Genomic DNA, 230,686 nt, shown 5'->3' with positions numbered 1-230,686 from the left:
AGAAGAAATATGCCAACAACTATGAATACAGCTCGGAAAAGAAGATAAAGCTGCGCGCCGACGTCGCCGGCGACGCCGTCCGCGAAGTGCTCGACATGATCGACGAATCCGACGCCAATCATGAACGGATCAAGGTCGGGCTCTACAGCCTGGGAGATACGCTCACCGAAGTTCTGACCCCGACGCTGAGCACGGATACGGCACGTACCCGCCTGGCGGACGCAAGCTACGGCCTCACCAGCGCGACCTCGAAGGCCGCCACCTATTTCGACGTATCGCTTGCAACGCTCAAGCAGAAGGTCGGCGCTGGAGGGGACGGAACCACCTCAGGCTCGCCACTCAAGCTCGTTCTTCTGCTGACGGACGGCGTGCAGTCGCAGCGCGAATGGGTCACCGACGGAGTGGTATGGAGCAAGGGAAAGGCGATTTCCGGCTTATACTGGAACAAGGTGGCGCCGCTTAATCCCGAGTGGTGCGGCTATCTGAAGAACCAATCCAATACGATGGCGGTGCTCTACACCGAATATCTGCCGATCACCTCGGACTGGGGCTACAACGCCACCGTCGGCTCGACCATGGCGAGCGCCAACTGGAAGAACACCTGGGGCGGCACCATGGACAGCGGCGTTTCGAGCAGCATTACGCGGCGGGACTACATCCCTTATGCACTTGCCGGCTGCGCATCGTCGAAGAGCCTGTTCATCTCGGCATCGTCGTCGTCCGAGATCACGGAAGGCCTGTCGACGCTCTTTACCCAGTATCTCTCTTCCGTCCGGCTAACCCAATGACCGCAAGAAAACGCTTCGCACCGTTTCGCCGCCTGCTCGGCGATCGCAAGGGGGTGGCCGCGATCGAATTTGCGATCCTGGCTCTGCCGCTCTTCATCATGATATTCGGCATCATCGAAGTGTCGCTGATGTTCTTCGTCAACTCCGCGCTGGACGCTTCGGTTCACAAGATCTCCCGGATGATCCGCACCGGCGAGGTCGCCTCGTCCAAGACCACACTGGCCGGATTCAAGAGTAAGATCTGCGACGACATGCTTCTGGCCTTCAGCTGCTCCAGCGGTCTCGTCGTCAAGGTCAGCGTGCTTTCCGACTTGTCTTCCGTCACCAGCGCCGATCCTATCGACAACAGCGGCAAGCTCACCGTCACCGAGACCTACGATATCGGCAAGGGCAGCGACTACATTCTGGTGCAGGCATTCCTGCCCTGGGGAGCCACGGTCAACTTCTTCAGCCTGTCGAGCGCCAAGCTTTCCGACGGCAGCTATCTCCTCGGATCGTCCGCTCTGTTCCGCAACGAGCCCTTCTGACATGATGATGAAACGAAGCCTCCCCCTTATCAGCTTCATCATGTCCCGTATCCGCCGGCTCGCTCGCGACCGTTCGGCGGCTTCCGGCGTGGAATTCGCATTGGTGCTGCCGATCCTGATCGTGTTGCTGTTCGGCACCGTCGATCTCGGCCATGCCCTGACCGTCAGCCGCAAGATAGACGAGATCGCTTCCAGCACGAGCGACATGATCGCCCAGCAGAGCACCTGGGCGAAGACCGACGTCACTAAGCTTCTCTCCGGCGCAAGCTTCATCCTGCAGCCCTATGAAACCACTGGGCTGACCATTATGGTCACGGTCAACGATGTCGACAACAGCGGCAAGGCAACCGTCAACTGGTCGGCCGCGTTCAACACCTCGCCGCTTGCTTCCGGCACGGCAAGCGCCATCGACATACCGAAAAAGATACAGGAGACCGGGGTGCAGGTGGTGCTGACCCGCGTGCAATATCGATTGACGACGCCCGTCTCGGCATTCTTTTCAAACTTCACGGGAATGGACAGCTACAGCTTCGACCACCATTTCTTCACGCGTCCCAGGGTCAGCGACACGATCAAATACAATTGAGCCGCAGGCTGCCCGCCATTCAGATCATTGTCGCCGGGCCGACAATGATGCATTGCTTCGGCCGCTCGGCGGGATCGGCTTTTCCAGTGAATCGCAATGCATGATCGTGAATATGAGGAACTTGAAATGACGGCAGGAAGAGGTTCCGGCGGCATACGGCAATTGTCCGCCGTCGTGCCGATCTTGCTGGCCGCGATCGCGAGTTCCCATACTGTCGTCGACACTGCTCATGCGCGCAATCTGTTGCAGCTCAATCTCGACGGGCCGAAGAAGCCCCGGCTCTGGCTGCGCAGCTACGACTATCACTACAGCCTTTACTGAGTGGAACGAGGCTCACCCGGCGAGCTTGACGATGCCGTAGGGATTGAACTTGAACTCGTCCACTTCATAGGTGGAATCGAACGAGAGCCTGGCCCCGCGCGCCTTGAGCGTCGGATCGAGCCCCTGCTCGCCAATCTCGTCGGCAACCGCATCCATAATGGCAACGACCTTCCTTTCACTGCCGGCGGTCTCCGGCACATAGACTTCCGGCAACCCGACGAGATGGAAGCCGACACTCTCCAGATATCCCCGCGCCGAGAGCGGCCGCTTGGCGAAAGCGAGCCGGCCGATGCGCTGCTGGGCGAGCGGATCTGCCGCTTTCACCGCCTCCGCACCTTGGCCGATCAGCGCTCTCCATCGATCGAGGCCATGGGCGATGCCGGCGCTTTCGCCTTTGACCGCCACCGCTCCCGCCGCGATCAGTCGCTCGACGAGACGCAGCGCGGTCATCGACACCTTCACCGTCTCCGCCTGCGCCATGCTCGGCCCGAGCACATAGAGGACGGACTGATGATCGGCGACGGCTTTCTCATCCGCCTCGTTCCACACATCGGCCTCGACCCGATCCCAGCAGACATCGAACGATCGGCTCATGCGATCATCCGGTTCTGCCTGCGAATATTCCTCGTCGACGCTGAATCCATCGGCGAAGTCCCGAATCGCTTGGGCTGCTGCCTCGGACAAGCGGCTGAGGTCGCGATCCTTCCCGAGGAAACACAGAACATGCCGGGGCGTCACCGAGGACGCCTCCTCCCGGATCGCCGATTCCGGGCTCGCTTCCCCGGCGAAAGCCGGTTTCCAGCCGATCATGGCCCACAAGGACCCCAAGAGCGAGCGACGCAGGATATGCAAGATCGATGCCTCCGTTCGGTCGTATGTTTACAGCCTCCGCTTGTAAACATAAGACGCCCGAAACGAAAGCGGGATCATCGCCGCAGGCGATGCGGGCAGCGCCCGCAAGGCGGACGTGATCAACTTCGAAAGTGTCCGGCGCTCCACTTTTGCTGTGCGCTAAGCGCGCGGTTCCACTCGTCGGCTCCAGCCGCTTCTGTTATTCTTTGTCGGCTGCGTGTCGACTGACGACCATGTGTGTCAACAGCGTGTCGACCAAATCGGACCGCTGCGGGCTGCGGAGTAAAAAGGTGATGATCAACAGCATTGGCTTTGTCGGCACCGGCGCGATCACCGAAGCGATGGTTCGCGGGCTTCTAGCCGCACCGGCCTACGCCTCCGAGATCCACGTATCGCCGCGGAGCGCGCACATTGCCGCGACATTGGCCCAGGAGTTCACCGCCGTCAGGATTGCCGGGGACAACCAGACTGTCGTCGATCGCAGCGACATGGTGTTCCTGGCGATCCGGCCGCAGATCGCCGAGGAGGTCGTACGGGCGCTTTCGTTCAGAACCGGCCAGGTAGTCGTCAGCCTCGTTGCAGCGACCGAGCGCCAGGCTCTTCTCGATTGGATCGGTGCCGACGTGCACCTCGTCCAGGCCATCCCCCTGCCCTTCGTCGCGCAGCGCCAAGGCGTCACCGCCATCCTCCCGCCCGATGCCGCCGTCGCGGCCCTATTCGACACGCTCGGAACCGCTGTCCAGTGCAAGTCGAAAAACGAATATGATCTGCTCGCGGCGGCGAGCGCAATGATGTCGACCTATTTCGGCATCATGGAAACCGTAGCCGTCTGGCTGGAAAAAAGCGGCCTGGAAAGGCCGAAAGCAAATGCCTACATCGCGCCGCTTTTCGCAAGTCTGGCGCAGAAGGCCAACAGCCCAGGCACCGAGCCGTTCAGCGCGCTGAGCCGCGAATTCGCCACCAAGGGCGGATTGAACGAGCAGGTTCTTTCCGACGTCGACAAGAAGGGCGGCCTTGCTGCGCTGACCGCAGCGCTCGATGGCGTGCTCGCCCGCATCGAGGGCCGCAACAACTGAAGCGCATGCACCTCAAGCGAAGATCCCTTCCGTCCTTTTCACAGTCGCCACGATTTTGGGCCAGACGATTTGGGCGCGCGCAGAACCGCTGGAGCGACCGACCATTTCCGTCATCATCCTCTCGGTGTCACCACGGACCGTCCGTTGGGCCACCGTCCACAAGGCTCCCGATCCAGGGGAAGACGATCCCTATTACCACGTCGAGGTGATCGAGAAGGAGCGACGCACGCCGCCGTGGCAATTCAAACGCCTTGCCACCCATGTCGTGGTCACGGCCGATGCGTTGAACAGGAGCCGCTCGCGACAAAAGGCCAGGACCTATTTTTACAAGGATCGAATTCCGGATCGCCGACCAGAACTGGCGCGCGCAGCCTCGCTCAGAGAGGGAGGCGGGTGTTTGCCGCACGACGATCCTGGAATGCGTCGGCATCGCAGGCAAGCCTGGCTGATTCCGCGCCGCCATCGAAAATCACGGTTGCAATAATCGAAGAAATGCAATTTACCTCTGACGATGAGTCACGAAACTACTTTTGCTAGAGAAAATATCCTCGCCCGGCCGCCGGCGGCGGGGTGGCCGAATTTCTCCGGCCTGCCGGTTTCAGCCGATCCCGATCGCATCACCCCCAATTAGCTGATCTGACGAACCGTGACGTCCCGGCCGCTCTGCCAGCAGAGCGCGGCGGGGCATATTCCATGAATTTCCCCGCATCACCTTTCAACACAAGGACATCTCCATGAAGCATCTGCGCAATTTCCACCTGATGATGGCAAGCACCGCGTTCCTGACGCTGGCCGGCCCGGCGCTCGCCCTCGACGGCGCCGATATGATGAAGAAGCTCAGCGCCGCAACCAGCGCCGGCGGCACCGTCATCACCTTCGAGAAAGCCGAAGTGGACGGCGACACGGTGACGGCAACAGGCGTCCAGGTGGGATTTGCCAACCTGCCCGGCGACACGCTGAAGATCGGCGACCTCACCTTCGAGGGTGTCGAGGAAAAAGAAGGCGGCGGCTATTACGCCAAGACCCTTTCCTTCCCGGATGTCGATATCAGCCAGGAGGGCGGGCGCTTTTCCGCCAAGGAGATTCTGTTCACCGGCCTGACGATTCCCGCCAATGCGACCGGCGAAACGCTGGACGATATCCTCCTCTATGAAACCGCCAGCACCGGGCCGATCGCGCTCAACATCAAGGGCAAGGACGTGCTTGCGATTGAAGGCGTCGAGGCAAACATGGGGCGGCAGGACGGCGGCTTTGCCTACGACGCCAACGTCGCCGGCTTCAAGGCCGACCTGTCGCAGGTCGAGGACGCGGCTGCGAAGGAGGCCATCGAGAAGCTCGGACTGACGACGCTCGACGGCACCATGACGATGAAGGGAAGCTGGGAAGTCGAAAGCGGCAAGGTCGTCCTCGACGAATATGCTTTCGATTTCAAGAATGTCGGCCGGCTGAACTTCGCCGTCGACTTCTCCGGTTATACGCTCGGCTTCATCAAGTCGCTGCAGGAGGCGGTCAAGACAGCCGAAGCCAATCCGAACAAGGAAGAGGCCAACCAGGCCGCCGGACTTGCGATGATGGGGCTGATGCAGCAGCTGACGTTCAACAGCGCCTCGATCCGCTTCGACGACGCCTCGATCACCAAAAAGGCGCTCGACTATGCCGGCACGAAGCAGGGCGTCACGGGCGACGAACTGGCACAATCGCTGAAGGCGCTGGTTCCGATGATGATGGCGCAACTCAACATGCCGGAACTGCAAAACCAGATATCGGCGGCCCTCAACACCTATCTCGACGGCCCGAAGAGCCTGACGATCAGCGCCGCTCCGGAAAAGCCGGTTCCGGTGCCGATGATTGTCGGTGCTGCCATGGGTGCGCCGAACACCATTCCTACGGTGCTCGGCGTCAAGGTATCGGCGAACGACTAAGTCAAGATCAACTGCCGGAGGCGGGTCCTTACCGATCCGCCTTCGGGATCACCTTTCCAAAACCACTGCGGTTCTTCTGAAATTGCGTTAAAAGGTCGGCGGCGTGCAGGCGCTGATAACCTCGCAAGGCACCGGTCCGACGCAGCGGAACCGATGCGGGCGCCGGCTTTCGAAATAATAAGCGTCGCCCGGCCCAAGGATACGCCGCTCGTCGTCGACCGTGACCTCGAGTCTTCCCGAGAGCACGATCCCGCCCTCCTCCCCTTCGTGAACAAGGGGAATTTTTCCGGTGTCGGCACCCGGCTGGTAGCATTCCTTCAGCATCTGCAAGCTGCGCCCGAACAGGGTTTCGCCGACTTGCTTGTAGGAAATGGCACCCTTGCCGATCTCGACCAGTTCTTCGGCGGCGTAAAAGGCCTTTTTCGGACGCTCCGGTTCGAAGGCGAAGAATTCCGCCAGCCCGATCGGAATGCCGTCGAGGATTCGCTTCAGCGCTCCGACCGAAGGATTGGAGGCATTCGATTCGATCAGTGAGATCGTCGAGTTCGGCACACCGGTGCGTTTGGCGAGTTCACGCTGGGAAAGCTTGTGGGCGAGGCGCAGATGGCGAAGGCGGCTGCCGATGTCGACTGACATGATGGATCCGTTTGCGTTGTCCAGAATATCGCAAAGTCTATCTTCTTCGTTGTTTAATTTCAACAACTTGCATCACCAAAGAAAAGGACTTGTTTGAAGGACGGAAATTGCCATTCTCCGGGCGATTTCAAAGGAGGCCAGGATGGACCAGATCAGCAACACGAACGCGCCCGTACTCGAAAATTTCTGGATGCCGTTCACCGCCAATCGGCAATTCAAGGCCGCGCCGCGCCTGCTGGCTGCTGCCGAAGGGATGTATTACACCGACGTCGATGGAAATCGGGTGCTGGACGGCACGGCCGGGCTCTGGTGCTGCAACGCCGGCCACGGCCGCAGGAAGATCGCCCAGGCGGTCGAGCGGCAGCTTGCCACGCTCGACTATGCGCCGACCTTCCAGATGGGGCATCCGATCGCCTTCGACTTCGCCGCCAAGCTCGCCGCCAATGCACCGGGCGGGGCTGACGCCAAGCTCGACCGGGTCTTCTTCACCGGCTCAGGTTCGGAATCGGTCGATACCGCTCTGAAGATCGCCATCGCCTATCAGCGCGCCATCGGCCAGGGTACGCGCACCCGGATCATCGGCCGCGAAAAAGGCTATCACGGTGTCGGCTTCGGCGGCATTTCGGTCGGTGGTCTCGTCAACAATCGGCGGGTCTTCCCGCAGATCCCGGCCGATCACATGCGCCATACGCTGGACATCGGGCGCAACGCTTTTTCGAAGGGGCTTCCCGCCCATGGCGTCGAACTGGCGGATGATCTCGAGCGCCTGGTGCAGTTGCACGGCGCTGAAACCATCGCAGCCGTCATCGTCGAGCCGATGTCGGGGTCGGCCGGTGTTGTCCTGCCGCCGAAGGGATATCTGGAGAAGCTGCGCGCCACTGCCGACAAGTACGGCATCCTGCTGATCTTCGATGAGGTCATCACCGGCTTCGGCCGTCTCGGCACGCCTTTCGCGGTGGATTACTTCGGCGTCGTACCCGATCTCGTCACCACGGCGAAGGGCCTCACCAACGGCGCCGTTCCCATGGGCGCGGTCTTTGCCAGCCGCAAGGTCTATGACGGGCTGATGGTCGGACCGGAAAATGCGATCGAGCTCTTCCACGGCTATACCTATTCCGGCCACCCGGTCGCCTGCGCAGCCGGGCTCGCGACCCTCGAAATCTATGAGGAAGAAGGGCTGCTGACCCGCGCAGCCGAGCTGGCAGAATATTGGCAGGAAGCCCTCCACTCACTGAAAGGCCTCGCGCACGTCACCGACATCCGCAACCTCGGACTGGTTGGCGCGATCGAACTGGCGCCGCGTGACGGCGCTCCCGGAACACGCGCCTACGACGTCTTCGTCGACTGCTTCAACAAGGGACTGCTGATCCGTGTGACCGGCGACATCATCGCCCTGTCTCCACCGCTGATCATCGAGAAGGACCAGATCGACACGCTCGTCTCGACGCTTGGGGATGCCCTGAAACGCGCGGCCTAGATCTGCATCCGGCGCCCGCAATTCCCGTCGGCGATCGGATGCTCGGTCCGTCGCCGATGGAACCATCCGGCACGCCGAGGCGGAGTTCAGCGCTTCAAGGTCTGCGATGGCAGTTGACCGAAGCGCTTCCTGTATTCGGCGGCGAAACGGCCAAGATGGGTAAATCCCCATCTGAGCGCGATATCGGCGACGGCCTGCTTCGCACCGGATTCGAGCAGGTCGCGATGGGCAGCGGCCATTCGGATTTCATGGAGGTAGGCGATCGGGGTGGTATTCCTGAATTGCCGGAAACCTTGCTGCAAAGTCCGAATGCTGACCTTGGCTGCCGTCGCGATCTCGCTGAGCGAGATCGGCTCCGCGATGTGCGCATGCATGAAATCGATGGCCCATTTCACATGGCGCGGAGTCGGCGCCGGCGCTGGAAGCGTCAGCTCGTTCGAATAGCGATGCGGAAAGGCCTCGAGAAGCAGGTAGACCGTCGCGTCGCAAAGCGCGCTGACGGCCAGCGGCGACTCCTGCAACAGCCCGCCCCCGCCAAGTCCGCGATACAGATTCGTAACGAGTTGTTGCAACAACAGCCCCGGGCCGGCCGTCAGACCGATATGGGGATGAAAATCGGCGTCACCGGTGATCGTTCGCTCGAACATATGGGTGAGATGCCGGTTGATCCTCTCCTGATCGACGAACAAACCGAGATGACGGCGAGGGCCGAGCAGGCGGGCGCCGGTGGCGCGACCTGCTCCCAGAATGGTGCCGCGACCTGGACCTGAATGGATCGGCTCCTGCCCGGCATCGAAGACCGCATCTCCCTCCACCGGCAGGAATATGATCACTTTGCTGGTCGGCGCCTCCCGCCTGAGCGAGATCGCGCCCTCATAGGCGCAGTCGGCTATGGACAGATTTCCCGCCGAGACGAAATTGCATCGATATGCAATGGAGGCATTGGCTTGCGCCGCAGCCTTGATCGGAGAGGCCGATGACGACAATATTTCCGACAGGGCATCCGGGTCTGTTCCGGTGTATGCCGTTTCCGAAAACGACGGGCTTTGCACTGCCGGATAAAGGAAGTGCCTATCGGAACTAACGGACATTCACGACCTCACGATTATTCCCGCAAGTAATAATCGATTCTCTCCAATAAAATCTCTTCTTTTTTGCGTTACCTCGGCGGGATTTCACGCGTAGCGGCTGACCGCAAGATCCCGCGCATCGATCTCAGGCGTACGGGCGCCGACGAGGTCGCTGATGAGCCTTGCCGAACCGGTGCTCATTGTCCAGCCGAGCGTGCCGTGACCGGTATTGAGGAAGAGGCCGACGATCTTCGTCGGGCCGATGACCGGCGTGCCATCCGGTGTCATCGGGCGCAGACCCGACCAGAAGGAGGCCTTGGACACATCGCCGCCGGGGAAAAGATCGGTGACGGAATGCTCGAGCGTGCTGCGGCGGGCGAGGCCGAGATCGTTGGTGTAGCCCGAGATTTCAGCCATGCCGCCGACGCGGATGCGCTCGCCGAGCCGGGTGATGGCGATCTTGTAGGTTTCGTCCATGACGGTCGATTCCGGCGCGCGCGAGGCGTCGGTGATCGGGATGGTGAGCGAATAGCCCTTTACCGGATAGACCGGCAGGCTGATGCCGAACGGCTTGAGCAGCAGTGGCGAATAGCTGCCGAGCGCAACCACCACCGCGTCCGCGCTCATCCGTTCGCGCTCGCGATCGGGATCGCGAGCGGTGACGACCCCGCGCACCCGGCCGGCTTCGACGTCCAGCGCCTTGATCGTCGTGCCGTAGGCGAAGCGGACGCCGAGCGCTTCGGCTTTGGCGGCCAGCGCATTGGTGAATTTGAAACAGTCGCCGGTCTCGTCCTTGGGCGTCAGAAGGCCGCCGACGATCTTGTCGCGCACGTGCCTTAGCGCCGGTTCGACGCGGATGCAGCCGTCCCGGTCCAGCACCTCATAGGGAATGCCGTCGGCTGCCAGCGCCTTGACATCTTTCGCCGAGGCATCGAGCTGCTGCTGCGTGCGGAACAGCTGCAGGGTTCCCTGCATGCGTTCGTCATAGGCGATTCCGGTTTCGGCGCGAAGCTCGGCGAGCGCGATGCGGCTGTAATCGGCAAGGCGCAGCATGCGACTCTTGTTGATCGCGTAACGCTCGGAGGTGCAGTTGGACAGCATCCTCGTCATCCAGGCGAGCATGGCCATGTCGAGTTTCGGGCGCAGGATGAGCGGCGCATGTTTCATGACCAGCCATTTCATGGCCTTGGCAGGAATGCCGGGGGCGGCCCATGGCGAGCAATAACCGAAGGAGACCTCGCCGGCATTGGCAAAGCTCGTCTCCAGCGCCGGCCCCGATTGCCGGTCGACGACGGTAACCTCATGACCTGATTTGGCCAGCTGATAGGCGGATGTGACGCCGACAATGCCGGCACCCAGAACGATGACTTTCATGATTTCCTCAAGAGCAAAGCCGGCCGGCTCTCAGCAATATTGCCTGTCGTAACGATCGCCCAGACCGGTTAGTATTTCGTAAGATATCGTTCCGGCATCGCCAGCCACGTCTTCGAGCGTCTGGTTGGGACCAAGCACTTCGACAAGGCTCCCGAGGCTCAGCGCCCCTTCGGGCAAAGCCGTGATGTCAACGGTCGCGCTGTCCATCGACACGCGCCCCACGATCGGCAGACGGATGCCCTTATGATAAACGGCGCCGCGGTCGCCGAGACTGCGCGGCAGGCCGTCGGCGTAGCCGGCGGCGATGGTGGCGAGGCGGGTTTGCCTGCGCGTCACATGCGCGCCGCCATAACCGATCTTGGCGCCTGAAGGTACGGTGCGCGTCTGCACGACCGCGACATCCAGCCTGACGACCGGTTCCATCGGGTTGTTGCCGCCAGCATTCGGTGCGCCGCCATAAAGGGCGATGCCCGGGCGGGCGAGCACACCATGATAGGCATCGCCGAGAAAGACGCCGCCGGAATTGGCGAAGGAGATATCGAAGCCGGGAAATTCATCGGCAATGCGCGCCATCTCGGCAATCTGTTCGCCGTTCTGGCTGCTCTCCAGCTCGTCGGCGCAGGCCAGGTGGCTCATGATGAACAGGATTTCGACATTGACGCCGTCGCGGATGGCTGCCGCCAATTCGGCTCGCTCTTCCCAGGGAAAACCGAGCCGCGACATGCCGGTGTCGAACTGCAGAACGGCCGGCAGGCTGCGCTTCAGCCGACGCGCGGTCGCCGACCATTGCCGCCACTGCGCCAGCGAATTGAGAACCGGAACGATGCCGCTTTCGGCGCAGGCGAGCTCGTTGCCGGGCTGCAAGCCGTTCAGCACGAATATCTCAGCACCCTCAGCAAGGGCCGGCCGCAGCCTTACGGCCTCGACGAACTGGGCGACGAAGAAATGCCTGCACCCCTGATCGTAGAGCGTTTGGGCGACCCGCTCGGCGCCGAGGCCATAAGCATCGGCCTTGACGACGGCTCCCACGCGGACCGGCGCCAGCATCGATGCAAGCTTCGAATAATTGCGGCCGAGCGCGGCAAGATCGATCGTCAGATAGCCCGTGGCTCCCTGCGTGATCGTAGCGGTGCGTGCGCGGGAAACCAAAATATCGCTATCCATGTCCACCCCATCTCGATATCAGCAGCTTATGAAATAATGAGCGAAATTGCCGATGATTTCGTCGCTTAATATTGCGCATACTGCACATTATTCGCATAATCAGCCAAGATATGAAGGAAACCGTCATGCCCGCCCTCGACACGGTCGACCGCAATATCCTCAGGCTGTTGCGTCTTGACGCGCGCATGAGCAACGCCAAACTCGCCGCCGAGATCGGCCTTTCGCCGTCGGCCTGCCTCAGACGCATCAAGATCATGGAAAAATCAGGCGTCATTCGCGGCTATACGGCGCTGGTGGATACCGGCAATGCGGATGAGATGATCGCCGTGATCATCAACATCACCCTCGAACGGCAGACGGAGGATCATCTCGATCGCTTCGAAGCGGCGGTGCGTCGGCATCCGGAAATCCGCGAATGTTTTCTGATGACCGGCGGATCTGACTACCTGCTGCGCGTGGAGGTTGCCAGTGCGGGCGAGTTCGAACGGATTCACAAGGAGATATTGTCGACCCTGCCCGGCGTCCTCCGGATTCATTCCAGCTTCTCGATCCGCAATGTTCTGGCGACGCGCACGCGGGGCAGGCGCTGAACCGCCTTCCCTAGCCTAGATCAACTCCAGCGCCGTGGCCTTGGCGACCGCCTCGCTCGTGGTTGCAACGGTCAGCTTCCGGCGCGCTGAGGCGAGATAGAGCTGCACCGCACTGATCGAAATGCACAACCGGGCGGAAATCTGCTTTGCCAGAAAACCGCTGGCCGTCATCTCCAGACATTGCAGTTCGCGGCGCGACAAATGCGGAACATCCGCAATCTCCCTCATGCCGGCCAGCACCATGGCCCTGTCATGGAGATGATGGGCGAGAAACTGGAGGTCGCGCATGCTGTCCATACGGAACTGCCGCCAATAGGTGTCGGGGTGATTGGAGGTCACCGTAAACAGCGATCGCTCTCCCTGAGGTCCTCGCACCGGCAGGGTAACGCCTTGCCGACCGACGCCGTAGGCCATCGCCTCCTTGAAGAAGCCATAGGCCTTGCCCGAATCCCATTTAGACGCAGACCACTCTACGGGCAGGAAGCCACGTCGGCCGAGACGTACGACGGGGTCGATGCTGAAGTAATCCCGGGCACGATATTGCTTCACCCACTCGGGCGGGTAGGTCAGCATCAGCAATGGATTGCTGATCGTTGCCCCCGATGAGCGGGTCACATGCAGAACCATGTGCGATATCGCATAGATGTGGCGGACTTCGTCCAGCGTCGTTTCCAGATCCGGCAATGTCGGCGATGCGGAGATCCGGTCCAGACAGTAGAAAAAACGAGAACTGCTCAGCATGAGATGGACTCGTGGTTGCGTGATTTCATGACTGCTCGCAATGGTAACATTTCACGATTACCGAGAACAGCATATTTTTTGGCAACCATGGCGCGACATGAAGAACAGATTAAAGACCGACGAGACCAATCCCATGCCGGGCGGCGGGACAGTGACTGCGCTTACCGCATGCCGCCATCGACAAGGGCTCCGGCAGGATAGGGAGAGGCTTGCTCCAGAAATCGGGACAGGTTGGCCCGAAGTGTTCGACAATTCTCCGCCGTCACATCCCATAGTCCGACATACAGTTTGCCGATCTCGGGCCGGGATCGGGCAAGCGGCGTCGGCCTCCAGCCGATCCTGCGGTATACGGCGACCATCGCGACGTCATAGACGCCGACAATGCTCTCGATACCGGTGTCGAGTGCAAGATCGCAAAGCCCTGAGAGCAGCTCCGTGGCGACTGCGCGCGATTGCTCCATGTGTCCGGCATGCGGATGAAGGCAAAAGCGGGTACATTCCCAGGTCGTCGGGCTATCGACGTCGATAGGCTGATCGAAGAAATGCCGGAACTCGCTTTTGAGCATCGTCGCTCCCGTGGTCGGCAGCAGGCGCAACGAACCGGTCAGCGTGCCGGAAGGTCGCTGCGTGACGAGATAAACGGGATCTTCGGCCTCGTCGTATCGGTCCCTCTCCCATTGATCCCGGACATCGACCTGCCATCCCAGCCGATCGCGAAAAACGGCGGCACGAGCCCGAAACATTTCATCGAAAGCACGTCGATCGGTCTCGAGCATGTCTTTGGTGAGTATCCGCAACATATCCGTCCCTCCTGATGTTCTGACGTTTCACAACAGGAGGCCGAGCGGGCGCAATCTGGATATTTCACCAGGTTGACCGGTGCTTGGCTTTGCCGTCCCTTCCATAAGAAGTTTCTGATGTTCGTCGATCGAAAGCTCTTGGTAATTGCCAATTTTAACGCAACAACGGGGAGGATTGTTGATGACCCACGACATGGCACGCGGCAGACGTATTCGAGAGGCGATATCCCGCGGCAAGTTCCGGAAAGTTCACGCCCTGGCGGCCGAACTGGACGTGTCCGTCGCCGCCGTCTCACGCTGGCAGAATGGCGGTCATACCTCGCTGGAAAGCGCCTGCGCGCTCGCCGACCTGCTGGATGTCTCCCTCGACTGGCTGCTGCTCGGGCGCGGCACGATGGACTGGCATAGGAACAGCGCGATCTCCGCCACGGAATTGCAAATGGTACTGGCGTTGCGCAACCGGTCTGCGGCAACACGCTCCAATCTCGTCGGGCTGGTCGAATCCAGCCCGCCGGAGCACCCGTAACGCCAAGCGCAATTCTCCGGGATTTTTTGACCTGAGATCAACACGTTTAGGTTGATAAAAAGCAGATCCTCGACGATCTTCTAGTTAAAGGTTCAGCGGCGGCGAGGGCGGGGCGGCGGGCGGCCAGCCACCCTGCCCCTCGCCGCAGAGACCTTGTGTTCACTCTCAACGCCCATTCGGCCGCAATATTTCTCCCATCCGGGTCCGGAATATTTTCTCGATCTGGTCCCGGCAAGTCTCAACCGATTTTGGAGTCAGTCGATGACAGTTGCGCTGTGGAGTCAGTCAATGGCGGGTGCGAACCCGGCCCATATCGGCGCCAATGCGCCGACAGTCAAACCGAGGCCTGCCTTCGCGCAGACCGATCTGGTCGCTTTGTCGCGCTATTTTTCTCTTCTGATGATGCGCAACATCACCAGCGATGGCTATGTCATCGAGGATCCCACATCGCCCGGCGTCTTCTCTGCCCCCGGCTGCGTCATCGCCGCACCCTCCTATCCAGCGAACACGCCTGGTGTCGACCAGGACTATGTTTTCAACTGGGTCCGCGACGGGGCGATTACGGCCATCGAGATCGCGCTTGCCGGCTTGCTGCCCGTTCCGGGCGGAGTATTGCCAAGCCTGGTCGACTACGTGAACTTCGCCGCGCTCTGCCAGGCGAATGCGAAGAATTCCGACACCGTCACACTTGGCCACGCCTGCTTCACCATCACCGGCGAGGTTCGCCCGTGGTCGGAGCAGAATGACGGGCCGGCCATTCAGTCGATTGCGATCCTGACCCTGTTCGATCAGCTGGATGGCGCCACGCAGACGATCGCCAAACAACTGGTCCAGGCCAACCTCGCTTATCTTCTCGAAGTTTACCAGAACAAGACCACAAATCTCTGGGAGGAATATGAGGGCTATTCGTTTTTCGCAAGAGCCGTACAGCTGCGCTTTTTCCGGGAAATTTCCACAAACACGATCGGCATTGCGGTGCCTGCCGGGGTGACGGATGCCATCTCCTGGCTGGAAAGCCAGCTGGCAACCCACTGGAACGGGCAGCTCTATGTGAGCATTCTGGATGCCGCGGAGCAAGCCGGTTACGACGCGAACATCGATATCGTCTCTTCGGTCTGCTATGGCGGGATCGAGCCAACCGATACCAAGCTTCTGGCAACGGCGGCCATCCTGCGGCGCCAGTGGGCCGATCCTTCGTCTTCGACCTATTACCCGGTCAATGGCGCCGACGCGGCCAACGGGCTCGGACCACTCTTCGGGCGCTATCCGGGCGACTATTACGATGGCGATGTGGCGGCTCCGGTTGCCGGCGGGCATCCCTGGGCTCTGTGCACCGCCAACTTCGCCGAGTTTCAATATCGGCTTGCCAATGCCATCGATGCCAGCGGCGCCATCCCCCTCGATCAGTTCTCCGAACCCTTCTTCGCGGAACTGGGACTTGGCGCATCCAGCAGCGCCGCCGATGCGTCGGCTGCCTTGCGGGCTTCGTCTGACGCCATGCTGCGCGCCATCGTCTATCACAGCGATCACTATGAGCTGAGCGAACAGTTCGATGGAACCGTTGGCTACGAGAAAAGCGTCCGGAATCTGACCTGGAGCTATGCCTCCTTCCTCTCGGCAGTCAGAGCCCGCGCCGCCGCGCCGGCCGCCAAGTCCAAGCCCCGAAACTCTCGCGGCCCGAAATCATGACGATTGAAGGCCGCAGGGCCTGAAATCTCGATCGAGTCCAGAACGGCATGGTTCGCAAAGCCCTGATCGGCTTTCCGGGATTAATGGAGGACCAAAGTGCTTTTTCCTCTCGAATCGGCAATAAGAGCCGATGCCAAGACCGTCGCAGAGTCTGGCGACTACGATATCGTGATCGTCGGCAGCGGCATTTCCGGAGCAATCATTGCCAAGCAGGCTGCGGAAGCGGGCAAACGTGTCCTTATCCTTGAAGCCGGAACTGGTTCCAATGTCACTCTGGCAGGCTATGACAATCTGCTGACGACTTTCTATTCGGCAGCCTCCAAGGACAACCAGTCGCCTTTTCCGCTAAATGCGAACGCGGCCATACCTCGCAGCCCGCAGCTTCGCAAGCTGCAGGCGGGGGAAACCGATAGCTCGAACTATATCGTTCAATCCGGCCCTTATGTCAGTGATACGGTATATACCCGTATTTTCGGCGGAACGACCATGCACTGGGAGGCGAAAACGCCCCGTCTGCTTCGCTCCGATTTCAAGACGCGCACGCTTTTCGGCCAGGGGCTGGACTGGCCGCTGAGCTTTGAGGAAGTCGAGGAGGATTACCGCCTGGCCGAGCGGGAGATCGGCGTATCGGCGAATGTCGAAGATCAGCAATATCTCGGGCAGACCTTCCCGGACGACTATGTCTTTCCCATGCGCGGCCTGCCGCTTTCCTATCTGGATCAGCAGGTCAACAAGGGCATCGAGGGCACCAGCGTCGAACTTTACGACAAGACCTATCCCCTGAAGGTCAGGCCCTTTCCGCAGGGGCGCAACGGCATACCAAACCCGGCCTATGACGGTGGGAAGGGCTACCGTCCAATCGGCGCGGTCGATACGCATCAGGTCGAAGAGGGCGGTCGCTGCCAGGGCAACACCAACTGCGTACCGCTCTGTCCCGTGCAAGCGCGCTACCACTCCGGCAAAACGCTTGCCAAGGCGTTCGCGGTAAACGGGAAAGGCGGCGAGCGGCTTGTCGAAATGTTACCGCAGGCGGTCGCATCGAAGGTCAACATCGATCCGGATAGCGGGAAAGTCCGCTCTCTCGAGGTCAAGATTTACAAGGACCCGGCCTCACCGGCCCATGAGACCATCACCGTGAAGGGTAAGGTTTTCGTGCTTGCGGCAGGCGCCATCGAAACGGCGCGTCTCATGCTGGCCTCCGGCCTGCGCAGCACCAGCGGTCTTGTCGGACGCAATCTGATGGACCACGCCTACCTGCTGAACTGGGCGCTGATGCCGGAGATCTGCGGCACGATGCGCGGAACCAGTTCGACGGGCGGTATCGTCGACCTGCGGGACGGCCCTTTCCGGGAAAAGCAGGCCGCCTTCGCCATCGATATCCATAACGACGGCTGGGGTTGGGCCACGGGTGCGCCGACCTCCGACCTTCTGGAGTTGGTGGATGATCGCAACCTCTACGGGGCCGATCTTCGGCGTGGCATGGTCGACCAGGTTTCGCGGCAGTTGCTGCTGGCGTTCATGATCGAGGTCATGCCCGTCGACAGCAACCGCATCACGGTGGATCCGCAATATACCGATGCTCTGGGCAACATGCGGCCCATCCTGTCCTTCACGGTTCCGGAATATACCATGAAGGGCGCCGCCTATGGCCGCCAGTTTGCGCGCACCGTCTTTGCGCGCCTGGGCGCGCAGGATCATACCCAGTACGACCCCAGCGATTACGGCTATGTGGCCTATGAGGGACAAGGCTATGCGATCCGCGGCGGCAATCATCTGGCCGGCACCCATATCATGGGAACGACGAAGACCAATTCCGTCGTGGACAAAAACCAGCGCAGTTGGGACCACGAAAATCTCTATCTCGTGGGCGGCGGCAGCATGCCGACGATCGGCACGGCCAATGTCACCTTGACGCTGGCCGCCATGTGCTTCCGCAGCGGTCGCGACATTCTGAAGTCTCTGCATTGAACGAAGACCGGCATCCGCTGCGCGGAACCGATGCGACACGAAGCCGGCAGGTGCACCCATTTTATCTTTCATGGAGCTTGAGCATGGATTCCTACAGTATCAAGACGCTCGATGAGCTGAAAGAGTTTCTCTACCGGGCGATGCAGCTCGAACATGCGACGATTCCGCCGTATCTGACGGCGCTTTACTCGATCAAGCCCGGCGTCAACCAGGATGCGACCCAGGTTCTGCGCGTGATCGTCGTGGAAGAAATGCTGCATCTGACGATCGCGGCCAATATTCTCAATGCCATCGGCGGTAAGCCGGATCTTGTCAGGCCGGACTTCGTCGCCAGCTATCCGGCCGCCCTGCCGGACGGTGAGACCGATTTCAGGGTCGGTATCCAGGCATTCGGCCGTGAGGCGCTGGCGACTTTCCTGAAAATCGAGCGGCCGGCCCAGCGTCCTGAACATCTCGTCGGCAAGGGCCTGATGTACCGCAAAACTCCCGCCGATATCACCGCGCTTGCCAGCCATCCGAGGCATGAGGACCTCCATTTCTACAGTATCGGCGAGTTCTACTCGGCCATTGCGGAAGGCATCAAATATCTGGAAGCCGAAGCGCATGGGGCGGGCACAACCATCTTTACCGGCGACAGGTCGCGCCAGATCACTTCGGAATATTATTACTCCGGCGGCGGCGAGCTGTTTCCCGTCACCGATCTGAAAAGCGCCCAGGAAGCCATCGAGCTCATCATCGAACAGGGTGAGGGCGACGGCGGCGGTATCTACGACGGTGACGACCACGAACTGGCCCATTACTATCGTTTCGAGGAGCTGGTCAAAGGCCGCTACTACCAGAAGGGCGACCAGCCCGGCCAGCCCACAGGTCCGCACCTGCAGGTCGATTGGGAGGGCGCCTATCCCATAAAAGAGAACCTGAAAGTAAAAGATATACACGAAGGTTCGGAACTGCGTGAGGCGGCGATCGCCTTCAACACCCGCTATGGCGAATTTCTCCAGCTTTTGACGCGTGCCTATAACGGCCAGCCAAACCTGCTGCTGGAAGCCGTTCCGATGATGTTCGAATTCCGCAACATGATCCTCGAACTCATCCGCAATCCGCTGCCGGGGCATCCCGGCAAGAACGGCAGCCCCACCTATGAGATCCCCGGCGGCATCAGACAGCCAGCCGTCACCCGGCAGGCGGAGGTGAACGCATGAGCAGCCGTTTCGAGCCCTTTCTGGGCCTTTCCGTCGAATTGACGGCCTTCTCCTACTTCGATCTGTTGGGAACCGGCCTGGCAGAACGCTATCTCGCCACGCTCGACACGGTGGTCGGCAGCGAGATCACCGACGCGCTGCTGGCCGCTTTCACCGCCTTGCCACCGCCGGAAAGTGAGGCCCGTATCCACGCCCTGCGCACGACCATCCTCGGCAATGAATTGCTCGGAGACGTCGCCCGCGCGCTGATCAAGCTCTGGTATTCCGGCACTTGGTTCGAGCTGCCCTCCGCTTGGACGGAGCGCTTTGGCCCCAGGCCTGCGAATACCACCTTCGTCGTTTCTCCCGATGCCTATATCGAGGGTCTGCTCTGGAAGGCGATCGGAGCTCACCCTGCGGGCGCCAAGGGGCAGGGTTTCGGCTCCTGGGCCTTTCCACCGAAAATTCCGGCTCCGGCCCCCGTTCCAAAACCTGACCTGACGCCACTTCCGCTTGTCTTCAAAGAACTGGATCAACGCCATGACGAATTATCTGCATCGATTGACGCCCGCTAAGGTCTGGCTCGGCGTCATCCCCACGCTCTGGTGGAATGACGATTTCATCAATATCGACATCGGCATCCCCTACGAGCAGGCTCTGAGTGAAATGGCGCTCGCCGGCTATGTCGGGTGCGGCGTCGGCCATAAATATCCGACGGATCCGAAAATCTTGCGCCCCGTCCTCGAACTCAGGGGATTGCGGATTTCGGAGCCTTGGGTGAGCACTTACTTCACCATCAAGGCGATGAATCGTCACACGCTTGAAAGCGTCGACGCTCAGCTCGACTTCCTCGAAGCCATGGAAGGCGGCAGCGACGATCCGCGCAGGGCCGATCTCGTCGTCGCCGAGTTTGGCGGAGCGGTCAATCCGCTTCCGGTCGCCCTGTTTCCCAATTGCCCGGAATTCTCCGAGGACCAGTGGAAACAGCTGATCGAAGGCCTGCACGCAGCCGGAGAGAAAGCCAGGGCCCGCAACCGCCGGCTCTGCTATCACCCGCATCTCGGAACCGGGGTGATGAAGACGGAAGCGATCCACCGGCTCATGGACGAGACGGATCCTCGCCTGGTCAACATGCTTCTCGATACCGCGCACCAGGCGGCCGCCGGCGTCGATCCGCTGGCGCTGGCCAGAAAATACGCCCACCGCATCAAGCATGTTCACCTAAAAGACATTCGAGCCGAGGTGGTTAAGAACATTCACAACAGAGAATTGTCCTTCCAGCAAGGGATCGAGGCGGGGATCTTCACCGTGCCGGGCGACGGCTCCATAGAGACTTTTCCGGAAATCCTCGATGCGTTGGCCGAGGCGGATTTCGCCGGTTGGATCTGCATCGAGGCAGAGCAGGACCCGGCCAAGGCCAATCCGCTGCAATACGCGAAAATGGGCCGTGAATATCTGCGCAAGCTGCTTGGATGGTAGCCCGCGCCGACCGTTTGTTTCGGCCCGATGACAATGTGAAGGAGGCGGGGACGGATCTCGCCTCATCACAATGCCGGGCGAGACATCACCCTGAACCACGCATTACTGGATAGCCACAGCTGGAGTGATGAAGATGGAAGAGGCACGCAGGCGAGATATATATTTCAGCTTCTTTATGTTTACAGCGGACTTGAGGCCGAATGATGCTGCCTATACCCAGGTTCTCGTCAGACATCTGAAAGCTCTTACCGAGATTGGCTACACCGGCTTCGATGTGCATATCGCCCCGGGACCGGCCCATGCCGATCATCACGCTGAGGTCGAAAGTTATATCAGCCTCAGACGAGCGTTCGATCGGGCCGGCTTCCGGGATGTGAAGTTCACGACCAATGTGGGGACCACGCGGACCTTCGATCCGACCTCGCCCTACGAGGAACAGCGCAAGCAGGCTTTGTCCTATCTCAAATCCCGAGTCGACATCACCTCGGTGCTGGGCGGGGAGAATACGATCATGTCGGGGCCGTTCCTCTACCCCTATGGTATCTTTCCGCTGACGGATGACGGTGAAGGGATCTGGAGCGACGCGCTTCAGGATTGGATGAAGCCGCGATACGCGGCGGCGGCCTCCATCTTCCGAGAATTGGCGCAATATTCCGCCGAGAAGCGGGTGAAGCTCGCCATCGAACCCGTCAAGAATTGGGAAACGCCCGGGCCCACAATGGTCTCGGAAGCGCTGGACTTTCTCGAAAGCGCCGACATTCCGGTCTGTGGCGTCACGATCGATACAGCCCAGGTCGTGATGGAAAGCCAGGGGCCGGCAATCTTCAGGAAAAATGTCGCCCGGGCTGTACAGCAAAGCCGGCTGAATTACGTTCATATCTCAGCGCCGGACCGGGGCGCTGTTAGAGATAGCTGGATTCCCTGGGAGATCATGCTGGACGAAATCGAGCCGGTCTATTCCGGCCCCTATCTCGTCGAAGTCTTCAACGCGATTCCACCCTTCGAGAGCTCGATGAGAATGACGCGCAGACGCTTCTGGCGGCCCGGCGAGGACGCGCCGGAGGCTGATGTCGACAGCGCCTACGACGTTGCGCGCGCCGCCCTGAGGACATTGGAGGAAAAGATCGCGTCCCACGGCCGTCGATCTCATCCGTGATGGCGCTCCGGCGCGCACATGTTGGAAACAGCCCGGGAATGCTGGGGAACAATATCTCCTCCAACCCCAGGTGAACGTCAAACCTCAGCAAACGACCTTCAAACAGGGAGATACCGATGGTGACGCAATTGCCGGAACCCATTAAAATCGTCAGGCGAGCAGGCGATGTCCGTATTCATACTTTCATTTCCGCTTTCACGGATGACAATATCGCCAATGCAACGCACATCATCGAAAGCAGGAACAAGCTTGTTCTTGTCGATGGGCAATTCCTCGTTCCCTATGCGCTGCAATTCAGGGCGTATGCCGACAGTATCGGCAAGGAGATCGACCGCATTTACCTGTCGCACAGGCACCCCGACCATTGGTTCGGCCTGGGAGCCGCATTCAGCGACATTCCGATTCATGCTCTGTCGGAAACGAAGGAGTTCCTGAGGCAGCATGGGCAGGATTCCCTGAATGACCATTGGAAACTGGGCAACCTCGCTCCGACGAGCTTGGTAATTCCCGAAAAAACCGTCCGTGCCGGCCACGAGATCATCGACGGTGTCAAATACGTATTTGATGAAGTCGTTGATACGGAGATCGATTTTCTCCTCACCATAGGTCTTCCTGATGTCGGCGTTTTTATTGCGCAAGACCTGATCTACAGCGGAACGCACCTTTATCTGACGAAATACATGGAGCATTGGATCGGGATTTTGCAGGGCATGCTGCTGTCCGACTATGAGCTGTTCCTTCCCGGTCACGGCTTTCCGGCTGACAAAAACGAGGTTGCCAAAAATATAGAGTATTTGTCCGTCGCCATGGAGGCCGCCGGCAACGGACTCACCAATGATGCTTTCAAACACTTCCTGCTGGAAAGATTTCCCGAACGAAAATGCCCCGGAATATTCGACATATACATACCGCGCTTATTCGATAACGCGAGCGAGTTCTAATATACGTCAATTGTCCTCAACAGGGGAGCCGTCGGAACATGGTCGATACATATACGGTTGGAGAATATCTGGTCGACAGACTTCGCGAACTGGGCTTGGGACACCTGTTTTCCGTGGCGGGCGATTATTCGATCGAATGGGTGAACAGCTATGTCGAGAAAAGCGGTATTCAGGTCATCGAAGAGGTGAATGAACTGAATGCCGGTTATGCCGCCGACGGCTATGCGAGACTGAAGGGAATTGGCGCGCTGTGCGTCACCTATTCCGCAGGCTCGCTTTGCGCAACAAATGCGATCGCCGGATCTTACGTCGAGAAAGTGCCGGTCGTTCTGATCAACGGTGCGCCAAGCATCCAGAAAACGCTGACATTCGAACAAACCGGCTACAGTTCGCATCACTTCATCAGCGGACGGGAAACGGATCGTCAGGTGTTCGAATACATAACCGCCGCTACCGTCCGCATCGACAGCCCTCATCTTGCGCCAATGCTCATAGATTATGCGCTGACACAGTGCATCACGGAAAGACGTCCTGTTTATATCGAGTTGCTGGAGGATATGGTCGACCTGGAATGCGCGCGCCCGTCGACTGCATTAAGAGTGGCGCCTGACATATCCGACGAGGACAGTCTCAATCAGTCGATCGCGCAAATCAGCGAAAGATTGCAGAATGCCACCAAACCGCTGATCTGGATTGGTGTCGAGATCGACCGGTTCGGCCTCCACGACCAGGCGGAGCGGCTCATTCGGGACCTCAAAATTCCCTACGTGACCGAGCTTTTGAGCAAAGCCATCCTGTCGGAAGACGATGTCCAATTTGCCGGGGTGTTCGATGGCCAATCATCATCACCGTATGTCCAGTCTTTGGTCAAAGACTCCGACTTCGTATTGGCGCTGGGCGTCTGGTTGACTGATATCAACGATTTGGGCTGGCCTATCGATCTCGCTAAAACCGCATTCGCCTCCTGGGATACGGTGAAATACGGCACGATCTTCAACGCACAGGTTTCGTTGGCGGATCTCGTCAATGGCTTGATCGACAAAAGGCTGACATGCAAAGCCCAAAGCCTTCCGGCGAAAACGGCCCGGCAAGCGCCGGTCGTGAATCCGGCAAGCGAAATTACCTATCAGGGTTTCTACGATCTCATTCAGCAGCAGATCGACGGAAATACCATCGTTGGTGCCGATGCCAGTCTGAATTATTTCGGGAGCCTGCTTCTTGAAGTGGGGGCTCGCCGCGGCTTCATCGTCCAATCATCCTATTCGGCGATCGGTTATATCGGCCCGGCCGCGACCGGAGTTTCGCTGGCGAAGCAAGCTAACCAGAGGCTGCTGGTCTTTGCCGGTGATGGCGGGTTTCAGATGACCGCTCAATGCCTCTCGACACAAACCCGTTTCAATCTCAACCCGATCATCTTCGTGATGGACAACGGCATCTATGGCGTCGAGCAATGGCTTGCCGATGCATCGGTTTTCCATGATGACAAGCCGTTCTACAACTCATGCATCCTGCACCGATGGAATTACAGCAAGTTGGCAGAGGTCTTTGGCTGCCGGGGCTGGAAAGTGGACACCTATGGCGAACTCGAGGATGCCATAAGCGGCGCCAAAGAAAACCTGAATAGTCCGTCCATCATCCAGGTCGTCGTGCCTCAGCGGTCAATCCCCAATAATGCCAACTGGAAAGCAAGTTAAAGCAAGCTAGAGCGAGTCAGCTTTTAAGGAAAGCGCAGAACCATTCGTTATCGACCGGCCCCAACAATTTCGGCCCGCTCGCAATCGAATATCTCCTGCTCTAAACGCGCCGACAGATCGGCAAACGACTGCGGTCGTCCAAACGCATAGCCCTGGAGGGTGTGGACACCGAGCGAGGCGAGTACGTTGGCGTGCTCGAGCGTTTCCACGCCTTCGGCAATCACTTCCATATCCAGCGCCCGCGCTATGTCGACCAATGAGCCGACCAGCCGGCGGCTGGGCACCGATTGCAAAATCGGCGTCACAAGCTGGCGATCGATCTTGACGCGATCCGGCCGCAGCTCGAGCAGGCCCAACAGGGAGGCGTGACCCGAGCCGAGGTCGTCGATCTCGATGTCGATGCCGAACGACTTGATCGCCTGGATGTTCTGCCGCACCTGGTCACTCAGGCTGTCCAGGAATATCGTCTCTATCAGCTCAAAACTTAACCGACCGGGCGGGATGTCATAGCCGTCGAGCTTCGCCGTCAGCTCGGGATCGTCGAGACGATCAGCGGAAAGATTGACGGACACCCTGATGCCTTTGAGCGGGGAAGCGGAGGATTTCATGTCCGACAGAACAGCCTTCAGAACGACATCATCAAGCTCTGCGACCAATCCATTCGACGAGGCGATGGACAGGAAATGCGCCGGGGCGAGAATTCCTCGGGTGGGATGATGCCACCGCGCCAGAGCTTCGACACCATTCACTCGGAAAGATCTGGCGTCGACCTGCACTTGGTAGAACGGGCGGATCTGGCCGAGCGCCAGCCCGGACCGCAGATCCTGGGCGAGCTGCCTTTCGTTCGCCAGGGTCGACGCCATTTCGTCGGAAAAAATCTCGGCCCGATTCCGACCGTTGCGCTTGGCGTGGTACAGCGCCAGGTCGGATTGGGAGAGCAGCCTGGCGAAATCGGCGTTCATGGCGCTCGCAACGCCGATCGAACACCGCACGATGAGCGTCTGATCGCCGACAGGAAGCGGGCTTTCCAGACGTCTCTGAATATGATCGAGCACCGCAATCGTCTTGTCACACTCATCCTCGGTGATGACGACAGCGAACTCATCGCCGCCGAGCCGTGCCGCCACGTCACCAGCGGAAATGGCCTCCAGCAGGATTTTGCTGACGTGACACAGAACGAGGTCGCCGACCGCATGTCCGAAGCGGTCATTGATCTCCTTGAAATGATCCACGTCTATATGAAGAAGCGCAACCTTGACGCTCTCCTGCCTGGCAAGTTCGGACAGGGCGCAATCGAAGCTGCGCCGATTCAACAGGCCGGTGAGGTGATCGTGATCGGCTGCGAACCGCGCCTCCGCCCGGCTCCTCTCCAGCTCCTTGTTGAGAAGCACATCGTCCGTCACATCCCATTCGGCGCCGACAAAGCATGGGTCGCCGGCCGCATCGATGAAATAACGAGCACGCGAACGCAGATAGCGGGTCGCTCCATCCGGCCGAATAATGCGAAACTCGGATGCATAATCCGATCTGGTTTCGATCGCGCGCAGAAATATTTCGTTTGTCGCCACCAGGTCGTCTGGGTGGATACTGTCGAGCCAGATCACGTCGAGCGGCGCTTTCGGAACGCCATAGATCGATTTGAGCTGTTCATCCCATCTCGTCTGGTTTTTTGCGATGTTGTGCTGCCAGATCCCGACCCCGGACGCTTCAAGGGCCAGTCCAAGCTGGCGAAGCAGGTTCTCAAGCTCGACATTTGTCCTGGATAGTTTGTTGCTCAAGGCGATCTCGCTATTTCGTTCGCCCGAATGTCGCATTGAACATTTTAAAGAGTGCTAATCGAGAGCAGTCCGCCGGCATCGATCCCACCAATCGCAGCTCTGGTTCCCTATCAGCTCAAGAACCGGCCGTCCTTGAGAAACGACAAGGCTTGGCGCCACATTGCCTTGTTCACCGGGAAAAACGTATGGTTTGCCGGCAAGACGATATGAGCCGTCGCTCCGTCGAGACGCGTGCTGTCGACTGAAATCTTTCCGTCGTTCGGAACCCCAAGACCGATAATAAGCGAAGAAACCGGATCAATCGTGCGATTCCCGGCGATGATGCCAAGTTCGTAATCCACCGCGCCGAAGAGACCGATCATTGTCCTTTGATCCGTAATCAGCTGCTGCCCGGCCGGTCCATAGAGCTTCCGGTACAAGAACCAGCCCTTCAGGAAGTCGGCGACCTCACTGCCGTTGTTCGGCGTTCCGACCATGATCACTCTACCCAGATTGGCGGGACGATAATCCTTGAGAAGAGCGCGGATAACCAGCCCACCCATCGAATAGCCGAGAAGATGGATACGCCCTTCGCCGGCGTTTGTCGCAGCGTCGTCGATCTGCGGGCGGATGAGACCAACGAGATCCTCCAGCGAAAATTTGGTGGAGGGGTAGGCGACATTCACGACGCGGTAGCCATGTCCGGACAAGAAGCCGGCGAGCTTCTCCATGCTTTTTTTCGTTCGGGCAATGCCGTGAAAAAGGACGACCGTGTCGTTTCATCATGTCTCCGCTCACCAGCCATTGCCGAACAAGCGTCGATTCTGCTGATAAGTCCCGGCAAGCGCAACCGCACCGTTTCCTCGACCGAAGCTGCGGCCAGCTCTTCTCGTCAGCGGGAATCTCTGCCTGCAGGCTGCGAGATTGAAGACGGCCGCAATTTACCTCTGCATCGCGGGCCGCAAAGCGACCACCTGCGATGGCATGCTGCTTTCCAAGGAGCGCGTGTTGTACTGGGCATTCACAGGGCCTCTGTCATCAGCCAATTGGAACTGATTGACCAACTCGCGCAGGCGGCTTGCTTCGGAAGCTAGCGAAGAGGCGGCGGCCGTGGACTGCTCGACCATTGCCGCATTCTGCTGGGTTGCCTGATCCATTTGATTGATAGCCGTGTTGATCTCGGAAAGCCCGGTCGCCTGCTCGCGCGCCGAGGTGGCGATCGCGTCCATGGCTCGGTTGATCTCGGCAACGCGTTCGCCGATCGATTTCAGTGACGTCCCGGTTTCGAGAACCAGTTTCACCCCATGTTGGACTTCAGTCGATGAATTCTGAATAAGACCTTTGATTTCCTTGGCCGCTTGCGCGGCACGCTGCGCGAGTTCGCGGACTTCTTGTGCGACCACCGCGAAACCTTTTCCTGCCTCACCGGCTCGCGCCGCCTCGACACCGGCGTTGAGCGCCAGGAGGTTCGTCTGGAAAGCAATTTCATCGATGACGCCAATAATGTTGGAAATCTGCTGCGAACTGTCCTCGATGCGTCGCATGGCCTGCTCGGCCTCCGACACGACTGTTGCCGAGCGCTGGGCGCTGACATTGGCTTCTGCGGATATAGTGCGCGCCTCCTCGGTGCGCTTCGACGCCATCGCGACATTCGAGGTAATCTCGTCCAACGCGGCGGCGGTTTCCTCGAGCGAAGCAGCCTGTTGTTCAGTGCGTTTCGACAAGTCCTGGGCACCGGATGCTATTTCACCGGTGCCATTGTCTATGCTGTGAACCGTCTGCAGCACCGCGCCGATCGTCGCGCCCAATTGCCGCAGCGAGATATTGAAATCGTCGCGCAATGATTCGTATTCAGCGGCAAATCGCTCCGAGAGCTGAAAGGATATGTCGCCAGCGGCAAGGCGGCGCAGACCTCCGCCCAAGGTCGTGGTCGCAAAGCGCAACTGTTCGGCTTCGCGCTCGGCGCGCTGCTGGGCTGCGGCGCGCGCCGCCTCGCCCTCACTGCGGGATTCGGCAGCCTCCCTCTCAAGCCTGACGACGTTGAGAGCATTCTGACGAAACACTTCGACCGCCCCGGCCATTTCGCCGATTTCGTCGGCGCGGCCGGCATAGGGAATATCGCTGTCGAGATCGCCCGCCGACAACCGCTTCATGGCGGACGCCGTATTGCGGATCGGGTGGGCAATGCCGGAAATCGCGAAAACGATCCCCGCCAGAGCGACCAGCAAGGCGAGAGAGGCGATCGCGGCCGTCATTATGAAAGCGGACTTCGCATCGGCATCGCTTGCCGCGACAAAGCTTTCGGTCTGGCTGAGAATGAATGCCACCAGATCCGCCACCCCATTGTTCACCAGTTCGGCCTGCGGCACCATCTTTTCCTTAAAAAGCCGGACTGCCTCGGCTGTCTTGCCGCTATCTTCGAGCGCTGTCATTTCCTCTGCCAACGCGCGGTATTTTTCGAGTTCGGGCTTTATCTGATTAATGAGCTGGCGTCCGCGCTCGGTGCGCACGCCCTTGTCGTAGTCGCCAACAGCCGTCTCGAGCCCCGCGGCAGCGGCCGCGATCGCCTGCTTTCCGGTTCTGTCGTTTTCCACCGTGTCTTCGAGCAAATACCGGGTGTGGGCAAGTTTCAGATCAAGAAAGTTGGCTTTGATTTCACGCGCCGTCACCAGCCGATGCACCCAGAAGGTACCGACCTGTTCGGCATTTGCGCGAAGCGAGGAAATGGTGTCCAGCGAGACGTAGGACAGAACAACTATGAACATGCTGATGATGGATAGCTTTAAGATGAGGGCTTGCTTGATACTCGGGCGCTTCATGCGGGTCTCCTCTTGGGACGGTCGCTGCCGGTTAAGGCAAAATTTCCCATCGGATTCGATAATTTAGTATTAACTAAACAGAGAGATTCGTTCAGGTCTCGAAATCGCTGGTCGTCGCATTTACTTCCGCGATCATTCCGAAGGCAAGCTCCCCTCAAAGTTACTGGAATATATAAAGAATTACGACTTCACCGTGCGTGGAGATCTGCGAGACGGGCGCCTTCGGGCTGCCACTGCGTCGCGATTCGCCAGAGGGAGAGCATGGGAATGCAACCAGCCCGCTTAACGCCTTCAACCGTTGAACGCAAGCGTGCAGCCTTCTATGGGGTCGCAGGGCCTAAATCGCGTGGCCATTTTATGTGCACTGCACAAATATGGCGCTCCGCGGGTGCGCCCCGCGTTCGCAGTAGCACAAATCGTAATCAGATTCGACATATGCACAACAAATAGTCACATCCGAAATTTCCGATTTTCTTGTTTCGCTTCCTGCTGTTACCGGCCATCCCCTGGAACTGGCACGCTGATTGCAGGTTCTCAAACGCCCGGTCAACGGCGACTGAGGCAGAGAGGCGCGGCTTAAGCGCCGACTTCGACACCGACGTCGCAAGGTTTTTGCTGTCCGGGATTTCCCACCCCGAACGCAGATGCCGGCGGCGTTTTTTTGCGTCCGAATTCACCAAGCAGAGGGGAACCTGCAGATGAAAAAGATTTCGACGACTGGGATTTCCACAACCGGCATTACCCGCCGCAGCATGCTCAAGACGACGGCGGCGGCCGCCCTTATCGGCGCCGTCAAGACCGCCTTTCCCTCCGGCGCCTTCGCCGCCGGAGCGGGCCCTGAAGTGAAAGGCGTCAAGCTCGGCTTCATCGCTCTCACCGATTCCGCGCCGCTCATCATCGCCAAGGAAAAGGGCTTTTTCGACAAGCACGGCCTGCCGGAAACGGATGTCGCCAAACAGGCCTCCTGGGGTGCCACCCGGGACAATCTGGTGCTCGGCGGCGCGGCCAACGGCATCGACGGCGCTCACATTCTCTCGCCGCTCCCCTACCTCATGCAGACGGGCAAGGTGACGCAGAACAACAAGCCGGTGCCGATGGCAATCCTTGCCCGGCTCAATCTCGACAGCCAGGGCATTTCCGTCGCCAAGGAATATGCCGAAACCGGCGTGCAGCTCGATGCCTCCAAGCTGAAGGCTGCCTTCGAGAAAAAGAAGGGGGAAGGCAAGGAGATCAAGGCCGCCATGACCTTCCCGGGCGGCACCCACGACCTCTGGATCCGCTATTGGCTCGCCGCCGGCGGCATCGATCCGAACAAGGACGTTTCCACAATCGTCGTGCCGCCGCCGCAGATGGTCGCCAACATGAAGGTCGGCAACATGGATGTCTTCTGTGTGGGCGAGCCGTGGAACGAGCAACTCGTCAACCAGGGCATCGGCTTCACCGCGGCGACCACCGGCGAGCTCTGGAAGGGCCATCCCGAAAAGGCGCTCGGGTTGCGCGCCGAGTGGATCGAAAAGAACCCGAACGCCGCCAAGGCCCTGCTGATGGCCGTCATGGAGGCGCAGCAATGGTGCGAAAGCATGGACAACAAGGCGGAGATGGCAGAGATCCTCGGCAAGCGCCAATGGTTCAACGTTCCGACCAAGGACGTGCTCGGCCGCCTCAAGGGCGACATCAACTACGGCAACGGCCGCGAGGCCAAGGCCACCGACCTCTATATGAAATTCTGGAAGGACGGCGCCTCCTATCCGTTCAAGAGCCACGACACCTGGTTCATGACCGAAAATGTCCGCTGGGGAAATCTCCCTGGTACGACCGACATCAAGGCGCTGGTCAATCAGGTGAACCGCGAGGACATCTGGCGCGAGGCCGCCAAGGATCTGGGCGTCGCGGCAGCCGACATTCCCGCCTCCTCGTCGCGCGGCAAGGAGACCTTTTTCGACGGCAAGGTCTTCGATCCTGAAAATCCCTCCGCCTATCTCGACAGCCTTTCGATCAAGGCCGTCTCCTGATCCCACCTCCGGCGCGCGCGGCGCGCCGGCCTTCCATTCCCGTGAGGAGCGCGCTGATGTCCGCCCTGGCAAATAAAGAAACTCCCTCGATCGTCGCCTCCGCCAAGCCGGCGGCGAAGATTCTGTCATTCTCCGGCAAACAAGGATCGCGGATCGATGTTCGCCGTGCGGCGCTGACCGCACTTCACAACGTCGTTCCACCGGCCGTCGTGCTGGCGCTCGTCCTCCTCCTCTGGCAGGCGCTCTGTTCATCGGCGGATGCCTCTCTGCCGGCGCCGCATCAGGTCTGGCAGGATAGCTACGACCTCATCGCCTACCCGTTCTTCAACTACGGCTCCCAGGATATCGGGCTCGGCTGGCGGGTGCTGGTCTCGCTGCAGCGCGTCGCCTACGGCTTCGGCCTCGCCGCGATCGCCGGCGTCATCATCGGGGCGATCATCGGCCAATCGGTCTGGGCGATGCGCGGCCTCGATCCGATTTTCCAGGTGCTGCGCACGGTGCCGCCGCTCGCCTGGCTGCCGCTGTCGCTCGCCGCCTTCCAGGATTCCAATCCTTCGGCGATCTTCGTCATCTTCATCACCTCAATCTGGCCTGTCATCATCAACACCGCCGTCGGCGTCCGCAATATTCCGCAGGATTATCGCAACGTCGCCGAGGTGCTGCGGCTCAACCAGCTCGAATTCTTCTGGAAGATCATGCTGCCGTCGGCAGCTCCTTACATCTTCACCGGCCTCAGGATCGGCGTCGGCCTCTCCTGGCTCGCCATCGTCGCGGCTGAAATGCTGACCGGCGGCGTCGGCATCGGCTTCTTCATCTGGGACGCGTGGAACTCGTCCCGCCTTTCGGACATCATCGTCGCGCTCGCCTATATCGGCATCGTCGGTTTTGCTCTCGACAAGCTGGTAGCCGCGCTCGGCAAACTCGTCACCCGCGGCGCCATGGCCAACTGAGGACTATTCTGATGAACGCCTATCTCAAGCTCGATCATATCGACAAACATTTCGACCGCGGCGGCGTGCGCGCCGAAGTCCTGAAGGATATCAACCTGACGATATCCGAGGGCGAATTCGTCTCGATCATCGGCCATTCCGGCTGCGGCAAATCCACCCTGCTCAATCTCATCGCCGGCCTGACCCCGGTTTCTTCAGGCGCCGTGCTCCTGGAAAATCGCGAAGTCAACGAGCCAGGCCCGGAACGCGCCGTCGTCTTCCAGAACCATTCGCTCCTGCCCTGGCTGACGGTCTATGAGAACGTGAATCTCGCCGTCTCCAAGGTCTTCGGACGAACGAAGACCAAGGCCGAGCGGCATGACTGGGTCATGGCCAATCTCGACCTCGTGCAGATGGCGCATGCCAGGGACAAGCGGCCCGCGGAAATATCGGGCGGCATGAAGCAGCGCGTCGGTATTGCCCGCGCGCTGGCCATGGAGCCGAAGATCCTGCTGCTCGATGAACCTTTCGGTGCGCTCGATGCGCTGACGCGCGCCCATCTTCAGGATGCGGTGATGGAAATTCACACCCGGCTTGGCAATACGATGGTGATGATCACCCATGATGTCGATGAAGCGGTGCTGCTCTCCGACCGCATCGTGATGATGACCAACGGCCCGGCGGCCCGCATCGGCGAAGAGCTCGATGTGACCATGCCCCGCCCCCGCAACCGCATCGAACTCGCCTCCGACAGGACATATCTCAAATGCCGCGAGGCCGTGCTGAAGTTCCTTTACGAACGCCACCGCTTCATCGAAGCCGCGGAGTAGACCCCGCGGCGATTGCCAATCGGGCAGCGGTACGCATACTGGCCTGATGCAGCAAACAGACAATCAAGCGGCCGCCATCGATGTCGCGCTCTGGCAATACCCCGAGAACGAAGGCGATGAGAAGCGCTGGATGCGGTCTCTTTCATCGAATGAGCTGGAGCGCGCCGCGACTTACCGGTTCGTCCGGGACCGGACCTCGTTCATTGCAGGCCGGTATCTGCTACGGCAACGGCTAGGCGTGCATACGCAAACTCCGCCTGACAAGCTCGTGTTGGTGGCGGACGCATACGGCAAGCTGAAGGTCGCGGGTCATGATGGGCTGCAATTCAGCCTTTCCAATGCCGACGGGCTGGTGGCGGTCGCGATCGCTTCAGGATGCGAGCGCATCGGCATCGACTGTGAACGCGCCGATGCCGAAATCGAAGCGGCGGCGTTGGAGAGCTATTGCAGGCTGGACGAGCGGCGTTGGCTCGATCGAGTGCCTGCGGGCGAACGGCCGCGTGCGGCCGTTGCCCTTTGGACGCTCAAGGAGAGCCATCTCAAGGCGCTCGGGGTGGGCTTGCGCCAGGATCCCCGCAGCGTCGGCTTTTCCTGGCAGGACAGCATCCCCATCCTGGTTCGAAGCGGCGAACCCGACCGGCAATGGCATCACCGCCTGATAGAGAGCGGCAGCCAGCACGTCGTCGCACTGGCCGTCCGCTCACAATCACGAGCCCCCGACATTCGTGTCCGGATGTTTCAGGACGAGAGCATGCCGTCCGAATAGCCGGCGCGGAGCTGATGCGGCATTGCCGAAGCGGCTTCCGTCGCCCAGACCAGCTGCGCATTGTCGGGTTCGGCATCGAAATGCTGCCGGCCGAGAAGCGCGTTGACGATCTTGGCACTGCGCCAGGCCATGAGGCTGAGCTGAGAGTCGGCGATGCCGTGCGAGTATCGGCCGGCGTTTTGCGCAAACAGCCGGTTTGTCCTCGGGCCTGTCCACTGCATCGTGTAGTCGTCGGTCAAGGTGGGATAGCCGTTTCTGTCGAGGCTGATCCTTTCGCTGAGCGAGCCGAGCGCATCCGGCAATCGGAACCTGTAGCCGGTTGCCAGTACCACCGCATCGGCATGCAGCACCTCGATCCCGCCGTCGAAGTGGTTGCGGACGATCAGGCGATAGGCATTGCCGTTCCGCTCCATCTGGATCACGTCGCGGTTCGGCGACAGAGATGCGTTCAGCGTGCTCTGATCGAGATAACGCAGCGCGTAGAGGCGGCGGTAGATCGAGTGGATCGTCGAAATCGACAGGCCGTCGCTGGTCAGGATCGAGTTCTTCAGCGCCGCCTGCTTTTGCTCGCCGCTGAGCTTCAGATAGGCCTGCACATATTCCGGCGAGAAGACCTGGTTCGAAAACGGCGTGTCGTTGATCGGCTCGAAATTGTGGCGCCGGCTGATCCAGGTCAGCTCCTTCATCGAGCTGGCATCCCCAAGCAGCGCTTCGACCACCTCGCCGCCGCTCTGGCCGCCGCCGACCACGACGATGCGGGCGGCGCGAAGATCCTTGAGACGCGACTTGGCCTCGCTGTTATGGAAGCAATCGGGCCCAAGGAAAGGTTTCGCCCAATCGGGCACGAAGGGCGAAGATCCCGTGCCGATCACCAGGTTCTTCGCTTCTTCCTGGCCGTTGTCGAAGCGCAGGACGAAACGGTCGTCGCGGTGCTCCACGTCGCGTATGTCAGTTCCGTAACGCAAGCCGTCAACACCATTGGCGACCCAGGCGAGATAGCGTGCAAATTCTTGCCGGGGAACGGCTTCGTAATTGGCGTTCAGGAAGGCGTAGAGCCTCTTATGCGCCACCAGATAGGAGACGAAGGACCAGCGGCTCGTCGGCAGGACCGGGGTGACGAGATCCTTCAGGAAGGACGACTGCAGCTCGACGCCGGGCATCATCATGCCGGGATGCCAATCGAAGGAACCCCGCCGCTCGAAGAAGCGGCTGCGGATCTCGGGCACGGATTCCAGCAGGCAGGCAAGGCTCAGATTGGAGGGACCGATGCCGATGCCGGCAAGATCGAGCGGCTCGTTGAGGGCATCCCTGCGGGTAAAAGCGACGGTCATGCGTTATCCTTCTCTGTTTCCTTGAGACGCAGGGCAAGCCTTGAGTGGAAGGCGGGAGACCCGATCATGTGCAGATGGTTGGTGCCGGTGATGATTTCGGCCGCGCACGCCCGCGGCGACAGGCGGCGCCAATCGATCAGGTTGAGGCCGCGGTTGAGGCTGTCGTCGGCCGCCCAGGGATAGATCGGCACGTCGTGGGGAACGAGCCGATGCTTGCGGAAGATGAGGGCGTTGTCGATCAGCACCCAGAACGTATGTTCGCGGCTGCTGATGTCGGGACCGTCGGTCGGAAGCGGATCCTTCTCGTCGCCGACGAAACGCAGGAACTGCTCGTAAGTATCCGCATCCATCGTCGAAAGCAGCCGGTCCCATTCGGGGCGCATCTTCGTTTTCTGCAGCCATGCCTGCACGTCTCGATGCAGCGCGTCGCGCTCGCCGAGGCGGAAGCGGGGCTTGGCGCCGATCGCGAATTCCGAGCCGAGGTCGCAAACGTCGACCATCGCCATCATCCTGACGTCGACCTCATTGCCGAGGGTACGGGCGGCCTCATAGGCGAGAAGCCCGCCCCAGGACCAGCCGAGGAAATAGCAGGGCGCGCCTTTGCTATGCGTCCTGATATAATCGACATAGCTCTCGATGATCTCTTCGATCGGCGCGCCGACTTCCTTCTTCTCAGACAGCGAATGGCAAATGAAGCCGGTCGCCGGCTGGTCGGCGCCGAGATAATCGACGAGCTTCACATATTCGCGGGTGCTGACCAGAAGCCCCGGGAAGCAATAGAGCCGCGGCTTGGCGCCGGAGGCGCGCAGCACGATCACCTCGGAGAGATCGCGCTCCTCCCCCTGCTCCATCACCCCGGCGAAGGCGCGAATGGTCGGGTTGTTGAAGATATCGGCGACGGTCAGCGGCACCTTCGGCCGGCGCTGCCGGAGCAGCGAAAGGATGCGGATCGCGCCCAGCGAATTCCCGCCGATCGTGAAGAAATTGTCCTCGACGCTGATCGCTTCCAGCTTGAGAATTTGGCGCCAGACATCCAGCACTTCTTCTTCGAGCGCAGTCGCCGGCTCGATGATGGCGCGTTTGACCGGCTGGGGCGCTGGCAGCGCGAAGCGATCGAGCTTGCTGTTCGGATTGGTCGGCATCTTCTCGAGTTCGACCACGGCGGCCGGCACCATATAGGATGGCAGGCTGCGTTCGAGGCCGGCACGGACCGTCTCGACGTCAAGCCTCTCATCCTTCTTCGGAACGACATAGGCAACCAGCGCCTTTTCGCCGCCGGCATCGTCATCGCGCAGCACGACCAGGGCTTCGCCGACACCGGGCTGCTGGAGCAGTGCGGCTTCGATCTCGCCGAGCTCGATGCGGTAGCCGCGCAGCTTCACCTGATGGTCGACGCGGCCGACGAATTCGACGGTTCCATCCTCACGCCAACGCGTCAGGTCGCCGGAGCGATAAAGCCGGCCGCCCTCCTTGGAGAACGGGTCGGGGATGAAACGGTCTGCCGTCGTATCTGCTTTGCCGAGATAACCGCGCGCAATGCCTTCGCCGCCGATATAGAGTTCGCCGGTCACGCCGATCGGGCACAGGTTGAGATCGGGATCGAGCACATAGACGCGCCGCAGTCCGACCGCGCGGCCGAGCGGCGCATAGACGCCCTGGAACTTCGTGCCGGCCCTCACCTTCCAGACCATCGGCGTCATGATCGTTTCCGTGGGACCATAGCCGTTGATCAGCCACTCCGATTTCAGCGCCCGCGACAGAAGATCGAAGGTCGATTGCGCCAGCCCCTCGCCGCCGAAGGAATAGAGGCGCATCGGCGGCGCGCCGTCGGTGATGTCGGCCCATTCCGCCAGCTGCTGTAGATAGGTTGTGGGGATGCTCGCATTCTTGGCGCCATGCTTGCGCATCGCCGTCAGCGTCTCCTCCGGCGTCCACAACGGCTGGTCCGGAAGGATGATGCTGCCGCCTTCCATCAGCGGGTTCATCCACCGCTCATGGCCGCCGTCCGAACTGAAGGGCAGGAAGGGCAGCTCGCGCGATTCCGAACTCATGCCATAAACGCGCGAGGTATTCTGCAGATGGTGCGTCAGCGGCCCGTGCTCGACGGCGACCCCTTTCGGCAATCCCGTCGAGCCTGAGGTGTACATGACATAGGCGAGCTGGTCCTTGTGCGTGGGAACATAGAGCGGCGTATCCGGCTCGCCGTCGAGATCGAGCTTGTCGAGTTCGAGGACAGTCGCGTCGAGCTCCTCCGGCAGGCGGTGGCGCAGCCAGCTATGGGTCAGGATAATTTTCACGCCGCCATCGCGCAGGATGTGGTGGTTGCGCGCCGGCGGGTGGTCGGGCTCGACCGGAATATAGGCACCGCCGGCCTTCAAGGTCGCGAGGATGCCGACGATTGCTTCCGGCGAGCGCTTGATGAAGATGGCGACCGTCACTTCGGCGCGAACGCCGAGCTGCCGCAGCCGATGCCCGAGGCGGTTGGTGCTCGCCTCCAGCCAGCCATGGCTCCACTCCTCGTCGCCATAGACGATCGCGGTCTTCTCAGGCGTGCGGCGCGAATGGGCCGAGATCAGCTCGTGCACCGGCCTGTCGTCGTTGACGACGTCATCCTCATAGGGCGCCGACAGCCAGTCGAGCTCGTCGCTGCCCATCAGCTCGATATCCTTGACCCTGAGATCCGGCTTGGCGACGATCTGCTCCAGCACCAGGCAAAAATGCCTGGAGACACGGGCAATCAGGGCGCCGTCATAGAGATCGCCGGCGTAGTCGATCAACCCGTACGCGCCGCCATCCGTGCGAGCCTCGACGACGAGGGAAAGCTCGCTGTCGGCGCGTGCGCCTGAGGGTTCCAGGTTCGTCGCCTGCCTGGGATCGGGATAAGGTTCGCGGAATTCGAACAAGGCCTTGACCACGGCCTCCTGGGCGGCGGCCTCGTCGACCACCAGTTCCTGCGTGATGCGCTCCAGCGGCAGAAGGCGGGCAAGCCCCTCCTCCGTCACTGACGAGATCGTCGCGACGACGTCGTCGAGCGAGTGCCTGGAGGTCAGCGAAAGCACGAGGGGCAGAACCTGCTCGGCGCGGCCGCGGCTGGCGAGATGTTCGTTGCGGGGCCGCGCGACGAGGAGGCCGGTCAGCAAGGCGTAGTTGCCGCTGTAGCGCGCCAGCAGCGCGCAGAAGGCGGCGTGAAGCACGCGATCGACCTGAACGCCCTTGTGCCCCGCATGCCGTTCGAGTGTGCCCCAGAGGTCGGGCTCGATCGAAAACCGATGCTCGGCGCGCGCTACTCCTGCCAGCCCGCCGCTGTTGAACCGGGTCGGGAAGGTCGAGGCCGCATAGTCGAGACCGATCGCATCGCACCAATAGGCAAGCGCTTGCCGCGCCTCATCCGTCTCCAGCCAATCGGCCTCCTGCGCCCCGGCGGCGATTTCCACCGGATGCATCTCGCCGGCCGGTTCACCATCGAGAATGCGCGCGAGCGAGCCCGCCAGGGCGGATTTTTCCCGGTCGTCGCAGATGATTGGATGCAGCACGATCGTCAGCAGCGATTGCCCCTCGGCAAGCCGGATGATCTGGATGCGTGTACCGGGGCCTTCCAAGAGATCGAAGCGCTTGTCGCGGAAAGCTTTCCGTGCGGCCAAGGCATCAGGCTCGGAAAGAACCACTCCGTCATTGCCGAGCATCTCGACCGGCACCGCGTTCGATGCGCCGCGATATTGCTCGATGCGGCCGCCCGCCAGCCGGCGGAAACGGAAGGCGAGCGACGGATTCTGCGCCACAAGCGCCCGGCAGGCGCTGGCAATCGTCTCGACCTCGATCGCGGCATTGAACCGCAGCCCGATGACCTGGTCGGGAAAGACGGTGTAGTTGCCGATCTGCTCCAGCGACCAGATGCGCTTCTGCGCGATCGTCAGCGGAAAACTCTCGAAGACGGCGTCCACTGCGTCGGTCGGGCGAGCATCGGCGAAATTGGTGATCTGCTTGTTCATCTTGCCATCCAGACGGTTTCAGAGACGTGCGTCAGCGGCCATGGCCGAGCGCAGGGAGAGCGGGCGGGGATCGGTCCAGATCTCGCGGATATGGGCCAGGCATTCCTGGCGCGAACCGGCAAAGCCCGCGGCCTCCCAGCTCACCGGAATCCGCTTGTCCTGCGGCCAGACCGAGTAGTGGTGCTCTTTGTCGATGACGACGATCCAGAGATCGTCGCGGGGCTCAAGATTGTCCATTCGAAGCTCCTGCAGAGATTGACGTCATGCGCAAATGACGGATCCTGATGGCCGCGGTTTAGAAAATTGATGAGAATTTTTTTCTTCGCCAAACCATAAATCCGGCCGGAGACGGATCGTCATTCTACCAAATCGACACAGGAGCGGGCTTCATGCTCGAAGCGTGAAAAGCCCTGTCGATCAAGGAGAACATCATGGATTTCGACGCCGCCAAACAAAGGCGGGCTCTGCAGTCGCGGAGCTACATCAGGCTCGCCCCCAACATCGTCCACCTGAAGACCGCGCACGGACAGCACGAAGCCGCCTTCGAGGTCGAGGCCGGCGTCGCAACGCTCACCTTCTACCACGGCGAGCCGCCGCAATCGGCGGAGCTTCTAATGGCCGCCGCCGAGGCGGTGACGGCTGAGGATCGCTCGATCAAGTCGGTCGCCTTCGAAGGCCATCGGGCAAGCCTTCCCGGGCATATTTCGAGTGCGGGAAAGCTCGATTCCGCGATCCTGTGGCAATGGCCGTCGCTGTGGCTGCCGCAGCTCTCCTATCCGTTGCCGCCCGTACGTGAGATGACCGCCGGCCGCTATCATCCGCGCCGGCCGGCAAAGCCGAAGGGAACGGTCTATCGCCGCTTCATCCCCTGGCTGGAGCGGGACATCACCTTCCGCGTGGCCGATCCTAAGACCGACCTTGCCGCCTTCCACCGCTGGATGAACGACGAGCAGGTCAACACGATCTGGGAGGATGCGGGCTCGCTCGAAAAACACCGCGAAATCCTAGAAGAACGGCTCGCCGATCCGCATGTGCTGCCGCTGATCGGCAGTTTCGCCGATATCCCCTTCGGCTACTTCGAAATCTACTGGGCCAAGGAAAACCGGCTTGGCCCGTTCTATGACGCCGACGATTACGATCGCGGCTGGCATGTGGCGATCGGCGAGGCGGATTATCGCGGCAAGAAATGGATCAGCGCCTGGCTGCCTTCGCTGATGCATTTCATCTTCCTCGACGATCCCCGCACGCAGCGCATCGTCGGCGAGCCGCGCGCCAGCCACGAGCAGCAGATCCGCAATCTCGACCGGTCGGGCTTCGCCAAGATCAAGCATTTCGATTTTCCGCATAAGCGGGCGCTTCTCGTCATGCTGACCCGCGAGCGCTTCTTCGGCGATCATCTCTGGGTGCCCGCATCATGAACGACATGAGCGAGATGAGCGGCAGCCTGCGGAAGCGGCGGCTTGCGCCGGAGGATCTTGCCAGTCCGCAGCTGTTCAGGCTGCTGCTGAGGCTCGGGCTGCCAGCCATGTTCGGCCTGTCGATCAACGCCGCGCATCACACGATCAACATGGTCTTCGTCGGGATGATCGGCGAAGACCAGATCGCCGCGATTATGATCGTGCTGCCGATCCTGATGCTCGTCGCCGCTTTCGGCGAAGGCATCGGCGTCGGCGTGGCGACCGAGGTCGGGCGCGCGCTCGGCGCCGGCAACCGGTCGAGAGCCAGCACCCTTGCCTCGGTCAGCCTTGCCGCCGGCATCGCCTTCGGCGCGGCGAGCGCGATTGCGATCGTCGCCTTTCCCTCTGTCCTGCTGTTCGGCGCCACATCAGCGATCGAGCCGCTCGCGCAGCATTATCTCCTCATGATCGCGGTCTCGATACCACTGACGATGGCGCAGATCATTCTCGATTTCCTGGCGATCGCCGAGGGCAATGCCCGCTTCAGCATGTGGACGCTGGTCGCCTGCTTCGCGCTGAACATCATCCTCGACCCGATCATGATCTTCGGCTTCGGCCTCGGCCTGCAGGGCGTGGCGATGGCAACCATTCTCTCTCAGCTCGTGGCGCTCTCAATCTACGGCGCCTACCACGCAAGACGTCTCGGGACGATCCGGCTGACGTTCTCCTGGCGCTTCGCCGATGTCAGGCATCTCAAGCCGGTCCTTGCGGTGGGCGCACCGACAACGCTGACGAGCCTCGCAACGGCTGGCGCGATTGCCCTGATGCTTTCGGTCGCCGGCACCTATCACGGTGAAGACGGTATCGCTGGGGTCGGCATCGCCTTGCGGCTGCTTGCGGTCGGCGCACTCCCGGTCATCGGTATTTCGCTCGGAGCGCAGTCCATCCTGAGCTTTGCCTGGGGCCGCGAAGATATATCCCGGGTCCTGGCGGCAGTCCGCATGCTTTCCGTGGTCACAAGCGCGGTCGGCGGCGTCTATGGGCTGACGGCGATTGTCTTTTCCGAGCGCCTCGCCGCGCTCTTCACCGACGAAGCTTCCGTCCTTTCGATCGCCGGTCAGGCGATCATTGCAACCCATCTTCCCTTCCTGCTGTTCGGCCTGCGGCAGACGGTGCTGATCCTCTTCCAGGCTCAGGGCAGGCCGAAAGCCGCACTTGCCGTCGGCCTGGCGCAGAATGGGTATCTTCTCTTTCCGCTGCTCGCGCTCCTGCCGCCCTTCTTCGGCTTCTCCGGCCTGCTCGCAGCCATGTTCCTGGCCTCGGCGCTGACCGCCCTGCTGTCATGCTTCTGCCTGGCGAGATCGCTCGCCGCGCTCCGACAGCGCGCGGCCGACGATCTGACCGCTCTTCGCCCCTATCCCAGCTTTTGTCCATGAGAGGATTTTCATGAACCAGTCGTTCAGCCCCCGCGACCTTGGCGCCCATGCGGCCGCCGACGATCTCTTCACGCCCGTCGATCCGGCCGCCTTCAACGCCGTCTCGCCGCCGATCTTCCAGACCTCGCTCTTTACCTATGACAGCTACGAGGCGATGGAGGATGTTTTCGCCGGCCGGACGCGCAACTTCATCTATTCGCGCGGCGACAATCCGACCGTCCGCGAATTCGAGCTGCTGGTCGCCCGCCTTGAGGGTGGCGAAGACGGACGCGCCTTCTCCAGCGGAACGGCCGCCATCACCGCGACCATTCTCAGCCTGGTGGAGGCGGGCGACCGCGTCGTTGCGGTCCGCCATCTCTATAATGACGTCTACCGCCTTCTGGTGAAACTGCTCGGCAGGCTCGGCGTCACCGTCGATTTCGTCGATCCCTCCGACCATGACGAGGTGCGCAAGGCGCTGCCGGGCGCCAAGCTGCTCTATCTCGAAAATCCGTCTTCCTTCATCTTCGAGCTTCAGGACATCGTGGCGCTGTCAGCCATGGCGAAGGAGGCCGGCGTCACGACGATCATCGACAATAGCTGGGCGACGCCGCTCTTCCAGAAACCGATCCAGCATGGCGTCGATATCGTCATTCACGCCGCTTCGAAATATCTCGGCGGCCACAGCGATACGGTCGCCGGCGTCGTCGTCGGCACGAAGGAAGCGATCGCGAAGATCAATTCAATCTCCTATCCCTATGTCGGCGCCAAGCTCTCGCCCTTCGAGGCCTGGCTGCTGCTGCGCGGCATGCGCACGCTGCGTGTGCGCCTCAAGGAGCATGAGCGCAGCGGGCTTCTGCTCGCCGAACGGCTGAAGCAGCATCCCGACATCGCGCGCGTTCGCCACCCGGCCTTTCAGGATCATCCCGGGCGGGCGACGCTCACGGGTTATGCCGGGCTATTCGCCTTTGATCTCACGCCCGATATCGATGTCGCACGGTTCGTCAACGCGCTTCGCGAGATCCGTCTCGGCGTCAGCTGGGGAGGACCGGAAACGCTGGTCGTTCCGGCCAAGGTCGCGCTGCAGATCCCTGACCGGATGACCACATTCATCCGGTTCGGCGTGAGCGAGCAGACGATACGTTTTGCTGTTGGGCTGGAAGAACCGGAACTGCTGTGGAGCGATTTGCAGCAGGCGCTGGACGCCGCGAAGCGGTAATAATCCGCGGGCGCTCGTGATCGGGGCGGGCAGGCTCGGTGATTGCCAGATGGCAATGCTGCTCCGCCGCCTTGATCATGAAGTTGACAAGTGTCCTGGAAACGCCGAGCTCGGCCGCGATATCCTTCTGCGGCACGCCGTTCAGGCGATGGCGGATGAAGGCGTCGTTGGTACGCTTCGGCAGCGCCTCGAGCGAGGCAAGCACATCGCGCAGGGTCTCGGCGGCGACCAATTGATCGAGAACGGTGGGGATGGGCGCCGTCATTTCTTGGACCTGGTCTATCGACCTATAGTTGCTCACCTGCTGGCGTTGTCGGCGGCTCTCGTCGAGGGCGAGATTATACACCATCCGAAATGCGTAACCGATCGGGCAACGGATGTCGTCGGTTTTGACCCCGTAAGCTTTTATCACTCCGTCCTGAAATATATCCTCAGAATATGATCTTGATTTGACAACGCTTTCAATCGTTTTGAGGAGCTTATCCTTGTTTTCGATCATGGCGTTGACCACGGCATTTCCGTTCACATCACGATGCGATGCTCGCATTGTCCTGTACCCTTTTTACAAATGGAAAATCAGGCTCTGTCGTTGCTGGTCGGTGCGGTCTTGGCATTCCTTTATCGCAGGAAGCTACACGATGTGATTGCAGTGTCTAGTTTAAGGTGATAACTGGAGTCAAGTTTAAATCGACCGAACGAAGGCGAGAAAAAGATGGGACGAACAGTCGAGATTCTGACCGGCAAGGCGGAGCTCTGCCGATCGATCATGGGGGCTTTGCCGGACTGGTTTTCGGAACCCGAAGTCATCGAGGCAAGCGCCCAGGCGGTCGAGGAACTGCCGGTGTTCGGCTATATCGAAGCGGATGTCGTCACCGCCTTGATCGCCTTGAAACCGCACCTGCCTGATGCCGTCGAGATCGCGCTGATTGCGACCCGGCCAAAATATCACGGCCGCGGCGCCGGACGCCATCTCGTCGATGCAGCCGAACGCTTCGCCCATGAATCGGGCGCCCGGCTGCTGACGGTTAAAACACTCGCGCCGCGCGGCCGCGACGAACCGCAATTCGAGGCGACGCGGCGCTTCTATGACCGCTTCTATGACCGGACCGGCTTCATCAGGGCCGAAGTCTTTCCAAAACTCTGGCATGAGGATCATCCGTGCCTGTTCATGGTCAAGCCGCTCATGGAGACGCAGCCGGGCAGGACCGCGCTTTGAGACGACGAGACTTTCTTCTTGGCGCGCTGGCAATGACCGGCACGCCCGCTATCGCGCGCACCGGCGATGCCAACGTCGTTTCGCTGGATTATGGGCTGGCGTCGACGATGCTGGCGCTCGGCAGCGTGCCGCGCGCCATCGCTTCCCTCAGGAACTGGTCTGAATGGGTGGTCGAGCCTGCGATGCCATCAGGCGTCGTCGATATCGGCACCACCGCCGAGATCAATCTCGAAGTCCTGACAAACCTGCGGCCATCGCTCATCCTCAGCACGCCCTTCCTTGCGGCGCTGGACGAAAAACTGTCCCGGATCGCGCCTGTGGAAAGCTTCACCGTCTATGCCGAGAATGGCGAGGCGCTCGACCGCTCCTACGCCGAAACACTGCGTCTCGGCGCCATGATCGGGCGGCAGAGGGAAGCGGAGGCATTTCTCGCCCGCGCCGACGCCACCTTCGCCCGGCTGCGCGACCGGATGAAAAGCCTGTCCGCGCGCCCGCTCGCCGTCATCAACTTCATCGACCAGAGGCATGCGCGCATCTATGGCGGCCCCGGACTTTACGGCGGCGCCATGCGCCGGATCGGCCTCGAGAACGCCTGGAAAGGCGAGGCGAGCTACTGGGGATTTCAGACGATCGGCCTGGAACAGCTCGCCGAACTCGATGAAGAGGTGCATCTTGTCGTCGTTTCGCCGCTGCTTCCGCCCGATGTCCTGACCCGGCTTTCCGAAAGCCCGCTCTGGACTAGCCTTCCCTTCGTCCGGCGCCAGCGAATCTCAGTCGTTCCAGGCGTCCTGATGTTTGGAATGGTCCAGGAAGCGCTGCGCTTTTCGACTTTGATGGTCGACGTTCTGGAGACTGCCGCCCGATGAAAGCGCAAACTTCCGGCTTTGGCGCGCCCGCGCTCGCGGCGCTACTGCTGTTTTCGGGCCTCGGCCTGGCTCTGCTCGACCTGCTGCCGTCGCTGCCGCATCTGGAGACATCAGGCGGCTACGACGCGCAGCACCTTCTCCTTCTCTATTCGACGCTTCCGCGCATGGCCACGGCCCTGATCACCGGCGCCGCCCTCGCGCTGTCGGGCACGATCCTGCAGCAGGTGCTGCGCAATCCACTGGTTTCGCCAACGACGCTCGGCATCTCCACAGGCGCCAATCTGGCGCTGGTATCCGTCATGCTCGCCTTCCCGTCGCTGACGGGATGGGGCCGTGACGCGATCGCGCTTGCCGGAAGTGCTGCTGCCGCCTTTGTCATCTTCTCGATCAGCGGCCGGCACGGCTTCTCGCCCTTTTCCCTCATCCTGTCGGGCATGATCATCGGCCTCTGGTGCGGCGCGGCGGCAGCCATTCTCATCCTGATGAACGATCAATATCTCTCCGGGATCTTTATCTGGGGCGCCGGATCGCTGTCGCAGCAAAGCTGGGCGATCCCGATATCGCTGCTGCCCAAAGTCACCCTGCTTGCCGGCCTTGCCTTTCTCGCCGCGAGGCCGCTGGCGCTGAGCCAGCTCGGCGATGCCGGCGCGACGAGCCTCGGCCTGCCGATCAAATGGGCACGCGGCTTCATCCTGGCGATCGCAATTGCGCTGAGCGCCCTCGTCACCAGTGCCGTCGGCGTCATCGGCTTCATCGGGCTGGTCGCCCCGCAGATCGTCCGGCTGGCCGGCGCACGCCGTGTCGTCAGCCAATTGATCTGGTCGCCCATTGCCGGCGCCGGGCTTCTTCTTCTGACCGATGAGGCGATCAAGCTCGTTGCTCCCGGCGACTTCGTGCCGACGGGGGCAGTAACCGCGCTGCTCGGCGGACCGATCCTGATTGCGCTTCTACCGCGCCTTGCCACCGCCACCCGCGCGCTGCCCGGTATGGTTTCACCAAGAGTGGCAGCCGCCAACAGAACGGCATCCCTTGGCCTGCTGCTGATCTCGGTCGCCGCTCTCGCAGCGGCAGCAATCTTCTTCGGCCGCGCGCCGGACGGAAGCTGGGCCTGGCTGTCGGCCGCCGCCTGGGATGACATCCTTCCCCTTCGCCTGCCGCGCGTCGCCGCCGCCTTCGGCGCGGGAACCGTGCTCGGCGTGACCGGGCTGATCCTGCAGCGGCTAACCGGAAACGAAATGGCAAGTCCCGAGGTGCTCGGCGTTTCGGCGGGAGCAACGCTCGGCGTCGCGGCCGCCATGTTCGCCTTCGCCGCGCCGGGGCTGACGGTGCAGCTTGCCTTTGCCGGCGGCGGCGCGCTTGCGGTTCTGCTGCTGATCTTCCTCTTGAGCGCCCGTTCGGGCTTCGGCCCGAACCGCGTGCTGCTCGCCGGCATCGCCTTCGGCGCGATCCTCGACGCCGGGATTGGCGTGCTGGCGGCCAGCGGCGACCCGCGCGGCCTGGCGCTGATCCGCTGGATGTCGGGCTCGACCTATTTTGTCGACAACAACGTTGCGGCAAGCGCCATGCTGATTGCGCTTGCCTGTCTTATCGTAGCCTTTCTCGCCAGCAGATGGCTTGCGCTATTGCAACTCGGGCCGGAGGCCGCAAGCGAACTCGGCCTGAGGATCGTTCCCGCGCGCGCGATCCTGTTCGGGCTCTCGGCGATCATGACCGCCGCAGCCACGCTCGTCGTCGGCCCCTTGAGCTTCATCGGCCTAATGGCGCCGCACCTTGCCCACGGGCTCGGCCTTCGCCGGCCATCCATCCAACTGCTCGCCGCCGCCCTCATCGGCGCGACCCTGCTCGTCACCGCCGATTGGGCCGGGCGCATGGTCGCCTTTCCCTACCAGGTCCCTGCGGGATTGATCTCGGCCCTGGTCGGGGCACCGATGCTGCTGTTCGTTCTGCGCCGGCGGGCGTGAAGCATGGCCGGCAATGAGAGGCAGCCGGCGATTATTTAGACTGCGGTTGGGAAGATTAATGCCGCCCGTCCGGCAGCGGACAGGCCTCGCCGCAGCCGCCGACGCCCGGCAGGTTATAGCGCAGGCAGCAGACCTTGCGGCGGGCGAATTCCAGCCCGCATTGCTGGCGCGCCATACGGATCATGCCGAACATCGGATTGCGCCCGCCGCCCGGCCACTCGGCATCGTTCAGCAGTGCCAGACCGCCTTCGACGAGGGCGGGCTCGTGGCGATGAGCGATCTCTTTGAGGATCCAGGAGAGATAGGCCGCAACATTGTTCCAGAGAAGCTTCGGCGCCACGCCGGCATTGGCGGCAATCGCCGTGATGACAGGCTCGGCATGGCCGAGCATCAGGCGGTGAAGCTCACCGGCCGGATCGGTGGCAAGCTCCAGGCTGTCGGACATCACGAAGGCTTCCGGCTCGCCCGTCTCAGCATTGTACACGAGCGAAAGCCGGTCGATTTCCAGCGGCAGGGCGACGCGGTTCACGAACATGTGGACACTCGGCGCGATCGTCAGCATGCTGAAATAATAGAGCGTCCACATGGAGACGATCGCGCGGCGGTCGCTGCCGGGAAATTTTTCGGCATAGCGGGCGATGATCCCGCCAAAGACTTCCGGGTCGCCAAGATCCTTGCAGGAGACCACCAAACCCGCCGGTGGCGGAGAGGCAAGTAGCTTGCCGCGGCAATAGGCGAACGGGCCATCGCCCACCAGGCCGTCGAGATCGACGGCCTGGTGGGCGACAGAATGATCGGCGATCGAAGGGCGCGAGTCCGCCCCGTTCATCTCTGCCGCCATGGTGCTACCACCGATACTTCAGGGTGCCGGTCATGTTGCGACCCTGGCCGAGGTAGCAGAAGCCCTCTTCGCAGACGGTTTCGCGCTCATCACCGATGTTGCGGATGTTGAAGGCCGCCGTAAGTCCTTCATATTTCTTGTCGACGGCGCCGAAATCATAGGCGAGGGCGGCATCGACATAGAAAGTTGCGGAATTCTTCGAGGTGTTGACGACATCCGTCCAGGTCTCGCCGATGTAGCGCACGCCGGCGCCCATCGACAGGCCGTTGAAGGGGTTGCTTCCCTGGAAGGTATAATTCGCCCACAGGCTCGCAACATGGGTCGGGGTGACGGCCGGAGTATTTCCGACGTTGTTGCCCCCGGTTATCTCAGAGTCGTTGTAGGTGTAGGCGGCAATAATATCGAGGCCGTCGGCGATTGCCGCGCGGGCTTCAAGCTCGATACCCTTTCCCGTCACCTCGCCCTGAGAGTCGTAAGCGAAGGTCAGCGGGTCGGCGAGCCTCGGTTTGTTTTGTTCGACGATGTGATAGGCGACGGCCGAGAGCAGGATGTCGGAGCCGGGCGGCTGGTATTTCACCCCGAGTTCGAATTGCTCGCCCTTCGTCGGCGGAAGAATTGTGTTGGCTCTCGATCGGTTGGTGACCGGATCGAAGGAGGTCGCGTAGGAAGCAAACGGCGCGATGCCGTTGTCGAAGAGGTAAAGCGCGCCGGCCTGTACGGAGAAGGCATTCTTGTCGACCTCCTCGGAGCTGACCGTGGGCAAGGTCGCATCTCGCGTCTGGTTCACCCAGGTCTGCCGGCCTCCGAGGTTGAAGCGCCAGTTTCCGACCTCGATCTGGTCCATGACGTAAATGCCGAGCTGCCGCATATCCGCATCGGACGCCAATATATTATAATCCGGCGTAGCGCCCGAGACTCCATAGGTAGGATTGGCGATATCGAAGTCGAATGCCGGATCTGCGGCTCCGGCGCCGTAGCCAAAGCTCGACTGGAGATTGGTGTAGTCGAGCCCGAACAGCATCGTATGCGCAAGCGGGCCTGTATCGAACTTCGCCTCGAGCTGATTGTCGACCTGGAAAACGTTCATTTCGTCCCGGATCGCATTCGTGCCACGATGCGCGACGGTCCCGCTCCAGCCGGTAACGCCGAGGTAGCGGGCCTCCAGATCGAGATGCGAATAACGCAGGTTCTGCCGGAAGGTCAGGCCGTTGTCGAATTCATGCTCGAATTGATAGCCGACCTGCTGCTGCTTGACCTTCTGGTGGTCGTAATCGGGGTCGCTCTGCCTGATGTCGAGAATCTCATCGCCCGACGTGACCGCGCCGACATTGGCGTCGGTCTCGTCGGCCTGCGCCAGACCGTATACGGTTAGGGACGTGCCCTCGTCGGGCTTCCAGGTGAAGGACGGCGCCAGCAAATAGCGGTCGTCGGCAATATCGAAATTGGTGTCGCCGCGGCGGGCGACGCCGACGATGCGATAGAGAAAGTCGTCGTTGCCCTCACTGATCGGCCCGCCGAAATCGAACATCCCCTGCATCCGATCCTTGGTGCCGTAGATAATGCCGACTTCACGGATCGGCTCCTCGGTCGGAAGCTTCGATATCTTGTTGACGAGGCCGCCCGGCGAACCCGAACCGTAAAGAACGGAAACCGGTCCCTTGATCACCTCGACGCGCTGCAGCTGATAGGGATCCGTGCGGAACATGCCGTAATTGATGTAGGGCTGGCGCAATCCGTCGCGATAGTCACCGACCGTCGTGGCGTTGTAGCCGCGAATGTAGATCTGGTCGAAACGCGGGTCGAAGCCGCTCGTTCCCGTCGTCACGCCGGCGGTGTAGCGCACCGCCTCGATGACCGTCTGCGCGCCGCGCTGCTCAATTTCCTTCTCGGTGGTGACCGACACGGAACGCGGCGTCTCGACGAGCGGCGTGCTGATCTTGGTCGCGCCGGCGCTGTTTTTGGCGGTGACCGACGTCCTGTCTGTCTTGCTATCAGAGGCTGCACCCTGGATGACGATCGGTTCCAGCGTCGTCGCAGTGTCGCCAGTGGTCGCGCTCTGGGCAGAAGCCGGCGATGCCGCGATGCCGGTCAGGACCATCGCTGTCGTGGCAAATAGGGTATCTCTATAAATTCGCAGTACATTATTAGAAACATTCAAAAAAACACGCGCCATTGCTTGGTCCCTACGTCATAGATGCGCGCGGAACCTATGGAGCGAAGACAGCCTTGTCAACATAAGGTGATTGTTTTTGTCATCTTTTAATCGATGATTTTTGAAAGTTCGGCGTTCCCGAACAAGTTGCACGCAGCGTCGAGATGTAGAGGCGCATTTTCAAGCGCAGAGGACTAACGGTCCAGCTGCGGCATCAGCCGCCTGCACGCTGATAACGCCGGATCGCAAAGCGCCAGAAGGCGGCGGCAATCAAGGCGGCAACCGGTCCCACGGCGACGGCCACGGGGGCTGCCGCATCACCGAGGTAAGGAACCGGCTTTCCGATCAAAGCGGCGACCGGCACATAGGCCATGTAGGCAAAAGGCAAGCCGGAAAGCAGCAGAAATTGAAGCGGCGCGGCAAAGATCGTTATAGGGTAGCGGGAGAGTTCCCAAAAGTCGAAATATATGCCGAAAAGATAGCGCGCGCGCCGCACCACCAGCGCAGTTGCGCCGATCAGGGTGATGACCGCGCCGGTCAGAAGCGCGGCACTGAAAATGCTGGCGACCAGCTGCAATATGGTAAGCGGGCCCCAGTCGATCGCCACCTTGGGCAAAGCCCACGCCATCAGCCCCACCCCCAATATGACATGGCTGCCATACTCGATATTGAAACCGGAGAACGATAAAAACGCCCATGTATTGATTGGCCTAGTCAGCAACGTATCAAACTCGCCGTCCCTGACCATTTCTTCCAATCGGCGCAGCTGCACGAAGGTGAAGCATGCGCCGAGGGCATAACCCAGGGTATGGAAACCGAGCAGCAGAGCCATGTCTTGCCACCGCCATCCGCCCATGCCGCCGAATCGCGTGAGGATGATCCAAAGCGAGGCGAAGGCGCCGGCGTAACCGAAACCCTGCGAGACCCAGGCAAGGGCTAGTGCCACCCGATATTGCAACCGGGTCCGCATACGCAGCCGCATCAGATACCAGGCGAGTGCCAGCGTTTGCTGCATGATCAGCCTCCGTGCACCACAATCCGCCGGCAGGCGCGGGACCACAGCGCTGCGATCAGACCGACGAGGCCGGCGATCCAGCAGAGCCCGACGGCCAGATATGTCAGGGAAGAGACGAGATCGAGCTGACCGAGATAGACGGCCATCGGATAATAGGTGATCCAGGCGAAGGGCAGCACGTGGGCGGTTTCGGCGAGCACCGGCGGAAAGAACCATAGCGGCACAAGCCCGCCAGACAGGAGCGCCCCGAATCCGCGCATGAACCATTCCAGCGAATGTGCGTCGAACACCCAGAAGGACAGAAGGCCAAACAGGATCGAGATCAGCAGAAGCAGTGTTGTGGAGACGGCCACATATCCGATGAAAAGAAGGCCATGCGCCAAGCTCGCCGGTGGCAAAAGTCCATATAGAAGCGAGAATATGATGATCACCGGCGTGCAGACGGCGGCGAAGTTGAAGAGCCGCGGCCCGAGATTTTCGGCAAACAGCATCACCGGAAAGCTCGCTGGCCGAAGGAGCGTGTTGCCGATCTGGCCGGTCCGGATCGCCGCGCCGATTTCCCGCACGACCAGTGCAGCATCCCAGTTCGACAGCAACGTAGCCCCGATTATGGCATAGGCAATCATTTGCGGCAGTGTAACGCCGGCCACGGCATGTTGCCCGCCATAAACGGCCTTCCATATCGAAATACGGGCGAAGACTTCGATGATGGCGCCGAGGACCATCGAAAGGATTTCGGCACGATAGCCGGTCTGCTGGCGGACGGCGGCCACCGCAAAAGCGACAAAGCTCTGCATGTCACCCCCTCGCCTGATAATGGGTGCGGATCACTTCCTCGATGCCGGGCTCGTGCAGCCGAACGTCGCGAAGCGCGGCCCTGGCGGTCAGCGCGCCCATCAGATCGATCAGGGAACGTCCATCGTCTGCCAGCAGAAACTCGCGTACCGCTCCCTCTCCGCCGAGCAGCTCGGCTCCCGCCAATGAGACTGCACCGGGTTCGCCATCAAACTCCAGCGTCAACCGCCGTCTCGCGCCGAAAGTTACGCGCAATTCCGCCAGCGGACCGTCGAACAGAAGCCGACCTATGTCCACCATGATCAGGCGCGGGCAGATTTCCTCGATGTCCTGCAGGTCGTGCGTTGTCAGAATGATCGTCGTGCCGCGTTCTCTGTTCGTGCGGGCAAGAAACTTGCGCACGACATCCTTGGCAACAACGTCCAGCCCGATGGTCGGCTCGTCGAGAAACAGGATTTTAGGCTCATGCATGAGCGCCATGGCGATTTCGGCGCGCATGCGCTGGCCGAGGCTGAGCTGACGCACCGGCCGCTCGATGAATGAGGACAGCTGCATCATCTCGACGAGCTCGGCTCTGTTGATGCGAAAGGCCACATCCGGCACCCGATAGATACGCCGGTGCAGTTCGAAGCTCTCGGCAAGGGGAAGATCCCACCACAACTGGGTACGCTGTCCGAAAACCACGCCGATCTCACGCGCATTGGCAATCCGATCCTCGACAGGCCGGCGACCGAGCACGCTGACCTCGCCGGAGGTGGGCATGAGGATGCCGGTCAGCATCTTGATCATGGTCGATTTTCCCGCACCGTTCGGGCCGAGATAACCGACTGCTTCCCCCGCCCCTATCGTGAAGGAAATCTGCTCCACGGCATGCACAGGTTTCGTCACCGGCGCGATGAAGTTGCGTAGCGCCCCGACCAGGCCTGGCTGCGGCACCCGCTGGCTGAATGTCTTGCTTACGCTCTTGGCACTGATGATCGACAGCATGAGGGAATCCGGCAAAATGGGAAGATCCCAGTAAGAGAGTCATGTGAAACCTACGCAACAGGTGCTGCCTGGGATAGACAATTCTTTTGATACAACCGATCAATCGTGGGAATGCCGGGGGCTGCGAATGATACTAAGGCGACCCGCCGGCGCTGCCCGACTTTTCGACAGAAGGACAGGGCTGCCCCCTTCTACCCCTTCCAGTGATCCGGTGCGGAATTGGTATAATATGATCCGAGGCCGAGTAACGGCCGGTGCAATAGAGATCCGAGAGGCCCTCGACTCCATATCGATCTTGATCGGGCGCGGAGTTTTCTATTGAGGCAAATGAAAAATCTGGTTTACTGGCGCTTCGCTTGTTGGCTTTCAGGGGGAGCTTGGCCGATGATGTGGAACCGCAGGAGTATTGTGCTTGGTGGATTGGCGTTGCTTGGGACTGGCGCCGTTCACAAACCGGCGGTCGCCGCGGCATCTTCTTATTTTGACGGCCCGGCCGTCGATAATGGTGTGACGTTTCGCAGCACCAATTTCGCCAAAATCGACAAGCGGTGGCACCGTCAGGTTGTCAAATATTTCAGCAGCGAGCCGATCGGCACGGTTGTTGTCGATACAAGGCACCATTTTCTCTACGTGATCATGGAGAACAAGACCGCCATCCGCTATGGGGTCGGCGTCGGCCGCGAGGGCTTCAAATGGTTCGGTCGCGCCACGATTGACGCCAAATCGCTCTGGCCGCGTTGGACGCCGCCGCCGGAGATGCGCAAGCGTCATCCCGAACTGCCCGAATTCGTGGCCGGAGGCTCACCAAAAAATCCGCTCGGGCCCCGCGCTATGTATCTGCATCGTGACGGCGTCGATACCGGCTATCGCTTCCACGGCACACTGGAGCCATGGAGCATCGGCAAGGACGCCTCCAGCGGTTGCATCCGCATGTTCAACGAAGACGCCATCGATCTCTATCAGCGCTGCCCAATCGGCACGGCCGTGCAGGTTCTGCCGCATATCGCCGACCAGGCCGAAAGCACCACCCAAATCAGCCAAACAACCCCGGTCGAATAAGGAATCTTACCCCGATGTCTGCTATGACCGGTTATACGCGCCGCCTTCTCGCCGCGGCCATGCTCCTGGCGCTTGCCGCCTGCTCCACCACCCAGATCGCCTCCCTGGAAGAGCCGACTGCGGCGCCGATGACCGGCCAGACCAACGATCCGGCGCCGGGATTCGAGAACGTGGCGGCAGGCAGCGAAGAGGATTTCATCCTCAATGTCGGCCGGCGGATCTACTTCAAGCAGGATTCCGCCGCCCTCGATTCCGTTGCGATGGCGACATTGGATAGCCAGGCCGACTGGCTCAACAAGAACCCGACCTGGCTGCTCAAGCTGCAGGGATTTGCCGACGATTCCGGCTCCACATCGAAAATGCAGACGCTGTCGCAGAAGCGCGCCGAAGCGGCGATGGCCTATCTTGCCTCGAAGGGAGTCGACCCGAAGCGGATGTGGGCCAAGGGTTATGGGAACGATCGAGAGGTTCGCGACTGCACGGACCGCTCCTGCAAGGTGCAAAACCGGCGCGTCGTCACCAATCTGCGCACTGAGCCGGACGCGGCCTGATCGGGGAAGCGTACTTGCTTCCACTATAAAGGGCCGGCCACGCGGCGCCGGCCCTTTTGCTGTGCAAGTCCTGTTCAGGTTCGTGCTTCAAGAACCGAGGTCGCGGTGCGGAGCTTGCCTAGTTGCTTCAAAAGCAGAGGCTTTCCCGCATCCTTCGCGATGCTTCCGCGACGTTTCTTTATCTGCACGATAAACGGCTTCATCCGAGACTTCATGAAGAAGCTCTCCTTAAGCCACCTGACGCTCGGCTTCGATCTGAAGAGGCGCCTGCTGAAAGGAGCCATCTCCAATGGCAATCTTGCGCGGCTTCATGGCTTCAGGCACTTCACGCTTCAGCGCGATCGAGAGAATACCATTCATCAGCGAGGCATTCTCGACCCTGACGTGATCCGCGAGCTCGAAGCGGCGCTCAAATGTACGCCCGGCGATGCCGCGATGCAGGTACTCGCCGTCTTTCGCTTCGGCCTTCTGCCCTTTTACCACAAGGACGTTCCGCTCCTGGGTGATTTCGAGGTCGGCCTCGGCGAAACCAGCAACCGCCATTTGAATGCGGTAATCGTCTTCGCCCGTCTTGACGATGTCGTAGGGCGGCCACGCGTCGATCGCTTGCAGCCGCTGCGCATTGTTCAGCAGGTTGAAGACACGGTCAAAGCCGATGCTGGACCGGTAAAGGGGAGCGAAGTCAAGTTCGTTTCTCATAGCCATATCCTCCGTAAAGCAACATGGGGTGGAGACGCGTCGCAAACCTGCGTCTCCACTCTGATTGCCGGCCCGCTTTGCGCAGCCGACGAGCATGATCTGGTTTGCATGTTTTTTCGATTCAAGAGGTGCGTCAAAAAAAATTTGACACGGATTTCGGGCCAGCCCACGGCCTCTTGAAGGCTGTTTTTGTTCACCTAAATCGTTTGGCACCTGAAGATGTTCTTCGACTGATGGAAGATTTTGGGAGAAGATCTGATGACAAGCAGAGGCATCACCACGGTAGGCAATCACGCGTGCGACGGCGGCAACAGATAGCTGGCCGGTGACCGCAGACCGACCACGGATTTTATATCTATGGCGTTGGCTGCAATAACCAGCTGATAGTCACCCGGCTCTGCCCGGAAGGCACCGGCCTCAGGGTCAAAGTAAGCGAGATCGCGCGGCAGGACCTTCAGGACCGCCGTGCCCGTTTCGCCAGGCTGCAGCGAAAGCTTGGCAAAGGCGCGCAGTTCCTTGTCCGGCCGTGCCACTTTGGATTTGGGCGAACGCACATAAAGCTGAACCAGTTCCGACCCCGCCCGATCGCCGATATTGGTCAGGTCGACGCTGACGGTCACGCCGTCAGCATCCATCTCGCTCACCGACAGTCGCGGCTTGTCCCAGCTGAAGCGCGTATAGCCAAGCCCGAAACCGAAAGGAAAGAGCGGCTCGACGGCGCGGCTGTCGTGGTGACGGTAGCCGACGAAGACGCCTTCGGCATAGTGCACATGCCCGTCCTTGCCGGGATAGACGGCGGGATCACCGGTGATGGCGGCGTTATCGGCAAGCCCCTTCGGGAAGGTCTGCGGCAGGCGTCCGCCCGGCTCGACGTCGCCGAACAGCACGTCGGCGACGGCATTGCCGAGTTCCTGCCCCGGATACCACATCTGCAGCACGGCGCGAACCTTGCCGAGCCAGGGCATTTCCACCGGGCCGCCGGTCTGCAGCACCACCACCGTGTTGGCGTTGGCGGCCGCAACCCGCTCGATCAGTTCCTCCTGTCGGCCCGGCAGCCGCATGTCGGGCAGGTCCAGTCCCTCCGTATCCCATTCGCCGTCGCGGCCGACAAAGAGAAGCGCCACATCGGCATTACGGGCAGTTTCGACGGCCGACTCGATGTCGGCCTCGCCAAGCGGTTTTTCGACGCCGAAGCGGACAGCGATGAGGTTGATGCCCTCCTCCGTCGCCATGGATGGTTCATACTCGACGGTGATCTCATATGACCGGCCAGCCTCAAGCATCAACGTGCCGCGCTGTTCGTCGTTGGCGGTGCCGAAATAGTTCTCGCCGCGCGTCCAGCCGTCATGGCCGTCGACCGTCAGTACACCGTCGACGAAGAGCCGCGCCAGTCCGGCATTGGTCATACCGAACACATGCTCGCCGCTCTCCTCCGGCACGAATTGCATCGTCATGCGGGCCGAGAAAGCGGCGGGATCGAGCTCGCCCGACGGTAGTTCGAACCAGAAGAATTCGCCCTTGTTGACCGTTTCGACGTGCAGCGGATCGCCCTTGCAGCCGCGGCCGTTGAAATACTTGACCGTGATCTCTCCCTTGAACACGTCGATCAGCCGGTTATGGCGGCAGCCGACGGCATGGCTGATGCTGTTGGCATTGGAGAGAGCCGCGCGAATGCCTTCGAGCGGGCTCAACGTATAATGCGCCGCGATCTGCGCACTGCCGCCGCCCATGACCCGCGCGCTGGCAGCGTTGGGGCCGATGACAGAGATGCGATCGAGCGAGGTCTTGGCAAGCGGCAGGATGCCGTCGTTCTTCAGAAGCACGGCGCCTTCCGCGCCGAGACGCCGGATCAGTGCCCGGTCCTCCGGCAGGTCGACCGCCCGCTCGGTGAGATCGGGTTTTTTCTCGAACGCGCCGACCCGCTCGAGCAAAACCAATATGCGCCGCGCCGCAGCGCGCACCGTCGCGGCATCGACCTTGCCCTCGCGCACGGCCGCAACCAGTTTCTCGCCGCGGTCGCGCGCCGGGCCCGGCATTTCGAGATCGAGGCCGGCATTGATCGTCTCAGCCGTCGAGTGAGAGCCGAACCAGTCGGACATGACGATGCCGCCAAAACCCCATTCCTCGCGCAGCACCTTGGTCAGCAGCCAGTGATGCTCGCTCGTATGGGTGCCGTTCAGGCGGTTGTAGGAGGACATGACCGCCATGACGCCGGCGCGGCGCACCGCCTGTTCGAAGGGTGGGAGGTAGATTTCGCGCAGCGTCCGCTCGTCGATATCGGAAGACATGGTCTGCCGCTCGATCTCCGATTCATTGCCGGCGAAATGCTTGATTGTCGCCGCGACCCCTTCGCCCTGCACGCCCTCAATATAGGCGACGGCGAGTTCCGCAGTCAGCATCGGATCTTCGGAATAACATTCGAAATTGCGGCCGTTGAGGCCGGAGCGATGGATATTGACCGTGGGCGCGAGCAGCACGGCGGCACCCTTGCTCTTTGCCTGGCGCGCAAGGGCTGCACCCATCTGATGGATAAGTTCGGGATTCCAGCTGGCCCCGAGCGCAATGGCGACGGGAAAGCAAGTCGCCTTGACGCCGGCGACCAGCGAACCGGCGCCGCGCGCGCCGTTCGGTCCATCCGTCACCTTGATCTTCGGCACGCCGAGACGCTCGACCGGAACCGTCGTCCAGAAATCGGCGCCCGACAACAGCGAGACCTGCTCCTCCAGCGTCATCTGGTCGAGAATGGAATCGATCATGCAAACCTCCCAAGCAAGCTCTTAAACCTACCGATTACTCGGTATTTTTAAGATGTCAATTGGGCAAAGCTGATGTATGGAAGGAGAGCATAGGACAGTACCGGGGAATGATGGCAGAATTGTCGGAACAGAACGTCGCGGAGGAAAGGCGCCGCCGCCGCTCCCGCAAGGGGGAGACACGCCGTGCGGAGATCCTCGCCGCGGCGATGCGGCGTTTTGCCGAAGACGGCTATCAGAGCGCTGCGATCGGCGACATCGCCCGCGATGTCGGCCTGTCGCTGCCGGGTCTGCTGCATCACTTCCCGACCAAGGTCGATCTGCTGCTGGCGATCCTCGCCAAGCGCGATCTCGATAGCGCCGATTTCATCGGCCACTATCGCGCCGATCTTCGCGGCCTGCTCAGGGGCATGGTCGAAATCTTCCGCCGCAACGCCGGAATGGTCGAGGTCATCAGAGCCTTCGCCATCCTCAATGCCGAAAGCCTGATGAAGGACCACCCCGCCAAGGCCTGGTTTCTCGATCGCACCACGGAGATGCAGAAGCACATCGCCGCGACTTTCGAGCGGGCCGCCGCCGACGGCATGATCAATGCCGGCATCGACGGGCAAGCGATGGCGGCCGAACTGATCGCCGTGATGGACGGCCTGCAGATGCTCTGGCTGCGTGACCCCGATCGCTTCGATATGGTCGGCGGCCTCGAAGCCTATATCAGCCGCCTGCAGACGAGCCTCGGCCTGGAGCACTGAAACGGCCTGCAACTCGGGGGCACAGGTACCATCTTCACCCGTTGAAGCGCACCGGATCGACGCTTGCACGACGGCGGCTGAGGGACTCAATGAGGGTGCGATATGCCTTTGGAGCGTTCTCGAACATAGCTGGCACAGAGTTTCTTCAACCCTCGGTACGATCCAATTCCGAGAAGGCTGCTCAGCCGTATCACTGTCGTTTGCGAAACGCCGCAGTTTTTTGCGACTACTGCAGCGCTCTCGAAAGCAATCATGTCCGGCTGCTCAAGCATCCGCCTGGCCACCTGTTCCACCTGGTGCGGGAGGAAGATTCGTCCCTCAGCGATGAACTGTTTTAGTTCCTGAAAAGTTTGAGGACGTTGATCTCTCAAAGGACACATGACTGACATTGGCACCTCCGTGGCAGATGCATTTCGCGCAGGATAAGTCGTCGCATTTCTTGGGATGGGCGATACAGCGGGCGATATGGACCGGACTGCATCGCCATGACGTCAATTGACGGCAACTGGCCTGCCTGTCTGCCAGCTCACAGTAGCGGCCTCCGCCAATTTCTGAGCCTGGAGCCCATCCAGCCCCCCTGGCCGCGGCGAGGAGTTGCCACTGTCGATCGCTTCGATGAAGGCGTTGATCTCGTTGGCGTAGGCCTGTGCATAGCGTTCGAGGAAGAAATATTGAACAGGATCGCCGCTGACGCCGTTCGCATTGGAAAGCTCGACGCTCGTGGCATGGATATTCTTCGCCGCGAGCATGCCGGCAGCTCCATGGACTTCGATGCGCTGGTCGTAGCCATAGGTCGCCCGGCGCGAATTGGTGATCACGGCAATACGGCCCGAAGCCGTCTGCATCTGCACGGCGGCAGTATCCACATCGCCCTCGGCTCCGATTGCCTTGTCGACGAGAGACGACCCCAGCGCGTTCACGACGACGAATTCCTCGCCCATGAGGAAGCGGGCCATGTCGAAGTCATGGATCATCATGTCGCGGAACAGACCACCGGAGGATTTGACGTAGTCGGCAGGCGGCGGCGCTGGATCCCGGCTGGTGATCGTCACGATTTCAATTGCTCCGACATCGCCCCGGCGCAGGCGCGCTTCCACACTCGCGAAGTTCGGGTCAAAGCGGCGATTGAAGCCGATCATCAAGGTCGACCTGTTTTTCTCAACGACGTCGAGGCAGCTATTGATGCGCTCGACCGAAAGGGATACCGGCTTTTCGCAAAGGATTGCCTTGCCGGCGCGTGCCGCCGCCTCGATGAGGTCGGCGTGGCTCGGGGTCGGTGTCGCGATAAGGATCGCATCGACGTCGGCGGAGTTGATGACGTCCTCCGCGTCGGCAACCCCGGCGCCGGTCTGCGCGGCAAGCGCCTCTGCCGATGCCTTGAAGGCATCCGCCACATAGGCGAGCTTCGCTTTCGGGTTCGCCGCGATAGTTGCGGCATGCACCTTGCCTATGCGGCCGGCGCCGATCACTCCAAATCTGATCATTGATGTCTCTCCATTATCTGTAAGTCTTGACTATCGAAATCTAAACGGTGAAGGCGTTGCGGAAGCGGGCAAGCGCCGTCTCGTCATCACCCGAGGCCCAGGCCTCCATGCCGATCGTGCCGCGATAGCCCATGTCCTTGAGCGCGCGGGCGATGGCCTTGTAGTTGATCTCCCCGGTGCCCGGTTCCATGCGACCGGGAACATCCGCCACCTGGATTTCGCCGATATAGGGCAGCGCCCGCCGGCACAGCTCGATCAGGTTCCCCTCACCGATCTGGGCGTGATAGAGATCGAGGTTAAGCTTCAACGCCGGCCGGTTCACGGACGAAACGAGCGCGAGCGTATCCTCGGCCTTGGCAAACGGGGTCTTGGGGTGATCGACGGCTTGGTTGAGGTTTTCGAGCACGAAGGTCACGCCCTCCTGCTCTCCGAGGTCGGCAATGCGCTTCAGCGTGTCGCGCGCCTTGAGCCACATCGCACCCGTCACTTGGTCAGCCTTGACGACCGGCAGTCCATTGCCGTCGAGGCCGGTTCCGTGCAGGTTGAGACGCGGGCAATTCAGCTGCCGGGCAACGGGGATCGATAACTTCGTGGTTTGCAGTAATTCTTCCGCACCTTCATCATCGGCAAGCGTGCCCGACACATAGCCGGTCATTGACGAAAAGACCGCTCCCGATCGCGCAAGCGTGGCGATGTCGTGTTTTGTCCAATCCCAGATTTCGGCCTGAAAGCCGAGTTCGCTGATACGCTTCAGCCTGTCGACCACAGGAAGCGACTTGAAGACCATTTCGGCGCAGACAGCGAGCGTGAAGGGGGATGATGTATTCGACGGACCGTCGTTCATGACCATTTCCATGTTTGTTGATTGAGAATGCGGCAGCTTGCCAAAGCCAATCCGGCACCGCGGGGATAAGCAGGGCTAGATTGTGCCGCCGAGCTCCTCGGACAGTTGCTGCAGCTCCTTACCGCCCGCCATCAGGTTCTGAAGCTCGTCCATCGCGATATCCGCCTTGGCAAAAGTGCCGAGCGTCTGACCGCGGTTGAGAATGGTGAAGCGGTCCGCGACCGCATAGGCGTGCCGAACATTGTGGGTGATGAAAATCACGCCCAGTCCGTTTTGTCGGACCTGGTGGATGTATTTCAGCACCATCGAAGTTTGCGCCACGCCGAGCGCCGAGGTGGGCTCATCGAGAATAAGGATCTTGGCACCGAAATAGACCGCGCGTGCAATCGCAACGCATTGGCGTTCGCCACCCGACAGTGTGCCCACCGCCTGATTGGGATCGCGGATATCAATGCCGATTTTGCGCATCTCTTCACGCGTGACATCGTTGCAGTGCGCGAGGTCGAAGTGACGGAATGGGAAGATGCCTTTGCGAGGCTCCCGCCCCATGAAAAAATTACGCGTGATCGACATCAGCGGAATCATTGCGAGGTCCTGGTAGACCGTCGCGATCCCTGCATCGAGTGCGTCGCGCGGGCTGCGGAAGTTGACCGGCTTGCCTTCGACCAGGAAGACACCTCCGCTTGGCCGGACGACGCCGGACAGCGTCTTGATCAAGGTGGATTTGCCGGCACCATTGTCTCCGAGGAGACACAATACCTCTCCGGCCGACACTTGCATCGACACGCCGTTGAGAGCGATCACGGAGCCGTAGTGCTTGACGATATCGGTTACTTCGATGATCGGCGTTCGGTTATTGACGTCTGGCATGATCAGCGCTCCCCGGTAACCTTGCGGCGGATGAAATTGTTGAAGAGAACAGCCAGCAGCAGCATCGAGCCGAGGAAGACCTGAAACCAGTCGGAGTCGAACCTGGTATAGGTCAGGCCGATGGAAACCGAGCCGAAGATAATCGCTCCGAAGAAGGCGCCGATCGCCGAGCCATAGCCGCCGGTGAGCAGGCACCCGCCAATGACGGCGGCGATGATCGCCTCGAACTCTTTTTGAAAACCGCGTCGGGCGTCGGTCGAGCCGGCGTCAAGCACGGTGATGATGGCGACCAGCGCGGCGGCACATGCCGTCAAGGCGAACAAGCCGGTTTTCACCCGATGGACAGGCACACCTGAGTTTCTTGCTGCATTCGGATCGCCACCGGCCGCGAAGATCCAGTTGCCCATGCGGGTGCGCAGCAGGACCCAGGTTGCAGCCAGGGCAAGCACGACGAACCACAAGACCGACACCGGGATGCCCGTGACCTTCGGCAGGCCATTGGGGAACTTGTCGATCAGATCGTGATCTGCAAGCCAGACAAATAGGCCCTTCAGCGCATCGCCGGAAAAGAGCCCGAGCAGCGGACTGTCCTTCACATGATCGCCGATGCCGCGAAGCTGCGTCGAGCCGCCCGTGGCCCATTTCAGACCGACGAGGGTCAAGCCGCGCAGTATGAACAGAAATGCCAGAGTCACGATGAACGACGGCAGGCGGGTGTGGATGACGATCTGCCCATTGATCGCGCCCATGAACGCCGCAAACAGCATCGTCATGACGATGGCAACCGAAAGGGGTTGACCGAAATTGGTCAGGATGACGCCGAAGATCAATCCTGCGAAAGCCACCATCGAGCCGATCGAGAGATCGAACTCTCCGCCGATCATGAGCAGTGCCGCCGCTATGGCGAGGATTCCCAGTTGCGATGCCGGCGCCATGATTGTCATCAGGCCGGAAAGGGAGAACATCGTCGAATCTGCAGTAAGAAAGAAAAACACGATGACGAGGACAAGGCCGGCGACCGCACCCAGTTCGGGCCGCCGCATCATATGTGTTAAAAAACTCACTTGTTTGACGCGCTCATCGACCGTCGGCGCAGCCGCCGTGTTCTGCTCAAGCGAAGCCATAACTCCTCCCATGTAATCTTTGTTTTGAGGTAGCGGCGGCGCTGCTCGGCAGCGCTCTTTCAACCGAACCCCCTCCCCTCGAGGGGGAGGAGATTCTGCGAGAATGCCTTTCGGCAAGTCGGTCAGCGAATGCCCTTGGCGGAAAGATCGACGACCTGGGCGGCCTTTTCCTTGGTGATCAGGTTCGGACCGGACGGAACGTTGCCGCCTGGGATCAGCCCGTATTTGGCGTAATTCGCCAAAAACACGACCGGCAGATAACCCTGCAGGAACTGCTGCTGATCAATCGCGAAGGCTGCCTTGCCGTCGGCCACGGCCTTCAGGAAATCGGCCGAAAGGTCGAAGGTCGCCACGCGGATCTTGCCGGTCATTCCGACATCCTCGACAGCCGCCAGAGACGGCTCGCCGGCGGTGCCGGCACCGAGCGCCATGACGGTATCGACAGCGGTGTTCGAGCTCAGCGCCGCCTTGACCTTGGCCCGGACGTCGGCAGGATCGTTGCTGACGGGCAGAACCGTGACCTTGCCGCCAAAACCGTCGGCAAAGCCCTTGCAGCGCAGATCGAGCGCGACATTGCCGACCTCCTGATTGACGCACAAGCCTTCCTTACCGCCCAGCTCATGCAGCTTCGCGCCAGCGGCCTTGCCGGCGGTGTATTCGTCCTGGCCGACATGCAGAAGCGCCCCCAATTCCTTCGATACGTCGGAACCGGAGTTGATCGAGATAACCGGAATGCCAGCGGCCACGGCCTTCTTGATGGACGGACCGAGCGCCGAAGAGTCCGGGATGGAGACGATCAGCCCGTCAGGTTTCTGATTGATGGCCGCATCGATGAGTTGGCCCATCGACACCATGTCGAATGTTTCCGGCGCCCGATAGTCGACGCTGACGCCGATATCCTTCGCAGCTGCGTTGACGCCGTTCTTGACCACGGACCAGAACGGGTCATTGGCCTGGCCATGGGTAACGGCAACGATGCGAATGTCCGCCGCATTGACGATTGCTGAAGAACACATGAATGCAACAGCGACGGCAGCGCCCGCGAAAAGCGATTTCAAACCAGATTTCATCTAACCCTCCCAAAAACAGTCCGCTCCATACGGACCCGCAGTTGCTACCGGTAGCAAATCCTTCTGCACCCGGTAGCAAGCTGGGACAAACTACTTTATTGTCGGCAAAAATCAAGCATCCATTCCATTTTTATTTTTTTATGGAATATTCATTTCCAATCAGGAGGAGACAGTCATGCGCAAAAGGGCGACGGCAAAGGAGGTGGCTGAAGCTGCCGGCGTATCGAAATGGACGGTCATCCGTGCGTTTACACCAGGTGCATCCATTACCGACGCCAGCCGGCAAAAGGTGCTTCAGGCCGCCGAGGCGCTGAACTATTCGCCGAACCTGCTTGCCCGCAGCCTCGCCACAAACATCACGCATCAGGTCGCGATCTTCGTCGATGACTTCGCCAATCCGCACAAGCTTCCGGTTCTGGAGATGCTCACCGAGCGCCTGCAGGCGGAGGGACTACTGACTGTATTGATCAATATCAATCGGCATTTCGATCACGTTCACGCGCTGATCAATGCCGACCAACGGCAATTCGACGCGGTGATCCTGTTCGGGACGGCATTTCGCGAGGAAACGCTCGGCGATCGACGCCTCGGCCCAGGTTTTCCGCCGATGTTCGTTCTGGCAAGAGACAGCCAGATCCCCGGCGTCCCGGCAATCGCCTGCGATGCGGAACTCGCTCTCAGCCAGATGGTCGATTACCTGTTCGACAAGGGCTATCGCCGTCCGGGCTTCATGACGGGAGCAAGAACCCTGTCGACGGCACTCGGCCGGCGCCATCATTACGCGAATTTCTGGCGGCGGAAGGGCGTCGAGAGCGTCGTAGAGCTCAATACAGACCGATACAGTGCTGAGGCGGGCGCCGAAGCGGCGCGAGCCTATCTGAGCGCTACTCCGCCTCCCTCGCGCGTCGATGTGTTGATGTGTGAAAACGACATTCTGGCGTTAGGAGCCATGGATACGGCCCGCAGTGAATTTGGTTGCCGCGTGCCGCAAGACCTTGCGGTGGTCGGCTTCGACAATATCGAGCTTGGCGCGACGCCGGCCTATGGCCTGACAACTTACGAGCAGCCCACTTATGACATGATCAACACGATAGTGGAGATGATTACCGGAGCCCGCGCCGTTGAAGCTGTCACCTTGCCAGGTCATCTCGTTTCCAGACTATCCGCCTGATTGCCGGTGTTGAAGGGAAGCCGCGGCTCGATATTGTCGCACCTGGAAGCCCATTCCGGTGGTTATCACCGGGCCCTCGGCTTGGAAGGCGGATAGATCAAACTTGCAAGCGCGCCAGCCAATCCATAATGCGGCTGACCGCTTCGTGATACCTTTGCCCGACCAGCAGACCCGTATGCGTCGTGCCGGCAAGACCCAGATATTCGCCGCCGATATGGCGCGCCGCCGCCCGGCCGCGCCGGTCATCGTCTTCATTGCCAACAGCGGAGATGACAAGGCTTCGACAGCTAATCCTGCTGCCGTCGACGGAAATCCCCTCCGCTCCGAAATGAAAGGAGAAGGCGCTGAAAGCCTTGCCTGACTCAATCGACAGGTATTTCCGCTGAAACGCAATATCTTCGAAGATCTCATCGGCGCTGACCTGCTCGCCGCGCGCCGGCGCGGGCACGACGAGACCGTGCGCCTGCGGAGCAAGGCCCTGATAGGGCACCTCGTGATGCACTTGCTTGCAGATGCTGGAATCGATCAGCACCAGCCCGGCGATCTCCACGCTTTCCGCCAGTTTCTGGCTCAGGATGCCGCCCATGCTGAAGCCGATCACGATAGGCGGGCTTCCGCTCTCATCGACGATTTCGGCGATCGCCACCTGAATGTCTTCGAGATAATCCTCGAATCCGACCCGCGTGAAATCGACCGATCTGCTTTTGTAATGGCCACGCAGATTGATGCAGTAGGAGTCCCATCCTGCGGCCATGAAATGCGGAATGTACTTGCTCCACATCCAGCTTCCGGTGAAGGCGCCATGGACAAACAGCAGAGGCGGCCGGCCGGCCCGCTGCGAGCCATGGTTCCCATGGAATATCTCAAGAAAAAGGTCGTTCTCTCCGATGAATTTTTCCCTGTGCTCGGGCAACTCCTTTGCATAGTCCCGCATGGCATTCGCTCCTTCAATTGGGCAGGCATCCGAGACAAAGGATATTTGTTACGCAATGTTGATCAACCAACGCACATGGACTTACATAAAGGACAAAATGTCCTCAATTGGGAGTGGCCGTGGATAGTCTTGCAAGCGTCGTCGCCTTCGTTCATGCCGCCGAACAGCGGAGCTATGTCGCCGCCGCGCGCCTTGCCGGCGTTTCGCCGTCGGCCATCGGAAAGGCGGTTGCGCGTCTCGAAAGCCGGCTCCGCGTGCGGCTCTTCAATCGCACGACGCGCAGCATCAGCCTGACAGAGGAAGGGGCGGTCCTCTACGAGCACTACAAACGCGTCCTCGACGACATGCAGGATGCAGAGGCAGCCGTATCAAAGGGCCGGGACCGGCCAAGGGGGCGCCTGCGCGTCAGCGTTCCACATATCGTCGGGCACCATCTTCTGATGCCGATCCTGCCGAGCTTCACCGCGCAGTTCCCCGAGATCGAACTGGACATCGATTTCGAAGACAGGGTCATCGATCTCATTACGGAGGGGCTCGATGTCGTCGTGCGCAGCGGCGAGCTTGCCGATGCGCGGCTGATCGCCCGTCGTCTCGGCGAGCAGCATTTCGTCGTCTGCGCGAGTCCCGCCTATCTCGAACTTCACGAACGGCCGGACACGCCCGACGATCTCTCGCGGCACGCCTGCATTCACTTCAAATACCCATCGACCGGCCGCACCGCGCCCTGGGCCTTCCGCCCGCCGCACGAGCGGCTGCTTCTGCCGAAAAGCTTGACATTCAACAACACCGATGCCGGGCTGCGGGCGACCAGGGATGGGCTCGGCCTCGCGCATCTGCCCGTCTATGTCGCCGAGCCGCATATCCGGGCCGGCACGCTGATCCCCGTCCTCACCGCCTTCATGGCGCCCTTCGGCTCGCTCTCGCTCGTGTGGCCGTCAAACCGCCAGCTTTCACCCAAAATCCGCGCTTTCGTGGATTTCGTCGTCGAGAACTTTGCTGCCCGGCTCGGCACTCCATTTTCATACTTCGGAGAATGAGTCGCCGGGCCGTGTCGAGCGGCGGAGCGCTTTTGCAACGAAGGACCATCAGCCCTTCCGCAGTCTCCAAGTCCGGATTTCGAACGGCATGATGTCTGCCGGTCCTTGGCGCTCCATCGGCTCTTCAAGAATGTTGAGCGGCTGCGACGCGCTCCATCCGGAAGGCAGGTTGAGAGAGAGGCGGCCGCGCCGGCCGGCGGGTTCGTAGAGGCGCAGGATGAGGCCGTCGCCCTCTTCCGCGGGCTTCAGGCCCGAGAAGGCGACGGGCGTACCGGAGACGGCAAGCGGCGCGAAAGTGCCGACGGAGAGGCCGTGGGCTTCCGCGGTGACGAGCGGCTGGTTCAGGTCGAGCGCTTCATCCAGCACGCAGCTTTCATGCCAGGCGCCGTCATGCGGCATCAGCGCATAGGTGAAGTTCTGCTCGCCTTCGTCGGCCAGCGGATCCGGATAGATCGGTCCGCGCACCAGGCTCATGCCGATCACATTGCCGCGAGCGCTGTGACCGTATTTGGCATTGTTGAGCAGTGCGACGCCGAAGCCCGGCTCACTGATATCGACAAAACGATGGGCGACGGCCTCAAACATCGCCTGTTCCCAGGAGGTGTTGCTGTGCGTCGCCCGCTCGACCACGCCGAACGCGCATTCGAAGGTCGCCTTGCGCGACCTGACGTCGACGGGGTTCAGCGTGCGCAACAGAGTGCGGCGGTCATGCCAGTCGATCGTCGTTTCGATGTCGAGCCGCTTGGCGTTCGCCGTAAGGACATAGGTTTGCGTGACGCTCGAATTGCGGTAGCGATGGACGACGCGGATCGCCGCGCGGTGCGGGCCGCTTTCGACGAGGCCGATGCTTTCGGGCGCTTCGAGACGGACGGCCTTTTCGGCATAATCGGCATCGATATCCCAGGCGTCCCAGTTGCGCGGCTTGTCGGCCGGATAGACCCAGAGCTGGTTTGCCGAGCCGTCGACCGCCTCACGGCCGCTCGCCTTGTGAAGGAGGCTCGCGACCGCGCCGTCCCTGCCGATGACGACGGCGAGATGATCGTTTTCGAGGCGATCGGAACTCGCCTTGAGCCCGGCCGCCGGCTGCAGCGCCTGCCGGTCGAAGACGGCGACGGACAGGGGTGCGACATTTTCGGCGGCCGAGACGACGGTGCCGTCGGCGAGCGTGGCGCTGAGGGGCCGCGGCACAAGCGACGGGTTGACGACGACAAGCGCATCGCCGACGCTGCCTTTCGGTAGCTGGGCCGACAATAGCTGCAAGCCCTTGGCCTGTTCGGCCTTGGCGTGCTCGATGACCCCGCCGAGCTCCTGCTCCGCGTCCTGATAAACCTCGCGGATGCTCGAACCAGGCAAGATGTCGTGGAATTCGTTCTTCAGCACCACGCGCCAATCCGCCTCAAGGCTCCTCGGCTTTTCAGCTCCGAGCATGTGGGCGAGCGACGCCAGCGTCTCGGCGGTGACCAGCGCCCGTTCGGCCTGGCGGTGTTTGCGCTTGACGCCGCTTTGCGTCGTCAGCGTCGCCCGGTGCAGTTCGAGATAAATCTCGCCATCCCAGACGGGCAGGTTCTTCTCCGATGCAGTTCGGTGCGCCTCTTCGTAGAAGCCTTTGACCGTGCCCCAGCGCGCCTGCGGGATGGCCGGAAAATTGCGCAGCTGCACTTCGCGCTCCACCATTTCAGGCGTCACGCCGCCGCCGCCGTCGCCATAGCCGACAGCGAGAAGCGAGGCATGATGCTGCACCTTGCCGCGGAAATTCTTCCAGGTCGGCAGATAGCAATCGGCCTGCACGAAGCCGTTATAACCCTGCATCGGGTTATCGAAGGTGTGGGTCAGCACCTTGCTGCCGTCGAGGCCCTTCCACCAGAAGAGATCGGAGGGAATGTGATTGGTCTCGCTCCAATTGACCTTGATGGTGAAGAAGCTGTCGATGCCGCCCTGTCTCAGGATCTGCGGCAGCGCGCCGGAGAAGCCGAAGCAGTCCGGCAGCCAGCAGACCGTATGGCGCGCGCCGAAGGTCTTTTCGAAATAGCGCTGGCCGTAGAGAACCTGGCGGGCGAGACTTTCGCCTGTGGGCATGTTGGTATCGGGCTCCACCCACATGCCGCCGAGGGTCTCCCACTTACCTTCCGCGACCTTCTTCTTGATGCGATCGAGAAGCTCCGGGTCTTCCTCTTCCATCTGCGCGTAATAATGGGCGGTCGATTGGTTGAAGCGGAAATCGGCTGAGCGCTCCATCAGCGACAGCGCCGTGTTGAAGGTGCGCCGCATCTTCCGCCGCGTCTCGCGATAGGGCCAGAGCCAGGCGAGATCGATATGCGCATGGCCGGTCAGCACCAGCTCGCCATTGGCAGGAAAGCGCTTCTGCAATTCCTTCAGCCGCGCCGTCAGCGCCTCGAAGGCGGAGGCGGCAGAAGCGCTCTGCTCGTCGGAGAGGCCCGCCGGATTGTCCTCGAGTTCCGGCAGCTCCCAGATCTTCTGCTGCATGACGGCATCGGCGGTGCGGGAGACGTAAGCGGCGGTATCCGACGGCCAGTCGAGGCTGCGCAAGGCCTGCTCGGCCGCATCCATCATATGCGGCACGACTTCATGATCGCCGAGCACCTCGATCGCTTCGGCCACCTGCTTCAACAGAAGATGCAGGCGATGGGCCGGGCCGTCGAGCCAGATCAGCCGGGCCTTGTTGAGCCGCGGCGTCCGGTTCGGCTCGCCAAAGGGAAAGCGCGCGACGCTTTCCGTCGCAATCGAAAAGCGGCGGCCCCTGACCGGAAATTCCTGATGGTAGGGATCGAGTCCGAACGTCTCGCTCTCGCCATCAGGATAGCTCAGCGTGATCAGGCTCTCGCCGCCGAGATCGAGCTGCAGGCGGATATCCTCGAGCGGCCAGCCCGCCGGCGCCTCAGCTTCCGCAGCAAAATGCACGACGCCCTGGCGATGCGGCCAGTCCTGATGATGGCCGATCGGCTCGCCTTCGAAGGTCCAGCCGTCGATCGGGCTACTCTTTCGATCCCGCCAATGCGCGAGCTCCGCAATGCGGACTTTGAGGCGATCGAGGCGTTGGGCAATGGTCAAAGGCATGGCTTATCCCTGTTCAAAAATCGGCCGCGAACGATCCGGAGTCATGGGCTTTGGGAGATGACGGATGGTGCGGCAGAGCTCGCGATTGCCGGCCCCTCCTCCCAGCGGGTCCTGCCGAGTCTTTAGATTAAGTAACTTTGATTTGCCGTCAAGTGCAAAGGAATGCGGAGGTTCGTAGCCGACGGAAAATGATCAAAAAAGCTTTGAGCCTACAGGGCAGTCCGTGCGGACATTTCCGGATTGTCAGCGAGCCTGAGTTTACGTTGCTCGAAGGATCGTCGTGGCGCGAACCACCCAAAATCGCGCATCGGAAGTGGTCGAGAGCCTTTCCTCTCCCGGTCGGGAATCAAGGTGCCGCTATGTGCTGGACGCCGTGATGGGACTCGAACCGCCAGCCCGGTGGTGTAGAATCGACGCCCGCATCCTTACTTTTGCTCAGAACGATAACTCGCCCATCGAGAGCTTTCGCAGCGCGATGGCGACATTGGCGACGAGCCCTTCCTTTTTCGGACCGCAATCGGGATAGCGGGTCATGTTGTCGCCGTTGTGCATGAAGACATATCCGCCGCGCCCGGCCGGCGTCGGATATTGCCAGATCCAGTCCGACGGTTTCGGATCGTGCTCCGGGCCGACATCGGTCAGCCAGATCGCCCCCGGCGGCGGGTCGGTCCATCCGCGCACATACTGACCGAAAATTCCCTTCCATCCATCGAAGTCCTCGCTGAGATCGGAGAAGATCCCCAAGCGGTCGTCGCGGACGCGAACCCTAATGTTGGAAAATGGACGGGGCGGAACGGCGTGGAACGGCGCTATGAACGGCAGCCAGGGCTGGCATGGTTCCGCGCAGATGATCAGGTTTCCGCCCCGCGCGAGAAATGCGAGCAGATCTTCAGCTCGGCTCTTGAGAAAGAACTCGTCATGGCTGCTTGGAATATAGAGCGTGTCCGTCCTGTCAAGAATCCCGGGGCCGAGCTCGTATTGCGGAACGAACGAGGTTTCCAGGCCGGCCTGTGCGAGGCTTTCCTGCAACCCGTCAGGCTGCCACTCCGATGGGACATGCGAGCATTGCAGATAGGTGAACCGGTTCCTCAAAGGCCGCTCGATGCTGAGCTCGCGGTTCAGCCAGGGATAGAAGGAACGCAGGAACCGCGTGGTCGCCGGCATGAAGCGCTGGCCGTTGTGCGAATGCGGGTCGAGCGTCGAGAGCAGTAAACGCCCGCCGCCCGGCAATGCGGGAAAATCGAGAAACAGACTGCCACGGCCATCGTCGATCTCGAGGATCGAGCGCGCGCTTTCCGGAACATTGTAGGAGCCGCCCCAGTGCCAGCTCATGTGAGACAGCGGCATGCTTTCGGTGATTGGATGATGCGGCTCGGAAAACCTCACACATTATTCGCGGCGGGCGACCCATGCGAGGCTCTTGGCTTGGTGGAGGCAGGAATTCGAGGCTATGCATGCCGAGCGTTGCTTTGCGACAATCACCGTTAGCCCGCGTTCGGACTATGGAAGCGGTCGCGCCAGCCGGATTGCAGCCCTCGAGCATTTCCTCGCCAATGTCCAGAGCCGCGCCGATGTTATGCTGATGACATGCGCCGAAGCGGCTCGGCTTCACCAGTCCGCCGCACTCTAGAAAATGCCGCGGGCCGCAGCCCGCCGGCCCGCCACAATGTCGAACAACGGTTGATCTCATGCATACCTATCCGGAAGTAAGGCTTTTCATCGGCGGCGAATGGCGCGACGCCCTGGCTGCGGAGACTATCGCGGTCGTCGATCCGGCGACCGAGGAGGTGATCGGCTGCGTCGCCCATGCGCGTCACGCCGACCTCGATCTCGCGCTGGAAGCGGCCGACAAGGGCTTCACGCTCTGGCGGCAAACGTCGGCCTTCGACCGCTCCAAGCTGATGCGCAGGGCCGCCGACATCTTGCGCTCCCGCGCAGAGGCCGTCGCCTATGCGATGACGCGCGAGCAGGGCAAACCGCTCCATGAGTCGAGGCGGGAGGTCACAGGCAAGAGGCAAAGGCTGTCCGAACCATGTGGACAGCCATCAGCGACACGTAGCAATACAAAGCAAATGTCGACAAAATCGATCATGCCTGTGCGGAATATCTCGCGAGATTCTGTCTTAGAAGATCAAGCAGAGCATCTCTTTGTGGATCTCGAACTGCTTTCATCCACGCAGCCGCCAACGGCAGTGTCTGCGTCGGCTGGCCGGTCCCGTCGTCAAGAGGGAGAAAACGGACGCCGGCTGAAGCGAGCGATGATGTCCATCTTGGGACGATGGCGAGACCAAGTCCCGCCGCGACCATGCTGACGATCGTTTGTTTTTCATCGGCTACCTGGGCAATGTATGGGTGAAGGCCTGCCGCCGCAAACATATTCAGAGTAAGATCATAGCTGTGGGGTCTGGATCTCCTGTCCGGTACAATCAGCGGCTCACTCGCTAAATCAGGAAGAGAGATGCTATTATTGTCGGCGAGTACATGCGCGGACGGCACTGCCACGACGGCTGTCTCAGAAAATAAATCCTCGACTGCGAGGTTTTGGCTCATTCCAGAGCGCGGCCTGATGAACGCCAGGTCCAACCCGCCGGCCAAGAGCTTCGGCACAAGCCGAATGGATTTGTCCTCTGTCAGTTGGGTTTTGACATTAGGCGCGATTGCTCGGAAGTCCTGGATCAGCGTCGGGAGGAGGCCGGCGGCCGCGCTGTCGATTGCGCCTATGCGCAAGACATGACTGCGTTGCCGCTGGTTCGCGCGAAACCGTTGTTCAAGCTCATTCAGCCGGGCGAGAAGCGGTCTGACCTCCTCCAAGAGAGCGACCCCGTCCTCGGTCAGCGAGACGCTTCGGGTCGTGCGGTACAGCAACTGGCTCCCAACCGACTCTTCGAGCAAGCGGACGTGGCGTCCAAGCGATGCGGGTAGCAATCCTATCCTTTGAGCCGCCCGGCCGAAATGAAGCTCTTCCGCAACGGCAATGAAGCAGCGCAACTGTTCAAGCTCCATGTGCCATCTCCCATTATATCGATTTTTTATATAATTTTTTGGTGATTGAGTAAACCGAGCTCCAGGTCCTAGGCTTTAGTCGAGCGGAGAAAGCCCTTCCTTCCTGCGGTGAATGCAAAGGCGCTACTGGAGAAGATTGATGCGTGAATACTTTATCGCAGCCATCCCCGCCGACGGGATAGGCCCCGAGGTCATTGCTGCCGGACGGAGCGTACTCGCAACTCTGGAAGAACGTCTGGGCGACGTGAAATTCACCATCAAAAACTTCGACTGGGGTTCCGACTATTACAAAAAGCACGGCGTGATGATGCCCCGCGACGGGCTTGAGCGGTTGAAGAAATTCGATGCAATCTATTTCGGCGCCGTCGGAGCGCCGGATGTTCCTGACCACATCACCCTATGGGGGCTCAGACTGCCGATCTGCCAGGGCTTCGACCAATATGCCAATGTCCGGCCGACCAAGATCCTTCCAGGTATCACCCCTCCGCTACGCAATTGTGGCGTCGGCGATCTCGACTGGGTGATCGTCCGCGAGAATTCCGAAGGCGAATATTCCGGCAATGGCGGCCGTGCCCATCGCGGCCTGCCGGAGGAAGTTGGAACCGAAGTCGCTATCTTCACGCGCGTCGGCGTCACCCGCATCATGCGCTATGCTTTCAAGCTGGCGCAGGCGCGGCCACGCAAGTTGCTGACGGTCGTGACCAAATCAAATGCCCAGCGACACGGCATGGTCATGTGGGACGAGATCGCCGCCGAAGTGGCTGAAGAATTTCCCGACGTCACCTGGGACAAGATGCTGGTCGATGCCATGACCGTCAGGATGACGCTGAAGCCGCAAAGCCTCGATACAATTGTCGCGACCAATCTGCACGCGGACATCCTCTCCGATCTGGCCGGCGCGCTCGCCGGCAGCATCGGAGTTGCACCCACCGCCAATATCGATCCGCAGCGCCGCTTCCCCTCGATGTTCGAACCGATCCACGGATCGGCCTTCGACATTACCGGCAAAGGCATTGCCAACCCTGTCGCCACCTTCTGGACTGCGGCCCAGATGCTGGAGCATCTCGGCGAGCAGGAGGCTGCGGCCCGCCTCATGCGCGCTGTCGAAACGGTCACCGGCGCGGGCATCCTCACCCCGGATGTCGGCGGGACGGCCACCACCAAGGAAGTCACGGACGCCGTCTGCGACGCGATCCACTCCTCCAACGCCTAAAGGAGGAACGAACCATGACTTGGGACGATCAGAAGGCGCGGGGGGCATTGCGTCGTATATTTGACGTTGCCATCGCCAGCCCGGTCCAGCCAAGATCGTCCCGCGGCATCTGCCACTTCTACCGCAGGGGCGTCGCATCGTCGTCGGCGCCGGAACGGACGCCGATGACATTCGCGCCATTCTCATTAGCGGAGACCAAAGCCCATGAAACTCGACCGTACCGACATCAAGATCCTTCATGAACTGCAGAAGAATGGACGGATCACCAATGTCGAGCTCTCCGAACTAGTCAACCTGTCGCCCAGTCCGTGTCTCATACGCGTAAAGAAGCTGCAGGCGGAGGGCTACATAGAACGGTATTCGGCTCAGATCGATTTCAACAAGCTTGCTCAGACCCTGACGGTATTCACGGAGATTACCCTGAAGAACCATCAGCAGATCGACTTTGCCCGCTTCCTCGCGACGATCGAGAAGATCGACCAGGTGATGGAATGCCATCTGGTTTCCGGAGGCTACGACTACCTTCTGAAGTTCGTCACGGCGGGGATAGAGGAGTACCAGACGATCATGGAGCGGCTCATCGACATGGAAATCGGCATTGACAAATATTTCGGTTTCATCGTGCTCAAATCCCCGCTCGTGAAAGCGCGTATGCCCTTGACGAGTCTGTTTCAGCTATAAGTCACAGGATCGGCGACGGCAGCATGAAATGCCGTCCCTGCAATTTGCCGCAGTTGTTCGTTCCTCTCAAAACCTCGAAACGCAATCGACATGTTGATCCAACGTGTTAGTCTGACGGCCCGAGACACGGCAGTACACCATGCCGCGCCTCTTTGCAGCTCGACAGGCGGAGTGACGCGATGAAACTCGACCGGATCGATATAAAGATTCTACATGAGTTGCAGAAGAACGGGCGCGTGACCAACGTAGAACTCGCCGAGCTCGTCAACCTTTCCCCGAGCCCCTGCCTGATGCGAGTGAAAAAATTACAGTCGGAAGGTTTTATCGAAGGCTATTCCGCGCAGATCAACGTCGCCAAGCTCGGCCAGACGCTAACGGTTTTCACCGAGATTACCCTGAAGAACCACCGGCAGGTGGACTTCGCCCGTTTCCTGGCGACGGTCGAAAAGGTTGACCAGGTCATTGAATGCCATCTCGTCTCCGGTGGCTATGACTATCTCTTGAAATTCGTTACAGCCGGGATCAGCGAGTATCAGACGATCATGGAGCGACTCTCCGATATGGAGATCGGCATCGACAAATATTTCAGTTTCGTGGTGCTGAAGTCGCCCATTGTCAAAGCCCATATGCCGTTAACGAGTCTGTTTCCTCTGTAGCTTGATCCCGCGCTTTCAATGCCACGGAGGCAGATCCTTGCCGAAATAAGCTCTCCGACCGTTCAGAATGGCGTAGAGCAATCCTCTGACCTCATGGTCGTCGGCTATGTAAACGCGAGCGGAGGTGCTCAGCCTTACAAGACCGCGCGCACATCGGAACCGGTCAGAGTGTCTTCGAGCCTCTGCGGCTGCGCTCGATGATCGCGATGTCATTCGTCGTGCAGCAGCAGAGTGGCGGCGCGCAACCGAGGACACCATTGGCGAAGGCCCGGATGCCCAAGCCACTGAGGCCTCCGGATCACCCGAGCGCCTGGTTGGTGAGAGCAAAGATGGTGGGACCGGATTCTCCAATCGCGATTGGCGGCTTCATCATGGCAATGGCACCGCTCACATGAGGGAGGCCCTGCTCGGAGAGCCATTGGGAAAGGCCGGCCGCGGCGGCGGTGGTATCGACCCTGAGGAACTTGCCGGGCCGCGCGGCAATAAAATAGGAGATGAGTGCCTTGGCGTCGTCGAGGTTCGCGGCGATGACAGGACCGATAACCTCGCCACGGCCAAAAGTGCGAAGGAAGGCGAAACCGGTGACCTTGCCGTCATGGCGTACCACAGCTAATTCACCGGTTTTCGCAAGATATGAAATCAGATCGCTGCGATCAGCTCCGAAAGCCTTTCGATCGAGTTCTTCGATGACAGCGACATCGGTTGGCGTTGCGGCCATCGCGGCCGGTGGCGCGGCTACTCTCTCTGCAATGCCCTGGTGCTGCAAAATACGGCCGGTTTCACGAAAACCAAACTTTTCGTAAAGCGGAAGACCTTCAGCCGTCGCCACGAGCCGCAACGACCGCTCACCGGCAATGCCTATCGCGGCCTCCATTAGCCTGCGGCCAAGGCCGCGCCCCCGCATGGCCTCGTCGACGATGACCATATTGATCGTAGCGCAGTCTTCCCGATACCGCGTAACTAGGACGGTGCCGACCACCCGGCCATCCTCGATGGCGACGACGCCCTCACTTAATGCAAGCGCCATCTGCCAATCCTCGGGGCGATGGGGCCAGCCTGCCTGCCGGGAGAGGTTCACGGCGGCACTCAGATGTTCGGGGCTAAAAGCGGCAATATCGATCTGACTTGTCTGCACGACACTTCCTCGGATTTCTTGTGTAAATTGTGAATGAGTGTGAGTAGGCAAATCGACTAAAGGCTGCACTCTCAGTGACATCTTATCGTTTTCCCCTCATGGTCCGCGGCATCTTATGCTGGCACCGAATGACCCACGCGCCCGCCATCAGCTTGTCCTCGGAGCCTACCTGCGCACACTCGCGCCCGAGGCCGGACTGTTTGAAACCGCCAAAAGAGGCTACCTCGGTGAGATGGCGCCGGTGTTAAGTCCGGCCAAGCCGAATTCGAGTGCTGCGCGTCAACACGCCAGGCTCAGCTTTCGGTGTAGACATAGGCCGCGCGACCAAGAGGCTGGGGCGCCAGTAGATCTCTCCTTTGGACGGGATCAGCGGCTGGCGCTGGTAATGCCGCCATTGCGCGACGATGCCCCCTCGCCAGGATCAAGGCATCGAAAGCAGCCACAAAACGTCCCTGGCGCGCCAGCACCAGCCCGGCAGAAAGGCGCTAATACGCGGTGCGAAAATCGGTCAGGGCATCAAATCCTTCATTCGGTAATAGGTGCCCACAATAGGCAGGAACCAGGGATTCCCGGCATTCAGCGGAACCGCGGGCCAGGCGAAACCGTCAAGCGGGTTGGCGTCCTTGCGCCCCATGGCCATATCGGCAAGCGCGTTACCCATGAAAGTCGACAACTGGGCTCCGTGGCCGGAATAACCCATGCTGTAAATCACCCCTTCGGCGCTGCCCGCCCGAGGATAACGATCCTGCGTGCAACCGACGAGCCCGCCCCAGCAATAGTCGATCTCGACATTTGCGAGCTGCGGGAATATGCCAACCATCTGCTGGCGTAGAAGCTGACCGGAGCTGACGTTGGTTTTCTGGTTCGATACCGCCGAAAATCTGGCCCGCCCTCCGAACAGCATGCGGTTGTCGGGTGTGAGGCGGAAATAATTGGCGATGTTGAGGGAGTTCGTAAAGTTGCGGTTGCCCGGAACCGCCGCGGCCATCTCCTGCGGGGTGAGCGGTCGTGTCACAATGATGAAGGAAGCGATCGGCATGAGCCTTCGTCGGAAATAGTTGAAGGTGCTCGGCGTATAGGCGTCTGTCGCCAGGATGACCTGGCGCGCGGTTAGCGTGCCTGTCGGCGTGTTGAGCCGCCAGCCATTCCCCACGCGTTCGCGCGCGGTGACGGGGTTACGTTCCCAGATTGCGGCGCCATAGCGGTGGGCCGCCTGCGCCAGGCCGTTGGCGTAGCGTCCCATGTGCATCATCGCGGATTTCGGAGAGAGAATTCCGCCATGGAAGGCATCCGATATCACCTCCTTGCGGAGGTCCTCACGCGTCAGCCATTCGGCTGACGGGTCGACCTCCCGGCGGATTTCAGCACACATCGTTTGGAGCTTGGCCACGTGGGACGGCTTCGATGCCAGCTTGATTTTGCCGCCCCGGCGGAAGTCGCACGCGATCTTTTCATCCTCGATGATCCGCTCAATCATATCGATCGAGTCATCATAGGCTCGCCACAAGCGGCGTGCCCGGTCTTCCCCGAGATGCTGTTTTGCGGCGCTGAAACTTGCGAAATGGCCGCTGTTGAGGTGCCCTCCATTGCGACCGGACGCACCATACCCGACGTGCTCCGCTTCCAGCAGGGCGACCTTCACCCCGGATTGCGCCAGTTTGCGCGCAGCGCTCAGGCCCGTGAAGCCCGCACCGATCACCGCCACCTCGAAATCTCCCGAGACCGGGCCAGCGGTGCCGCTTGCAAATGGGATGGAAGTCTCATGCCAGTAGGAAGCAAATCTCATCACCCCAAGCCCTTATGCTCGTATGATCGAATGCGTCAAGTATAGGCCTGCTTGCGCTCAATAGTGCGGGGCGATCGGCTGCGTTCCGCAATTATTGGCTTTCTTATGAGGGGCAAACCACAGGATATTCTGTTTGGTGCCATGCGCCCCAGGTGCCGCAGATTTGAACGTGCTCGCTGCCTTCCGCCGCGCCCACCGCGATGAGCGCTCAGTCATAAACGCGAACATGGATCTTGCGCATCGTCTCGATGGAGCATCCGAGTTCCACTCTGCGTCGGCGGCAGGTACGACGTGACAGGTGAGTAGGCAGGCCCTATTGTCGCGCAGATTGAAGCAGCCCCTTCCGGCCATAGGGCGTCACCAGGCCTGCCATCTGGCGACGATTTACCGATCCAATCCGCGATAGCTCCGCTGGAGAATTCACGACGGAGGAAATGCGACCCGTCTGGCGAGAATATCTTTGGCGTTCTTGCGCGAACATGGAGGCGGCTCGGATGACACCACTCTAAGCGGAGCTGAGTGTTATTCCTGCCGAATCGCGGCTTTGTTAGGTAAGAAATTGCGGATAATGCCTAAAAGCAAGCCGAACCTGCCGCTCTCTGTATGTAAATATTCTAACAAGATTGCAACCTAAGCCGGGATCAGAGACACTGCCAGCGCGGTGGGCGATCCGGAGGATGGAGCGGATAGCTGAAATGCAAAAATCGGTGCGCCTGAAATCGTTCGAACTAATCGCCCAGGACATCCAAAGCGTTGACGTAAGCCTGCTTCACGCCTTGTCGACCGGCGTCGGCTGGCCGCACCGTCTCAAGGATTGGGAGTTCCTGCGCCGCGCCGGCCGAGGCATCGTCGCCGTGGATGGAATTGGACGCGTCTTCGGAAGTGCAATGTGGTTTCCTCATGGTGACGATTTTGCCACCATCGGGCTCGTGATCACATCGCCTCGCACGCAGGCAGAAGGAAACGGCCGCTGGTTGATGCAACAAGTGTTCGAGCAATGCGGCGACCGCAATCTGGCTCTGAACTCGACCGACGCGGCTTATAAACTCTATCTATCGCTCGGTTTCACAAAGGAAGCGACGGTTTACCAGTATCAGGGAGACGTCGCTCCCGCGCTTCCCGCGCTGCCAGCTTTGAATGGCGAGTTGAGCGCGCTGTCGATCGATAGGATAGAGGAGATTACCGCTCTGGACACATCTGCCTTCGGGACGAACCGAGCGCGATTGCTTGCCCTTCTTGCAGAAGGTGCTGCAATTTGCGTGCTTCGGCGCGGCGGCGAACCTGTCGGCTATTCCATGTGTCGCGAGTTCGGGCGCGGTCACGTGGTCGGCCCTATCGTGGCAAGCAATGATCACGATGCGATGCATCTCGCGGCCGTGCATCTTAAAGATCTGGCTGGTCAATTTGCCCGCGTCGATACACGGGAGAAAGGCCCATTTGCGGACTTTCTTCAACAAAGCCGGCTGGCTATATCCGAGACCGTTACGACCATGTCTAAAGGCCGTCGCTTCCTGAATCGACAAGCGAACGAACCGGCGGTATATGGCCTCGCTGGCCATGCCTTGAGTTAGGCCAGACGAGCGAAAATCCAAAGCTGCGACCATCCAGCACGATGGTATCCCGCTGATCTGCCGCGCGAGACACGCAGACCATCGTGCAGTCAGTTGCCTCTCTCCGGCGGGCGGTCAACAAGACGATGATTGATCCGGCCCGATAGCAATTTGGTCTTGCAATTCCCGCAGTTTCCTTCCTGGCAAGGATCTGCTGACGTTTAATCGTGGTCCGCAAGCACCTGGGTGAGGGTTTTGTCGGCGGCGCAAAATGGCTTTTGCCCGACTTGGCGAGTTTCGACCTCGAGAGCATTGTCACCCACACGGTGTGTTTCACCGGCTCCGAAACGGTCCGAACAGACTGTTACGCCGAAGTTGAACCTCGTGCACCTCTCCTCATCATGTCGAAGGCGAGTGGCATGATTAGGAGCCATCGGTGCGTGATGGCCGAGCCGTTTCCTTGTTCTGCCGGTTGGCGATCAGATCATCGACGACAGCAGGATCGGCAAGTGTCGAGGTGTCGCCGAGCGCACCGAAATCGTCCTCGGCGATCTTGCGCAGAATGCGGCGCATGATCTTGCCCGAGCGGGTCTTCGGCAGGCCGGGGGCAAACTGGATCTTGTCGGGCGAGGCGATCGGCCCGATTTCGGCGCGCACATGTTTGACCAGTTCCTGGCGAAGCGTATCGGAACCATCATGGCCGGCCATCAGCGTCACGTAGCAATAGATGCCCTGACCCTTGATCGCATGCGGATAACCGACGACCGCAGCTTCCGAAACCAGATTGTGCGAGACCAGCGCCGATTCCACCTCCGCCGTTCCGAGCCGGTGGCCGGAGACGTTGAGCACGTCGTCGACCCGGCCGGTGATCCAGTAATAGCCGTCCTCGTCGCGCCGGCAGCCATCGCCGGTGAAGTACTTGCCCTTGTAGGTGGAGAAATAGGTCTGGATGAAGCGCTCGTGGTCGCCATAAACGGTGCGCATCTGGCCCGGCCAGCTGTCGGCGATGCAGAGATTGCCGTCGGCGGCCCCTTCCAGCACCTTGCCCTCATTGTCGACCAGCTCAGGCTTGACGCCGAAGAACGGCACCGTCGCCGAACCGGGTTTCAAATCGGTGGCACCCGGCAGCGGCGTGATCATGTGGCCGCCGGTCTCCGTCTGCCACCATGTATCGATGACAGGGCAGCGCTTGTCGCCGACGACGTTGTAATACCACTCCCAGGCTTCCGGATTGATAGGTTCGCCGACCGTGCCGAGCAGGCGCAGCGACGAGCGCGACGAGCGCGTGACGAATTCGTCGCCGGCGCCCATCAGCGAACGGATCGCCGTCGGTGCGGTATAGAAGATATTGACCTTGTGCTTGTCGATCACTTCCCAGAAACGGCCCTGATCGGGGAAATTCGGCACGCCCTCGAACATCAGCGTCGTGGCGCAGTTCGAAAGCGGCCCATAGACGATATAGGAATGGCCGGTGACCCAGCCGACATCGGCCGTGCACCAGTAGATGTCGCCATGATGGTAGTCGAAGACATATTCATGCGTCATCGAGGCGTAGACGAGATAACCGCCGGTCGTGTGCAGCACGCCCTTCGGCTTGCCGGTCGAACCTGAGGTGTAGAGAATGAACAGCGGATCTTCCGCCTTCATCTTCACCGGCGGGCATTCCGCCTTCACCGTGGCGATCTCCTGGTGGTACCAGAGATCGCGGCCCGGCGCCCAGCCGGTCTTGCCGCCGGTGCGGCGCACGACCAGCACCTTGCTGACATTGACGTGCTGGCGGGCGGCGATGTGGATCGCCGTATCGGTATTGTCCTTCAGCGGCACCGGCTTGCCGCCGCGCAAACCTTCGTCGCAGGTGATGACGAAGGTGGATTCACAGTCGACGATGCGTCCCGCCAGGGCCTCGGGGGAGAAACCGCCGAAGACGACCGAATGCACCGCGCCGATGCGGGCGCAGGCGAGCATCGCGTAAGCCGCTTCCGGGATCATCGGCATATAGATGGTGACGCGATCGCCCTTCTTGACGCCGTGCTTCTTCAAGACATTCGCCATCCGGCAGACATGCTCGTAGAGCTCGTTATAGGTGATCTTCTTGTCGATATAGGGATTGTCGCCTTCCCAGATAATCGCCACCTGGTCGCCATTCGTCTTCAGATGGCGGTCGATACAGTTATAGGAGACGTTCGTCTGGCCATCCTCGAACCACTTGATCGAGACCTTGCCGGTAAAGGAGGTGTTCTTGACTTTGGTATAGGGCTTGAACCAGTCGATCCGCTTGCCGTGCTTGCCCCAGAACTTGTCCGGATCCTCGACGCTCTCCTCGTACCATTTTTCGTATCTTTCGCGGTCGATGAAGGCGCCCGCCCGAATGGCGCGAGGAACGGCATAAGCTTCGATAGCCACGGTTTAAGCTCCTTGATATTGGCTCGGGCAAGTTGATTCCGTGCGGTCAACGCGAATCCTGAAGCCCGTTCTGTCTGAATTCCATTGTCCGCTTGGGCCCGTCTACGGGCACACTGACAGTAGGACCTTGGACTGCAACCAACTTTGACCGCTACATCATTTCCGGCCGCCTGATTGCGGAACCATCAAGGAACCGGCTCAGCCTGTAGGGCGAGATGTCCGTGATCGGGGTCTCGTTCATCACGATTTCGCTGACCAGACGACCTGCCCCGGGCCCGATAGCAAAGCCGTGTCCGCTGAACCCCGCGGCAATCACGTAGCCGGGCAATCGTTCCACTCTTGAAATCACGGGAACGAGATCCGGCGACGTATCGATGAGCCCGCCCCAGGCGCGCTCGACCCCGATTCCCTTGAGCGCTGGGTATTCGCTTTCCAGGTTCCTCAATGCGAGCTTCACGAGCTCTCCGTCGGGCGCAGGATCCAGAATGCGGTTTTTTTCGAATGGCGAGATTTCATCGTTCTCCCAGCTGCTGAGAGCATCAGGTCCATTCCAGAAGCTGCTGTTCAGACGGTACTTCAGCTTTTTGCCGATCTTGCTGCGGTACATCTGATAGAATTTGAACGCGTATCGCATCCCTCGCGGCGTGATGTCGAGCGTACCACGTCCCGGCACGGCAATCGTGTAGGCGCCGTCTGTCCGACGTCGCAACACGAAGTTCGAAGCCGAAAGACATCCTGCTTGAATGATTTCGGGCGCCCGGGTCGTCTTAATTGCGGTCCCGGCGATGTTTGCGACGGGTAGCTCTATGCCATATCGATGAGAAAAGCGGGAAGCCCATGCTCCGCCAGCGCAAACAACAGTACCGGCTTTCACGAGCCCTCGCTCTGTCCACACGCCTGCCACCCGGCCGTTGACAATGTCGAGGCCCCGAACGGCGCAGTTTTGATGGAGCGATACGCCCTTTTCCTTCGCGGCCTCGGCGATGGCAGGGACAGCAAGACTGGGCTCGGCTCGCCCATCTGTCGGAGACCACACGCCTCCAACCCAGGACGACGTGCCGCCCGAAGCCCGCTCATTTGCTTCGGAAGCACTGAGGATTTGGCTATGAAATCCTTGAACGCGTGCAGCCTGGCCCCACTTTTCCCAACGAGCGACATCGGCTTCGTTTTTGGTGCAGTAAAGTATCCCGGTTCGACGAAAGCCAAGATCACGGCCTATTTCCGCGCCCAATTCCTCCCAGCGCCGCAGACTGTACATGGCTAGCGCGAGTTCATACAGGTCGCGGTTCTGCTGGCGAACCCATCCCCAATTGCGGCTCGACTGCTCGCCACCAACGATGCCTTTTTCGAGCAGGGCGACTGATACCCCTTTTCGGGCGAGCTCATAGGCCGTGCAGGTACCCACGATCCCTGCCCCGATAACGACGACGTCGACCTCGGTTGGAAAAGAGACGCTATCACTTACTTTTTGAACCTGGACCGGCATAGTCACTATTCCTCTGGCATCGTGCTCCAGTCATCGCCGACAGGAACGATAAAGCTCAACAATCAGTCATCGCGAAATACGGAACATTCCAGATACCTGGGGCGGCGATAGCCCCTCCTCTGTTCCGCCGACATTACGTACGCGTCAGTGGCAGATGTCTCTTTTGGTGGCACCCGAGATGCGGTTTCTCAACTGTGATCACCGCGAACATCAAGCGCATCGCGTAACCCGTCGCCGATGAAGTTGAAGCTTGTTACAGCGATCGTAATGGCCGCGCCCGGAATGATCGCCAGCCACGGCGCCGTCCCAAGATATTGCTGTGCGCCGTTCAGCATATTGCCCCAACTGGGCAGCGGCGGCTGAATTCCATAGCCGAGGAAGCTGATATAGGCTTCCATCAGGATCGCCCGGGCGACAGTCAGGGTGGCCGCCACGATGATCGGACCCATCGCGTTGGGAAGGATCTCGCGGAACATGATATGCGTTGCGCTCAGTCCCAGCATGCGGCCGGCAAGCACGAATTCACGCTCGCGCAGCGAGCGGACCTCCGCCTCGACAATGCGGGCAACTTCCATCCAGCTCGTCGCAGCAATGACCACGGTAATCATGATCGGGCTTGGCTTCAGCGCAGCGGCAAGAGCAAGCACGAGGAAGATGGACGGGAAGGAAAGGAAGCCATCCACGGCGCGCATCAGCACCGTGCCGACGAGGCCACCCCGATATCCCGCCACAACGCCGACAAGGGTTCCGATCAGTGTCGACAACAGCATCGCCGAGAAACCGACCAGGAGCGAAATACGGCCCGCCATGAACAACCGCGCCGCCAGGTCTCGTCCCAGCGGGTCGGTGCCCAGATAATGTCGGCCGGTCAGCGGCGGCGCGAAGCGGGCGCGCAGATCGATATAGAGTGAATCGTACGGCAACAGATGGGGGCCCACGACGCATGCCAGCGTCAGGAGAGAGATCATCACTATGCCGATGAGGGCCAGATGGTGGTTCATGAAACGGTGCGCAGTTCGGCTGTTCCACCAGCGCTCCCGGCGCGAATTTGCAGCAATGGCAGTCATGATGGCTGACTCCTGATGAGCGTTCATGGCGCTTAACTCAGACGGATGCGGGGATCTATGATGGCGACAACGATGTCGGCGGCGAGGTTGCTCACCACGACAAGGATTGCCGAGAACATCAGCAATCCCATCACCACCGGGTAGTCACTATAGCCGAGGCTGTCGAGGAACAGGCGTCCCATGCCCGGCCAGGTAAATACCGTCTCGGTGACCAAAGCACCTGTCAGGATACTGGGAAGCTGCATCCCAAGGAGCGTGATCATCGGTAGCAGTGCATTGCCGATAACATGTTTCATCAGGATGCGGCGCTCACTTAGTCCTTTGGCGCGGGCTGTCTTGATGAATTCCTGATTGATAACGTCGAGAGTAGCCGTTCGCATGTAGCGGCTCCAGATGGCGACATGCACGAGTGCGAGCACGACGCTGGGCAGAATAAGATGGTGGAGATAGTTCAGAACGGACTCGTCGCCGATCGTGTACATGTTACCGGCTGGCAGCCAGCCCAGTCTGAGCGAGAATACGTAAATGCCGATCAGGCCGAACCAGAAAGTCGGGATCGAAAGGGCCACCATCGCACCGACTGTCGCCATGTAGTCGAAAATGGAATAACGCTTTGTGGCGCCGCGAACACCGATCCACGTGCCGATAGCGATCGCGATAACCGTGGACGATCCCATCAGCAACAGCGTTGCCATGAGGTGCCGTCCAATCACCTCGAGAACTGGCGCCCCGTCGCGGAAGGAGTGGCCCCAGTCTCCTCTCAAAAGGCGCCAGGCCCAATCCAGATACTGGATCCACAGAGGACGGTTCAGGCCTAACTGCTCCGTAAGTCGGTTCAAGTCATCCTGCGTCATACTCGCATCGAGCCCAAATTGTGCCAGAGGCCCGCCGGGAATGAGGTTGAGCACCGCGAAGCCAATGACGGAAACGATCAGAAGCAGTACTAGGCTCTGAGCGAAGCGGTTAAGTAGGAAGCTACGCATTCAGCTCTCCCTGTGATAGCGCCAATAGAGGTCGCCGCCGCGGCGCGCGGCGGCGACGTGAGGTTTACTCAGCTCTTCCAGTGCCAGCCGGCGGCATGCCACGATGCCGTGCGCGTGTTTGTATTCGGTTCCCAGCCTTCAAGGCCTTCCTTTGTGCCAACCACATAGGTGGCGGCAAACAGGGGAAGAAAAGGAAGGTCCTGACGCACGATTTCCTGAATACGGAAATAGATTTCGCGACGCGCTTCCCGATCGAACGTTTGGGCACCCTTCTTGAGCAGCGCATCCACCTCCGGATTGGAATACTGGCCGACGTTCGATCCCTTTCCACCCTTCGCGGCAATCGCGCTGCTCGCAAGACGGTTGGTGGCGTCGGGGTCTGCGGCAATCAGATGCGTGACGCCCGAGATTGCCGTGTCGAACTGTGACTTTAGCCAGAATTCGCCAAACATGACGGCAGCCGGCAAATTCGAGATGGTCATCTGGACGCCAATTTCCGCGAATGTCTGCTGCAGGAACTGCTGCACCTGCTCGCGGAGATTGTTGCCTGATGTCGTCGAGTTGTTGAACGCCAGCCTTACCCCATTCTTCTCACGTATTCCGTCCGACCCCGGTACCCATCCGGCGTCGTCGAGGAGCTTACGTGCGGCGTCGAGATTGAACTCCTGCGCCGGAAGGTTCGGATTGAAGTAGTACGACTTCTTTGGCATGAAGGTTTCGGTCGTTGTGACCACGCCAAAATAGAGCGCGTCGATGATCGCCTTTCTGTCCATTGCGGCATAGAGTGCCTGGCGCACCGCCAGTTCCTTGAACTGCGGCCGCTCGAGATTGAGATAGAACGACTCGACGGAGGAACCGGGCACCAGGCTCACCACGCGGCCCGGCAGTTTGCTGGCTTCCTCGTAGTGGTCGGCCGTGATGTAGGCTTGGTCTGTGAGGTCGATGTCACCGCTCTTGAACTGGGTGTAGAGCACCGTCTGGTCAGGAATGTACTTGAATACGACCTGTTCGACATACGGGCCGTCTCCAAAATAATCCGGGTTGGCCGCCAGCTCGAGATGGTCGCCGGCGACACGCTGGCTCCACTTGAAGGCGCCGGTGCCAACGGGCGCCTGATTGAAGGCTGCTGCATTCGGATCAGCTTCCTTCTCGAGAAGATGTTTTGGCACGATGAAGGTTTCGGTGAGAAACGACAGGTAAGGAGCGAAAACCTGCTCCATGCGCCAGGTGATTTCCGTTGGGGAGACCACCTTGATATCTCGCACAAGCGAATGGCCGCCTGTGCGCCAGGCGCGGAACTTCGGATTTGTGATCAGTTCAAGGGTGAACTTCACATCCTCGGCCGTAAAGGGCTTGCCATCATGCCAGCGAACATCGTCACGCAGACGGACGCGCCAATTCAGGCCATCCTCGGAGATGCCGCCGTTCTTCTGCGTGGGCACTTCTGCCGCAAGATTGGGCTGGACCTCGCCGTTGGGATCCATGCGAAATAGGGCGTCGAAGAGCGAGAAGTGTACCGCATCGTCCACTTCGATATGTGCCATCAGCGGATTGAAAACGGTCGGTTCCTGCGACAGCCCGACCACGACGCGACCCGCAGGTTTCTTGTCGGCGGCCCGAGCAATGTCAGGCTTGCCGATCAGGTTAGCAGCAGCAAAGCACGCGATGCCGCCTGCTGCCATCAGGCGCAGTGCGTCGCGCCGAGAATAGTTCGTTTTGGTTGTGGATTCTTCCGTCATTTTCATTCCCTCTCTTTTGCTCATTAGGAAGCTACTGCCAGGAGCTAATTGAACTTTCTCAAGCGTCTCTCCGTCGTTCTCCCGGGATTGCAGCCACAAGTTCACGCGTGTAGTCGGATTGCGGTTTCAGGAAGATCTGTGACGGGGGGCCGCGCTCGACGACCCGGCCCTTTTGCATCACTGCAATTTCGTCGCAGATCTGGCTGGCGACACGAAGATCATGGGTAATGAAGACCATTGATACGCCCGTCTCGCGCTGGATCTGGTCAAGCAGCTTGAGGATCTGGGCCTGGATCGACACGTCGAGTGCGGAGACAGCTTCGTCGGCAATCAGCAGCTTAGGCTTGAACATCAGCGCCCGGGCGATGCCAATGCGCTGTCGCTGACCACCCGAGAATTCGTGCGGGTAGCGGCCGAAGGCGCCAGCATCGAGACCGACGTGGGAAAGCAAAGCGCGGGCCTCTTCGCGCGCCTGTGCGTAGGGCATACCATGTGCGACGGGCCCGACGGTCAGTATCTGACCGATAGTGGAGCGCGGATTGAGCGAGGCAAAGGGGTCTTGAAAGATCATCTGAATTCGAGGGCGCAGCGGCCGGAACTCGGATTCCTTGAGCTTGACGATGTCCCTGCCCTCAAACAGGATCTGACCGCTGTCGCTGTCCTGAAGCTTGATCAGGAGCCGTCCCAACGACGATTTTCCGGAGCCGCTCTCGCCGACAATGCCAAGGGTGCGGCCTGCAGACAGGGTGAATGAGGCCTCCTGCACCGCAGGCACTATACGCTGGCTGCCGAACAGCGCGCTGCCGCTGCGATAGGTCTTGCACAATCCGTCGACCGCCAGAACCGTCTCGTCGCTAGTGTGCGACTCGAGCTTTCTGTCTTCGCCCGTGAGGTGCGGAACGGCGGCGATCAGCCGCTGGGTATAGGGGTGGCTGGGGGAATTGAGAACTTGAGCGGCGGTGCCCTGTTCGACAATCCGACCTTTCTCCATAACGACGACGCTGTCGGCAATTTCAGCCACGACGCCGAAGTCGTGGGTGATGAACATGACGCTCATGTCCTTGCGGCGCTGAATGTCACGGATGAGCTTCAGGATCTGCGCCTGCGTGGTTACGTCAAGGGCTGTCGTCGGTTCGTCTGCGATCAGAACGGTCGGCTCAAGGGCGAGCGCCATCGCGATCATGACGCGCTGGCGCTGACCACCGGAAAGCCTGAAAGGATACTGGTGGTACATCAGTTCCGGATCGGGCAGGCCGACTTCGGTCAGCAATTCGAGCGCGCGGTCACGGCGCGAGGCCTTGGTGCCCACTCCATGAGCTGCCATCACTTCAGTAACCTGCTCCCCGACCGTCATCAGCGGGTTGAGCGCCGAAAGCGGATCCTGAAAGATCATGGACACGACGCGGCCGCGCAGCTGGCGCAGCTTTTTAGCCGGCGCGCCGACTATGGCCGCTCCATCGAGATTGATCGCACCGGAAGAGACTGGGATAATCTTCGGCAAGAGTCCCATGATCGTGTTCGCCGTTACCGACTTGCCCGATCCAGACTCCCCGATGATACAAAGGATCTGACCACGCTTCAGGTCGAACGAGACGTTTTCGACGGCATGAGCCCTCTCCATGCCCTTCGGCAGGTCGACTGTCAGAGCACGAACCGAAAGCGCTGCGTCGTCTGCTGTAACAGCTTCAGTCGTAACGGCCATCGATATATCTCCCTTGTTACGCAGCTTCTTGATTGAGGTTCTTGTCGCGGCCCACGCGTGCCGCTCATACCTCTCGAGCGGTGCACAGCTGGTCCCGGGCTTCAGCGCCATTCGCTACCAATCTGCGTTGGTTCTGCGATTAATATAAGATTGGTCTTGCCATTGGTGTCAATATAGATCAAATTGGTTTCGCGAAATATTTATCGGAGGGCACATGAGCGTGGTGCTGAAGGATTTCATTGAAGCGGAAGGTTTGGAGCCAGGGGATCGACTACCTCCTGAGCGTGACTTGGCGCTGAAACTCGGGCTGCCGCGTACCGCCCTCAGAAGGATGCTCAGTTCGCTAGAGAAGGAAGGCCGCCTCATCAGGCATGTTGGCAGAGGGACCTTTATCGCCGGAAGCGGCGTAAGTTCCAGCGCCCTCCGCCGCCCGGCAATCAGTGAGGGAGACACATTGCGCACCTATCCGGCGGAAGTCTTTGAGGCGAGGCTGATCATCGAGCCGAAGATCGCGGCGTTGGCAGCGTTGCGCGCCACCAGACAGGAAGTCGAAGAAATGCAGAAATCAATCGCCCGAGGCAGCGCATCGGAATCTCTGGGCGAATTCGAGAAATGGGATGCCGTCTTTCACCGCATCATAGTCCAAGCTGCCCGTAATGGTCTTCTTGCCTCCCTCTATGAAGGCATTCACGCAGTGCGAGCGGGAAACCTGTGGGGAAAAATGAAAGAACAATCGCTGACCGCTGAGCGCATGACGGCCTATATCGTCAGCCATCAGGCGATCCTCGACGCAATAAAGGATCGTGACAGTAGAGAGGCCGAGCGAAACATGTACGACCACATCATTGACGCCAGAAGCAACATACTCGGTCCGAGTATATGAGGCTTTGGTCTGAGCAATTGGTATCGAGGTTGTCGCGTGTCCACCGTCTCGGCCTGCGATCCTCGCCATGTCGCCCATCCAGCCGACAATCTACGTAACCGAGCACCGGCCTCAGGGTGTTGCTAAGGGACCAAACTGTCGTCGAAGCCAGGAGAGAAAGTTTCGTTTCCTTGAATCGTCTTCGAAAGGAAGACGGCTCAATAAGATGTAGTTGTAGCCGTTGCTGGAGAACCCCCGCGGCGCTACCAACTGCCCGCTTTCCACGGCGTCGGCGACCAGCGGCTCTGGACCGATCGCGGCGCCTAGCCCAGCGATTGCCGCTTCGATGCTCAGATAAAAGTGTTCGAACATCTGGCTGCTGGGTGGATTCGGATCTTCGATCTGGTTGTCCGCGATATATCGTGTCCAGGCATCTCGACGCGTAGCCGAATGAATGCGAGGTAGGGAGAGGATGTCATTGCCGCCAGATGCCAATAGGCCTGGCGCGCATATGGGGCCGACACGTTCTTCGACCACCGTTTCCATAAACAGGTCCGGCGACCAGCTAAAATCGTTTCTCCGGAGCGCCAGATCAATATGACTCCGGTCGAAGCTTACAGGTCCGCCAGCGGCCAATACATGAACTTCAATGTCCGGATGAAGTGCATTAAATTGCGGCAGGCGCGGGATTAGCCATCGCTGCGTGAATGTCGGTTCACATGAGAGAACCAGCGGTGCCGAACCGCCACCTTTGATCTCTTCGCAACAGTCGCTGATCTGGCGAAACACCTCACTCATCGTAACAAGCAGACGCCGACCTGGGTCGGTTAGGAAAACGGCCCTGTTTCTTCGCTCAAAAAGGGCCACTCACAGGTCTTCCTCAAGCAAGCGGATTTGCTTGCTGACGGCGCTGTGCGTGACGAACAATTCGTCGCCGGCACGCCCGAAATTCAAATGTCGTGCAGCTGATTCAAAGACTCTGAGCGCGGATAAAGACGGAAATCGTGCGGCCATATCTGTGAGATAAAGTGAAGAATTTCGGTCAGAATTCATCATTTTTTCGGCAAAGGCAATAGCGTTAATATCCTCGTCGTTACATTAGAAAACCGACAGGACCACGATTTTGAAGGTAGGAATCCTAGCCGATGATTTGACGAGTGCAACCGATGGCGCCGGCCCATTCGTGAGCATGGGGCACAGATGCCTTGTCTTCACAGACTACCGGCGATGGTCGCCTGAAGAAGTCGCGATCGTCTCCGTCAACAAGGCAAGTCGCACCGCTTCCGCTGAGGGCGCTTTCGATCGGGCGACGCAGGCGGCAAAAAGCCTGGCAACCGCGGATATCCTTTACAACACCGTTGATTCCACCATCCGCGGCCACGTTGGAGCTGAGATAACAGCCGCGCTCGCGGCTTCCGGTCGGGCAATTGCAATCGTCGCTCCGGCTTTCCCCGCAGGTGGACGAACCACTGAAGGCGGGCGGCAGCTTCTTCGTGGCGTGCCGTTGGAGCAAACCGAATTTGTCAAAGACCCGCTACATCCCATAACGGACTCCCATCTTCGCGCCTTGTTTCGAGACATTCCGGAGGCAGAAGTGCGCTATCTCACGCTTGCGGACGTGCGGGCATTGAGATCCGGTGAGCTTGTCGCCGATGGCAGAAAGTTGCTGATCGCCGATGCGACTGTGCAAGAAGACTTGGCCCTGCTGGTGAACTCGGCGGCCGATCCGAAGTCGGTCCTTTGGTGTGGATCTCCGGGCCTGGCAATCGCGCTGGCGGATTATGTGGGCCGGGCTGGTGAAATCGCAGGGCCTACGGCCACAGGGTCTCTTAATCTCTTTGTCATCGGTAGCATCAATCCGCAGAGCCGCGAGCAATGTTCAAGACTGATAAGCACCGGCAACGTCCGGCAGATCATTATCGACTCGGAGGCAGCGTCTCGCTCTCCCGCTCTCGCCGCCGAACGCGCCGCTGCGGAGTACAACCGATTTGGAGCTGGCGGAGATATTATTCTAACCACCTCCGGAGGGAGTGCGTCGGCCAATCCTCGGTCCATCGCAACCGCTCTTGGCCAGGCTGTGCGGGCAGTTATGGGGAGTCATCCCGTGACCGGGCTTTTCCTCACGGGCGGTGACACTGCCGAATCCGTGTTGAGCGAACTTGCGTTCAATTCCCTCGAACTCCTGAGCGAGGTCGAGCCTGGAATTCCGGTCGGCCGCACCACGGGGCCGCATCCCATTCACATTATCACAAAGGCGGGCGGCTTCGGTTCGCCGCATATCCTGCTGAAATCAGCCGAACTGCTTCGGGGCCTCTGGCTTGGAGATAAGAAATGAAGAAGCCTATTGGAATCACCATGGGCGATCCCTGCGGGATTGGCCCGGAAATTATCGCCCGTGTTTTCGCGGACGGGCTGCCGGAACAAGCGGTGGTGATCGGTGACACCAAAGTAATGGAGCGCGCGGTCCGCGTCCTCAATCTTCCCCTGCAGGTGCAGCCTATCGCGTCAGTCGATAACGTTCTGCCAGACAGCGGACTCATAGCCGTTCTCAACGTCTCGGATTTGCCGGATGATTTGCCCATCGGTCAGGTGGACGCTCGTGCCGGGCGTGCCAGCTACGATTATGTCGTACGGGCGATCGACGAAGCGGTGGCGGGAAACATCGGAGCAATCGTCACCGCTCCGATCAACAAGGAAGCGATGAAGCTGGGCGGGCTCAATTATCCCGGCCATACGGAAATCCTTGCTGAGCGGACGGGGACCGACAAGTTCGCGATGATGCTCGCGAATGACGAGCTGCGCGTCATTCTGGTCACGATCCACGTATCATTACGCGATGCCATCGACCTCGTGACAGAGAATTCGGTTTTCCGAACGATCGAATTGGCACACTGGGCAGGCAAGGCTTATGGGATTGCGGCGCCACGCGTTGCGGTGGCCGGCCTCAATCCCCATGCTGGTGAAAACGGTATGTTCGGACGCGAAGATCTCGACATCATCGCGCCGGCAATCAGCCGGGCTCAGGAAGTCGGAATAAACGCGTCCGGTCCCTGGCCCGGAGACACGATTTTCATGCGGGCTCGCAGGGGCGAGTTCGATATCGTCGTCGCGCAATATCACGACCAGGGCCTCATCCCGGTCAAGTATCTCGGTATCGACAACGGCGTCAACGTCACCATCGGTTTGCCTTTCATCCGTACCAGCGTCGATCACGGTACGGCATTCGACATCGCCGGCCAGGGTAAGGCCGATCATTCCTCTCTTCGCTACGCCTTCGATCAGGCGCTGCTTCTCAACGCAATCTAGGAGCGCTTTCGATGCCTCGAACTTCTCCCAACTTCATTTTCATGCTGACCAATCAGGATCGCACCGTTGCCGACGCAGCTGAGCGCCTCAAGGATGTGCTTGCCGCCGGCATCACGCATGTGGGGTTCAAGGATATTGGCCTGCCGTTCGATAAACTCCTGGGCCTTGCTTCGGCAATCAAAGCGGCAGGTGCCACACTTTGTCTTGAAGTGGTCAGTCTTGACGAGGAGAGCGAGCGACGATCGGCGCAGGCCGCGGTCGACCTCGGCGTCGACATTTTGATGGGTGGAACCCGACCGAACATCGTTCTGCCGGTCATAGCCCGCAGGAACATCCGCTACTATCCCTTCCCCGGCAAGATTGTTGGCCATCCGAGCAAGCTGGAAGGAACGATCGAAACGATCGTGGAAAGCGCTCGTCAACTGGCGGCAATCGACGGTGTGAGCGGTCTTGATCTGCTCGCTTACCGCTTCGATGGCGATGTCGAAGAGCTGATGACGCGCGTGTGCGAAGAAGTGGAGAAACCTGTGGTGGTTGCCGGATCGATCGACAGCCCTGAACGGATGGCGGCCGTGGTGCGATCCGGAGCTGCAGGATTTACCATCGGAACAGCGGCTTTCAACGGCGCTTTTTCCGGCAGTTCGAATCTGCGGTTTGAGATCGAGACGGAGATCAACGTGCTCGGACGGATTCAGGCTGACTCGGGCAGTGCGGCAGCCTCCGCATTAAGAACCGACTAAATCCAACCTTCATCGAACATTAATTGCGATCTTTACGATTTGGCGACAAGATGAATCTCAGGTTTGGAGACCAACATGGATTCAGCGACGTTTGACCCCACCACTCCTTTGGCGACCGCGACCACTCTTGAGGCGCTGGAAACGCCCTGCCTGGTTCTCGATGCGGACCGGATGGATCGAAACATCACACGGCTGAGGAGCCGTCTGGATAGTCTGGGCGTGTCGCTGCGACCGCATCTGAAGACAGCGAAGTCGATCGACGTGGCTCGGCGGCTCATGAGCGCGCCAGCGGGGCCAGCGACCGTCTCCACCCTGAAGGAAGCCGAGCAGTTCGCGGCCGATGGCGTTCGCGACATGATCTATGCGGTCGGCATCGCTCCTGCAAAGCTCGCGCGCGTCACCGAACTGCGCGCCATGGGCGTCGATCTCGTCGTCATACTGGATACCATCGAACAGGCAAAGGCAGTTGCCAAGGCTTCCACTGACGCCGGAATACGCATTCCGGCCATGATAGAGATTGATTGCGATGGCCACCGCTCGGGTGTTGTGCCCGCCAATTACGACCAGTTGCTAGAGATCGGGCGGGCGCTGACGGAAGGTGCGGAGCTGCGTGGCGTCATGACACATGCCGGCGACAGCTACAAGGGTGGAGGCGCGGAGGCGCAGCATCGCTATGCGGAAGCGGAAAGAGCGGCCGTAGTTGAAGCCGCGCAGCTTCTGCGCAGTGCGGGCCTGCCGTGCCCGGTTGTCAGCGTTGGTTCGACACCGACGGCTCATCACGCGAAAGATCTTACTGGAGTGACTGAGGTTCGCGCAGGCGTATTCGTGTTCTTCGACCTGGTGATGGCAGGAATCGGAGTCTGCCAGGTCGACGATATTGCGCTCAGCGTTCTCGCAACAGTGATCGGTCACCAGCGCGAGAAGGGCTGGATCATAACCGACGCGGGATGGATGTCGCTATCGCGCGATCGTGGCACGAGCAAGCAAGCCGTCGACCAGGGATATGGCCTCGTCTGTGACATCCAAGGCAACACCTATCGTGACATCATCGTTGCCGATGCGAACCAGGAGCATGGCATTATCGCCGCGCGGCCCGGATCGGACGCTCGTCTGCCCGATCTGAGGGTCGGTGACCGGGTGCGGATCCTGCCGAACCATGCCTGCGCGACGGCGGCGCAGCACGAAGCCTATCATGTTGTCCGAGGTCAATCGCACGCCGTTGAGGCCTGCTGGCCACGGTTCGGAGGTTGGTGATGTCCCACGTCGTAACTGTAAGTACCGATCGTGCGCCCGGCCCTGCTGGTCATTATGTCCAGGCGAAGCTGGCGGGCCAGCATCTCTATATATCAGGGCAGCTCCCAATCCGACCGGATGGAGCGCCGCTTCCCGACGACAAATTCACGACGCAGGCGGGCCAGGCCATCGAAAACATGCTGGCAGTTCTGGAGGCCGCAGGCGGAACTCCGAGCGATCTCGTCAGGGTAACGGCCTATATCGTCGGGGTTATCAATTGGCCAGGCTTCAACCAGATCTATGCAGCGCGACTTGGGGAGGCGCGCCCAGCGCGCACCGTCGTGCCCGTGCCCGAACTCCACTACGGCTATCTGGTGGAAGTCGATGCCATCGCCGTGATCGCGAAAGAACCAGCTGCCGCGCAAGCAACAAAACCCGTCGATATGACGGTGAATGAAAGTTAGAAGCGATGATATTTTCATCCGACAACTGGTCCGGCGCCCATCCCGCGATTGGCGAGAGCCTGATGGCGCATGCCGCCGGCTATGCGTCGGGGTACGGTACCAGCGACCTCGACCGAAAGGTGAAACAGAAGTTCGCGGAGATTTTCGAAAGGAATGTCGCCGTCTTTTTCGTCGGCACCGGAACGGCCGCCAACTCGCTGGCGCTTGCGACAGCCAACCGTGCAGGCGGTGTCGCCTTCTGCCATCGCGAGGCTCACGTCATTGCCGACGAATGTGGCGCGCCGGGGTTCTTTTCGCATGGCGCCCGCCTCAAGCCGGTCGACGGACCGAGAGGCAAGATGGTGGCCGCTCGCCTCGACGCCGAGATTCGGCGCTTCCCACTCGACAATGTCCAGGGCGGTCAGCCGACGGTAGTATCGCTGACGCAGGCGACGGAAAGCGGCACGGTCTATTCGCTCGCGGAAATCGACGCGATCGCCGCCGTTTCCAAGGCGCACAGTCTGCCGCTGCATATGGATGGTGCCCGCTTCGCCAATGCGCTTATCAGCTTGGATACAACGCCTGCCGAAATGACCTGGAAGCGAGGCGTTGACCTCGTCTCCTTCGGCGGCACAAAGAACGGCTGCTGGTGCGCCGAAGCGCTGGTGCTCTTCGATCTCTCGAAGGCGCAGGAAATGCACTTCATGCGAAAGCGCGCCGGCCAACTCTTTTCGAAATCGCGCTTCGTTTCGGCGCAATTCGACGCCTACTTTGCCGGCGATCTCTGGCTGGACCTCGCCCGCCACGCCAATGCCATGGCTGCGCGACTTGCCGAGGGCATCACCGCCTCCAAGACGAGCCGCCTGGCTTGGCAGGCCGACACCAACGAAGTCTTCCCGATCCTAAAGAAGGATGTCGCGGCGAAACTCCGCCAACGGGGTGCAATCTTCTACGACTGGCCCGTTCCGCAGGACCTCGTCGGAAGCTTCGCGCCGGATGACTGGTAACCAGTTTTGCAACGCGGGCCGACGATGTCGATCTTTTCGTGTCGGCGGAGCGGGTCCCGATTTCTGAGCTTCAATCAGATCAACCTGTCCTTGCAGGGTCCTCACATGGGAGAGGCTCTCGGCCGAAAGGGCAATAGTCCAAATGAGGTCTCTCGATGTCACCACTGCTCAAACGCATACAGAGCGATCATCTTCCCGCAAAGGCGGATGTCGTCGTCATCGGCGGCGGCATTATTGGCGCGTCGGCGGCATTCTTTCTCGCAGAGCGGGGACTCTCCGTAGCATTGCTGGAAAAGGGTTATGTCGGCGGTGAACAGTCCAGCCGAAACTGGGGCTGGTGCCGCCGACAGAACCGGGACGAGCGCGAATTGCCGCTCTCGGGCGTTTCCATGCAGGCGTGGGACCAGTTTGCCGCCAAAATCGGCGAGGACGTCGGCTTCCGCCGATGCGGTCTGTTCTACGCGACGGACAATCCCCAGCAGCTGGCGGAATGGGAGCAATGGCTTGCAATCGCCCGGCAATTCGACGTCAACACGAAGATGCTGACTGCCCGAGAAGCGCATGACAGAATTCCGGCGCAAGGCCGCCGTTGGCTCGGCGGCGTCCATTCAGTCGATGATGGCAAAGGCGAACCGGCCATTGCCGCGCCGACGATCGCGAACGGCGCCCGCAAATTTGGTGCGACTATCCACCAGGAATGCGCTGCAAGAGGCCTCGACATCGTCAACGATGCAGTAGTCGGGGTCATCACCGAGAAAGGCATCATCAGATCGCAGGCCGTTCTGAACGCCGGCGGTGCGTGGACCTCCTTGTTCTGCCGCCAGTACGGCGTGCAGTTCCCACAGGCAAGCGTGCGCCAGACTGCAATTCGGACGCGCCCCACAACCAATCTCGGCGAGGCAATCTATACGCCAGAGTGTTCACTGACCCGGAGGTTGGATGGCAGTTACACGCTTGCTATTAGCGGCAGGGCGACCTTGGATATCACGCCGCAAGGCATTCGCTATGCGCGCTGGTTCATGCCGATGTTTCTGAAGCGGCTGCAAGCGGTCCAGATCGGCGTCGGCAGATCCATGTTCTATGGACCCGAAGCCCTGGTGAGCTGGAACAAGGATACTATTTCGCCTTTCGAGCGGATCCGGGTTCTCGACCCAAAGCCGAGTCGCCGGACCATTGCGTCTATTCTAAAAGGCGTCACCGAGCAGTTCCCGGCGCTTAAAGGTATCGAAATCGCCGACAGTTGGGGCGCCTATGTGGATTGCACGCCGGACGCGGTGCCAGTCATCTCGGCGTCCGATCACGTCAAGGGCCTTTATTTGGCGGCTGGCGGCTCCGGCCATGGCTTCGGCATTGGCCCTGGCATTGGTCGCTTGGCCGCTGACCTTGTTGCTAACGATAAACCCTGCGTCGATCCGACGCCTTTCCGACTGTCGCGCTTCTTTGACGGCTCCAGAGTCGAGGTGGGCGGTCTCTGATTGTGCTGGAAGGCCGCAGGTTCGGACCACGAACTTCCCAGGACCTGTCCGGCTCTTGTAACCGGAGACCGGCGAGGAGTTCATCAGAGCCTCTGGCTGAATAGCTTCGTCAGCGGCATGTGCGCCTTGCGGATCGGCGATTTCAGCACGACGTAGGTGAAATACTTGTCAATGCCGACGTCCAACTCGATCAGTTGCTCCATGATCTCCTGATATTCGCCGACCCCGGTAGTCACGAATTTCAGGAGATAGTCGTAACCGCCCGAGATCACATAGCACTCGATGAGTTGCTCGATTTTCTCGATAGCGGCGATGAAGCGAGCAAAGTCGGTCTGCCGGTGGTTCTTCAGCGTCACCTCGGTGAAGACCGTTACTGTCTGTCCCAACTTGGCGACATTGACCTGAGCCGTATAGCCCTCGATATACCCCTCCGTCTGCAGCCTCTTCATGCGCATCAGGCACGGGCTCGGCGAAAGATTCACCACCTCCGAGAGCTCCACGTTTGTCATTCGCCCATTCTGCTGCAGCACGTTCAGTATCTTGATGTCGATCCGATCGAGTTTCATGGACTTAGCTTTCGCTGATGAAAGTAGCGAGCCTATTCGACGATGCGCGCCACTATGTTACACCTGTGCAACAGCCTTCTTGAGCGCGCATTCGATGCTTTCGAGGAAGCGATCCACATGCTCCGACTGGCAAATCAATGGGGGCCGCACTTTCAACGTATCCTCGTTGGCGCCGGTCGTGCTGATAAGCACGCCATCGTCCCGCATCAAGTTTACGATCTCCAATGCCATAGCGCGCCGGCTGGCCCCGCCCATTCCATCCAACCCGATGTCGATGCCGCAGAACAGCCCGGCATTTCGAATGCCGCGGATACCATCGTGCAGCTTGGCAAGATGCTCCAACCCCACCTTGAGGCGCTCGCCCATGGCATGCGCATGCTCGAGCATTCGATCTCTATGCAGAATGGCCAGGACCGCGTCAGCTGCCGCGATCCCGACTGTATTGCCGCCGAAGGTGTTGGAGTACCGAGCAGTAGCGCCAAAGCGATCCATTGGCGCCTTGCGGCCAACGACCGCGCCTATGGGAAATCCATTGCCCATTGGCTTGCCGAGAGTGACGAGATCCGGGACAACCTGGTGCCGTTCGAAACCCCACATGTGTGTGCCTGTCCGTCCAAATCCCGGCTGAACTTCATCGGCAATGATAAGGCCACCCGCCTCGCGCACCGCCTTGACTCCGTCGGCGATGAAACCCGGCGGGTCCACCCAAACGCCGTCGCTCGAGAAAATGCTGTCGAAAAGCAGCGCCGCAATGCCAATGCCTCGCCGGTTCAGGTCGGCGATAGCGGAGCGAACCTGTTGTTCAAAGAATGCCGCGGCTTGCTCCTCGGGTATGCCCGCAGGGCCGTGTAGCGACACCATGCGAACGGCGGGACTGAGATTGACGGCGTCGCCCAGATTGGGTGATACCATCGCCGTCGCTGCGCTTGTGCCATGATAGGCATGAGAAGAGACGATCACACCTTCCCGACCACTGGTCAGCCGGGCAATCCGCAGCGCCAGATCGTTGGATTCACTACCTGTGCAGGTAAAGACAACGCGGTTCAGTTCTTCGGGGAAAGTGGCCACGAGCCGTTCGGCATAGTCGACAAGCCGCGGTTCAAGATAGCGGGTATTTGCGCTGATCCGGCTGGCTTGTTCCGCCATGGCAGCATTGATCTCTGGATTGCAATGCCCGAGAGAGGGCACATTGTTATAGAAATCCAGATAGCGACGTCCGTCGGGGTCGTAGAGCCACATGCCTTCGCCGCGCACGAAATGTACCGGCCGGCGATATTGGAGCCTGTAGGAAGCTCCCAATACGCTGTCGCGCCGGGCGATCAGTTCAGATTCGCGGGGGGGAATTGTGGCTTCCCCGGGGGTAAAGCGGTTGGGCATGAGATCTGTTGACATGTCTTTGATCCTGCTTGAGTTTCCATTCGCGAGAAGATCGCGGGGGACCGTGCCGATGACCAATGTGAGGGCAATGCGCGTGTAGGGATACGGGTACGGGTTACGGCAACGCGCGCCTCACCGCCCTCTCGCCATCCCCGGGGCATAATGCCGACAGGATGGACAGCCCGTGTTCGGCTCGGCCCACGTTCTTCTTGATATATGCTGCTTCGGCCGGGAAGAGGTTTGCTCGCCAGTAGTTGATTAGGATAAGGGCGCTTTGGCGCGCCCTTATCAGTCCGACGAGCAGTTTTGCTTCGAGAGGGCGGAGCGGAATCACCGAGGCATAGCCAGCGATCAGATGTTCCGCGCCGCCCAGAGCCAGAGACGGGTCCGTCACGAAGTGGCTTGCCGCAATCGCCAGATCCTGAATCCGTGGCCCCCAGCAGCCGTCGCCGAAATCAATGAAGGCGATACCACCATCGGTCAGGAGTGTATTGAAGGGGCTAGGGTCATTGTGCGTGACCTGCCAGGCTACATCGCTTAGTTGCGGCTCGATCAACTCGACATAGTTGTTCATGGCAAGACGCACGGATGCCGCAACTGGTCCCGATGGCAGATGCTCCTCCAGTTCCATCAGGTTTGACCAGCATCCTACGTGCCAAAGAACCGGGCGGTGCATGGCGGAGAGGTTCAGTGGCTCGAGAGCCAAACTGAGCCTGCCGAGCGCCCGGCCGACCCGGTAGAGGATTTCCGGAGTAGGGTTCGCCTGATGCAGCGGTGCCCCTGAAAGTCGCGTCTGAAGGTAGCCACAAATCTCATGCTCTTCGAACATCAGCATAGCGTCACCGGTGCGCACAATCCGAGGTGCTGCGAAACCGAAAGCGCCTTCCAGCCCGGCGAGGGCTTCAACCTGGAAGCGGAAACTGTCTCTTCCTTCGGGCCGTGCCGAAGTTTTGAGGATTAACTGATCGCCGTTCAGCAGGGTGACCTCCGTGGTACACTCGACCTCAGAGGATAGAACTCTCATCGCTCCCTTCAGGCCGTAGTGGCGCAGTAGCAACTCACCCGACAGCTGGGCTTCTGCTGGGCTCGGCTTTGTCGCCAGAATAGCGGCAGCGGCCCCAAAATATGCTTTGGTGAACGGCTCGCGGACTGACTGTTTCCCGCCGGGATGACGGGCGTTGTCGTCTGAAACCGGATCGCTACAATCATTCACGACTGAGATCCTCGCACTGTTGGAGTCGACGGCATGCGCATCGGCAAGCGACCGTCGGAATGGCATCGCGGCCGCCGCGCCCGACCCTGAAAAGCGTCGGGCGTTTATGACTGAGGGCAATACCCGGTTTCCCGCCTTCGGACTGTCGCTCGGGCCCGGGCTCTTAAAGTCTCCTCGCCGGCGTCGCCATCCATGATTGCGCCGCCGGACACTGAGAAATATTCAGACGTACTCAGGGTTCCTCAGAGCCCGACAACGCCCGGCAAATCCGAGATCCCGGAGATTTCTGTATAGCCGTAATAGGGATTGGCCGGCTCGTGACCGCGATTGACCCAAACCTTGTTCTTGATCCCGAGGTCATGTGCGGACATCAGATCGTAACGGAACGAGGAAGAGCAATGCAGTATCTCCTCCGGACCGCAACCTAGCATATCGAGCATATATTCGAAGGCGCGGAAGTGTGGCTTATAGGCGCCGGCGTCTTCGGCCGTGTAAACGGCGTGGAACGGCGCGCCGAGCTTCTCGACGTTGGACATGATCTGCGAGTTCATCGCATTTGACAGAATGACCAGGGGAATTTCCTTGGCGACCTTGGCAAGACCCGCCGGAACGTCGGGATGCGGCCCCCAGGTGGGGACCCGTTCGTAAACCATCAGCGCGTCTTCATCCTTGAACTCGATGGCGTTGCGTTTGCAGGTCCTTGCCAATGCGTTATGGACGACCTCCGCATAGGGTTTCCAGTCGGCCATGACTTCATCAAGCCGGTATGCAGAGAAGTCGGCGATGAACTGCAGCATTTTCTGCTCGCTCATGCGCTCGGAATAGAGATCGCGTGCCGCCTCCGCCATCTGAAAGTTGATAAGCGTACCATGGCAGTCGAAGGTGATGTATTTCGGGCGGAAAGGAGTCATGTGCTTCGTCCTTGCTTTGCGGGGAGTTGTTCAAGTCATGATCAATCATAGCCCGGCGGGCGCTTTTGAATTACCCGGACATGTCGGATCATCAGCAGAAAATGCTGGAGGGCGACGTCATTTGCCCTTGTGATTGCGGGTCGAGAGTGATCCGCGATCGCTTCAGGCATCGACTGACACCAATTAGCCAACCGGTCTCTGTGGAAACAACCGGGGACTTGCTCGGCAAAATCTCCGGAACGGTGGGCGTCGAAACTCTCTGCCAAACCCTCCCGCGAAAACAAAACAATCTGCTCAAAGCCCCCTGGATTGCGGCCAATAGACCCACCGCTCACCTATTATAGTCATTGGAGTTCAGCTCCTGCTGCACCGATGCACCCGATGAATTGAAATGGAGGGATCACGCATGAGAACGCTGCTGCTCAAGAAGGACGAAGTCAGAAGGCTCGTCAGCAAGACGGACGTCATCGGCGCGGTCGAAGAGGCTTACAAGGCATACAGCAGTGGGCAGGTGGAGCAACCTCCTTATCTCGGAATACATCTCCCCTCTCGCCGTGGGGAAATCGACTTCAAGCTTGGCTACTATAGCGTCAACGAAATTATCTCCATGAAAGCGCACTCCGGAGGGTTCAAGAACAACCCCGCAGAACATGGCGTGCCCAACAGCATGGGCACGATTCTCCTGTTTGATGCCAGGAGCTGCGCATTGATTTGCATCATGGATGGAAGCTTGATCACTGGCATCAGAACGGGGGCTGCAGGGGCCGTCTCCGTCAAAGCATTGGCGAGAAAGAACGCCAAGACAATCGCATCGATCGGCACCGGCAATCAGGCAAGGATGCAAATCCGGGCGATCAACGAGATCATGAAGATCGAAAAGATCCACGCCTGGGACAGCACCCCGGAAACGGGTTGCAAGTACAAGGCTGACATCGAGCGTGAATTGGGTATTCCCGTCATCGTCGCGAGCTCTAAGAAGGAGGCGGTCGAGCAGGCCGACATCCTGGTTACGACGACACGTGGGACGGGGTCGCTGGTGGAAGCGGATTGGGTGAAGCCCGGCACACACATTGTCGCAATCGGCACAGACCAACGCGGCAAACAGGAGCTGGATCCGGAGCTTTTCAGGAACGCGAAAATTATCGTCGACTCCTTCTCACAATGTACGGAGAAGGGCGAGACTTGGCACCCTCTGAACAAAAACATCATCGCAAAAGACGACATCCATGGCGAAATCGGCGAGGTATTGCTGGGAAGTAAGCCGGGACGAGAAAGTGACGATGAAATCACCATCTTCGATTCCACAGGGATGGCCATACAAGACAATACGACCGCCAGCAAAATCTATCAGAACGCCATAGCCAATAACGTCGGCACTTTCTTCCAGTTTTTTGAGGAATGACCATGCGCAACTATCCAACCATTCAGGACATCCGCGAAGCTCAGCAACGACTAAAGCCGCATGTCAGGCACACGCCGCTGTTGCGTGCCGACAAAATCGAGAAAGCGGCTGGTTGTCAGCTCTACCTCAAGCCGGAAACCCTGCAGATCACGGGCGCATTCAAGATCCGCGGCGCCCTGAACAAGGCTCTCTCGCTCCCCCGAGAGGAGATCGCAAACGGCATCATTGCGACCTCGTCGGGCAACCACGCCCAGGCGCTTGCTTACGCAGCCAAGATGCTCGGCGTAAAAGTGATTTTGGTGCTGCCGGTCACCACACCCAAAATCAAGATCGCCAATACGGAAGCCCTTGGCGCCGAAGTCATTCTTTTTGATGGTGATAATGCCGCTAGATGGAGAAGAGTCTACGAGATCGCCGAAGGAAACAATTATGCGGTCATTCACGGCTTCGAGGACCCCGTGGTAATGGCTGGTCAGGGAACGATCGGGTGTGAGATCCTCGAAGACTTGGAAGATGTGGACACGGTTATCGTACCCGTGGGCGGTGGAGGGCTGATCTCGGGGATCGCCACTGCGATAAAAGAAACCAAGCCATCGGTGCGCGTTATCGGGGCAGAGCCTGCCTTGACACCGAAGTATTTTCACAGCCGGATAAACAAGGAGCGCACATCGCTTCCGTTAAAGAACACGATCGCGGATGGTTTGAGGTTGAGTGTTCCGGGTCAAAATCCTTACCCGATTATCGAAAAGTATGTCGACGAGATTGTTCTTGTTGAAGACGAGCACATCATTGCCGGAATGCGTGCTCTTGCCAAGGATGCGAAATTGATCGCTGAACCCGCCGCCTCCATAGGAATAGGAGCACTGTTAGCGGGCAGCTTAGACGTAAAGCCTGATGAGAAAGTATGTGCGGTTTTGTCTGGCGGAAATTGGGATCTATCCGACCTTGCCGAGATTTACAATGTGGCGCCGTGATCCGTTTCACCTTCGGTCAGTACACCAACCCGATCGCCGTTGAACATGTGCGATCCGCATATCCTCTGTGCAAATACAAATGGTCTGCCGCGGGCGAACCGCGGCTTTCATTCGGCAGGGACGACAGACCGAGTATGAGAGCGACCAATGAAACACGCCCACAGGTTTTATATTGAAGGGGGGGTCGCTTCGTTGTATCGAAAACATGTGAGGTCATCGATCCCTGTACGGAGCAATCGATCGGTACGATCGCACTCGGCAGTGCCGCCGATGCGGAAAAGACGGTCGCGGCCGCGCGGCGGGCCTTTGCCTCCTTCTCGCAGACGACCAATGAAGAGCGCATCGAACCGCTGAAGCGCATTGTTGGTGATCCAGAAGCGCCGCAACGACGAGCTAGGCGAAATCAGCTCACGGGAAATGGGCGCGCCGCCCTCCATCGCCCGGGCCGAGCAGGCGGGCATGAGCGCTGTCATTTCGAGCAGGCGATCAAGGCCATCGAGAAGCTTTGCCTTCGACTACCCATAGCAGGCTTGTCGAAAGTGGTTACCAAACATCGGGCTTTTCCCGACACTGGCTGAAGCGGATAAAGGTCGCCTCACATCGACAATAAGACGAGAAACATGGTCGCCGCTGTTGCTCGGCCACGAGAGGCTGGAGAGCACCGGCGCAATACTTCGGGATCGAAGTCGACCGCACCTTATCCATTCCAGAGCGAGTTGCATCGGAGTGCTTGTGGCTGCGGCTTCTAATTGAAGCGCCCTTTCTGCAGGATCCAACCGAAGATCGACTTGGCCCAGCCATCTCCCACGCTTGCGGACGAGCGCTGTGGGCCCCAATCAATGGTTGAGGAACAGCCTCGGTTATTCGAAAGCGGACATCGATAGCGGCAGCGCACCAAACGCGCCCCGATCCCGACGTCCGGATCGCACCATAGCCGAACGCCGGCAAGTCACGCGTACGCAAGGGAGGCCATGCTTGCCCTCCGAACGATAAAGAGAAGGGGCGAAGGCCGCCCCGGTCTCATTAGCAAAATGGCCTGAGCCCTGATTTTCAGGCACGCTTGAGAGCTGGCTCCAGGCCAACGGCGGCAGCCAACCCGCCGATATCCTTGATCTCAGTGTATTCGTAATAGGGATTGGCCGGCTCATGGCTGCGGTTGACCCAGACCTTGCTCTTGATGCCCAGGTCATAAGCGGTCATCAGGTCGTAGCGGAAGGATGAGGAGACATGGGTAATGTCTTCCGGTCCGCAGCCGAGCTTGTCGAGCATGTATTCGAAGCCCTTCATCAGAGGTTTGTATGCCCCGACTTCTTCTGCCGTGATTACCATATGGATGGGCGCGCCCAGCTTTTCGACATTCGACATGATCAGGCTGTTCATGGAATTGGACAGGATGACCAGCGGGATTTCCTCGGCCACCCTTGACAGACCAGCCGGGACGTCCGGATGCGGACCCCAGGTTGGCACCTCGTCATAGATGCGTTGCGCGTCTTCGGGTTTGAATGGGATACCGATGCGCTTGCAGCTGCGTTCGATTGAATTGTGCACTACTTCGACGAACGGTTTCCATGGCCCTAGCACCTCGTCAAGGCGATAGCCCCTGAAAGCCTCGACAAAAGCGGCCATCGCTTGAGGGGAGAGGCGCTCGCCGTAGACGCGCCGAGCAGCGCCGGCCATATCGAAATTGGTGAGCGTGCCGTAGCAGTCGAAGGTCACGTACTTCGGTCGAAATTGGGTCATTGTGTGTATTCCCTCCAATTTTCATGGCACGGTGTGCCGATCCAAGGTCATCGTAGCGGGCATGCCGCCTGTCTAATGAGGTCGCCGTTCCGATAGACCGCGATGCAGCAGCGGCGCAGGAAACGCTGCGAATCCGTAACTGGTCACTTCCGCTGCCTTTGTTGATCCCGGCTAATCAAAGCCAACCGGAAGACTCCAACTTGTTTGCTGCATTCCGACCAGTGGGTGCACACTGACATAACTTTGTCGCTATGGCAATAGATTGTCCAACAATCTTTGGAATTTGTCCTTGGGTCGTTTTCCGACGACTTGTGTGTCGGCGCTCCTCAATTAACAACCGAGTGGCCATTTTCCTTGTTTTAATGTTGAAATTTCTGTTCGATTTTCGATCTAAGCATCCAATGCACCCCGCTCTTTTCGTCACCAGCGAGTCGACCCAGTAGCTCCATCACAGAAAAAATTGTTGTACAAAAATTGAGGATGTGAAATATTGCGGTCCATTGAGCTCCCACTCTCGAGGCAGGATCTGAATGAGTTTGAAGATGGGTCATAAGCATCAGTGCGGGCCAGCACGCGCCGCTGAGCTGTCCGAGGCTTGCCATCCCGTTGGCGCTACGGAAGCTGAAGCAATCGCCGAACGACTCTATGGTACACGCGGCTCCGCAACGCGCTTTGAAACCGAGAAGGACGACACGTTCCTCCTCGACTGCGCGGCCCAGGGGAAGTTTGTGCTCAAGATCGCTCATCCTTCTGAGCGCGTAGAGGAGCTCGATTTCCAGGTCGCGCTGATGCGTCATCTCGAGCAGCGGGCCCCCGATCTACCCATCCCCCGCACACTTCGCGACGTCCACGGGGCGGATTTGCCCATCGTCACCACGAGTGCCGGCGAGCGGCGAGTGGTGCGGCTCATTAGCTTCATGGTCGGTACCCCGCTCGACCGAACATTCTGCACAGCCCCACAGCGCGAACGGATCGGGGAAATCCTGGCAAAGCTGCGTCATTCCATGGCCGATTTCTCGCATCCCGCTGACGGTCGGGCGGTGGCATGGGACGTCACCCATCTGCTCGACCTCAGCGATCTGTTGAGCTTCATCCCTAAAGGCAGCAAGCGTGCATGGACAGTCTGCGCGCTCGAGCGGTTTGCCGAAATCAAGCCTGAACTCGACCTGTGCCGGCGGCAGGTGCTCCACAATGATTTCAATACGTCGAACCTGGTCGTCGATCATGCCAGCCCGCGATTCCTGACCGGCGTCATCGACTTCGGCGATGCGGTCCGTACCGCCATCGCGGTCGACGTCTCCACGGCGTTAATGAATCAAATGCCAAAATCATTCGACCATAGGAACCGGTGCGACCTGTTCGACGCACCGCGCGACGTTCTGCGCGGCTATCTCCGTCACGCCGAACTGACGGACGAGGAGCTCCGACTCATCCCGTTCCTGGCAATGGGTCGTCTTGCGGTTCGTGCGCTGCTGACGTGCTGGCGCGCCGAGATCTTCCCCGAGAATAGCCGCTATATCCTGCGCAATACCGAAGCCGGCTGGGCCCACCTCGAGTGGTTCCACTCGATTTCCGCCGCCCAGATTTCCGATCTTCTGACACGATAGGAACCACAATGTCCAAGCAAGCGACTACTCTGCCTAAGGGCTTCCGTGGCGACATGCCAAATGGCTTCAACCCTCAGGACACGTCTCATCTCACAAGTGAAGATCTGGCGCATGTCGCCAGGCGGCAACGGCTGCTCGGGCCGGCTTATCGGCTCTTCTACAAGTCGCCGGTTGAGATCTCACGTGCCAAGGGCGTTTTCCTCTACGACAAGCACGGCAATGAATATCTCGATGCCTACAACAACGTTGTATCGCTGGGTCACTCTCATCCGCGTGTCGTCGAGGCGATCCAGAAGCAGCTCGAGGTACTGTGTACCCACACACGTTACATGCAGGAGCCCCTGCTGGACTATGCCGAAGCTCTGATCGCTACGTTCGGTGGCGAACTCGGCCGCACCGGATGTGCAATGTTCACATGCACGGGCTCGGAAGCCAACGATCTCGCCCTGCGAATCGCGCGTTACCACACACGCAAGACCGGTGTCATCGTCACGGCGGAAGCCTATCACGGCAACAGCGGCGCGGTAGCGGCAATCTCGCCGTCGCTCGGCAGGAAGTCGGCTTTGGATCCCTATCTCCGCACGGTCGCCGCGCCGGATTCCTATCGCCTGCCTGTCGAGGAAATCGGCCGGCGGATGGCGGAGGATGTCGCGCGGCAGATCGCCGACATGGAGCGGCATGGCGGCGGCCTAGCGGCCTTCATCGCCGACTCCGTCTTCTCCTCCGATGGTCTCTACGTCGAACCCACGGACGTATTGGCGCCGGTGGCGGAAGTGGTGCGCAAGGCGGGCGGCCTGTTCATCGCCGACGAAGTGCAATCCGGATTCGGGCGGACCGGCACCCAGTTTTGGGGTCACCGCCGTCACAGGGTCGATCCAGACATCGTTACCATGGGCAAGCCCATGGGCAACGGCTATCCCGTCGCCGGCGTAGTCCTGCGGCCGGAACTCGTCGCCGATTTCGGATCCAGCATGCGCTACTTCAACACGTTTGGCGGCAACTCCGTCGCTATTGCCGCTGCAAGGGCCGTGCTTGACACGATCCTCGAAGAGGGACTGTTAGACGACGCTGTCAAGATCGGCGCAGAAATCCTCGATGGCCTCAAGGACCTGCAGAAAAAATATGAATTCGTCGGCGATGTTCGCGGGGCCGGCCTCTATTTCGCTGTCGAACTCGTCAAGGATAGAGAACGGAAAACGCCGGACATGGACCGTGCGCTTGCAGCCGTCAATGCCTTGCGCGATCGGCGCATTCTGATTTCCGCGACGGGAGCGGACGCGCATATCCTGAAGATCAGGCCCCCGCTCATCTTCACATCGGCCAACGCGGCGCGTCTGCTCGAGGGCGTCAACGAGGCGCTTCGGTCCGTGCAGACATAGAACCCGCCACCATGCAGCCAGTAGGCACAATATCATTTCCCTTGCCCGCGTCGCCGCATGTGGCGTAGGCATGCGAACTGATCAACGAGCAAAGCCAAAAGCCATGCCGCCGCAGCCCGCCAAGAATAGAGCCGAAGATCCAGAGATGAACGTCGAGCCCTTGCCGGCCAGCGCGGTTGACATCCTGACCCACGCGTTGCGACGGCGCATCTTGTCGGGGGATTTCCGACCGGGCGAGTTCCTCCGCGACGTGAAGATGTGCGAAGAGCATTCGACCTCGCGGCACACATTCCGTACAGCAGCCCAGGTGCTCGTCACCCAGGGCCTGCTGCGTCAAATACCGAACCGAGGCTTTGTAGTGCCCGAATTCGGGCCGGACGATATTGTCGATATCACACGCGTGCGCGGCGCCATTGAGGGCGAGGCCATTCGACTGATCGTACTGACCGGCGTCATCCCGTCCCAAGCGCTGGAGGCGGTCGACATTATGCACAGGTCGACTCTATCGGCCGACAGATCCCTGTTGGTTGCTGCGGACCGCGACTTCCACCGCGCGATCATCGCCGCTAGCGGTAGCGCTCGCCTGAAGCGGACCTATTCAGACCTCGAGGGCGAGATCGAACTCCTTCTCGCACAGCGGCAGGATTTCTACGCCACCGCCCAAGAAATGGCGGAAGAACATGAGCGGCTCATCAACAGCTTGAGAAGTCGCCACTATGATACGGCCCGGGATGCGTTCCAGGAGCACTGGGAAGATCTCCAGATCAAATTGCTAGATCAACGCTGACCAATCCGCCGTGAATGCGTCGTCACTTCAGACCTTCAGGTCAGCCAACAGCTTGGCTCGCCAGGCAGAAGGTTTGAACGGCCGGTGTTTGAGGTCGGCCTCCAGCACGCCGGACCATCGCAACGACACCACCCTCGTTACGCAGCCCCCATTCTTCGAGGAGGGATGAAAGGCCGCTGTCTTCGGGGATGTCAACTCGCACGACACGACCTTCCTTGCCGGAGAGGATGAAGGCTAGCAAATCCCTCGCCTGTCCAGCGTTTGCCGCAACGACCGGCCCCACGACTTCGCCCTTGCCGAACAGCCGCGTCGCCGCGAAGGCGACAATACCGTCACCGTCCCGAATGGCGGCGAATGTCCCCTCGTTCGCCAGAACATCATGCAGCGCGTCCCGATCGGCGCCGAATGCCGCACTATCGAGCGCCTTGATCGCCGGCAGGGCGGCAGACCCGATCCATTCAACATTTGCAGGAGCATCGACGCGACCGGTGACGCCCTGGTGGCGGGTGATTTTGTGCGTCGTGACGAAACCCAGCTTTTCATAAAGCGGCAAGCCGTCGCTGGTGGCCCTCAAACGGCATTCTCTATCACCGGCGAGTTCCAACACGGCAGTGGTCAATTTTCTTCCCAATCCCTGGCCTCGCTGGCTTTCGTCGACAATGATCATGTTGATGGCTGCACAGGTATCGCCGAAGGGAGTCATAAAGGCGGTACCCACGACCCGATCACCTGCAAGGGCAACGCGTCCCTCACTCAGGGACCATATCATTTCCCAGTCTTCTCTCCTGTGCGCCCAGCCAGCCGCACGCGACAGCGCCACGGCACCATCCAGATGATGAGCCTCGAAAGGCGCAAGAACGATCGATTCTCTTTGCAAGAATTCATCCATTTCGTGGTCTTTCTTAAATCGAGGCGAAGATTGCGGTAACCGCGATTACACTGGTGTCTGTTGAACCATTAAGGGCGTGCCGGCCGGATCGCGCCGTTTGCCCCCGCGAAATTGAGAGGCAATTCGAGGCGCACGACCTCGAATGATCAGGTGACGGTGACGAAGATCTTCCGCACCGTTTCGATCGTCTTCCAAACGCCGATGTAACCCGGCTTCATCACGAAGCTATCGCCGGCGCGGTAAATGACCGGCTCTTTCCCCTTCTCGGTCAATTCGATCACGCCATGGACGAGATGACAGAATTCAAACGTCTCGCCCTTGATGGAGTGCGTTTCACCGGGCGTCGCCTCGAAAACCCCCGTATTGACTGTGCCGTCTTTTGCGGTGTTCTGCAGCCAAGTCTTGAAAGCCGGGCTACCAGCTATGAGGCGATCCGGCTCGGCAATTCGCTGCTTCGGCTCGAATGACGGATTCGGGTCAATCGTTTTCAGCAGGGACATTGATCTCTCCTATTCTGGCTGGAGCCACCCGCTTTGTCCGGATAGTGCCAAGCCGATCTGATCTGAGTTGATCGCGGCGCACCTACCAGGTGGCGGCGATATATTTCGTTTCGAGATATTCGAGCATTCCGTGGTGGCTGCCTTCGCGTCCGAGGCCGCTCTGTTTCATGCCGCCGAACGGCGCGGCAGCGTCGGAGACAACCCCGCGGTTGATTCCGACCATGCCGCTTTCCAGCCTGCCCGCGACAGCGAGCGCCCGCTTGAGGTCCTGGCTAAACACATAGGATACCAGCCCGTATTCGGTATCATTGGCCAACTCGACGGCCTCATCCTCGGTATCAAATACAATCACCGGCGCAACCGGACCGAAGATTTCTTCACGAAGGATCTCCGCGTCCGCAGAGACGTCGGCCAGAACGGTTGGCAGATAGTAGAAACCCTCGCCGTTTACTCTGCTCCCGCCGGTCACCAGGCGGGCACCCTTGGCGATAGCGTCGTCGACTAGGCGCTCCACCTTGGCCACCGCGGCATCCGTTATCAGCGGACCAAGCTGCGTATCCGCCAGCAGCCCTGGTCCGACATTGAGCGCTGCCATCTCTTCCGCGAAGCGCCGTGTGAAATCAGCCGCAATTCCCTTTTGAACGTAGAACCGGTTTGCAGCCGTACAGGCCTCCCCGCCGTTGCGCATCTTGGCGACCATTGCCCCGGCGACAGCCGTCTCCAGGTCGGCGTCATCGAATACAATGAAAGGCGCGTTGCCGCCCAGCTCCATTGAGCAACTGACAACCTGGTCCGCGGCCTCGCGCAGCAGTATCCTGCCAACGCCTGTCGACCCGGTGAACGACAGTTTCCGGACCCGCTTGTCATGCAGCATTGCGCTGACCACTGGGCCTGCCTTTTTCGTGGGAACGATATTGACCACTCCTGCGGGAACGCCTGCCTGCCGCATGAGTTCTCCGATCGCGAGCGCCGTAAGAGGCGTCTCGGCTGCGGGCTTGAGGATGCAGGTGCAGCCTGCAGCCAAAGCTGGAGCGATTTTTCGGGTCGCCATTGCTGCCGGGAAGTTCCATGGCGTTACCAATACCGCGATACCAATCGGCTCATGACTCACGATGATCTGGTTTGCGCCCGAAGGTGATAGTCCAAATTCACCCGGGGCCCTTACCGCTTCCTCGGCATACCAGCGGAAAAACTCCGCCGCGTAGGCGACTTCCGATCTCGCATCCGGAAGCGCCTTGCCATTCTCCACGGTAATCAGCTGCGCCAGCCACTCTGCTTGTTCGACAAGAAGGTGAAAACACTTCATCAGAATATCCGCGCGCCGGCGTGGCGAGGTTAGCTTCCAAGCCCCGGCCGCCCTTTCCGCCGCGTCGACGGCCGCTATTGCATCCTGGATATCACCATCACAAACCGTAGCGATCGCATCGGCACTCGAGGGATCGATCACATTGAAAGTCCTGCCAGCTTTCGCCGAGACCCATTCGCCGCCGATGAACAGTTGGCTGGGCGCATTGCTTGCTACAGCAGCTGCCTGCGAAGGGGCAGCACGGCCTTTTTCTAGTGTCGGAGTTGTTTTCACGTTCAGCACCATTAGCTACCAATCAGGATTGTTGTGCGATCAATATAGAATTGGTTTCGTGATTGGTGTCAACATAGATCAAATTGGTCTCGTCGATTATTTGTGACATGGGGTCCCTTGCCCCAAACCGCTGCGCACAACAAACGGCCGCGCCACTCTGTGGCTGCGGATCAATTGGCTGCCGTCGTCAGCTTCGTACCAGGCGCCTCACCTAGGTTTGCAGGCCCGGCCAAATGCCTAAGCCCGGGTCGTGTGATGGCTCGATCCACACTGTCTTGGAACGACGGGCAAAGCGCACATCAACTGATCTTCCGACCGGGGCAGTTAATGGCACATTAGTTCAGGGGAACGTCTCTTTTCTCGGCGATGAAGTCAGCGGGGTCATCAACTTCAGGCTACGGCACGAGGATGCGCCCGCGTCGGAGCTTGCTGACGTGCTTGTCGGTTGGGCGGGCGAAGCCACCGGGAACCTGAGCAAAGAGAGGCCGCGAGCGCTGCTGCAGGTTATCAGGGAGCGCGATGCGTGACGGATGCGATGCGGAAAGGGAGGCGCTGCCAGGTTTCATAATGGCTTCGATTTCGAGGCGATATACGAGCCGGAAAGAAAGAGCCTTACTGCCGGAGATCTCCGTGTTAGCTTATCGGCCGGTAACGCCGGACATCCTAGGTTAGCGACCGTTCAAGTTCCATGAAATATCTTCTCGATCGAACTGACGAACAGATACTTGTCGAGTTGAAGGCTAATGCCCGAATCTCGCATGCGGAGTTGTCGGCGAAGGTGAACCTTTCCCGCAATGCCGTGCGGGTGCGGATCGAACGGTTGGAGCGAGAAGGCTTCATCAAGGGATATACGATCGTTACCGGCGATGGAGGCAAAAGCCAACACGTCACGACCGCATTGATTTTCGTCTATCGTCACGATCGCATGAGGGGCGGCGACGTCATTCAGGCGTTACGGAAGATTCCGGAAGTTGTGGCTTGCGACGTGATGACGGGTGATTTCGACTTGCTCGTTCGGGTCGAGTCCCACGAGGCTGACCGCATCCGGCAGATTTGGCAGTTGATTGCCGAGATGCCCGGCGTGCGCGATACGCTGACTGCGTTCGCTCTCTCCTCTGTAATCCGAAAATAGTCCAGTGTAATCGGTTCGGCGTTCAAGCCCAATCGAGCCGCAATGAGCGCGTCGTGATCGAGTTGCGGGCCGCGCCACACGTGGACGAGCGCCGCGCTGGCTGGGAGCCGTCTCGAAGCGCCCGGCGTCGAGCAACCCTTCCGTCTCTTGCGTCAGCGGCAGCGGCAGAAGATCCCACATGGTGGGCTCCGTCTGGGGCTAGAATCCATCAATCCGATTTCCAACCCGAGGCTCATCTTGTCGCCAAACCCTAAAGATGGCAATTAACACTCAGTGAATTAGCGCTTCAGGTACAGATTAATGCTCACGTCCGACGATCTAGCTTTCTTTTCGGTTCTCACGGGCTCGAAATCTCTCGCGGAAAGCGCACGAAAGCTGAACGTGACACCTCCGGCGGTGACCCAGCGCCTGCGCGCGCTTGAAGAGAAAGTCGGGGTAAGGCTGATCGACCGGTCCGGACGCCATCTTCGTCTGACCGAAGAGGGCTCACTGGTCGCTTCTCACAGCGTCATTGTCAGCGATGCCATAGATTCCCTTGCCGAAGCCTTGGCTGATCGGAAGGGTGCAGTTCGCGGGCACCTAAGGGTCGCCGCGCCTCACGGGTTTGGAAGGATCTACGTGGCCCCGGTCGTGGAAGCGTTTGCTCGAGAGCATCGCAGTGCCTCCGCTACCCTGCAATTGTCCGACCATCCCACAGCGCTGATCGTCGACAGTTATGAGGTGGTTGTTCACATCGGGGCATCCGCGCATCTGGACCAGGTGGTGACGACACTGGCGCCGAACCATCGAATTCTTTGCGCAAGTCCAGAATACCTCGCTTCGGCTGCGCCCATTTCTACGCCCGCCGATCTGGCGCGACATCGCTGTCTCGTCGTTCGCGAGAACGAGGAGGATGTAACGCTCTGGCGGTTCAAGGGATCGCGGCAGGAAAGTGCGACAGTGCGCGTTAATCCTGTCATGTCGAGCAACGATGGTGCCGTCATTCGGGATTGGGCGCTGGCTGGTCAGGGCATCTTGATGCGCTCCGAATGGGCCGTTGCAGAAGACCTCGCCAAGGGACGGCTGAGACAGGTGCTTCCCAACTGGAAGCTTCCGTCAGCCGATATCGTCGCCATCCTCGGATCGCGGCACGGCCGAAGTGCGCGGACGGCCGCTTTCCTGACGATGCTTCGTCAGTCGCTGAAACCACTGCCCTGGCGAGCCGACCCCGCCGAGCCGCCCAGTCAATAACCGAGGATGGACTTCGTCTCGAGATACTCTTCGAGCCCGTATACACCATACTCGCGGCCATTACCGGATCGCTTGTAGCCACCGAACGCGGCCGCTCCGTCCCATGCGGGATAGTTGATATGAACCTGGCCGGCACGAATGCGCAGCGCCACCCGCCGCGCCCGCTCCGGATCTGGAGACTGGACATGGGCGCCCAAACCATAGACGGTGTCGTTGGCAATGCTGATTGCCTCTTCCTCGTCCTTGTAGGGCATAATCGAAAGTACAGGACCGAATATCTCCTCACGAGCGATGCGCATATCGGGTTTCACCTCCGAAAAAATCGTCGGCTTCGTGAAAAAGCCGCTGTCGAGGCCCGCCGGCCGCCCCAGACCACCGCACAGCAGTTTGGCGCCATTATCGATTCCCGCCTGAATCATGACCTGCACGCGGTCAAACTGAGCCCGATTGGCAATCGGGCCCATGTCGGTCGCCGGATCAAGCGGGGCGCCGACTCGGATGGCCCTCGCAGTGGCGCTTGCCAATTCCTCCACCTCCTCGAGCCGATGTGCGGGGACGAGCATGCGCGTCGGAGCACTGCACGACTGGCCCACATTGCGCATACCGGCAAGCACGCCCTTCGCGACCGCCTCGCTGAAGTCGGCATCGTCGAGCAAAATGTTCGGCGACTTCCCGCCAAGTTCCTGAACCACGCGCTTCACGGTCGGTGCGGCCGCCTGGGCGACGAGTACTCCTGCGCGGGTGGAACCGGTGATCGAGATCATGTCAACGTCAGGATGGCTGGCGAGTGCTGCTCCGACGCTCTCGCCAGTGCCGTTGACAAGATTGAACACGCCGGGCGGAACGCCGGCATCGTGCATCAACTGGGCGAAGAGCAGAGCGCTAAAAGGTGACAGTTCACTAGGCTTGAGCACGACGGTGCAGCCTGCCGCGATCGCCGGAGCGACTTTGGCGGTGATCTGGTAAAGTGGCCAGTTCCACGGTGTGATCAGCGCGCACACCCCAATCGCTTCCTTGGCGGTCGCGGTGCGCCCGTCAAACATCACGAACCGGTACTTATCGAGTATCTCCATCTGGACACGGATGTGCTCGGCAGCAAATGGCACTTGGGACGCCCGCGCGAAGCTGATCGCTGCTCCCATTTCCATGACGAGCGCTTCTGCGAACGTCTTCGCTCTTTCCATAAGGAGCGAATGCATCCTGCCAAGCAGGGCGAGCCTTTCCGGCACAGATGATTGAGAAAAGGCGGGGAAGGCCCTGCGTGCCGCGGCAACCGCTAAATCGACATGATGAGCATCGCCCGCGGCAATCTGCCCGACGACTTGTTCCGAGGCGGGATCCACGACCGGTAAACGAGCTAAATTGGCAAATTCCTGCCATTCCCCTCCAATATAAAACTGGTTTTTCTCACTGGTCACCGTAGGTTCACCTCGTGTCACAAAAAAGCGGACGTTCGAACTCTGCGAGAAAATGCCTGAAACCACTAAGATGACAATTCATGTTGCCTAAAGGGCCGCTTAAGACAGGTGTTAACAATTTCGCATGTTGCACCGGCTACATCTCGCATATTTCTACTTCGAAACCACAATGGCCTGGACAGCGAACTTTCACTCAATCCACCCCTGCACAATTGGTTTGGCGGACACAGCTAGCAATGCTGTTTCTTTCCCTCAGTCACATGCTGAAGAGCAAGACAGGCTGCATCAATTCCGTGTCGCGGAGCGCTAACTCAGTCAGATAGGCCGCACCGCCGCTTCCAGTACCATAAAGGCAACGAGCAGAATGAGGGCATCGATGCCGAGGCCCCTACCGCCCAGTACAAGAGGCGGCTGTGTTCTTGCTGTGTGCCTGGGCGCATACGCCAGTATGCACGTGGGCCTCGGCGATTTCGCTTTAATACGATCACCGAACAAAATAATATTGCTTATTGATCGGCAACTTCAGCAGCCCACCACTCCCTGGGGTGCTTAAAGTAGCAAGTGTGGGACGGAGACCTGAGGCCAAGTGCAAAGCGCCGTTCACGTGACTTTCCCCTCCCAGGGTATATTGGCTGCCGTTGAACAGGTCCGTCGGCAGCAGTTTTTTCCTGCACGCAGGAGACACAGAAGATCATTGAGCGCTTCTGCCCCGGGCTCGGAATCCCGCAGCCGCGTGATTAAGGAGCGTCAACTCGCCAGCGAAGAGCGATGATCGGGCTGCGGAAATCCGTTATCCTGGCTAATTAAGAGGCAGGGCAAGACCTTGGCTGATCAGGATGCTCCCAACATCCTTGCCGTGACCCGCAGCGTTCCGCAGCGCCCATGGTTGCACTTGCTGGTACCTTGAGTGCCTGCCGGACAGGCATACGTGACTTTATGAGAAGCGTGCGTCCGCCTTTGCATCCGTGGTGACGTCAGAGACTCGATGGACATGTCAGTTCCCGCATCAGAAGGCGCACGGACACAGGGTTGGCAGGCTCGGCGAACGACATCTGCAGGTAGGCGCGCGCGCCGGTTGCCCGCACGTCTATGAGAAAACGCCGGCCGCCGTCGCGTGGCCGCAAGCGTGATCCGTCCAGAAAACGCAACAGGCCCCACGGCCCGGGCGCGCTCTTTTTCTCGACAGCTCCGCCGCTATCGAAGGAGATTTCGAGGCCGCGTGATGGCAAGTCCCCCGGCCAGTTGAAGGTCACCGCCCCGCCTGATGTGGTAACCGGAGCGTGAGCGCCGCCGATCGAGATGGTAGCCGCACCGCGCTGCGCAAGTGCCTCCAGCGATACAGGGAGGCGCGGCGCGGTCCCCTGACGAAAGAGCGCGTCACCGATCGCGGAAGCTTTCTGAAGGAACGTTGCGCTTTCGGGCGCGTAGCCGGAAAGCCGTGCCTCCGGTTTCCAGCGCCACGGGGTCGTTGATGTGTCCATTGAAGGCGCCAGTTGCGTCCGGAAATAGGTCGCCACCAGACCATTCGGCGCGAAAATGCGCGCGACTTCGGCCATATCCGCGTCCGACCCGTCAAAGAACGGATAGCGGCCTGCGACAGCAGCCTGGCAGGCCATGGCAATCTCGCCCCAAGCCCCCGGCGGCCTTCCTGTCGGGACCGGATCCTCGGCCTTTTCTACCGCCTTTGGAGAGGCCGTCTGCGAGATCACGTCTTCGACCATTTGTACGACGAGCAGCGGGGCCTGCTGCAGGGCGACGATGGAGTTGGCGCGTTCCTGTGCATCCATCAGCGACCTTTTGCCGATTTCTGAATTTACGTCGAGAAGGGCAAGCGCGACATTCAGCGACACAAAAAGCCGCGAGATTTCCGACATGCGACCCTGCTCCACGAACTGGATGGCAGGCCCGAGTGTCGCGGCGATGCGAAGCTGGTTCGCATGGCTGCGGCTGCGGTCGGTGCCACCCGCCTGGCGCCATACCTCACGGATCAGGGCCGAGAGCGGCGAGTTGGTGGCGCTTAGCACACCGCTGACAATAACCGCGCTCGGTTGGTCGGTGAACGGCCGGACACGAAGATCGCCGAGGTACTGAGACCACGTCTCCAGCGTTCGCTTCTGAAGAAGGTCCATAACTGCATCAGCACTCGCCATGTCGGCGGCTTGCAGGAGGTTGGTCGCTTCGGTTTTCGCCTTGCCGATCGCCTCTTCTGCAGCACCAGAGCGTGCATAAGCCCATCCTGCCTCAGTGTAGAGACCGGGCACGGCCTGCTCGATGGGCAGTCCGGACCTGCGGATCAATATCCTGTCGAGACCAGGTGCTGCCTGCCCGAGAGACCAGGCTGGAAGGCCCGCAGTTTTCTCGGCACGGGCGAGTTCGAGCATGGCTCGCTCGTTTGCAGAGCCCTCTGAAGCAAGCTGTGTTGCTTGAGCAATTGCTTCGGGATCCGGCTGTTCAAGATCTGCTGGAGGTCCGGACATGGCAGCGACATGCACTGCCATGCCGGCAAGTTCGGGAAATGTCTGGGCTCGATCGTCCACCCAGCCGGCCAGGAACCGTGGTTGCCAGTCCGAGGTGCCCTTCAAAATAGACCAGGCGCGCAGGGAATCGTAAAGTGCGGTCGCCTCTCCTTCCGTGGCGAGAGCAACACCAAGGGCTGCAGCAAGCGGACCGCTGGCCAGGGCGTCGACGACTTGGCCATAGCGCCGACGCGCGGCCTCTGCCGGATCGAACATGCCTAAATGATGAATGAGACCAAGGGGTGAACGCTGCGCATCCTGCTCGACAAGTCGAACTCCCGCAAGGAATGCATCGAGTTGGGCTGCGCGCGCTGCCGGTGTTACCACGCGTCCGGCTTCTACGACACGTGCGACATCGGGCAGTTGCGACAAAAGCCGCTCACGAAACCGCCATTCGGCCCATGCCGCCCAAACCAGCAGAATTGCCAGGAAAAGTCCGATCACAAGGGCAGCAAGACCGCGATCCGCGAGCGTTTTATGCTGTGTGCCCGATAGAAGGGCCGCCTGGACAGCGTCGTTACAGTGACCGAGGAAGCGGGCGAGATCCCGGCTCGCGGGCCCTGCCTTCGCTGCCGCCCTCGCCCGTTCGGCCAGCCTGCTGGCCGTCATAACGCCCCCAATTGGAAGAGCAGCGGCAAGCGCGCGCTCCCATTTTCGGATTGACAATGCGGGATTGTTACGCGCTCGCGCATCAACCAAAGCAACAAGGGCGTCGCGGGCATCCAGGAGCCAGTCCTGTGGGACCTTCCCGCGTCGTGCTTCCGTCTCGAAAGCGGCGACGAGGGTCCGTGCCATTGCCGCAAGCTCGCGCGGATCTGGCTTCTTTTCGCTCTCGGCACGTCTTGCAAGATCCAGCAGCGGCTGTGCCAGTGCGGCAAGCACATCTGCTTGCATAGGGGCTGGACCCGGCGGTTCGAGATCCCCCTTCACAGCTTGCCCTCAGCCGCCCATTTTCGCAGCAGCGCCTCGCCGACCTCGAAATGCATGGAATCTTCGCGGCTATAGCCCGCACCCCAATACCAGCCAGCCTCATTGAAGAACTCCGCGAGCACCACGAGCCCGAATTGCGTGCTGTTATCGCCCATGTTGTCGAGGTTCTTCTTGAGCGTCAGGTCGACGGCCGCCCCCCACGCATGTGAGGACACCGACTTCGAAGACCCCCGTACATACCTTGCACAGAGCGCGCCCGCGGTTCCGATGGCGGAATAGATGTCTGGCTCTTCTTTTTTTAGGCGCGCCATGATCTGCTGAAGCGAATCGAGCGCCGGTCTGATCATGGTCAGACGAATACCGCCGATGTCGCGGGTTTCGAGTACATGCAGCAATTTCGGATTGGTGACCGGTGCACAGGTGGTTGAATAGGTGCTTCTCGGCTCGCCCAATATCTGTCGCAACACGGCCGGGGTCGGGCGTATGACATTCTCGTTGAAACGCTTCTTTGCCAGTTGCATCGGTTCAGTCAGATTTCCTTCCTCTTCACGCGGTGCCATACCGCCGAACTGGTCCGTGAAGAGGGGTGAAGGTGCAGTCTCTTGGACGGCTTGCGGATTAATGACGGGGGCTGTCTGAGCAGGGCTGGGAGGTGGAGCTTTTTCCAACTCCATCACCCTGCCGCCGACGTCCGACATCTGTCCTTTGAGGGTGTTCAACTCAGAGCGCAGCCCCCGAATTTGGCTGTCCTGCTCGGCAAGTTGCTGTGTGAGCCGATCTATTTTGCCCGCATTCGGATCATGCTCCGTATCTTGCAAGAGGTTTCCGACAAACGCAAAGATGACGGCTGCGAGAATGATGCTCATACCGATGACGATGGCCGCGATGGCACTCATTTGCCTCAAGATACCGCAGCTCCATCAATCTGGACGACAATCACTGAGACGTTGTCGGGGGCACCGTTATCGAGAGCAGCGCCGATCAATCGCTGACAGGCGACTGCCGGCGTGGAAACGGCATCCATAAGGGCAGCGATCTCGGCGTCCGCCACACAGTCGGTTAGCCCGTCAGAGCAAAGAATGAAGACATCACCCGGGCAAAACGACACTTCCGTGGTTTCGACGACAAGATGATCGGACGCTCCAATCGCGCGTGTTACAACATGCGCTTGCGGGTGCTGCCAGGCCGCCGCGGGAGAAAGGCGCCCATCGTCGAGAAGCTCCTGCACGACCGAATGGTCGCGCGTCAGCTGCTGTAATTCACGATCGCGCCAGCGGTAGGCCCGGCTATCGCCAGCCCATGCAAGCGAAATAGTGCCTCCGTGCAGAAGCGCAGCCACCACGGTTGCACCCATCTGCGCCACGTCGGCCGAGGTTGCCCATCGCCGAATGGCGGAATTGGCTGCCTCGAGCGCGCCCACCAGATCGGCGCTCGAAATTGGAGCATGGGGAAGCAGGGCTAGATGCTCGATCACCAGGCCTGCCGCGACGTCGCCGTGGCCATAACCGCCCATTCCGTCGGCAACCGCCCAAAGCGCGCCTGTGGGATCTATGAGTATTGCGTCCTCGTTGCGGTTGCGAACATGACCGGTGTGGCTGAGCCCGGCCCCATTCGGCCTGCGCGGCCAGCTCGGGACCCGCGTCGAGGGACTATCGGGATACTCCGGGGTCATGACCGGAAGAACCTCATCATTCGCTCCGCCCTGAGGGCCGCCACGGAAGCGGTTGCACCCACGGTCATCCTATAGTAATTTTTTGGCCAGGCGAAACATTTTTGCCGAGAGGAACCTAAAATGAAGCGCCTGCTGACTTTGAAGCTGCTGGTGTCTCTCGCTTTATTCTTCACGTTACAAAGTGAATTGCGTGCACAGGAACTAAACGAGACGGCGCTCAAGGAACGTTTCCAGAGGCAAATGGAATTGTTCAAGGCGGCCAAGCTCGGGCCGTCCCGCGGCCTCGTGCTGACCAATTCCGGGCCTGCGCCCGAGGCAACGCCAGTGCCCATCGCTACGCCCGAGACCCCGCCGGCCAAGATCGGCTCTACTCAAGCGAGCAGCAACCCGGGCGCTTCGGCAAATGTGGCTAAGGAGGCAACAGTCGAGGCCGGCCCGACTCCCGGACAGGGGCCGGTGGAGACTTCGCCAACAACTGCAGCAGCGACGATAACAACACCGCAGACATACTGGAAGCTGCCTGACGATGATCAGGTTAACTACCGCGTGCAGTTTGCCTTCGATTCCTCTGCCATCGCACCCAAGGAGAAGCCGATGCTGCAGAAGCTCTGCAGTGTGGTGAAAGAAATGGATATCAAGCTCATTCGCATTGTCGGTCATACCGATGCCTCCGGCGGAGCGAGGTACAACCAAAATCTCTCGACGCTGCGTGCAAGGGAGGTGGCCCGCTTCTTCACAGAGGATTGCCAAATTCCTCGTGAACGGCTCGAGGCTGTTGGCGTCGGCGAGCAGTTTCTGCTCGATCCACAAAAACCGAGAGCTGATGAGAACCGACGCGTCGAATTCCAGGCAGTCAGCTAAACGCGCATAGCAGCCGCAGATGCGATCTAATTGCTATTCAAAGGCGTAGGTGAAGCCGTTCGCAGACGCTCCGACCGTCGCCTTCGTCAAGCGTTTGCCATCCAGCGCCCAGTTCAATATGCCGGTGCTGAGGGCCGGCAGAAGCGTGTTGGTCAAGATCGCATCGATCATGCGACCGCCCGACTCCACTTCGGTGCAGCGCGCCTTGATCAAGTCGATAACGCCCTCACCTATGACCAGTTCGGCGTTATGGCTCGTACGCAGTCGCTCGGCGATCTTCTCAAAATTTGCCTGCGTGATTGCTTCGATCATCGAATCCGAAAGGGGATAAAAGGGCACGACGATGACGCGCCCGAGGAAGGCGGCCGGGAACACTTGCAGCAACGGTGTCCGCAACGCGGCTTCGAGTTCTTCGGTCGGCGTGCGGGAGAGCCCGTTGCCGGTCAGCCTCATGATGACATCCGAACCGACGTTGGAGGTCAGCAATATGAGTGTATTTCTAAAATCAATCCGTCGACCCTCGCTGTCGTCCATCATCCCTTTGTCGAAGACCTGAAAGAAAATCTCATGGACATCGGGATGCGCTTTTTCGACCTCGTCGAGCAAAATAACGGAATAGGGCCGGCGGCGAACCGCCTCGGTCAGAATACCTCCCTTGCCATAGCCGACATAGCCGGGAGGCGCTCCCTTCAGCGTCGAAACCGTATGGGCCTCCTGAAATTCCGACATGTTGATGGAGATCAGGTTCTGTTCGCCGCCATACAATGCCTCGGCAAGGGCGAGCGCCGTTTCCGTCTTGCCGACACCGGACGGTCCACAAAGCAGGAAGACGCCGACCGGCTTTTCCGGCGACCCTAGTCCTGCGCGGCTGGTCCGTACCCGACGTGCGATCGCTTCCATGGCAAGGTCCTGACCGACAACGCGTTCGCCCAGAATTCCGGCGAGCTTGAGCGCCCTTTCAGTCTGACCGGCGAGCATTCGCCCGACGGGAATACCTGTCCAGTCCTGGACCACCGAGGCGACCGCGTTGCGGTCTACCGACAGCAGCATCAATGGCGTTTCGCCCTGCATCTCGGCAAGTTCGTAGGTAAGTGCCCTTAGGCGCGAAAGGTCGGCATTTCCGTCGGGAGCTTCTTCTTCGTCTTCGCTGGGCGCTGAGAGATTTCGGTCGGGGGCCGTGGCAACGGTCGCGGTATCGCCCTGTTGCGACAACGCCGCATCCAGGCCAACTCCCTCGCTGCGCAGCCTGGCCCGCAGGTCGAGAATGTCAGACACCATCGACCGTTCCCTTTCCCAGCGAGCTCGCGCCCCGGCAAGGGCCTTCTCCGCCGCGCCAAGGGCGTTGTCGACCTTAGCTTGACGGTCTGCAACCTCAATGCCGATGGACTTTTCGCGGCCGATGATCCCCTGCTCGATCTCGAGAGACTGTTTGCGCCGCAGTAGATCTTCAACCTCGGCCGGCGTTGCGTGCTGTGATACCGCCACGCGGGCGCAAGCTGTATCGAGCAAGCTGACTGCCTTGTCGGGCAACTGGCGGGCCGGAATGTAACGATGTGAAAGGCCGACCGCCGTTTCGATCGCCTCGTCGAGGATCTGCACCTGATGGTGTTTCTCGAGGATGCCCGCCACGCCACGAAGCATCAGAATGGCGTCTTCTTCGCTGGGCTCCTCAATCTTGACGACCTGGAAGCGCCGGGTCAGCGCCGGGTCTTTCTCGATATGCTGTTTGTACTCCGCCCATGTCGTTGCCGCGATCGTGCGTAGCTCGCCGCGCGCCAATGCTGGCTTCAAAAGATTTGCGGCGTCCCCCGTTCCCGCAGCCCCGCCCGCTCCGATCAGTGTATGTGCTTCGTCGATGAAGAGGATGATCGGCGTTTCCGATGCCTGAACCTCGTCGATGACCGTCTTGAGGCGTTTTTCAAACTCACCTTTGACGCTCGCTCCGGCCTGCATCAAGCCAACATCCAGCATGTGGAGCGCGACCCCTTTGAGTGGCGGCGGCACGTCTTCTACCGCGAGGCGAAGCGCGAAGCCTTCAACGACTGCCGTCTTGCCGACCCCGGCCTCGCCCGTCAGGATCGGGTTGTTCTGCCGTCGGCGCATGAGAATATCGACGATCTGGCGAATTTCCGGGTCGCGACCCACAACCGGATCGATCTTCCCTTCTCGAGCACGCCTGGTCAGATCAGTCGCATATTTCGCCAACGCGGAATCGCCGGCAGCCGGTCGTTCCTTGCGCACCGGTTGCCCAGCGTCGCGTCCGCCGCGATTTTCAAGCGATTGAGAGAGTACGTCGTCCAGGCGAGCAAGGACGGAATCAGCTTCGATCCGGTCGAACTCACCGCTGATCTTCAACAGCAAGCCATCAAGCACCGGCACCTTTCTACAGGCCAGAAGGACGTAAGCGCCGCGCACCTCTTCCGAGCCGAATTGAAGGCTTGCGAGACTCCAGGCTTCCTGGACAGCGTGAAATATGTGATCTGAAAACTCTTCTATGGACGTCGCGCCATAGGGCAGTTTGTCGATCGACCGTGCCATGTCGGCCGCAAGGCGGCCGAGGTCCACGCCAGCATCGGCGAGGATCAGCTGGAAATCCGCGCGGTCGACGAGCGCCAGTTGCTCGATCCAATGGACGAGTTCGACATAGGGATTGCCCCGAAGCTTGGCGGCGTCGGCTGCCGCCTTGAATGCACGCAGGCATATAGGGTCGAGCTTGCCGATCAGTTCTTTACGTTTGAAGCTGTGAGAAGACATGTTCTGTTGCATGCCGGTCGGGCTCCTGCCCACGTGCTCTCGAATGAACGAGCCTAGTCTTCAAATCTCAATGGCAAATTGCCACATTATAGTGTTCTTGACAAATATTCGAACCGCATGTCTTTGATGAATAGTGACGGCGTGGTTTGGAGTTACCAGATGATCGACCCATTGCCCGGTGACATCTTCCGCAAGAACCAGGTACTCAACAATACCTACGAGATCGAGGGTGTGCTTGGCCGCGGCGGAACGGGCGAAGTCTACCGCGCCAGCAACAAGATCACCGGCCGGGTCGTGGCGCTTAAGGCACTCAAGCGGGAGCTGTCCGCCGATGCCGGCTATCTGGAATTGATGAAGCGGGAAGAGGAGATGCGCGGCATCTCGCATGACGCGGTCGTGCGTTATACCGACTGCAGCCAGACAGCCGAGGGTTACGTCTATCTGGTCATGGATTACGTCGCAGGTACGCCACTCAACGATTATCTCGAGCGGGGCGGGATTTCTTCCAGAGATCTGCTGGTCGTGGCCCAAAGAGTGGCCGAGGGCCTGGTTGCGACGCACGAACGCAAAATCGTCCATCGCGACCTGTCGCCCGACAACATCATCTTGCGCAGCGGCCGGCCGGAGGAGGCAGTCATCATCGACTTCGGCATTGCCAAGGACAGCAAGACGGGCGCACGCACAATCGTCGGCAAAGAGTTTGCCGGCAAATACGAATATGCAGCGCCCGAACAATTGCACGGGCAGGCCGAACCTCGATCCGACCTTTATGCCCTGGGCGCATCCCTGCTTGCAACCTTTCGGGGTAAAGTTCCCGACGTCGGAACAAGTCCCGGTGAGGTTGTCCGCTACAAGGAGCGCCGGCTGGACACAACGGGCGTTCCGGAGCCGCTCAAGGCCTTGATCGACGATCTCACCCAACCCGATCCTTCGCGACGCCCGCCGACGGCTGCGGCCGTCGTCAAGCAGGTGGCGGAATTGTTGCGGGCCGATCGCAGCGGCCGGGAGGAAGGCGAGCGTGGCGACAGGTTCGGCTGGCGGTCCTGGCCGGCGATCGTCGTCGTTGCTGCGGTAGCGGCGATCGCGGGGCTTTGGTTTGCCGGCTTTGGTGACAGCCTGTTTGTGAAAACCCTGCCGGTGGAGGCGCCGTATAAACTCAGCGCCGGGCTCGACGGACAGCATCAGGCGACCTTGTCCGGCTTTGCTCCCGATGCCGACCAGCAACAGGCGATATTGGCGGCTTTTACGCGCGCAGCCGGGCTGCCGGCACCGAAGGATGCGCTTGCACTTTCGAAGGGGGAACCTTCCGAGCGCTGGGCACAGGACATCGACAGCTTTTTTGCCGCTGCCGACGGGCTGGACGAGTGGAGGCTTGATGTCACGGACCGCACCGTTCGCCTCACCGGCCTTGCTCCCGACACGTCAGCGCGTGACACTGTCGTCAGCCGGTTTAACGAGGCGAGCAGGGTCGCCGGCTACCAGCCTTTCGTGCGGATCGCCGCCGGACCGAGAAGCCTGACGCCCGACCAGTTGAAGTCGGCCATCGCACCGTTGGAGACTTGTGGCCCGCTTGTCGTCCAGGCGCCGGAGGGGGCGAACTTCCCTCTTGGGTCGACGGTCGCCATTCGGGGAAACGTCGCCGCGAGCGGCGATATCGAAGCGCTCCGGCAAGCGCTCGCACCGCGGCTGGGTGATCGCGATCTGCGATTTGATACGACAGTGCTCAATAATCAGTTGTGCGTCGTCCAGTCATTGTTGCCCGACGTGCCGCAAGGGCCCATGGCGATCGTGCTCGGTTATGGGGACAAATCCGAACCGAACATGTCTGGCGTCTACTCGGTCGGCGACAATCCGGTCATCGATGTGCTGGCTCCAGCAACGATCAAGGACGGCTACCTCTGGGTGGCGATCGCCGACGTCACCGGCAATCTGTTCAACGTCCTTCCCAATATCAAGCGCCCGGACAACGCTCTTGCCGGTCTTGGGACGGTGTCCGATGGCATGCGTACCATCCGTGTCGCCTACTCCACCGCAGATGGAGCGACCGATCCCGCAAAGCTTTCCTTCGCGGTCGACAACACGTTCGGCAGAAGTCTGATAATCGCGATGCAGACCGACCGTCCTCTGTTTGCGCAACTTCGCCCGACAACTGAATCCACCAAGTCCTTTGCCGAAGATTTACATGCAGTTATTGCCAGCGGGAAGGTTTCGATCCTGTCGACTACGACCCGATTGATCGACACTCGGAATTAGTTCCCACTCGTCGATAAGTGGCATTAGTACAGAGCAAAAATATATGCTAAAACAGGATCTGGAGAAGAATATTCGGTAAAGCGGGGGATCTGTTGTTCGACTCTGCGCTCTGGTTGAATCCGATAAACGGTGACAACCCGTCCGGCGAAAGCCTACGGAACGACGGACGATTCCACGAGCTCGAACGTCTCGTGCAGCCCCAGATCGAAATCAGCCGAGACGAGCGCAACAACCCCGTCGCACGAACGGAAGTGCCGGTCGACTGGTCGATCGTGCTACGCAAATCTGAGGAGCTGCGGGCGCACGGGCGCGACCTGAGGCTGCTTGTGATCGTAACGCGTGCCCTTGCAAATGAGCGAGGACTGGCCGGCCTCGCCGAGGGATTGAACCTGATCGGCCAAACCTTCGACATGCATTGGCAGACAATGCATCCGGAGCTTCGCGACGGCCTGCCTCCCCGCGAGGCCGCTCTTCGCCGCATCAACGCACTCATCCAGCTTCAAAATGACAAGGATGGTCTGCTCGGCGATCTGCGCAAAATGACGTTCTTTACGCCTCGTGGCGCTGGTCCGGTGACGGGACGCGATCTGGAGCGGGGGTCGGTCGACAGCCGCACCGTTCTTAACGAAGCGGCGCCTGGTCTGAGTGCGGCCGAGAAGGCTTCGCTGGTCAGCGAACATGATCAATTGGTCAATCGCGTGCGGTTCGGTTGCGCGGCATTTGCCGAACAGGCCCCTGATGAAGCAGCGGCGCTGGCCGCCGATGCACGGGCTGCCGCTGCAGCTCTGGAAGCGGCCGAACAGTCGCTCAACCTGCAGATCGGCGGCGATTTGCGCGTTACCCTGCCAGATCTGAGCCGGTTTCTGCAACGCGTGGCGGCGACCCTGGAGCGTGCCAAGCGTCACGCGCAACAAGAGAGCCCGAAGGAGGACACGGCCGGCGGCGAACCTGCGCCAGCTGCTGCCACCAGCGCTGCGGCAGACCAGGCCCCGAGCGGGCCGGCGACGGTCTTCCCCTCGCGTCTGAGCTCGAGAGACGAAGTCACGCGCTGCATCGACCTCATCATCGCCTTTTACGACCGTACGGAGCCATCGAGCCCCATTCCCCATCTGGCCCGCAGGATCAAGCGCATGGTGCCGATGGATTTTCTCGAGCTCATGGAGGACCTTGCGCCTTCCGGGCTGAAAGAATTCCGGCTTCTGGCCGGCGTTTCGGAAAGCAAGAAACCTGCCCCTGGGACAAAAGGTGACCAGCAATGAGCGAAACTAAGGCGAAGGTAATTGAACGCAACAGGGCGCCTCGCGTCCAGATCGCCTATGAAGTGGAAACATATGGCAGCCCGACCACGATCGAATTGCCGTTCGTGATGGGGGTGATGGCAGATCTTGCCGGCGCGTCCGAAACGCCTGAGGCTCTCAAATCCGTGCGGGACCGGACCTTTGTCGAAACCGACGCTAACCGGTTCGGTCGCTTCATGGAGGCGCTGAGCCCGCGGGTCAAGGCGCGGGTCAAGAACACGCTTCCCCAACCGCCAGGCGAAGAGCGGGACGAGGAACTTGCCGTCGACCTGACCTTTACCAGCATGGGCGACTTCGCTCCGGACCGGATTGCCGAACAGGTTCCGCAGCTCGCCGAACTGTTGAAGATGCGCCGCCAGCTTGAGGAATTGCTGGGCTTCATGGATGGCCGCGTCGACGCCGAAAAGCGTATCGCCCAGCTTTTGAACAACGAGCCGCTTTTAGCAAAAATCGCCGACCAGGCGATTGATGATGGCAGCAAGTCGGAGGGCTAAACCATGGCCGAACAGGAAAGAACCGCCGCTGTCGACGTCAAGGAAGCCGAAGGCGTCGATCTTCAGGAATTCAGCGACCTTCTTGAAAAGGACTTCAAGGTCAAGAAGGATGACAGCGACAAGCTGCAAACCCTGGTGCAGAATCTCGCGCTTGCAGCGCGCGCCCGCTCGCAGTCGACGACAATTTCCTCGAATGCGATCAAGTCGATCAAATCCCTGATCTCCGGCATCGACAAGCTTCTGACCGAGCAGGTCAACGAGGTTCTCCATGCGCCCGAAGTGCTGCAGCTCGAGGGGACATGGCGCGGTTTGTGGTATCTCGTCAACAATACCGAGACGGATCAGAAGCTGAAGATCCGCGTCATGAATATTTCAAAGGAAGCCCTGGCCGACACGCTCGAAGACTACGAGGGCCAGATGTGGGACCAAAGTCCCATATTCAAGAAAGTCTATACGGACGAATATTCTATGCTTGGCGGCAGCCCGTACGGCTGCCTGATCGGCGCCTACGAGTTCTCCAACCACCCGAAGGACGTCGCTCTTCTTCGCAACATGTCCGGCATCTGCGCGTCGGCGCACACGCCCTTCATTGCAGCCGCCGCCCCGCGACTCTTCCGCATGGAAAGCTGGCAGGAACTGCCAAACCCCCAGGACCTGCAACAGATTGTCTCGTCGCCCGCCTACGCGTCCTGGCAGTCGCTGCGAGAGAGCGAGGATGCGCGCTACATCGGTCTGACGATGCCCCGGGTCCTTGCGCGCCTGCCCTACGGCGCGGAAACCATTCCGGTAAAGGGCTTCGCCTTCGAGGAGGATGTCCAGGGCGATCATCATCGCTACGTGTGGATGAATGCCGCCTTCCCGATGGGGGTCAATATCAATCGAAGCCACAAGCTGTTTGGCTGGGGCACGCAAATTCGCGGCGTCGAGAACGGCGGAGCGGTCATCAATCTTCCAGTCCACAATTTCCCGACCGACGATGGTACCGTTGCGATGAAATGCCCGACGGAGGTCGCCATCGACGATCGCCGCGAGGCAGAGCTTGCCAAGCTTGGGCTCATGCCGATCTTGCATCGCAAGAACACAGACATCGCAGCCTTCATCGGTGCGCACTCGCTACAGGATGACGAGACGCGCGCCGGGCGCCTGGTCGATCCGGATGCACAGGCCAATGAGCGCCTGAGCGCAAATCTGCCGTATCTTTTCCCGGTTTCGCGGTTCGCCCATTACCTGAAGGCAATCGCCCGCGACAAGATCGGTTCGTTCAAAGAGCGGTCCGACATGCAGATCTGGCTGACGGAATGGATCAATCGCTACGTTCTTGCCAACCCTGCCTTTGCCGACGACAAGGCCCGCGCCAAACGGCCGCTGGCTGCGGCCGAGGTTCAGGTCGACAGCGTCGAAGGCCGCCCGGGATGGTATAATGCCCGGTTTTATCTGCGCCCCCATTATCAGTTGGAAGGCATCAATGCGTCACTGCGTCTCGTATCGGAGCTGCCGTCGACGAAGACCTGAATTCACAAGGGAGGTTATTCATGAAAATTGACGGTTTTCTCAAGGTGCCGGATATCACGGGACCGAGCGTTCGCGATGGCCACGAAGACGAGATCGAAATCCACGGCGTGGAGTTTGAGATGGTCGCCCCCTACGATCCCAATTCGCTCTCGCGACGGGGCCGCGTCAGTCTGGGCATGATCAATTTCATCAAGCATTACGACAAATCCTCGCCCTATCTGAAGAAGGCGCTGTTCGACAACACGCTTCTCGGCGAGGTCAAGTTCTCCGCGCGCAGAACGATCGAAGGCGAGACGAGCGATTATCTGGTCGTTACGCTGAAGGATGCTTCGGTCACCCAGTACAATATGAAGCCAAGTGAGGAAGAACCCGATCTCATCGAGGAGCGCGTCGGCTTCGCCTACAAGAACATCACGTTCAACTACGACGACAAGGACGAGGTCGAAATGGATGTCTATGTCGGCAAGTGAGGGCTGGCGAAGAGAAGTTGGAAGGGAGTCGAGACCGCTTGGCGGGCACCAGCGCGCAACCCGCGAAACGATCCAGCCATCCTTGTGGGATCGCCTGGTCAATGACCTGCCGGGGCTCGGCTCCGAGATCAAAGAGCTCCGGCAGATGTTGCAAAGCGAGATAGACGCAGAGCGGCTGGACGCGATGGTGGCCGGTGGCGTCGGGCAAATAGAGTCTGCACCGGATCTCAGTATCGAGCAGAAAAAGAACATCCATCGTCTGCTTTCCCTGGAACGTCGTCGCATGGAATTGGAAAGTCGCGGCGTGGTCGTTTCCAGCGATGTGCTTCGTGAGGCGGTGCGGCGCGACATCGAGGCACTTTTCAATGTGCAACGTTTCGAATCCTCGCCCCTTTTGACCGATGCCGAGGCAGAACTGGCTGGCGACAACCCTCCCTCGCTCGAGGATTTTCCGCTGGTGCGCCGCAGTGTGGTAAACTACGGGGTGCCGCCATTTTCGGGCCGCTCATCCCGGGACTTCGACCGTGAGGAACTCGCCAAGGAGATCGCACAAGTGCTTGCGGCCTTCGAGCCCCGGCTAAAGGAAGGCGCAACCAAGGTGACCGTCAGCCTTGGCGACAAGTCGATTGGCCTCAGGATCGATATCGACGCGCTGCTCCTGACGACGCCGGCGCCAGAACGGCTACGTATCCGCACCATTCTCGATCTCGACAACGGCTCGGCGAGAACCGAGTTGAAGGACACCTGAAATGGATCGGGTCTTCCTTGAATATTATGAGGAGGAACTCACCCATATTCGCGCGCTTGCCGCCGAGTTTGCCCATATGCACCCCGCGATCGCGCGCAACCTTTCTCTGGATAGCATTCCGTGTCCGGACCCCTTTGTCGAACGGCTTCTTGACGGCGTCGCATTTCTGGCCGCCCGCACCCGCCAGAAGGTGGATGCCGAAAGCACGCGCTATGTCCGCAGCGTGCTTGAAAACTTCTATCCGGACCTCGTCTCGCCGGCGCCGGCGACGGCCATGGTCGTGCTGAAGCCCGGCCAGCAAGTTCAAACCATGCTTGCAGGTCACCTTTTGAAGCGGGGAACAAGGCTCGTTTCAAGCGTCCGGCCTGGCATTTCGACGAGGTCCATCTTCACCACGGTCCAGGACGTGACGCTCTGGCCGCTTGCGATCAGCTCCGTGACCTACATACAGGACCGAAGCGGACTCGCGGCGGCTGGGATCGGCGCCATCGACGGAGTTGCCGGCGCCTCCGGATTGAGCATCACCATCAATCGAACCGGCAAGGGCAAGCTGGCCGACTTGTCGCTCGATCGCCTCGACCTTTATTTCAGTGAAAAGAGCAAGGCGCCGTTGCTCTTCGATACGCTGTTCGGCGCCTGCGGTGGCGTTGGCGCGCGCCCGGAGGGGCGGGACAATCCCTTGAAGCCGCTGCCCGCGCCCGAGATGGTCGGCATATCGGACGACGAGGCGCTCATGCCTCGCACACGCGAAACTTTTGAGGGCTACCGGCTCCTGCGCGAATATTTTATCGCCCCCGAGCGGTTTCACTATGCACGTGTGACGGGGATGCGGCCGGTCGTTCGCCGTTGCGGCGAGAGGCTGGAGCTGGTCTTCCTGCTTCGCCGGCCAGTTCCTGAGCTTGCGGGCCTCACCGCGAAGGATCTGGAGCTTTTCGCAACGCCGATCATCAACCTGTTCGAACGCTCCTGCAGCGTCATCGAGCTCGATGCGCGGCGGACCCGGCAGGTCCTCCATGCCGATCGGACTCGGCCGCGCGATTTTGAAATCTATCGTGCCGTGCGTGTGGAAGACGCCGATGCCGAAGGTTCTGATGCGGAGATACCGGCACTTTTCAGTTTCGGACAGAACCGCACAAACGGTTGGGTCTATTTTACAGAACGTCGCCCGCGGCGTCCGAGCGAGGACGAGCTTCGCCAGGGACAAACCCGCACATCCTATGTCGGAGACGATGTCTTCATCACACTCTCACGGCCGGCGCAGTCGAAAGCGGGGCGACCGCTCAAGCGGATTGAAGTGACGGCCCTGTGCACCAACAGGGACCTGCCGATACTGGACGACACGCCCTCCCTTACGCTCGAAAGCGGCGATCCTGTCGAGACCGTGCAATTGCTTGGCGCGCTGCGCCAGCCCTGGCCTGCCATTCCGGCAACGCTTCCTGCCGGCGCCGTCGAAGCCTCAAGAGCCGACGAACTCGCCTGGCGCTTTATCGCACAATTGTCGCTGAACTTTCTCAGCCTGGCGGAGGAAGGCCGCGGGGTCGACCCTCTTCACGCCCTGCTCGATCTTTATGCCCAGCGGGGGGATCCAAGCCTCTCGCGGCATGTACGCGCCATTGCGAGAGTGGAGGCGCGACCTCTCATTGAGCGCCTGCCGATCGCTGGACCGATGTGCTTTGCCCGCGGCAGCGACATCACGCTCCACGTCGACCAGTCAGTGCTTGCCGGGCATAGCAGTTTGTTGCTTACGGCGCTGCTCTCGAGGCTTTTTGCCCGCTACGCGGCGATTAACGGGTTCGTGCGCACGAGAGCGCGGATCCTGCAGAAACAGGAGGATGTGCTATGGCCGATAACGCCGGGCAACCGCTTCCTGATCTGAAGAATGACGCCGTCCGATCCGCCGAGCAGTTCGACTTTTTTGAGCTCCTGCGGCGGCTCGAAAACGCAGACAGGATCTTCGGGCAGGCAGGCCCACCGCAGCGGGAACCAGCCAGGCTCGGGCAGCACATACGGCTGGGTTTTGCCGTGCAGGACATCGCAAGGCTCGAGCCTTCCACCGAAACAGCGCCCGCCCGGGTAACGGTGGCCACGATCGGTTTGCTCGGCCCAGAAGGTCCGATGCCGCTTTATCTGACGCGCTGGGTGCTGGATCGCCTGTCGCAGCGCTGGTTTGCCGGTGCCGACATGCGCGAGGTCAGCGACACCACCTTCGTCGACTTCGTCAATGTGCTTCAACATCGCATGATCGCGCTTTTCTATCGGGCGTGGGCGGATGCGCACCCGGCCGTTCAGATCGAGCGCGCCGAGGGCGGTCGCATTCGGGCCATGGCCTCGGCCATGGCGGGGATCGGCCTGAGAGGCAGGACAGATCGTCAGCCGACCGCGATCGACATGACGAAGCTTGCTCACGCCGCAGCCCTTGCTCATCAGGTCGATGGGCCTGAAAGGCTCACGCAGTTTCTTGGCGATCATTTCAAGGTTCCCTTCAGGCTTCGGGAATTTGTCGGTGTCTGGATGGACATACCGCAAAGGATCCAGTCCCGCCTTGCCGGCGGCTACGCACAGCTCTGCAGAAGCGCCACGATCGGGCCGAGAACATTCCAGCGACAGCAGAGGATCGAACTCTCCGTCGGACCATTGACGCTTGGTGACTACGCAGCCTTTCTGCCCGGCAGCGAACGGCGTACAACTTTGCAAACGGCACTCCGCGATCTGGTGGGAAACGGGCTCGATGTGGATGTCAGGCTCGTGCTCAGACGAGACGAGGTTCCTGCAGCGCAGCTGGGAAAAGCGCGGCTCGGGCATATCGCCTGGCTTGCTCCGAAACCGGATCGAGGCGACGCAGCCGATTTGTGCATGCGCACCCTCGTTGGTTTTCGTCCTGAGATTGCGGAGGCCGCAGCATGGCCTTGATCCTTACCCTCGAACAGTCCCCCAGGCCCCAGGCCGTGCGCCAGATGCGTCTCGTCGAGGGCGAACTCGTCATCGGCCGCAGCGCAGACGCCGACTGGCGGCTCGACGATCCGGACATGTATGTTTCGCGTGCCCATTGCACCATTGCTTGCGTTCACGGTCGATACCAGGTGACGGATACGTCAAGCGGCGGTCTCTTTATAGACGGGTCGCGCGCACCACTTGGAGCGGGAAATTCTGCTCCGTTGCATGACGGCGCCCGACTGCAACTCGGCAATTATGTCGTCCGCGTCGAGCTGCAAAGCTTGCAGGCAGAGCGCCCGCATGACCAACCGACATCGCCACCGCCGATCAGTTTCGAACGGGATTCGTTCTTCTCCGAACGCAGCGAGCGGGTTGAATCCCCCCGGCGGCCCACCGGATTGCCTGACCCGTTCGAACACCCCGCTGCGGCGCCGTTTGCCGATCCCGACAGGCAGGAATCGCAAAAAAGCGCGCCCCTGTTCGACGATCCGTTCAGCCTCGATCCGCTGCCGGCCCAGCGGCAGGACAACCGTGCCTGGGATCTTTTTCTGCCGGGGACGGCTGCAGAGCAGCCGGCTCCGGAGCTCGCCACCCCACCAATCAGGCCGCAACCCAATCCGGAACCACAGCCGGAGCCGAGGCAACAGAAGTCAGTGCCTAGCGAGACCGACCTTCGCGACGCCTTTCTGCGCGGATTGGGCTTCAGTGGCGAAGAATTTCCGTCTGCCGATCCCGTCGTCCAAATGGAGAATTTCGGTCGGGAATACCGGACGATGCTGGAAGGGTTAATCCATCTTCTGCGCAAGCGGGCCGAAGAAAAGGGCGAGGCCCGGATCGCACAGACTGTTGTCGGGGCCTCCGAGGTCAACCCTCTCAAATTCATGCCAACGGTCGACGATGTGATCGCGACGTTCCTCACGCAACGCAATGCCGGCTTCCTGCCGCCCGAAGCGGCGATCAACGGATCCATCCGCGATCTCGCCCACCATCATGTGCGCACGTGGCGCGGCGTCCAAGCTGCCCTGGCAAGGATGGTGGAGCGCTTCGATCCGGCGGCGCTGGAAAGCGAATTGAAGTCTCAATCGGCCTGGGACGCACTGCTTGCGGGCGGGCGACGGGCAAAGCTCTGGGAACTTTACGAGAAACGCTATCGCGAAATAGCCAGGAGCGCATCAACGCGCTTCCTCGGCGAAATCGGCAGCGATTTCCGGGACGGCTATGAAGAGAGGGAGAAAGAATAATGCTTCACCGACGTGGTTTCTTGATGATGCTCGGCGCGACAGGCTTGATTTCCGGCTGCGTGAGCGGTCCGCCGAAATCCTCGACCGTGACCGTAAAGGCGACGGGACAGGCGGGGATGAATCTTGCCGCTGATGGCGGGGATCGCCCGGTGAGCGTGCTCGTTCTCAGGCTCAAGGATGTCGGAAAGTTCAATTCTGCCGACATTTTCGCCCTCCAGTCCGACCCTGCCTCCGCACTCGGGGCAGACCTTCTCGGCTCCGACCAGTTGACGGTCTCTCCCGGGGGATCGGCCACCAAAACGGTGGCGTTCCCGCCGGAAGCCACGTTCCTCGGGGTGGTCGCGTTTTTCAGGACGCCCGGCGGCCGTGTCTGGCGGCAGGCCGTCCCGATCAGGCCGGAATCGACGGTGACGGCGAATGTAGCATTGAGTAGCGGCGGCATGGCGCTCGCGCTCGCCTGAAGGGAGGGCGTTCCAGCATGACCGACACGAATAAGGTGCTCTGGTCCGAGGGACTTTTCCTTCGGACGCAGCATTTTCAGCAGCAAGACCGGTATACCGAGGCCCTGATACGCGGCGCGCTGCAGGCGGGGAGGTTGCAGACCTTCGGCTTTCGATCCCTTACGCTGGACACCGCACAGATTGAAGCAGGCCGCGTTGCCGTCTTGTCGGCGCGCGGCATTTTTCCGGACGGCACGCCCTTTTCCATTCCCGAGACGATGGATGCGCCGGTTCCATTGGCCATCACCCGCGACATGGGTGCAGGGGCGGTGCAGCTTGCCCTGCCACTGGAACCGCCGGGCGGAGCGAGCTTCGATGCCGCTCATAGCGAGCCGACGGGTGCGCGTTATAAGGGCCAGATCGAACGCGTGCGTGACGCCGTGCATGGGGGCGCCGACCCGGAAGAGATCGAGATTGCCCGCCCCCAAGCCCTGCTCCTGTCGCCGGTGCAGATGACCGGCGGCTATACCGCGATGCCGGTCGCGAAGGTCAACGGGCTGCTGGCCGACGGCAGCGTCGCGATGGGGGAAAACTTTCTGCCACCAGCCCTGACGACCGGGGCCGTGGCTTTCTACGGCCAGTTGATGCAGGAGGTGATAACCGGGCTCGACCGTATCGCCGATGCACATGGCAAAATGGTTCTCGGCGGCGCCGGCCGCAGCGTGGAAAACCTGCTGGTACTCGATCTCGCCAACACGGCACGTCCGCGGCTGGCCCACATGCTTCCCCAGGAGGTTTTTCACCCGGCGGAACTCTTTCTGGAACTGAGCGGGCTTGCTGGGCGAATGGCGACCTACGGGTCCGGCTCCCGACGGCTGACCGAGCTTCCGACCTATGATCACATGGCGCCGGGACCTGCCTTTGCGGCGCTCGCAGACACTTTGCGTTCGCTGCTCCTTAGCCTGCGTTATGTCGAGCCCAAGTCGCGGGCATTGCCCGTGCTCAAACACGCGACCAACGTCTGGAAGGTTCGGGTCGACAATCCCGAATTGCTGACCGCCAGCCGCATTGTCGTGCGGGTCGGATGTGACATGTCCGAGGACGCGCTGCGCAAGATCTTCGTCGATCAGGTCACCGTGGGTGCTGCCGACGAATTCGAGGCCCTGTGGAAGTCACGACTGCCGGGCATCCGCCTGAAGCCGCTTCATTCGCAGCCTCGCGAGATCCCCTATGACGGTGACCGTCTCTGCCTTGAGCTGGATCAGCGCAGCGAGCATTGGGAATCCCTTCTGCGTTCGCCCGGCTTTGTAATCGGCGTGTCGGGCGTTTTGCCCAGCGAACCGCAAGTCGACTGCTATTCGGTTAACAGGTAGCGCCATGGCAAGTGAGGATCCATTCGGTCTTTCGGGCGATAAGGGTCGTACACGCATCCGCCCCGCGCCCTCGGCGAGCGCAAGGCAGGTCCCTGCTGCCGGAACCCTGGCAAGAAGGGCGCGATCTCATCCAAACATGCTGATCAGTGCTTTCGCCAAATTGCTGGAATTTGCACCGGAACTCGAAAGTGCGTTGCCACCGAGCAATCCAGAATTGCTGCGAACGAGACTGATGGAAGAGCTTATTGCGGCCCGCGACGCTGCGGTGGCCTCCGGTTCGGCGCTTGCGCGGGCGGACTCGGCCGCCTGGGCTGTCGCCTCGCTGCTCGACGATCTGGCGCTGAACACGCCCTGGGGTGGAGCAAGCGCATGGCCGCGCCAGCCGCTGGTCGTGATGCTCCGTGGCGATGTCGATGCCGGAGCGCAATTTTTTGCCCGGTTGGAAGAATTGGAGCGCCATCCCGGTCGTGATCAGGAATTGCTGGAGCTTTATTATTTCTGCCTGGCGCTTGGTTTTCGCGGCAAGTACCGTGTGCCTGGCCGTGCCGGCGACCGCTCGATCAGCGCCGTTCGCGCCGCCGCGGCTCGTTTTCTGCGTGACGCCGATGCTGAAGCTGCACCGCTCTCGCCCAGATGGGAGGGCGTTGCAGCGGCTGACGAGCCATCCCGTTTTGCCGTGCCGATCTGGGTCCTAGCCGTCGTTGCTGCAGCGCTGTCGACGGCAATTTACATGTTGCTGTCGATGCGGCTCGACACCAAGGCGGAGGAACTTGCAACGCTGGTGCGGGCACTGCCGCCGCCCGAGCGGGCGGAAATATATCGCCCCGAGAAGCGGACACCACCGCCGAACGCACCGCCCGTGGAGCCCGTTATTTTCCAGTTGCTGCCGGAATTTCGCGCCGCAGCGCCCGCCTCGCTGCTGCCGGCACTGAAAGGAAATGAAAACGCCTCGTCGGTCACGCTTCTTTTGCAGTCAAGCACACCGGAGCTTTTCCAATCCGCTAGACCCGAATTGACGAAGAGCTTTGAACCCCTTGTTGCTTCCATCGCAGCGGTTCTCAAGCAGAATGCGGAACTGATCGGCGGCATTACCATCACCGGGCACACTGACAATGTGCCGCTGCAAGCGAGCAATCCGCTGTCCAATAACCAGCGCCTCTCCGAGGCCCGCGCTGCAACGATTGCATCATTGCTGGCCGCCTCCGGCGCGCCGACCGGACAGCTGAAATCGCAAGGACGCGCGGCGACACAGCCGGTTGCGGGAAACGGCAGCCGCGAGGGTCGGGCCGCCAACCGCCGCATCGAAATCCTTATTCAAAAGAGGCTCTGAGATGGCGATCTTCCGGTTCCTCTGGGCTGTTCTCACCTCTCGCTGGCTCTGGACCTTCATCGGGCTCATTTTGCTGTCCCTCATCGTCTGGATATTCGGCCCTATTGTCAGTGTCGGAGACAGTGCGCCGTTTGCTTCCGAGATCGTGCGACTGATCATCATCGGCCTTTTGTTCCTCGTGTTCATCATCTGGTGGGTTGCGGCGCGGCGGCGCGCGGTGCGCGCCAACCGCCTCTTCGTTTCCGAGATTGCTCCTCAGCCTGAGGCTCCGCCAAGTCCGGCTGAAGAGGGCGTTGCCGCCGTCGGAGTGAAATTCCGGGAGGTGATGGCGGGTCTCAAACGCCAGAAGGTCGGCGGCCGAAAGTTTCTCCGCGAAATGCCGTGGTATGTCATCATCGGCCCGCCTGCCACCGGCAAGACAACAGCCCTGCGGCAATCCGGATTGAGCTTCCCGATCGATCTGACCGACGACCTTCACGGCGTTGGCGGCACGCGCAATTGCGATTGGTTCTTTACCGAGGAGGCGGTGCTGATCGATACGGCCGGTCGCTACGTTCAGCAGGAGAGCCAGCCGGAGGTCGATGCAGCGGAATGGCTGGGCTTCCTCGATCTGTTGAAAAAGCACAGGGGCCGTCGTGCGTTGAATGGGGTGATCGTGGCGCTCGGCATCGACACGCTGTCGGAAGACGATGCGGCGATCCGGATGCATGGCAGGCAGATCCGCAAACGCCTGGCCGAGCTTCAGGAGCGCATCGGGATCCGCTTGCCCGTCTATCTCATGCTGACGAAAGCGGACCTGATAAAGGGCTTCGAAAGCTTCTTCGGGGCGCTCTCGACAGCCGATCGTGAACAGGTGTGGGGCGTGACCTTCCCGCCAGGCGCCCGCATCGAGGGCAGCGAAGTCACCGGTGAGTTCTCGGCCTTGGCGGGCGTGCTCGAACGACGTCTCATTCCGCGTCTCGAAGGCGAAGAGAACCTGACCGCCCGGGCGGAAATATTTCGATTCCCAGCTCAGGTAGAAAGCCTTTCAGAACCTGTTCGTGTGCTGATCGAGACCGTCTTCGGCGAAAGCAAATATGCGGAAAGCGCCTGGTTGCGGGGTATTTATCTGACCTCCGCCACGCAGGAAGGTACGGCAATCGACCGGCTGACGGCAGCATTGGCATCATCCTTCGGCCTGCCTGCCCAACCCGCTGCACCGATGTTTAGGGCCGAAAAGCGCAGCTTCTTCCTCAAAGACCTGCTGACGAAGGTCATTTTCAGGGAGGCTGGCCTCGGCACTTTCGATCCGGCGGCAGAGGATCGGCGTATCTGGATCTGGCGCGGTGCCGCCGTGGCAGCAACAGGATTCGTGGTCATCGCCGGCCTGTTATTCACGATATCCTATCGGAAGAACGACGCCGCCCTGGCGGCGCAGGCCGAACAGCTCGAGGCCCTGCAGCTTCCCCTGACGCCGGTTGCGGCACGCCAAGCGCCGGTGGATCCCCTCGACATTGATTTGGCGCTCGAAGCCGCCACGGAAGTGGCGAATGCACGGACAGACCAGCCAGGCGGAATAGCCTCCTTGATAGGTCCTTCCGCTGAAACCGAAATTCTCCAGGCGCAATCGGACGCCTACCACCGCACCCTGCGCAATATATTGGAACCACGCATGGTCGCGCTGCTCGAGGCGACGATGTGGCGGCAGATCCGCGATCCCGAGTTCCAGTTGGGGGCGCTGAAAACCTATCGCATGATGACCGGCCTGTCGCCGATGGACACGGACTTCGCCAAGCAATGGTGGACGGAGAAATTGCCTGAATCGGCGCCCGTGCCACCTTTCAAGACCGAGGTGGCCGCAGATCATCAGCTTGCTGCGATCGACAATATGGCAACGGAACAGGCCTTCGTCGCACCTGACGAAGCGCTGGTAGGCGAAGCGCTCCGTACGATCTGCTCGATCCCGTTGCCGGTTCGCGCCTATAGCGCGCTGCTCTCCGATCCGGAGGTCACGGCGCTGAAGGAATGGATCCCGGCAGATCATGTCGGCCCGAACGGCCTGAAGGTTCTCGCGCGGCGCTCCGACAAGACGCTGAGGGTCGGCATCAGCGGCGCCTTCACCTATGACGGATTCCACAACGTGATCCTGACCCGGCTTGAAGACGTCGCAACGCAGGCCGCGCTGGACCGCTCGGTTTTTGCCGGCGGATGCTCCGAGAGCGCCAGCCCGTCGGTTGCCGTCCTCTCGCAAGATATCCTTAAACTCTACTATGACGACTATATCGCCAAGTGGGACAGCTTCATGCGGGACGTCAGGCTTGCACCACTGGCCGACCTGCAGACGGCCAGTGAAAACCTCAAGGATCTCTCCAGCGCCGATTCATCAATGAAGCGTTTGCTGACCGCGATCGTGCGCGAGACGGAACTGACCCGTGCCGATGACGGCGGGGGCCGGGCTCCTCCGCCAGGAGCATCCAAGCTTTTGTCCAAGCTTGGCAAGATCGGCAAGCTTGCCGCCAAGGGCGTGAAGATAATGCCCAAAGCCGGCTCCACATCGGATGTAGATCTTTCGGGGGCGCTGGTCGCCGAGCATTTCAAACCTATCAAGGCGGCCATTGTCGAGGTCGATGGCCAGCCTCCCGCACTCAATGATGCAGTCGCAGCCTTGACCGCGCTGTCGAACATGCTTCAGACCGTGTCGGCAAGCCCGGATGCGCAGGACGCAATGAAAAGACAGGGCGGCCTGGCGGAGCTGACCGGTGCAGTGGCGAAACAAGCCGTGACCCTTCCCGATCCGCTGGACGACTGGCTGGCCGGACTGGCCGGCAATACCAGCGCGCTGGCAACAGGGGCAGTCACTTCTGAGCTCAACGCCATCTGGCGTGCCGACGTGCTTCCCTTCTGCCAGGCGGCGCTAACCAATCGCTATCCGTTCGTCCCCGACAGCGCAATCGATGTGAATGTCGTTGACTTCCAGCGCGTCTTCGGTCCCGGCGGGCTGATCGACAGCTTTATCAATAATAATCTGGTCAACTACATCGACACGACCAGCCACCCTTGGAAATGGCGCTCCGACATCAAGCTCGATCCCAGGCCTCTGGCGGCGCTGGAGCAGGCGCGGCTGATCCGCGACAGTCTCTTTCCGGGAGGCGCGGGGCCGATCCTGACCTTCACGCTCGAGCCGAAAGATCTTTCGCCGACAGTCAGCCGCGTGACCTTGAATGTCGACGGTCAGAGTCTCTCTTACTTCAACAACCCGACGCGCCCGCAGCCGATGACCTGGCCCGGCAGGGATGGAACCGGCGTGATCACCCTCGCCTTCCAGCCCCTCGACGGTTCGCCGGAAGTGATGGTCAGCGAGACTGGAAGCTGGGCGTTTCTGCGGATGCTGCGCGCCGGTCGGCTGAGCGGGACCAATCTTGCCGAGCTCTTCAAGCTGCGCCTTGCTGCCCAGGGCTACTACGCCGATTTCGAGCTTCGCGCGGCAAGTGTCGCCAACCCCTTTGATTTGAAGATGTTTGCGAGGTTCTCGTGCCCGACGCAGCTTTGATCCTGCCCGGATTCTTTGGAAAGCTGCCGGCTGTGGGCGATTTCGTCACACGCCGCCTGCCGGCCTCCTTCGTCGGGCGGTGGGACCGCTGGATCAGCCGGCATCTGGTTCACCGATTTTCGCAAGGGCCGATGGAGAACGCTCCGGTCCTGCGCTTTCTGCTCGGCGGGGAGACATTCGGCCCGATGACGGGCGTGATCCTGGCCAGCGCTGATCGTGCCGGCCGGCGGTTTCCGCTGACCATCGCCGCGGCGCCCCCACTTGCCGCCATCGAGATTGCAAGCGTTGCCTCAGACTGGTTCGATCGTTTGGAAGCGACAGGAACGTCAGCAAGAGATGATAGGAGGGACGGCGACGCGTTGGCCAACGCCCTTGCGGCACTGCCATTTCCGGCGACCAAAGCGTGCGACCGGCCGCTCGGAGACATGGTTTTCTGGACATCGGAGCGTAAGATCACGGCGATCGACGCTGCCATGCCCGATGCCGCGCTTGGGCAGTTTTTCCCCGAAGACGAGAGCCATGTCCGATGAGGATCTGGAACCAAACGGGTTACCCCACCGAATTCACGATGGGCATGGATAAAGAGGGCCGGGAATACATCCTTGTCGTCGTCAAGGGAACCTTCGACTTCCCCGATGTCGCGGGCGGAGTCGCGCAGAAATCCCTTGAGCAAGTCCCGCTGGTCATGGCCGACACCTATACCGGCGAACCGGGTTTTTCTGCAACTCTTTGGGAATCCGACTTCGCGTTCCGCAAAACGTTCTGCGACGTTATCGCCAATGGATGCGCCTACGCTCCACAAGGCCGTCCAGCCGACCGCGTCACGGTCGGAATCAAGGTTGGCAACTGGTCAAAGGTTTTCGAAGTCCTCGGACATCGCGAGTGGCGGGCGCTGGGGCCGGCCTTCATTGCTCCCGCCCCGCAACCCTTCCTGCGTCAGCCCTTCTCGTATGATACGGCCTGGGGTGGCATCGACCGGCTCGATCCCGACGAAGAGATGCCCGCAAGTTACAAGCAAAACCCCTTCGGTACCGGTTGGGCGCGCACGAGCAATCAGCGCCTTGTTCCCGGCCTGCCGCTGCCGAACACGCAAGCGGTAGACGAAGAAATCCGCTCGCCGTTCGGAGACTATCGGCCGATGAGTTTCGGCCCATATGGTCGGGGTTGCCCGGGCAGGATCGAGTTCGCGGGGACCTATGACCAGAACTGGATCGACAACATCTTCCCGTTCCTGCCTCCCGATTTCGATGAGCGTTATTTTCAGATGGCGCCAGCCGATCAACAGATATCTCACCCCGAGGGTGGTGAGCAGGTGATACTCATCAACCTCACTCCCGAGGGGAAGACATGGTTTTTGCTGCCCGATACGGCACTGCCAATGACGATCTTTCGCGATAACGAGGTAGTGCTCGACAAGGTCATCCGACCCGACACGCTGCTATTCGACATCGAGAGCAGGCGCCTATCAATGGTCTGGCGAACGGAGGTGCGGATACGGAAAGTCATTACCGAGTTCGAGGAGGCCTGGGTCGGTCGTCCGACAGCGACGATGAGAAGAGCTCGGGAACAAGGCAAGCAATATATCCGGGATGTGGCAACGCAGAAGGAACTGGTCGCTGATGATGAGGTGGGCGCATGACGGCCCGTGCGCTGGACGTCCTTGCCTGCGGGATGGTGACCGCCGTTGGTCTCGATGCGCCTTCGGCCTGTGCTGCCATACGTTCGCGCATTGATGGATTTCAGGAAACCCGATTTCAGTCCGGCCCGGATGAGCCGATCATCGGCGCTCCGATCCCTTTGATCCCCGAAGTTGTGGGCGAGCAGCGTATGGCCTACATGGTTGCTGCCGCGATCCGAGAAAGTCTGGATTCCTTGTCCACCCCGCGTGCAATGGCCGCCCAGCTGGTACTTTGCCTTCCAGAGGAAGGCCGTTCCGGTTCACCGATCGAAGATAACGTGCGGCTCGTCCGCCGAATTGGCGATCTCCTTGGGAATTCTGCCACCGGGCCCACGCGCGTGATCAGCGAAGGAAGGCCGGCAGGACATGCCGCTTTGCGAACGGCAGCGCGATTGTTGGCCGATTCGGATACAGACCACGTCGTCATCGCCGGTGTGGATAGTTATCTCACGGCTGGAACGGTCACGCACTATCTGGCCGAGAACCGATTGCTGACGCCAGACAACGCCAATGGTTTCATTCCGGGCGAAGCAGCCGGCGCGATCCTCTGCGGCCGGGCAGGACAAGGCAATTTCCGACTCGCCGGGCTAGGTCTCAGTCGAGAACAGGCTTTCATCTACAACGGGCTCGATGCGGACGGGATGCATCTACCATTGCGTGGCGATGGCATGACGGCAGCCTATAGGGAGGCCCTGGCGGAATGCGGGATCGAAATGGCGGGGCTTGGCTATAGGATCGCAGATCTCATCGGTGAGCAATATTGGTTCAGACAATCGGCCCTTGCGTCGATCCGGCTGGTTCGCGGGGCCCACGACTTCCAGGATATCCGGTCTCCCGCCGAATCGCTCGGCAACGTGGGAGCCGCCGTCGTGCCGATCATGGTCGGAATGGCGATGACCGCAGCCGCCAAAGGCTATTCGGGCGGCAGCCCCGTCCTCATCGAGGCATCCAACGACAGCGGTGCCTGCGGTGCTGCCATCTTCTCATTCAGGGTGCAGTGATGGGAAATGTCTTTGCGAACGGATTGGAGATTTCGGGCAAGGACACCGATGGAAAGACCATTGCCGCATTTCCCGACACCTGCTTCACTCCGCCCCAGACGCCCGCTACGCCACCGGGCGTGCCCGTTCCCTATCCGAGCTTCGGCACCTCGAGCGATACCGACAAGGGCACGAGCACGGTCAAAATCGGCGGCCAGACGGTCAACATCAAGAACAAATCCTATCTGTCGAAGACAACCGGCACAGAAGCCGGTTGCGCCCCCAAGAAAAACCTCATCACCTCAAGGAATACAGGCAAGGAGTATTTCCACTCCTGGTCGAATGACGTGAAATTCGATGGCGAGCCGGTCATTCGATTCAGCGATATGGCGACCAATGACCACGCATCGCCACAGGCCGGTACGCCGCCTTGGCTTCATGTGCTCTCGGCAAATGTCGGAGGAATCACGTGCGGCACGCTGCTGCAGAAGATGAACCTACGTCTGCATCCGCACAACAAGAAAAATTGTCCGCAGGGATATCAGTCGGAACACTATGTCGGAAACGAATACTTCCAGCCCGATCGTGCTCATAATACCTCCTACGATCAGTGGAAGGATTACAGCGTGCGCACGGCACCATGTGTCTGCATCCGGTCGATGAAGCACAAGAAGGGCGGCGGGTTCCAGGAAACCGGCAAAGGAAGCCGCAAGGACACTCCCCACGACACGAAGACGAAGGCGGTCAACGACTACAACGCAAAACTGGAAGCTCAGACAGGCAGGTCCCCTAAGTTACGGGGGGCTGTCGCCAAGGGAACGAAGTCGATCTCCGAACAACACAAGGAGTGCAAGAATTCGAGCCCTGCCACGCAAGAGAAGGTCGCGAAATGTCTAACCATGATATTTATGGCCTATATCCAGAGCGTCGTCGGTCCCCCTCCTCCCAAGAAATCAATGGAGGAACTTAATGAGATGCGGACGATGCGTCACAGGACAGTGGCATGACCGGGCGCAAGACAATAGACGATGTGCCTTCACAGGAAGTCTACCTGGAGGCAATGCGCGGCTATCACCTTGGCGGCACGCTTTTTGGCGTGTCGATTGAACTCAGCGATGAATATAGGGAGTGCGGCCGTTCCTATCTGCTGTTAGTGGATTTCACTGGGCGGAGCGCCCGGTTTCATGTTCTCTTGCAGCTGGAAAACCAGATGTTGTCGCACATCAGCGGTTCGCAAGATGATCACGTGTTGCTGGAGGTCGGCGGCCTCACCCATTTCCTGCGCGGCAGTTCGCACACCATCGCACGGGCGCCAGAGCCCTTCTTTCACAAGCTGTTCCGCCTGCCCGATGGAACTCTCTTCACCTACGGCGAGGACGGCTGCGTGTGTCGTTTTGACGGCATTTCGTGGCAGCCGATCCAACCGCTGGTATCGTCATTCCTGAGGGCCATGCATGGGCCGTCGGCCGAGCTCCTTCATGTGGCGGGCAACAATGGTACTCTCCTCCATCTACAAGGGGACCGTTGGCGGCAGGTCCCGCTCGATTTCAACCGCTCAATCGAAGCGATCCATGTCTCGCCTAACGGGACGGTCAGCATCGGCTGCGAAGACGGCATCTGCTTAGAGTACCGAGACAATCTGTTGAAAGAGATCAAGGCGCCCGACAGTGATTTCATGTCGATATGTGACTTCAAGGGGGCGCGGTTTTGGGGCGATAATGACTTCGGGGTTTTCGTCCAAGACAATCACGTCCTGAAAGAGTTCCGGGCCTTGGGCTTTGCCTATGCGATGCAGCCGTCGCCCGATTTGCTCGTCGTCACCGGGTGGAAAGAGATATTCGTGTTTGACGGAAATTCCTGGTCGGGGTTCGAATTTGGCTACGACGGACAGCTGTATATTCAGGTCATCGACATGAGCAGGCGTTATCTCTGAGCGCTTGCGCCGTTGACGGTCAGATATTCGCGGACCTTGTCCAGGTCCAGTTCCTTCACAGCGATCAATCGTCTGGCGCTCAGCATCCGCACCACAAATAGCTCGCCCGCCTCGGGAAATTCCGCATATCGCTCCTTGGCGATATCCTGCCCTGCCTGCCCCGCCACTCTTAAGCCGTCTAAATGGGCCTCAAGCCGCTCGACCAGCCGAGCAAGCCGCTCCTCATCCATGTCAGGATTTTCGTCCGGGTGAAGCAAATGATAGTCATAGACGGTCCATAAGAACGCCGCCATTTCGGCGTGTTGGCGGACGATCTCGCGAAGGACGGGAGCGGCGGGCATTAGTTGAGGTTCACCGATCCACCACGGACGCGATTGGCTGCGCTAGCGTGGCTCGTCACATAAGTGCCGCGGATGGTGATGTGCCCATCCTTTTCCATGATGATCGTCGCTTTGCCGCAACGAAGCTCGATCCGCTCTCCGGCTGTGATCTGAACACGCTCGCCGTCACGAACGACATTCGGCGTCGGCGCCCCGCGCGCCGGATCGACGATGCGCCCTAGGATCAGCGGCCGAGACGGGTCCCCACCCTCGAAGAGTAACGCTACCTCAGCCCCGACCATGGCAGAAGTGAGCTCTGTCAAGCTTTTCGCACGGAGCGCTGTCTCCACGGGATTGCCGGGAAACACGACCAGTGGCACGCCTGCATCGAAACCTAGCAACAGCCCGATGACCACTCCCTCAATCCGCTCCAGAATGTCGGACATATGACCCGTCCTCAATTATGATTGATCTTGCTGCCCTTCCATGTGACCTCTCCCGAGGCCTTGCCATTGAATTTGCCCGAGGCGTTGATCGAAATGTCCTTGCCTTCGATCGAGATCGTGCCGTCCTTCTTCATCGCGATGCTTGCTGAGCCGCACTTGATGACGACCGAGTCCCCCGCTTCGATCAGCAGGTCCTGACCGATCTTGATCGCTCCGTCTTCACCCACCTCGACAAGACTGCCCTTGGCGACTTTCACCGCCCTACTTCCGCCGATCTCCGTGGAATCGTCATCGCTGATCTTGGCGCTACGCGCCTTGCCGATGCTGCTCGTCTGCCCGCCGCCGATCGACACGCTCTGGTCTGAGCCGATTTTCCAGCTGTCGGAGGCGCCGATGTCGTGGCTCTGGCCGGCACCGACGCTGATGGAACGGGACGCGCCGATCGTATTCGATTGGGTCGCGCCGACCGATCTGGTCTCTGTCGCGCCGACGCTATCGACGCGTGCGGCGCCAACCGTCACCGTCTGGACTATGGCGACGGTCTGGGTATGACTGGCGCCGATCGTTTCCGTCGAGTTTGAGCCGATACTGATCGTCTCATTGGCGCCCACAGTCAGAGATCGATTGACCCCCACCGTCTCGGTATCATTCGATCCGATAGCGACGGTGCGGTCGACACCGACCTTGGTCGTCTTGTTGTTGCCGATATCCTCGTCGAGGTTCACGCCGACGGAGTGCTTGGCGTTGTTGTCGATGCGATCCGACTGATCGTGTTGGACGAGTTTGCTGCGATCGTGCTTGATCAGGAGGTTGTGGTCTTTCTGCGCCTGGAAATAAACCTCCTCCGATCCGGCTTTGTCTTCGAAACGCAATTCGTTCCACCCGCCCCCGCCAGGAGAGGAATTCGTCTTCAACCCGGATTGGGTGGCATGTCCGGGCAGTTCGTAGGGCGGCATTTCCTTGCCGTTATAGACCCTGCCGGTGATGATCGGCCGGTCGGGATCACCCTCGAGAAAGTCGACGATCACTTCCTGACCGATACGGGGGATCTGAATAAACCCCCAGCCCGCACCGCTCCAGGTTTGCGAGACGCGTACGAAACAGGAGCTGTTCTGGTCCTTCTTGCCGAGACGGTCCCAGTGGAACTGCACTTTCACGCGTGCATATTTGTCGGTGAAGATCTCCTCGCCGGCGGGTCCGACCACGGTGGCAGTCTGCGGTCCGCGCATGATAGGCCTTATCGTGTTGCGAGGTGGCCGATAACTGATGGAGGTCGGAGCCACCTGGAATGTGGCTCGAAAGGTTTCTTCCTCCGCATAGGCTGCGGGCCGGTAACCCGGATCGAAGAGACGATAATCGGCGTGCAGCACGACATATTCCGCGTTCTGGTCCTTGCGCGGGAAATTCTCGAGTTTGAAGGTGCAGCCGGAGGCGAGACCCCGCACAGTGCCGGCAGCGGCGATCCGTTGATGTGACGCCTGAATTTCCTCCCGCCGCAGCACGGCAACCGCGTCGCCGCGACCGACCGTCAGATGCGCGCCGGGATGGCGGTAATGTTCGCCCTGTGCCTCCGCATGAGAGAAAGGTTGCGCCGATTGCGCCATGAGGTCGGCGCCGGGCTTGGTGAAGTCGTAGTCCGTGTGGGCGAAGGTGCCGGGAAGGACGGAACTAGTCGCGACCCAGTCCGTCATGTATTCCTCATCCCGGCGCACGGGATCGCCCTCGGCCCGGAACTTGACGCTGCCGTAGCCTGGTGCAGGCTTCAGCTTGTTCATGGCATCCGCAAGAACCAGAGTGTGTTCGCCCTCATCATATTCGAAGAAATACATGATGCCTTCGTGCTCGAGCAGCCGCTGCACGAAGTCGAGGTCGGTTTCGTCATATTGCACGCAGTATTCCCGAGCCTCGTAGGAACCCTGCAACCGCTTCTCGAATTTCGCTGCCTTGTACTTAGAAAAGATCTTCTCGACGATTTCGACGACGCTCATATTCTGGAAGATACGGCAATCGGTGCTGTTGCCGAGCAACCAAAGCCAGGGTCGCACCTCCGCCTCGTAGTAGGCAAACCTCTCTTCGATGCGCGTCAGGCGAAAATCGGTGACCAGCCCGCTGAACCAGCGTTTCTTGTCTCCACTTTCTCCTTCTACCGATAAGGGTTTCCCGAGCAGCTTCAATGCGTCGACATTTTCGTCGGAACTGATGAAGCCGACAGTGAAGGCAAAACACCGGCTGACCTCATCGCCGCCGATGAGATGCGTGAAGGTCAGCGCTTCGGATCCGAGCGGCGTCTGGACGGTTGTCTTGCGATCATCAGCCATGCGGAGAATGCCCCTGTCTCGTGACGCCGGCGATCCTGATGGAGAAGCCTAGCACAAAGGCCCCTCGCCTCGGAAGTGACATCGATAGTGCAACAATCCGATGCCAGTCGCCTGGCCTTCCGGTCGACCGCAATACGCCCGAAAGGAGAGCCCCGGTCTGACCTGCGCAATCGGGGCGGTGCGAAAATGTCATACGCGTGCGATCGATCCCCCGAGCGCTCGATCCGTCCTGACAGAGAATGCGAGCTCTTCGATTGCCAGCGCCGCTTCACGCGCTCCATTGGCAAAAACGATGCGGCTTGCTCGCTCGCGATGCTGGGCAAGAAAGTCCTCCGACAGAGCGCGTTCGATTGCCTCATGGGCTCGTTCGGCATCCACCGATCTCAAACATAGCCCCAATCCGGAGCTTTGCGCATAGGCTGCTCTTACAGCCTGCTCGTCCATCTCGGGCGCTTCATTCGGAACGAAGATTGCCGGGATGCCGCCATAAATACATTCGTGGAAGCTGTTGTAGCCGGCATTCGTGATCATCAGGTCGACGGCGTTGAAATATCTGGCTATCGGATAGATCGCCTTCTGGAAGGTGCCCCCGATATGATCCTCTCGCTTCGGTGCGAGGGGATTGACCGCGTCGACGACCTGGACGCCATGCTTGAGCAGTCCGTCGATGATCGCCGGCCGCAGCCGGCTGACGTCGAAATTCCGTTCCGAGCCGAGCTGCACGACGGCGACAAGACCGGCAGGATCGACAGCGAGAGCCGATGCAGCTTCTGCCCGCGAGAGCCTGTCGTCATTGTCAACAAGGAGGATCGGAGAAACGCCGATCACGCCAGCGCGCAATTGCGCGGTGATGCCGTGGTCTTCGTCCGCGGCGAACTCGCCCGGCTCGATCACCATGTCGAACCGATGCTGCATCGACGGATCGAGGCTATGACAGGATGCCCACATCCCGCGGCGGATCCAGACCCAGTTCAGATCGGGACGGGCGGTCAGCACCTTCAGCAGGCCAGGATAGGGATGGTTGCTGTCGAAGACGACGCTGTTGATGGCAAACGCCTCCACGGCGGTCAGCAATTCCTGTGCGAAGACCTCGTTCCAGCTGTCGTCCGTCACACCGATCTTCGAGGCGGACGGTATGTAGTCTACCGGGTGCCCACGTGCTTCGATAATCGAAGATCCGGCCGACATCGTCAGGAAAACGGGCTCCATGTCAGGCGACATGCGCTCGGCGATTGCCATCAATCGCGTGATATGGCCAAGGCCTATGCCGTTTGTCGCGACAAACAGGACGCGGCGCCGTCTCATCAGCGACCGTTGCGATCTTCGCGGCCCGGAACGGACCGTTGCGTGTCCGCTCGACCCGGAGAACGCGTCAGCGCCAACCGCCTTGCCGACCGTGGCAAGCGCGGCAGGCGAGCAAAGTCCGAGTTCGTCATAGATGGCACGCATTCTTTCCGGGTATCGGCTTTTCGAAAACTTCTTCTCGACCAATGTGCGCGCGGCTGCCGACTGGGCGCTGAAGGCCTCGGGAGAGGCGAGAAATCTCTCCAGAACGTTGGTTGTTTCGTCGGGCCGGCAATAGACCGCACCCTCTTCGAACAGGTCACGAAACGATGGGTCGAGGATGGTCACAAGCCCGCTCGCCATCGCTTCGGCAATGCCAATGCCAAACGCCTCAACCCATCGCCGGCTGTGAAAGAACACATAGAAATCGAGCCTGTTCAGAAACTGAGACACACCGCTGTTCGAATAGGGCAAGATATTCCAGTTTGATCCAATCAAAGGCACGAGTTGGTCCGGCACGCCGCCCATGACCTTGATCTGGACATTGCCAAGGTCGGGATAGGCCGCGCGCAGTTCAGCCTCGGTGTCCGGCCATTTCAGGAGATCGCGACGTGAATGTCTGCCGATTACCGCCCTTTCGCGCGGCGGCTGCGCGGTCCTGATCGGCCACTCGGCAAGGTCGATCAGGTTGAACAGATCATGACGCAAGAGCTCGGGCCTGTCGGCGATGATGTCTTCGAACTGATTGCGCACCTTGGGGCCGACCGGTGCGAAGATGACGGGCGCCCCGAACATTCTCTCCAGATTTCGGTTCACCACGTCGATGTTATATTGCGCATTGCCGGCTCCGTCGAAGGGCGGATGCTGGACCGAAAGGAGGACGACCTTCGACCTGAGGCGCAGCGGCCGTGTCGGCATGTGCGTGAACGCCAGGGGATTATGCGCGAAAAGAATGTCGCACTCGACTGCCTCCTCGCCCGTCAGCCACGGCACATCCTGACGCTCAAGAACGTCGAGAAGACGTTCCTCGAACCGTCTGGAACGGATGTCGGAAACGCCGAGAAATGGAAGCAGAGCCGTCGAGAGGCCAAATTGCCGAGCGGCTTGGATCTCGACCCGTACCGCCGATGAGGAGCCGCCATAAAATCGAGGATCGGCTGCATGGACAATATCAAAATGCATTCGAAAACCAGATTGGGTCTATCAATGCTACCAGAGTCAATTCTCAGTTGTCAGGCCCGTTGCTTCAATAAGCGCTGCCGCTGCGGCCGAAAGACGGGTTCCGTTCGGGACGGTCCAAATTCCTCACAGCAACGGGCTTTGGCTTGACAGACCGGGTGATCCTTGATGCCGCGACCGGGACATAGGAACTGTTCGGATAGCTGCTGATAAAATTGCGATAGGCTCGATCGGTGTTGCTTCGCCGTGCGTTGCGCCAAGCCACTTCTTCAGCGGCGGTCGGCGCACCTCGGTAACCGCTGATGATTGACGCCAGCGTCATATTCGAGCCTTGAGAGGTGCATGAGGCAAGTATCAGCGTTCCGAGGATAGAGATTTTGCGAAGCATATATTGCCCTCCCCGCAGCTTATTTTAGTAAGCATTCACAAACTACGAAAGTCAATGCCCGCAAGGTGAAACTCATTATTTTCGATTGTCCGATGCAGCCTTGAAGGACTTCTCCGGCCTTTCAGGCAACGAATAAATGCAAGTTTCGACTGGAAGAACTCGGCGGCGTGTCTAAGTCGACCCGCCTTTTCGCAATGACAACTGTTCGGCGAGGAATTCCTCGAAGCACAAGCCCAATGTCACCTCACGCGAAACCGCCCATTTTCGCAACATCAGGTCGTAACGCCTGCGCACATAGTCCTGATATTGGCCGGACGAAAGCGATGGGAGGTGGTGCACTTGCGGAATGAATTCGGCCGGCGTCTCTGCCCGGGACATGAGTTCTTGATGAAAATCGGAAAGAACGATGATCGGATATTCGTTCTTGGCCGTGCAAATCTTGCGGATCGACTCAATGGCGTCGAGAAAGCCGTCTGGTCTTGACCCGAGCCAGCTGACAAGAGTTCGAGATTTTGCGCGGTTGTGCGCGTCGGCAATTGTGTATCGGAGCTCCTCGGGCATAGTTTGCTCTCGCCTGAAAAACGCGAAAGCGTCGAAAGACATTCTCATATTGAACAAGTTGCGCAAAGGGGTGTTCGGCAAAACCATCTGGTGGGTCTCCGTGCAAAGAACCGGCTTGTTCGATATCCTGGCAATCTCGTTCGCCTGCCTATGATTACTCTCGACAAAGATCTCGGCATCACACTGCCGATAGAAGCCGGCCTTGAACCTTGCATGGGTGCCCCGCCGCCGACGCTCCGCCGCGCTCGGCAGATCGAGCATTATGAGCTTGCCGTAGTCGATCGAATTTGTACGAAGCCAGGTTTCGGTCAAGGATCGGTACTTTTCGAGCCGGCTGGTCACGAGATAGGCGATGAAGCGCGTCGGTTTGTGAAGCGCCCGTGCATTTCTCAAGAAGGCTTCATAAGCCGGACCATCGTCATTTTCCGTATCGGTCGGGTCGAGGCAGAGCACCCCGTCAATGTCGATGCACGCCTTCGATAACAGGCCGTGATGCATGAAATTCCACTGGAACAGCCTTGGCTGTTCGACGACCTCGAATATGAAGTTGACACCCTCGACGCTGTCGCGCAGACCATAGACCGCGGCGAAGACAAACTCAGCACGACTTTCGCATGCCATCAACTTGGCTTTGGCTTCGCGCATGGCGCCACCGGTATTGATGCTGTCGTCGAGGACAAGAACCCTTCGAACGTCGGATGCGCTCCTGAACGAAGCCGTATTCTTTGTCGCACCGAAGGAGTAAACGCGGCCTTCGATGAAGCTGTCCAGATCGGTCATCGGTAGGTTGGCGACCAAGCCGAGCATGTTGGCGGCCAGCAGGCCGCTGCGTGGAATACCGACGACCAGATCGATCTCGCGAGGCAGCATGTGCAACCCGTTGACGATGGCTTTGTGAAGATCCGATATCGAGCGATACTGCATCCCCAGGCCGATGCTCCCCCGTTCAGGTCATCTCCGAACCGTCATTTGCCGTTCTGTTCCAGAAAGAGATCGACCTGGGCTTCCATCCTTTGCCGTGTTGCCGTGTCGAGTTTCTTGCCGATTGCGGCGCGCGCTTCATCGGCTCGGTTAACGCCCAGCTTTTCGGCCAGCACCCCATAATAATAGGCAAGCGGCACATCCGCCTTTCCCGTGAAGCTGCCTTTGTCGTAACCGAAGGCAAGATCGAGATTGGCCAACTCAAGTCCACGATTGGCAGATAACTTGAAGAGGGAAAGCGCGCGGTTTCGATCAGCAGGGAGTTTATCGGCGCCTTTCAGGTACAGCCTCGCGGCGTAATAGGGGGCGTATTTGTTGCCCATGTCCGTTGCCTTGAGCAGGGTCTCCAAGCCACGTCTAAGATCCTTCTTGGTGCCCTCTCCACTGATATAGGCCTGCCCCAGATTTGCCATGGCGTCGATCTGGCCCGTATCGGCCGCCGCCATGTAAAGTGCGACCGCCTGCGAGGCATCCTGCTTTACCCCGGTGCCCAGCCTGTAGCAGTCACCCAGCGCGGTGATGGCGTTGGCCCATCCGCTGGAGGCGGCAAGACGATACCAGAGAATACCTTCTTCTGGGTCCTTCGAGACACCCTGGCCAAGAATATAGGCCGTGCCGACGTTCGTGCGTGCGCGCAGGTTGCCCATTTTTGCGGCCGCCATGTAGTAGGAGAGAGCCTGGTCGTAGTCGACCTTCCGGCCGATCCCCATGCGAGCCATATAGCCAAGATTGACGAGAGCGGCGCTATACTGCTGGCCGCCGGCGAGTTTATAGAAATATTCCGCCCAGTTGTATCGGCCGGCGATCTCGAGAACACGACCAAGCTGATACTGCAGCCGGGGATTGTTCTGATCTGCTGCAAGCGCAAAGGCGCAGGCCCGCAGCGCGTCGCGCACATTGACGAGACCATTGCTGACGCCGGGGACCTGTCGCTGCGGATCGTTCGGGTCAGCACCGTAAAGATCGCATTCGGTCACAAGACTGCGCATGCCGCTCGCCGTCTCGGGCAGTGCACTCGGCCACATCCTGAACGTTTCGCTCACCGCACGCTCGCCCGATTGCTGGAAGACGAACTCCTTAGCCTCGGCGTCGTCCGTACTCGGCACCTGGCTGGCAATGGATGAGGCGACAAGGCTTTCACGTACATAGAGCCCGCGTTTCGAAAGGGCGGCAACCTGGACACGGCTCTTTTCCTCCGCCTCGGCCGCGTGCGCGCTTTGGGGAAAGATCTTGGCAAAGCGCTCGAAATCAGCAGGATCTGGGCTATCCTTGATGAAGGTCCACAGCACCTCGTCAATAGCAACCGGGCTCGAGGTCTCGGTGGGCGGAACAACGGCTTCCGCGGTCAAGATTGCCGCCTGTGGTCGGAACACGAACCGTGTTTCGATCGAGCCGGTGATCCAAGGTATTTGGGCATTGCCGGTCGCTTGCCTGACATCGCCGCGAACCGTGCGAAACGTGTCATAAACATCCAGGTTCGGTCGCTGCAGGGCATTGGCGAGCGCCGACGAATAGGGGCTGTTCAGCCCGGTGCCATCATAGGCGACTTCACCGGCGCTCGTTGCATAGGCCACCAAGACCTGCCCGCTTCCCGCCTCAGTGTCCGCCAGCCCCTGACGAAGACCCTGGAAATTTGCAGCCGGATTGTTTCGGCATGCATCAAGAATGAAGAGCTTCAGCCCGACAGGATCGTTCTTGACGATATCGATGAGGTCATTGAGAACGAGTGCATCGGCGACCACCCGCTGCGCAGAGCTGGTATCGACGTCCACGGGCAACAGGAGATTGCGCCCAGCGGCCTGCAAGGCGTGGCCGGCATAGTAGAAGACGGCAATATCGGCACCGACCAGATGCGTCCGAACGGTCTCTTTCAGGTCTCTGACCGCCTCTTTCTTCAGGTCGTAAAACAAAAGCACGTCGAAATTCAATTCGGTCAGGGTATTGGCGATCAGCTTGGCGTCATTTTGGGGATTGCTCAACGGCGCAAAAGGATAGTCACTATTGCCGATGACGATCGCCGCGCGCTTTTCTGCGTGAGCAGATCCCGCGAAAACTTGACACGCGATCAGCAGAAACAGGCAGATAAAAAAACGTGGGCCTCGCCCCTGCGCAGATATGGAAACCATCACTGTCGCTCCAATGAGAAGACCATGCCCGAAACCATCGACGCAAAGCCTGAACGTTGCTTGTCTGCCTGCCACTCCCGCGATCGAGAATTCGAAGTATATTAGCCCCGGATAATCTCAGCCAGTCTACCAATTTACACACCAAGCGGTAGCCGTTCTGCAATACAAATTGCAGACGCATCGAACGAACCTCGACGGGCGGAAACGCAGTAGCGGTGGTGGTGAGGACAAAGCTGGAGGACGCGCGTTCATCCGCGTCGTGTGCAATTTTCGATTCCCGCCTTAGCGATTTCGACGACTTATTTTGAAAAAGTGAAATTAGCTGGGTGTCGACAACGTCAGGGCGTTCGAGAAACCTCATCGCTATCACTTCGGTAAGGCTTGAGGGATGTCCCGGACAATGCCCGGGTCTGCGACGTGAACGAGAAGCAGACCGGCTAACAAGTCAGGAAAACGTAGCCACGCTCTTTCAGTGCCGCCCGCATGGAACATCCGCCTCGGCAAAAGGTTAGCGAGCGTTTAGCGATGACACGGCGTTCCGCGAGCCGATCGGGACTTGGGGAGCATCGCAATGAAGCATTAAAATGGTAGGTTGCTTGAGAGTCTTTAGCTTCAAGCACCTGGTGCTCGGCGCATTGATGGAGGTCTCTCGATGGAAGGCTCTGCTTCTACTGGACCCCGCGATAGGCCGTTTCAATTGCTCGCGACAATCGCGCTTGCCGGCATTTGCTTGTGGGTGATCCGCACTGAATTTCCGCGTGTCGTTTCAGATCACGGCCTCTGGGACTTCGGCGCATTCCTCGCGTCCGGGCGCGCGGCAGCTGCTGGCTTGGACCCTTACGGCATATACCCTCCTCTCACCCCGCACGTCATCTTTCCGGGATTTGAGGCTTGGAACCCCAACCTCAATCCTCCGATCTCGGCACTTCTGTTCCAAGCCTTCGATATCGTGGAGCCCGGGTGGTCGCTGCGTATCTGGTGGGTGATTTCGATTGCCAGCTACGTCGCTGCGGTCGCCTTGCTGCTGCGACGCTACAGCTACGGCCTGCACCACGGATTGATCGCCATCTGGGCTTTCGCATTGGCCGGTTTTTGGGACACGCTCTACCTCGGTCAGATCTACATGCCTCTGGTCTTGATCGCCGTCATCGCCTGGCTCCGCCTGGAAAGAGGCGATGACGTATTCGCCGGCATCATGATCGGCCTGCTCATTTCGATGAAACCGAATTTCGCAGTCTGGCCGGTGCTGCTCTTTCTTGCCGGCCATCGGCGACCGAGCCTGATATCGTTTGCCACCGCGGCCATCATCGCCCTCATTCCACTCGCCATTTTCGGTCCCGGAATCTATCTCGACTGGCTGCGCCTCGTCGCGACGGACGGCGAACGTGCGGTCTTTCTCACGAATGCTTCCTTTGCAGGTCTGGCCGCGCGTGCCGGCTTCCCGGCGGTGGGCACGGTTCTAGCCGTTTCATTGCTGCTTGCCCTCGCCGCCTGGGCATTCCGCCGCAGTCCGCCGGTAATCTCCGTCAGCGGGCTGGCGCTGGTTGCGTCCCTTCTGGCCTCCCCGCTAGGATGGATCCACTACACGCTCTTCCTGCTGCCCGTCCTGCTGCACCATTGGCAGAGACCATGGGCATGGTTGGCAGGTACCGCGCTGATAATACCGGTCCCGATCATACTCGGCTACTTCGGCGCTCCCCGCCTGATCCAACTGACGGCAGGATCTGTATACGCGTGGGCGCTCGTGCTGGTGCTCGCCGGTCTGGTCATTTCAGAACGCGGAAGACAATCTGCTCCAGCTCAGGAAGGGTTTCTGCGGTAGATGCGCCAATCGGCGGTCTCCCGCACGAGGTCATAGTGGCGGGCTATATAATGCGCATAGATGTCCCGCATGCCGTTCCCTGTCCAGATTTCTATGGGCCACTTCGGATCGAGGATCAGATCCACGTCGGCGAACATCTCTTCCGCGGCTGGACGATACTCAGGCCCAAGAGTGCGTCCCCAATGATACCAGACGCTATCTCCGGCGGGCGGCGTGAGGCGGAGACCGGCAGAAAACGGATTGACGAAATCCAGAACGGCAACACGCTCAGACCCAGCATCCAATTGCAAAAGGGCGGCGGAGGCGTCGGCAAGCGTGCGGTTGTAACCTTGGAAATATTCGAATTGGCCGGCACTCCACATCTCCACCAGCCGAACCCCGGAAAAGGCAGGCAGCGGAATAGCTTCGCCTCGTCCGCTAGCCGAATAATAGGCATGAATGGCAAGCGACGCAGCATTGCCGACCGCAGCCGGCATGAGCAGGAATGCTGCGAGCAGCGGCAGGGCGATCCGTGCTCTTGCATTCCCAGAGTGAAGCTCGGCACGAAAGAGACTTTCCGACAGCACGGCAGCGCTCGCGCCAAGCGTCAGAATCCCAAAGAATTGGAAGTTCTGCTCGATCAGGAGGATTCCTGATGTCATGCAGAAGCCGACAAAGAGCAGATGCCGATAGGTTGGAGTCAGACTGAGAAGGATGACGGCGACAGCCAGGTAAGCAAGAAGGTCGGCGAAATTATGCCGTACCACGTGGCCGATAGCTGTCATCGTCGGGAAACCGCCGCTGTTTTGACTGGCGAGACTGATGTCGAGGAGGTAGTTGACCCCTCCGCCCCAGACCATCTCAATCGCCAGGATGCTGGCGGCGACGATCCCAAATGCGAGCGCCACCCAGCCGGTCTGGCGACGGTCAAAAAGCATGAACATCAGAAAAGCAAGGCCCACGACACCATAGGTGATCTTGGTGTAGAGCATCAGCAGCACGAGGAAGCTGGCGCATGCTGCGTCCGCGCCTTTGCCGCTGCTGGCGCCGGGCAAGCGGCACAGGTACATAACCAGCAGCAAGCCGAGTGACGCCCAGCCGATCCGGTTGTAGAACATGGCAAAGCTGAGTTCCCCGATCCGTTCGCCGGGGTTTGCAGGAACCGCGAGCACCAGAAGCAGACAGCTTACCAGCGGCAGCCCGAGCGCCCAATGCATTCGGCTGCCGACGATTTCGGCGGCGACGAGCGAGAATAGCAGGATCAGCAGGGACAGCCCCACTGGCATTGCCGCGCCCATGCTACCGGACAGAGCGTAGCCGACAGCTGGGATATAGAATGTCAGCGGCCCGAGAGGTGTGTGAAAATCAACGTTCGGCACCTGTCCGGCCGCGATTCGATGTGCGCCATCAAGAAAAACGAATAGATCGTTGACGTATTTGGTTGTGACCGTTGCGCCCGGCAGAGCGAGGAGACCGGCAAGAAGCAATCCGATGCCGCGGACAATCGCACGCCACCAGTTCAACTGAACGACCGGCCGCGGTGTAGCTTTCTCCGGTATCGACGTCGATGCTTGCGTCACCGTGCCTCACTTTGCGCCTTTGCCTGGGCGCCACTGATAAATCGTCCACTCGGATGTCTTCCGCACCACATCGAAATTCGCCGAAAGGAATTGACCATACAGCTCCTGCAGCGGCAGGCTGTTGATGCCGGTTTTGGGCACCATGACGATCTTGACGTCGGCAAAGAGCACGTCCGGCGGGATATAGGACCTTTCATTGATGTTGCGATTCCAGTGAAGCCAAGCGGTGTCGCCGGCGGGCGGGCGAATGCCGAGTCCGGCCGAGAATGGGTTTGCGAAATCGAGGACGAAAACCCGTTCGGCTGGAACCGGCAGAGATTGGAGAAGCGCGCCACCGGTGACGATGTTATCGAGGTAGCGTCTTATGAAATCGGGCTCGCCGCCCGGCGGATCGACTTCCCGGACATCGTCAAATTCCGGCAGCCCCAGAGACTGCCCGGCTTTCTCAGTCGCGAGCGCCGTATGCAGGGCGACGGCCGCGCTGTGGTGCACGATCGGGGGCAACAGGAACAAGATGCCGATCAGCGGCAGGGCGCCGGCAGCACGAGCCAAGCGTCCTGCTGCGCGGCTTTCATTGCCCGGTTCGACCCAGGCCGTCTTCTGCGACAGCACGATTGCCCCGCAATAGAGCGTGATGATCCCCCAGCTGTGGGCATTCTGATTGATGAGCGCCACGCCGGCGCCGATGCAAAAGCCACAGAGGACAAGATCTCGAAGGCTGCGGCTTTGCCAGAGGGCGAGCGAAGCGACGGCCGCGAACACTGTGAGATCGGAGAAGTTTTCCCGAATATTCTTCAGAATGCTGCCGACATCATGACCGCCGCTGACGCGCGCCGCCGCCCGCAGATCCTCGATGTGCTGCGCCGTTCCGCGCCAGAAGAACTCGATGGCGACCATTGCCAGTGCCGTGAGCAGCAGAGCTGTCACGCCCCAGCGGCGCTGGTGCCGATCGGAGAGAATGATTGCGATAAGGCCGATCCCGGCGAGCCCGTAGGTCACCTTGGTATAGAACGAGACAAGCAACAGGAAGAGGGCTGCGAGAGCATCGGCAATATCATTGCGCCTGGCTGGCGAATGCGGTGCCAGATACATAACCAGCAGCAGGCCGAGAGCGACCCAACCGATGCGGTTATAGAACATCGCGAAGGAAGGATACCAGATGGAACTGCCGAGATTGATCGGAGCCGCGAGAATGAGAAGAAGGAATATGCCGAGCCCGGCAGCCAATGAAGGTGCGAGGCGCGACCCAAGGATGCGGATCATGGCGGGGATGAAAGAGACGAGGACGGTCGCCATGCCCAGAGGTATGGCAGCCCCGAAATTACCTGACAGAAGATATCCCGCAGCCGGAATGTAAAAGACGAGTGGCCCGAGCGCGGTGTGGAAATCGCGGTTCGGCACCTGGCCAAAGGCGATGCGATGCGCACCGTCGATGAAGATCAGCACGTCATTGATGAAGGCGGCATTGATGGTCCTGCCCGGCAGCGCGAGCATGGCGGCACAGGTCAAAGCGACGACGATGATCGCGCCTTCTGCCGACAGCAGTCGCCGTATCCAGTCTGCAGGTCGCCTGTGGGCACGAGTTCCCGCTCCGATGTAGGCTGCCTGATTTATGGGTTCCGTCACAGCCGCAACCTCTTGAAGATGAACTCTGGGATTGACCGGATTATCGTCATGAGCGGTCGCCAGACCCCTCTGACGTAGACGACGTCACTGCGGCTCCCGCCCTCGGCGGTCGCGAAAATCTTTTGCGCCACCTCCTGCGGTTCGGCCGTCAGAAGCGGCGGAAGTTTCATCCCATCAGTCATCCGCGTGCGAACAAAGCCGGGCTTCACGGTCAGCACGCGCACGCCGGACCGGGACAGCCTGTTCCTCAGGCCGGACAAGAAGGCGGTCAGGCCGGCTTTGGCGGCGCCATAGACATAGTTCGACGCTCGTCCGCGATCGCCGGCGACAGAGCTCGTTCCCACGATCGTGCCCGATCCGCGCGCTGCGAACCGCTCGGCCATAAGACCAAGAAGCAAGGCCGGACCCTCGAAGTTCGTCCGCATGACCATGGCGGCATATTCGAGCTCCTGTTCAGCCCGGGACTGCTCACCGAGTTCGCCAACGACGCAGACCACCGTGTCCGGCAAGGGTGACACGGCGCCGAGGAAGGCCTCGAAGCGAGCAGTCTCCAGGATATCGAGCTCATGAACGGTGACAGCTGCTCCCGTCCGCGCGGCGATGTCGTCGGCTTCACGTTGAACGGCCGCGCGCGCCCGTCCCGCCAGATGAATGGCCCAGCCTGCCTCGGCATAGACAATTGCCGTCGCCCGGCCAATATCCGAGGTCGCGCCGATCATGAGCAGTGCCTTGCCGGTCCCCGTCATATGCCGAGCCTTTTTGCCAAGCGGGAGTTGAAGCGACGATCGGCTCCGGTTGCTCTTCGCAGCTCTTTGAACGCGTCCAGTCGGGGGTAGCCGGATTCAAATGTCAGGCGGGACTGGCGCGCATCCTTGGCCAGATAGAGACGCCCCCCTGCCTTGACAACCAGCTTGTCGATTTCGTCCAGCAGCCGCAACACGTCCTGTGTGGCCGGCAGGTCGAGCGCGAGCGTATAGCCCGGCGCAGCAAAGGAGAGCAGACCTGCACTGCCTCGCAGTCTTTTGAGAACGGCAAGAAAGGAACCTTTGCCCGAGTGCGCAAACCGGTCGAGGATGCTCGTGAGGACCTGGAGCGCGTCAGCATCCGGCACCACGCATTGATGCTGGATAAAGCCTCGTTTGCCGTACAATCGGTTCCATCGAAGGATGCGGTCGAGAGGGAAGAAGTAATTATCCCAATGGACCAGCAAGGGCTTGGCCGACTTGCGAATACCGGACCGGAAGTAGAGCTCATTGAAAGCGGAAACGCTCGCCTTGTTCAGGAGCCAACCGGGCATATCGAGCGGCAGGGAAAGGGCCGCATTGGTCGGCGAAGGAAAGCGATCGGCCTTCGGCGTCTCGCCGACCTGATCCTGTGTCGCGTGCTCACCCGCAAAAATCAGCGAACGCCCGAGAGAAGCGCCTTTCGACAGGCAATCGATCCAAGCGACCGAATAGGTCGCGTCCTCCGATTGCCGCAGCGCCGTCAACGCTTCGCTGAGATTCTCGGCTACGGTCGTCTTCTGGGTGATCCAGCCGGTCTCGATCGGCCTCAGGCGAAAGCTTGCCTCGGCGATGATGCCTGTCAGGCCCATCCCGCCGATAGTCGCTGAAAAAAGCTCCGCGTTCTGCGAGCGGCTACAGGTGAGGATCTCGCCGCTGGCGGTCACCAACTTCAGTTCGTCGACGTGATCGCCGAATCCACCGTGGCAATGATGGTTCTTGCCGTGGACGTCCGATGCGACCATCCCGCCGATGGTGACGAACTTCGTGCCCGGAACCACCGGCGGAAAATAGCCGCGGGGCACCAGCGAGCGCAGTACGTCGGAAAGCATGACGCCCCCCTCTACGGTGAGGACGCGATCGGTAGCATCGAACCTTTTCATCCGGTTCAATCCACCACACATCAAGGTGGAATTCTCGCCGATCGCAGCGTCACCGTAGGAGCGGCCATTGCCGCGAGCGATCAAACCTGGGTGCGATGCTGCAATCCCGCTGAGGGCCTCCGGAAACCGGCAGTTCAACACCTCGCTCTCATGACGCGGATAGCGTCCCCAGCCCTCCATCGTCCGTCACGCCTCCCTTGGCTTGAAGACGAACTTTCGGTCGAGAGCGTATTTCAAGATATAGCCGATCGCCAGGCCGATCGCTCCGCCGGTGTATTTGGCAAGTTCCGTCTTCCAGATTGTCCAGAAGGCAATTTCGACCCCCCAGAATATGAGCGTCGTCAGCACGCTGAACAAGCCGTACAGCGCGACCTTCGACATCTCGTCGCCATGCGAGGAGTAACGGTCGAAGAAGATCCAATTTTTGTCGAGAACATATTTCAGGGCGAAGCCGGCGGCGGTGCCCGCGAGGATCGATGGCATCAGGCCCGACCACGGCGCTGTTTGGAGAACCATCGCCTGGACCAGGAAATTGGCGGCGGTGGAGAGCACCGCGAAGCAGACATAGCGGACCGCGACGCCGGTGGGAGTGCTTCGCTGCTGGAACTGCGAGCCCGTCATGACCACCTCACATCGCGGCAAAGACGACCAGGCTGGCGGCCCCTAGCGTGGCAAGACTGACCTTGTCCCTGATAGCGAAGACCACCGGATCATCATGCATCTGCCCCCGATGGGCGAGCATGAGGATGCGCGCGATCCAGCAGGCAAGGACCGGTCCGGCGAACCATAGCATCCCCGGCCGCTCATAGACGTCTCGCGCGTTGTCGCTCGCGGCGTACAGGGCAAACAGCGTCAGCGCATTCATCCCCGCCCCCGCTGCCAGGGCTCCCACCATGCCGATGTCGGCCTTCCTGTAGTCCCGGCCCTTGGAGTCCGGCAGGCGCGCGGCGCGACGTCCAATCAACTCGGTGTACCGTTTGACCAAAGCGAGCGAGAGGAACCAGCTCATCATGAAGGCCAGCAGCCAAGGCGATGGCCACACAGAGAGGGCTGCGGCCCCTCCGATCACCCGCGTGGTATAGAGAGATGCGAGGGCCACGACATCGAGGATCATCTTGCGCTTGAAGAAAAACGAATAGGCGGTGGTCAATGCAAAATATCCCGCCAACACAAGAACGAACCCTGGCGTCACCATGACGGCTACCATGAGCGATAGGAGTAGCAGGATTGGGATGACGGCAATGGCATCTGAAAGCGCAATGTCACCGCAAGCAAGAGGCCTGCGGCATTTCGTGCGGTGGCCGCGGTCGTCCTGGAGATCCACCAGATCATTGAGGATATAGACGCCGGAAGCACAGAGTGAGAATGCGAGGAAAGCCAGACCGGCGCTGACCATGCTGTTGATATCGAAGAGCTGATTTATCAGAAGCGGGACAAAGACCAGCCCGTTCTTGACGTACTGATGCACACGCAACAGCCGCGCCCAGGTGCGCCAGGTCGCTTTTTCACACGGAAGATGTTGAACGTTGCCGCACTGCCGGCTGAGTCTTTGCGCGACCGCGGGCGATGTCCGTATGGCATAGGATTTGGCGGCATGGCGCCAAACAGGAAGATCGGCCACGTCGTTGCCGATATAGTCAAACCCGCCTTTTCCGAAAGCGGCGACGAGTTGTTCCGCTTTGACATCGGCAGCGCAGTTGGTTGTTTCGTTGGTTGCAAACCAACCGTCGAAAAGGCCGAGATGTTCGGCGACTGCGGAAACCAGACGCTCATGGCTCGCTGACGCGAGATAGACGGGTCGTCCCTCCTCCCTCGCGGCCCGGATCACCGTCAAGACCTCCTCGTCATAAGGGAGGAGAGCCGGGTCGAAATCCGATGGTTGCGAAAGACGGTGCTTCAGACAGGCTTTCCCGCCGCACAGGGCCTTGACGAGATCCACCGCCGAGTGAGGGCGACGAGCCAGTTCGGCGAAAGCGGTTTCGATCAGCAGATCTGATCGTACGAGGGTGCCGTCCAGATCGACCACCAATGGACAAGGCTGCAGCAACGATTCGAGGTTTCCGGGACAGACCGCCGACGGCGGCGCATGCGTTGGCTCGAGGCGCTCATCCTCCTGGAGTCCCGGCAGAAACTCTCTTTGCAGGAGGAACTCACGTTGCAGCTCGCTCAAAGGAATTCCCCTCCGCTTCAAACCTCAGGAGTTCGTCGAACGCCGGCCGAGGCGGTTAGTTCCATTGTTACAGAAATGCTCCTTCTGGTTGCGCTTCTCCAGTCCGTTCTAAAACATTTCCCGGAAAACTCGTGGCCTGCGAGGGAGGATGATTGACTCAAAGCCATCCGTTCATCCGCGATGTGTCTCATCGACGAAGTGTCGAAGAATGGAACAAAGCTGGCATGCGCCGGTTCGATGATCGAAAGGATTGGCAACAGAACGAGATGTGATGAATTTAGCCTTGCTTCTAGGCGCAATGACGCTGATGTGCTGGATGGTGGGAGGAGCTGTCGCGGTGCTGGGTACTGCCGAGCATTCTCGTCATCACCGGCACGAGATGGCGGAATTCATTTCGCTGGGTCTCAACCTTCTCGGGGTCGCATGCGCGATTGCGATAGCAGGCGTTGTCCTGGCGGCATGACCTGACGTGCAAACGGTGCTCTTGCGCATGGGCGACGAGATTCACTCGCAGGTGCTCAGATGTCTCCCGGGTTATGAACCGCAATGACGACCCCGAGGCTTTCAGACGTTGGTTTGAGGCGGCGGGACAGATCCCGGTGCGATGCGGCCAAAGCCTATCCGTTCGACGTTTGCGGGCAGCAGCTCATGCTAGCCGAAAGGTTATCGTTCTCGCACTCGCCACAGGCGGTTATGCACCGCGACCGCCGCTATTTCGCCTTGTGCCATGGACACGCCGAGTTGATTGAGGCCGGTCACGACGTCGCCAACCGCATATAGGCCTGGGATCCGGGTCGCCTGGTGTGCATCAACCTTTATGCGCCGGTCCTGTTCCAACTCCCCCCCCAGCTGTTCTGCGAGCCGCGAGCATGGACGAATCCCCAACGCCGAATATAGGATCACCCCTTCCAACGTGGCCGCGTCCTTCATGATAAGATCGACGGTTCCGTCCGCGGAACGCGAGCAGCGTACCAACGGGTCGAAGCGGATTGAAACGCCATGCTCGATCAGCCGGGCCATCATAGCGTCCTTCACATCCAGTCTTTCGCCGAGCGTTGCGATTGTGATCCTTCTCGTGAACGATGTCAGGAACAGGGCTTCGGAAGCGGCCCGCTCTGTCGCGCCGATCACCACCGCCGATCTTCCGGCAATTTCGTAGCCGTCGCAAATCGGGCAGAGGCGAAGATGTCCTGACCGTGTGAGGTCGCGGGCTTTACCGATGGGCGGGAGCTTGTCTTCGACGCCGGTCGCAAGGATGATGTTTTCTGCGTGCATCGGCCTGCCGGCGAGTTCGGCGATGAAGCCGCCTTCAGCCCCCCGCTCCACCCGCGATACCGCCGCTGCCACGACCTCGATACCCAAGTTCTGCAGTTGCGTTCTCATGCGTCTTGAAAGCTCACCACCTTCGATGCCTTCCGGAAAGGCCGGATGATTGCGCGAGAGCGGGATAAGCAGCGCACGGCTGTGGCCTGAATCGACGGCGACCACGCGCCGGTTTAGCCGCGCCAGGTAAAGAGCGGCTGTCATGCCTCCCGGGCCTGCCCCTATCACTAAAGCATCCAGTCTTGCCGGCGTCGTCGTCATCACTGCAGCTCCTTTGCAATCAGTGCTCCCGACCTTCACCAGCTTCCATGGCTGCGGACGTCGCAGCGGACAATCGAAGTGTCACTGATCCGGTTCCGAGCGTTGTTCGACCAGACGCTTGAGGAAACGAGAAAGGGAGTCGCCGGAACTTTCGCCATCGCCAGAGATGACGGTTACACCCCATCTTTTCAGGACATGCGTCTGAACTTCACTCGGCTCGTGCATGAACAGAAATAGCGGCGGCCGGTGACGGTCCAGCCCGGTCTGCTGCCAGATCGACCAAAGGCGATGAAGCAGGAAGCGGATATTCAGATCGGACATGCTGTAGCCGACGAAGAGCATGGTCGAGGCGAAGGCGTCGCTCCTGAACTTTATATCGAGGGGAGCGTCGAAGGAGAGGCGATCGAAATAATCCGACTCTGTCAGGACGAGTGTATCGGGGTCGGAGAAATCCCCATGGTATTTAACAATATGCGTGAAGCCCACAGTGGCGGTTGCGATGTCCTTCGCACTTGTAATGCGAGCGTAGGGTCGTCCGAACGCCTGGTAAGAGAGCACGAGATTGGCATCGTAGTTGGTTGTATAAATCAGAGGAAAATCCAGCGCGACGATAAGCCGATGCAACTCCGAATTCTTCAGTTGCTCCGGAGAGATCTGCCATTCACGCTTCATCCAATCGACCAGCCGCGACAAGGAGCCGTGCTTCAAACGATAGTACTCGGCAATTTCCTGGTACGTTGCGTCGCGGCCCATCGACGACTGTGCAAGATCGAGATCCGCCAACATATGTTCGATAAGGCAGGTCCATGAAGGCAGCCCGACATTCATCGATATCCCCGCGCCTACGAAAAGAATCGCCTGCCGCCGTTCAAGCGCGGTTGCGATCGCGGATATGTGTTCGTCGTGTGCCACCTGTCCTCCAGTCCACAATGAAATCCGCCTGGAGGTAATTGGTTTCTGTCCGCTAGCGCACCTCCGACCGGAGGGTTCCGTAAAGATCCGCCGCCCGTGTGCGCCTCGCGCACGCCCACAGCGGCGGCCGCGGAAGACGTCTCTGGTTTTCTTCGTCTGGCACGGCGCTTGTCGCGCTCACGCTGCGTGTCGGGATTTTCCGAGACGCTTGATCGCCTGTTCCAGCGGCCGCTCGCTGTCGCAATAGTCCTGCCAGGCGGAGCTCTTGGTCAGAAGCGCCGGCACCGTTCGAAGCGTAAAACGCTTCGGGTCGAGATCGGACTTCACCTGCGCCCAGGTAAGCGGCATGGATACGGTGGCGCCGGCGCGGGCGCGCGGTGAGAGCGGCGCAACGGCCGTCGCCATGCGATCGTTGCGGAGATAATCGAGGAAAATCCTGCCGCCACGGAGACTCTTGGTCATCTTGATCAGGTAGAGGTCGGGATTGTCGCGCGCCATCTGCTGGCAAACGTCATGGGCAAAGCCCTTGGCTTCGGCCCATGACAAGGCTTTGCGTTTGTTGACGGTCAGCGGGGTCACGACATGCAAGCCCTTGCCGCCGGTGGTCTTGCAGAAGCTGACGAGGCCGAGTTCATCGAGACGGTCGCGCATCTGGCGGGCGGCTGCGACCACCGTCGCAAACGGCACGTCAGGACCAGGGTCGAGGTCGAACACCAGACGGCCGGGCACTTCCGGCTTGCCGGGTTGGCAGTTCCACGGATGCAGTTCAACGCCGCCGATCTGGGCGATCGCCGCCAGCCCCTCGATCCGATCGATCTGCAGGTAAGGCTTCTTGTCCCCGAAAACCTTCACCAATTCGAGCAGGTTCGAAGTGCCGGGCATCGCGTGACGCTGAAAGAACTGCTCGCCGCCAATGCCGTCGGGTGCTCGAATGATCGAGCATGGTCGGCCCTTGATATGCTCGATAAGCCAAGCACCGACGGTCTCATGATAGCGCGCAAGGTCCTCCTTTGTGACGGGCTCACCATCACCGGCGTCCGGCCACAGCGGCTTGTCGGGATTGGAAATGAGAACACCCATGACCTCGGCCTTCGCGCCTTTGCGGCGGGCAGACTTATGTTTGGCAGCCGCAGCCGGTCCCGCGGTTTCAGTCTGGGCAGGCGGCGCCGGCTTTTCGGCCTCGACCTCTTTCGCGGGCTTGTCCTCGCGCAGACCCTTGAAGGCAGCCTGGCGGACGAGGCCGTCCGTGGTCCACCCTTCAAATTCGATTTCGGCGACAAGCTCCGGCTTCAACCAGACCACTTCGGCCTGCTTCTTCGGAGCACCGATACCGCCGAAAGGCGATTTCGTCGTCTCGAGCGCCTTCAGTTTCGGCAAAAGCATTTCGACTTTCCTCGCGCCGTAGCCGGTTCCGACACGGCCGACATAGACAAAGTGATCGCCGCGGTGAACGCCGACCAGGAGAGATCTGAACCTGCCGTTGGTCTTGGCATAACCGCCGATCACCACCTCGTGCCCGGCGCGACATTTCGACTTTGCCCAGGTGTCGGTGCGGCCGGACTGATAGGGGGCGTCCATCTGCTTGGAGATGACACCTTCGAGGTGCAGCTTGCAGGCGGAGCGCAGCACCGCGTCGCCACCGGATTGGAAATGTTCGACGTAGCGGATGCGAGGATCGTCGCCGGCAACGGTAAGAAGGTTTTGCAGCCGCTCCTTGCGCTCGAACAGGCGCATCGACCGCAAGTCCTCTCCGCCATCGAAGAGCAGGTCGAAGGCGAAATAGACGAGGTTACCGGTCTTGCCTTCCGACAGAGCCGCCTGAAGTGCGGCGAAATTCGGTGCGCCATTCTCATCGAGCGCGCAGATCTCGCCATCGATGATGCAGTCGGGCAGTCCGGACGCGGCTTCCGCAATCCCAGAATATTTGGACGTCCAATCGAGGCCCTTGCGCGTCTTCAGCGTCACCTCTCCATCGGCGACCCGCATCTGGATCCGATAGCCGTCGAACTTGATTTCGTGCAGCCAATCATCGCCGGCGGGTGGTCGATCGAGCCTATCGCAAAGCTGCGGCTCGATGAAATCTGGCAGATCGGCCGCCGTGGAGGTCGCGACATCCTCGCGAGGCTTCTTCTTGCGCTCGTCGGCGGCAAGACCATGCTTGCTGTCCCACACGGCGTCCGCCTCGACATCCGCCTTCGCCATCATGAACGGTCGCGGCTTGCGGCCCTTGCCTTCGGCGATCTCATCCATGCTGCGGCCGGAGGCGACGGAGGTCGCATTCTCCTCCAGGATCGCTTCGCCATTCTCCTCGACCGAATGTTCGTCGTGATGTTTGATCAGCAGCCAATTCGTGCGCTTGCCACCATCGCGGTCATTGCGCATCCGAACCAGGACGAAGCTGCCGTGCAGTCGCTTCCCCTCGAGCGTGAACTTGAAGTCGCCTTTCCTCAAAGCCTCTTCCGGAGACTTGCGGCCTTCCGGCTCCCAGTAACCGCGGTCCCACAACATCACCGTGCCGCCGCCATATTGGCCCTTCGGGATCGTACCTTCGAAGTCGCCGTAGTCGAGCGGGTGATCCTCGACCTCGACAGCGAGCCGTTTGTCATGAGGATCGAGCGAGGGTCCCTTGGTCACCGCCCAGGACTTGAACACGCCATCGAGCTCGAGCCTGAGGTCATAGTGAAGCCGTGTCGCGTCGTGCTTCTGGATCACGAACCGCCGGCGGTTCGACGGTTTGACGCCCGCTTCCCCGCTCGGTTCGCGGGTCTTCTTGAAATCGCGCTTGGCCCTGTATTTCGAGAGGTTGTCGGCCATGAACCTGTGACTCCTATCAACGTAGACCAGCGCCAGCTTCCTTTCCGCTCAGCGCTGTGAAACCCGCAGTGCGCCGGCATCTCCAAGACTGCGCTGGACGGCGGCGAGCTGACTGGATGCGATATCGGCCGAAACCTCGATCTCGCCTTCGAGCGGAGCGTCGCGACGGACGCCATCGTTATGTGAAACGTCGCCACCCGATGGCGCCGAGCCGGCGGTGTTGCGATCGGTCGCCGACTGGATGAAAATGTCGGGCCTCGCGATACCGTGCTGCTGAACCAGATGTTCGACGGCGAGATCGGCTGCCTCTCGCGTTTCAAAGATCGCTCTGATCGTCATGGTGCTGTCGTCCGCCATCGGGGGTCTCCTGAGATCGATTTCCACAGGGTGAGAACGCCTGCGGAGGCTGGTGGTTTCGACGAAAGGATCAAGGCGCCTGTCGAAATGGTTGATCTCGCGTTGAAGCCTGCTATGTTCTCTTTTTGTTTCGGCGTAAATATCTCCAGGTACCGATGCCATTGCGATCGCTGAAGCGGCCATGAACGAGATGAGTGCAACGCCAATCCGAAAGATCGTCCACATCGACATGGATGCGTTTTATGCGTCCGTCGAGCAGCGCGACAATCGCGACTTGCGGGACAAACCGATTGCCGTTGGCGGATCGGCCGCTCGCGGCGTGGTGGCGGCAGCAAGCTACGAGGCACGGGTCTACGGCGTCCACTCGGCCATGCCGTCAGTCACCGCCAAGCGGAAATATCCGGACCTGATTTTCGTGCCGCCGCGCTTCGACGTCTACAAAGCCGTGTCGCAGCAAATTCGTGAGATCTTTGCCGAATACACGCCGTTGATCGAGCCGCTTTCACTCGACGAAGCCTATCTCGATGTCACTGACAACCTCAAGGGCATGGAAATCGCCACCGAAATTGCGACGGAGATCCGCGCCAGGATCAAGCAAGTCACCGGCCTCAACGCATCGGCCGGGATTTCCTACAACAAGTTCCTGGCCAAGATGGCGAGCGACCTTAACAAGCCGAACGGCCAGGCCGTCATCACACCGAAGAACGGGCCGGCCTTCGTCGAGGCCCTCCCCGTCAAGAAATTCCATGGCGTCGGCCCGGCAACGGCCGAAAAGATGCACCGGCTCGGGATCGATACCGGCGCCGACCTCAAGGGAAAGACGCTGGAATTCCTAGTGGAGCATTTCGGGAAGTCAGGACCCTATTTCCATGGTATCGCCCGCGGCATCGACGAGCGCCAGGTCAAGCCGGACCGGGTGCGCAAATCCGTCGGCGCCGAGGATACCTTCTCAAAAGACCTCCATGCCTACGAGCCGGCCCGCGAAGGTCTTCAGCCGCTGATCGAAAAGGTGTGGGGCTATTGCGAGGCCAATGGGATCGGCGCCAAGACGGTGACGCTGAAGATCAAATATGCCGACTTCAATCAGATCACCCGCAGCAGGACAGTTCCGGGCCTCTTGCCGGCGATCACGGACCTCGAAGAGATAATCAGCCTGCTGCTGGCGCCGATTTTTCCGCCGCCAAAGGGCATCCGGCTGCTCGGCATTACTCTGTCGTCGCTGGAACGGCGGGCCCCAGGAACAGAACCGCAGCTGCGACTGGCGTTTTAGATCGCAACCATCGGCTGAGGAGAAGCTTCGGACTAACATCCTCGCGCGTCAAAATCGCCCTCACCGAAGAAGGAGACGAGGAACTTCTTACCCTGCTGGAACAAAGCGGGAAGATTGAGGTTCGGCGCTGGCACACATTACAAGCCATGGAGGCCTCAATGACTGACGTATTTTCCGCGCCGGAAGGAGAACGCAGTCGGCCTGCGGACGCCTCTCCGACCACTGAGCTGAAAGACAAGATCAGCGACGATATCAGCGCGACCAAGGAGATGGTGAAGGAGGCATCCGACGCCGGCCTGGATAAGGCAAAGGAGGTGGTTTCCGAGCAGGTGCACTTTGCCGCTCACCAGCTGAGCGGAATTGCAACCGCGTTGGAGAAGGTAGGGGCGGAGCTCGAAAGCTCCGATCAGCGGCACGTCGGCCGCTACGCTCGGGAACTCGGTCGCAACGTTGCCAGCGCGGCAAGACGGGTGGAGGACAAGGACCTCGGGGAGATGGCTATCCTGGCTGAGGATTTCGGTCGCAGGCAGCCGATCGCTTTTCTGGGAATTGCCGCCCTCGCCGGGCTGACTGCAAGCCGGTTTCTGACCGCCTCCGCCAAACGGTCCGACAAAGCACAGAATGACAAGGCTCGGACAACTGCTCCGTCTGCACCGGCATTCGTTTCGGGAAGCAAGGACAACCAAAATGGTTAAGCCAGCTGAAAACACACCATTGGCCGAGCTGATCGGCGGGCTTTTGAGTGACCTTACTGGTCTGCTGCGCAAGGAGATCGACCTCGCCAAAGCGGAAGCATCGGAGAAGCTCTCTGCCGCCGTAAGCGGCGTCGAAATCCTGCTGATAGGAACGATCCTGGCAATCGGTGCCGTCGGCGTGCTGTTGAGCGCCGTCGTCAGCGGTGTCGCGGCGCTGTTCGTGGCGCAAGGGTTCAGCGAGCCTACGGCCAGTGCGCTCGCTGCGATCATCGTCAGCATCGTCATCGGCCTTATTGCCTGGATCATGATCCGGCGGGGCCTTGCCGCCTTCCGTCGCAGCAATCTGGCCCTTGAACGCACCACGACTTCGCTTCGTCGAGACGTGCAAACCGTGAAGGATAAACTCTGATGGAAACGTCTTCAGACAAGTCGTCGCTGCAGCTTCAGCGCGAAATCGACCAAGATCGCCAGCGACTTGGGGAACGTATCAACGCGATCCAGGAGCGCATGTCACCCGGCCAACTGGTCGACGAGGTTATCGCCTACGCCAAAAACAGCGGCGGCAGCGAGTTCGTCGGAAATCTCGGCCGAGCGCTTAAGGAAAATCCGCTTCCGGTGGCGCTCATGGGCGTCAGTCTCGCCTGGCTTATGGCCAAAGGCACGCCTTCATCGGCGACCGGTTCAACGACCTCAACCGAGCCGGAATACGACCTCTATCCCGTTCAGGGGCCCGTGCGCCGCCTTGGGCCGCCGACCTCCGTCGGGGGCGTTCGATACAGCCATTTCTCCGACAGCACCGGCAAGACGCTGAAGGCTCTCACCGATGAAACGGGACGCCGCGCGGGTCATTTTGTCGATGAAACGGGCAAGACCTATCGCGGTTTCGTCGATGCCAGCGGCAAGCGGGTCGACCAGATTGTCGATGAGACCGGGGCTATCCTGGACGCTGCATCCGGTTGGGCCGCCGAAAAGTGGGAGCAAGCCAAGACTGCCGTGCAAGGCGTGTCCGACCGCGCGACGGGAACGGCGAGTGCGCTCGCCGACCAGGCCTCTTCTGCCGTAACGAACCTGCACGAACAGACAAACAAGCTCAATGCAATGATCCTCCACCAGTTCCGCGATCAACCGCTGGTCGGCGGCGCATTGGCTTTTGCAGTCGGAGCCGCGATCGGCGCAGCACTTCCGAGCACCGAAATTGAAGATGAACTCGCTGGCGAAGCATCGGATGCCACCAAGGAAGCGATAAGCGAACAGACCTCTGAACTTGTCGATCAGGGCACCGCCATGGCTTCAAACGCCTATCAACACGCGGTCGCGGTTGCATCAGACGCCCACGACGACATCAAGGATCGCCTTGCTGAAGAAGTCGAATCCCTCCGCAAGCCAGGAGCCCGGGAACCGACGATACCGGGCTGACCGCGAGCCGCAGCCTGACTGAAGTTCAACCGGTCGTGTTGACAGTTCGGCTTGATCGAGCTGTCCGCCAACGACGATGGCGAAGCCGGCATGGACGAACATGATGCCGCGCTGAGGGGCGCTTCCAATCGGAACGCGTCTTCAGTCTGCTAGATTTAAGTTCCTCAGATGGTCGAGGGTCCCGGACCTCCGCTCAAAGATAAGCTCGCGAAAAGAATACCGCGGTCGTCAAAAGGGCGACCGCGAGGGTTAGCATCCGGACGATCGATGACGGCAGCCTGCGTCCGACATGCGCTCCGATCCACCCGCCGATGACGGCTCCGAACGTCATGGAAATGCACTGTTGCCATACGATTGCCCCGGCCAGTACGAAGACGACGACGGCGACCGCGTTTGCAGCAGTTACCATTACCATCCTTGTCGGATTCAGGCTCTTGATCTCCCCGCCCCCGAGCACGCTCCATGCCGCGAGCATCATAAGGCCCACCGCGCCGCCGAAATAGCCGCCATAAAGACCGAGAAAGAACTGAACCGTCGCGAAGGCCAGAACACTCGGATGTGCCTGCGTCTGCAGCTTGGCGCTGAGCCTTGGCCCCGCAGCCAGCATCAATGTCGCCACCAGCAAAAGCCATGGCAGCATTCCATCGAAGATCCTGGATGGGGTTAGAAGTAATAAAACACTTCCGGCCACACCACCCAACACCGTCACGATAGCGATGGCCATGACATTGATACCGCACACACTCTTAACCCCATCACGGTAGACCCACGAGCTCGCCATCCCGCCGGGAAACAAGGCTAAAGTGCTTGTCGCGTTTGCGGCAACCGACGGCACGCCGACCGATATCAGCGCAGGCAGGGATACGAACGACCCGCCGCCCGCCAACGCATTCATGCTGCCTGCCAGCAAGCCGGCCAGGAAAAGAAGAATCATATCGTACATGTTCAGGTCGCCTTAGCACCGAAGGCCGAGACACTTGTCTATAATCGGGGCCCAAGACAATCGCGCCGGTGTAAGTCCTGTGGAAAAGCAGGCGGCTTGAAAGGATCCGAGTCCTCGGCGGGTTGGGAGCATTGTTGAGGTCATGCAACGCGACCATCAGTATCATTGCTCGGATGGGGAAGGCAGAAAGCCAACGCCTTTCAACGAATAACGGAATCTTGATCGGGCGCAACAGTTTACCGATCGCCGCATCGGCCTATTTGCGCGGTCATCACACTGAAGACGCCGGCTCTCGGCTGGCGATGGGAGGGTGGAGATGTTGCAGATTCGCAAATCATTGGCAGCCGTCGCAGCCGTCATCGCGGTTGCCGTCTCGTTGCCTTCCTGCACGACCAGCTCAACCGACTCGGTGCAAACCGGCTCGGTCGGATATAGCAGCGTCGACTATGGCCTCAGACCTGCCTGCCGCGACGGCTTTGGCAACGATCGTCCCTGCAGCTACTGAATGTATAACCCGTCGGGCGACCCTGGGCTATGCCGTCGGAGGCAGGAATTTTATTCGGCTTCAGCTTTGCTGCGAGCGTTCAAAGTAGCGACTCACGATGTCCTTGACTTGGCTTGAACTGAACCCCGGAACCCATCTGTGCGGTATCGCGACGGTTCGCGCAAGAGGCTGCCGCTTGCGCAGTTGTTCAAGTATCTCCGGATCAGCATCCTCGCGCACAGTCAGATAGATCAGCCCCGCCCACCAGGCCTGGGGAATATCAACACGTTCGATCATTGACCAAGGGATGAGCTTCGGCAGCTTTTGACCAGTGATGCCGTGGGAGCCGATTACGATCAAAGGCTTCGTGAAGTCCACCTGCCGGGCCTTTACCGCAACATAAACGATGACGCCGAGGAACACGATCGCGAACAGGCCCTCTCCGACACCGCTCGTGGGTCTGCTCATTTCGATCTGCCCAAGGGCGACAAGTGAGAGGCAGACGAAAAGGAGTGCCATGACGCCAAGGAACATGAAGAGGTATCCAACGCTCCCTCGCAAAACGAGAATTTGATGGGTGGCGTTTGGGTCGCGGTCGCTGGCGGGAGAATGTTCATCGGTCATCTGTTGAATTCAACTCTCCACGCAAGTAATTCCGCGCGCACTTTAACTGTGTAGAGCGCGGCTCCTTCGCTACAAGCATCTACCGGAAAATCGTTACGAACACCTACAAGCGTGATACACAATCGAGATAGTGCTCTAGGAAAGACGGTCATGCGGCATCTTCGGTCAGGGCCGCGTCGGCTTCACACCCAGGAGCTGGGCGGTCCGCGCGCCAAAACGGTGGGTCTGAGGTCGGGCGAGATTGCCGACCGGAATATTCGCGTCATCCTGGAAGCGATCCGCCGGCATGGGCCGCTGACGCGCACCGAGCTGGGGCGGCATAGCGGGCTGACTGGGCCGGGCATCACCAATATTCTGCGGCGGCTGGCGGAGGAGAAGCTCGTCACCTCGAACCGCCGCATCGGGCTTGGCGGCGGCGCGACGGCGACGGAATTTGCTCTGCGGCCGGAAGGCGCCTTTTCTGTCGGGCTCAAGCTTCGCAAGCGGCGCGGCGAGATCGTGCTCGTCGATCTGAGCGGCCAGGTGCATGAGCGGGCTTATTTTGATGTGGACCCGGCGGACAAGGTCAGGCTGGTGCATGCGGCCGTCCGCGATATGGTCGATCGGCATGCCGGTCTGCCGGTCATCGGGCTCGGCATCGCCGCCAACGAGTGGACGGAGGATGAGAGTGACGTGATCGCCACGATGTCGACGATTGCGCGGCCCTATGTCGAGAACGAATGCACAGCCGGCCTTCTTGCCGAGCGCACGATCGGCAGCGCGCTGCCGGAGGGCGGGCTCGCGATGATCATCATCGACGACGACGTGCAGGCGGGCTTCCTCATCCGCGGCGTTCCCTATTCCGGCGTGCACGGGCGGGCGGGCAGCATCGGCGAAATGCTGACCGGGCCGGACAATGTCCAGCTCAATACCGTCGTCGGCTTCGGCTCCCTGCGCGCGCGTATCGGCGAGGAGGATTTCGCCCGGCTGCTGAAGGGCGAGGAATTCTCCTGTCCCTTGCTGTCGCAATGGATCCGCGAGGCCGCGGGCCATCTGCTCGATCCGATCATCGCCATGGCCGGTTTCCTCGCCCCGAGCACCGTCATGATCGGCGGAGATCTGCCGCAGGGCGTGATCCAGGCGCTGATCCACCAGCTTTCGATCGAGCGGCGCGATACGTCGACGCGCCCGATCATCACGCCGTGGATTTCACCGATGCGGCCGGCAAGCTTCAGCGGCGGCGGCGTCGCGCTTGGTGCCGCCCTCCTGCCCTTCCTCAACACGCTGCTGCTGCCGCCGGCCTCGGCCTAAGTGAGCGCCTCGTCCTTGTGGCAGAGGTCTGAGGCCAGCGCCTTGTCGAGGACCTTCTGGATATTCGCCGCACGACGGAAGGACGGCTCCTGTGTCTTGCTTGCCCTGACAGCCTGAACGAAACGCTGATAATTGGTCTCGACGGGATCGAAGGGCACGTCGCGCCAGGTGGCGGTGTGCACGTCCTCGCCGATGCAGGCGCGCAGCGTCGATTTGCCGGTATCGTAGATCATCTCGACCGAGCCGGTTTCGCCGTAAACCCTGAGGCGCAGCTGATCCATCTGGCCGGCGGCGGTGCGCGTCGCCTGGATCGTGCCGATCGCGCCATTGGTGAAGTCGACATTCATAGTGAAGCTGTCATTGGCGTCGAGATCGTATTCGCCGATCCTGTGATCCGGCGCCTTGTCGAAGGTTTTCAACCGCGCGAAGACGTGGGCGACATCGAGGCCGGAACCATAGGAGGCGAAATCGACGATGTGGATGCCGATATCGCCGAGCGCGCCGTTCGAGCCGTGCTTCCGGCTCAGCCGCCAGAGCCATTTGCTTTCGCTCTTCCAGTCGCCCCAGTGGCGGCCGACCAGCCAGCTTTGCAGATGCGACGCCTCGACATGGCGCACAGCGCCGATCTCGCCGGCCAGCACCATCTGCCGTCCCTTCTGCAGCGCCGGCGAATTGCGATAGGTGAGGTTGACCATGCCGACCTTGCCCGCCCGCTCGATCGCCTCGGTCATCTCCATGGCCTTGACCGCATCGGTGGCGAGCGGCTTTTCGCAGAAGACATGCTTGCCGGCGGCAATTACCTGAAGCGTCGTCGGGTGGTGGATGCTGTCGGGCGTGACATTGGCAACCGCATCGAACTCGCCCCAGGCAAGCGCATCCTCGAGCGAGAGGAAATGAGTGGCGATGCCATGTTCGGTGCAGAAGGCCGCGAGCCTTTCCGGAATAACATCGACCCCGCCGACGACGCTGACGCCTTCGATCGCCTTGAAACGTGCGGCGTGCTGGTTGGCCATGCCGCCGGTGCCGAGAATGAGTAAACGCATCTTCTCCTCCACAGAGTTTAGGTTTCCGGCTGCCGCCGGCAAAAACCGCCGCTTGCGGTCACGGTCGTCCGCGATCGCTCGGGCTCTTCCTCGGGAAAATTGCGGGGTGGATGCGCCGCGCGTCCGGTGGACGCTCCATCACCTTCGATCCGGCGCATGACCTCGCGAAGTCGACTCGATTTTCGCCGGCAGCGCGCTAGCTGCTGTTGAAGGTCGCCAGCATCTCGATCCTCCCGAAAGCTCTGGCTTGACATCAAATCAAAGTAACTTAATCTAATTAATGCAGCACGGAAACGAGGAGAGGTCAACTGACCGCCAGGCTGTATTCGTTCAAAATGGGGAGGAGACCCATCATGAAGAGCGCGACCGTCAGCGCATTGGCGCTGAGCACTATCCTATTTTCAGCATCCGCCATTTTTGCCCAGGAACTTGCCACCAAAGACCGGATCGGCCTTGCCGATGCGGCCAAAACTCTCGTCGTCCGCCTGACCAACGACAGCCCGAACAATTCCGACCCCGCCATTGCGGAGGGCTATCAGAAACTCTTCGTCGAATTCATCAAGAAGCATCCCGAGTGGAAACTGCAGATGCAGTTCATGTCCTCCGACATCGGCACCGAGCAGGCGAAGATGCTGGAGCAGGCCAAGGCCGGCAATGCGCCGGATTGCGCCGCCGTCGACTCCTTTGTGCTGTCGCAGTTCATGGTCAACAAGGTGCTGGCCGATTTCACGCCCTACTTCTCGAAGGAAGAAGTGGACGATCTCTTCCCCTTCATCCGCGCCGGCATCACCGACAAGGACCAGACGGTGCGCGCCTGGTGGTGGGATACGGACCTTCGCGTGCTCTACCGCAACAAGTCTGTCGTAGCAGATGCGCCTGAGACCTGGGACGACCTGAAGAAGGCCGCCCTTGCCTCCACCAAGGAAGGCATGGAAGGCGTTCTCTTCAATGGCGGACGTTGGGAAGGCACGACCTTCGACTGGCTGGCCAATTACTGGGCGCTCGGCGGCAAACTCGTCGACGACAGCGGCAAGCCGGTGTTCGGCGAAGGCGAGAACAAGGAGAAATTCCTGAAGGCGCTGAACTACTTCAAGGATCTCGTCGATTCCGGCGCGGCCCCCAAGCGCGTCAGCACCATCGCCAATTACGACGACATGAACGCGGCGGCCGCAGCCGGCACGACGGCGCTCTTCATCGGCGGCAACTGGCAATATGCGCAGCTGAAGACGACGCTCGAGGAAGACGAGTTCGCCAACTGGACCTTCTCGCCGATCCCCGGCCCGACGGCCGATCAGCGCTCGACCGGCACCGGCGGCTGGACGATCGCCTCCTTCAGCAAGGACAAGGAGAAGATCGAAATGTGCGCCAATCTGGCGCGCGAGGTCTATATGGGACCGGCCAACGCGCTGCAGCAGCAGCTGCCGACGCGCAAATCGCTGTTCGACAAATACGAGGTCTTCTCCACCGAAGCCAACAAGACCTTCGCCCAGGCTCTGGTCAACGGCCAGGCCCGCCCCGGCGTCCCGATCTATCCTGAAATATCGAACCAGATCCAGATCATGATGGGCGACGTGCTCTCGGGCACGAAGAAACCGGAAGAAGCGCTGGATGCCGCATTCAGCGGGGCGATGGAGGCTTACAAGCGTCTGTGATGGCGCGGCGTCGCTAGCCAGCCCCTCATCCGGCTGCCGCCACCTTCTCCCCGCCTGCGGGGAGAAGGGAACACGCCGCAAGCTCCCCGTTTCCATCTACCTCTCGCAGGGCACGTCCCCTCTCCCCGCGAGCGGGGAGAGGGTTAGGGTGAGGGGCAGCTACTCCAACGCTTCAGACAGCGGCGGCGCCTGGCCTAGAGGCGCCGTCGAAAATGCCAAACCCGGACAGAGAAGCCAATGAGCCCCATTGCCATCGAGGCCGACAGCCAGCCTCAAAGCAGAACGTTCATGCGCCGGTTCGCCGGTGCGCCCCTGCCCTGGATCATGCCCGTGATCATCGTCATCGGCATATTCTATCTCTACCCCGTGATCGATGTTTTCCGGCTTTCCTTCACAAACGCGACGCTGATCGGCGACAATCAGGACTATACGCTGGGCTCGATCACCAATGCGCTGAGCTCGCCGCAGCTGCCCGACATCTTATGGGCGACGCTGATCTTCGTCGGCGGCAGCGTCATCGGCCAGCAGATCCTCGGCCTTGCCGTCGCCGTCACCGTCATCCGCGGCGAAAAGCGCGGCCTGTTCGGCACGACGATCCTGAGAACGACGGCGCTCGTCGCCTGGGTCGTGCCCGGCATTGCCGGCGGCATCATCTGGCAGATGCTGTTTTCCGAAGCGCCCTATGGCGCGCTGAACAGCATTCTGAGATTGATGCACATGCCGACCGTTGCCTGGCTTTCCGATCCGGCAATCGCGCCCTGGTCGACGCTGATCTCCAACATCTGGCGTGGCACAGCCTTTTCCATGGTCGTCATGTATGCGGCGCTGAAGGCGATCGATCCATCGCTCTATGAAGCGGCCGAAGTCGACGGCGCCACCGCCTCGCAACAGTTCTTCTTCGTCACGTTGCCGCAGCTGCGCGCCGCCATCCTCGTCAACATGATCCTCATCACCATCCAGACGGTGAACACTTTCGATGCAATCATCACGCTGACGGGCGGCGGTCCCGGGCGGGCGACCGAGGTCATCTCGCTCTACGTCTTCAACATCGTCTTCCGGAACTACGATCTCTCCGGCGGCAGCGTGCTCTCCGTGCTGATGCTGATCATCAGCCTCGGGCTCGCCTTCGTCTATGCCTCGTTCCTGCCGAAGGAGGAAGAGCAATGAGCCAGCGCACTGGAACCCGGCTCGGCGATGCCATGAGTTATCTCTTCATGCTGGCGATGTTCATCTTCTTCGCCGGCCCCCTCACCTATCTCCTGTCGATGGCGATGCGCGACAAGCGCGAGATCTATCGCGGCGCGGCGCGTTATATTCCCAACAATCCGACCATCGACAATTTCATCACCGTTCTCAACAACAGCTATTTCCCGATCTATCTCTGGAACGGCCTCAAGCTCGCCGCCTTGAGCGGCTTCGGCGTGCTGATCGTGGCGCTGCCCGCGGCCTACGCCTTTTCCCGCTTCAATTTCCGCGGCAAGGGCCTGTCGATGATGGGCCTGCTGCTTTTCCAGATGATCTCGCCGCTCGTCATCATGGTGCCGCTCTACCGCTACATGAACCGGCTTGGAATGCTGGATACGCATTTTGCCGTCGTCATGGTCTATATCGCGCTCGGCGTTCCCCTTGCGACATGGCTGTTGAAGAGCACGATTGACGGCATTCCGCGCAGCCTCGACGAGGCGGCGATGATCGACGGCTGCAACCGGTTCTCGGTCTTCTGGCGGATCATTCTGCCGCTGTCGGCGCCGGGCATCGCCTCGGTCTTCATCATCACGGTCATTGCCGGCTGGTCGCAATTCCTGGTGCCTTTCCTGCTGCTCACCAAAAATGACCTGATGCCGATCGGTGTGGGAATCTTTAACTTCCGCGGCATGCAGACCGACTCGTCCATCCAACTGCTTGCCGCCGCCTGCCTGATCTCGGTCGTTCCGGCGATCGTGGCATTCCTGTCGCTGCAGAGGCTGATCCTCGGCGCGATGACCAGCGGCGCGGTGAAGGGATGAGACGGACTGCTCCATTCTTGACGCGTGAGGAAGGATTGAACGCATGAACCAGACGCTCGGCGCCAGGCTCTCCCCGGATCTGACGGGAGCCAATGTCGAAGATGCCGGCGAGCACAACCGAGCCGTCGTCCTGCGCTGCATACACCGTCAGGCGCCGATCTCACGTGCCGAAATCGCCAGGCGGACCGGTTTTACCAAACCGGCGATCGCCCGCATCGTCGACCGCCTGCTCGACGAGGGCCTGATCATGGAAGCCCGCCGACGCCGCGGGCTGCGCGGCCAGCCGGCGATTGAGCTGGAGATCAATCCGGATGCCTCTTACGCCATCGGCATCAATATCGATCGCGATCATCTGACGATCCTCGCCGTCGATGCCGTCGGCAATGTCCGCGCCCGGGTGCATCACGAAAAGCGCTTCATCCTGCCTGGCGAATTCATGCAGCTGACGGCCGATGCGATCTCGCATTTCCAGCGCAGCCGGCTGATCGACGATGCGCGCCTTTGCGGTATCGGGCTGGCGGTGCCCGATTGGCTCGGCGAAATCTCGTTGCTCGGCAAGCCGGATGCCTATCAGGAATGGACGGAATTCGATGTGCGCACCGCACTCGAGAACCTGACACAGCACCCCGTCTTCATCGAAAACGAGGCCAATGCGGCAGCCCTTGCCGAGCTCGATTACGGCCTCGGCGCCGAAAGCAGCAGCTTCTTCTATATCGCCGTCAATGCCTGCCCGGGCGGCGGCCTGGTGCTCGACGGCAACGGCCATCGCGGCGCCATGGGCCTCAGCGGCGAGATCGGCTGGCTGCCGATCGCCGACGGCCGCGACGGCAAAAGCCAGAAGGTCCAGCTTCTCGGCGAGATCTTCTCGCTGTTCTTCCTCTATGATTTCCTGGCCAAACACGGCATCGAAGTGAGCGTTCCCCAGGATCTGCTGACACTCGACGCGCATGGAAGGCGGCTCGTTTCGCAGTGGCTGAAGGAGATGAGCGCCCATCTGGCGGTCGCCGTCAAACATATCGCCATGATCGTCGATCCCGATGCCGTGCTCGTCGGCGGCAGGCTGCCGATCCGCATCGTCGATGAATTGCTGCGTTATGTGCACGAACATCTCGACTCCGAGGACACCAACCTGCCCTCGCTGCATCGCGCCTCGATCGGCGAGGACGCCTCGGCCATGGGCGCGGCCGCGATGCCGATGGCCGCCGCCCTGATGCTTGCATCGGCGGATGTGGCGCAACGCACGCGCTCGCCGCTGAAAAACATGGATCGGCTGAACAGTTGAAACGGCCGCTGGACCCCGGGAGGAATTGATGAAGATCGGCTTCTATACCTCGACATTCAATGACCGCCCGCTGGAGGAAGTGGTGGATTTCGCCGCCTCGGCCGGTTTCGACGCCATCGAGATCGATGTCGGCGGCCATATCAAGACGCCGGACCGGGTGGCGGACGCCGTCGCGCTTGCGAGGCACCGCAACCTCTTCGTCTCCTCGATCACCTATTTCGGCAACCAGCTCGATGCCGACCGCGACAAGCGCCGGGAGCTCAGGGGTAGGACGGTGGAATTCGCCCGGGCGATCGGCGAGGCCGGTGTGCCGATCTTCGTGATCTTCCCGGGCCGGGACGACAGCGCAAGCGACGAGGCCAATTATGACGATTTCGCCGACTTTGCGAACGGACTGATCGAGGAGATGCGATCCTCCGGCCTGACCTTCGCGATCGAGAATTGGCCGGGACCGAAAGACAATTTCATCGGCACGACGCCAAAGGGTTGGCAGGAGCTTTTCGCGAGAATCCCGGATCGCCGCTTCGGGCTGGAATTCGATCCCTCGCACCTCATCCGCATCGGCGTCGATCCCTATCGGGCGATGGAGGCAGTGAAGGATCGCATCGCCATCCTGCATGCCAAGGATACGGCGATCGACAAGGAGGCTCTGCAGGCGATCGGCTATCACGGCAGGGGCTGGTGGCAATACAAGCTGCCGGGGCTCGGTCTTCTCGACTGGCCGCGTTTCCTCAGCCAGGCGCGCGGACATGGTTTCGATGGCACGCTGTCGATCGAGCATGAGGATGCCGCCTATGGCTGGCCGGGCAAGGATCTCCATGCGCGCAAGGAGGGCGAGCGCCTCGGCCTCGATTATCTCAAAAGCGTCTTGAACGGACTTTGACGGCGAATTCTGGAGGAGTTTCATGGCCCATGTATCGGTCAGCAATGCGCGCAAGGATTACGGCGCGTTCAAAGCCATCAAAGGCGTGTCGGTCGATATCGGCGACGGCGAGTTCGTCGTGCTGGTCGGCCCCTCCGGCTGCGGGAAATCGACGCTGCTCAGGATGATCGCGGGCCTCGAAGGCATCACCTCAGGCCAGATCCAGATCGGCAAGCATATCGTCAACGAGCTTGCGCCCAAGGACCGCGACATCGCCATGGTCTTCCAGAACTACGCGCTCTATCCGCATATGACGGTCGCCAAGAACATGGGCTTCTCGCTGCGGCTGAAGCGCATGCCGAAGTCGGAGATCGACCACCGGGTCGGCAATGCCGCCAAGATCCTCGGCCTCGAAAATCTGCTTGAGCGCTATCCGAAGCAGCTTTCGGGCGGCCAGCGCCAGCGCGTGGCGATGGGCCGGGCGATCGTGCGCGATCCGGCCGTCTTCCTCTTCGACGAGCCCTTGTCGAACCTCGACGCCAAGCTGCGCGTGCAGATGCGCTCGGAGATCAAGGAACTGCATCAGCGGCTGCAGACGACGACGATCTACGTCACCCACGATCAGATCGAGGCCATGACCATGGCCGACAAGATCGTCGTCATGAAGGACGGGCTGATCGAGCAGTCCGGCTCGCCGCTCGAACTCTACGACCGGCCGAGCAATCTCTTCGTCGCCGGCTTCATCGGCTCGCCCGCGATGAATTTCGTCGAGGGCAGCATGGGAGAAGACGGCTTCAAGACGGTGGATGGGCTGCTGCTGCCGAGCGAGCGCCGTCCGCTCGACGCGGTCATCTACGGCATTCGCCCCGAACATATCAGGCTCGACCCTGATGGCATTGAAGTAACGACGATCGTCGTCGAGCCGACGGGCTCGGAAACGCTGGTCCTCGTCCGGCTGGGAGGGCAGACGCTGACCTGCGTCTTCCGCGAGCGGATCAGGGCCGCTCCCGGTGACATATTGAAGATCGCGCCGATCCACGATGCCGTGCACCTCTTCGCTGCCGACGAGCAGCGGATCACCACAGGCGAAGCGCCATTGAGCTAAGCCCGCCGAATGCCCCTCCCCTTCGGCCGGGCGTAGCCGGGGGCGCGTTATCAGCGCCCCCGGCCCAGAACCCCGGTCATTCCAGATGCTGTGCAGCAGGTCCAAGTGCTTGAATGAGCGAGGAAAATGTTAATATGCGTTAACCTTAAATTTCTTGGTCGGCACCGGAGAATCGCGGATAATAACGGTTAGAGGGGCTTTTGATCCCGAAAATCGTTATCCGAGAGATTGCCGCCGATGAACGCTAATTTGAACGCCTTAAAGGCCGTGCCGCTCTACTTCGAGGATCAGATTCTCGAACATGGCGACGTTATTTCGAAGAAGCTGCATCTGCTCAGCGTGCAGCGTTTTCCGCCCAATGCGAAGAAGACGCTGCGCAGCTTCTCGCTGGCGGAGGTCGCCAATTATGTCGGGGCGTCGCAGAGCACGCTGAAGAAACTGCATCTCGAAGGCAAAGGCCCCTGCCCGCAGACCTCGCCTTCCGGACGGCGCTCCTACAACGCCGAGCAAATGTTGGAGCTCAGGCGCTACCTTGATGCGCATGGCCGCTCCGAGAGCCGCATGTATGTGCCCCATCGCCGCGGAAATGAGAAGCTGCAGGTCATCGCCGTCGTCAACTTCAAGGGCGGCTCGGGCAAGACGACGACATCAGCCCATCTCGCCCAACATCTGGCGCTGACCGGGCACCGGGTGCTCGCCGTCGATCTCGATCCGCAGGCTTCGCTCTCTTCCCTGCACGGTTTCCAGCCGGAATTCGACCAGGCCTCCTCTCTTTATGAGGCGATCCGCTACGACGGCGAGAAGAAGAAGCTCTCGGAGATCATCCACAGCACCAATTTTCCCGGCCTCGAAATCGTGCCGGCCAATCTCGATCTGCAGGAATACGAGTACGACACGCCGCTCGCCATGGCAGACAAATCGAGCAATGACGGCAAGACCTTCTTCACCCGCATCTCGCGGGCGCTTGCTGAGGTCGACGACCGCTACGACGTCGTCGTCATCGATTGTCCGCCGCAGCTCGGCTATCTCACGCTGACGGCGCTGACGGCTGCGACCAGCGTCTTGATCACCATCCATCCGCAGATGCTCGACGTCATGTCGATGGGCCAGTTCCTGCTCATGCTCGGCGGCATCCTGAAACCGATCCGCGCCGCCGGCGCCGAAGTGAATCTCTCCTGGTACCGCTACCTCATCACCCGTTACGAACCGACCGACGTGCCGCAGGCGCAGATGGTGGGCTTCATGTCGACCATGTTCAACGAATTCATGCTGAAGCATCAGATGGTCAAATCGACAGCGATCTCGGATGCCGGCATTACCAAGCAGACGCTTTACGAGGTCGAGCGTTCCTCGATGAACCGGGGAACCTATGATCGGGCGATCGAGGCGATGGACGCCGTCAATGCCGAGATCGCCGGCCTCATTCATCAGGCATGGGGGCGGTGAATTTGTCGGCTGACAAATTCACGGTTTCCTTCAACCGAATCAGTTGTTTGACCGCAATCGGAGGAAGACATGGCACGGAAAAATCTGCTTGAGGGGCTCACCGAGATGCCCGAGAGCGCGGGCGCGCCGAACTATCCGATGCGCGGGGCAGGCCGCTCGCTCGTCCGCTCGCTGGACGAGCTGGCCAAGCAGGCGGAGAAATTCCTCGAGGGCGAGGCGGTGGTCGATCTCAACCCCGAGCTCGTCGAGGCCTCCTTCGTCAAGGACCGGCTGTCGGAGGATGACGAGGCGTTCCGCGCGCTGGTCGAGGCGATCCGCGCGCGCGGGCAGGACACACCCATCCTGGTGCGCCCCCATAGCAAGATTGACGGCCATTATCAGGTGGTCTTCGGCCACCGGCGCCTGCGCGCCGCCCGCGAACTCGGCCGCAATGTCCGCGCCGTCGTCAAGGCGATCGACGACCGCACCCATGTCATCGCCCAGGGCCAGGAAAATTCGGCTCGCGCCGACCTCACCTTCATCGAGCGGGCGCTCTTCGCCAACCGGCTGGAGGAGCTCGGCTATGACAGGGAGGTGATTTCGACGGCGCTCGCCGCCAATGCGGCTTCGGTTTCGAAGATGATGTCGGTCATGGAGCGGCTGCCGCAAGAGGTCGTGCAGGCGATCGGCCCGGCGCCCGGCGTCGGCCGCGAACGCTGGGTGGAACTATCGCTGCTCGCCGGCAGATCGGCCAATGCGGCGGATGTCACCAAGGTCCTCGAAGGCGACAACTTTCATCAGTTACCTTCCGACAAACGTTTCGAAGCGCTCTATGCGGCGCTCAACAAAAGCGCGCGGCCGGTGAAGAAAACGGCAGCGGCAAGGAAGGTGACATGGCAGCCGCTTGATAAGGCGGTGCAGGCGGAAATGAAGAATGACGGCAAGGCGTTCTCGCTCTCGATGAAGGCGAGGAATGCCGGCCGCTTCGGGGAATTTCTCTCCACTAGGCTGGATGCGCTCTATGAGCAATTCCTCGCCGAGGAGGGCAAACAAGGAGACTGAACCGCAAAAGAAAAAGGCCCCCTAACGAACGAGTCGTGGAAGCCCTTCTCACATCCTTAAGCAAGACAGAGAATCGCATTTTCACGAATCCCCGTCAAGAGTCCTGAAGCGCTCGCCCGCGTCTTTTCAGATGCGGCAATGACGCTGCAGTGCCCTCAACCCTCGCATCGTTTCGGTGAGCGGATTTCTTTTGCCTGAATAGAGGTGAAGGAAATGGAGAGTGAATCTGTGACGACGCCCTTCGGGCGGCGGCCGATGTCGCTTGCCCTGCTGCTGAAACAGCGGCGCGGCGAAGCGATCGCGGCCGGAACGACGCGCAACAAATGGAAGCTGTTCCGATCGGTCTGCGAGGCGCGGGCAGGGCTCGGCGTGACCGACCGGGCGCTCACCGTGCTGGATGCGCTGCTGAGCTTTTATCCCGAGGACGAGCTCTCCAGCGAAAAAGGACTGGTGGTCTTTCCCTCGAATACGCAGCTTTCGCTGCGGGCACGCGGCATGGCCGCCGCAACGCTGCGCCGGCATCTCGCCGTGCTCGTCGAGGCCGGCCTGATTTCCCGCAAGGACAGCCCGAACGGCAAGCGTTATGTCCGCCGCGGCAGGGCAGGCGGCATCGACGAGGCCTATGGCTTCAGCCTGGCGCCGCTTCTTGCCCGTGCGAGCGAGATCGAAGCGATTGCCGCCGGGCTCGCCGCCGACCGGCAGATGCTGCGGGCAATGAAGGAGCGGCTGACGATTTGCCGGCGCGACATCGTCAAGCTCCTCGCCGCAGCCGTCGAGGAGGCCGTTCTCGGCGACTGGGAGCGGATGTCTTCGCTGTTTCATGCACTGCTGCAGCGCATCCCGAAGGCGGCAACGCTCGAAAATCTGCCGCCGCTGCTCGAAGAGCTGGAGACGATCCGACTTAGCATGATCAACACGTTGGAATCGCATAAGAAAATGCAAATTGCGAGCACCAATGAATCCCAGAGTGAGCGCCACATACAGAATTCGAATCCCGAATCCCTATCTGAATCTGAACCGGGTTTGGGAACGCAGCAGGAGGCGAGGTGGGACGACCAGCCGAGGACTGGACCGGAAAACCATGACCAGGGCAGGCGAGGGGACGGCGGGCAGGGGATTCGGGCTGTGTCCCGGCCGGATGCCGGCAGATTGAAATCCTTCCCGCTCGGCACGGTGCTGCAAGCCTGCCCCGATATTGCCGATTACGGCCCAGGCGGGGCGATCGGCAGCTGGCGCGATCTCATGACGGCGGCGGTCACCGTGCGCACGATGCTGCGCGTCAGCCCGCCGGCCTATGAGGAAGCCTGTTCGGTGATGGGGCCGGAAAATGCCGCGACCGTCATGGCCTGCATCCTGCAAAGGGGAGGGGGCATCACCTCCGCCGGCGGCTATCTCAGGGATCTCACGCGCCGCGCCGGACGCGGCGAATTCGCGCTCGGTCCGATGCTGATGGCGCTCTTGCGGGCGAAAAATCCGCCAATCGCCGAGGTTAGCTGACGGTGCTCTTTCTGCCGCGCAGAAGGGCGGCGCGGATCTGTTCGTTCTTGCTGAGGACGGGAGGGGGAACCGGCGCCGGCTCGGGCGCCTCGGCCTTGGCGCTCTGCTTGAGGCTCAGGAAGCGCTTCTGCGCGACCAGCCGGTCTTCGGCCGACAAGGGTTCGACCGGTTCGCCGTCGATGTTGTGGCGCATGGAATCGGGCTGGGCGCTGGCGAAATAATAGCGCCGGCAATGGACATAGGCGGCGGTCGCGCGCCGGAGCGTCGTCACCCCGGCCTCGGGCTTCAAGAGCGGCCGCAGCTCGTTGAACAGGCCGACGGCGAAGGGAAGGACGGGATCGCCGGGCTTGGCCGGAAGCACGCCGACCGGCCGGATCAACATGCTGTTGATCGCGTTCGCCTTCTCCACATCGAGCTCGGTCGCCGCAATCGGCCCGCGGCTGATCTTCCAGGGTTTGTCCATGCATTCTCCATAACGGCCGACTATGATGGTATCTTGACGGATAGGCCAATAACGCCGCGGCTCGCACATTGCCAGCCCGCGGCGCGCTTCCATTTCCGGGCGGATATAGGTTCGGCCTTATCGGTTTGCCATTTCCATATAATCGTTTTTATCGCGGAATGTGCATTGACCTCCGGCATCGATTACACTTCTTATCCGCGCCCAAGAAGAATGACCGGCCGCGGGGAGGATATATGCGGGTTTTCTCGAGCATTGAAGAGCTGCGCCACACGCTCGATGCGCTGAAGCGGCAGGGGCGGACCGTCGGCCTGGTTCCGACGATGGGTTATCTCCATGCCGGTCATATGCAGCTTGTCGCGCGTGCCCGCGCCGAGAACGACATCGTCGTCGTCTCGATTTTCGTCAATCCACTGCAGTTCGGCCCGGTGGAAGATCTCAGCAAATATCCGCGCGATCTCGAGCGCGACGGCGCCATGCTCAAGCAGGCGGGCGTCAATTTCCTCTTCGCGCCCGGCGTCGAGGATATGTACCCGCGTCCAATGAAGACGGTCGTCGACGTTCCCGATCTCGGCCGCGAGCTCGAAGGCGCGGTTAGGCCCGGCCATTTCGCCGGCGTCGCCACCGTCGTTTCCAAGCTGTTCAATATCATCCAGCCGCAGACCGCTTACTTCGGAGAGAAGGACTACCAGCAGGTCGTCATCATCAAGCGAATGGTGGACGATCTCGCCGTGCCGGTGCGTGTCATTGCCGTGCCGACGGTGCGCGACAGCGACGGCCTCGCCTTTTCGTCGCGCAACGTCTATCTCAGCCCCGACGAACGCCGCGCGGCCGTGATCGTCCCTCAGACGCTCGACGAGGCAGAACGTCTGGTCGCTGAAGGCCTGTCGGATGCCGCGGAGCTCGAGGCAAAGCTCACCGCCTTCATCGGCCGCGAGCCCCTGGCGAAGGCCGAGGTCGTCGCCGTCAGGGATGCCTCGACGCTCGCCCCGGTCGCTTCCATCGAAGAACCCGTCGTCGTGGCGCTCTTCATTAGGATCGGAACGACGCGGCTTCTCGACAATCGTGTGATCCGCAGCCGAGGCCCCGGGGACACTAAGATTGTCCGGGACAACCGTATGAGCGGGCAATCCGGAAAGGGAGTGAGCAGATGAGTGCGGTCGGATCCCAGAAGCGTTTTACCCCAGCCCGCATCTCAGCCATGAAGGGCGGCAAACCGATTGTCTGCCTGACCGCCTACACCACGCCGATGGCGCGGCTGCTCGATGAGCATTGCGACCTGCTGCTGGTCGGGGATTCGCTCGGCATGGTGCTCTACGGCATGGAGACCACCATCGGCGTCACGCTCGACATGATGATCGCCCACGGCAAGGCGGTGATGCGCGGCGTCGCCAAGGCCTGCGTCGTCGTCGACATGCCGTTCGGCAGCTACCAAGAATCGAAAGAGGTTGCGTTCCGCAACGCGGTGCGCATCCTGCAGGAAACCGGCTGCGACGCCGTCAAGCTGGAAGGCGGCGAGGAGATGGCCGAGACCATCGCCTTCCTGACGAAGCGCGGGATCCCGGTCATGGGGCATATCGGGCTGATGCCGCAGCAGGTTCAGACCGCCGGCGGCTATCGCTCCGTCGGGCACTCCGAACACGAGACTTCGAAGATCCGGCGCGACGCGCATGCCATCGGCGGCTCGGGCGCCTTTGCCGTCGTCATCGAGGGCACGGTGGAACCGCTCGCTCGCGAGGTGACTTCAGCCATGCACATACCGACCATCGGCATCGGCGCCTCCGCCGCCTGCGACGGCCAGGTTCTGGTCTCCGACGACATTCTGGGGCTCTTCAACGATTTCACGCCACGTTTCGTTAAGCGTTACGACGAACTCGGCAAGAGAGTCGCGGATGCCGCCGCCACCTATGCCGACGAGGTGCGCACGCGCAAGTTCCCCGCAGCCGAACATACGTTCAAACGCCGCTCGTAAGGCGAGGACACCCGCCCTTCAAACGCGCGGGATGTCCATAATCAGAGCCGGTTGTACGATTCGCGTCGGAAAATGCTCCCTGCCGCTCCCGCGCGGCAGCGCGTTTCCCTGTCGTTAAGGTTGCCGCCATAGCGCTGCTCGAAATCAAAGAGAGATCTGAATTTCGAGCCGATGCCTATGCCCCCTCGTTCATCCCTTCTTTCCCGCCTGATCGATGATCGCGACGGGGCCGTCGCGATCATCGTCATTCTGGTCGCCGTGCCCATGCTACTCGCCGTCGGCGCATCCATCGACTTCATCAGGGCCTATAACAGCAGGACGGAGCTGCAGTCGGCCGCGGACTCGGCGGTGCTCGCGGCCGCTGCGAAATACAAGTCCGGCATGCCGGAGGCGAAGATAGCAAAGACGATCGACGCTTTCCTGTCGGCAAATGGGGAGTTCGAGACCGCCGTCGCCGGCAAGCCCGAGGTGGCGAGCGACGAGTCGGAACTGTGCGTCGATGTGACGGACGCCGTGCCCACCACCTTCATGAACCTGGCCAATATCCAGTCCGTCCCGATCGGCATCCGGTCCTGCGCGGCATTGCCGGGAGTGAAGCAGTTGGAGATCGCGCTGGTTCTCGACGTGTCGAGCTCAATGATCGAGGAGAACCGCTTCACGCCGATGCAGACCGCGGTCGCCGGCTTTCTCCAGGCCTTTTCCTCCAACGCGTCGCTCGTCGACAAAACCAAGATTTCGATCGTGCCCTTTTCCAGCCGCGTCAATTTCGGCCTGGCAAACACGGGCTGGCTCAAATCCTATAATGGAACTGCTGCGGTTCCCAAACGCTGGACCGACCCCAAATCCGTCTACACCTCCTCCAGCTACAAGCTCCCTTACTGGACCGACGGCGTCACCCCTGTCATGTCCACCTCGAAGAATTATTACTGGATGGGCTGCGTCGAGCCGCGCGCGGATGTCGAGGTGAGGGATAATGGGGCGATCGGTGACGGCATGGGCGACGCGCCGCCTGGTACCTCCGCCTTCGTCGCCATGGACGCCAATCCGAAATCGGGAACGAGCTTCTGCCCGCCCCCCGTCACGCCGCTGACCGGCGACTTCGCCTATCTGAAAAAGGCCGTTGCCAGCCTGACCTCCGAAGGCTCCACCCGGCTGGATGCGGGTGTGGTCGCCGGATGGTATACGCTGTCGCCGAAATGGCAGGGTGTATGGGGAGACCAATCCTCACCCGCACCGATCTCCGATTCCGTGCACAAGGTCATGGTGTTCATGACCGATGGCGAAATGAACACCAAATACGAGCCCAACGACAAGTTCGACTGGATCTGCTCGCAAACTCAATCGTCGGCATGCAACGCATTCGCCACCGCCGCGATGCAGACCGCATGCACGGCGATGAAGAAGAGCGGCATCGAAATCTATACGCTTTCCAACAGCACCGATGCCGACGTGGTGAATATCCGCAACTGCGCCACCAATACCGCCCATTTCTTCACCGCATCACCGGCCACCATCAAGACCGTCTATGAGACGATCGCCGCTGCCATTCGCGGCGATACTTTGCGGCTCACGCAGTAAACGCGACACTGCTCCTTGCGACCCAAAGCCCCTCCCCAACCCCTCCCCACAAGGGGGAGGGGCTAGAGCCAGCCGCATGCTCTGCGTTCAAGACTGAATGCAGCGGGGGCCGAAGGTTAAGCCCCTTCCCCTTGTGGGGAGGGGTTTGGGGCGGAGTCTTAGTCACCACTAGGCCAGCCTATCAATCACCCACCCGCATACTGCCCTCGCATCGTCTCCGCCGACCGGCGCACCGCCTCGGCGACCTCCTGCAGCTGTTTAGCCATGGGGGTCGAATTGCGCCAGACCATGCCGATCGTTCGCGACGGCTGCGGTGACGGGAAGCGGGAGATCGACACATGGGCCGAGCGCGTTTCGACCGGAACGGCCATCTCCGGGATCAGGGTGACGCCGATGCCGGCGCCGACCATCTGGACGAGGGTGGAGAGCGAGCTGCCTTCCATGATTTCCCGCGGGCGAGCCGGCCCGACCTTGCAGAAAGACAGGGCCTGGTCGCGGAAGCAGTGGCCCTCTTCGAGCAGCAGCAGCCGCATTTCGCGCAGCGCCTCGCGTTCGGGCACCGGCTTGTCGCCGTCCTCGTGCTGCCGGACCAGCACGAATTCCTCCTTGAACAGCTCGAGTTCGGTCAGCGAGGGCTCCGATACCGGCAGCGCGACGATCGCCATGTCGAGCTGGCCCTGCGCAAGTTCCTGAACCAGCTTGCCGGTCTGCGTCTCGCGCACCTCGATCTGAATCCCCGCGAAGCTTTTGTTGAGATCGTTTATAATCGCCGGCAGCAGATAGGGCGCGATCGTCGGGATGATGCCGATGCGCAGGCGTGTCAGAAAGCTGTCGCGCGAGGCGCGGGCAAACTCGCCGAGTTCGTCCACGGCGCGCAGGATATCGCGAACGCGCAGCGCAAAGGTCTGGCCGAAGGGGGTGAGCTTCACCTCGCGGGCGCTGCGCTCGAAGAGCTCGCTGCCCAACTCCTGCTCAAGTTCTTTGATCTGCATGGAGAGCGCCGGCTGGGAGATGGCGCAGGCATCGGCGGCACGGCGAAATCGGCCGTCCCTTGCCAAAGCTTCGAAATAACGCAGCTGTTTCAGGGTAAGGTTTTTCATAAGCCCAGCTTATCGCAGCAATCAGTAAATCCAACTTAAAATTATTGAACGCTTCAGATATGAAGACTGCAAGGGAGAGAGTGGGGCGCCGGCTCGGCTCATCTTTTTGAACCGCAGACAGATCAAGCAATGAAGGAGACGATCATGGACAACCCCACTGACACCGCAGGCAAATGTCCTGTAGCCCATGGCAACAAGCCGCGCGGCCCTTCCAACCGCGACTGGTGGCCGAACCAGCTGAACGTGCAGATTCTTCATCACAATTCCGGCCGCGCCGATCCGATGGGCAAGGATTTCGACTATGCCGAGGAGTTCAAGAAGCTCGATCTCGACGCGCTGAAAAAGGATCTTACAGCGCTGATGACCGATTCGCAGGATTGGTGGCCGGCCGACTTCGGCCATTACGGCGGCCTCTTCATCCGCATGGCCTGGCACAGCGCCGGCACCTACCGCATCACCGACGGGCGCGGCGGCGCCGGCCAGGGCCAGCAGCGTTTCGCGCCGCTGAATAGCTGGCCTGACAATGCCAACCTCGACAAGGCCCGCCGCCTGCTCTGGCCGATCAAGCAGAAATACGGCAACCGCATCTCCTGGGCCGACCTTCTGATCCTCACCGGCAACGTCGCGCTCGAATCCATGGGCTTCAAGACCTTCGGTTTCGCCGGCGGCCGCGCCGACGTCTGGGAGCCGGAAGAACTCTACTGGGGTCCTGAAGGCACCTGGCTCGGCGACGAGCGCTACAGCGGCGAACGCCAGCTCGCCGAGCCGCTCGGCGCCGTGCAGATGGGCCTCATCTACGTCAACCCGGAAGGACCGGGCGGCAATCCCGATCCGCTCGCTTCGGCGCGCGACATCCGCGAAACCTTCGCCCGCATGGCGATGAACGACGAGGAAACCGTAGCGCTGATCGCCGGCGGCCACACCTTCGGCAAGACTCATGGCGCCGGCGACCCGTCCTTCATCGGCGCCGAGCCGGAAGGCGGCGCGATCGAGGATCAGGGCCTCGGCTGGAAGAGCTCGTTCGGCACCGGCGTCGGCAAGGACGCCATCACCGCCGGTCTCGAAGTCACCTGGTCACAGACGCCGACCAAGTGGAGCAACTACTTCTTCGAAAACCTGTTCGCCTTTGAATGGGAGCTGACGAAGAGCCCGGCCGGCGCGCATCAGTGGCAGGCCAAGAACGCCGAAGCCTCCATTCCGGATGCTTACGACACCGGCAAGAAGCATCTGCCGACCATGCTGACGAGCGACCTGGCGCTGCGTTTCGACCCGATCTACGAGAAGATCTCGCGCCGCTTCCTGGAGAATCCGGACCAGTTCGCCGACGCCTTTGCCCGCGCCTGGTTCAAGCTGACCCACCGCGACATGGGTCCGAAGGTCCGCTATCTCGGACCGGAAGTTCCGGCCGAAGACCTGATCTGGCAGGACGTGATCCCGGCCGTCGACCATCCCCTGGTCGACGACAAGGACATTGCCGAGCTGAAGGCCAGGGTTCTCGCCACCGGCCTCAGCGTCCAGGAACTGGTTTCGACTGCCTGGGCGTCGGCCTCGACCTTCCGCGGCTCCGACAAGCGCGGCGGCGCCAATGGCGCACGCATCCGCCTTGCGCCGCAGAAGGACTGGGAAGCCAACCAGCCGGCCCAGCTCGCCAAGGTGCTCAGCGTCCTCGAAGGCATTCAGAAGGACTTCAACGCCGCCCAGACCGGCGGTAAGAAGATCTCGCTCGCCGACCTGATCGTTCTCGCCGGTGCGGCCGGCGTCGAGAAGGCGGCGGCAGCGGGCGGCACCACCGTCAGCGTGCCCTTCACGCCGGGCCGCATGGATGCCTCCGAAGCTCAGACGGATGCGCATTCCTTCGCAGCGCTCGAGCCGCGCATCGACGGCTTCCGCAACTACGTGAACAACAAGCGCCTGCAGTTCATGAAGCCGGAAGAAGCGCTCGTCGACCGCGCCCAGCTGCTGACGCTGACCGGACCCGAAATGACCGTCCTCGTCGGCGGCCTGCGTGTCCTCAAGGCCGGCCAGCCGGAACACGGCGTCTTCACCTCGCGTCCCGAGACGCTGACGAACGACTTCTTCGTCAACCTGCTCGACATGGCCACGCAGTGGGTCCCCGCCGCCGGCAAGGACGGCGTCTATGAAGGCCGCGACCGCAAGACGGGTGCTGCCAAGTGGACTGGCACCCGCGTCGACCTGATCTTCGGCTCGCACTCGCAGCTTCGCGCCTTCGCCGAAGTCTACGGCCAGGCCGACGCCAAGGAGAAATTCGTCAAGGACTTCGTCGCCGCCTGGAACAAGGTCATGAACGCCGACCGCTTCGACCTCGTCTGATCGGTTCAGCAAGTTTTTGCCCGGGCGCGGTTTCGGCCGCGCCCGGGCTTTTTTATGCGAATTCCTCGGGGCTCCGACCGTCCAAGCTTCCGATCCTCGCAGTACCTGATGGTGGTACGATGCGGGCACCACCTCTCCTCCGTCATCCCTGTGCTCGTCACAGGGATCCAGCGCGCCCAAGTCCTTGGGCGCGGGAGACTCTCTATCAACTACTTATTGAATCATTCACCGCGCCGACGCGCGGTGGCTGGATTCCTGTGACAGGCACAGGAATGACGGAGGAGAGGTGGTGCATCCGACTTCAATATCCAGTTTACGAGTGACTGGTGAGGAGTTTTGGGTTGGCCACCCGCCATTCTCTCCCGCACCGAAGCTTGCCGCCACGACGCGAACTTCTAGCCACGACCGACCCCACATGCGATAGATAATCGACGCAGCTGGAGGAGTTGATATGAACAGTTTGCAAGATAAAGTCGCAGCCATCACCGGAGCTGCTTCGGGCATTGGATTGGCGTCGGCAGAAGCGATCATCGCGGCGGGCGGCACCGTCGTGATGATCGACCGGGACGAGGCGGCGCTGAGTGCTGCCTGCCGCAGGCTGGGAGAGAAGGCGATCGCGCTGCCGCTCGACCTTCTCAAACCCGACGATTGCGCCGGTCTGCTTGACTGCATTCTCGCAAAGGTCGGTCAGCTCGACATCTTCCATGCCAATGCCGGCACCTATATCGGCGGAGATCTGGTGGAAGCGAACCTCGATGCGATCGACCGCATGCTCAATCTGAACGTCAATGTGGTCATCAAGAACGTCAGGACGGTCATGCCACACATGATCGAGAGAGGGACGGGAGACATCATCGTCACCAGTTCGGTCGCGGGCCAAGCAGCGGTTCCATGGGAGCCGGTCTATTCGCCTTCGAAGTGGGCGATGCACTGCTTCGTCCAGACCATGCGGCGGCAGCTCCTCAAGAACGGAATCCGCGTCGGATCCGTCTCGCCGGGCCCTGTCAGCAGCGCTCTGCTGAAAGATTGGCCGGAGGAGAACCTGCGCAAGGCAAAGGAGGCGGGTGCGCTGATCGAACCTCGCGACGTCGCGGAAGCCGTGCTCTTCATGCTGACCCGGCCACGCAACGTGACCATACGCGACGTGGTAATCCTGCCGAGCTCCTTCGACATCTGACACGAGACCGTATGTCCGGAGAGGGGCGCACTCCTCTCCGGACAGGTTGTCTGCGTGGGAAGCGTCCTCCCGGCGCAATTGTCAGATCGTCCAATCCTCGACATCAAGGCCATCCACGCGCCGGAACTCCCCGACATTGTTCGTGATGAGAACGAGGTCACGGGTCTTCGCCTGGGCGGCGATCAGCACATCATAGGGACCGATCGGCGTTCCCTTTGCTGCCAATGCCGCGCGGATCTCTCCCGATTCCAGCGCATCCTCGCGCTCGAAACCGACGGCGGGGAAATCCGCCATGAACAGGCGCAGGGTCTCGAGGTTGTAGGAGATTTTCGCGCTCTTATAGGCGCCGTAATAGAGCTCATGCATCACGATGGTGGAAAGCCCGATCGATCCTTCGTCGCTGTCGACCACGCGCTTCAGCAGCGCGTCGAATTTCCTGCTGATCAGCGCGATCACCGCATTGGTGTCGATAAGATGCGTGATCACTTGAACAGATCCTGAAGATCCGGCCTCTCCTCATCCTCCGGCTGCTCCCGTCCTTGCGCTAGAAAATCGTCGCTCAGACCGCGTTCGAGAGCGCTCTTCAGCGACGCCCAGCGCATGCCGGGATCGGCGCGCGGCCGCAAAATGACCGCATCGCCTTCACGCGTCACCTCCACCTGGTCGACGTCGAAGCGGAATTCCTTCGGCAGCCGGACGGCCTGCGAATTGCCGGATTGAAAGACGCGTGCATATTGCGGCATTGGTGCCTCCGCGATTTTGTATATACCGCCCAGTATATACGTGATCGGCCGCATTCGCGCAAGAAATCTCTGCAGTTTCCGCTAGCGCGGCACGACACCGAAAGGCGAAAGCGACAGCAGATCGGGGTCTTTCGTCGCTGCCGCCTTCGCCACCTCGGCATGGGCCATGCTGTAGCCGTAGGACAGGACGCGGACGCCGTCGATCATGAAGAACTGCGCCTGATCCAGGCCGGGCCGGAGCGTCCCCGTCACGGTGACGGTCTCGTAGATTTTTTCAAGGTGCAGAGGCTCCTGTGGAACGACTCGGACCAGCTGGTTGGGCGGCGGCGTGGGCATGTGGCTGCAGGCCCCGGCCCAGGGCACCAGCAGGAATTCATAGACGAGATCGCCGTCCTGATCGATCGGCAGGACGAAGCCCGTCAATTCGACCGGCTGGCCCTCCTCACGCCAGACCAGGGATTCGCCCTGAGGGCCGCTGACCGCTTTCGGCGACAGCGGAACTGTCGCCCTGGCCTGATCGGCCGGCCGCAAGGCGCTCCAGAAAATCGGCTGCGCCGCAGCGAGGACGCCGGACGCCGGCCATGCCGCGCCGAGTGTGAGCACCGCAAACATCAGGTATCTGTGCTTCATCATCCGCATCTCCCGGGCGGCCGCTTTGCCGGCTCGCCGCTGCCCGAGGATGCTAGCCGATCCTGCCCGGCCGTCAAAGCGCTCGGGCATTTCTTCTGGCACTGCGATCTGATTTACTCGACGTCACAGAGCCACGACTATCGGCTTATACTGATAATTGCCCCTCAACCTAACCCTCTCCCCGTTTTGACGGGGCGAGGGGACGTGCCCTGCTATGGACCAGCGAGGGACGGCGGCGTTGCGGCATATCCCCTTCGCCCCGTTTACGGGGACAAGGTGGCGGCAGCCGGATGAGGGGCTCATCGATCTCCTAGACCGGGATGTCGCGCAGGTATTGAACCCTCCAAGCCCACGCATAACGAAAGGGACGCCGACAGGCATCGTCAGCAATCAAGAGATCCCGTATGGGGTGGACACGGGATCTCCCTGCCGGATCGGTCAGACCTTTACTTCTCCGGCATCATCGAGGAGTGGTGGGAGGTGATCAGCCAGTTCCCGCCCTTGAACTCATAGGTGTAAGTGTAGCGGGCGGGCACCTTGGAGCCGTCCTTCATGGTGAAGGTGTAGGTGCCGGCGTCGACGGCCCAGTTGCAGCCGGTCTTGATGGTGCGGCTGTCGATGTGGCCCTTGGGGCCCTTTTCCAGGAAGTGCTTGAAATAGTCGATCCGCTCTTCCTGGGTAAGGCGCGGCTTGTTTGCCAGCGTCGCCAGCAGCACGGAATCCTCGCTGTAGTTCTTGGCGACTTCCTCGGGATTGAGCGTCGCCAGCGAGGCGTTCCAGTGGTCGAAGAGCTTGGCGACCTGTTCTTCGCTCACCGAAGCGCAGGTCGCCGTTTCGGCCGCGTTGGCGGATTGGACCTGGACGAAACCGATGATAAGGGCGGCAGCAATGATCGTACGCATGTTTGACTTCCTTTGTGGCGGTTCCGGGCGACATCGCGTCGGTCAACCGCATGACCGATAGTTAAGCGCCGGAGCACCACGGCCCCATCTGCCGGGTGGCTTCGATCCGATCTGCCGAACGGCATAGATGACATTCCCGCCGGAATGACTATCGTGCCCCCGTCATTGATTTCTGGAGCAGCCCCCGCTGAGCACGGAGCAAACCATAGAGACGACGCACGCGCCCGATGTGGCGGAGATGAGGGCGCTTTACCGGGCGGCGGAAGCGCGGGCGGCGCGGCTGCGCTTCATCATCGAGACGCGCACCCTGCTCGATGCGCAGGCCTTCGAAACGGCCGCGCCCCAGATACTGTCGCGGCTTGCCGATTTCGCTGGCGCAACGCTTGCGACGCTGACCTTTGCCGCACCACAGGGAAAGACGCCCGCGCAGCTGACGATCGGCCGGCCGACAGGCAATGACGCGATCCTCTTTGCGTCCGAGGACGGCGCCGCTCTTTCCCTGACGCTGATCGGCCCAGCGAGGGCGCGCGCCATCGATGCCGACGACCGGCAGACGCTGGAGGTGGTGGCCGGGCAGCTCGCCGACGCCTGCAATCTCGAACGGCAGGCGGCGGAAAAGCAGGCGCTGCTCGGCGATCTCGAACTGCAGCGCAGCGAACTCGCGGCCCTCGTCGCGCAGCTGATCCAGGCGCAAGAGCAGGAGCGGCAGCGGGTGGCGCTCGATCTGCACGACGGCGCAGCACAGCTTGCCGCCGGCCTTAGTTACCGCCTGCAAGATCTGGCGGCCCGCATCGGCGAGGTGCATGCGCTGAAACCGGAGATCGATCAGCTCGCCGCACTTGCGCGCCACTCCGTCGCCGATCTTCGCGCCGCCATCGCCGATCTCCGCCCGCCCGAGCTCGACGATCTCGGCGTCGCCGCAGCACTGCGCACCCGTCTCGACGCGATCGACGGCATGGAGGTGATCGCCGATCTCGATGCCGGCGCCGACCGCTGGCCGGCCTCGACCGGGATCATCTTCTACCGCGTCGCCCAAGAGGCGATCACCAATGCTGTCAAGCACGCCGAGGCGCGCCGCCTCATCGTGCGCCTTTTCGAAGACGGCGCGGGGCAGGCCCATCTCGAAGTGATCGACGACGGCAAGGGTATCAGCGAGGCGCAGCATCCTGAGGTTCAGGGCAGGGGAGCCCGGCTCGGCATTGCCGGCATGCGCGAAAGGCTGGCGCTGCTCGGCGGCCGTTTCGAGATCTTCGCCGGCGCTTCCGGCGGCACGCATGTCCGCGCCGCAGCGCCGCTCAAGCAGGAGAGGGCGGGATGACCGCATCCATTCTCGTTGCCGACGATCACGACATCGCCCGCGCCGGCCTGATCGCCATGATAGGCGGCCAGGACGATTTCCATGTCGCCCTCGACGTGCGCGACGGCGCGGACGCGGTGGAAGCGGCAGCCCTGCACAAGCCGGATCTGGCGCTGCTCGATATCCGCATGCCCCGCATGGACGGGCTTGCCGCGACGCGGGAGATCCGGCGCGTCTCGCCGGGCACCCGCGTCATGATCATCACTATGCATGACAGCCTCGATTATCTCGAAGCGGCGATCGAGGCCGGCGCCACCGGCTATCTGCTGAAGGATGCGAGCCGCGACGACATTCTGCGCACGATCCGCCGCGTGCTTTCGGGCGACGCCTTCTTCGACGGCCCGCTGGTCGCAAGGCTGTTGAAGCGCGCCGCCACCAAGCCGCAGACTAATGCCAGCGCATTGGAAACGCTGACGGTGCGCGAGCGCGAGGTGCTGAGCAAGGTGGCCGAGGGCCTGACCAACAAGGAGATCGGCCGGGCGCTGAAGATCTCTCCCGGCACCGTGAAGATCCATGTCGAGCGCATCATCGCCAAGCTCGGCGCCGGCGACCGCACGCAGGCCGCCGTCATGGCGGTGCGCGGCGGGCTGGTGCAGACGGCGAAGGATGAGCCATGATGCCTCGCTTTGCCGACCTGCCGCTCAGGGCAAAGGGCATCGTCATCATCATGGTGCCGCTGGCGCTGCTCTTGGCCGCGCTCGCCTCGGTCTTCATCGCCGACCGGCAGAGCCGCATTGCCGAGGATCAGGTGCGTGTGACGCTGGAGATCCAGTCCGGCATTCAGGAGCTGCATGCCCTGATCGCTGAAGCGGCGACCGCCATGCGCGGTTATCTCCTGACCGGCAGGAGCGATTTTCTCGATCCATTCAACCGCGCGGAGGACAGGCTGCCCGTCGTGCTCGACGAGGTCGGCCGGCGCTTGCGCGACGAAGAGCAGAAGGCCCGCCTCGAGCGCATCCGCGCCCTGGTCGACGCCAAGGTCGACCGTCTGCAGCTCCTGAAACAGGCCGATATCCTGCGCGCCGGTGGCCGCGAGGATCTGGCCGCCAAGCTCATCGAGGGCAAGCAGGTGCTCGACGTGCTGAGGCAGGAAATCGACGCGATGAACCGGCGCGAGGCCGATCTCCTCAACGCCAGAACGCAGGCGGCTGACCGGGTCCGCACCCTGTCGCGCAGCCTGATGATATCAGCCGGTTTTCTCGGCTTTGCCGGCGCGCTCGTCGCCGTTTTCCTGTTTTCGGCAAGCATCGTGCGCCGCGTGCACGCGCTGAAGGCCGAGGCGCACCGCCTCTCGCGAGGGGAAGTCGTGACATCGGCCGATCCCTTCCACGATGAGCTCGGCAATCTCGGACAGGCGCTCGCGGATGCGAGCGTGCTTCTGAAAAAGCGCGAGGCCGATCTGACCGAGAGCGAGGAGCGCTTCCGCCAGCTGGTCGAGGGCGTCAGCGATTACGGCATATTCGGGCTCGATCCGGATGGAGGGGTGGTGAGCTGGAATGCCGGCGCCGAGCGGATCACCGGCTATCAGGCCGAGGAGATTGTCGGCCAGCATTTCTCCCGCTTCTATCCCGCTGAAACCAGGGAGACATTTCCGGGAGAAGAGCTTTCGAAGGCGGCCCTACACGGGCGCACCGAGGCGGAAGGCTGGCGCCTGCGCAAAGACGGATCGCGCTTCTGGTCGCATGTCGTCGTCACCGCCCTCCATGACGAGACGGGGCGGCTGCGCGGCTTTTCCAAGATCACCCGCGACATTACCGAGCGCAAGCAGTTCGAGGAGGCGCTGCTTGCCGCCCGCGAAGATGCGGTGCGCGCCAGCAATGCCAAGAGCGAATTCCTGTCGCGCATGAGCCACGAGCTGCGCACGCCGCTGAATTCCGTTCTCGGTTTCGCGCAGCTTCTGGAAATGGATGTCGACGACGCCGAATCCCGGGAAAGCGTCGCGCAGATATTGCGGGCCGGCAGGCACCTACTGAGCCTGATCGACGAGGTGCTCGACATGGCACGGATCGAGGCCGGGCGCATGGATCTCACTGTCGAGCCGCAGCCCGTTGCCGAGGTGATCGAGGAAGCAGTGGCGCTCGCAAGGCCGCTCTGCGGCAAGCAGCAGATCCGCATCGAGGTCATCGAGGCCGAGCCGGATCTGACGGTGCTCGCCGATCGCCGGCGTCTCCTCCAGGAGTTCCTCAACCTGCTTTCCAATGCGGTGAAATACAATCGCCCGCAGGGCAGCGTCACCGTCAGCCACCGGGTGCTCGACGACCGCATCCGCATCGAGGTCAGCGACACCGGCCCCGGCATTCCGGCCGAGCGCGTCGCGCGCCTGTTCACCCCCTTCGACCGGCTGGGCGCCGAGCGCATCAGCCAGGATGGAACCGGCCTCGGGCTGGCGCTCTCGAAACACCTGATCGACGCCATGGGCGGCACGCTCGGCTTCAGCAACCGGGAGGGCGGCGCCAGTTTTTACGTCGATCTGCCGCGTGCGCCTGCTGCGATGCGGGAGGCCGAGGCGCAAGACGTCGTAGTGCCGTAAGGCCCCGCCAGTTTGTTAAAAGGCTCTCTTTCGTCATGCCTATTCGGTTCGTGCCGGTAACTGCCCCTCACCCTAACCCTCTCCCCGTTCTGACGGGGAGAGGGGACGTGCCCTACGAGACGTTGGTGAGAGACCGAGAGGTTGCGGCATAGTCCCTTCTCCCCGCGCGCGGGGAGAAGGTGGCGGCAGCCCGATGAGGGGCAACCCTCGCCGCCTCCCGGGCCAAGACGTCGCTGGTTCCAGATGCCCTATCGCTTTAATTTGGCCGCGCCGCTTGCTATCAGTGCGACATCGCTTTCGACGAAGTTTGGCTCCATGACAGATACCACCGATAGCCTGCGAGCTTCGACGATCCTGATCGTCGATGACGAGCCCGCCAATGTTTCGCTGCTGGAGCGCATCCTCAAGCGCGAGGGCTTTACGGCGCTGATCAGCACGACCGAGCCGCGCGAGGCCCTGCGGCTCTTCCGCGAGCATCCTGTCGATCTCGTCCTGCTCGACCTGATGATGCCCGATCTCGACGGTTTCGCGCTGCTCGAGACTTTCGCAAGGCTCATCCCCGACGACAGCTACCTGCCGATCCTGGTGCTGACCGCCGATGCGACCCTGCCGACGCGCCGGCGCGCGCTTTCCCTCGGCGCGAAGGATTTCCTGACCAAGCCCTTCGATGCGATCGAGGCGGTGCTGCGCATCTTCAACCTGCTCGAAACACGCATGCTGACGCTGGAACTCGCCAGGCACGGGCTGGCGACGCCGAGATCGGAACGTCCGAGGATCGATTGATCGCCCCTCCGCTCAACGTCTGAAAGCGCGGCGATTTCAGGTCAGGGATTGACCCAGCGGCGAGAGGAGAGGGCGCCGGTTTCGTCATAAGAGAACAATGCCCTGCGATTGTCCTGCTGGCGCAGCTGGAACCAGTCCAGCGTGCTGGCCCGAAAGATCAGTAGGCCGAAGCGCGCCTTTCCCTCGGCCTCATCCGCAGGCGCCGCCACTCCGATAGTTTCGAAGGCGCGCTCGTCCCCGGGCGGGCCGCCCGCATAGGTCATCCGCGTCCGCGCGGGCAGCCTGTCCCATGCGGCGTCAGCCCCTCCGCTTCCCGGCCCATGAAGCTCGACCTCCCCTTGAAGCCGAAGCTGCAGCCGGCTGTCGGCGCTGAAGCCGAGGACCGTGACGCGGGGATTGGCTGAAAGTTCCAGCCATTTGGAGCTGCGCGTATCCGTATGAAATTCGAGACGCCGCGCCGACCTGTCGGCGGCACGCAGCACGACCATGCGTGCCTGCGGCCTCGTCTCGATATCGACGGAGCAGAGGTTGAGATAACGGAAACCCGACTGCGGGTTCGCCGCAGCCGTTTCGAGTTCCGCCCATGCCGCGGCGTCGATGTCAGTGAGATCCACCGGCAGGCTCCGCTCAGACCGAACGGGCGATGCCGCCGTCGACGCGGATGTTCTGGCCGGTGATGTAACCGGCCCCCTCCGACAGGAGGAAGGCGATGGTGGCCGCGATTTCCTCGCTGGTGCCGTAGCGGCCCATCGGAACGCTGTCGCGCCGTTCCTCGGTGGCGGGCAGGCTGTCGATCCAGCCGGGCAGGACATTGTTCAAGCGGATGTTCTTGGCCGCGTAGCTATCCGCGAAGATCTTGGTGAAGCTTGCCAGCCCTGCCCGGAAGACGGCCGAGGTCGGGAACATCGGCGAGGGTTCGAAAGCCCATGCCGTCGAGATATTGACGATGGCGCCGCCGCCCTGGCTTTCCATGATCGGCGCGACCAGCCGGATCGGTCGCACCGCGCTCAGGAAATAGACTTCCATGCCCCGGTGCCAATCCTCGTCCGAGATGTCGAGGATCGGCGCGCGCGGGCCGTGGCCGGCGGAATTGACCAGCGCGTCGATGCGCCCCCATCGCCCCATCGAGAGATCGACGAGCCGCTTCACATCGTCGTTGGACTGGTTGGAGCCGGTGACGCCGACGCCGCCGAGTTCCCTTGCCAGCGCCTCGCCTTTGCCGGAGGAGGAGAGAATTGCAACGCGGTAGCCGTCCGCAGCGAGTTTCCGCGCTGCTGCGGCGCCCATGCCGGATCCGCCGGCGGTGATGAGAGCGACTTTTTCTTCAGACATTGAAACCTCCGACTGCTGATTTTGCGAAGCACTATGCCAGATATGCTCTCTGCTTTCGCGCGAGAAAGAAACATGCGAGACTGTATAAAATCTACTGGATAAGCCAATGATCCGATCCCGCCGAGCGCTGCCGCCGTTGAATGCCCTGCGCGCCTTCGAGGCTTCGGGCCGGCGGCTGAATTTCCGCGCTGCCGCCGAAGAGCTCGGCGTCACGCAGGGTGCGATCGCCCAGCAGGTCCGCGCGCTGGAAGATCAGCTCGGCCTCATGCTGTTCCAGCGCCTGCCCCGCGGCCTTGCGCTGACGGCGCAGGGTGCGGCCTACCTCTCCGACGTCACCCGCGCCTTCGATATGCTCGGCGAAGCGACCGGACGGCTTCTGGCGCGGCCGGAAACCGTGACGATCAGCGTCACCCCGACCGTCGCCGCCAAGCTTTTGATCCCGCGCCTCGCGGAGCTCTACAGCGCCCTTCCCGACGTGGATCTGAGGACGGTCGCCACCGAGACGCTGTCGGATTTCGACCGCGACCAAGTGGATATCGCCGTGCGCCTGACCAGCCAGGCTTTCCCGGCGACGCTGGAGGCAAGGCTGCTGTTCCGCCAGGAACTGGTGGCGGTCGCAAGCCCGCATCTGGTGAAAGGGCTCGCCCTTCCCTTGAGCCGCGAAGAACTTTGCAAGCTGCCGCTCCTGCATGACTCGCACGATCGCTGGGGCGTATTCCTCGGAATTCGCGAGAAGCTGCCGGGCGCGGCCTTCAACCATACGACACTGGCGCTCGACGCCGCACTCGCCGGCCAGGGCGTGGTGCTCGCCTGCCGGGCCTTCGTGATGGCCGATCTCGAGGCCGGGCGGCTGGTGCAGGTGACGGAGGAAACGGCGGCCGTCGGCGCCGATTACTTCCTCGTCCGCAAACGCTCGTCATCGCCGCGAAAGGCCGTGGACGCAGTGTGGGACTGGTGCGCGGCGCGGCTGTCGCTCGGCTGAGCGCCCGATGATCGGGGCCGGCTCACGCCGGCCCCGTCATGTTCAGAACATGGTGTTCTTGTTGGCGGCCTCTTTCGGCACCGCCTGGATCACGTCCCAGTGCTCGACGATCTTGCCGTCCTTGACGCGGAAAATATCGACGATCGCCTGGCCGCGATCGTCAGCGCCGTTTGTCGCATGCACATGCAGCCAGACGAGATCGCCATCGGCGGAACTGCGGACGATCTTCGCCTTCGACTGAGGATTGTCCTTGAAGAAGCCGGTGAAGAAGGAAACGAGAGGCTTCTTGCCATCGGGAACCTCGGGATTGTGCTGCCGATACTCGTCCGCCACCACCGAGGCGGCCTCGACATCATGGCTGTTGAAGAAGCGGTCGTAGAATTCCACGACCAGCTTCCGGTTGGCTTCTTCGACCTTCAAATCCCGAGAGGCGGCAAAGGCGCCGGAAGGCATGGCGATGCCCGCCAGAATGGCGAGTGCGCAAAGCGATTTCCCGAATGTCATGCATCAAACTCCTTGGTACGAATCCGCGATCTAGTCTAAGAAACAGACTATGAGGCTTGGTCTAGGACAGCGCGAAATACCCGGCAAGAAGGCAGTTTTCAGTGCCGAAGTCAGCGCGCGATGACCGGGAAGGAGGAAGCGATGCCCGGGAAAACCGATCCGGCGGGAGAGCGGCCCGGGGCAGGATGCCCGATCAGGGGCGTGCTCGACCGCATCGGCGATCAGTGGAGCCTGCTGACGCTCGAGGCGCTGGAAACTGAAAGGAAGCGCTTCAACGAGCTGCTGCGCGAGATCGGCGATATCTCCAAACAAATGCTCTCCAAGACGCTGCGGCATCTGGAGCAGGACGGCTATATCAGGCGCACCGTCTATCCCGAGGTGCCGCCGCGCGTGGAATATGAGCTGACGGAACTCGGCCGATCCTTCCTCATCCCGATGAAGGCCCTGATCGGATGGGCCGAGCAGAACCATCCCGAGATCATTCGATCGCGGCTACGGCATGAAACTGAGTAGGATTTGAATAGAGGCAAGAAGCAAGGTCGAAGCGCGTCCTTCGAGGCTTCGGCCTTCGGCCTGCGCACCTCAGGATGAGGGAGTTTGGTGGATGCCGCGCCGACAACAGCGGACGTTGATGGATGCAGCGACCTCTCTCCGACCTCATCCTGAGGTGCCCCGCAGGGGCCTCGAAGGACGAGAAGCGCGGTCGGAGCGCGTCCTTCGAGGCTCCGGCCTTTGGCCTGCGCGCCTCAGGATGAGGAAGGTTGGCGGGTGCCCCGCCGGCAACAACGGGCGTTGGAGGATGCCGCGACCTCTCTCCGACCTCATCCTGAGGTGCCCCGCAGGGGCCTCGAAGGACGAGGTCGGCCACCAGGGGCTAGGCGCAAGAAGCAAGGTCGGAGCGTGGCCCCCTCAAGCCAGCAGCACCTTGCCGCCAGTCCGGAAGGGAAGGGCAGCTTGCAGCGCCTCGCCGATCCTTTCCAGAGGAAACACCTCCCGCACCTCGGTGGCGATCACCTTTGGGGCGATCTGTGCGGTCACCTCGGAATAGGCGCGCTGGACATTATCCATGGTTTCGGAATGAACCCATTCCCGGAGATGGAAAAAGGAAAACCTGATATCGGGATGGGAGGCCCAGAAGGTATTCGGGATGCTTTGGCCCGAGAGCAGGCCATAATGCACGAAATGTCCGCCGGGCTTGAGCGCATCGGCAAGCACCGAGGCGCGCGGCCCGCCGACGCAGTCGAGCACCGCATCGAGCCCATGCCGGCCGGCGAGGCCGGCTGCCAGGTCGCTATCCTCCCTGTCGATGACAACGGTCTCGTGCCGTCCACGCAAGCGCTGGCGGGATTCCTCGCTGCGAACGATCGCCACCGGCTCGACGCCAACGGCATTCGCGAGGCCGATCAGGACCGATCCGATCGAGGAGGCAGCGGCGTTGACGGCGATGCGCATGCCCGGTCTCAGCCCGATCTTGTTGTGCAGCATCAGCCACGCCGTCATCGGGTTGACGTAGCTCGTCGCCGCCTCGAAATCGGAGAGCGCGTCCGGCACGCGCAGGCACCAGCTGGGGTCGGTGTCCTTGAATTCCTGCCACCCGCCGGCGCTGCGCACCGGCAACACGCGCGTTCCCAGCGGCAGTCCATAGACCGCTTCGCCGCAGGCTTCGACCACGCCGAAGGCTTCGAAGCCCGGAATGAAGGGCAGGGTCGTGCGGCCGGCATAGGCGCCTGATATGGTGATGATATCGGAAGGATTGATCGAGCGCGCCAGCAGCCGCACGCGGACGTGGTCGCGCCGCAGCGCCGGCAGCGGCGCCCGCTCGATCCCGACGACCTCTGGGGCCGGGCCGAATTTTCGCACGACCGCCTGATATTGCATTTGCATCCCCCACATGCTCGCGGTTAGAACAGCCCACCAATTTTGGATGATCGAATGAGCGTTGACGACAGGCCTTTAGCATCGTTCCGGGTCTCGATGCGAGACATCGACATCTATGGCCATGTCCACAATTCGGTCTATCTCGACTATTGCGAGGATGCCGTCGTCGAGTTCCTCAGGCACCGCGAGATCCTCGGCCATTTCCGCCACACCACCTCGGGTGTCGCCTATCACGTCAAGAAGGCGGAGATCACCTTTCACAACCCGATCGACGTCGACGATGTCGTCGAGGCGAAGGTCGCCGTCGAGAAGATCGGGCGCACGAGCCTCGCCTTTACGATCGAACTCTTTCGCCGGCGCGATGGCGCCCATTGCGCAACGGCCGGCCTTGTCTGGGTCTGCGTCGGCCTTTCCGAAAGCCGCCCGACGCCGATCCCCGAGGCGACCAGAGCCGCCTTGTCGCAGGGCTGATCCATGCCGATCCATGTAGAGCTTCGTCGACATGCCACAGAAAGGCCCAGCAAGCCGGCGGTGGTGATCGACGGTGGCGCGCTCGGCTACGGCGAACTTCATGCGCGCTCGCGGGCGATCTATCGCTTTCTCCAGCGGCTTCCCGGCACAAACCGCCGCACGATCGATCTGCCAGGCGTCGAGAAGCTCGTTGCGCTCAGCCTCGGCAATCATCTCGGCTTTGCCGAATATTTCGTCGCCGCCACCGCCTTGCCGAATGCCTGCGCCGTCATCGATCCGATGATGCCGGCCGAAAGGATCGAGCGCATTCTGGAGCGCCTTGCGCCCGACGTGCTTGTCGTCGACAACGAGGCGAGCGCAAGTGCGGAGATCGGCCGCCGGCTCGGCATATCGGTCGTCATCGCCGGAGCCGAGCCTTTCGATCTCACCGTACCGGCAGAGGACCTGCCGGATGATGCCGGAGGCATCTTCCTGATCGGCTTCACCTCGGGCACCACGGCCGAGCCGAAAGCCTATTACCGCTCCCGCGAGCAGTGGCGCCGGAGCCTCGACCGGGGACGGCTGGTTTTCGAACTCCAGAACGCGCCCTCGACCCTCTGTCCCGGCGCCCTGGCGCATGGCCTGGCGCTTTACGCCCTGGTGGAAGCGCTCGATGCTGGGGCGACGTTTCATTCGGTGCGGAAGTGGGATGCCGGCGCGGTCGCGCGCGCCCTCGCCTCAGAAGAGATCGAACGGCTGGTCGCCGTGCCGACCCATATAGCCGGGATTGCCCGCGCATGGGCAGGCGAGCCCGCGCTCACCTGCCTGCGCGACGTGCTGACAGCCGGCGCCAAGCTGAACCTCAACGAGGTCGAGTCCATGCGCCGCCTCTTTCCCAAGGCGCGCATCCGGGAATATTACGGCGCATCCGAGATCGGTTTCATGACGGTCTCGACGCTTGCTGGCGGCGAGACCGATTTTCCGATCGACCGGGTGGGACAAGCCTATCCCGGCGTAGAGATCACCATCCGCGACCCTGAAGAAAACGATGTCGGCATCGACGTGCCGGGCACCATCTTCGTCAACAGCGACCTGATCGCCGACGGCTATCTCTGGGGCGACGACGGCCAGGCGTTCCGGGCCACACCGGCTGGGGCGACGGTCGGCGATCTCGGCGAGATCGACGCCAGCGGCATGCTGCGGGTGATCGGCCGCGCCGGCGGCATGATGATATCGGGCGGCAACAACGTCTATCCCGCCGAAGTCGAGAGCGCGCTGAAAACCTGCCCCGGCGTCGAGGAAGCCGTCGTCTTCGGGCTGCCGGATGACTATTACGGTCAGAGGATCGTCGCCGTCGTCTCCGGGAAGGCGATCGATGCGAGAATCCTCGCGAACCATTGCGCGGGAAAGCTTGCAAGGTTCAAGATCCCCAGGCAATTCTACCAGATCGGCTCCTGGCCGATGACGAGCAGCGGCAAGATCGCGCGCGGCCAGGTGCAGGCATCGGTCATTTCGGGAGACGGCCTTGTCCTACGCCTATCAGCCTGACGAGGATTGGCAGCCGATCGTGATCGCCGCCTACCGCACGCCGATCGGCCGGGCCTTCGGCTCGCTTGCGACGGTCGCTTCCGAAGACCTGCTCGCGCCGATCATCCGCCGCATCCTTGCCGAGACAGGCATAGCGCCCGAGGCCATAGACGACGTGCTGGTCGGCAATGCCGCCGGCGGCGGCGGCAATATCGCCCGGCTCGCCGCCCTTTCCGCCGGACTGCCGATCGCCGTCCCCGGCGTCGCCATCGACCGGCAATGCGGCTCGGGTCTCGAAGCGATCATCCTGGCCGCCCGGCTGATCCAGGCAAAGGCCGGCTCCTGTTTCCTGGCGGGCGGCGTCGAGAGCGTCAGCACCGCGCCCTGGCGAGCCGAAAGGCCGAAAACCAATGGCGCCCTGCCGCGCTTTTATGCCCGCGCCCGCTTCTCCCCGGATGCGATCGGCGATCCCGATATGGGTGTCGCCGCCGAAAACGTCGCCCGCGCATTCGCCATCACACGGCAGCGGCAGGATCAATTCGCCCTGCGCAGCCACCGGCTCGCCGCCAAGGCGGCCGAAGCCGGCCTCTTCCAGCCCGAAATCGTCGAGATCACCACCCGCCAGGGGCTGGTGGAACGGGACGAATGCCCGCGCCCGACGACATCGATGGAAGCGCTGGAAAACCTCAAGCCCGTCTTCCTGGCCGGCGGCTCGGTGACGGCGGGCAATGCCTGCCCCCTCAATGACGGCGCCTGCCTGGTGCTCGTCATCAGCCGCGGCATGGCGAGACACCTCGGCATCGAAAAAGGTCTCGCCTTCATCGACAGCGCGGCGGCCGGCGTCGACCCCAACCTGCTCGGCATCGGCCCGGTCGCCTCGACCAAAAAGCTGCTGCAGCGCCAGCCCGACCTCTCGCTTTCCGCGATCGATGCCATCGAATTCAACGAGGCCTTCGCCGCCCAGGTGCTGGCTTCGCTCGATCAGCTCGAAATCTCTCCGGATGCGGTCAACAAGGAAGGCGGCGCCATCGCACTCGGCCATCCCTTCGGCGCATCTGGCGCGATCCTCGTGACCCGTCTCTACAGCCAGTTGGTCCGCAGCGGTACTCCCGGCGCCACCGGTCTGGCGATGATCGGCATCGGCGGTGGCATCGGGCTGACGGCGCTTTTCGAGGTGGTCCGGCTTTCGTGAGGCCGGGAGGATGCCGCAGCGTCTCGATTCCCTCTTCTCCCCAGCGGGGGGAAGGTGCCCGTAGGGCGGATGAGGGGGCTTGGGACGCCGGGGCTTCAGCAAAACTTATGCAGGCGTTCGACTGGAGTGCCAGGCATGGCCTCGCCGCCAACGTGGCGGATTAGCTTTACCGAGAGGATTTTCCGCGCGGCCCCCTCATCCGCCTGCCGGCACCTTCTCCCCGTTGAGGAGAAGAGGATATGCCGCGCCGCCTTCGTCCCTCGTGATCCGGCGGAGGCGAAATCCTGCCGTTCCGCAAAACGTTTCGACCGCAAGACCAGCCAGTCTACTGCCTTCGCATAGGGTGACAGCGACGCAGGGAGAGTGGTTCGCGGCCGCGATCCGGCGCATTCTCCTACGCATCGGTGGCCACCGCCGGCAGCCGGGAGTTCGCGCGGTGACGCCCTGTACCGATGAAGTCGCTTGCCTCCCGAGGACGCGACTTCGGCAGCCATCTTCCAGTCAACAGAGGAAAACCTCGCTGAGGACAAGGAGACTACCCATGAAGATCGTCATTATCGGCGGCACCGGCCTGATCGGCTCGAAGACCGTGGAGAGATTGCGCAAGAAGGGGCATGAGGTGCTGGCCGCCTCGCCGAATACAGGCGTCGACACGATTACCGGCAAGGGCGTGGCCGAAGCGCTGGCAGGCGCTCAGGTGGTGCTCGACCTTGCGAACTCGCCTTCCTTTGAGGACAAGGCCGTTCTCGAATTCTTCCAGACCTCGGGCCGCAACCTGCTGAAGGCAGGGGCTGCCGCCGGCGTGAAGCATCATATCGCACTCTCGATCGTCGGCATGGAGCGCCTGCAGGGCAGCGGCTACATGCGCGCCAAGATGGCGCAGGAAGATCTGATCAGGGGCTCCGGCATTCCCTATACGATCGTGCATTCCACCCAGTTCCACGAATTTATGGCCGGCATCGCTCAGTCCAACACCGTCGGCGAGACCGTGCATCTGTCGCCCGCCTATCTGCAGCCAATCGCTTCGGACGACGTCGCCGATGTGATGGCCGACGTGGCGCTTGCCGCACCCGTCAATGGCACGATCGAAATCGGCGGGCCTGAGAAGATCCGCCTCACCGAGATCGTGACACGCCTCTTCAAGGCAACGAACGATCCGCGCCAGGTGGTAACCGATCCGCACGCCCGCTATTTCGGCGTCGAACTCGATGACGACTCGCTCGTGGCCGGCCCCAATGCGCGGCTCGGCCGGATCCGCTTCGAGGACTGGCTCAACCAGCAGCCGCCCCAGAAGAAGAGCGCCTGACAGGGATTTGCGCCTGTCGTATCAATTGAGGAGACCAGACATGCCAGGAAAGATCATCTCGGCGGCGGCACTCGCCCTCACTCTGGCCGCCGGCACGCAAGCGCAGGCCGGGGAAAACAGAGCGCGGATAACCGTCGTTTACGATCAGAAGCTTCCCAATGTTCCAGGCAAGAGCATGAAGGCGGTGCTGGTGGAGTATGCGCCGGGCGGCATGTCGCCTGGGCATACCCATCCAGACTCGGCCTTCATCTATGCTACCGTTCTCGAAGGGGCGATCCGCAGTGCGGTGAACAAGGGCCCGGAGAAAACCTATAAGGCCGGAGAAAGCTTCTCCGAATTTCCCGGCGATCATCACAGCGTCAGCGCCAATGCCAGCAAGACCGAGCCGGCAAAACTGCTGGCAGTCTTCGTGCTCGATACCACCGAAACGGAACTGACGATCGACGACAAGTAGGCGGCCCGCGATGCCCGGCGCCGCCGGGCATCGTCCCCTGCCGCCTCAGGCCGCCTGCAGCGCCAATTCCAGGTCGGCGATCAGATCGTCCGGATGCTCGATGCCGATGGACAGGCGGATGGTCGATTCCAGCACGCCGATCCGCTCTCTTATTTCGGCGGGCACGCCGGAATGCGTCATGGCGGCCGGATGGCTTGCGAGCGACTCCGTGCCGCCAAGGCTGACGGCGAGCTTGAACACCTGCAGCGCATTCAGGAATTTGAAGGAGGCCGGTTGGCCGCCGCGGATATCGAAGGAGAAGGTCGAGCCCGCGCCGCTGCATTGGGCGGCGAAGGTGCGGCCCGACGGCGAGTCCGGATCGTGATAGGGCAGGTAATGCACTCTCTCGACCTTTGGGTGGTCGCGCAGGAAATCGGCGACCGCGCGGGCGTTGCTGTTCGCCCGTTCCATGCGCAGCTGCAGCGTTTCGAGCGAGCGGCCGAGCATCCAGCAGGAATGCGGATCAAGCTGCGTGCCGATTGCGCCGCGCAGCGCCTTGACCTGCTTGATCACAGCCTTGCGGCCGAGAACGGCGCCGGCGATGAGGTCGGAATGGCCGCCGACATATTTGGTCAGCGAATAGAGCGAGATATCGGCGCCATTCTCGATCGGCCGCTGGAAGACCGGGCCGAGCAGGGTGTTGTCGCAGACGACGATCGGCGTATGCCCCTGCTTCGCGCCGATCGCATCGGCGACGCGCCGGATCATCGCGACATCGACCAGGCTGTTGGTCGGATTGGCCGGCGTCTCGATCAGGATGACGGAGACGCGGCCCTTGGCCATCGCCTCTTCCGCCGCCTTCTGCACCGATCCCTCGCTGACGCCATCCGCAAAGCCGACCGCGGCGACGCCGAAATTGAGGAAGGTCTTTGCCAGCAGGGTTTCCGTGCCGCCATAGAGCGGCTGCGAATGCAGGATCGCATCGCCCGGCCGCACGAAGGCGAAGAGAGTCGTGGCGATCGCCGCCATGCCTGAGGAAAACAGCGCGCCGCTTTCCGTCCGCTCATAGACGGCGAGGCGATCCTCGACGATCTCGCTGTTGGGGTGGTTGAAGCGCGAATAGACGAGGCCAGCGCCCTTGCCGGCCGGCGGCTCACGACGGCCCGATACATAGTCGAAGAAATCCTTGCCGTCCTCGGCAGTATTGAAGACGAAGGTGGAGGTCAGGAACACCGGCGGCTTAACCGCCCCTTCCGAAAGCTCGGGGTCGTAGCCGTAGTTCAGCATCTGCGTTTCGGGATGCAGTGCATGATTGCCGATATGCGTTTTGGAAGGATGCGGGGCGGTCATGATCGTCTCCTCTGTCGAACCTGCCGAAGCATAAAATACATCAAAACCGCATCGAAGCAGCGGGCATCGATGCCGCTCCTTAACGATCAGCTCACGGTCTCGCCCAAAGTGTCCGCGACATAAGCCCCGCGCGCGCCCATCGGCAATGGCTGCCCCGTCGTCGTGTCCTTGGCCGTCTGATGCTCGAGCTCGGCGTTGAGTTCAGCGCCGATGATGAGAATGACGACGGAAAGCCAGATCCAGACGAGAAAACCGATCAGCGCACCGAGGGCACCGTATGTCGCATTATAATTGGCGAAATGCTCGAGATAGAAAGAGAAACCGAGCGACATGGCGGCCCAGGTAACGGTCGTCAGAGCCGCGCCCCACGTCATCCATCGAACCCTCGCAGGCTCGCGACTCGGCCCGATGCGATACACCAGTGTAACGGCCACCGCCACTACGAGCAGCAGCAGCGGCCACCTGAGGAGGAGCGCCATCTGCTCCTTGAACTGATCGAGCCAGAGATAGGAGAGCACAAGCGGCATCACGCCGACAAGCGCCACCATGAGGACGGCGAAGAACACTGCGCATAAGGTGAAGCAGAGGCCGATAAGGTTCAGTCGCACGAGGCTCCGTTTCTCATCCTCCTCATAGGCCACGTTCATCGCATCGAAAATGGCGAGCGTGCCGTTGTGCGTACTCCAGAGGGCGATGGCGAGACCAACGAAGAAGGCGATGCCGAGCGTGCTCTCGCCTCGTTCGACGAGCGCCTTGATTTGGTCGGCGAGAAGATCGAACGCCCCGGGCGGCAGGAGAACGACCAGCTCGCGGAGATGTTCGGATATGGTGACCGGATCGGCAACCAGCCCGTAGAGGGAGACGAGCGCCGCCAGCGCGGGAAATATCGCCAGCAGCAGATAGAAGGTGACGCCGGCGGCAATCAGAGTGACACGGTCGTGCAGGATCTCGTGGAAGACCCGCCAGAACACGTCACGAAGACCGCTGAGCGGAATGGCCTCCGGCGTAGCGGCGCTGCGCCCATGATCGTCGTCGCGGGAGGTATCGCCGGGCGGGACGACAGCACCGCGCTGCCTTGCCTCAAGGATAACAAGCGCGGCGATCGCTGCGGCCATCGCCGTCGCGCCGATGGAGAACCTCTTGAGGCGGAACGCGTCTGCCATTACCCTATCCTCCGATTTGCTGCGGGGATAACGCCGATAGCCGCTAAAGGATGCAAACCATTGCTTTCTTGCGGAGATTCCAGCAGGCGAAGGGCCCGGCGCCCTAAGAAGGCCAGGCCCGCGGCAGCTTCGCAAACTGCAAGCCTCTGGTTTTATTGAATTAACAGTGCACTACGGAAGCAAAACACGACTTTGGTTTCGTTACTGCTGTGTAACGGCTAATGTCGAGGCTTCGCGGTTCGGGCTCGTAGAGGCCCGATTATGCCTAAATAACGCGGCCCGGGCAGGTGGCGGCAGGGCGGCTGCGTTTGCATTTCTTGACGCGCCCAAGCGGCCAGATCCGATCGACGCATGCGGAGGGCCAGCGGGGAATTCCTTATTCCGGGAGGCCGGCCTTGCGCAAAGCCGACGCCAGCCCCTTCATGAGCTGCGGCCGCACGACATCCATTCGCACGAAACCGCCTATTGTCCAGTCCGGCGCAACTTTCAGCAATCGCGCGGCCGCCGCTCGCGCAGCCTCCAGACGATGGAGATTGGCATAGCTTGCCACCAGGCTGGCGTGGAGAATGCTGAATCCCGGGTTCACCTGAATTCCCAGAGCCGAGTATTTCACGGCATCCTCGAACCGCCCGGTAAACAGGCTGACCCAGGCCAATGCGAGATAGGAATGATAATTCATCGGATCGAGCGGACTGAGCCGAAGGGCCTTGAATGCGTGGTCTCGGGACCGGTCATAGGTCTCGTTGAACATATGTACCATCGCGCTCAGCCCGTAGGCGAGCGACGAATTGCCGTCCAGCATCAAAGCCCTGTCGAGCGCATTGATCGAGCGCTCGTAGTCATGGGTGATGGTGGCGTGGACGAAAGCTCCGAGACACAGCGCTTGCGGATCGTCCGAGCCGGTGACGAGCGCCGCATCGGCGTGGCCGAGCGCCGCGGCCCTGTCCTCGGGATCGAAGCCGCCGCGCAGGAATCGCTGCTCGTATCCCCAGGCGGCATAGCCGTGCACGGCGGCATAGTTGGGATCCAGACGCAAAGCTTCGGTCAGCAGCCGCAATGCTTCGCTGGTGTCCGCCGGGGTGTTGGCATAGCTATGCGGCAATGCGCGAAGGAAGAAATCATAAGCGTCCAGGCTATCAGGCCGCTTGCGACGCGCCCTCTCTATCTCGGCACGCCTGATCGTCGGCACGAGCATCCCGACAATGCCCTCGGTCAACTGATCCTACAGATCGAAAATATCTTCGGCCGCACCCTCGAACTTGTCGGCCCATATATGGGTGGCATCCTTCCCTTCAATCAATTGCGCGCTGATGCGCACCCGGCTTGCCGCCCGCCTGATGCTGCCTTCCAGCACGTAGCGGACGCCGAGTTCCCTGGCAATCTGCCTGACGTCGGTCGCCTTGTTTTTGTAGGCGAAGGTGGAATTTCGCGCGATGACAAACAGGCTCGGAATTCTCGAGAGGTTGGTGATGACATCCTCGACCAGCCCATCGGCAAAATACTCCTGCTCAGGATCACCGCTCATGTTCGCAAAGGCCAGCACGGCTATCGACGGTTTGTTCGGCAAAGCAGGCGGCCTGGACAGCCGCGCCTGCGGGGAGGTCCCTTCCTGCACGAGACGGTGAACCGTGATCGGCTCGGCAATGTTTTTGACCTGCTGCTCACCCATCGCTTCAAAGCCGAAGGCGAGCGTCTTTTCGACCTCACGCGCGACTTTGCCGGAGATGCAAACACCGCCAGGATCGGCGAGTTGCTGCAAACGCGCTGACACGTTGACGCCATCGCCATAGCAGTCGTCGCCATCGACGATGATTTCGCCGAGATTGAGCCCCATTCTCAATTCGAGCCGCTCGTTCTCCTTCACCTCAGCGTTGCGCTCCTTGAGCGCACCCTGCAGCGACACCGCGCATTCGACTGCATCCACGACGCTGCCGAACTCGGCGAGCAACCCGTCGCCCATGAGCTTGAAGATACGGCCGCGCCGCTTCGCGATTTCCGGCTCGATCAGTGCTTTTCGAATCCCGATAAGACGCTCGAACGTCCCGGCCTCGTCACGCTCCATCAGCGCCGAATATCCAACGACGTCGGCCGCAAGGATGGCCGCAAGCTTCCTCTCCATGGCCCCCTCACAAGACGCCGTGCCGAAGGTTAACACACAAACAAGTGGCGACCTATAGACCACCACATCAACCTCATGCGGCGCACCGACCGATGATGACACAGCGAACCGAAACGTCGATCGGCGGCAGCGGCTGCATGAGACGGAGGAGCGCCGATCATCCTTGTTGTCCGCGGACAACGGAGCAATCGCTTTCAGGATCAGCTGGATCGTGCCGGCTCGTGGTAGCGCGCCGCGTTGCTCGAGAGGTTGCAGCAGATTGGAGAGGAGCAAATCGAGATTCACGTGGTCATCAGCGCGCTGATTGCATCATCGTGAGCTATGGACCTGACTACCAGCCGTCGCCGCAGATACCATCCTCTACTACATTTCGGTTCTATTTAGATTTCGATCGTAGATTTGCGCCAAACTCAAATTTGACCACAGAGGAGCACACAGTGAGGGGGTTCATGCTGTTTAGCATCATTGGAGTGCTCATTCTCGGCGCGATGGCCAGCTATTATTGGGAGGGAAACCTATTTGGCTTCCGCTACTGGAGTTGGCGGCAGAAGCTTACGCTGTCGGTTGAGACTCCTAATGGGATAATAACCGGCAATTCGGTGACTGGCGCAAGTTGGGATATGCCACCTGAATGGTTCAAAATTGGCGATTCGGGAGGCGGGCACGGTGGCCCGCTCAAGCTCACCGGGGAAGCTGTTACATTGGAGGTGGCGCCGAATAAGTATCTGTTTGCGCTGGTTGACGATGCCGCGACAGAACTGGCGGTCACGCTCTTCGCCAGCCCACCATTTCGATCAGCTGATCGAGACGAGTACGCACGCTCCCTTGATCGAATTCAAATCATCGCAGAGGCGAAAAGGCTGACATCAAACCAATATCCTCGCCTGGTCACATTTACCGATATCAATGATCCGACCACCGTCCGAGATGTGAAGCCATCCGAGCTGGAAGAATTCTTTGGACCTGGAGTTTCATTGAATTCTATAACCTTGTCGGTGACGCCAGAGCCAATGACCGACGGACGAGTCGACGCCGCTCTTCCCTGGCTATGTGACTATGAGTTTCGGCCGAGCGGACTAAGCCACTTATCACATCAAACCATTGGCCCGTCCCCGACGGCACTAAAATCGAACAGATGCCCCTGGCGAAATTACGTTATGGAAGCTTGGGGAACGGATGTTGATGACAAGATGAAAAAACGTCTATGTTGCCCTTCCTAGCGGCAATACGTCAAAGAGTGCTGCAATCCAGGCGGCATCAGTATCGACTTCGACATGCTCCTCCCGACGCCTATTGGGAGATCCCGCAGTGGTTTGAGGCGGCCGGAGTGACGCAAATTGAAATCAGTGGCTCGCGATCCGAAGCGGATATGCTCGCTTAATCGACTGATGATACACAGCCGCGTGACGAGCATCGTTCACGCAGTGCTATTGAATTGAGGCACATCCGCGCACCGATCGGCCAGCGCATCTCGGCGCGTTGTCCGCGGACAACGCCGCGCCCAATCCCGCCACGGCGGCGCGCACGCGGCAACACTCTGTACGATATCGACATGGCCACCGGCTTGAATTCGCCGAATTGCGACACTACCTCGTGACGGTCCGATAGACAGCACTCCTCCTCCCATGCTGTCGGTCACTATCGAAGCCCGGCGCCCTCTCCTGCGCCGGGCTTCTTTCACTTTGACGCCCCAACACCCGCCTCGCCCTTCGAGTCCCCTACGGCGCAGAGGTGAAGCTCTCGCGGGCACCACGCGATATCCTCGACCACCTTTCGTCGACCACCGCACCCACTGGCGCACCCGCCTCCTCCTTCGAGGCTCCAGCCTTCGGCTTCCGCACCTCAGGATGCGGCTCTCTTGAGCGCTCGCGACATCTTAACCGCTTGAGTGCTGGCTGCCGTCTTGCGACGGTGGCGGTCGCCCTGGATGCTCCCTTGAGCGTCGGCGCGGCATCCTCCAACGCTCCTCATGCTGAGGCGCGCAGCCCACGGGGCGGAGTCTCGAAGGACACGCCACTAGGCCGCTCCTTGCATGAATGAACACTGGCGCTCCCGCCTCATCTTTCGAGGATAAGGCTCTCTTGAGCGCGCGTATTCGTCTCCTTCCGCGGGTGCGCATTGCGGGGTGGCTTCATCAGTTGATACGAGCCGCGCGGCCGTAGGAGCGCAAACTCAACCAAAGGCTAGCAAGCGGCAGCAACGGAAACAAACTTTTATATTGCTTCTGCAACGCCACCAACAAAAACAAAATCAATCTGTTATCCCACCACCTCATACCACCAGCGACCCCTGTCTTTCAGCGACGGTCACAACCGCCCGCGTCCCGGCATTGAACTCCAGAAAATCCGCCTCGATGCCGTCGCTGAAGATGACGCCGTGTTCGGGCATTTCGGAGACGATGGTCAGCGGCCGGGTATTGGAGACCAGGCCGGCGACAATGGTGGCGCCGGTGGTGCGGCTCGGGAAGGGTTCGCGCACGAAATAGCGCAGGAAGTCGGCGTCCCAGGCGAAGGACATGTCGATCGTCCGCTCAGCGGGGTCGAGACCGAGCGCGCTAGCGGTTCCGAGCCAGCCGGAATAGAGGCTCTTCAGCCAGCCGGTCGAGCCCATGCCCGTGGAGACGATGATGCCGCTCGAGGACTGGCGCTCCTCGCGCTCCTCGGCCTGCAGGATATAGCGGGCCGAGACGTGGCTTTGCGGGCCGATGAAGAGATCGTTGACCGCATGGATGACGGCGCCGGTATTCAGCGTTGCCTTGGCCATGCTGACGCGTTTGATCGGCCGCTTGTTCCTCAGCGCTTCGCCGATCACCTTCGGCAGGCTCTTCGTGTTGAAGGGAAGCAGCGGGCCGTCCCAGCGTGCAGGATCAGGGTTGACGCCAAGCACCGGCTGGCCGTCGAGATATTTCAGCGTATTGGCGACCAGCCCGTCCTGACCGAGCACGACGACGACATCGTCGGGGCCGAAGACGAAGTTCGGGAGGTAACGGCGGTCGAGACGCTGCACGCGGGCGACGGCGCGCAGGCTGGCCTCCACGTCGGCGATCGCCGTTTCGTAGAGCTTCTTCTCGGCGAGGTAATCGCTGAAATCGGCGCCGAGATGCTCGACATAGAACTGCGCCTGCTGCACGGTGTTGAACCGGGTGATGAGTTCGTCGAGGCGGGTCGGGCGGACGACCAGGATGATCTTGCGTTCGTCAGTGGCCGGCACGGTCCTTGCCCTCCTGCGGCTGCAATATCTCGCGCAGAAGATCGGGCGAAACATTGAGCTGGCCGATCTTCGTCGCATTGTCGGCAAGGTCGCGGAAGGCGAGCGCCATCAGCTGGCCGGGCTTCATGCCGACCGAGGCGAGCGCCTGCAGCACTTTCGGATCGGCCTTCTCGAAGGATTTCATCATCGCCGTCAGCGCATAGGCTTGGGCATCGGCCTCGGCCTTGGCGTTGGTCGCGGCAAGCGTCACCAGATCGCGGTTCTGCTCTTCCAGCGCGATCTTGCCGGCCATTTCTTCCCGCCGGATCTGCAGCTGCCACTCCTGCACGGCGCGTTCGGCTTCCATCTGCGCCTCGCGCACCTGCCGCCTCTTGTTCTCAAGCGTGATCTCGGTGGCGATCTCGTTTTCCTTGATCGTCCGCTCCTGCTCGATGGCGGCATTGCGCCTGCTATAGATGGCCTCGTCGGCCTGGCGGAGCAGGGCCTCGCGGGCATGGGCCTCCAGCGCCTTGGCCGTCTCGGCCTTCGGCATGACGGCGAGCAGCGACAGGCCGAGAATTTCAAGGCCGAGCGCTTCGATCGTCGGATGTACCTTAAGCGCTTCCGCCACGCCGGCGACGAGCGCCTCACCCGAGGCGAGAACTTCCTTGAGCGACAGCGTCTGAACTTCGGCGCGCATCGCCACCTGCACGCGGTCGATCACCCGGGTCGAAAGCTTCTGCGGATCCTCCGAGACATAGCTGCCCTTGTGGTCAAGCGTGAAGTTCAGGAGTGCTGCCGTGCGGCGCGGCTCGGCGATGCGATAGGTGATCTGCCCCTGCACGGTCACTTCCTGGAAGTCGGATGTCACCAGCGGAAAGATGAAGGGGTCGTTGACGCTCGCCGTCGGCACAAGCACCAGCGAGCTCGACGGCGCAAAATGCCAGAAGGCCAGACCGGCGCCTTCACGAATGGCTTTGCCGTTTTGATATTGGATGACGTATTGCGTAGGTTCCGTCTTGATGAAGCGCAGTCCGAACATGACCTTTTCCCTGTTGCTGGCGCGAGCCCCTGCTCGTGTCGACATGGAGAGAACATGACTTAGTGATAAATGTCAACTAACTTAGTTGGATATTTACACTAAGCCTCGCGTATGCTATGTTCGCATCATGACATCGCATGACAATGACGCCTTCAAACCGATCGCGACCGTCGATCTCGCGATCTTCTCGCTGTCGCCGGCGGGCCTTTCCGTGCTTCTCGTGCGGCGGGCGAACGCACCCTTTTCCGGCGACTGGGCCTTGCCCGGCGGCTGGATCCATATTGACGAGGATGCGGATCTGGAAGCTGCGGCACGGCGCGTGCTGAAGGAAAAAACCGGGGTCGAGACACCGTATCTCGAACAGCTGCAAACCACGGGCAGCCGCACCCGCGACCCGAGGGGCTGGAGCATCAGCATCGTCTATATCGCGCTGCTATCGGCCGATGACGTCGCCGAACGGCAGGGTGGAATGGCCGGAGAGGCCGAATGGCGGCCGATCGGGGGCGAGGGGGTCGGCTTGTCCCTTGCCTTCGACCATGCGGCTCTCCTGAAGGAGGCGCTCGGCCGCATCCGCAGCAAGGTCGAATATTCGAGCCTGCCCGGCCATCTGCTTCCGGTCCATTTCACCTTGAGCGAGCTGCAATCGGTCTATGAGACCCTTCTCGGCCGCAAGCTCGACAAATCGGCCTTTCGAAAGCGCATGGCCGAAGCCGATTTCCTGGAGCCGGTCGAGGGCGAAATGCGCCGGGCGAGCAACCGGCCCGCCCAGATGTTTCGCCTGAAGGATGCGCAGTCGCTGGCGCTGTTCGACCGGACGCTCTGACGCGCCCGATCAGGCGTTCAATCGCTGCTGCGTCTGCCGGTCGAAGGCGCCCAATCGCCACATATTTGTCAGCAGCCGTTGCGGAACAATGACCTGCCAGTGAGGTTGTGGATAGGCCAATAAGGCAAAATTCCCAAGGAGGATATCGCAATGCATATGAAACTCGTAGCAGCTTCGCTGTTTGCCATCGGCATGGCCACATCAGCCTTCGCCCAGTCCAATCCGGCTCCGGCCGGCGCCACGATCGACAAGAATGCGGCAGATCAGGGCGGCGGCGCGAGCGGCGACATGAAAGCCAAGAAGCCGATGGCCACTGATACCACCACGACCGGCTCAACGACCGGCGGCACGATGAAGACGGACAAGGTCAAGTGCCCCGATCCGGTGAACAATTCCGACAATCTCCAGACGCAGGGCGGCAGGAGCAATGCTACTCCGATGGACGAAGCGTGCGCAGCCCATAACAATTGACGGCTTGCCTGCCCAGGAACCCCGCTTCGGCGGGGTTCGGGGTCGCAGAGAAGCTCACTCTCGTTGCCGAGGTGCGTTGGAGGATGCCGTGCCATGCCGCGCGGGGAGGGGATTCCGCACCCGACAAGGCAGCGGAAGATGACGTAAAAAAGGGCAGGCGCGCAGCGCACGCGATCCACAGCGGCGAACTGCACCCGCTTGACTCATCAAAATGGGATTGATACCGGTATGGGTAATCGATAACCCAAAGCAAGCCAGTGACCGCTTCACTCAACGACATAGCCGCCCGTGCAGGCGTTTCCGTCAAGACCGTCTCAGGCGCGTTACATGGCGGCTCCGCGCGCATGTCCGATGAAACCCGGCAGCGGATCAAGGAGATCGCCGAGGAGCTCGGCTATGTCACCAACTTCGCCGCCCGCAGCATGCGGCAGGGCTGGATGCCGCTCGTCGGCCTTGTCGCCGATGATCTGATCACCTCGCCTTTTGCCACGGAGATCATCAGGGGGCTTGACGGCGCCGTGCGCGCCGCAGACATGGCCGTCTTCGCCATGACGCTCGGCGGCCACCGGAGCATCGCATCGATCCTCGACGAGATGCGGCGCTTTCGTCCGCGGGCGATCGCCTACGCCGCCATGTATCACAAGAGCGTCGACCTGCCGCCCGAATTTGCCGATGCGGTCGGCGTCATGATCAATTGCCGCGATGCCAACGACCGCGTCACTTCGCTGGTGCCCGATGAAACTGGGGCGGCGCTCGAGATTACCAACTATCTCATCGATGCCGGCCGCCGCAACATCGCCTTCATCAATCTGCCGGGGCTGCTCGCCGGCGAACTTCGTGAACTCGGCTTCCGGCAGGCGCTCGATCAGGCTGATATCGACGGAGCCGGCGCCATCGTCCTGCCCGCCGTCAGCAAGGCGATCTACAGCGACCGGGCCCACAGCCTTGTCTCCGCGCATGTGCATGCGATGATGAACGGCTCCCGGCGCCCCGATGCCATCCTGTGCGGCAATGACCGCGTTGCCATGGAGGTCTATGCCGCGCTGCGCCGGACAGGCGCGTCCATTCCCGACGACGTCGCCGTTGCGAGTTTCGACAACCAGGTCGAGATCGCCTCGCGTCTCGACCCACCGCTGACCACCATGGCGCTTCCCCATCGCGCCATGGGCCGCCAGGCCGCACAAATCCTGCTTGCCGAAGACCGGGTCCCGGTCGGGGTGCAGAAACTGCCGTTCCAACTGGTGGAGCGGGCATCCGTATAAATTGAAATAGGCCCATTCAATTGAGGAGGAATTCTAATGGGTAAACGTTTACTTTGGTCTCTGGTCCTGTCCTCGGCCTTATCAGCCATGGGGGCGCAGGCAGCCGAGAAAACCGTCATCCAGGTCATGCACCAGGGCGATCCCGGTTTTGTCGCCGCCTATGGCAAGGTCGCCGAACGGTTCGAGGCGGCCAATCCCGATGTTGACGTGCAGTTCATCTATGCGCCGCACGATGCCTATAACGAGAAGTTCAGCGCCGCCGTCATGGCCAAGCAGCTGCCCGACGTCATGGAGCTCGATGCACCGTTCCTCGCCAATTACGTCTGGTCGGGCTATCTTCAGCCCATCAAACCGCTGATCGACAAGGATCTCCTCGACGACATGACGGAGTCCAACATCGCCCAGGGCACATACCCGATCGATAAGGACCTCTACGCGATCGGGCTGACCGACTCCTCGGTCGTTCTTTACGGCAACAAGAAATATCTCGAAGCAATTGGCGCCCGCATTCCGAAATCCGTCGAGGATGCCTGGACCCGGGAGGAGTTCGAAACCTATCTCGAGAAGCTTTCCAAAGTCGATGGCGTGAAGTGGCCGATCGACACCTTCCGCGGCTACGGCATCAAGACCGAATGGATCACCTATGCCTATGGCCCGATCCTGCAATCGGCCGGCTGCGATCTGATCGACCGCAAGGCCTGGAAATCCGAAGGCACGCTCGACAGCGACGCCTGCGTCGATACGCTGGCAATGATGCAGAAATGGGTCAACAATGGCTGGGTCGTGCCGCAATCGGCCGGGACCAACCAGTTCTTCGCCGAAGGCAATCCGGCAGCGCTGGCACTCGGCGGACACTGGGTCTATGCGGAAGCCGCCGCGACCATGAAGGACAACATCGTCGTGCTGCCGCTTCCAAAATTCGGCGCCAAGGGCGCGAGCCCCGACGGCACCTGGATCTGGGCGGTCACCAAGACGTCGGCGCATCCCGAGATCGCAGGCAAGTTCGTCAGCTTCCTGCTGAAGGACAAGGAGTTTCGCGCCTACGTCGCAAGCCAGTCCGGCTATCCCGGCCTGAAGAGTTTCGCCGCTGAATCTCCGCTCTATGCTCCCGGCGGCCCGATGGCGATCGCCTTCGAGCAGGCCTCGAAGACGGCCATCGCCCGCCCGCCGCACCCAGCCTATCCGACCATCACCTCCGCCTTCATGCAGGCCGTCGACGAGGTGTTCAATGGCGGCGATCCGAAGGAAGCGCTGACATCGGCCGCCAAGAAGATCGACCAGGATATCGAGGACAATGACGGCTATCCGCCATTCGGCGACGAGCAATAGGCGTCTCGTCGTCGACAGGTCGCGGCCCGGCGATGTCTCCGGCAGACATCGCCGGGCGCGACCGGCAGCCAAATTGGGAAAGGAGGAGCTATATGGTCCTGCAGCAATCGACATCTTCGACATCAGTTCGAAAAGCCTCGGCGCGCCGCCACGACAAGGGACGGCTGATGCAGGAAGCCGCCATGCTGGCGCCGGCCGTCATCCTATTGACCCTCTTTCTGATCGTGCCGTTCCTCCTGTCCTTCTGGACGGCGATGACCAACCAGCCTCTGGTGCCGCGGCCGACGCCGGTCCGGTTCGTCTGGTTTAACAATTTCATCCGTATCTTTCAGGACGACCTGTTCTGGACGGCCCTTTGGAACGTGTCCCGCTTCACCTTCTGGATCATTCCAGCGCAGTGCGGCCTCGCTTTTGCGACGGCGCTGCTGCTCCATCAGAAGCTGCCGTTCCGCAACCTGCTGCGCGGCATGTTCTTCCTGCCGGCAATCACCTCGATGGTCGTGGTCTGCGTCATCTGGGGCACGCTATTCCAGTATCCCACCGGGCCGTTCAACCAGATCCTCGGTTTCCTCTCGGGCGGGGCGATCCAGCCGATCGACTGGCTCGGCGATCCGCAATGGGCAATGTTCTCGCTCGTGCTGCTCTCGGCCTGGCAGGCCTATGGTTTCCAGATGATCGTCTACCTCGCCGGGCTTCAGGGCATTCCTGACGAACTCTACGATGCGGCCAAGATCGACGGCGCCAACGCTTTCCGCCGCTTCTGGCATGTGACCATGCCCGGCCTCAGGCCGACCCATGTCTTCGTGCTTGTCATCACCACCATCCAGGCCTTCAAGCTCTATACCCAGGTCGCTATCCTCACGCAGGGCGGGCCGAAAAGCAGCACCGAAACGGTGGTGCACTACATGGTCCGCGCCGGCTTCGAAGAGCAGAAGATGGGTTATGCCTCCGCCGTCTCGGTCATCCTGTTCGTGATCGTTCTCGTCATCGCGCTGATCCAGCGCCAGCTCCTGAGGCGCTTCGATGTCTGATATCGCTCTCTCGATCCCGCAGGCCAGCACGGCGCAGCCGCGTTCCGCCACGAGGATTCTGCGCACCATCCAGACCGTCTGCATCTTCATCATCGCATTGGTGATCGTCTCTCCATTGCTGCTGCTCGTCGTCGCCAGCCTCAAGGACGACCGGTTCCAGATTCTGGCCGACATGGGCAGCTTCCGGGCCTTCTGGGTGTCGAACCCGACGCTTTCCAACTACGCCGAGGTCGGCCACCTCTCCGGCGAACTCGCCTTCGGACGCTATCTCATCAACTCGTTGATCATCCTGATCACCACGGTCTGTTCCGGCCTGATCGTCAATTCGATGGCCGGCTTCGTATTGGCCTGTGGATC

General features: G+C 60.7%; 200 protein-coding genes and 5 pseudogenes (2 of these 205 only partly in view). 113 read left to right on the top strand and 92 right to left on the bottom strand.

Features of this window, described 5'->3' with window-relative positions; translation table 11 throughout:
* The 4 genes from N2597_RS27410 to N2597_RS27395 all read left to right on the top strand — a co-directional run.
* A protein-coding gene (locus N2597_RS27410) for a TadE/TadG family type IV pilus assembly protein (protein ID WP_183602320.1) crosses the window boundary here: on the top strand, positions 1-788 show its 3' portion. The gene continues 577 nt to the left of window position 1, outside the view; the window shows 788 of its 1,365 coding nt (coding positions 578-1,365); its start codon lies off the left edge, out of view; the stop codon is at positions 786-788.
* Positions 785-1,315 (top strand): TadE/TadG family type IV pilus assembly protein, encoded by a 531-nt coding sequence (locus N2597_RS27405; protein WP_183602318.1) that lies wholly within the window; start codon positions 785-787, stop codon positions 1,313-1,315. Before N2597_RS27410 ends, N2597_RS27405 begins: the two co-directional genes overlap by 4 nt.
* 1 nt (position 1,316) lies before the next feature.
* A complete protein-coding gene (locus N2597_RS27400; protein ID WP_077988983.1) occupies positions 1,317-1,901 on the top strand; it encodes a TadE/TadG family type IV pilus assembly protein in 585 nt (194 codons plus the stop codon).
* Between the two features lie 126 nt (positions 1,902-2,027).
* Positions 2,028-2,222: a hypothetical protein gene (locus tag N2597_RS27395; protein ID WP_183602392.1), complete on the top strand. Its 195-nt coding sequence runs from the start codon at positions 2,028-2,030 to the stop codon at positions 2,220-2,222.
* Positions 2,223-2,234: 12 nt separating this feature from the next.
* Here N2597_RS27395 and N2597_RS27390 read toward each other — a convergent pair whose 3' ends face one another.
* Positions 2,235-3,074 (bottom strand): hypothetical protein, encoded by an 840-nt coding sequence (locus N2597_RS27390; protein ID WP_077988981.1) that lies wholly within the window; start codon positions 3,072-3,074, stop codon positions 2,235-2,237.
* Between the two features lie 290 nt (positions 3,075-3,364).
* On the opposite strand from N2597_RS27390, the gene N2597_RS27385 reads away from it, so the two are divergent.
* The 3 genes from N2597_RS27385 to N2597_RS27375 all read left to right on the top strand — a co-directional run bounded on the left by N2597_RS27385 (position 3,365) and on the right by N2597_RS27375 (position 6,072).
* Complete coding sequence (locus tag N2597_RS27385; RefSeq protein ID WP_183602315.1) at positions 3,365-4,150, top strand: pyrroline-5-carboxylate reductase; 786 nt, start codon at positions 3,365-3,367, stop codon at positions 4,148-4,150.
* Positions 4,113-4,634: a DUF5086 family protein gene (locus tag N2597_RS27380; protein ID WP_341356263.1), complete on the top strand. Its 522-nt coding sequence runs from the start codon at positions 4,113-4,115 to the stop codon at positions 4,632-4,634. Before N2597_RS27385 ends, N2597_RS27380 begins: the two co-directional genes overlap by 38 nt.
* Positions 4,635-4,884: 250 nt before the next feature.
* The gene (locus N2597_RS27375) at positions 4,885-6,072 is read left to right on the top strand and encodes an aq_1923 C-terminal domain (RefSeq protein WP_183602313.1); all 1,188 of its coding nucleotides are present in this window, start codon (positions 4,885-4,887) and stop codon (positions 6,070-6,072) included.
* A gap of 87 nt (positions 6,073-6,159) precedes the next feature.
* Here the strand turns inward: N2597_RS27375 and N2597_RS27370 are convergent, their stop codons facing one another.
* Positions 6,160-6,708, bottom strand: a complete 549-nt coding sequence (locus N2597_RS27370) for a type II toxin-antitoxin system RelB family anti-toxin (RefSeq protein WP_009996449.1) — start codon at positions 6,706-6,708, stop codon at positions 6,160-6,162.
* Positions 6,709-6,850: 142 nt separating this feature from the next.
* On the opposite strand from N2597_RS27370, the gene aptA reads away from it, so the two are divergent.
* Entirely contained in the window at positions 6,851-8,185 is a 1,335-nt protein-coding gene (aptA, locus tag N2597_RS27365) for an omega-aminotransferase AptA (protein WP_183602311.1), read from the top strand.
* A gap of 86 nt (positions 8,186-8,271) precedes the next feature.
* Here aptA and N2597_RS27360 read toward each other — a convergent pair whose 3' ends face one another.
* From N2597_RS27360 to alr, 3 genes are all read right to left on the bottom strand, one after another.
* Positions 8,272-9,276, bottom strand: coding sequence for a helix-turn-helix transcriptional regulator (locus N2597_RS27360; RefSeq protein WP_183602309.1), 1,005 nt, complete (start codon positions 9,274-9,276; stop codon positions 8,272-8,274).
* Positions 9,277-9,360: 84 nt separating this feature from the next.
* A complete protein-coding gene (locus N2597_RS27355; protein ID WP_096764139.1) occupies positions 9,361-10,629 on the bottom strand; it encodes a D-amino acid dehydrogenase in 1,269 nt (422 codons plus the stop codon).
* A 30-nt stretch (positions 10,630-10,659) separates the two neighbouring features.
* Entirely contained in the window at positions 10,660-11,793 is a 1,134-nt protein-coding gene (gene alr / locus N2597_RS27350; protein ID WP_183602307.1) for an alanine racemase, read from the bottom strand.
* 125 nt (positions 11,794-11,918) lie between these two features.
* On the opposite strand from alr, the gene N2597_RS27345 reads away from it, so the two are divergent.
* Positions 11,919-12,383 (top strand): Lrp/AsnC family transcriptional regulator, encoded by a 465-nt coding sequence (locus N2597_RS27345; protein ID WP_010033371.1) that lies wholly within the window; start codon positions 11,919-11,921, stop codon positions 12,381-12,383.
* Between the two features lie 15 nt (positions 12,384-12,398).
* Here the strand turns inward: N2597_RS27345 and N2597_RS27340 are convergent, their stop codons facing one another.
* Both N2597_RS27340 and N2597_RS27335 read right to left on the bottom strand, forming a co-directional pair.
* Entirely contained in the window at positions 12,399-13,124 is a 726-nt protein-coding gene (locus tag N2597_RS27340) for a helix-turn-helix transcriptional regulator (RefSeq protein WP_183602305.1), read from the bottom strand.
* A gap of 161 nt (positions 13,125-13,285) precedes the next feature.
* A complete protein-coding gene (locus tag N2597_RS27335) occupies positions 13,286-13,924 on the bottom strand; it encodes an acyl-homoserine-lactone synthase (RefSeq protein ID WP_010033377.1) in 639 nt (212 codons plus the stop codon).
* A 181-nt stretch (positions 13,925-14,105) separates the two neighbouring features.
* Between N2597_RS27335 and N2597_RS27330 the strand changes: the two genes are divergently transcribed.
* The 9 genes from N2597_RS27330 to N2597_RS27290 all read left to right on the top strand — a co-directional run bounded on the left by N2597_RS27330 (position 14,106) and on the right by N2597_RS27290 (position 24,558).
* On the top strand, positions 14,106-14,450 hold the full coding sequence (locus N2597_RS27330) for a helix-turn-helix domain-containing protein (protein WP_183602303.1): 345 nt from the start codon (positions 14,106-14,108) through the stop codon (positions 14,448-14,450).
* Between the two features lie 261 nt (positions 14,451-14,711).
* On the top strand, positions 14,712-16,139 hold the full coding sequence (locus tag N2597_RS27325) for a glycoside hydrolase family 15 protein (RefSeq protein ID WP_183602301.1): 1,428 nt from the start codon (positions 14,712-14,714) through the stop codon (positions 16,137-16,139).
* A gap of 96 nt (positions 16,140-16,235) precedes the next feature.
* Positions 16,236-18,107 (top strand): GMC oxidoreductase, encoded by a 1,872-nt coding sequence (locus N2597_RS27320; RefSeq protein WP_183602299.1) that lies wholly within the window; start codon positions 16,236-16,238, stop codon positions 18,105-18,107.
* Positions 18,108-18,190: 83 nt separating this feature from the next.
* A complete protein-coding gene (locus tag N2597_RS27315) occupies positions 18,191-19,309 on the top strand; it encodes a ferritin-like domain-containing protein (protein ID WP_183602297.1) in 1,119 nt (372 codons plus the stop codon).
* Complete coding sequence (locus N2597_RS27310) at positions 19,306-19,863, top strand: hypothetical protein (RefSeq protein ID WP_009991346.1); 558 nt, start codon at positions 19,306-19,308, stop codon at positions 19,861-19,863. Before N2597_RS27315 ends, N2597_RS27310 begins: the two co-directional genes overlap by 4 nt.
* Complete coding sequence (gene iolE, locus N2597_RS27305; RefSeq protein ID WP_040142123.1) at positions 19,829-20,767, top strand: myo-inosose-2 dehydratase; 939 nt, start codon at positions 19,829-19,831, stop codon at positions 20,765-20,767. The genes N2597_RS27310 and iolE overlap by 35 nt, the downstream gene beginning before the upstream one ends.
* Positions 20,768-20,894: 127 nt before the next feature.
* Complete coding sequence (locus N2597_RS27300; protein WP_183602384.1) at positions 20,895-21,923, top strand: sugar phosphate isomerase/epimerase family protein; 1,029 nt, start codon at positions 20,895-20,897, stop codon at positions 21,921-21,923.
* Positions 21,924-22,039: 116 nt separating this feature from the next.
* Positions 22,040-22,864: an MBL fold metallo-hydrolase gene (locus N2597_RS27295; protein WP_183602295.1), complete on the top strand. Its 825-nt coding sequence runs from the start codon at positions 22,040-22,042 to the stop codon at positions 22,862-22,864.
* A gap of 38 nt (positions 22,865-22,902) precedes the next feature.
* Positions 22,903-24,558, top strand: a complete 1,656-nt coding sequence (locus tag N2597_RS27290; protein WP_183602293.1) for an alpha-keto acid decarboxylase family protein — start codon at positions 22,903-22,905, stop codon at positions 24,556-24,558.
* A 47-nt stretch (positions 24,559-24,605) separates the two neighbouring features.
* On the opposite strand, the gene N2597_RS27285 is transcribed toward N2597_RS27290, so the two are convergent.
* From N2597_RS27285 to N2597_RS27275, 3 genes are all read right to left on the bottom strand, one after another.
* Positions 24,606-26,336, bottom strand: coding sequence for a putative bifunctional diguanylate cyclase/phosphodiesterase (locus N2597_RS27285; RefSeq protein WP_406549922.1), 1,731 nt, complete (start codon positions 26,334-26,336; stop codon positions 24,606-24,608).
* A gap of 110 nt (positions 26,337-26,446) precedes the next feature.
* Positions 26,447-27,046 carry an esterase/lipase family protein gene (locus N2597_RS27280; RefSeq protein WP_183602289.1) on the bottom strand — a complete coding sequence of 200 codons (600 nt, stop codon included), beginning with the start codon at positions 27,044-27,046 and terminating at the stop codon, positions 26,447-26,449.
* A 210-nt stretch (positions 27,047-27,256) separates the two neighbouring features.
* Entirely contained in the window at positions 27,257-29,134 is a 1,878-nt protein-coding gene (locus tag N2597_RS27275) for a HAMP domain-containing methyl-accepting chemotaxis protein (protein WP_183602287.1), read from the bottom strand.
* 698 nt (positions 29,135-29,832) lie between these two features.
* Between N2597_RS27275 and N2597_RS27270 the strand changes: the two genes are divergently transcribed.
* Genes N2597_RS27270 through N2597_RS27255 form a run of 4 tightly spaced genes read left to right on the top strand, consistent with a single transcriptional unit; the run spans position 29,833 to position 33,671 of the window.
* Entirely contained in the window at positions 29,833-31,146 is a 1,314-nt protein-coding gene (locus N2597_RS27270) for a CmpA/NrtA family ABC transporter substrate-binding protein (RefSeq protein WP_183602285.1), read from the top strand.
* A gap of 56 nt (positions 31,147-31,202) precedes the next feature.
* Positions 31,203-32,096: a nitrate ABC transporter permease gene (ntrB, locus tag N2597_RS27265; protein ID WP_106797371.1), complete on the top strand. Its 894-nt coding sequence runs from the start codon at positions 31,203-31,205 to the stop codon at positions 32,094-32,096.
* 11 nt (positions 32,097-32,107) lie between these two features.
* A complete protein-coding gene (locus tag N2597_RS27260) occupies positions 32,108-32,905 on the top strand; it encodes an ABC transporter ATP-binding protein (RefSeq protein ID WP_183602283.1) in 798 nt (265 codons plus the stop codon).
* Between the two features lie 46 nt (positions 32,906-32,951).
* Entirely contained in the window at positions 32,952-33,671 is a 720-nt protein-coding gene (locus tag N2597_RS27255; RefSeq protein WP_096764126.1) for a 4'-phosphopantetheinyl transferase family protein, read from the top strand.
* Here the strand turns inward: N2597_RS27255 and N2597_RS27250 are convergent.
* From N2597_RS27250 to N2597_RS27240, 3 genes are read right to left on the bottom strand one after another with little or no spacing between them, the layout of a single operon-like run.
* Complete coding sequence (locus N2597_RS27250) at positions 33,644-35,002, bottom strand: lysine N(6)-hydroxylase/L-ornithine N(5)-oxygenase family protein (protein ID WP_096764125.1); 1,359 nt, start codon at positions 35,000-35,002, stop codon at positions 33,644-33,646. The two genes, N2597_RS27255 and N2597_RS27250, sit on opposite strands and share 28 nt — an antisense overlap.
* On the bottom strand, positions 34,999-38,991 hold the full coding sequence (locus N2597_RS27245) for a non-ribosomal peptide synthetase (RefSeq protein WP_183602281.1): 3,993 nt from the start codon (positions 38,989-38,991) through the stop codon (positions 34,999-35,001). Before N2597_RS27245 ends, N2597_RS27250 begins: the two co-directional genes overlap by 4 nt.
* An 18-nt stretch (positions 38,992-39,009) precedes the next feature.
* Complete coding sequence (locus tag N2597_RS27240) at positions 39,010-39,228, bottom strand: MbtH family protein (protein ID WP_183602279.1); 219 nt, start codon at positions 39,226-39,228, stop codon at positions 39,010-39,012.
* A 194-nt stretch (positions 39,229-39,422) separates the two neighbouring features.
* On the opposite strand from N2597_RS27240, the gene N2597_RS27235 reads away from it, so the two are divergent.
* From N2597_RS27235 to N2597_RS27225, 3 genes are read left to right on the top strand one after another with little or no spacing between them, the layout of a single operon-like run.
* Positions 39,423-40,409: a GNAT family N-acetyltransferase gene (locus N2597_RS27235; protein WP_183602276.1), complete on the top strand. Its 987-nt coding sequence runs from the start codon at positions 39,423-39,425 to the stop codon at positions 40,407-40,409.
* Positions 40,406-41,824 (top strand): MATE family efflux transporter, encoded by a 1,419-nt coding sequence (locus N2597_RS27230; RefSeq protein ID WP_183602275.1) that lies wholly within the window; start codon positions 40,406-40,408, stop codon positions 41,822-41,824. The genes N2597_RS27235 and N2597_RS27230 overlap by 4 nt, the downstream gene beginning before the upstream one ends.
* A 10-nt stretch (positions 41,825-41,834) precedes the next feature.
* A complete protein-coding gene (locus N2597_RS27225) occupies positions 41,835-43,022 on the top strand; it encodes a PLP-dependent transferase (RefSeq protein ID WP_183602273.1) in 1,188 nt (395 codons plus the stop codon).
* Here the strand turns inward: N2597_RS27225 and N2597_RS27220 are convergent.
* Complete coding sequence (locus N2597_RS27220) at positions 42,913-43,569, bottom strand: sigma-70 family RNA polymerase sigma factor (protein ID WP_183602272.1); 657 nt, start codon at positions 43,567-43,569, stop codon at positions 42,913-42,915. The genes N2597_RS27225 and N2597_RS27220 overlap by 110 nt on opposite strands.
* A gap of 165 nt (positions 43,570-43,734) precedes the next feature.
* On the opposite strand from N2597_RS27220, the gene N2597_RS27215 reads away from it, so the two are divergent.
* The 3 genes from N2597_RS27215 to fhuB are packed head-to-tail and all read left to right on the top strand — an operon-like array spanning position 43,735 to position 47,065.
* A complete protein-coding gene (locus N2597_RS27215; RefSeq protein WP_341356262.1) occupies positions 43,735-44,238 on the top strand; it encodes a GNAT family N-acetyltransferase in 504 nt (167 codons plus the stop codon).
* A gap of 32 nt (positions 44,239-44,270) precedes the next feature.
* Positions 44,271-45,104 carry an ABC transporter substrate-binding protein gene (locus tag N2597_RS27210; RefSeq protein ID WP_183602269.1) on the top strand — a complete coding sequence of 278 codons (834 nt, stop codon included), beginning with the start codon at positions 44,271-44,273 and terminating at the stop codon, positions 45,102-45,104.
* The gene (fhuB, locus tag N2597_RS27205; protein ID WP_183602267.1) at positions 45,101-47,065 is read left to right on the top strand and encodes a Fe(3+)-hydroxamate ABC transporter permease FhuB; all 1,965 of its coding nucleotides are present in this window, start codon (positions 45,101-45,103) and stop codon (positions 47,063-47,065) included. The genes N2597_RS27210 and fhuB overlap by 4 nt, the downstream gene beginning before the upstream one ends.
* Before the next feature lie 55 nt (positions 47,066-47,120).
* Here the strand turns inward: fhuB and fhuF are convergent, their stop codons facing one another.
* The 5 genes from fhuF to N2597_RS27180 form a co-directional block, all read right to left on the bottom strand.
* Complete coding sequence (gene fhuF, locus N2597_RS27200; protein ID WP_183602265.1) at positions 47,121-47,906, bottom strand: siderophore-iron reductase FhuF; 786 nt, start codon at positions 47,904-47,906, stop codon at positions 47,121-47,123.
* 4 nt (positions 47,907-47,910) lie between these two features.
* On the bottom strand, positions 47,911-50,079 hold the full coding sequence (locus N2597_RS27195; RefSeq protein WP_183602263.1) for a TonB-dependent siderophore receptor: 2,169 nt from the start codon (positions 50,077-50,079) through the stop codon (positions 47,911-47,913).
* Positions 50,080-50,272: 193 nt separating this feature from the next.
* Positions 50,273-51,073 carry an ABC transporter permease gene (locus N2597_RS27190; protein WP_183602261.1) on the bottom strand — a complete coding sequence of 267 codons (801 nt, stop codon included), beginning with the start codon at positions 51,071-51,073 and terminating at the stop codon, positions 50,273-50,275.
* Between the two features lie 2 nt (positions 51,074-51,075).
* Positions 51,076-51,870: an ABC transporter permease gene (locus tag N2597_RS27185; RefSeq protein WP_183602258.1), complete on the bottom strand. Its 795-nt coding sequence runs from the start codon at positions 51,868-51,870 to the stop codon at positions 51,076-51,078.
* A gap of 1 nt (position 51,871) precedes the next feature.
* Positions 51,872-52,855 (bottom strand): ABC transporter ATP-binding protein, encoded by a 984-nt coding sequence (locus tag N2597_RS27180; RefSeq protein ID WP_183602256.1) that lies wholly within the window; start codon positions 52,853-52,855, stop codon positions 51,872-51,874.
* A 384-nt stretch (positions 52,856-53,239) separates the two neighbouring features.
* Between N2597_RS27180 and N2597_RS27175 the strand changes: the two genes are divergently transcribed.
* Complete coding sequence (locus N2597_RS27175; protein WP_040142165.1) at positions 53,240-53,914, top strand: L,D-transpeptidase; 675 nt, start codon at positions 53,240-53,242, stop codon at positions 53,912-53,914.
* 14 nt (positions 53,915-53,928) lie between these two features.
* Positions 53,929-54,465 (top strand): OmpA family protein, encoded by a 537-nt coding sequence (locus tag N2597_RS27170; RefSeq protein ID WP_040142168.1) that lies wholly within the window; start codon positions 53,929-53,931, stop codon positions 54,463-54,465.
* Positions 54,466-54,693: 228 nt separating this feature from the next.
* On the opposite strand, the gene N2597_RS27165 is transcribed toward N2597_RS27170, so the two are convergent.
* Positions 54,694-55,164, bottom strand: a complete 471-nt coding sequence (locus tag N2597_RS27165) for an Hsp20 family protein (protein WP_009993043.1) — start codon at positions 55,162-55,164, stop codon at positions 54,694-54,696.
* Positions 55,165-55,454: 290 nt separating this feature from the next.
* Complete coding sequence (locus N2597_RS27160; RefSeq protein ID WP_183602254.1) at positions 55,455-57,920, bottom strand: glycoside hydrolase family 3 C-terminal domain-containing protein; 2,466 nt, start codon at positions 57,918-57,920, stop codon at positions 55,455-55,457.
* 110 nt (positions 57,921-58,030) lie between these two features.
* Between N2597_RS27160 and N2597_RS27155 the strand changes: the two genes are divergently transcribed.
* The gene (locus tag N2597_RS27155; RefSeq protein ID WP_183602382.1) at positions 58,031-58,666 is read left to right on the top strand and encodes a TetR/AcrR family transcriptional regulator; all 636 of its coding nucleotides are present in this window, start codon (positions 58,031-58,033) and stop codon (positions 58,664-58,666) included.
* Positions 58,667-59,157: 491 nt separating this feature from the next.
* Here the strand turns inward: N2597_RS27155 and iolG are convergent, their stop codons facing one another.
* From iolG to N2597_RS27130, 5 genes are all read right to left on the bottom strand, one after another.
* Positions 59,158-60,150 carry an inositol 2-dehydrogenase gene (gene iolG, locus N2597_RS27150; protein WP_040112406.1) on the bottom strand — a complete coding sequence of 331 codons (993 nt, stop codon included), beginning with the start codon at positions 60,148-60,150 and terminating at the stop codon, positions 59,158-59,160.
* Positions 60,151-60,190: 40 nt separating this feature from the next.
* Entirely contained in the window at positions 60,191-60,994 is an 804-nt protein-coding gene (locus N2597_RS27145; protein WP_183602252.1) for a TIM barrel protein, read from the bottom strand.
* Positions 60,995-61,069: 75 nt separating this feature from the next.
* Positions 61,070-61,864 (bottom strand): ATP-binding cassette domain-containing protein, encoded by a 795-nt coding sequence (locus N2597_RS27140; protein ID WP_040142174.1) that lies wholly within the window; start codon positions 61,862-61,864, stop codon positions 61,070-61,072.
* Between the two features lie 2 nt (positions 61,865-61,866).
* Entirely contained in the window at positions 61,867-62,988 is a 1,122-nt protein-coding gene (locus tag N2597_RS27135; protein WP_009991852.1) for an ABC transporter permease, read from the bottom strand.
* Positions 62,989-63,110: 122 nt separating this feature from the next.
* Entirely contained in the window at positions 63,111-64,058 is a 948-nt protein-coding gene (locus tag N2597_RS27130; RefSeq protein ID WP_077988954.1) for a sugar ABC transporter substrate-binding protein, read from the bottom strand.
* A 175-nt stretch (positions 64,059-64,233) separates the two neighbouring features.
* Here N2597_RS27130 and N2597_RS27125 point away from each other — a divergent pair, with 175 nt between their 5' ends.
* A complete protein-coding gene (locus tag N2597_RS27125) occupies positions 64,234-65,229 on the top strand; it encodes a substrate-binding domain-containing protein (RefSeq protein WP_183602250.1) in 996 nt (331 codons plus the stop codon).
* A gap of 97 nt (positions 65,230-65,326) precedes the next feature.
* On the opposite strand, the gene N2597_RS27120 is transcribed toward N2597_RS27125, so the two are convergent.
* Positions 65,327-66,163 carry an alpha/beta hydrolase family protein gene (locus tag N2597_RS27120; RefSeq protein ID WP_040142182.1) on the bottom strand — a complete coding sequence of 279 codons (837 nt, stop codon included), beginning with the start codon at positions 66,161-66,163 and terminating at the stop codon, positions 65,327-65,329.
* A 119-nt stretch (positions 66,164-66,282) separates the two neighbouring features.
* Between N2597_RS27120 and N2597_RS27115 the strand changes: the two genes are divergently transcribed.
* The gene (locus N2597_RS27115) at positions 66,283-67,200 is read left to right on the top strand and encodes a LysR family transcriptional regulator (protein ID WP_183602248.1); all 918 of its coding nucleotides are present in this window, start codon (positions 66,283-66,285) and stop codon (positions 67,198-67,200) included.
* A 48-nt stretch (positions 67,201-67,248) separates the two neighbouring features.
* On the opposite strand, the gene N2597_RS27110 is transcribed toward N2597_RS27115, so the two are convergent.
* Positions 67,249-70,275 carry an alpha-mannosidase gene (locus N2597_RS27110; protein WP_183602246.1) on the bottom strand — a complete coding sequence of 1,009 codons (3,027 nt, stop codon included), beginning with the start codon at positions 70,273-70,275 and terminating at the stop codon, positions 67,249-67,251.
* Between the two features lie 435 nt (positions 70,276-70,710).
* Positions 70,711-71,622, bottom strand: a complete 912-nt coding sequence (locus N2597_RS27105) for a hypothetical protein (RefSeq protein ID WP_225881442.1) — start codon at positions 71,620-71,622, stop codon at positions 70,711-70,713.
* A gap of 341 nt (positions 71,623-71,963) precedes the next feature.
* On the opposite strand from N2597_RS27105, the pseudogene N2597_RS27100 reads away from it, so the two are divergent.
* Positions 71,964-72,293, top strand: a pseudogene (locus N2597_RS27100) (aldehyde dehydrogenase family protein); the annotation flags it as partial.
* Positions 72,294-72,363: 70 nt separating this feature from the next.
* Here N2597_RS27100 and N2597_RS27095 read toward each other — a convergent pair.
* Positions 72,364-73,278 (bottom strand): LysR family transcriptional regulator, encoded by a 915-nt coding sequence (locus N2597_RS27095; protein ID WP_183602244.1) that lies wholly within the window; start codon positions 73,276-73,278, stop codon positions 72,364-72,366.
* Between the two features lie 139 nt (positions 73,279-73,417).
* Between N2597_RS27095 and N2597_RS27090 the strand changes: the two genes are divergently transcribed.
* The 3 genes from N2597_RS27090 (at position 73,418) to N2597_RS27080 (ending at position 75,828) form a co-directional block, all read left to right on the top strand.
* Complete coding sequence (locus N2597_RS27090; protein WP_183602242.1) at positions 73,418-74,491, top strand: tartrate dehydrogenase; 1,074 nt, start codon at positions 73,418-73,420, stop codon at positions 74,489-74,491.
* Between the two features lie 204 nt (positions 74,492-74,695).
* Entirely contained in the window at positions 74,696-75,172 is a 477-nt protein-coding gene (locus N2597_RS27085; protein WP_183602240.1) for an Lrp/AsnC family transcriptional regulator, read from the top strand.
* 179 nt (positions 75,173-75,351) lie between these two features.
* Positions 75,352-75,828, top strand: coding sequence for an Lrp/AsnC family transcriptional regulator (locus tag N2597_RS27080; RefSeq protein WP_040112430.1), 477 nt, complete (start codon positions 75,352-75,354; stop codon positions 75,826-75,828).
* Positions 75,829-75,962: 134 nt separating this feature from the next.
* Here the strand turns inward: N2597_RS27080 and N2597_RS27075 are convergent.
* The 4 genes and pseudogenes from N2597_RS27075 to N2597_RS27060 all read right to left on the bottom strand — a co-directional run.
* A pseudogene (locus tag N2597_RS27075) lies at positions 75,963-76,114 on the bottom strand (aspartate aminotransferase family protein); the annotation flags it as partial.
* Between the two features lie 12 nt (positions 76,115-76,126).
* Positions 76,127-76,963, bottom strand: coding sequence for a GNAT family N-acetyltransferase (locus tag N2597_RS27070; RefSeq protein WP_183602380.1), 837 nt, complete (start codon positions 76,961-76,963; stop codon positions 76,127-76,129).
* A gap of 82 nt (positions 76,964-77,045) precedes the next feature.
* Positions 77,046-77,295: pseudogene (locus N2597_RS27065) on the bottom strand (aldehyde dehydrogenase family protein); the annotation flags it as partial.
* A 176-nt stretch (positions 77,296-77,471) separates the two neighbouring features.
* On the bottom strand, positions 77,472-78,749 hold the full coding sequence (locus N2597_RS27060) for an NAD(P)/FAD-dependent oxidoreductase (protein WP_096764102.1): 1,278 nt from the start codon (positions 78,747-78,749) through the stop codon (positions 77,472-77,474).
* A gap of 695 nt (positions 78,750-79,444) precedes the next feature.
* Here N2597_RS27060 and N2597_RS27055 point away from each other — a divergent pair.
* A complete protein-coding gene (locus tag N2597_RS27055; RefSeq protein WP_077989153.1) occupies positions 79,445-80,320 on the top strand; it encodes a GNAT family N-acetyltransferase in 876 nt (291 codons plus the stop codon).
* A 402-nt stretch (positions 80,321-80,722) separates the two neighbouring features.
* Here N2597_RS27055 and acs read toward each other — a convergent pair whose 3' ends face one another.
* From acs to N2597_RS27025, 6 genes are all read right to left on the bottom strand, one after another.
* Positions 80,723-82,702 carry an acetate--CoA ligase gene (gene acs / locus N2597_RS27050; protein WP_341356274.1) on the bottom strand — a complete coding sequence of 660 codons (1,980 nt, stop codon included), beginning with the start codon at positions 82,700-82,702 and terminating at the stop codon, positions 80,723-80,725.
* A 151-nt stretch (positions 82,703-82,853) separates the two neighbouring features.
* A complete protein-coding gene (locus N2597_RS27045) occupies positions 82,854-84,188 on the bottom strand; it encodes an NAD(P)/FAD-dependent oxidoreductase (protein WP_077988851.1) in 1,335 nt (444 codons plus the stop codon).
* 188 nt (positions 84,189-84,376) lie between these two features.
* Complete coding sequence (locus tag N2597_RS27040) at positions 84,377-85,255, bottom strand: ABC transporter permease (RefSeq protein WP_077988936.1); 879 nt, start codon at positions 85,253-85,255, stop codon at positions 84,377-84,379.
* Between the two features lie 32 nt (positions 85,256-85,287).
* Positions 85,288-86,238, bottom strand: coding sequence for an ABC transporter permease (locus tag N2597_RS27035; RefSeq protein ID WP_040112436.1), 951 nt, complete (start codon positions 86,236-86,238; stop codon positions 85,288-85,290).
* 68 nt (positions 86,239-86,306) lie between these two features.
* On the bottom strand, positions 86,307-87,977 hold the full coding sequence (locus N2597_RS27030) for a peptide ABC transporter substrate-binding protein (RefSeq protein WP_077988937.1): 1,671 nt from the start codon (positions 87,975-87,977) through the stop codon (positions 86,307-86,309).
* 58 nt (positions 87,978-88,035) lie between these two features.
* Positions 88,036-89,679: an ABC transporter ATP-binding protein gene (locus N2597_RS27025; protein WP_183602173.1), complete on the bottom strand. Its 1,644-nt coding sequence runs from the start codon at positions 89,677-89,679 to the stop codon at positions 88,036-88,038.
* Positions 89,680-89,893: 214 nt separating this feature from the next.
* Here N2597_RS27025 and N2597_RS27020 point away from each other — a divergent pair, with 214 nt between their 5' ends.
* Positions 89,894-90,562 (top strand): FadR/GntR family transcriptional regulator, encoded by a 669-nt coding sequence (locus N2597_RS27020; RefSeq protein ID WP_040112438.1) that lies wholly within the window; start codon positions 89,894-89,896, stop codon positions 90,560-90,562.
* Between the two features lie 111 nt (positions 90,563-90,673).
* Here N2597_RS27020 and N2597_RS27015 read toward each other — a convergent pair whose 3' ends face one another.
* Positions 90,674-91,330 carry a LysR substrate-binding domain-containing protein gene (locus N2597_RS27015; RefSeq protein ID WP_341356273.1) on the bottom strand — a complete coding sequence of 219 codons (657 nt, stop codon included), beginning with the start codon at positions 91,328-91,330 and terminating at the stop codon, positions 90,674-90,676.
* Positions 91,331-91,408: 78 nt separating this feature from the next.
* The gene (locus N2597_RS27010; protein ID WP_225883009.1) at positions 91,409-91,594 is read right to left on the bottom strand and encodes a LysR family transcriptional regulator; all 186 of its coding nucleotides are present in this window, start codon (positions 91,592-91,594) and stop codon (positions 91,409-91,411) included.
* A gap of 70 nt (positions 91,595-91,664) precedes the next feature.
* Between N2597_RS27010 and N2597_RS27005 the strand changes: the two genes are divergently transcribed.
* From N2597_RS27005 to N2597_RS26975, 7 genes and pseudogenes are all read left to right on the top strand, one after another.
* Positions 91,665-92,876 (top strand): four-carbon acid sugar kinase family protein, encoded by a 1,212-nt coding sequence (locus N2597_RS27005; RefSeq protein WP_077988853.1) that lies wholly within the window; start codon positions 91,665-91,667, stop codon positions 92,874-92,876.
* Positions 92,873-93,847: a 4-hydroxythreonine-4-phosphate dehydrogenase PdxA gene (gene pdxA, locus N2597_RS27000; RefSeq protein WP_077988854.1), complete on the top strand. Its 975-nt coding sequence runs from the start codon at positions 92,873-92,875 to the stop codon at positions 93,845-93,847. Before N2597_RS27005 ends, pdxA begins: the two co-directional genes overlap by 4 nt.
* Positions 93,848-93,858: 11 nt before the next feature.
* Positions 93,859-94,587, top strand: a complete 729-nt coding sequence (locus tag N2597_RS26995; protein ID WP_077988855.1) for a beta/alpha barrel domain-containing protein — start codon at positions 93,859-93,861, stop codon at positions 94,585-94,587.
* A gap of 75 nt (positions 94,588-94,662) precedes the next feature.
* Entirely contained in the window at positions 94,663-95,841 is a 1,179-nt protein-coding gene (locus N2597_RS26990) for a DSD1 family PLP-dependent enzyme (RefSeq protein ID WP_106797498.1), read from the top strand.
* Positions 95,841-96,284: a RidA family protein gene (locus N2597_RS26985; protein ID WP_106797497.1), complete on the top strand. Its 444-nt coding sequence runs from the start codon at positions 95,841-95,843 to the stop codon at positions 96,282-96,284. Before N2597_RS26990 ends, N2597_RS26985 begins: the two co-directional genes overlap by 1 nt.
* A gap of 5 nt (positions 96,285-96,289) precedes the next feature.
* A pseudogene (locus N2597_RS26980) lies at positions 96,290-97,317 on the top strand (threonine aldolase family protein); the annotation flags it as partial.
* A 108-nt stretch (positions 97,318-97,425) separates the two neighbouring features.
* Positions 97,426-98,745: an NAD(P)/FAD-dependent oxidoreductase gene (locus N2597_RS26975; protein WP_077988859.1), complete on the top strand. Its 1,320-nt coding sequence runs from the start codon at positions 97,426-97,428 to the stop codon at positions 98,743-98,745.
* Positions 98,746-98,828: 83 nt separating this feature from the next.
* Here the strand turns inward: N2597_RS26975 and N2597_RS26970 are convergent, their stop codons facing one another.
* The 4 genes from N2597_RS26970 to N2597_RS26955 all read right to left on the bottom strand — a co-directional run bounded on the left by N2597_RS26970 (position 98,829) and on the right by N2597_RS26955 (position 102,812).
* On the bottom strand, positions 98,829-99,311 hold the full coding sequence (locus N2597_RS26970) for an Lrp/AsnC family transcriptional regulator (RefSeq protein ID WP_077988860.1): 483 nt from the start codon (positions 99,309-99,311) through the stop codon (positions 98,829-98,831).
* Between the two features lie 57 nt (positions 99,312-99,368).
* Positions 99,369-100,703 carry an aspartate aminotransferase family protein gene (locus N2597_RS26965; RefSeq protein WP_096762385.1) on the bottom strand — a complete coding sequence of 445 codons (1,335 nt, stop codon included), beginning with the start codon at positions 100,701-100,703 and terminating at the stop codon, positions 99,369-99,371.
* A 100-nt stretch (positions 100,704-100,803) separates the two neighbouring features.
* Positions 100,804-101,901 (bottom strand): phosphotransferase enzyme family protein, encoded by a 1,098-nt coding sequence (locus tag N2597_RS26960; RefSeq protein ID WP_245345103.1) that lies wholly within the window; start codon positions 101,899-101,901, stop codon positions 100,804-100,806.
* A 242-nt stretch (positions 101,902-102,143) separates the two neighbouring features.
* Positions 102,144-102,812, bottom strand: coding sequence for a haloacid dehalogenase type II (locus N2597_RS26955; protein ID WP_077988863.1), 669 nt, complete (start codon positions 102,810-102,812; stop codon positions 102,144-102,146).
* Positions 102,813-103,218: 406 nt separating this feature from the next.
* Here N2597_RS26955 and N2597_RS26950 point away from each other — a divergent pair, with 406 nt between their 5' ends.
* The 3 genes from N2597_RS26950 to N2597_RS26940 all read left to right on the top strand — a co-directional run bounded on the left by N2597_RS26950 (position 103,219) and on the right by N2597_RS26940 (position 105,766).
* A complete protein-coding gene (locus tag N2597_RS26950) occupies positions 103,219-104,214 on the top strand; it encodes an ornithine cyclodeaminase family protein (RefSeq protein ID WP_077988864.1) in 996 nt (331 codons plus the stop codon).
* On the top strand, positions 104,211-105,188 hold the full coding sequence (locus N2597_RS26945; protein ID WP_170961468.1) for a threonine/serine dehydratase family protein: 978 nt from the start codon (positions 104,211-104,213) through the stop codon (positions 105,186-105,188). The genes N2597_RS26950 and N2597_RS26945 overlap by 4 nt, the downstream gene beginning before the upstream one ends.
* 215 nt (positions 105,189-105,403) lie before the next feature.
* Complete coding sequence (locus N2597_RS26940; RefSeq protein WP_341356275.1) at positions 105,404-105,766, top strand: aldehyde dehydrogenase family protein; 363 nt, start codon at positions 105,404-105,406, stop codon at positions 105,764-105,766.
* A gap of 472 nt (positions 105,767-106,238) precedes the next feature.
* Here N2597_RS26940 and N2597_RS26935 read toward each other — a convergent pair whose 3' ends face one another.
* The gene (locus N2597_RS26935) at positions 106,239-106,928 is read right to left on the bottom strand and encodes a haloacid dehalogenase type II (protein WP_183601846.1); all 690 of its coding nucleotides are present in this window, start codon (positions 106,926-106,928) and stop codon (positions 106,239-106,241) included.
* A 530-nt stretch (positions 106,929-107,458) separates the two neighbouring features.
* Between N2597_RS26935 and N2597_RS26930 the strand changes: the two genes are divergently transcribed.
* The 3 genes from N2597_RS26930 (at position 107,459) to N2597_RS26920 (ending at position 110,701) form a co-directional block, all read left to right on the top strand.
* Entirely contained in the window at positions 107,459-108,535 is a 1,077-nt protein-coding gene (locus tag N2597_RS26930; RefSeq protein ID WP_183601848.1) for a phosphotransferase, read from the top strand.
* Between the two features lie 8 nt (positions 108,536-108,543).
* Positions 108,544-109,914, top strand: coding sequence for an aspartate aminotransferase family protein (locus tag N2597_RS26925; protein ID WP_183601850.1), 1,371 nt, complete (start codon positions 108,544-108,546; stop codon positions 109,912-109,914).
* A gap of 145 nt (positions 109,915-110,059) precedes the next feature.
* Entirely contained in the window at positions 110,060-110,701 is a 642-nt protein-coding gene (locus N2597_RS26920; RefSeq protein WP_225881345.1) for a GntR family transcriptional regulator, read from the top strand.
* 40 nt (positions 110,702-110,741) lie between these two features.
* On the opposite strand, the gene N2597_RS26915 is transcribed toward N2597_RS26920, so the two are convergent.
* The 3 genes from N2597_RS26915 to N2597_RS26905 form a co-directional block, all read right to left on the bottom strand.
* Positions 110,742-111,590 (bottom strand): GNAT family N-acetyltransferase, encoded by an 849-nt coding sequence (locus N2597_RS26915; RefSeq protein ID WP_077988869.1) that lies wholly within the window; start codon positions 111,588-111,590, stop codon positions 110,742-110,744.
* A gap of 146 nt (positions 111,591-111,736) precedes the next feature.
* Positions 111,737-112,090 carry a cupin domain-containing protein gene (locus N2597_RS26910; protein WP_183601852.1) on the bottom strand — a complete coding sequence of 118 codons (354 nt, stop codon included), beginning with the start codon at positions 112,088-112,090 and terminating at the stop codon, positions 111,737-111,739.
* A gap of 82 nt (positions 112,091-112,172) precedes the next feature.
* Positions 112,173-113,681 (bottom strand): NAD-dependent succinate-semialdehyde dehydrogenase, encoded by a 1,509-nt coding sequence (locus N2597_RS26905; protein ID WP_183601854.1) that lies wholly within the window; start codon positions 113,679-113,681, stop codon positions 112,173-112,175.
* A 676-nt stretch (positions 113,682-114,357) separates the two neighbouring features.
* Between N2597_RS26905 and N2597_RS26900 the strand changes: the two genes are divergently transcribed.
* Positions 114,358-114,801 (top strand): Lrp/AsnC family transcriptional regulator, encoded by a 444-nt coding sequence (locus N2597_RS26900; RefSeq protein WP_077988871.1) that lies wholly within the window; start codon positions 114,358-114,360, stop codon positions 114,799-114,801.
* Between the two features lie 35 nt (positions 114,802-114,836).
* On the opposite strand, the pseudogene N2597_RS26895 reads toward N2597_RS26900, so the two are convergent.
* A pseudogene (locus N2597_RS26895) lies at positions 114,837-114,963 on the bottom strand (NAD(P)-dependent oxidoreductase); the annotation flags it as partial.
* A 138-nt stretch (positions 114,964-115,101) separates the two neighbouring features.
* Here N2597_RS26895 and N2597_RS26890 point away from each other — a divergent pair.
* Positions 115,102-116,031, top strand: coding sequence for a LysR family transcriptional regulator (locus N2597_RS26890; RefSeq protein ID WP_010059505.1), 930 nt, complete (start codon positions 115,102-115,104; stop codon positions 116,029-116,031).
* Here the strand turns inward: N2597_RS26890 and N2597_RS26885 are convergent.
* From N2597_RS26885 to N2597_RS26870, 4 genes are all read right to left on the bottom strand, one after another.
* The gene (locus tag N2597_RS26885) at positions 116,025-117,449 is read right to left on the bottom strand and encodes an aldehyde dehydrogenase family protein (RefSeq protein ID WP_341356272.1); all 1,425 of its coding nucleotides are present in this window, start codon (positions 117,447-117,449) and stop codon (positions 116,025-116,027) included. The genes N2597_RS26890 and N2597_RS26885 overlap by 7 nt on opposite strands.
* A gap of 974 nt (positions 117,450-118,423) precedes the next feature.
* A complete protein-coding gene (locus N2597_RS26880; protein ID WP_183601856.1) occupies positions 118,424-120,859 on the bottom strand; it encodes an ImcF-related family protein in 2,436 nt (811 codons plus the stop codon).
* A gap of 32 nt (positions 120,860-120,891) precedes the next feature.
* Positions 120,892-121,791 carry a M15 family metallopeptidase gene (locus N2597_RS26875; RefSeq protein WP_040112456.1) on the bottom strand — a complete coding sequence of 300 codons (900 nt, stop codon included), beginning with the start codon at positions 121,789-121,791 and terminating at the stop codon, positions 120,892-120,894.
* A gap of 5 nt (positions 121,792-121,796) precedes the next feature.
* Positions 121,797-122,567 (bottom strand): PP2C family protein-serine/threonine phosphatase, encoded by a 771-nt coding sequence (locus tag N2597_RS26870; protein ID WP_040112457.1) that lies wholly within the window; start codon positions 122,565-122,567, stop codon positions 121,797-121,799.
* 120 nt (positions 122,568-122,687) lie between these two features.
* Here N2597_RS26870 and N2597_RS26865 point away from each other — a divergent pair, with 120 nt between their 5' ends.
* Entirely contained in the window at positions 122,688-123,428 is a 741-nt protein-coding gene (locus N2597_RS26865) for an OmpA family protein (RefSeq protein WP_040142264.1), read from the top strand.
* Between the two features lie 33 nt (positions 123,429-123,461).
* Here the strand turns inward: N2597_RS26865 and tssH are convergent, their stop codons facing one another.
* Entirely contained in the window at positions 123,462-126,194 is a 2,733-nt protein-coding gene (tssH, locus tag N2597_RS26860) for a type VI secretion system ATPase TssH (RefSeq protein ID WP_183601858.1), read from the bottom strand.
* 147 nt (positions 126,195-126,341) lie between these two features.
* On the opposite strand from tssH, the gene N2597_RS26855 reads away from it, so the two are divergent.
* The 18 genes from N2597_RS26855 to N2597_RS26770 all read left to right on the top strand — a co-directional run bounded on the left by N2597_RS26855 (position 126,342) and on the right by N2597_RS26770 (position 148,395).
* Positions 126,342-128,435, top strand: coding sequence for a serine/threonine-protein kinase (locus tag N2597_RS26855; protein ID WP_183601860.1), 2,094 nt, complete (start codon positions 126,342-126,344; stop codon positions 128,433-128,435).
* A 92-nt stretch (positions 128,436-128,527) separates the two neighbouring features.
* A complete protein-coding gene (tssA, locus tag N2597_RS26850; RefSeq protein WP_183601862.1) occupies positions 128,528-129,694 on the top strand; it encodes a type VI secretion system protein TssA in 1,167 nt (388 codons plus the stop codon).
* Complete coding sequence (gene tssB / locus N2597_RS26845; RefSeq protein ID WP_009990230.1) at positions 129,691-130,227, top strand: type VI secretion system contractile sheath small subunit; 537 nt, start codon at positions 129,691-129,693, stop codon at positions 130,225-130,227. Before tssA ends, tssB begins: the two co-directional genes overlap by 4 nt.
* A 3-nt stretch (positions 130,228-130,230) precedes the next feature.
* A complete protein-coding gene (gene tssC, locus N2597_RS26840) occupies positions 130,231-131,739 on the top strand; it encodes a type VI secretion system contractile sheath large subunit (RefSeq protein WP_097581188.1) in 1,509 nt (502 codons plus the stop codon).
* A 20-nt stretch (positions 131,740-131,759) separates the two neighbouring features.
* Positions 131,760-132,209, top strand: coding sequence for an Hcp family type VI secretion system effector (locus N2597_RS26835; RefSeq protein ID WP_010055283.1), 450 nt, complete (start codon positions 131,760-131,762; stop codon positions 132,207-132,209).
* The gene (gene tssE / locus N2597_RS26830; protein ID WP_183602179.1) at positions 132,196-132,957 is read left to right on the top strand and encodes a type VI secretion system baseplate subunit TssE; all 762 of its coding nucleotides are present in this window, start codon (positions 132,196-132,198) and stop codon (positions 132,955-132,957) included. Before N2597_RS26835 ends, tssE begins: the two co-directional genes overlap by 14 nt.
* Before the next feature lies 1 nt (position 132,958).
* The gene (tssF, locus tag N2597_RS26825) at positions 132,959-134,833 is read left to right on the top strand and encodes a type VI secretion system baseplate subunit TssF (protein WP_009994446.1); all 1,875 of its coding nucleotides are present in this window, start codon (positions 132,959-132,961) and stop codon (positions 134,831-134,833) included.
* Entirely contained in the window at positions 134,797-135,867 is a 1,071-nt protein-coding gene (gene tssG, locus N2597_RS26820) for a type VI secretion system baseplate subunit TssG (RefSeq protein WP_183601864.1), read from the top strand. The genes tssF and tssG overlap by 37 nt, the downstream gene beginning before the upstream one ends.
* The gene (tagH, locus tag N2597_RS26815; RefSeq protein ID WP_096771164.1) at positions 135,858-137,132 is read left to right on the top strand and encodes a type VI secretion system-associated FHA domain protein TagH; all 1,275 of its coding nucleotides are present in this window, start codon (positions 135,858-135,860) and stop codon (positions 137,130-137,132) included. Before tssG ends, tagH begins: the two co-directional genes overlap by 10 nt.
* The gene (gene tssJ / locus N2597_RS26810; protein WP_096771212.1) at positions 137,132-137,593 is read left to right on the top strand and encodes a type VI secretion system lipoprotein TssJ; all 462 of its coding nucleotides are present in this window, start codon (positions 137,132-137,134) and stop codon (positions 137,591-137,593) included. Before tagH ends, tssJ begins: the two co-directional genes overlap by 1 nt.
* 17 nt (positions 137,594-137,610) lie before the next feature.
* Entirely contained in the window at positions 137,611-138,945 is a 1,335-nt protein-coding gene (gene tssK, locus N2597_RS26805; RefSeq protein ID WP_096771165.1) for a type VI secretion system baseplate subunit TssK, read from the top strand.
* Between the two features lie 4 nt (positions 138,946-138,949).
* Complete coding sequence (gene icmH / locus N2597_RS26800; protein ID WP_096762399.1) at positions 138,950-140,275, top strand: type IVB secretion system protein IcmH/DotU; 1,326 nt, start codon at positions 138,950-138,952, stop codon at positions 140,273-140,275.
* Between the two features lies 1 nt (position 140,276).
* Positions 140,277-143,804: a type VI secretion system membrane subunit TssM gene (tssM, locus tag N2597_RS26795; RefSeq protein ID WP_183601866.1), complete on the top strand. Its 3,528-nt coding sequence runs from the start codon at positions 140,277-140,279 to the stop codon at positions 143,802-143,804.
* Positions 143,786-144,334 (top strand): type VI secretion system-associated protein TagF, encoded by a 549-nt coding sequence (gene tagF / locus N2597_RS26790; RefSeq protein WP_183601868.1) that lies wholly within the window; start codon positions 143,786-143,788, stop codon positions 144,332-144,334. Before tssM ends, tagF begins: the two co-directional genes overlap by 19 nt.
* Entirely contained in the window at positions 144,331-145,443 is a 1,113-nt protein-coding gene (locus tag N2597_RS26785; protein WP_077988886.1) for a DUF2169 family type VI secretion system accessory protein, read from the top strand. The genes tagF and N2597_RS26785 overlap by 4 nt, the downstream gene beginning before the upstream one ends.
* Positions 145,440-146,483, top strand: coding sequence for a beta-ketoacyl synthase N-terminal-like domain-containing protein (locus tag N2597_RS26780; protein WP_096762402.1), 1,044 nt, complete (start codon positions 145,440-145,442; stop codon positions 146,481-146,483). The genes N2597_RS26785 and N2597_RS26780 overlap by 4 nt, the downstream gene beginning before the upstream one ends.
* Positions 146,483-147,469, top strand: a complete 987-nt coding sequence (locus N2597_RS26775; protein WP_064684120.1) for a DUF4150 domain-containing protein — start codon at positions 146,483-146,485, stop codon at positions 147,467-147,469. Before N2597_RS26780 ends, N2597_RS26775 begins: the two co-directional genes overlap by 1 nt.
* Positions 147,466-148,395, top strand: coding sequence for a hypothetical protein (locus tag N2597_RS26770; RefSeq protein WP_077988888.1), 930 nt, complete (start codon positions 147,466-147,468; stop codon positions 148,393-148,395). The genes N2597_RS26775 and N2597_RS26770 overlap by 4 nt, the downstream gene beginning before the upstream one ends.
* Here N2597_RS26770 and N2597_RS26765 read toward each other — a convergent pair.
* The 7 genes from N2597_RS26765 to N2597_RS26735 all read right to left on the bottom strand — a co-directional run bounded on the left by N2597_RS26765 (position 148,386) and on the right by N2597_RS26735 (position 157,998).
* Positions 148,386-148,736, bottom strand: coding sequence for a hypothetical protein (locus tag N2597_RS26765; protein ID WP_077988889.1), 351 nt, complete (start codon positions 148,734-148,736; stop codon positions 148,386-148,388). The two genes, N2597_RS26770 and N2597_RS26765, sit on opposite strands and share 10 nt — an antisense overlap.
* A complete protein-coding gene (locus N2597_RS26760; RefSeq protein WP_009983572.1) occupies positions 148,736-149,161 on the bottom strand; it encodes a DUF6484 domain-containing protein in 426 nt (141 codons plus the stop codon). Before N2597_RS26760 ends, N2597_RS26765 begins: the two co-directional genes overlap by 1 nt.
* 11 nt (positions 149,162-149,172) lie before the next feature.
* Positions 149,173-151,479: a type VI secretion system Vgr family protein gene (locus N2597_RS26755; RefSeq protein WP_183601870.1), complete on the bottom strand. Its 2,307-nt coding sequence runs from the start codon at positions 151,477-151,479 to the stop codon at positions 149,173-149,175.
* Between the two features lie 189 nt (positions 151,480-151,668).
* Entirely contained in the window at positions 151,669-153,945 is a 2,277-nt protein-coding gene (locus N2597_RS26750) for a glycosyltransferase (protein ID WP_183601871.1), read from the bottom strand.
* A 64-nt stretch (positions 153,946-154,009) separates the two neighbouring features.
* On the bottom strand, positions 154,010-154,330 hold the full coding sequence (locus tag N2597_RS26745; protein WP_096771174.1) for a hypothetical protein: 321 nt from the start codon (positions 154,328-154,330) through the stop codon (positions 154,010-154,012).
* Positions 154,331-154,501: 171 nt separating this feature from the next.
* Positions 154,502-155,761: a phosphoribosyltransferase family protein gene (locus N2597_RS26740; RefSeq protein WP_225881346.1), complete on the bottom strand. Its 1,260-nt coding sequence runs from the start codon at positions 155,759-155,761 to the stop codon at positions 154,502-154,504.
* A 95-nt stretch (positions 155,762-155,856) separates the two neighbouring features.
* Positions 155,857-157,998 carry a caspase family protein gene (locus N2597_RS26735; RefSeq protein WP_106797482.1) on the bottom strand — a complete coding sequence of 714 codons (2,142 nt, stop codon included), beginning with the start codon at positions 157,996-157,998 and terminating at the stop codon, positions 155,857-155,859.
* 697 nt (positions 157,999-158,695) lie between these two features.
* Between N2597_RS26735 and N2597_RS26730 the strand changes: the two genes are divergently transcribed.
* On the top strand, positions 158,696-159,820 hold the full coding sequence (locus tag N2597_RS26730) for a glycosyltransferase family 87 protein (RefSeq protein ID WP_183736541.1): 1,125 nt from the start codon (positions 158,696-158,698) through the stop codon (positions 159,818-159,820).
* Here the strand turns inward: N2597_RS26730 and N2597_RS26725 are convergent.
* From N2597_RS26725 to N2597_RS26700, 6 genes are read right to left on the bottom strand one after another with little or no spacing between them, the layout of a single operon-like run.
* Positions 159,799-161,379: a hypothetical protein gene (locus N2597_RS26725; protein WP_183601875.1), complete on the bottom strand. Its 1,581-nt coding sequence runs from the start codon at positions 161,377-161,379 to the stop codon at positions 159,799-159,801. The two genes, N2597_RS26730 and N2597_RS26725, sit on opposite strands and share 22 nt — an antisense overlap.
* 6 nt (positions 161,380-161,385) lie before the next feature.
* Entirely contained in the window at positions 161,386-163,005 is a 1,620-nt protein-coding gene (locus N2597_RS26720; RefSeq protein ID WP_183601877.1) for a hypothetical protein, read from the bottom strand.
* Positions 163,002-163,751 (bottom strand): SDR family oxidoreductase, encoded by a 750-nt coding sequence (locus tag N2597_RS26715; RefSeq protein WP_183601879.1) that lies wholly within the window; start codon positions 163,749-163,751, stop codon positions 163,002-163,004. The genes N2597_RS26720 and N2597_RS26715 overlap by 4 nt, the downstream gene beginning before the upstream one ends.
* The gene (locus N2597_RS26710) at positions 163,748-165,070 is read right to left on the bottom strand and encodes an FAD-binding protein (protein ID WP_183601881.1); all 1,323 of its coding nucleotides are present in this window, start codon (positions 165,068-165,070) and stop codon (positions 163,748-163,750) included. Before N2597_RS26710 ends, N2597_RS26715 begins: the two co-directional genes overlap by 4 nt.
* A gap of 6 nt (positions 165,071-165,076) precedes the next feature.
* Positions 165,077-165,511, bottom strand: a complete 435-nt coding sequence (locus tag N2597_RS26705) for a GtrA family protein (protein WP_183601883.1) — start codon at positions 165,509-165,511, stop codon at positions 165,077-165,079.
* 7 nt (positions 165,512-165,518) lie between these two features.
* Positions 165,519-167,060: a UbiA family prenyltransferase gene (locus N2597_RS26700; RefSeq protein WP_183601885.1), complete on the bottom strand. Its 1,542-nt coding sequence runs from the start codon at positions 167,058-167,060 to the stop codon at positions 165,519-165,521.
* A 271-nt stretch (positions 167,061-167,331) separates the two neighbouring features.
* Between N2597_RS26700 and N2597_RS26695 the strand changes: the two genes are divergently transcribed.
* Entirely contained in the window at positions 167,332-167,523 is a 192-nt protein-coding gene (locus tag N2597_RS26695; RefSeq protein WP_183601887.1) for a hypothetical protein, read from the top strand.
* 200 nt (positions 167,524-167,723) lie between these two features.
* Here N2597_RS26695 and N2597_RS26690 read toward each other — a convergent pair whose 3' ends face one another.
* The 4 genes from N2597_RS26690 to N2597_RS26675 form a co-directional block, all read right to left on the bottom strand.
* On the bottom strand, positions 167,724-168,644 hold the full coding sequence (locus N2597_RS26690; protein WP_183601889.1) for an NAD(P)/FAD-dependent oxidoreductase: 921 nt from the start codon (positions 168,642-168,644) through the stop codon (positions 167,724-167,726).
* Between the two features lie 81 nt (positions 168,645-168,725).
* Positions 168,726-169,556: an SIR2 family protein gene (locus tag N2597_RS26685; protein ID WP_183601891.1), complete on the bottom strand. Its 831-nt coding sequence runs from the start codon at positions 169,554-169,556 to the stop codon at positions 168,726-168,728.
* A 177-nt stretch (positions 169,557-169,733) separates the two neighbouring features.
* Positions 169,734-172,370, bottom strand: coding sequence for a DNA ligase D (gene ligD / locus N2597_RS26680; protein WP_183601894.1), 2,637 nt, complete (start codon positions 172,368-172,370; stop codon positions 169,734-169,736).
* Positions 172,371-172,418: 48 nt separating this feature from the next.
* On the bottom strand, positions 172,419-172,727 hold the full coding sequence (locus N2597_RS26675; RefSeq protein ID WP_040142320.1) for a hypothetical protein: 309 nt from the start codon (positions 172,725-172,727) through the stop codon (positions 172,419-172,421).
* 181 nt (positions 172,728-172,908) lie between these two features.
* Here N2597_RS26675 and dinB point away from each other — a divergent pair, with 181 nt between their 5' ends.
* The 4 genes from dinB (at position 172,909) to N2597_RS26655 (ending at position 176,108) form a co-directional block, all read left to right on the top strand.
* Positions 172,909-173,997, top strand: coding sequence for a DNA polymerase IV (gene dinB / locus N2597_RS26670; protein WP_183601896.1), 1,089 nt, complete (start codon positions 172,909-172,911; stop codon positions 173,995-173,997).
* A gap of 158 nt (positions 173,998-174,155) precedes the next feature.
* Positions 174,156-174,692 (top strand): nutrient deprivation-induced protein, encoded by a 537-nt coding sequence (locus N2597_RS26665; protein WP_183602183.1) that lies wholly within the window; start codon positions 174,156-174,158, stop codon positions 174,690-174,692.
* Entirely contained in the window at positions 174,685-175,101 is a 417-nt protein-coding gene (locus tag N2597_RS26660) for a phage holin family protein (protein ID WP_096762417.1), read from the top strand. Before N2597_RS26665 ends, N2597_RS26660 begins: the two co-directional genes overlap by 8 nt.
* Entirely contained in the window at positions 175,101-176,108 is a 1,008-nt protein-coding gene (locus tag N2597_RS26655) for a DUF3618 domain-containing protein (protein ID WP_106797476.1), read from the top strand. The genes N2597_RS26660 and N2597_RS26655 overlap by 1 nt, the downstream gene beginning before the upstream one ends.
* Before the next feature lie 193 nt (positions 176,109-176,301).
* Here N2597_RS26655 and N2597_RS26650 read toward each other — a convergent pair whose 3' ends face one another.
* On the bottom strand, positions 176,302-177,051 hold the full coding sequence (locus tag N2597_RS26650; RefSeq protein WP_096762419.1) for a sulfite exporter TauE/SafE family protein: 750 nt from the start codon (positions 177,049-177,051) through the stop codon (positions 176,302-176,304).
* Positions 177,052-177,367: 316 nt separating this feature from the next.
* Here N2597_RS26650 and N2597_RS26645 point away from each other — a divergent pair, with 316 nt between their 5' ends.
* Positions 177,368-177,556: a hypothetical protein gene (locus tag N2597_RS26645; RefSeq protein ID WP_010056880.1), complete on the top strand. Its 189-nt coding sequence runs from the start codon at positions 177,368-177,370 to the stop codon at positions 177,554-177,556.
* A gap of 60 nt (positions 177,557-177,616) precedes the next feature.
* Here the strand turns inward: N2597_RS26645 and N2597_RS26640 are convergent, their stop codons facing one another.
* A complete protein-coding gene (locus tag N2597_RS26640) occupies positions 177,617-178,159 on the bottom strand; it encodes a hypothetical protein (protein ID WP_096762420.1) in 543 nt (180 codons plus the stop codon).
* 150 nt (positions 178,160-178,309) lie between these two features.
* Between N2597_RS26640 and N2597_RS26635 the strand changes: the two genes are divergently transcribed.
* Positions 178,310-179,449 carry an ROK family transcriptional regulator gene (locus N2597_RS26635; protein WP_106797474.1) on the top strand — a complete coding sequence of 380 codons (1,140 nt, stop codon included), beginning with the start codon at positions 178,310-178,312 and terminating at the stop codon, positions 179,447-179,449.
* Here the strand turns inward: N2597_RS26635 and N2597_RS26630 are convergent.
* On the bottom strand, positions 179,446-180,492 hold the full coding sequence (locus N2597_RS26630; protein WP_183601898.1) for a Gfo/Idh/MocA family protein: 1,047 nt from the start codon (positions 180,490-180,492) through the stop codon (positions 179,446-179,448). The genes N2597_RS26635 and N2597_RS26630 overlap by 4 nt on opposite strands.
* A 353-nt stretch (positions 180,493-180,845) precedes the next feature.
* Between N2597_RS26630 and N2597_RS26625 the strand changes: the two genes are divergently transcribed.
* From N2597_RS26625 to repC, 9 genes are all read left to right on the top strand, one after another.
* Positions 180,846-182,144 (top strand): extracellular solute-binding protein, encoded by a 1,299-nt coding sequence (locus N2597_RS26625; protein WP_183601900.1) that lies wholly within the window; start codon positions 180,846-180,848, stop codon positions 182,142-182,144.
* Positions 182,145-182,381: 237 nt separating this feature from the next.
* A complete protein-coding gene (locus tag N2597_RS26620; protein ID WP_096771196.1) occupies positions 182,382-183,311 on the top strand; it encodes a carbohydrate ABC transporter permease in 930 nt (309 codons plus the stop codon).
* Positions 183,308-184,150: a carbohydrate ABC transporter permease gene (locus N2597_RS26615; protein WP_096762425.1), complete on the top strand. Its 843-nt coding sequence runs from the start codon at positions 183,308-183,310 to the stop codon at positions 184,148-184,150. Before N2597_RS26620 ends, N2597_RS26615 begins: the two co-directional genes overlap by 4 nt.
* A gap of 43 nt (positions 184,151-184,193) precedes the next feature.
* Complete coding sequence (locus N2597_RS26610) at positions 184,194-185,432, top strand: ROK family transcriptional regulator (RefSeq protein ID WP_183601903.1); 1,239 nt, start codon at positions 184,194-184,196, stop codon at positions 185,430-185,432.
* Positions 185,433-185,460: 28 nt separating this feature from the next.
* Positions 185,461-186,315, top strand: coding sequence for a sugar phosphate isomerase/epimerase family protein (locus N2597_RS26605; protein ID WP_183601905.1), 855 nt, complete (start codon positions 185,461-185,463; stop codon positions 186,313-186,315).
* A 22-nt stretch (positions 186,316-186,337) separates the two neighbouring features.
* Positions 186,338-187,399 carry an ABC transporter ATP-binding protein gene (locus N2597_RS26600; RefSeq protein ID WP_183601907.1) on the top strand — a complete coding sequence of 354 codons (1,062 nt, stop codon included), beginning with the start codon at positions 186,338-186,340 and terminating at the stop codon, positions 187,397-187,399.
* A gap of 237 nt (positions 187,400-187,636) precedes the next feature.
* Positions 187,637-188,845, top strand: coding sequence for a plasmid partitioning protein RepA (gene repA, locus N2597_RS26595; protein ID WP_183601909.1), 1,209 nt, complete (start codon positions 187,637-187,639; stop codon positions 188,843-188,845).
* A 69-nt stretch (positions 188,846-188,914) separates the two neighbouring features.
* A complete protein-coding gene (gene repB, locus N2597_RS26590; protein WP_040112502.1) occupies positions 188,915-189,886 on the top strand; it encodes a plasmid partitioning protein RepB in 972 nt (323 codons plus the stop codon).
* A gap of 213 nt (positions 189,887-190,099) precedes the next feature.
* The gene (gene repC, locus N2597_RS26585) at positions 190,100-191,383 is read left to right on the top strand and encodes a plasmid replication protein RepC (RefSeq protein WP_183601911.1); all 1,284 of its coding nucleotides are present in this window, start codon (positions 190,100-190,102) and stop codon (positions 191,381-191,383) included.
* On the opposite strand, the gene N2597_RS26580 is transcribed toward repC, so the two are convergent.
* Positions 191,376-191,846, bottom strand: a complete 471-nt coding sequence (locus N2597_RS26580) for a ProQ/FINO family protein (RefSeq protein ID WP_040112504.1) — start codon at positions 191,844-191,846, stop codon at positions 191,376-191,378. The two genes, repC and N2597_RS26580, sit on opposite strands and share 8 nt — an antisense overlap.
* 233 nt (positions 191,847-192,079) lie before the next feature.
* Here N2597_RS26580 and panC point away from each other — a divergent pair, with 233 nt between their 5' ends.
* The 3 genes from panC (at position 192,080) to N2597_RS26565 (ending at position 195,393) form a co-directional block, all read left to right on the top strand.
* The gene (gene panC, locus N2597_RS26575; RefSeq protein WP_183601913.1) at positions 192,080-192,997 is read left to right on the top strand and encodes a pantoate--beta-alanine ligase; all 918 of its coding nucleotides are present in this window, start codon (positions 192,080-192,082) and stop codon (positions 192,995-192,997) included.
* Positions 192,994-193,815 carry a 3-methyl-2-oxobutanoate hydroxymethyltransferase gene (panB, locus tag N2597_RS26570; RefSeq protein WP_183601915.1) on the top strand — a complete coding sequence of 274 codons (822 nt, stop codon included), beginning with the start codon at positions 192,994-192,996 and terminating at the stop codon, positions 193,813-193,815. The genes panC and panB overlap by 4 nt, the downstream gene beginning before the upstream one ends.
* Before the next feature lie 177 nt (positions 193,816-193,992).
* Positions 193,993-195,393 carry a VWA domain-containing protein gene (locus N2597_RS26565; protein ID WP_225881347.1) on the top strand — a complete coding sequence of 467 codons (1,401 nt, stop codon included), beginning with the start codon at positions 193,993-193,995 and terminating at the stop codon, positions 195,391-195,393.
* A 185-nt stretch (positions 195,394-195,578) separates the two neighbouring features.
* On the opposite strand, the gene N2597_RS26560 is transcribed toward N2597_RS26565, so the two are convergent.
* Positions 195,579-196,493, bottom strand: a complete 915-nt coding sequence (locus N2597_RS26560) for a hydrogen peroxide-inducible genes activator (protein WP_096762435.1) — start codon at positions 196,491-196,493, stop codon at positions 195,579-195,581.
* A 144-nt stretch (positions 196,494-196,637) separates the two neighbouring features.
* Between N2597_RS26560 and katG the strand changes: the two genes are divergently transcribed.
* Positions 196,638-198,824, top strand: coding sequence for a catalase/peroxidase HPI (gene katG / locus N2597_RS26555; protein ID WP_106797501.1), 2,187 nt, complete (start codon positions 196,638-196,640; stop codon positions 198,822-198,824).
* A gap of 451 nt (positions 198,825-199,275) precedes the next feature.
* Positions 199,276-200,001 (top strand): SDR family oxidoreductase, encoded by a 726-nt coding sequence (locus N2597_RS26550; protein WP_077988925.1) that lies wholly within the window; start codon positions 199,276-199,278, stop codon positions 199,999-200,001.
* 81 nt (positions 200,002-200,082) lie between these two features.
* Here the strand turns inward: N2597_RS26550 and N2597_RS26545 are convergent, their stop codons facing one another.
* The 4 genes from N2597_RS26545 to N2597_RS26530 form a co-directional block, all read right to left on the bottom strand.
* Positions 200,083-200,487 (bottom strand): type II toxin-antitoxin system VapC family toxin, encoded by a 405-nt coding sequence (locus N2597_RS26545; RefSeq protein WP_077988926.1) that lies wholly within the window; start codon positions 200,485-200,487, stop codon positions 200,083-200,085.
* A complete protein-coding gene (locus N2597_RS26540; protein WP_077988927.1) occupies positions 200,484-200,744 on the bottom strand; it encodes an antitoxin in 261 nt (86 codons plus the stop codon). Before N2597_RS26540 ends, N2597_RS26545 begins: the two co-directional genes overlap by 4 nt.
* An 81-nt stretch (positions 200,745-200,825) precedes the next feature.
* A complete protein-coding gene (locus N2597_RS26535; RefSeq protein WP_009989453.1) occupies positions 200,826-201,377 on the bottom strand; it encodes a DUF3299 domain-containing protein in 552 nt (183 codons plus the stop codon).
* A 443-nt stretch (positions 201,378-201,820) separates the two neighbouring features.
* Positions 201,821-202,276, bottom strand: a complete 456-nt coding sequence (locus tag N2597_RS26530) for an SgcJ/EcaC family oxidoreductase (RefSeq protein ID WP_077988928.1) — start codon at positions 202,274-202,276, stop codon at positions 201,821-201,823.
* Positions 202,277-202,514: 238 nt separating this feature from the next.
* Here N2597_RS26530 and N2597_RS26525 point away from each other — a divergent pair, with 238 nt between their 5' ends.
* The 4 genes from N2597_RS26525 (at position 202,515) to N2597_RS26510 (ending at position 206,946) form a co-directional block, all read left to right on the top strand.
* Complete coding sequence (locus N2597_RS26525) at positions 202,515-203,594, top strand: sensor histidine kinase (protein WP_077988929.1); 1,080 nt, start codon at positions 202,515-202,517, stop codon at positions 203,592-203,594.
* A complete protein-coding gene (locus tag N2597_RS26520; RefSeq protein WP_040141498.1) occupies positions 203,591-204,250 on the top strand; it encodes a response regulator in 660 nt (219 codons plus the stop codon). The genes N2597_RS26525 and N2597_RS26520 overlap by 4 nt, the downstream gene beginning before the upstream one ends.
* Positions 204,247-206,163, top strand: coding sequence for a sensor histidine kinase (locus N2597_RS26515; protein ID WP_183601919.1), 1,917 nt, complete (start codon positions 204,247-204,249; stop codon positions 206,161-206,163). The genes N2597_RS26520 and N2597_RS26515 overlap by 4 nt, the downstream gene beginning before the upstream one ends.
* A 315-nt stretch (positions 206,164-206,478) precedes the next feature.
* Positions 206,479-206,946 (top strand): response regulator, encoded by a 468-nt coding sequence (locus N2597_RS26510; RefSeq protein ID WP_183601921.1) that lies wholly within the window; start codon positions 206,479-206,481, stop codon positions 206,944-206,946.
* A gap of 41 nt (positions 206,947-206,987) precedes the next feature.
* On the opposite strand, the gene N2597_RS26505 is transcribed toward N2597_RS26510, so the two are convergent.
* Both N2597_RS26505 and N2597_RS26500 read right to left on the bottom strand, forming a co-directional pair.
* Positions 206,988-207,560, bottom strand: a complete 573-nt coding sequence (locus N2597_RS26505; protein ID WP_183601923.1) for a pyridoxamine 5'-phosphate oxidase family protein — start codon at positions 207,558-207,560, stop codon at positions 206,988-206,990.
* Positions 207,561-207,573: 13 nt separating this feature from the next.
* A complete protein-coding gene (locus tag N2597_RS26500) occupies positions 207,574-208,278 on the bottom strand; it encodes an SDR family oxidoreductase (protein ID WP_096762440.1) in 705 nt (234 codons plus the stop codon).
* A gap of 106 nt (positions 208,279-208,384) precedes the next feature.
* Here N2597_RS26500 and N2597_RS26495 point away from each other — a divergent pair, with 106 nt between their 5' ends.
* Entirely contained in the window at positions 208,385-209,260 is an 876-nt protein-coding gene (locus N2597_RS26495) for a LysR substrate-binding domain-containing protein (protein WP_183601925.1), read from the top strand.
* Between the two features lie 42 nt (positions 209,261-209,302).
* On the opposite strand, the gene N2597_RS26490 is transcribed toward N2597_RS26495, so the two are convergent.
* Positions 209,303-209,764, bottom strand: coding sequence for a nuclear transport factor 2 family protein (locus tag N2597_RS26490; RefSeq protein ID WP_088675982.1), 462 nt, complete (start codon positions 209,762-209,764; stop codon positions 209,303-209,305).
* Between the two features lie 141 nt (positions 209,765-209,905).
* Here N2597_RS26490 and N2597_RS26485 point away from each other — a divergent pair, with 141 nt between their 5' ends.
* On the top strand, positions 209,906-210,277 hold the full coding sequence (locus tag N2597_RS26485; RefSeq protein ID WP_106797500.1) for a winged helix-turn-helix transcriptional regulator: 372 nt from the start codon (positions 209,906-209,908) through the stop codon (positions 210,275-210,277).
* A 396-nt stretch (positions 210,278-210,673) separates the two neighbouring features.
* Here N2597_RS26485 and N2597_RS26480 read toward each other — a convergent pair whose 3' ends face one another.
* The gene (locus tag N2597_RS26480; protein ID WP_106797499.1) at positions 210,674-211,642 is read right to left on the bottom strand and encodes a zinc-dependent alcohol dehydrogenase family protein; all 969 of its coding nucleotides are present in this window, start codon (positions 211,640-211,642) and stop codon (positions 210,674-210,676) included.
* 54 nt (positions 211,643-211,696) lie between these two features.
* On the opposite strand from N2597_RS26480, the gene N2597_RS26475 reads away from it, so the two are divergent.
* From N2597_RS26475 to N2597_RS26455, 5 genes are all read left to right on the top strand, one after another.
* Positions 211,697-212,113, top strand: coding sequence for an acyl-CoA thioesterase (locus N2597_RS26475; RefSeq protein ID WP_040111982.1), 417 nt, complete (start codon positions 211,697-211,699; stop codon positions 212,111-212,113).
* Between the two features lie 3 nt (positions 212,114-212,116).
* Positions 212,117-213,640: a class I adenylate-forming enzyme family protein gene (locus tag N2597_RS26470; protein ID WP_183601927.1), complete on the top strand. Its 1,524-nt coding sequence runs from the start codon at positions 212,117-212,119 to the stop codon at positions 213,638-213,640.
* A complete protein-coding gene (locus tag N2597_RS26465; protein ID WP_106797464.1) occupies positions 213,618-214,811 on the top strand; it encodes a thiolase family protein in 1,194 nt (397 codons plus the stop codon). The genes N2597_RS26470 and N2597_RS26465 overlap by 23 nt, the downstream gene beginning before the upstream one ends.
* A 541-nt stretch (positions 214,812-215,352) precedes the next feature.
* On the top strand, positions 215,353-216,117 hold the full coding sequence (locus N2597_RS26460; RefSeq protein WP_183601929.1) for an SDR family oxidoreductase: 765 nt from the start codon (positions 215,353-215,355) through the stop codon (positions 216,115-216,117).
* A 40-nt stretch (positions 216,118-216,157) separates the two neighbouring features.
* Positions 216,158-216,571, top strand: coding sequence for a cupin domain-containing protein (locus N2597_RS26455; protein WP_106796421.1), 414 nt, complete (start codon positions 216,158-216,160; stop codon positions 216,569-216,571).
* Between the two features lie 45 nt (positions 216,572-216,616).
* On the opposite strand, the gene N2597_RS26450 is transcribed toward N2597_RS26455, so the two are convergent.
* The 4 genes from N2597_RS26450 to N2597_RS26435 all read right to left on the bottom strand — a co-directional run bounded on the left by N2597_RS26450 (position 216,617) and on the right by N2597_RS26435 (position 221,467).
* A complete protein-coding gene (locus tag N2597_RS26450) occupies positions 216,617-217,900 on the bottom strand; it encodes a cystathionine gamma-synthase family protein (protein WP_077989881.1) in 1,284 nt (427 codons plus the stop codon).
* Positions 217,901-217,986: 86 nt separating this feature from the next.
* On the bottom strand, positions 217,987-219,063 hold the full coding sequence (locus N2597_RS26445; protein WP_183601931.1) for a YihY/virulence factor BrkB family protein: 1,077 nt from the start codon (positions 219,061-219,063) through the stop codon (positions 217,987-217,989).
* Positions 219,064-219,439: 376 nt separating this feature from the next.
* A complete protein-coding gene (locus tag N2597_RS26440; RefSeq protein ID WP_183601933.1) occupies positions 219,440-220,279 on the bottom strand; it encodes a tetratricopeptide repeat protein in 840 nt (279 codons plus the stop codon).
* Between the two features lie 6 nt (positions 220,280-220,285).
* Positions 220,286-221,467 (bottom strand): adenylate/guanylate cyclase domain-containing protein, encoded by a 1,182-nt coding sequence (locus N2597_RS26435; protein ID WP_183601935.1) that lies wholly within the window; start codon positions 221,465-221,467, stop codon positions 220,286-220,288.
* A gap of 164 nt (positions 221,468-221,631) precedes the next feature.
* On the opposite strand from N2597_RS26435, the gene N2597_RS26430 reads away from it, so the two are divergent.
* Positions 221,632-222,402: a hypothetical protein gene (locus tag N2597_RS26430; RefSeq protein WP_183601937.1), complete on the top strand. Its 771-nt coding sequence runs from the start codon at positions 221,632-221,634 to the stop codon at positions 222,400-222,402.
* Between the two features lie 1,051 nt (positions 222,403-223,453).
* On the opposite strand, the gene N2597_RS26425 is transcribed toward N2597_RS26430, so the two are convergent.
* Together N2597_RS26425 and N2597_RS26420 are read right to left on the bottom strand one after the other, a co-directional pair.
* The gene (locus tag N2597_RS26425) at positions 223,454-224,392 is read right to left on the bottom strand and encodes a diacylglycerol kinase catalytic domain-containing protein (protein WP_183601939.1); all 939 of its coding nucleotides are present in this window, start codon (positions 224,390-224,392) and stop codon (positions 223,454-223,456) included.
* On the bottom strand, positions 224,379-225,413 hold the full coding sequence (locus N2597_RS26420) for an SPFH domain-containing protein (RefSeq protein ID WP_183601941.1): 1,035 nt from the start codon (positions 225,411-225,413) through the stop codon (positions 224,379-224,381). Before N2597_RS26420 ends, N2597_RS26425 begins: the two co-directional genes overlap by 14 nt.
* Positions 225,414-225,540: 127 nt before the next feature.
* Between N2597_RS26420 and N2597_RS26415 the strand changes: the two genes are divergently transcribed.
* The 6 genes from N2597_RS26415 to N2597_RS26390 form a co-directional block, all read left to right on the top strand.
* Entirely contained in the window at positions 225,541-226,236 is a 696-nt protein-coding gene (locus tag N2597_RS26415; RefSeq protein ID WP_077989876.1) for an NUDIX hydrolase, read from the top strand.
* Positions 226,237-226,386: 150 nt separating this feature from the next.
* Positions 226,387-226,707, top strand: coding sequence for a hypothetical protein (locus N2597_RS26410; protein ID WP_064684170.1), 321 nt, complete (start codon positions 226,387-226,389; stop codon positions 226,705-226,707).
* Positions 226,708-226,964: 257 nt separating this feature from the next.
* Entirely contained in the window at positions 226,965-227,969 is a 1,005-nt protein-coding gene (locus N2597_RS26405) for a LacI family DNA-binding transcriptional regulator (RefSeq protein ID WP_077989875.1), read from the top strand.
* A gap of 36 nt (positions 227,970-228,005) precedes the next feature.
* Positions 228,006-229,298, top strand: coding sequence for an ABC transporter substrate-binding protein (locus N2597_RS26400; protein WP_183601943.1), 1,293 nt, complete (start codon positions 228,006-228,008; stop codon positions 229,296-229,298).
* A 92-nt stretch (positions 229,299-229,390) separates the two neighbouring features.
* Positions 229,391-230,329 carry a carbohydrate ABC transporter permease gene (locus N2597_RS26395; RefSeq protein WP_077989874.1) on the top strand — a complete coding sequence of 313 codons (939 nt, stop codon included), beginning with the start codon at positions 229,391-229,393 and terminating at the stop codon, positions 230,327-230,329.
* A protein-coding gene (locus N2597_RS26390) for a carbohydrate ABC transporter permease (protein WP_077989873.1) crosses the window boundary here: on the top strand, positions 230,322-230,686 show its beginning. Its footprint extends 529 nt past the window's final position; only the first 365 of its 894 coding nucleotides appear in the window; its start codon is at positions 230,322-230,324; its stop codon lies beyond the right edge, outside the window. The genes N2597_RS26395 and N2597_RS26390 overlap by 8 nt, the downstream gene beginning before the upstream one ends.

It is taken from the genome of Rhizobium sophoriradicis, assembly GCF_025200795.1.
Classification (GTDB): Bacteria; Pseudomonadota; Alphaproteobacteria; order Rhizobiales; family Rhizobiaceae; genus Rhizobium; species Rhizobium sophoriradicis.
The sequence above is the reverse complement of the archived record's forward strand: the minus strand, read 5'-3'. Positions and strand labels throughout refer to the sequence as shown.

Excerpts from the sequence above, each read along its gene's own strand:
- N2597_RS27405 (WP_183602318.1), top strand. The coding sequence starts at position 785 with ATGACCGCAAGAAAACGCTTCGCACCGTTTCGCCGCCTGCTCGGCGAT.
- N2597_RS27400 (WP_077988983.1), top strand. The coding sequence starts at position 1,317 with ATGATGATGAAACGAAGCCTCCCCCTTATCAGCTTCATCATGTCCCGT.
- N2597_RS27395 (WP_183602392.1), top strand. The coding sequence starts at position 2,028 with ATGACGGCAGGAAGAGGTTCCGGCGGCATACGGCAATTGTCCGCCGTC.
- N2597_RS27380 (WP_341356263.1), top strand. The coding sequence starts at position 4,113 with ATGGCGTGCTCGCCCGCATCGAGGGCCGCAACAACTGAAGCGCATGCA.
- N2597_RS27375 (WP_183602313.1), top strand. The coding sequence starts at position 4,885 with ATGAAGCATCTGCGCAATTTCCACCTGATGATGGCAAGCACCGCGTTC.
- N2597_RS27370 (WP_009996449.1), bottom strand. The coding sequence starts at position 6,708 with ATGTCAGTCGACATCGGCAGCCGCCTTCGCCATCTGCGCCTCGCCCAC.
- aptA (WP_183602311.1), top strand. The coding sequence starts at position 6,851 with ATGGACCAGATCAGCAACACGAACGCGCCCGTACTCGAAAATTTCTGG.
- N2597_RS27360 (WP_183602309.1), bottom strand. The coding sequence starts at position 9,276 with ATGTCCGTTAGTTCCGATAGGCACTTCCTTTATCCGGCAGTGCAAAGC.
- N2597_RS27355 (WP_096764139.1), bottom strand. The coding sequence starts at position 10,629 with ATGAAAGTCATCGTTCTGGGTGCCGGCATTGTCGGCGTCACATCCGCC.
- alr (WP_183602307.1), bottom strand. The coding sequence starts at position 11,793 with ATGGATAGCGATATTTTGGTTTCCCGCGCACGCACCGCTACGATCACG.
- N2597_RS27345 (WP_010033371.1), top strand. The coding sequence starts at position 11,919 with ATGCCCGCCCTCGACACGGTCGACCGCAATATCCTCAGGCTGTTGCGT.
- N2597_RS27340 (WP_183602305.1), bottom strand. The coding sequence starts at position 13,124 with ATGCTGAGCAGTTCTCGTTTTTTCTACTGTCTGGACCGGATCTCCGCA.
- N2597_RS27335 (WP_010033377.1), bottom strand. The coding sequence starts at position 13,924 with ATGTTGCGGATACTCACCAAAGACATGCTCGAGACCGATCGACGTGCT.
- N2597_RS27330 (WP_183602303.1), top strand. The coding sequence starts at position 14,106 with ATGACCCACGACATGGCACGCGGCAGACGTATTCGAGAGGCGATATCC.
- N2597_RS27325 (WP_183602301.1), top strand. The coding sequence starts at position 14,712 with ATGACAGTTGCGCTGTGGAGTCAGTCAATGGCGGGTGCGAACCCGGCC.
- N2597_RS27315 (WP_183602297.1), top strand. The coding sequence starts at position 18,191 with ATGGATTCCTACAGTATCAAGACGCTCGATGAGCTGAAAGAGTTTCTC.
- N2597_RS27310 (WP_009991346.1), top strand. The coding sequence starts at position 19,306 with ATGAGCAGCCGTTTCGAGCCCTTTCTGGGCCTTTCCGTCGAATTGACG.
- iolE (WP_040142123.1), top strand. The coding sequence starts at position 19,829 with ATGACGAATTATCTGCATCGATTGACGCCCGCTAAGGTCTGGCTCGGC.
- N2597_RS27300 (WP_183602384.1), top strand. The coding sequence starts at position 20,895 with ATGAAGATGGAAGAGGCACGCAGGCGAGATATATATTTCAGCTTCTTT.
- N2597_RS27295 (WP_183602295.1), top strand. The coding sequence starts at position 22,040 with ATGGTGACGCAATTGCCGGAACCCATTAAAATCGTCAGGCGAGCAGGC.
- N2597_RS27290 (WP_183602293.1), top strand. The coding sequence starts at position 22,903 with ATGGTCGATACATATACGGTTGGAGAATATCTGGTCGACAGACTTCGC.
- N2597_RS27280 (WP_183602289.1), bottom strand. The coding sequence starts at position 27,046 with ATGGAGAAGCTCGCCGGCTTCTTGTCCGGACATGGCTACCGCGTCGTG.
- N2597_RS27275 (WP_183602287.1), bottom strand. The coding sequence starts at position 29,134 with ATGAAGCGCCCGAGTATCAAGCAAGCCCTCATCTTAAAGCTATCCATC.
- N2597_RS27270 (WP_183602285.1), top strand. The coding sequence starts at position 29,833 with ATGAAAAAGATTTCGACGACTGGGATTTCCACAACCGGCATTACCCGC.
- ntrB (WP_106797371.1), top strand. The coding sequence starts at position 31,203 with ATGTCCGCCCTGGCAAATAAAGAAACTCCCTCGATCGTCGCCTCCGCC.
- N2597_RS27260 (WP_183602283.1), top strand. The coding sequence starts at position 32,108 with ATGAACGCCTATCTCAAGCTCGATCATATCGACAAACATTTCGACCGC.
- N2597_RS27255 (WP_096764126.1), top strand. The coding sequence starts at position 32,952 with ATGCAGCAAACAGACAATCAAGCGGCCGCCATCGATGTCGCGCTCTGG.
- N2597_RS27250 (WP_096764125.1), bottom strand. The coding sequence starts at position 35,002 with ATGACCGTCGCTTTTACCCGCAGGGATGCCCTCAACGAGCCGCTCGAT.
- N2597_RS27245 (WP_183602281.1), bottom strand. The coding sequence starts at position 38,991 with ATGAACAAGCAGATCACCAATTTCGCCGATGCTCGCCCGACCGACGCA.
- N2597_RS27240 (WP_183602279.1), bottom strand. The coding sequence starts at position 39,228 with ATGGACAATCTTGAGCCCCGCGACGATCTCTGGATCGTCGTCATCGAC.
- N2597_RS27235 (WP_183602276.1), top strand. The coding sequence starts at position 39,423 with ATGGATTTCGACGCCGCCAAACAAAGGCGGGCTCTGCAGTCGCGGAGC.
- N2597_RS27230 (WP_183602275.1), top strand. The coding sequence starts at position 40,406 with ATGAACGACATGAGCGAGATGAGCGGCAGCCTGCGGAAGCGGCGGCTT.
- N2597_RS27225 (WP_183602273.1), top strand. The coding sequence starts at position 41,835 with ATGAACCAGTCGTTCAGCCCCCGCGACCTTGGCGCCCATGCGGCCGCC.
- N2597_RS27220 (WP_183602272.1), bottom strand. The coding sequence starts at position 43,569 with ATGCGAGCATCGCATCGTGATGTGAACGGAAATGCCGTGGTCAACGCC.
- N2597_RS27215 (WP_341356262.1), top strand. The coding sequence starts at position 43,735 with ATGGGACGAACAGTCGAGATTCTGACCGGCAAGGCGGAGCTCTGCCGA.
- N2597_RS27210 (WP_183602269.1), top strand. The coding sequence starts at position 44,271 with ATGACCGGCACGCCCGCTATCGCGCGCACCGGCGATGCCAACGTCGTT.
- fhuB (WP_183602267.1), top strand. The coding sequence starts at position 45,101 with ATGAAAGCGCAAACTTCCGGCTTTGGCGCGCCCGCGCTCGCGGCGCTA.
- fhuF (WP_183602265.1), bottom strand. The coding sequence starts at position 47,906 with ATGGCGGCAGAGATGAACGGGGCGGACTCGCGCCCTTCGATCGCCGAT.
- N2597_RS27195 (WP_183602263.1), bottom strand. The coding sequence starts at position 50,079 with ATGGCGCGTGTTTTTTTGAATGTTTCTAATAATGTACTGCGAATTTAT.
- N2597_RS27190 (WP_183602261.1), bottom strand. The coding sequence starts at position 51,073 with ATGCAGCAAACGCTGGCACTCGCCTGGTATCTGATGCGGCTGCGTATG.
- N2597_RS27185 (WP_183602258.1), bottom strand. The coding sequence starts at position 51,870 with ATGCAGAGCTTTGTCGCTTTTGCGGTGGCCGCCGTCCGCCAGCAGACC.
- N2597_RS27180 (WP_183602256.1), bottom strand. The coding sequence starts at position 52,855 with ATGCTGTCGATCATCAGTGCCAAGAGCGTAAGCAAGACATTCAGCCAG.
- N2597_RS27175 (WP_040142165.1), top strand. The coding sequence starts at position 53,240 with ATGATGTGGAACCGCAGGAGTATTGTGCTTGGTGGATTGGCGTTGCTT.
- N2597_RS27170 (WP_040142168.1), top strand. The coding sequence starts at position 53,929 with ATGTCTGCTATGACCGGTTATACGCGCCGCCTTCTCGCCGCGGCCATG.
- N2597_RS27165 (WP_009993043.1), bottom strand. The coding sequence starts at position 55,164 with ATGAGAAACGAACTTGACTTCGCTCCCCTTTACCGGTCCAGCATCGGC.
- N2597_RS27160 (WP_183602254.1), bottom strand. The coding sequence starts at position 57,920 with ATGATCGATTCCATTCTCGACCAGATGACGCTGGAGGAGCAGGTCTCG.
- N2597_RS27155 (WP_183602382.1), top strand. The coding sequence starts at position 58,031 with ATGGCAGAATTGTCGGAACAGAACGTCGCGGAGGAAAGGCGCCGCCGC.
- iolG (WP_040112406.1), bottom strand. The coding sequence starts at position 60,150 with ATGATCAGATTTGGAGTGATCGGCGCCGGCCGCATAGGCAAGGTGCAT.
- N2597_RS27145 (WP_183602252.1), bottom strand. The coding sequence starts at position 60,994 with ATGAACGACGGTCCGTCGAATACATCATCCCCCTTCACGCTCGCTGTC.
- N2597_RS27140 (WP_040142174.1), bottom strand. The coding sequence starts at position 61,864 with ATGCCAGACGTCAATAACCGAACGCCGATCATCGAAGTAACCGATATC.
- N2597_RS27135 (WP_009991852.1), bottom strand. The coding sequence starts at position 62,988 with ATGGCTTCGCTTGAGCAGAACACGGCGGCTGCGCCGACGGTCGATGAG.
- N2597_RS27130 (WP_077988954.1), bottom strand. The coding sequence starts at position 64,058 with ATGAAATCTGGTTTGAAATCGCTTTTCGCGGGCGCTGCCGTCGCTGTT.
- N2597_RS27125 (WP_183602250.1), top strand. The coding sequence starts at position 64,234 with ATGCGCAAAAGGGCGACGGCAAAGGAGGTGGCTGAAGCTGCCGGCGTA.
- N2597_RS27120 (WP_040142182.1), bottom strand. The coding sequence starts at position 66,163 with ATGCGGGACTATGCAAAGGAGTTGCCCGAGCACAGGGAAAAATTCATC.
- N2597_RS27110 (WP_183602246.1), bottom strand. The coding sequence starts at position 70,275 with ATGCCTTTGACCATTGCCCAACGCCTCGATCGCCTCAAAGTCCGCATT.
- N2597_RS27105 (WP_225881442.1), bottom strand. The coding sequence starts at position 71,622 with ATGCCGCTGTCTCACATGAGCTGGCACTGGGGCGGCTCCTACAATGTT.
- N2597_RS27095 (WP_183602244.1), bottom strand. The coding sequence starts at position 73,278 with ATGGAGCTTGAACAGTTGCGCTGCTTCATTGCCGTTGCGGAAGAGCTT.
- N2597_RS27090 (WP_183602242.1), top strand. The coding sequence starts at position 73,418 with ATGCGTGAATACTTTATCGCAGCCATCCCCGCCGACGGGATAGGCCCC.
- N2597_RS27085 (WP_183602240.1), top strand. The coding sequence starts at position 74,696 with ATGAAACTCGACCGTACCGACATCAAGATCCTTCATGAACTGCAGAAG.
- N2597_RS27080 (WP_040112430.1), top strand. The coding sequence starts at position 75,352 with ATGAAACTCGACCGGATCGATATAAAGATTCTACATGAGTTGCAGAAG.
- N2597_RS27060 (WP_096764102.1), bottom strand. The coding sequence starts at position 78,749 with ATGAGATTTGCTTCCTACTGGCATGAGACTTCCATCCCATTTGCAAGC.
- N2597_RS27055 (WP_077989153.1), top strand. The coding sequence starts at position 79,445 with ATGCAAAAATCGGTGCGCCTGAAATCGTTCGAACTAATCGCCCAGGAC.
- N2597_RS27045 (WP_077988851.1), bottom strand. The coding sequence starts at position 84,188 with ATGCCGGTCCAGGTTCAAAAAGTAAGTGATAGCGTCTCTTTTCCAACC.
- N2597_RS27040 (WP_077988936.1), bottom strand. The coding sequence starts at position 85,255 with ATGACTGCCATTGCTGCAAATTCGCGCCGGGAGCGCTGGTGGAACAGC.
- N2597_RS27035 (WP_040112436.1), bottom strand. The coding sequence starts at position 86,238 with ATGCGTAGCTTCCTACTTAACCGCTTCGCTCAGAGCCTAGTACTGCTT.
- N2597_RS27030 (WP_077988937.1), bottom strand. The coding sequence starts at position 87,977 with ATGACGGAAGAATCCACAACCAAAACGAACTATTCTCGGCGCGACGCA.
- N2597_RS27025 (WP_183602173.1), bottom strand. The coding sequence starts at position 89,679 with ATGGCCGTTACGACTGAAGCTGTTACAGCAGACGACGCAGCGCTTTCG.
- N2597_RS27020 (WP_040112438.1), top strand. The coding sequence starts at position 89,894 with ATGAGCGTGGTGCTGAAGGATTTCATTGAAGCGGAAGGTTTGGAGCCA.
- N2597_RS27010 (WP_225883009.1), bottom strand. The coding sequence starts at position 91,594 with ATGAATTCTGACCGAAATTCTTCACTTTATCTCACAGATATGGCCGCA.
- pdxA (WP_077988854.1), top strand. The coding sequence starts at position 92,873 with ATGAAGAAGCCTATTGGAATCACCATGGGCGATCCCTGCGGGATTGGC.
- N2597_RS26995 (WP_077988855.1), top strand. The coding sequence starts at position 93,859 with ATGCCTCGAACTTCTCCCAACTTCATTTTCATGCTGACCAATCAGGAT.
- N2597_RS26990 (WP_106797498.1), top strand. The coding sequence starts at position 94,663 with ATGGATTCAGCGACGTTTGACCCCACCACTCCTTTGGCGACCGCGACC.
- N2597_RS26985 (WP_106797497.1), top strand. The coding sequence starts at position 95,841 with ATGTCCCACGTCGTAACTGTAAGTACCGATCGTGCGCCCGGCCCTGCT.
- N2597_RS26975 (WP_077988859.1), top strand. The coding sequence starts at position 97,426 with ATGTCACCACTGCTCAAACGCATACAGAGCGATCATCTTCCCGCAAAG.
- N2597_RS26970 (WP_077988860.1), bottom strand. The coding sequence starts at position 99,311 with ATGAAACTCGATCGGATCGACATCAAGATACTGAACGTGCTGCAGCAG.
- N2597_RS26965 (WP_096762385.1), bottom strand. The coding sequence starts at position 100,703 with ATGTCAACAGATCTCATGCCCAACCGCTTTACCCCCGGGGAAGCCACA.
- N2597_RS26955 (WP_077988863.1), bottom strand. The coding sequence starts at position 102,812 with ATGACTCCTTTCCGCCCGAAATACATCACCTTCGACTGCCATGGTACG.
- N2597_RS26950 (WP_077988864.1), top strand. The coding sequence starts at position 103,219 with ATGAGAACGCTGCTGCTCAAGAAGGACGAAGTCAGAAGGCTCGTCAGC.
- N2597_RS26945 (WP_170961468.1), top strand. The coding sequence starts at position 104,211 with ATGACCATGCGCAACTATCCAACCATTCAGGACATCCGCGAAGCTCAG.
- N2597_RS26935 (WP_183601846.1), bottom strand. The coding sequence starts at position 106,928 with ATGACCCAATTTCGACCGAAGTACGTGACCTTCGACTGCTACGGCACG.
- N2597_RS26930 (WP_183601848.1), top strand. The coding sequence starts at position 107,459 with ATGAGTTTGAAGATGGGTCATAAGCATCAGTGCGGGCCAGCACGCGCC.
- N2597_RS26925 (WP_183601850.1), top strand. The coding sequence starts at position 108,544 with ATGTCCAAGCAAGCGACTACTCTGCCTAAGGGCTTCCGTGGCGACATG.
- N2597_RS26920 (WP_225881345.1), top strand. The coding sequence starts at position 110,060 with ATGAACGTCGAGCCCTTGCCGGCCAGCGCGGTTGACATCCTGACCCAC.
- N2597_RS26915 (WP_077988869.1), bottom strand. The coding sequence starts at position 111,590 with ATGGATGAATTCTTGCAAAGAGAATCGATCGTTCTTGCGCCTTTCGAG.
- N2597_RS26910 (WP_183601852.1), bottom strand. The coding sequence starts at position 112,090 with ATGTCCCTGCTGAAAACGATTGACCCGAATCCGTCATTCGAGCCGAAG.
- N2597_RS26905 (WP_183601854.1), bottom strand. The coding sequence starts at position 113,681 with ATGGTGCTGAACGTGAAAACAACTCCGACACTAGAAAAAGGCCGTGCT.
- N2597_RS26900 (WP_077988871.1), top strand. The coding sequence starts at position 114,358 with ATGAAATATCTTCTCGATCGAACTGACGAACAGATACTTGTCGAGTTG.
- N2597_RS26890 (WP_010059505.1), top strand. The coding sequence starts at position 115,102 with ATGCTCACGTCCGACGATCTAGCTTTCTTTTCGGTTCTCACGGGCTCG.
- N2597_RS26880 (WP_183601856.1), bottom strand. The coding sequence starts at position 120,859 with ATGCAAGCAGATGTGCTTGCCGCACTGGCACAGCCGCTGCTGGATCTT.
- N2597_RS26875 (WP_040112456.1), bottom strand. The coding sequence starts at position 121,791 with ATGAGTGCCATCGCGGCCATCGTCATCGGTATGAGCATCATTCTCGCA.
- N2597_RS26870 (WP_040112457.1), bottom strand. The coding sequence starts at position 122,567 with ATGACCCCGGAGTATCCCGATAGTCCCTCGACGCGGGTCCCGAGCTGG.
- N2597_RS26865 (WP_040142264.1), top strand. The coding sequence starts at position 122,688 with ATGAAGCGCCTGCTGACTTTGAAGCTGCTGGTGTCTCTCGCTTTATTC.
- tssH (WP_183601858.1), bottom strand. The coding sequence starts at position 126,194 with ATGCAACAGAACATGTCTTCTCACAGCTTCAAACGTAAAGAACTGATC.
- N2597_RS26855 (WP_183601860.1), top strand. The coding sequence starts at position 126,342 with ATGATCGACCCATTGCCCGGTGACATCTTCCGCAAGAACCAGGTACTC.
- tssB (WP_009990230.1), top strand. The coding sequence starts at position 129,691 with ATGAGCGAAACTAAGGCGAAGGTAATTGAACGCAACAGGGCGCCTCGC.
- tssC (WP_097581188.1), top strand. The coding sequence starts at position 130,231 with ATGGCCGAACAGGAAAGAACCGCCGCTGTCGACGTCAAGGAAGCCGAA.
- N2597_RS26835 (WP_010055283.1), top strand. The coding sequence starts at position 131,760 with ATGAAAATTGACGGTTTTCTCAAGGTGCCGGATATCACGGGACCGAGC.
- tssE (WP_183602179.1), top strand. The coding sequence starts at position 132,196 with ATGTCGGCAAGTGAGGGCTGGCGAAGAGAAGTTGGAAGGGAGTCGAGA.
- tssF (WP_009994446.1), top strand. The coding sequence starts at position 132,959 with ATGGATCGGGTCTTCCTTGAATATTATGAGGAGGAACTCACCCATATT.
- tssG (WP_183601864.1), top strand. The coding sequence starts at position 134,797 with ATGGCCGATAACGCCGGGCAACCGCTTCCTGATCTGAAGAATGACGCC.
- tagH (WP_096771164.1), top strand. The coding sequence starts at position 135,858 with ATGGCCTTGATCCTTACCCTCGAACAGTCCCCCAGGCCCCAGGCCGTG.
- tssJ (WP_096771212.1), top strand. The coding sequence starts at position 137,132 with ATGCTTCACCGACGTGGTTTCTTGATGATGCTCGGCGCGACAGGCTTG.
- tssK (WP_096771165.1), top strand. The coding sequence starts at position 137,611 with ATGACCGACACGAATAAGGTGCTCTGGTCCGAGGGACTTTTCCTTCGG.
- icmH (WP_096762399.1), top strand. The coding sequence starts at position 138,950 with ATGGCAAGTGAGGATCCATTCGGTCTTTCGGGCGATAAGGGTCGTACA.
- tssM (WP_183601866.1), top strand. The coding sequence starts at position 140,277 with ATGGCGATCTTCCGGTTCCTCTGGGCTGTTCTCACCTCTCGCTGGCTC.
- N2597_RS26785 (WP_077988886.1), top strand. The coding sequence starts at position 144,331 with ATGAGGATCTGGAACCAAACGGGTTACCCCACCGAATTCACGATGGGC.
- N2597_RS26780 (WP_096762402.1), top strand. The coding sequence starts at position 145,440 with ATGACGGCCCGTGCGCTGGACGTCCTTGCCTGCGGGATGGTGACCGCC.
- N2597_RS26775 (WP_064684120.1), top strand. The coding sequence starts at position 146,483 with ATGGGAAATGTCTTTGCGAACGGATTGGAGATTTCGGGCAAGGACACC.
- N2597_RS26770 (WP_077988888.1), top strand. The coding sequence starts at position 147,466 with ATGACCGGGCGCAAGACAATAGACGATGTGCCTTCACAGGAAGTCTAC.
- N2597_RS26765 (WP_077988889.1), bottom strand. The coding sequence starts at position 148,736 with ATGCCCGCCGCTCCCGTCCTTCGCGAGATCGTCCGCCAACACGCCGAA.
- N2597_RS26760 (WP_009983572.1), bottom strand. The coding sequence starts at position 149,161 with ATGTCCGACATTCTGGAGCGGATTGAGGGAGTGGTCATCGGGCTGTTG.
- N2597_RS26755 (WP_183601870.1), bottom strand. The coding sequence starts at position 151,479 with ATGGCTGATGATCGCAAGACAACCGTCCAGACGCCGCTCGGATCCGAA.
- N2597_RS26750 (WP_183601871.1), bottom strand. The coding sequence starts at position 153,945 with ATGCATTTTGATATTGTCCATGCAGCCGATCCTCGATTTTATGGCGGC.
- N2597_RS26745 (WP_096771174.1), bottom strand. The coding sequence starts at position 154,330 with ATGCTTCGCAAAATCTCTATCCTCGGAACGCTGATACTTGCCTCATGC.
- N2597_RS26740 (WP_225881346.1), bottom strand. The coding sequence starts at position 155,761 with ATGCTGCCTCGCGAGATCGATCTGGTCGTCGGTATTCCACGCAGCGGC.
- N2597_RS26735 (WP_106797482.1), bottom strand. The coding sequence starts at position 157,998 with ATGGTTTCCATATCTGCGCAGGGGCGAGGCCCACGTTTTTTTATCTGC.
- N2597_RS26715 (WP_183601879.1), bottom strand. The coding sequence starts at position 163,751 with ATGACGGGGACCGGCAAGGCACTGCTCATGATCGGCGCGACCTCGGAT.
- N2597_RS26710 (WP_183601881.1), bottom strand. The coding sequence starts at position 165,070 with ATGGAGGGCTGGGGACGCTATCCGCGTCATGAGAGCGAGGTGTTGAAC.
- N2597_RS26705 (WP_183601883.1), bottom strand. The coding sequence starts at position 165,511 with ATGACGGGCTCGCAGTTCCAGCAGCGAAGCACTCCCACCGGCGTCGCG.
- N2597_RS26695 (WP_183601887.1), top strand. The coding sequence starts at position 167,332 with ATGAATTTAGCCTTGCTTCTAGGCGCAATGACGCTGATGTGCTGGATG.
- N2597_RS26690 (WP_183601889.1), bottom strand. The coding sequence starts at position 168,644 with ATGACGACGACGCCGGCAAGACTGGATGCTTTAGTGATAGGGGCAGGC.
- ligD (WP_183601894.1), bottom strand. The coding sequence starts at position 172,370 with ATGGCCGACAACCTCTCGAAATACAGGGCCAAGCGCGATTTCAAGAAG.
- N2597_RS26675 (WP_040142320.1), bottom strand. The coding sequence starts at position 172,727 with ATGGCGGACGACAGCACCATGACGATCAGAGCGATCTTTGAAACGCGA.
- dinB (WP_183601896.1), top strand. The coding sequence starts at position 172,909 with ATGAACGAGATGAGTGCAACGCCAATCCGAAAGATCGTCCACATCGAC.
- N2597_RS26665 (WP_183602183.1), top strand. The coding sequence starts at position 174,156 with ATGACTGACGTATTTTCCGCGCCGGAAGGAGAACGCAGTCGGCCTGCG.
- N2597_RS26660 (WP_096762417.1), top strand. The coding sequence starts at position 174,685 with ATGGTTAAGCCAGCTGAAAACACACCATTGGCCGAGCTGATCGGCGGG.
- N2597_RS26655 (WP_106797476.1), top strand. The coding sequence starts at position 175,101 with ATGGAAACGTCTTCAGACAAGTCGTCGCTGCAGCTTCAGCGCGAAATC.
- N2597_RS26650 (WP_096762419.1), bottom strand. The coding sequence starts at position 177,051 with ATGTACGATATGATTCTTCTTTTCCTGGCCGGCTTGCTGGCAGGCAGC.
- N2597_RS26645 (WP_010056880.1), top strand. The coding sequence starts at position 177,368 with ATGTTGCAGATTCGCAAATCATTGGCAGCCGTCGCAGCCGTCATCGCG.
- N2597_RS26640 (WP_096762420.1), bottom strand. The coding sequence starts at position 178,159 with ATGACCGATGAACATTCTCCCGCCAGCGACCGCGACCCAAACGCCACC.
- N2597_RS26635 (WP_106797474.1), top strand. The coding sequence starts at position 178,310 with ATGCGGCATCTTCGGTCAGGGCCGCGTCGGCTTCACACCCAGGAGCTG.
- N2597_RS26630 (WP_183601898.1), bottom strand. The coding sequence starts at position 180,492 with ATGCGTTTACTCATTCTCGGCACCGGCGGCATGGCCAACCAGCACGCC.
- N2597_RS26625 (WP_183601900.1), top strand. The coding sequence starts at position 180,846 with ATGAAGAGCGCGACCGTCAGCGCATTGGCGCTGAGCACTATCCTATTT.
- N2597_RS26620 (WP_096771196.1), top strand. The coding sequence starts at position 182,382 with ATGAGCCCCATTGCCATCGAGGCCGACAGCCAGCCTCAAAGCAGAACG.
- N2597_RS26615 (WP_096762425.1), top strand. The coding sequence starts at position 183,308 with ATGAGCCAGCGCACTGGAACCCGGCTCGGCGATGCCATGAGTTATCTC.
- N2597_RS26610 (WP_183601903.1), top strand. The coding sequence starts at position 184,194 with ATGAACCAGACGCTCGGCGCCAGGCTCTCCCCGGATCTGACGGGAGCC.
- N2597_RS26605 (WP_183601905.1), top strand. The coding sequence starts at position 185,461 with ATGAAGATCGGCTTCTATACCTCGACATTCAATGACCGCCCGCTGGAG.
- N2597_RS26600 (WP_183601907.1), top strand. The coding sequence starts at position 186,338 with ATGGCCCATGTATCGGTCAGCAATGCGCGCAAGGATTACGGCGCGTTC.
- repA (WP_183601909.1), top strand. The coding sequence starts at position 187,637 with ATGAACGCTAATTTGAACGCCTTAAAGGCCGTGCCGCTCTACTTCGAG.
- repB (WP_040112502.1), top strand. The coding sequence starts at position 188,915 with ATGGCACGGAAAAATCTGCTTGAGGGGCTCACCGAGATGCCCGAGAGC.
- repC (WP_183601911.1), top strand. The coding sequence starts at position 190,100 with ATGGAGAGTGAATCTGTGACGACGCCCTTCGGGCGGCGGCCGATGTCG.
- N2597_RS26580 (WP_040112504.1), bottom strand. The coding sequence starts at position 191,846 with ATGGACAAACCCTGGAAGATCAGCCGCGGGCCGATTGCGGCGACCGAG.
- panC (WP_183601913.1), top strand. The coding sequence starts at position 192,080 with ATGCGGGTTTTCTCGAGCATTGAAGAGCTGCGCCACACGCTCGATGCG.
- panB (WP_183601915.1), top strand. The coding sequence starts at position 192,994 with ATGAGTGCGGTCGGATCCCAGAAGCGTTTTACCCCAGCCCGCATCTCA.
- N2597_RS26565 (WP_225881347.1), top strand. The coding sequence starts at position 193,993 with ATGCCCCCTCGTTCATCCCTTCTTTCCCGCCTGATCGATGATCGCGAC.
- N2597_RS26560 (WP_096762435.1), bottom strand. The coding sequence starts at position 196,493 with ATGAAAAACCTTACCCTGAAACAGCTGCGTTATTTCGAAGCTTTGGCA.
- katG (WP_106797501.1), top strand. The coding sequence starts at position 196,638 with ATGGACAACCCCACTGACACCGCAGGCAAATGTCCTGTAGCCCATGGC.
- N2597_RS26550 (WP_077988925.1), top strand. The coding sequence starts at position 199,276 with ATGAACAGTTTGCAAGATAAAGTCGCAGCCATCACCGGAGCTGCTTCG.
- N2597_RS26540 (WP_077988927.1), bottom strand. The coding sequence starts at position 200,744 with ATGCCGCAATATGCACGCGTCTTTCAATCCGGCAATTCGCAGGCCGTC.
- N2597_RS26535 (WP_009989453.1), bottom strand. The coding sequence starts at position 201,377 with ATGATGAAGCACAGATACCTGATGTTTGCGGTGCTCACACTCGGCGCG.
- N2597_RS26530 (WP_077988928.1), bottom strand. The coding sequence starts at position 202,276 with ATGCGTACGATCATTGCTGCCGCCCTTATCATCGGTTTCGTCCAGGTC.
- N2597_RS26525 (WP_077988929.1), top strand. The coding sequence starts at position 202,515 with ATGAGGGCGCTTTACCGGGCGGCGGAAGCGCGGGCGGCGCGGCTGCGC.
- N2597_RS26520 (WP_040141498.1), top strand. The coding sequence starts at position 203,591 with ATGACCGCATCCATTCTCGTTGCCGACGATCACGACATCGCCCGCGCC.
- N2597_RS26515 (WP_183601919.1), top strand. The coding sequence starts at position 204,247 with ATGATGCCTCGCTTTGCCGACCTGCCGCTCAGGGCAAAGGGCATCGTC.
- N2597_RS26510 (WP_183601921.1), top strand. The coding sequence starts at position 206,479 with ATGACAGATACCACCGATAGCCTGCGAGCTTCGACGATCCTGATCGTC.
- N2597_RS26500 (WP_096762440.1), bottom strand. The coding sequence starts at position 208,278 with ATGTCTGAAGAAAAAGTCGCTCTCATCACCGCCGGCGGATCCGGCATG.
- N2597_RS26495 (WP_183601925.1), top strand. The coding sequence starts at position 208,385 with ATGATCCGATCCCGCCGAGCGCTGCCGCCGTTGAATGCCCTGCGCGCC.
- N2597_RS26490 (WP_088675982.1), bottom strand. The coding sequence starts at position 209,764 with ATGACATTCGGGAAATCGCTTTGCGCACTCGCCATTCTGGCGGGCATC.
- N2597_RS26485 (WP_106797500.1), top strand. The coding sequence starts at position 209,906 with ATGCCCGGGAAAACCGATCCGGCGGGAGAGCGGCCCGGGGCAGGATGC.
- N2597_RS26480 (WP_106797499.1), bottom strand. The coding sequence starts at position 211,642 with ATGCAATATCAGGCGGTCGTGCGAAAATTCGGCCCGGCCCCAGAGGTC.
- N2597_RS26475 (WP_040111982.1), top strand. The coding sequence starts at position 211,697 with ATGAGCGTTGACGACAGGCCTTTAGCATCGTTCCGGGTCTCGATGCGA.
- N2597_RS26470 (WP_183601927.1), top strand. The coding sequence starts at position 212,117 with ATGCCGATCCATGTAGAGCTTCGTCGACATGCCACAGAAAGGCCCAGC.
- N2597_RS26460 (WP_183601929.1), top strand. The coding sequence starts at position 215,353 with ATGAAGATCGTCATTATCGGCGGCACCGGCCTGATCGGCTCGAAGACC.
- N2597_RS26455 (WP_106796421.1), top strand. The coding sequence starts at position 216,158 with ATGCCAGGAAAGATCATCTCGGCGGCGGCACTCGCCCTCACTCTGGCC.
- N2597_RS26450 (WP_077989881.1), bottom strand. The coding sequence starts at position 217,900 with ATGACCGCCCCGCATCCTTCCAAAACGCATATCGGCAATCATGCACTG.
- N2597_RS26445 (WP_183601931.1), bottom strand. The coding sequence starts at position 219,063 with ATGGCAGACGCGTTCCGCCTCAAGAGGTTCTCCATCGGCGCGACGGCG.
- N2597_RS26430 (WP_183601937.1), top strand. The coding sequence starts at position 221,632 with ATGCTGTTTAGCATCATTGGAGTGCTCATTCTCGGCGCGATGGCCAGC.
- N2597_RS26420 (WP_183601941.1), bottom strand. The coding sequence starts at position 225,413 with ATGTTCGGACTGCGCTTCATCAAGACGGAACCTACGCAATACGTCATC.
- N2597_RS26415 (WP_077989876.1), top strand. The coding sequence starts at position 225,541 with ATGACATCGCATGACAATGACGCCTTCAAACCGATCGCGACCGTCGAT.
- N2597_RS26410 (WP_064684170.1), top strand. The coding sequence starts at position 226,387 with ATGCATATGAAACTCGTAGCAGCTTCGCTGTTTGCCATCGGCATGGCC.
- N2597_RS26400 (WP_183601943.1), top strand. The coding sequence starts at position 228,006 with ATGGGTAAACGTTTACTTTGGTCTCTGGTCCTGTCCTCGGCCTTATCA.
- N2597_RS26395 (WP_077989874.1), top strand. The coding sequence starts at position 229,391 with ATGGTCCTGCAGCAATCGACATCTTCGACATCAGTTCGAAAAGCCTCG.